Origin of the sequence: Vibrio tapetis subsp. tapetis, assembly GCF_900233005.1 — a bacterium.
Taxonomy (GTDB): Bacteria; Pseudomonadota; Gammaproteobacteria; order Enterobacterales; family Vibrionaceae; genus Vibrio; species Vibrio tapetis.
Map to the genome: position 1 here is coordinate 1,211,101 of NZ_LT960612.1, position 230,686 is coordinate 1,441,786.

General features: G+C 43.9%; 189 protein-coding genes, 3 tRNA genes and 7 pseudogenes (2 of these 199 running past the window's edge). 123 read left to right on the forward strand and 76 right to left on the reverse strand.

From position 1 onward, the window contains the following. The 5 genes in view from VTAP4600_RS22440 to VTAP4600_RS22460 are tightly spaced (at most 53 nt apart) and all read right to left on the reverse strand, a layout consistent with a single transcriptional unit that may run on beyond the window. Positions 1–423: the 5' end (the start) of a lipopolysaccharide biosynthesis protein gene (locus VTAP4600_RS22440; protein WP_102524953.1), read on the reverse strand. The gene continues 1,074 nt to the left of window position 1, outside the view; only the first 423 of its 1,497 coding nucleotides appear in the window; the start codon lies at positions 421–423; its stop codon lies beyond the left edge, outside the window. 42 nt (positions 424–465) lie between these two features. Then, on the reverse strand, positions 466–2,661 hold the full coding sequence (locus tag VTAP4600_RS22445; protein ID WP_102524954.1) for a GumC family protein: 2,196 nt from the start codon (positions 2,659–2,661) through the stop codon (positions 466–468). A gap of 31 nt (positions 2,662–2,692) precedes the next feature. Beyond that, positions 2,693–3,184 (reverse strand): polysaccharide biosynthesis/export family protein, encoded by a 492-nt coding sequence (locus tag VTAP4600_RS22450; RefSeq protein ID WP_231897938.1) that lies wholly within the window; start codon positions 3,182–3,184, stop codon positions 2,693–2,695. 53 nt (positions 3,185–3,237) lie between these two features. Further along, complete coding sequence (locus VTAP4600_RS22455) at positions 3,238–4,470, reverse strand: outer membrane beta-barrel protein (protein WP_102524956.1); 1,233 nt, start codon at positions 4,468–4,470, stop codon at positions 3,238–3,240. 10 nt (positions 4,471–4,480) lie between these two features. Next, entirely contained in the window at positions 4,481–5,872 is a 1,392-nt protein-coding gene (locus VTAP4600_RS22460) for an undecaprenyl-phosphate glucose phosphotransferase (protein ID WP_102524957.1), read from the reverse strand. A gap of 725 nt (positions 5,873–6,597) precedes the next feature. Between VTAP4600_RS22460 and VTAP4600_RS22465 the strand changes: the two genes are divergently transcribed. Then, positions 6,598–7,287 (forward strand): pseudouridine synthase, encoded by a 690-nt coding sequence (locus VTAP4600_RS22465; RefSeq protein WP_102524958.1) that lies wholly within the window; start codon positions 6,598–6,600, stop codon positions 7,285–7,287. Between the two features lie 52 nt (positions 7,288–7,339). Here the strand turns inward: VTAP4600_RS22465 and VTAP4600_RS22470 are convergent, their stop codons facing one another. The 14 genes from VTAP4600_RS22470 to VTAP4600_RS22535 all read right to left on the reverse strand — a co-directional run bounded on the left by VTAP4600_RS22470 (position 7,340) and on the right by VTAP4600_RS22535 (position 23,351). Further along, a complete protein-coding gene (locus VTAP4600_RS22470; RefSeq protein ID WP_102524959.1) occupies positions 7,340–8,248 on the reverse strand; it encodes an energy transducer TonB in 909 nt (302 codons plus the stop codon). Next, positions 8,245–8,676: a biopolymer transporter ExbD gene (locus VTAP4600_RS22475; RefSeq protein ID WP_102524960.1), complete on the reverse strand. Its 432-nt coding sequence runs from the start codon at positions 8,674–8,676 to the stop codon at positions 8,245–8,247. Before VTAP4600_RS22475 ends, VTAP4600_RS22470 begins: the two co-directional genes overlap by 4 nt. A gap of 53 nt (positions 8,677–8,729) precedes the next feature. After that, entirely contained in the window at positions 8,730–9,545 is an 816-nt protein-coding gene (gene exbB / locus VTAP4600_RS22480) for a tonB-system energizer ExbB (RefSeq protein ID WP_269459951.1), read from the reverse strand. 119 nt (positions 9,546–9,664) lie between these two features. After that, the gene (locus tag VTAP4600_RS22485; protein WP_102524961.1) at positions 9,665–11,158 is read right to left on the reverse strand and encodes a surface lipoprotein assembly modifier; all 1,494 of its coding nucleotides are present in this window, start codon (positions 11,156–11,158) and stop codon (positions 9,665–9,667) included. 78 nt (positions 11,159–11,236) lie between these two features. Continuing rightward, positions 11,237–11,986, reverse strand: coding sequence for a Slam-dependent surface lipoprotein (locus VTAP4600_RS22490; RefSeq protein ID WP_102524962.1), 750 nt, complete (start codon positions 11,984–11,986; stop codon positions 11,237–11,239). 225 nt (positions 11,987–12,211) lie between these two features. Next, positions 12,212–13,369 carry a PKD domain-containing protein gene (locus VTAP4600_RS22495; protein WP_172443209.1) on the reverse strand — a complete coding sequence of 386 codons (1,158 nt, stop codon included), beginning with the start codon at positions 13,367–13,369 and terminating at the stop codon, positions 12,212–12,214. Continuing rightward, positions 13,302–13,601 (reverse strand): PKD domain-containing protein, encoded by a 300-nt coding sequence (locus VTAP4600_RS22500; protein ID WP_102524964.1) that lies wholly within the window; start codon positions 13,599–13,601, stop codon positions 13,302–13,304. Before VTAP4600_RS22500 ends, VTAP4600_RS22495 begins: the two co-directional genes overlap by 68 nt. A 168-nt stretch (positions 13,602–13,769) precedes the next feature. Beyond that, positions 13,770–15,113 (reverse strand): PKD domain-containing protein, encoded by a 1,344-nt coding sequence (locus VTAP4600_RS22505; RefSeq protein ID WP_102524965.1) that lies wholly within the window; start codon positions 15,111–15,113, stop codon positions 13,770–13,772. Between the two features lie 326 nt (positions 15,114–15,439). After that, complete coding sequence (locus VTAP4600_RS22510) at positions 15,440–16,762, reverse strand: IS4 family transposase (protein ID WP_012397019.1); 1,323 nt, start codon at positions 16,760–16,762, stop codon at positions 15,440–15,442. A gap of 63 nt (positions 16,763–16,825) precedes the next feature. Then, a complete protein-coding gene (locus tag VTAP4600_RS22515; protein ID WP_172443210.1) occupies positions 16,826–19,867 on the reverse strand; it encodes a TonB-dependent receptor in 3,042 nt (1,013 codons plus the stop codon). 72 nt (positions 19,868–19,939) lie between these two features. Next, positions 19,940–20,905 (reverse strand): FecR domain-containing protein, encoded by a 966-nt coding sequence (locus VTAP4600_RS22520; RefSeq protein ID WP_102524966.1) that lies wholly within the window; start codon positions 20,903–20,905, stop codon positions 19,940–19,942. 1 nt (position 20,906) lies between these two features. Continuing rightward, positions 20,907–21,425: a sigma-70 family RNA polymerase sigma factor gene (locus tag VTAP4600_RS22525; RefSeq protein WP_102524967.1), complete on the reverse strand. Its 519-nt coding sequence runs from the start codon at positions 21,423–21,425 to the stop codon at positions 20,907–20,909. 178 nt (positions 21,426–21,603) lie between these two features. Beyond that, on the reverse strand, positions 21,604–22,506 hold the full coding sequence (locus VTAP4600_RS22530; protein ID WP_102524968.1) for a LysR family transcriptional regulator: 903 nt from the start codon (positions 22,504–22,506) through the stop codon (positions 21,604–21,606). Beyond that, complete coding sequence (locus VTAP4600_RS22535; RefSeq protein ID WP_102524969.1) at positions 22,506–23,351, reverse strand: SGNH/GDSL hydrolase family protein; 846 nt, start codon at positions 23,349–23,351, stop codon at positions 22,506–22,508. The genes VTAP4600_RS22530 and VTAP4600_RS22535 overlap by 1 nt, the downstream gene beginning before the upstream one ends. A gap of 272 nt (positions 23,352–23,623) precedes the next feature. Between VTAP4600_RS22535 and VTAP4600_RS22540 the strand changes: the two genes are divergently transcribed. The 7 genes from VTAP4600_RS22540 (at position 23,624) to VTAP4600_RS22570 (ending at position 27,480) form a co-directional block, all read left to right on the forward strand. Beyond that, positions 23,624–23,699, forward strand: a tRNA-Gly gene (locus VTAP4600_RS22540). A 93-nt stretch (positions 23,700–23,792) separates the two neighbouring features. After that, positions 23,793–23,879 (forward strand) — tRNA-Leu (locus VTAP4600_RS22545). A gap of 76 nt (positions 23,880–23,955) precedes the next feature. Beyond that, positions 23,956–24,029 (forward strand) — tRNA-Cys (locus VTAP4600_RS22550). Positions 24,030–24,500: 471 nt separating this feature from the next. Next, a complete protein-coding gene (locus tag VTAP4600_RS22555) occupies positions 24,501–25,523 on the forward strand; it encodes a hypothetical protein (protein WP_197708672.1) in 1,023 nt (340 codons plus the stop codon). After that, positions 25,523–26,452 carry a hypothetical protein gene (locus VTAP4600_RS22560; RefSeq protein WP_145958607.1) on the forward strand — a complete coding sequence of 310 codons (930 nt, stop codon included), beginning with the start codon at positions 25,523–25,525 and terminating at the stop codon, positions 26,450–26,452. The genes VTAP4600_RS22555 and VTAP4600_RS22560 overlap by 1 nt, the downstream gene beginning before the upstream one ends. A gap of 231 nt (positions 26,453–26,683) precedes the next feature. Then, positions 26,684–26,953, forward strand: a complete 270-nt coding sequence (locus tag VTAP4600_RS22565) for a type II toxin-antitoxin system TacA family antitoxin (RefSeq protein WP_005423939.1) — start codon at positions 26,684–26,686, stop codon at positions 26,951–26,953. Then, complete coding sequence (locus VTAP4600_RS22570) at positions 26,950–27,480, forward strand: GNAT family N-acetyltransferase (RefSeq protein WP_102524971.1); 531 nt, start codon at positions 26,950–26,952, stop codon at positions 27,478–27,480. The genes VTAP4600_RS22565 and VTAP4600_RS22570 overlap by 4 nt, the downstream gene beginning before the upstream one ends. Before the next feature lie 172 nt (positions 27,481–27,652). On the opposite strand, the gene VTAP4600_RS22575 is transcribed toward VTAP4600_RS22570, so the two are convergent. Further along, a complete protein-coding gene (locus VTAP4600_RS22575; RefSeq protein ID WP_102524972.1) occupies positions 27,653–29,395 on the reverse strand; it encodes a glycoside hydrolase family 36 protein in 1,743 nt (580 codons plus the stop codon). Positions 29,396–29,687: 292 nt separating this feature from the next. On the opposite strand from VTAP4600_RS22575, the gene VTAP4600_RS22580 reads away from it, so the two are divergent. Further along, the gene (locus tag VTAP4600_RS22580) at positions 29,688–31,577 is read left to right on the forward strand and encodes a methyl-accepting chemotaxis protein (RefSeq protein ID WP_462889672.1); all 1,890 of its coding nucleotides are present in this window, start codon (positions 29,688–29,690) and stop codon (positions 31,575–31,577) included. Positions 31,578–32,040: 463 nt separating this feature from the next. After that, positions 32,041–33,465: an EAL domain-containing protein gene (locus tag VTAP4600_RS22585; protein ID WP_102524974.1), complete on the forward strand. Its 1,425-nt coding sequence runs from the start codon at positions 32,041–32,043 to the stop codon at positions 33,463–33,465. 56 nt (positions 33,466–33,521) lie between these two features. Here VTAP4600_RS22585 and VTAP4600_RS22590 read toward each other — a convergent pair whose 3' ends face one another. Then, positions 33,522–34,511 (reverse strand): diguanylate cyclase domain-containing protein, encoded by a 990-nt coding sequence (locus VTAP4600_RS22590; RefSeq protein ID WP_102524975.1) that lies wholly within the window; start codon positions 34,509–34,511, stop codon positions 33,522–33,524. A gap of 297 nt (positions 34,512–34,808) precedes the next feature. Between VTAP4600_RS22590 and VTAP4600_RS22595 the strand changes: the two genes are divergently transcribed. Beyond that, entirely contained in the window at positions 34,809–35,600 is a 792-nt protein-coding gene (locus tag VTAP4600_RS22595) for a helix-turn-helix domain-containing protein (protein WP_102524976.1), read from the forward strand. A 59-nt stretch (positions 35,601–35,659) separates the two neighbouring features. Here VTAP4600_RS22595 and VTAP4600_RS22600 read toward each other — a convergent pair whose 3' ends face one another. From VTAP4600_RS22600 to VTAP4600_RS22630, 8 genes are all read right to left on the reverse strand, one after another. Then, positions 35,660–36,631 (reverse strand): ABC transporter ATP-binding protein, encoded by a 972-nt coding sequence (locus VTAP4600_RS22600; protein ID WP_102524977.1) that lies wholly within the window; start codon positions 36,629–36,631, stop codon positions 35,660–35,662. Beyond that, on the reverse strand, positions 36,624–37,622 hold the full coding sequence (locus VTAP4600_RS22605; RefSeq protein WP_102525501.1) for an ABC transporter ATP-binding protein: 999 nt from the start codon (positions 37,620–37,622) through the stop codon (positions 36,624–36,626). Before VTAP4600_RS22605 ends, VTAP4600_RS22600 begins: the two co-directional genes overlap by 8 nt. Before the next feature lie 14 nt (positions 37,623–37,636). After that, complete coding sequence (locus VTAP4600_RS26095; RefSeq protein ID WP_197708673.1) at positions 37,637–37,786, reverse strand: hypothetical protein; 150 nt, start codon at positions 37,784–37,786, stop codon at positions 37,637–37,639. Continuing rightward, positions 37,768–39,441: an extracellular solute-binding protein gene (locus VTAP4600_RS22610; RefSeq protein WP_197708674.1), complete on the reverse strand. Its 1,674-nt coding sequence runs from the start codon at positions 39,439–39,441 to the stop codon at positions 37,768–37,770. The genes VTAP4600_RS26095 and VTAP4600_RS22610 overlap by 19 nt, the downstream gene beginning before the upstream one ends. A 67-nt stretch (positions 39,442–39,508) precedes the next feature. Further along, complete coding sequence (locus VTAP4600_RS22615) at positions 39,509–40,552, reverse strand: ABC transporter permease (RefSeq protein ID WP_102524978.1); 1,044 nt, start codon at positions 40,550–40,552, stop codon at positions 39,509–39,511. A gap of 3 nt (positions 40,553–40,555) precedes the next feature. Next, entirely contained in the window at positions 40,556–41,578 is a 1,023-nt protein-coding gene (locus tag VTAP4600_RS22620) for an ABC transporter permease subunit (protein ID WP_102524979.1), read from the reverse strand. Between the two features lie 93 nt (positions 41,579–41,671). Then, positions 41,672–45,550, reverse strand: coding sequence for a zinc-dependent metalloprotease (locus VTAP4600_RS22625; RefSeq protein ID WP_172443211.1), 3,879 nt, complete (start codon positions 45,548–45,550; stop codon positions 41,672–41,674). Positions 45,551–45,571: 21 nt separating this feature from the next. Beyond that, positions 45,572–46,399 (reverse strand): hypothetical protein, encoded by an 828-nt coding sequence (locus VTAP4600_RS22630; RefSeq protein WP_102524980.1) that lies wholly within the window; start codon positions 46,397–46,399, stop codon positions 45,572–45,574. 729 nt (positions 46,400–47,128) lie between these two features. Here VTAP4600_RS22630 and VTAP4600_RS22635 point away from each other — a divergent pair. Then, a complete protein-coding gene (locus VTAP4600_RS22635; RefSeq protein WP_102524981.1) occupies positions 47,129–47,734 on the forward strand; it encodes a superoxide dismutase in 606 nt (201 codons plus the stop codon). Positions 47,735–47,814: 80 nt separating this feature from the next. Here VTAP4600_RS22635 and VTAP4600_RS22640 read toward each other — a convergent pair whose 3' ends face one another. From VTAP4600_RS22640 to VTAP4600_RS22660, 5 genes are all read right to left on the reverse strand, one after another. After that, positions 47,815–49,443, reverse strand: a complete 1,629-nt coding sequence (locus tag VTAP4600_RS22640; protein WP_102524982.1) for an ABC transporter ATP-binding protein — start codon at positions 49,441–49,443, stop codon at positions 47,815–47,817. Between the two features lie 15 nt (positions 49,444–49,458). Next, a complete protein-coding gene (locus VTAP4600_RS22645) occupies positions 49,459–49,950 on the reverse strand; it encodes a hypothetical protein (RefSeq protein ID WP_102524983.1) in 492 nt (163 codons plus the stop codon). A gap of 71 nt (positions 49,951–50,021) precedes the next feature. Beyond that, positions 50,022–51,374: a sigma-54-dependent transcriptional regulator gene (locus VTAP4600_RS22650; protein WP_102524984.1), complete on the reverse strand. Its 1,353-nt coding sequence runs from the start codon at positions 51,372–51,374 to the stop codon at positions 50,022–50,024. Continuing rightward, positions 51,371–53,869 (reverse strand): PAS domain S-box protein, encoded by a 2,499-nt coding sequence (locus tag VTAP4600_RS22655; RefSeq protein WP_102524985.1) that lies wholly within the window; start codon positions 53,867–53,869, stop codon positions 51,371–51,373. The genes VTAP4600_RS22650 and VTAP4600_RS22655 overlap by 4 nt, the downstream gene beginning before the upstream one ends. 128 nt (positions 53,870–53,997) lie before the next feature. Further along, a complete protein-coding gene (locus VTAP4600_RS22660; RefSeq protein WP_102524986.1) occupies positions 53,998–56,415 on the reverse strand; it encodes a HEAT repeat domain-containing protein in 2,418 nt (805 codons plus the stop codon). A gap of 433 nt (positions 56,416–56,848) precedes the next feature. Between VTAP4600_RS22660 and VTAP4600_RS22665 the strand changes: the two genes are divergently transcribed. The 6 genes from VTAP4600_RS22665 (at position 56,849) to ltrA (ending at position 64,936) form a co-directional block, all read left to right on the forward strand. Then, on the forward strand, positions 56,849–57,889 hold the full coding sequence (locus tag VTAP4600_RS22665; RefSeq protein ID WP_231898008.1) for a cytochrome-c peroxidase: 1,041 nt from the start codon (positions 56,849–56,851) through the stop codon (positions 57,887–57,889). A gap of 10 nt (positions 57,890–57,899) precedes the next feature. Beyond that, on the forward strand, positions 57,900–59,138 hold the full coding sequence (locus tag VTAP4600_RS22670; RefSeq protein WP_102524988.1) for a cytochrome-c peroxidase: 1,239 nt from the start codon (positions 57,900–57,902) through the stop codon (positions 59,136–59,138). Further along, positions 59,135–59,755 carry an arsenate reductase (azurin) small subunit gene (locus tag VTAP4600_RS22675; protein ID WP_102524989.1) on the forward strand — a complete coding sequence of 207 codons (621 nt, stop codon included), beginning with the start codon at positions 59,135–59,137 and terminating at the stop codon, positions 59,753–59,755. Before VTAP4600_RS22670 ends, VTAP4600_RS22675 begins: the two co-directional genes overlap by 4 nt. 2 nt (positions 59,756–59,757) lie before the next feature. Continuing rightward, entirely contained in the window at positions 59,758–62,454 is a 2,697-nt protein-coding gene (locus VTAP4600_RS22680; RefSeq protein WP_102524990.1) for a molybdopterin-dependent oxidoreductase, read from the forward strand. An 85-nt stretch (positions 62,455–62,539) separates the two neighbouring features. After that, entirely contained in the window at positions 62,540–62,848 is a 309-nt protein-coding gene (locus tag VTAP4600_RS22685) for a c-type cytochrome (RefSeq protein ID WP_102524991.1), read from the forward strand. An 804-nt stretch (positions 62,849–63,652) separates the two neighbouring features. After that, positions 63,653–64,936: a group II intron reverse transcriptase/maturase gene (gene ltrA, locus VTAP4600_RS22690; protein WP_102524992.1), complete on the forward strand. Its 1,284-nt coding sequence runs from the start codon at positions 63,653–63,655 to the stop codon at positions 64,934–64,936. A gap of 73 nt (positions 64,937–65,009) precedes the next feature. Here ltrA and VTAP4600_RS22695 read toward each other — a convergent pair whose 3' ends face one another. Both VTAP4600_RS22695 and VTAP4600_RS22700 read right to left on the reverse strand, forming a co-directional pair. Then, entirely contained in the window at positions 65,010–65,657 is a 648-nt protein-coding gene (locus VTAP4600_RS22695) for a hypothetical protein (RefSeq protein WP_102524993.1), read from the reverse strand. Between the two features lie 170 nt (positions 65,658–65,827). Continuing rightward, positions 65,828–66,493, reverse strand: a complete 666-nt coding sequence (locus VTAP4600_RS22700) for an SDR family NAD(P)-dependent oxidoreductase (RefSeq protein ID WP_102524994.1) — start codon at positions 66,491–66,493, stop codon at positions 65,828–65,830. 170 nt (positions 66,494–66,663) lie between these two features. Between VTAP4600_RS22700 and VTAP4600_RS22705 the strand changes: the two genes are divergently transcribed. Both VTAP4600_RS22705 and VTAP4600_RS22710 read left to right on the forward strand, forming a co-directional pair. After that, entirely contained in the window at positions 66,664–66,879 is a 216-nt protein-coding gene (locus tag VTAP4600_RS22705; protein WP_102524995.1) for a DUF3820 family protein, read from the forward strand. Positions 66,880–67,006: 127 nt separating this feature from the next. Next, positions 67,007–68,236, forward strand: a complete 1,230-nt coding sequence (locus VTAP4600_RS22710; protein WP_102524996.1) for a M20/M25/M40 family metallo-hydrolase — start codon at positions 67,007–67,009, stop codon at positions 68,234–68,236. A gap of 70 nt (positions 68,237–68,306) precedes the next feature. Here VTAP4600_RS22710 and VTAP4600_RS22715 read toward each other — a convergent pair whose 3' ends face one another. Then, on the reverse strand, positions 68,307–69,500 hold the full coding sequence (locus VTAP4600_RS22715) for a benzoate/H(+) symporter BenE family transporter (protein WP_102524997.1): 1,194 nt from the start codon (positions 69,498–69,500) through the stop codon (positions 68,307–68,309). A 90-nt stretch (positions 69,501–69,590) separates the two neighbouring features. Here VTAP4600_RS22715 and VTAP4600_RS22720 point away from each other — a divergent pair, with 90 nt between their 5' ends. Beyond that, on the forward strand, positions 69,591–70,163 hold the full coding sequence (locus VTAP4600_RS22720; protein ID WP_102524998.1) for a helix-turn-helix domain-containing protein: 573 nt from the start codon (positions 69,591–69,593) through the stop codon (positions 70,161–70,163). Between the two features lie 83 nt (positions 70,164–70,246). Here the strand turns inward: VTAP4600_RS22720 and VTAP4600_RS22725 are convergent, their stop codons facing one another. Then, positions 70,247–70,702 (reverse strand): Lrp/AsnC family transcriptional regulator, encoded by a 456-nt coding sequence (locus VTAP4600_RS22725; protein WP_102524999.1) that lies wholly within the window; start codon positions 70,700–70,702, stop codon positions 70,247–70,249. A gap of 149 nt (positions 70,703–70,851) precedes the next feature. Between VTAP4600_RS22725 and VTAP4600_RS22730 the strand changes: the two genes are divergently transcribed. From VTAP4600_RS22730 to VTAP4600_RS22750, 5 genes are all read left to right on the forward strand, one after another. Next, positions 70,852–71,811 carry a DMT family transporter gene (locus VTAP4600_RS22730; protein ID WP_197708675.1) on the forward strand — a complete coding sequence of 320 codons (960 nt, stop codon included), beginning with the start codon at positions 70,852–70,854 and terminating at the stop codon, positions 71,809–71,811. Between the two features lie 157 nt (positions 71,812–71,968). Continuing rightward, positions 71,969–72,532, forward strand: a complete 564-nt coding sequence (locus tag VTAP4600_RS22735) for a sugar O-acetyltransferase (protein ID WP_102525000.1) — start codon at positions 71,969–71,971, stop codon at positions 72,530–72,532. A gap of 272 nt (positions 72,533–72,804) precedes the next feature. Beyond that, positions 72,805–73,242: a tlde1 domain-containing protein gene (locus tag VTAP4600_RS22740; protein WP_102525001.1), complete on the forward strand. Its 438-nt coding sequence runs from the start codon at positions 72,805–72,807 to the stop codon at positions 73,240–73,242. Between the two features lie 17 nt (positions 73,243–73,259). Beyond that, positions 73,260–73,586 (forward strand): hypothetical protein, encoded by a 327-nt coding sequence (locus tag VTAP4600_RS22745; RefSeq protein ID WP_145958608.1) that lies wholly within the window; start codon positions 73,260–73,262, stop codon positions 73,584–73,586. Between the two features lie 417 nt (positions 73,587–74,003). Beyond that, positions 74,004–74,495 (forward strand): hypothetical protein, encoded by a 492-nt coding sequence (locus VTAP4600_RS22750; RefSeq protein WP_102525003.1) that lies wholly within the window; start codon positions 74,004–74,006, stop codon positions 74,493–74,495. Positions 74,496–74,697: 202 nt separating this feature from the next. Here VTAP4600_RS22750 and VTAP4600_RS22755 read toward each other — a convergent pair whose 3' ends face one another. Further along, entirely contained in the window at positions 74,698–75,621 is a 924-nt protein-coding gene (locus VTAP4600_RS22755) for a LysR family transcriptional regulator (protein ID WP_102525004.1), read from the reverse strand. 96 nt (positions 75,622–75,717) lie between these two features. Between VTAP4600_RS22755 and VTAP4600_RS22760 the strand changes: the two genes are divergently transcribed. Together VTAP4600_RS22760 and VTAP4600_RS22765 are read left to right on the forward strand one after the other, a co-directional pair. Next, entirely contained in the window at positions 75,718–76,197 is a 480-nt protein-coding gene (locus VTAP4600_RS22760; protein WP_102525005.1) for a GNAT family N-acetyltransferase, read from the forward strand. A gap of 72 nt (positions 76,198–76,269) precedes the next feature. Then, positions 76,270–76,893 (forward strand): LysE family translocator, encoded by a 624-nt coding sequence (locus VTAP4600_RS22765; RefSeq protein ID WP_102525006.1) that lies wholly within the window; start codon positions 76,270–76,272, stop codon positions 76,891–76,893. 62 nt (positions 76,894–76,955) lie between these two features. Here VTAP4600_RS22765 and VTAP4600_RS22770 read toward each other — a convergent pair whose 3' ends face one another. After that, positions 76,956–79,874 (reverse strand): alkaline phosphatase family protein, encoded by a 2,919-nt coding sequence (locus VTAP4600_RS22770; protein WP_415239691.1) that lies wholly within the window; start codon positions 79,872–79,874, stop codon positions 76,956–76,958. 161 nt (positions 79,875–80,035) lie between these two features. Between VTAP4600_RS22770 and VTAP4600_RS22775 the strand changes: the two genes are divergently transcribed. The 4 genes from VTAP4600_RS22775 to fecE are packed head-to-tail and all read left to right on the forward strand — an operon-like array spanning position 80,036 to position 83,685. Then, positions 80,036–80,947: a Fe(3+) dicitrate ABC transporter substrate-binding protein gene (locus tag VTAP4600_RS22775; RefSeq protein WP_102525007.1), complete on the forward strand. Its 912-nt coding sequence runs from the start codon at positions 80,036–80,038 to the stop codon at positions 80,945–80,947. A gap of 7 nt (positions 80,948–80,954) precedes the next feature. Beyond that, positions 80,955–81,956: a FecCD family ABC transporter permease gene (locus VTAP4600_RS22780; protein WP_102525008.1), complete on the forward strand. Its 1,002-nt coding sequence runs from the start codon at positions 80,955–80,957 to the stop codon at positions 81,954–81,956. Beyond that, positions 81,953–82,921, forward strand: coding sequence for a FecCD family ABC transporter permease (locus tag VTAP4600_RS22785; protein ID WP_102525009.1), 969 nt, complete (start codon positions 81,953–81,955; stop codon positions 82,919–82,921). The genes VTAP4600_RS22780 and VTAP4600_RS22785 overlap by 4 nt, the downstream gene beginning before the upstream one ends. After that, a complete protein-coding gene (gene fecE / locus VTAP4600_RS22790) occupies positions 82,921–83,685 on the forward strand; it encodes a Fe(3+) dicitrate ABC transporter ATP-binding protein FecE (RefSeq protein WP_102525010.1) in 765 nt (254 codons plus the stop codon). Before VTAP4600_RS22785 ends, fecE begins: the two co-directional genes overlap by 1 nt. Before the next feature lie 123 nt (positions 83,686–83,808). Here fecE and VTAP4600_RS22795 read toward each other — a convergent pair whose 3' ends face one another. Continuing rightward, the gene (locus VTAP4600_RS22795) at positions 83,809–83,973 is read right to left on the reverse strand and encodes a CCGSCS motif protein (RefSeq protein ID WP_102525011.1); all 165 of its coding nucleotides are present in this window, start codon (positions 83,971–83,973) and stop codon (positions 83,809–83,811) included. Between the two features lie 279 nt (positions 83,974–84,252). Here VTAP4600_RS22795 and VTAP4600_RS22800 point away from each other — a divergent pair, with 279 nt between their 5' ends. The 4 genes from VTAP4600_RS22800 to VTAP4600_RS22815 are packed head-to-tail and all read left to right on the forward strand — an operon-like array spanning position 84,253 to position 86,141. Next, on the forward strand, positions 84,253–84,666 hold the full coding sequence (locus VTAP4600_RS22800) for a GFA family protein (protein ID WP_102525012.1): 414 nt from the start codon (positions 84,253–84,255) through the stop codon (positions 84,664–84,666). 54 nt (positions 84,667–84,720) lie between these two features. Then, a complete protein-coding gene (locus VTAP4600_RS22805) occupies positions 84,721–85,170 on the forward strand; it encodes a GNAT family N-acetyltransferase (protein WP_102525013.1) in 450 nt (149 codons plus the stop codon). Between the two features lie 56 nt (positions 85,171–85,226). Next, positions 85,227–85,697: a GNAT family N-acetyltransferase gene (locus VTAP4600_RS22810; RefSeq protein ID WP_102525014.1), complete on the forward strand. Its 471-nt coding sequence runs from the start codon at positions 85,227–85,229 to the stop codon at positions 85,695–85,697. A 54-nt stretch (positions 85,698–85,751) separates the two neighbouring features. Continuing rightward, positions 85,752–86,141 (forward strand): GFA family protein, encoded by a 390-nt coding sequence (locus tag VTAP4600_RS22815; protein ID WP_102525015.1) that lies wholly within the window; start codon positions 85,752–85,754, stop codon positions 86,139–86,141. Between the two features lie 132 nt (positions 86,142–86,273). On the opposite strand, the gene VTAP4600_RS22820 is transcribed toward VTAP4600_RS22815, so the two are convergent. The 12 genes and pseudogenes from VTAP4600_RS22820 to VTAP4600_RS22875 form a co-directional block, all read right to left on the reverse strand. After that, a complete protein-coding gene (locus VTAP4600_RS22820) occupies positions 86,274–87,707 on the reverse strand; it encodes a sodium-dependent transporter (protein ID WP_102525016.1) in 1,434 nt (477 codons plus the stop codon). Between the two features lie 416 nt (positions 87,708–88,123). Then, positions 88,124–89,506, reverse strand: a complete 1,383-nt coding sequence (locus VTAP4600_RS22825) for an ABC transporter ATP-binding protein (protein ID WP_102525017.1) — start codon at positions 89,504–89,506, stop codon at positions 88,124–88,126. Continuing rightward, on the reverse strand, positions 89,503–90,243 hold the full coding sequence (locus VTAP4600_RS22830) for an ABC transporter permease (RefSeq protein WP_102525505.1): 741 nt from the start codon (positions 90,241–90,243) through the stop codon (positions 89,503–89,505). The genes VTAP4600_RS22825 and VTAP4600_RS22830 overlap by 4 nt, the downstream gene beginning before the upstream one ends. Positions 90,244–90,293: 50 nt before the next feature. Beyond that, positions 90,294–91,271: an ABC transporter permease gene (locus VTAP4600_RS22835; RefSeq protein WP_102525018.1), complete on the reverse strand. Its 978-nt coding sequence runs from the start codon at positions 91,269–91,271 to the stop codon at positions 90,294–90,296. After that, positions 91,264–92,790 (reverse strand): ABC transporter substrate-binding protein, encoded by a 1,527-nt coding sequence (locus VTAP4600_RS22840; RefSeq protein WP_102525019.1) that lies wholly within the window; start codon positions 92,788–92,790, stop codon positions 91,264–91,266. Before VTAP4600_RS22840 ends, VTAP4600_RS22835 begins: the two co-directional genes overlap by 8 nt. 244 nt (positions 92,791–93,034) lie before the next feature. After that, positions 93,035–93,283 carry a hypothetical protein gene (locus VTAP4600_RS22845; RefSeq protein WP_102525506.1) on the reverse strand — a complete coding sequence of 83 codons (249 nt, stop codon included), beginning with the start codon at positions 93,281–93,283 and terminating at the stop codon, positions 93,035–93,037. Positions 93,284–93,394: 111 nt separating this feature from the next. After that, positions 93,395–95,227 (reverse strand): annotated as a pseudogene (locus VTAP4600_RS22850) (ABC transporter ATP-binding protein/permease). 173 nt (positions 95,228–95,400) lie between these two features. Beyond that, positions 95,401–97,248, reverse strand: a complete 1,848-nt coding sequence (locus tag VTAP4600_RS22855) for a M3 family metallopeptidase (RefSeq protein ID WP_102525020.1) — start codon at positions 97,246–97,248, stop codon at positions 95,401–95,403. 226 nt (positions 97,249–97,474) lie between these two features. Next, positions 97,475–98,677 (reverse strand): cyclic di-GMP phosphodiesterase, encoded by a 1,203-nt coding sequence (locus tag VTAP4600_RS22860; RefSeq protein ID WP_102525021.1) that lies wholly within the window; start codon positions 98,675–98,677, stop codon positions 97,475–97,477. A gap of 158 nt (positions 98,678–98,835) precedes the next feature. Beyond that, complete coding sequence (locus tag VTAP4600_RS22865; RefSeq protein WP_102525022.1) at positions 98,836–100,899, reverse strand: alpha-amylase; 2,064 nt, start codon at positions 100,897–100,899, stop codon at positions 98,836–98,838. A 199-nt stretch (positions 100,900–101,098) separates the two neighbouring features. Further along, complete coding sequence (locus VTAP4600_RS22870; protein WP_102525023.1) at positions 101,099–101,743, reverse strand: DUF2057 domain-containing protein; 645 nt, start codon at positions 101,741–101,743, stop codon at positions 101,099–101,101. Positions 101,744–101,816: 73 nt separating this feature from the next. Then, positions 101,817–102,977, reverse strand: a complete 1,161-nt coding sequence (locus tag VTAP4600_RS22875; RefSeq protein ID WP_102525024.1) for a porin — start codon at positions 102,975–102,977, stop codon at positions 101,817–101,819. Positions 102,978–103,488: 511 nt separating this feature from the next. Here VTAP4600_RS22875 and VTAP4600_RS22880 point away from each other — a divergent pair. Continuing rightward, complete coding sequence (locus tag VTAP4600_RS22880) at positions 103,489–104,394, forward strand: aldo/keto reductase (protein ID WP_102525025.1); 906 nt, start codon at positions 103,489–103,491, stop codon at positions 104,392–104,394. Positions 104,395–104,471: 77 nt separating this feature from the next. On the opposite strand, the gene VTAP4600_RS22885 is transcribed toward VTAP4600_RS22880, so the two are convergent. Then, the gene (locus VTAP4600_RS22885) at positions 104,472–105,203 is read right to left on the reverse strand and encodes a MipA/OmpV family protein (protein ID WP_102525026.1); all 732 of its coding nucleotides are present in this window, start codon (positions 105,201–105,203) and stop codon (positions 104,472–104,474) included. Positions 105,204–105,607: 404 nt separating this feature from the next. Here VTAP4600_RS22885 and VTAP4600_RS22890 point away from each other — a divergent pair, with 404 nt between their 5' ends. The 12 genes and pseudogenes from VTAP4600_RS22890 to VTAP4600_RS22945 all read left to right on the forward strand — a co-directional run bounded on the left by VTAP4600_RS22890 (position 105,608) and on the right by VTAP4600_RS22945 (position 118,211). Next, positions 105,608–106,282, forward strand: a complete 675-nt coding sequence (locus VTAP4600_RS22890; protein WP_102525027.1) for a hypothetical protein — start codon at positions 105,608–105,610, stop codon at positions 106,280–106,282. 14 nt (positions 106,283–106,296) lie between these two features. After that, on the forward strand, positions 106,297–106,980 hold the full coding sequence (locus tag VTAP4600_RS22895; RefSeq protein ID WP_102525028.1) for an ABC transporter ATP-binding protein: 684 nt from the start codon (positions 106,297–106,299) through the stop codon (positions 106,978–106,980). Continuing rightward, positions 106,968–108,272 (forward strand): ABC transporter permease, encoded by a 1,305-nt coding sequence (locus VTAP4600_RS22900; protein ID WP_102525029.1) that lies wholly within the window; start codon positions 106,968–106,970, stop codon positions 108,270–108,272. Before VTAP4600_RS22895 ends, VTAP4600_RS22900 begins: the two co-directional genes overlap by 13 nt. Positions 108,273–108,351: 79 nt before the next feature. After that, a pseudogene (locus VTAP4600_RS22905) lies at positions 108,352–109,088 on the forward strand (outer membrane lipoprotein-sorting protein). Further along, entirely contained in the window at positions 109,089–110,384 is a 1,296-nt protein-coding gene (locus tag VTAP4600_RS22910) for a hypothetical protein (protein WP_102525030.1), read from the forward strand. Continuing rightward, entirely contained in the window at positions 110,385–111,464 is a 1,080-nt protein-coding gene (locus VTAP4600_RS22915) for a sensor histidine kinase (RefSeq protein WP_102525031.1), read from the forward strand. Between the two features lie 9 nt (positions 111,465–111,473). After that, positions 111,474–112,261 (forward strand): annotated as a pseudogene (locus VTAP4600_RS22920) (LytR/AlgR family response regulator transcription factor). Positions 112,262–112,475: 214 nt separating this feature from the next. Continuing rightward, entirely contained in the window at positions 112,476–113,603 is a 1,128-nt protein-coding gene (locus tag VTAP4600_RS22925; RefSeq protein ID WP_102525032.1) for an efflux RND transporter periplasmic adaptor subunit, read from the forward strand. 10 nt (positions 113,604–113,613) lie between these two features. Further along, complete coding sequence (locus VTAP4600_RS22930; RefSeq protein WP_102525033.1) at positions 113,614–116,766, forward strand: efflux RND transporter permease subunit; 3,153 nt, start codon at positions 113,614–113,616, stop codon at positions 116,764–116,766. A gap of 87 nt (positions 116,767–116,853) precedes the next feature. Continuing rightward, positions 116,854–117,288: a hypothetical protein gene (locus VTAP4600_RS22935; protein WP_102525034.1), complete on the forward strand. Its 435-nt coding sequence runs from the start codon at positions 116,854–116,856 to the stop codon at positions 117,286–117,288. Positions 117,289–117,413: 125 nt separating this feature from the next. Then, the gene (locus VTAP4600_RS22940; protein WP_102525035.1) at positions 117,414–117,833 is read left to right on the forward strand and encodes a VOC family protein; all 420 of its coding nucleotides are present in this window, start codon (positions 117,414–117,416) and stop codon (positions 117,831–117,833) included. A gap of 36 nt (positions 117,834–117,869) precedes the next feature. Next, positions 117,870–118,211, forward strand: a complete 342-nt coding sequence (locus VTAP4600_RS22945; protein WP_102525036.1) for a Fis family transcriptional regulator — start codon at positions 117,870–117,872, stop codon at positions 118,209–118,211. Between the two features lie 31 nt (positions 118,212–118,242). On the opposite strand, the gene VTAP4600_RS22950 is transcribed toward VTAP4600_RS22945, so the two are convergent. The 3 genes from VTAP4600_RS22950 to VTAP4600_RS22960 form a co-directional block, all read right to left on the reverse strand. Continuing rightward, a complete protein-coding gene (locus tag VTAP4600_RS22950) occupies positions 118,243–119,424 on the reverse strand; it encodes an ABC transporter substrate-binding protein (protein ID WP_231898011.1) in 1,182 nt (393 codons plus the stop codon). A gap of 121 nt (positions 119,425–119,545) precedes the next feature. Beyond that, on the reverse strand, positions 119,546–120,985 hold the full coding sequence (locus VTAP4600_RS22955; protein ID WP_102525037.1) for an ATP-binding protein: 1,440 nt from the start codon (positions 120,983–120,985) through the stop codon (positions 119,546–119,548). Next, on the reverse strand, positions 120,975–121,682 hold the full coding sequence (locus VTAP4600_RS22960; RefSeq protein WP_102525038.1) for a response regulator transcription factor: 708 nt from the start codon (positions 121,680–121,682) through the stop codon (positions 120,975–120,977). Before VTAP4600_RS22960 ends, VTAP4600_RS22955 begins: the two co-directional genes overlap by 11 nt. A 258-nt stretch (positions 121,683–121,940) precedes the next feature. On the opposite strand from VTAP4600_RS22960, the gene ptsG reads away from it, so the two are divergent. The 20 genes from ptsG to VTAP4600_RS23065 all read left to right on the forward strand — a co-directional run bounded on the left by ptsG (position 121,941) and on the right by VTAP4600_RS23065 (position 142,145). Next, the gene (ptsG, locus tag VTAP4600_RS22965) at positions 121,941–123,383 is read left to right on the forward strand and encodes a glucose-specific PTS transporter subunit IIBC (RefSeq protein ID WP_102525039.1); all 1,443 of its coding nucleotides are present in this window, start codon (positions 121,941–121,943) and stop codon (positions 123,381–123,383) included. A 198-nt stretch (positions 123,384–123,581) separates the two neighbouring features. Beyond that, positions 123,582–124,217: a response regulator gene (locus tag VTAP4600_RS22970; RefSeq protein WP_102525040.1), complete on the forward strand. Its 636-nt coding sequence runs from the start codon at positions 123,582–123,584 to the stop codon at positions 124,215–124,217. Beyond that, positions 124,214–125,815 (forward strand): MASE1 domain-containing sensor histidine kinase, encoded by a 1,602-nt coding sequence (locus VTAP4600_RS22975; protein WP_102525041.1) that lies wholly within the window; start codon positions 124,214–124,216, stop codon positions 125,813–125,815. Before VTAP4600_RS22970 ends, VTAP4600_RS22975 begins: the two co-directional genes overlap by 4 nt. Before the next feature lie 90 nt (positions 125,816–125,905). Continuing rightward, complete coding sequence (gene uhpC / locus VTAP4600_RS22980) at positions 125,906–127,210, forward strand: MFS transporter family glucose-6-phosphate receptor UhpC (protein WP_102525042.1); 1,305 nt, start codon at positions 125,906–125,908, stop codon at positions 127,208–127,210. Positions 127,211–127,286: 76 nt separating this feature from the next. After that, complete coding sequence (locus VTAP4600_RS22985; RefSeq protein ID WP_102525043.1) at positions 127,287–128,321, forward strand: ABC transporter substrate-binding protein; 1,035 nt, start codon at positions 127,287–127,289, stop codon at positions 128,319–128,321. A 132-nt stretch (positions 128,322–128,453) separates the two neighbouring features. Next, positions 128,454–130,541 (forward strand): ABC transporter permease, encoded by a 2,088-nt coding sequence (locus VTAP4600_RS22990; protein WP_102525044.1) that lies wholly within the window; start codon positions 128,454–128,456, stop codon positions 130,539–130,541. Between the two features lie 15 nt (positions 130,542–130,556). Then, the gene (fbpC, locus tag VTAP4600_RS22995) at positions 130,557–131,615 is read left to right on the forward strand and encodes a ferric ABC transporter ATP-binding protein (RefSeq protein ID WP_102525045.1); all 1,059 of its coding nucleotides are present in this window, start codon (positions 130,557–130,559) and stop codon (positions 131,613–131,615) included. A 469-nt stretch (positions 131,616–132,084) separates the two neighbouring features. Then, a complete protein-coding gene (locus tag VTAP4600_RS23000) occupies positions 132,085–133,293 on the forward strand; it encodes a NupC/NupG family nucleoside CNT transporter (protein ID WP_102525508.1) in 1,209 nt (402 codons plus the stop codon). A gap of 161 nt (positions 133,294–133,454) precedes the next feature. Beyond that, on the forward strand, positions 133,455–134,732 hold the full coding sequence (locus VTAP4600_RS23005) for an IS4 family transposase (protein ID WP_102525046.1): 1,278 nt from the start codon (positions 133,455–133,457) through the stop codon (positions 134,730–134,732). A gap of 184 nt (positions 134,733–134,916) precedes the next feature. Beyond that, positions 134,917–135,450, forward strand: a complete 534-nt coding sequence (locus VTAP4600_RS23010) for a shikimate kinase (protein WP_102525047.1) — start codon at positions 134,917–134,919, stop codon at positions 135,448–135,450. 26 nt (positions 135,451–135,476) lie between these two features. Next, complete coding sequence (locus VTAP4600_RS23015; RefSeq protein WP_102525048.1) at positions 135,477–135,836, forward strand: GFA family protein; 360 nt, start codon at positions 135,477–135,479, stop codon at positions 135,834–135,836. A 29-nt stretch (positions 135,837–135,865) separates the two neighbouring features. After that, the gene (locus tag VTAP4600_RS23020; protein WP_102525509.1) at positions 135,866–136,282 is read left to right on the forward strand and encodes a GNAT family N-acetyltransferase; all 417 of its coding nucleotides are present in this window, start codon (positions 135,866–135,868) and stop codon (positions 136,280–136,282) included. 597 nt (positions 136,283–136,879) lie between these two features. After that, positions 136,880–137,473 carry a class I SAM-dependent methyltransferase gene (locus tag VTAP4600_RS23030; RefSeq protein ID WP_102525050.1) on the forward strand — a complete coding sequence of 198 codons (594 nt, stop codon included), beginning with the start codon at positions 136,880–136,882 and terminating at the stop codon, positions 137,471–137,473. Between the two features lie 32 nt (positions 137,474–137,505). Further along, positions 137,506–137,883, forward strand: a complete 378-nt coding sequence (locus tag VTAP4600_RS23035) for a nuclear transport factor 2 family protein (RefSeq protein ID WP_102525051.1) — start codon at positions 137,506–137,508, stop codon at positions 137,881–137,883. 54 nt (positions 137,884–137,937) lie between these two features. Continuing rightward, positions 137,938–138,459, forward strand: a complete 522-nt coding sequence (locus VTAP4600_RS23040) for a lipocalin family protein (protein ID WP_102525052.1) — start codon at positions 137,938–137,940, stop codon at positions 138,457–138,459. A gap of 15 nt (positions 138,460–138,474) precedes the next feature. Beyond that, on the forward strand, positions 138,475–139,269 hold the full coding sequence (locus VTAP4600_RS23045) for an aminoglycoside phosphotransferase family protein (protein WP_102525053.1): 795 nt from the start codon (positions 138,475–138,477) through the stop codon (positions 139,267–139,269). A gap of 92 nt (positions 139,270–139,361) precedes the next feature. Continuing rightward, a complete protein-coding gene (locus tag VTAP4600_RS23050) occupies positions 139,362–140,258 on the forward strand; it encodes a DMT family transporter (protein WP_102525054.1) in 897 nt (298 codons plus the stop codon). A 163-nt stretch (positions 140,259–140,421) separates the two neighbouring features. Further along, positions 140,422–141,018, forward strand: a complete 597-nt coding sequence (locus VTAP4600_RS23055; protein WP_102525055.1) for a sugar O-acetyltransferase — start codon at positions 140,422–140,424, stop codon at positions 141,016–141,018. A gap of 36 nt (positions 141,019–141,054) precedes the next feature. Then, a complete protein-coding gene (locus VTAP4600_RS23060; protein ID WP_102525056.1) occupies positions 141,055–141,570 on the forward strand; it encodes a GNAT family N-acetyltransferase in 516 nt (171 codons plus the stop codon). Beyond that, positions 141,570–142,145, forward strand: a complete 576-nt coding sequence (locus VTAP4600_RS23065) for a GNAT family N-acetyltransferase (RefSeq protein ID WP_197708676.1) — start codon at positions 141,570–141,572, stop codon at positions 142,143–142,145. Before VTAP4600_RS23060 ends, VTAP4600_RS23065 begins: the two co-directional genes overlap by 1 nt. Before the next feature lie 88 nt (positions 142,146–142,233). Here the strand turns inward: VTAP4600_RS23065 and malE are convergent, their stop codons facing one another. Beyond that, positions 142,234–143,415, reverse strand: a complete 1,182-nt coding sequence (gene malE / locus VTAP4600_RS23070; protein WP_102525057.1) for a maltose/maltodextrin ABC transporter substrate-binding protein MalE — start codon at positions 143,413–143,415, stop codon at positions 142,234–142,236. Between the two features lie 316 nt (positions 143,416–143,731). Next, positions 143,732–145,514: pseudogene (locus tag VTAP4600_RS23075) on the reverse strand (alpha-amylase family glycosyl hydrolase). 107 nt (positions 145,515–145,621) lie between these two features. On the opposite strand from VTAP4600_RS23075, the gene VTAP4600_RS23080 reads away from it, so the two are divergent. Next, entirely contained in the window at positions 145,622–146,050 is a 429-nt protein-coding gene (locus VTAP4600_RS23080; protein ID WP_102525058.1) for a GNAT family acetyltransferase, read from the forward strand. 53 nt (positions 146,051–146,103) lie between these two features. On the opposite strand, the gene VTAP4600_RS23085 is transcribed toward VTAP4600_RS23080, so the two are convergent. Both VTAP4600_RS23085 and VTAP4600_RS23090 read right to left on the reverse strand, forming a co-directional pair. Continuing rightward, the gene (locus VTAP4600_RS23085) at positions 146,104–146,361 is read right to left on the reverse strand and encodes a YgjV family protein (protein ID WP_102525059.1); all 258 of its coding nucleotides are present in this window, start codon (positions 146,359–146,361) and stop codon (positions 146,104–146,106) included. 311 nt (positions 146,362–146,672) lie between these two features. Next, entirely contained in the window at positions 146,673–146,987 is a 315-nt protein-coding gene (locus VTAP4600_RS23090) for a DUF496 family protein (RefSeq protein WP_102525060.1), read from the reverse strand. Positions 146,988–147,234: 247 nt separating this feature from the next. Between VTAP4600_RS23090 and VTAP4600_RS26030 the strand changes: the two genes are divergently transcribed. The 14 genes and pseudogenes from VTAP4600_RS26030 to hchA all read left to right on the forward strand — a co-directional run bounded on the left by VTAP4600_RS26030 (position 147,235) and on the right by hchA (position 157,961). Next, entirely contained in the window at positions 147,235–147,402 is a 168-nt protein-coding gene (locus VTAP4600_RS26030) for a hypothetical protein (protein ID WP_172443212.1), read from the forward strand. Between the two features lie 86 nt (positions 147,403–147,488). After that, positions 147,489–148,150 (forward strand): annotated as a pseudogene (locus tag VTAP4600_RS23095) (YceH family protein). After that, on the forward strand, positions 148,143–148,436 hold the full coding sequence (locus VTAP4600_RS23100) for a GIY-YIG nuclease family protein (protein WP_102525061.1): 294 nt from the start codon (positions 148,143–148,145) through the stop codon (positions 148,434–148,436). The pseudogene VTAP4600_RS23095 and the gene VTAP4600_RS23100 overlap by 8 nt, the downstream one beginning before the upstream one ends. A gap of 382 nt (positions 148,437–148,818) precedes the next feature. Then, positions 148,819–149,637 carry a TIR domain-containing protein gene (locus VTAP4600_RS23105; RefSeq protein WP_102525062.1) on the forward strand — a complete coding sequence of 273 codons (819 nt, stop codon included), beginning with the start codon at positions 148,819–148,821 and terminating at the stop codon, positions 149,635–149,637. Between the two features lie 115 nt (positions 149,638–149,752). Beyond that, entirely contained in the window at positions 149,753–151,417 is a 1,665-nt protein-coding gene (locus VTAP4600_RS23110) for a cell division protein FtsZ (protein ID WP_102525063.1), read from the forward strand. Positions 151,418–151,587: 170 nt separating this feature from the next. After that, a complete protein-coding gene (locus tag VTAP4600_RS23115) occupies positions 151,588–151,740 on the forward strand; it encodes a hypothetical protein (RefSeq protein ID WP_197708677.1) in 153 nt (50 codons plus the stop codon). A 76-nt stretch (positions 151,741–151,816) separates the two neighbouring features. Further along, a complete protein-coding gene (gene tnpA, locus VTAP4600_RS23120) occupies positions 151,817–152,134 on the forward strand; it encodes an IS66 family insertion sequence element accessory protein TnpA (RefSeq protein ID WP_102523388.1) in 318 nt (105 codons plus the stop codon). Continuing rightward, a complete protein-coding gene (gene tnpB / locus VTAP4600_RS23125) occupies positions 152,131–152,484 on the forward strand; it encodes an IS66 family insertion sequence element accessory protein TnpB (protein ID WP_102525064.1) in 354 nt (117 codons plus the stop codon). The genes tnpA and tnpB overlap by 4 nt, the downstream gene beginning before the upstream one ends. A 59-nt stretch (positions 152,485–152,543) precedes the next feature. Then, a pseudogene (tnpC, locus tag VTAP4600_RS23130) lies at positions 152,544–153,845 on the forward strand (IS66 family transposase); the annotation flags it as partial. Positions 153,846–154,443: 598 nt separating this feature from the next. Further along, positions 154,444–154,791 (forward strand): phytanoyl-CoA dioxygenase family protein, encoded by a 348-nt coding sequence (locus VTAP4600_RS23140; protein WP_197708678.1) that lies wholly within the window; start codon positions 154,444–154,446, stop codon positions 154,789–154,791. Positions 154,792–155,385: 594 nt separating this feature from the next. Next, the gene (locus VTAP4600_RS23145) at positions 155,386–155,826 is read left to right on the forward strand and encodes a DUF5675 family protein (RefSeq protein WP_231897941.1); all 441 of its coding nucleotides are present in this window, start codon (positions 155,386–155,388) and stop codon (positions 155,824–155,826) included. Continuing rightward, complete coding sequence (locus VTAP4600_RS23150) at positions 155,823–156,317, forward strand: hypothetical protein (protein ID WP_145958609.1); 495 nt, start codon at positions 155,823–155,825, stop codon at positions 156,315–156,317. The genes VTAP4600_RS23145 and VTAP4600_RS23150 overlap by 4 nt, the downstream gene beginning before the upstream one ends. Before the next feature lie 247 nt (positions 156,318–156,564). Continuing rightward, complete coding sequence (locus tag VTAP4600_RS23155; RefSeq protein WP_102525067.1) at positions 156,565–156,894, forward strand: DHCW motif cupin fold protein; 330 nt, start codon at positions 156,565–156,567, stop codon at positions 156,892–156,894. Positions 156,895–157,109: 215 nt separating this feature from the next. Then, positions 157,110–157,961 carry a glyoxalase III HchA gene (hchA, locus tag VTAP4600_RS23160; RefSeq protein ID WP_102525068.1) on the forward strand — a complete coding sequence of 284 codons (852 nt, stop codon included), beginning with the start codon at positions 157,110–157,112 and terminating at the stop codon, positions 157,959–157,961. Positions 157,962–158,049: 88 nt separating this feature from the next. Here the strand turns inward: hchA and VTAP4600_RS23165 are convergent, their stop codons facing one another. Continuing rightward, positions 158,050–159,009, reverse strand: a complete 960-nt coding sequence (locus tag VTAP4600_RS23165) for a transposase (RefSeq protein WP_172443213.1) — start codon at positions 159,007–159,009, stop codon at positions 158,050–158,052. Positions 159,010–159,246: 237 nt separating this feature from the next. Here VTAP4600_RS23165 and VTAP4600_RS23170 point away from each other — a divergent pair, with 237 nt between their 5' ends. The 14 genes from VTAP4600_RS23170 to VTAP4600_RS23235 all read left to right on the forward strand — a co-directional run bounded on the left by VTAP4600_RS23170 (position 159,247) and on the right by VTAP4600_RS23235 (position 166,413). Then, on the forward strand, positions 159,247–159,678 hold the full coding sequence (locus VTAP4600_RS23170; RefSeq protein WP_102525069.1) for a GNAT family N-acetyltransferase: 432 nt from the start codon (positions 159,247–159,249) through the stop codon (positions 159,676–159,678). A 224-nt stretch (positions 159,679–159,902) separates the two neighbouring features. Further along, positions 159,903–160,379, forward strand: coding sequence for a GNAT family N-acetyltransferase (locus VTAP4600_RS23175; RefSeq protein ID WP_102525070.1), 477 nt, complete (start codon positions 159,903–159,905; stop codon positions 160,377–160,379). A gap of 25 nt (positions 160,380–160,404) precedes the next feature. Continuing rightward, positions 160,405–160,728: a DUF6506 family protein gene (locus VTAP4600_RS23180; protein ID WP_102525071.1), complete on the forward strand. Its 324-nt coding sequence runs from the start codon at positions 160,405–160,407 to the stop codon at positions 160,726–160,728. A gap of 41 nt (positions 160,729–160,769) precedes the next feature. Then, entirely contained in the window at positions 160,770–161,237 is a 468-nt protein-coding gene (locus tag VTAP4600_RS23185) for an OsmC family protein (RefSeq protein ID WP_102525072.1), read from the forward strand. Between the two features lie 82 nt (positions 161,238–161,319). Continuing rightward, the gene (locus tag VTAP4600_RS23190) at positions 161,320–161,781 is read left to right on the forward strand and encodes a nucleotide triphosphate diphosphatase NUDT15 (RefSeq protein WP_102525073.1); all 462 of its coding nucleotides are present in this window, start codon (positions 161,320–161,322) and stop codon (positions 161,779–161,781) included. An 8-nt stretch (positions 161,782–161,789) separates the two neighbouring features. Beyond that, positions 161,790–162,371: a MepB family protein gene (locus VTAP4600_RS23195; protein WP_197708679.1), complete on the forward strand. Its 582-nt coding sequence runs from the start codon at positions 161,790–161,792 to the stop codon at positions 162,369–162,371. A gap of 70 nt (positions 162,372–162,441) precedes the next feature. Next, entirely contained in the window at positions 162,442–162,972 is a 531-nt protein-coding gene (locus tag VTAP4600_RS23200) for a GNAT family N-acetyltransferase (RefSeq protein WP_102525074.1), read from the forward strand. A 61-nt stretch (positions 162,973–163,033) separates the two neighbouring features. Next, positions 163,034–163,651: an HAD family hydrolase gene (locus VTAP4600_RS23205; RefSeq protein WP_102525075.1), complete on the forward strand. Its 618-nt coding sequence runs from the start codon at positions 163,034–163,036 to the stop codon at positions 163,649–163,651. 138 nt (positions 163,652–163,789) lie between these two features. Beyond that, positions 163,790–164,197 carry a GNAT family N-acetyltransferase gene (locus tag VTAP4600_RS23210; protein ID WP_102525076.1) on the forward strand — a complete coding sequence of 136 codons (408 nt, stop codon included), beginning with the start codon at positions 163,790–163,792 and terminating at the stop codon, positions 164,195–164,197. Between the two features lie 35 nt (positions 164,198–164,232). Then, the gene (locus VTAP4600_RS23215; protein WP_102525513.1) at positions 164,233–164,628 is read left to right on the forward strand and encodes a DUF3465 domain-containing protein; all 396 of its coding nucleotides are present in this window, start codon (positions 164,233–164,235) and stop codon (positions 164,626–164,628) included. An 82-nt stretch (positions 164,629–164,710) separates the two neighbouring features. Then, complete coding sequence (locus tag VTAP4600_RS23220; RefSeq protein WP_102525077.1) at positions 164,711–164,926, forward strand: TIGR02450 family Trp-rich protein; 216 nt, start codon at positions 164,711–164,713, stop codon at positions 164,924–164,926. Positions 164,927–164,998: 72 nt separating this feature from the next. Beyond that, on the forward strand, positions 164,999–165,514 hold the full coding sequence (locus tag VTAP4600_RS23225) for a GNAT family N-acetyltransferase (RefSeq protein ID WP_102525078.1): 516 nt from the start codon (positions 164,999–165,001) through the stop codon (positions 165,512–165,514). A gap of 207 nt (positions 165,515–165,721) precedes the next feature. Beyond that, on the forward strand, positions 165,722–166,054 hold the full coding sequence (locus VTAP4600_RS23230) for a YnfA family protein (protein ID WP_102525514.1): 333 nt from the start codon (positions 165,722–165,724) through the stop codon (positions 166,052–166,054). Positions 166,055–166,116: 62 nt separating this feature from the next. Beyond that, positions 166,117–166,413: a Dabb family protein gene (locus VTAP4600_RS23235; protein WP_102525079.1), complete on the forward strand. Its 297-nt coding sequence runs from the start codon at positions 166,117–166,119 to the stop codon at positions 166,411–166,413. Between the two features lie 103 nt (positions 166,414–166,516). On the opposite strand, the gene VTAP4600_RS23240 is transcribed toward VTAP4600_RS23235, so the two are convergent. Next, on the reverse strand, positions 166,517–168,211 hold the full coding sequence (locus tag VTAP4600_RS23240) for an alkaline phosphatase family protein (RefSeq protein ID WP_102525080.1): 1,695 nt from the start codon (positions 168,209–168,211) through the stop codon (positions 166,517–166,519). 9 nt (positions 168,212–168,220) lie between these two features. Beyond that, positions 168,221–168,967, reverse strand: coding sequence for a formylglycine-generating enzyme family protein (locus tag VTAP4600_RS23245; protein ID WP_231898012.1), 747 nt, complete (start codon positions 168,965–168,967; stop codon positions 168,221–168,223). 226 nt (positions 168,968–169,193) lie between these two features. Here VTAP4600_RS23245 and VTAP4600_RS23250 point away from each other — a divergent pair, with 226 nt between their 5' ends. Together VTAP4600_RS23250 and VTAP4600_RS23255 are read left to right on the forward strand one after the other, a co-directional pair. Next, positions 169,194–170,516 (forward strand): anaerobic sulfatase maturase, encoded by a 1,323-nt coding sequence (locus tag VTAP4600_RS23250; RefSeq protein ID WP_102525082.1) that lies wholly within the window; start codon positions 169,194–169,196, stop codon positions 170,514–170,516. 96 nt (positions 170,517–170,612) lie between these two features. Then, a complete protein-coding gene (locus VTAP4600_RS23255) occupies positions 170,613–171,656 on the forward strand; it encodes a tetratricopeptide repeat protein (RefSeq protein ID WP_102525083.1) in 1,044 nt (347 codons plus the stop codon). On the opposite strand, the gene VTAP4600_RS23260 is transcribed toward VTAP4600_RS23255, so the two are convergent. The 3 genes from VTAP4600_RS23260 to VTAP4600_RS23270 all read right to left on the reverse strand — a co-directional run bounded on the left by VTAP4600_RS23260 (position 171,653) and on the right by VTAP4600_RS23270 (position 173,731). Further along, positions 171,653–172,210 carry a DUF4136 domain-containing protein gene (locus VTAP4600_RS23260; protein ID WP_145958610.1) on the reverse strand — a complete coding sequence of 186 codons (558 nt, stop codon included), beginning with the start codon at positions 172,208–172,210 and terminating at the stop codon, positions 171,653–171,655. The genes VTAP4600_RS23255 and VTAP4600_RS23260 overlap by 4 nt on opposite strands. Positions 172,211–172,257: 47 nt before the next feature. Beyond that, on the reverse strand, positions 172,258–172,722 hold the full coding sequence (locus VTAP4600_RS23265; RefSeq protein WP_102525085.1) for a hypothetical protein: 465 nt from the start codon (positions 172,720–172,722) through the stop codon (positions 172,258–172,260). Between the two features lie 226 nt (positions 172,723–172,948). Further along, entirely contained in the window at positions 172,949–173,731 is a 783-nt protein-coding gene (locus VTAP4600_RS23270; RefSeq protein WP_102525086.1) for a helix-turn-helix transcriptional regulator, read from the reverse strand. Between the two features lie 277 nt (positions 173,732–174,008). Here VTAP4600_RS23270 and VTAP4600_RS23275 point away from each other — a divergent pair, with 277 nt between their 5' ends. From VTAP4600_RS23275 to VTAP4600_RS23300, 6 genes are all read left to right on the forward strand, one after another. Next, positions 174,009–175,001 (forward strand): porin, encoded by a 993-nt coding sequence (locus VTAP4600_RS23275; protein ID WP_102525087.1) that lies wholly within the window; start codon positions 174,009–174,011, stop codon positions 174,999–175,001. Positions 175,002–175,137: 136 nt separating this feature from the next. Beyond that, a complete protein-coding gene (locus VTAP4600_RS23280; protein ID WP_102525088.1) occupies positions 175,138–175,575 on the forward strand; it encodes a Spy/CpxP family protein refolding chaperone in 438 nt (145 codons plus the stop codon). 293 nt (positions 175,576–175,868) lie between these two features. Beyond that, on the forward strand, positions 175,869–177,821 hold the full coding sequence (locus VTAP4600_RS23285) for a putative bifunctional diguanylate cyclase/phosphodiesterase (protein ID WP_102525089.1): 1,953 nt from the start codon (positions 175,869–175,871) through the stop codon (positions 177,819–177,821). Between the two features lie 226 nt (positions 177,822–178,047). After that, entirely contained in the window at positions 178,048–179,661 is a 1,614-nt protein-coding gene (locus VTAP4600_RS23290; protein ID WP_102525090.1) for an ABC transporter transmembrane domain-containing protein, read from the forward strand. After that, entirely contained in the window at positions 179,658–181,697 is a 2,040-nt protein-coding gene (locus VTAP4600_RS23295; protein ID WP_102525091.1) for an ABC transporter transmembrane domain-containing protein, read from the forward strand. The genes VTAP4600_RS23290 and VTAP4600_RS23295 overlap by 4 nt, the downstream gene beginning before the upstream one ends. Continuing rightward, on the forward strand, positions 181,690–182,985 hold the full coding sequence (locus tag VTAP4600_RS23300) for an HlyD family type I secretion periplasmic adaptor subunit (protein ID WP_415239692.1): 1,296 nt from the start codon (positions 181,690–181,692) through the stop codon (positions 182,983–182,985). Before VTAP4600_RS23295 ends, VTAP4600_RS23300 begins: the two co-directional genes overlap by 8 nt. Positions 182,986–183,094: 109 nt before the next feature. Here VTAP4600_RS23300 and VTAP4600_RS23305 read toward each other — a convergent pair whose 3' ends face one another. Next, positions 183,095–194,626, reverse strand: coding sequence for a VCBS domain-containing protein (locus tag VTAP4600_RS23305; protein WP_172443214.1), 11,532 nt, complete (start codon positions 194,624–194,626; stop codon positions 183,095–183,097). Positions 194,627–194,920: 294 nt separating this feature from the next. Between VTAP4600_RS23305 and VTAP4600_RS23310 the strand changes: the two are divergent. From VTAP4600_RS23310 to VTAP4600_RS23325, 4 genes and pseudogenes are all read left to right on the forward strand, one after another. Beyond that, a pseudogene (locus tag VTAP4600_RS23310) lies at positions 194,921–196,104 on the forward strand (sensor domain-containing diguanylate cyclase). Between the two features lie 143 nt (positions 196,105–196,247). Next, on the forward strand, positions 196,248–197,507 hold the full coding sequence (yjeH, locus tag VTAP4600_RS23315; RefSeq protein ID WP_102525094.1) for an L-methionine/branched-chain amino acid transporter: 1,260 nt from the start codon (positions 196,248–196,250) through the stop codon (positions 197,505–197,507). Positions 197,508–197,679: 172 nt separating this feature from the next. Further along, positions 197,680–198,714, forward strand: coding sequence for an ABC transporter substrate-binding protein (locus VTAP4600_RS23320; protein ID WP_231897942.1), 1,035 nt, complete (start codon positions 197,680–197,682; stop codon positions 198,712–198,714). Further along, a complete protein-coding gene (locus tag VTAP4600_RS23325) occupies positions 198,711–200,060 on the forward strand; it encodes a GGDEF domain-containing protein (RefSeq protein ID WP_102525095.1) in 1,350 nt (449 codons plus the stop codon). The genes VTAP4600_RS23320 and VTAP4600_RS23325 overlap by 4 nt, the downstream gene beginning before the upstream one ends. 11 nt (positions 200,061–200,071) lie before the next feature. Here the strand turns inward: VTAP4600_RS23325 and VTAP4600_RS23330 are convergent, their stop codons facing one another. Continuing rightward, entirely contained in the window at positions 200,072–201,766 is a 1,695-nt protein-coding gene (locus tag VTAP4600_RS23330; protein WP_102525096.1) for an electron transfer flavoprotein-ubiquinone oxidoreductase, read from the reverse strand. 119 nt (positions 201,767–201,885) lie between these two features. Between VTAP4600_RS23330 and VTAP4600_RS23335 the strand changes: the two genes are divergently transcribed. Together VTAP4600_RS23335 and VTAP4600_RS23340 are read left to right on the forward strand one after the other, a co-directional pair. Then, entirely contained in the window at positions 201,886–202,635 is a 750-nt protein-coding gene (locus tag VTAP4600_RS23335; RefSeq protein WP_102525097.1) for an electron transfer flavoprotein subunit beta/FixA family protein, read from the forward strand. 64 nt (positions 202,636–202,699) lie between these two features. Continuing rightward, positions 202,700–203,692 carry an electron transfer flavoprotein subunit alpha/FixB family protein gene (locus VTAP4600_RS23340; RefSeq protein ID WP_102525516.1) on the forward strand — a complete coding sequence of 331 codons (993 nt, stop codon included), beginning with the start codon at positions 202,700–202,702 and terminating at the stop codon, positions 203,690–203,692. Between the two features lie 65 nt (positions 203,693–203,757). On the opposite strand, the gene VTAP4600_RS23345 is transcribed toward VTAP4600_RS23340, so the two are convergent. Both VTAP4600_RS23345 and VTAP4600_RS23350 read right to left on the reverse strand, forming a co-directional pair. Next, positions 203,758–204,048 carry a hypothetical protein gene (locus VTAP4600_RS23345; RefSeq protein ID WP_102525098.1) on the reverse strand — a complete coding sequence of 97 codons (291 nt, stop codon included), beginning with the start codon at positions 204,046–204,048 and terminating at the stop codon, positions 203,758–203,760. Positions 204,049–204,200: 152 nt separating this feature from the next. Continuing rightward, complete coding sequence (locus VTAP4600_RS23350; protein WP_102525099.1) at positions 204,201–204,986, reverse strand: 2,3-dihydro-2,3-dihydroxybenzoate dehydrogenase; 786 nt, start codon at positions 204,984–204,986, stop codon at positions 204,201–204,203. A gap of 93 nt (positions 204,987–205,079) precedes the next feature. Here VTAP4600_RS23350 and VTAP4600_RS23355 point away from each other — a divergent pair, with 93 nt between their 5' ends. The 7 genes from VTAP4600_RS23355 (at position 205,080) to VTAP4600_RS23385 (ending at position 217,346) form a co-directional block, all read left to right on the forward strand. Beyond that, a complete protein-coding gene (locus tag VTAP4600_RS23355) occupies positions 205,080–206,177 on the forward strand; it encodes a hypothetical protein (protein WP_231897943.1) in 1,098 nt (365 codons plus the stop codon). Between the two features lie 239 nt (positions 206,178–206,416). Then, positions 206,417–207,628 carry an isochorismate synthase gene (locus VTAP4600_RS23360; RefSeq protein ID WP_172443215.1) on the forward strand — a complete coding sequence of 404 codons (1,212 nt, stop codon included), beginning with the start codon at positions 206,417–206,419 and terminating at the stop codon, positions 207,626–207,628. A 2-nt stretch (positions 207,629–207,630) separates the two neighbouring features. Continuing rightward, on the forward strand, positions 207,631–209,268 hold the full coding sequence (locus tag VTAP4600_RS23365; protein ID WP_415239693.1) for a (2,3-dihydroxybenzoyl)adenylate synthase: 1,638 nt from the start codon (positions 207,631–207,633) through the stop codon (positions 209,266–209,268). Between the two features lie 49 nt (positions 209,269–209,317). Further along, entirely contained in the window at positions 209,318–210,232 is a 915-nt protein-coding gene (locus VTAP4600_RS23370; protein ID WP_102525101.1) for an isochorismatase, read from the forward strand. A gap of 34 nt (positions 210,233–210,266) precedes the next feature. After that, positions 210,267–214,238 carry an amino acid adenylation domain-containing protein gene (locus tag VTAP4600_RS23375; RefSeq protein ID WP_415239694.1) on the forward strand — a complete coding sequence of 1,324 codons (3,972 nt, stop codon included), beginning with the start codon at positions 210,267–210,269 and terminating at the stop codon, positions 214,236–214,238. Then, positions 214,231–215,211 carry a hypothetical protein gene (locus VTAP4600_RS23380; RefSeq protein ID WP_102525103.1) on the forward strand — a complete coding sequence of 327 codons (981 nt, stop codon included), beginning with the start codon at positions 214,231–214,233 and terminating at the stop codon, positions 215,209–215,211. Before VTAP4600_RS23375 ends, VTAP4600_RS23380 begins: the two co-directional genes overlap by 8 nt. A 230-nt stretch (positions 215,212–215,441) precedes the next feature. Further along, positions 215,442–217,346 carry a TonB-dependent receptor domain-containing protein gene (locus VTAP4600_RS23385; RefSeq protein WP_102525519.1) on the forward strand — a complete coding sequence of 635 codons (1,905 nt, stop codon included), beginning with the start codon at positions 215,442–215,444 and terminating at the stop codon, positions 217,344–217,346. A 59-nt stretch (positions 217,347–217,405) separates the two neighbouring features. Here VTAP4600_RS23385 and VTAP4600_RS23390 read toward each other — a convergent pair whose 3' ends face one another. The 3 genes from VTAP4600_RS23390 to pdhA are packed head-to-tail and all read right to left on the reverse strand — an operon-like array spanning position 217,406 to position 220,651. After that, the gene (locus tag VTAP4600_RS23390) at positions 217,406–218,554 is read right to left on the reverse strand and encodes a dihydrolipoamide acetyltransferase family protein (protein ID WP_102525104.1); all 1,149 of its coding nucleotides are present in this window, start codon (positions 218,552–218,554) and stop codon (positions 217,406–217,408) included. After that, positions 218,551–219,534, reverse strand: a complete 984-nt coding sequence (locus tag VTAP4600_RS23395; RefSeq protein ID WP_102525105.1) for an alpha-ketoacid dehydrogenase subunit beta — start codon at positions 219,532–219,534, stop codon at positions 218,551–218,553. Before VTAP4600_RS23395 ends, VTAP4600_RS23390 begins: the two co-directional genes overlap by 4 nt. Beyond that, positions 219,527–220,651 (reverse strand): pyruvate dehydrogenase (acetyl-transferring) E1 component subunit alpha, encoded by a 1,125-nt coding sequence (gene pdhA, locus VTAP4600_RS23400; protein WP_102525106.1) that lies wholly within the window; start codon positions 220,649–220,651, stop codon positions 219,527–219,529. Before pdhA ends, VTAP4600_RS23395 begins: the two co-directional genes overlap by 8 nt. 499 nt (positions 220,652–221,150) lie before the next feature. On the opposite strand from pdhA, the gene VTAP4600_RS23405 reads away from it, so the two are divergent. Together VTAP4600_RS23405 and VTAP4600_RS23410 are read left to right on the forward strand one after the other, a co-directional pair. Beyond that, positions 221,151–221,852, forward strand: a complete 702-nt coding sequence (locus VTAP4600_RS23405) for a hypothetical protein (RefSeq protein WP_102525107.1) — start codon at positions 221,151–221,153, stop codon at positions 221,850–221,852. 51 nt (positions 221,853–221,903) lie between these two features. Then, positions 221,904–222,962: a 3-oxoacyl-ACP synthase III family protein gene (locus VTAP4600_RS23410; protein WP_197708680.1), complete on the forward strand. Its 1,059-nt coding sequence runs from the start codon at positions 221,904–221,906 to the stop codon at positions 222,960–222,962. Positions 222,963–222,993: 31 nt separating this feature from the next. On the opposite strand, the gene VTAP4600_RS23415 is transcribed toward VTAP4600_RS23410, so the two are convergent. Together VTAP4600_RS23415 and VTAP4600_RS23420 are read right to left on the reverse strand one after the other, a co-directional pair. Then, the gene (locus tag VTAP4600_RS23415) at positions 222,994–224,625 is read right to left on the reverse strand and encodes a methyl-accepting chemotaxis protein (RefSeq protein WP_102525108.1); all 1,632 of its coding nucleotides are present in this window, start codon (positions 224,623–224,625) and stop codon (positions 222,994–222,996) included. A gap of 238 nt (positions 224,626–224,863) precedes the next feature. After that, on the reverse strand, positions 224,864–227,359 hold the full coding sequence (locus tag VTAP4600_RS23420) for a molybdopterin oxidoreductase family protein (RefSeq protein ID WP_102525109.1): 2,496 nt from the start codon (positions 227,357–227,359) through the stop codon (positions 224,864–224,866). A gap of 404 nt (positions 227,360–227,763) precedes the next feature. On the opposite strand from VTAP4600_RS23420, the gene cobA reads away from it, so the two are divergent. Both cobA and nirB read left to right on the forward strand, forming a co-directional pair. Beyond that, a complete protein-coding gene (cobA, locus tag VTAP4600_RS23425) occupies positions 227,764–228,663 on the forward strand; it encodes a uroporphyrinogen-III C-methyltransferase (protein WP_231897944.1) in 900 nt (299 codons plus the stop codon). Between the two features lie 124 nt (positions 228,664–228,787). Further along, positions 228,788–230,686, forward strand: partial view of a nitrite reductase large subunit NirB gene (nirB, locus tag VTAP4600_RS23430; protein WP_102525110.1) — the 5' portion only. The gene runs 705 nt beyond the window's last position; only the first 1,899 of its 2,604 coding nucleotides appear in the window; its start codon is at positions 228,788–228,790; the stop codon falls past the right edge of the window.

Genomic DNA, 230,686 nt, shown 5'->3' on the forward strand with positions numbered 1-230,686 from the left:
GCCGCTTATAAAATTAAGTGTGAAATTGAGTGACAATAAAAGGCAGACATAAAACAGTGAGTTATCTTTCATCTCGAACGAAAGAGCTTGATTGCTACTTGTATAAAGGGAAGCTCCCAGTACCGATGATATAAAAAATAGAGCCGAGACCGAGCAGATCATTACGTAACAAGTCGTCACTACGGATTTTTGTGAAACACCATCAAGATCATTTGACTGAGATACAACCCGGGAGATTAAGCCTCCGAGCCCGAATTCAAAGAGCGCTATGTGGGCGAGCATTGCCATCATCATCGACCAGAGACCGAAGTCTTGTGCACCGAAGTAGATCAGCATTTCTCGGAAAAGGTACAAGCCGAGCACGAGCTGAATCAATATATTCAGAATATTGAGTAACGCACCATTAAATAATTTAGCAAGCAAGGTAGGATCTCCAAATGTCCATTTATCAAACCGCTGCGATGGTTAGCTAGCGTATGCGTAATAAGCACTGTTATATTCATGCTTAAGGACTTTTGGCTTTACTTGATTGAGTATGACGCCATCAATAGCGATGCCATGTTTACTGACTAAATTTATGGCCATTTTATATTGATGCTCGGTTGTTGAATTTGCCTTTAAAACAAATAGAAGGCTGCCTGCTAAGCCACCAATAATTAGTGTGTCGTTAATGGGTAGCGTAGGAGGTGTATCAATAATGATCCGATCGTATTGTTGTTCAAGTTGGCTGATCAGCTGGTGGAACTTAGCTGAGCTTAACGCTTCTTGGGGGCTTGGTGATAACATCCCTACCGGTAATACAGCTAAAGCGCTGTCTTCTAAGCCATGGATACATTCTTCTATCGGTGTATTCATCAATAAATGGTTGTTAATGCCCATGCAATGTTCAGCAAACCCAAGCTTCTTTGCAATAGAAGGTTTTCGCATGTCACAATCAATGAGCAGCACTTTTTCAAGTTTAGAAAACGAATGTGCTAACTTTATCGCCGATGTGGATTTGCCCTCACTTGCCATTGCTGATGTCACTGCAATAATTTTACGTTGGTTACTTAACATGTTGATGTTTAATGAGGTTCTAATGGAATCAAACGACTCATTAAATAATCGTGTTTGCTGGTCTATTGCGTGATCATTACTTAAAGCGATGTTGGTTTTTTTATTTTTCATCGCAGGTATTACACCAATCGGTAGCAGGCCGAATTTCTTCTCAAAATCTGCTTGAGATTCTATGGTGTTCTTTAAAACATCGAGTAAAGCAACGACGAAGCAGGCAAAGACGATACTCATAACCATTGCAATGGCGACGATTAACTTTTTCTTAGGTTTACTTGGATGCTCGGGAATGAGCGCGAAATCTGAAAACGTTGTGTTGGTCGATGAGAAGTCACTGGTCGCCGACGTTTCTTTTTGGCGGGTTAAAAATAGATCGTACAGGTTTGCATTGGTATTGACCTCTCGTTTGAGCGCATCATATTCACCTTTTACGACAGCCAAACCTTGAAATTCCCCTTTTTTTGCATTTAATTCATCTTTCAGCAATTTTTCCTGTTGGCGAGCGCTTTGCAGTTCTTTATTGACTCCCCTGACAAGTTTAGCGACAACCAAGCCCGCTCGCTTTTGAATGGATTCTAGTTGGGCTTTGGCTTGGATCATTTTGTCGTGCTTAGCGCCATAGCGTTTCGACAGTTCACTGACGTGTTTCTCTGCTTGGATTTCTGCTAGTCGAATATCACGTACTTGAGGATGGTTTGAGATGACAGAAATAGAGCTTAGTGTCGTTAAGTTGGCATTTTGGTTTTGTTTGAGAGCGCTATAGAGTGCTTGGCTCTGGATTCTTTGCTCAGTGACCTTAGAGAGCCTTTCGGTTAAGTTTGTCAATTCGGTACTGGTTAATGCTGAAATACCGCTATCGTCAATCAGTTGGTTTTCATGTAAAAAATCTAACAGTGCTTGCTCAGATCTCTCCAGTTTCGTTTTTAGTTCGTTTACTCTGGTATTAATCCAGTCTGTCGCTTGGTGAGTTGCGGACAGTTTTGAATCCATATTGACTTCGATATACGCATAGCCAACTTGATTGGCTATGTTCGCTGCAAGAATGGGATCGTTTGACTCGAAATGAATTTTGACGAGCTGAGTTTTTTTAATGGGTTCTATAGTGAGTTTTTCTTTGAAAATCTGTAGTGCATTTCGTTGATCTACCGTGTGTTGCTGAGCATTTGTCAAAACCTTAATTTCAGGAGCGTAAGGTTTTAGTAGGGGTAACGAGTAAAGCTTGTTTTTCAATTGTTCTGATAACGTCGGTTCTAATTCAAGTGAAGGATTAAATTCAACCAGTTGTGTTAGCGCCAAATCTTCAATCACTCTCTGTGCGACGCGATTAGATTTCAATATTTCAAACTGCGTTTGATAATACTCTTTTGCGCGGGAGTCTATGCCCACAACCTGTTCAATGGAAACGGCTTTTCTCTGTGATGCTTCGATTAAAAGAGTCGCGGTAGCTTGATAAGTTGGGGTAATTGAAAATGAAATCAAAACAGATATTGCTGTGCATAACAGAGTGAATGTTGCTATTGAAAACCATCGATCTTTAAAGGTTTTGAGGTAGTGCCCAAAGTCGATGAGTGGCTCTATGTGTTGGAAATTGCGGGCTTCAGGTATCATAAAAAGTACTTCAGTTAGTGTGGCAAGTTGTTTAAAAGAAACTTTGCTCTATTACAATGATGTCGCCGGGTAAGATAGTTTGAGTCAGAGCGTATTTATTAGCTTTATCAGCACGGCCTGATTTAGTGACATAAATTTTGTTTCTCGCTGCGCGGTCGGTAAATCCTCCGGCTAGCGCAATGGCTTTATCTACGGTTAATCCCGGTTGGTATTCATAAGCACCTGGCTGTTTGACTTCACCATTAACATAGATACTTCGAAACTCCGTGACACTGACGCGCACTTTTGGGGCGATGAGATAATCACCTTTTAGACCAATAGAAATTTCATTTTTTAGCTGTTCAGGGGTTTTATTTAGGGCCGATAATCGGCCCAAATATGGATAGTCAAATCGACCACTAGTGTTGATGTTTAGTTCGTCTATCGACAGGTCTGGTTCGCCGTAGACGGATATTTCAATCTTGTCTCCGGCGCCTAGCCGGTAAGTGTTGTCGATTGAATCAGCGTATGCGACATTGAGCATTCTTATCAGTATAAGGAGCGGTATTAAAAAATGAGACCTAATCATAAATTCAACTAAAATAATAAGTTAGCGGAAATAGAGAACACATTTTGATCATATGTGTTTGCTTCGCGTGTGGAGTTTTTGTCTACTAAGTTCCAACTCGCTGCTAGCTCTACGGTGTCGGTTAATTCATAACCAAGTGAAAATCTGGAATCAAGAATTCGATCGGTTTGAGAATCACCACTGTACTCATCTCGTATAAATTCGGATCTGACATAGCTATATATCTGCTCTTGCCAGTAGTGTTTCCAAGCTACGTTAAGTAAGTGGGTTTTAATATCGACAAAGCTTTGATCTGAATCTTGAGTTCTTTGAGATGCGGAAAGCTCAACCGTAGAATGTTTTACTGGCTTCCACTCGAGCTCTAGATCCCAACTGAATCCGCCGAAGCTGTCTTTATTTGAATCTGAATAGCTTTTGTGTTGTTTACCAAGCCTCACTTTACCTGTTGTCTTTCCTGTCATATCCCATGTTGCACCGAGGTAATAGTAGCTATCGATATAGTCTTGTGACTGCAGAGTATTGGGGTTATTCCAATCATATTTTCGGCGATTATGGTCGACTTGAACCAACAGTTGGGTAGCAGGTAGATATTGATAGTAGAATGCCAAATCCGCACCATATTGGGCGTAGTCTTTGAATCGGGCGCTGACATTTGCTCCGCCAATATTCGTGAGCTCTCGGTAGTTTTTATAAGTCAGACTTTCGAAGTCCAAGGTAAGCTCGACGCGTCCCTTAGCATTGTCTGAACCGTAGACATAGGTGGTATTTGCATCGTGGCGATCATACTTGACAGGTTCTTTGATTGCCGACGAAATGTCGTCTCCGGCGGAAACACCGGTACCACGAGATTCATGTTGATTGCTAAATGTGTAATTGAGCCCTAACCCATGCCTGTTATTGACTCGAACAAAATTGTTGGTAGCAAAATAATGATCAAGGTAGTTATCATCATTACTATTCGTGTAATAGCCGTTTTCAATAATATAGGTGGCTGAATAGCTGTTGCCTCCACGGTCAGATTTAATCTCGACACCTGGTGCAGCGGTAATGATAGAAGATGATTCTGCGTCTAGCGCGTTAGAATATCTTCCGAGGTTGTCGTCATAGCTAAACGCAACTTCTAACAGTGGAAGAATGTTAATTCCAGACTCTGTGATATAGCCTCGTTCTTCAGCATGAACGGTTGTTGTCGTGAGTAACGCAACGCTTATCGCTATCTGTGTTTTTTTTAAAGCCGTCATCTTGTATCCCTCAGTAAGCAGTTTTGCCTACGAATCCTTTAAAAGCAGTTAGAAAGATTATTTTTATGTCTAGCGTGGTTGACCATGTGTTGATGTATTTAAGATCATATTCGACACGTTTTTCCATTTTCTCTAATGTGTCTGTTTCTCCGCGATAGCCGTTGATTTGAGCAAGCCCCGTAATTCCTGGTTTCACTTTGTGACGTAACATGTAGCGGTCAACGATTGAACGGTATTCTTCGTTGTGAGCCACAGCGTGAGGTCTTGGGCCAACGATCGACATCGATCCTTGCAGCACGTTAAAGAATTGAGGTAGTTCATCCAATGAGGTTCTACGGATGAAGGCACCACAAGGGGTGACTCTTGGGTCGTTTTTGGTGGCTTGTTTCACGACAGAGCCGTTTTCCATGCTTCGCATTGACCGAAATTTCCATACCTCTATTTTCCTGCCATCGAGGCCGTAACGAATTTGCTTGAAAATAATAGGCCCCGGAGAGGAAAGCTTGACGCCGAGTCCAACGGTTAATAGCACAGGGGAAATCAGAATCAATATTAACGTCGATGCAATAATATCTTGAGCGCGCTTTATCCACGTTGAAAATCCATAGAATGGGGTGTCGTGAACACTTAATGTTGGGATATTACCGATGGTAGAGAATCGAGATTGAATTAAGTTGTAGACGAAAAAGTCAGGAATGAGATAGGTATTTGCTGTGGTATCTGAGAACTGTTTTAAATATTCTACATTTCTTATTTCTGCCTTCATTGGTAAAGCAACATAGACTTGATCAACCTTATTGGCTTTGGTCAAATCCAAACCATCTTGAACTGGGCCCTTAAAGGAGCAGCTTAATGAATCGATATCAAGCCTCGAAGCCTTTCGGTCATCATAGAATCCGACAATATCGATACCAAGGTGTGCGTTTTTCTCAATTTGTTTTGCTAACGCAATACCGCTTTCAGTGACGCCAACTATGATCGCTTTCTGACGATTGTATCCGGCCTCTATAAGTAGTTTGGAGAATTGGTAACTGCAGACCCGCCACAAAACCATAATAATAGGGGTTAATGCGAACCAGCTTGCCGATACAATACGCGAGTACTGAATGCTAGTCTTAGAGAAAAAGCTGACAAATAGCAACAATGCCACCACAGTAGCCCAACTGGTAAAGAGCGACAGTATTTGCTCTCGGATGGAGGATGCTCTTAATGATCGATAGAGGCCAAGAGTTTCAGCCATAAACATGTAAAGAATGATGGCATAGCACGTCGCAATGAGATGGTGGTTGTATATATTTCCTTCGTATAGCTTGGCGCAAATAAGATGCGATAGAATAATAACAATAACATCGACTAGCCGATGCAGTATTGAGTGTTCAGATCCATGTAGATTTATTTTCATCTTGAATTTCCAAGTCTATAATTCAATGATTCATTTCGGTGTGTTAATGATTTAACCGCTGAGAGGAAACAGCCCCCCCACGCTACCGCCATTCGGTGTCTAGGACCAAATGGTGATGTAATTGATTGTTTTAATAATATTTACCAGTTAATAAATGCGACAATGTTGACGTAGTCATTGGTTTTATAAATTTAATAAATGTTAAGGTATGCATTTCCTTTATTTATTGAGAAATGATTCTATCTAAAGCGAATAATTAATCAAATTAGATTGTGTGATATGCATCGACTATATTTTATGTCCGTTTATTGGGCAGATCTTAGTTATGGGATTATTAATAAATAAAAATTAATATTGATTATTTTGTAGTTAGCGTCTTTATTAGACTTGAACTCTATATTTTAGTTAAAGGTCATGAAATAAATTGACATGTAATTTACTTTGTTATCGCATATTAATTATCTTCTAATTAATATAGTGTTATGTACGTATTAAGTAGTGAGAGGTTTGATGCTATCCATAGTACTTTTCGTTTCAAGAAGAGAACATTCCTTTGTTATACGTTAGATAAGCTATGGCACTGATGGTGTTGCATAAAAAATGACCGTCTGGCGCAGCCTTGTTACGTGGCTAAATGACTCTGCTTGCGTTATTACTCGCCGTTTGCTTCTTTTTGAGCGTCGGCGATAATAGCAAGCTAATGTCGGCAGAAAGTGTGGTTTTTAGTGCGCCTAGATAAGTTTATTTGTAAAAGTACCCAGCTAACCAAAGCTGAAGCCATAGAGCAGATCGTGATAGGGCATGTTGAAGTGAATGGGAATGTCGTGACGATAGAGCGATCGCAAGTACATGAAAGTAATTCGGTTACTTTGAATGGTGAACTTCTCACGCTTCGCCCATTTCGTTACTTAGTTATGAACAAGCCTGTTAATACCATTTGTTCCAATATAGATGAAGCTTACCCATCGCTATTTAATTATATCGAAGTAGAAAACAAGTCAGAGCTTCACATTGCGGGTAGGTTGGACGCGGATACTACGGGATTGGTATTGATAACAGACGATGGCGCTTGGTCATTCAATATCACAACCCCTTCTAAGCATTGTGAAAAAGTCTACCGTGTTGGCTTATCGAAACCTATAAAGGAAGATGTTGCTGCTAAGTTTAAGGTTGGAATTCAATTACAAGGCGAAGACAAACTCACAATGCCCGCTAAGTTATCGATTATTAGCCCACAAGAGGTGCTACTTACGATAACCGAGGGGAAATTCCACCAAGTCAAACGTATGTTCCAAGCCATAGGCAACCGAGTTGTTTCCCTGCACCGAGAGCAAATTGGTGATATTCACTTAGATTTAGAGTTGGGCCAATGGCGCTATCTTACCGCTGATGAAGTGCAAGCGTTTGGTAAGTAAATACGTCCTTTTAGTTCCTTCGCCTATTTATTTTCAGCACGCTGTTACGCCGTTACATCGAGAAGTTGATTGGTAATTTAAGAGTTAATTCATTATCTGGAATTATCTTGGGCGGCACGGGCAAAGGTTGGGCTCGGTAAGCTAAGTCTAGGGCTTCATTATCGAGTGATGCCGTTCCTGAACTTTTTACTAGACTCACAGCTAATACGTTGCCTTTTCTATCGAGTGTAAAGCGGATAACCGGAGAGCCTTGTTTTCGCATTCTTTTGGCTTTACGCGGGTAGCGTTTTTCACGCTCTAAATGAGCGTGCAGTACCTGTTTCCAGTTTAGTCTTGCTATTTTCCCCTGTTCACTTAGCTGTCCCGTTTGCAAGGCGCTGACTTGTCGACTTTGTTTACTCACCTCTATTGTTGGTATAGACGTCGCTTGTTTCGCGACGGATTGCACCGGGTCAGGTGTTTGATCTTCAGTTTTTTTGGGTAGGGGTTTAATTTTCTCAGCTTTTGTTTTTGGTTGCTTAGCTATTGGCTCAGGTTCTTGCTTCGGCTCTGTGGTTACTTTCTTTGGTTCTAGCTTGTCGATGGTTTTAAACTGAGAAGGTTTGTTTGCTTCAGCCGCGATCAGTTTTGGTTTTTGAACCACAATTTCTTGTTTCTCAGCTGGTGGCTCCATGGGCGTTGGAATGCGAGCAATCGTCGCTTGTTGATCTGGCTCTGGGGGAAGGTCATTGACCTTTTTATTCGGGGCCGATAAAGGGGCAACAAGGCTGACCGCGATCGGTGCGGCGGCTGGTGGTGGCTGGTAATTATGATTCGGCGTCCAAAAGTAAGCAATGGCAAAACCCACGTGCAACGCGAGACTGCTGGTCATGCCGACAAAAAACCAACGGCGGCTTCCATCGGTATTTACTTGACTCGTTCGTTGAGCAAAATGATTTTCGCGTTGATGAAAGTAACTCATGAATTGGAATCCGCAGGTTTCTCTTCGCCAACAAGGGCTATGTGTGAGTATCCGGCAGCAACCACCGTATTCATGACGGTCATTAAATCTTGGTACGTTAAGTTTTTATCTGCTCGTAGAAAAATACGTTTAGATTTGTCCATTAGCTGTGTATCTAACGCTAACGGTAGTTGGGCTAAGCTGACTTCTTTCTCTTCACCTAGGGTTAAAATCAGGCCTTGTTGCACCGTCAGATAAAAAGGCTCATCCGGTTGGGGTTGAGGCTTAGCTGAAGACGTAGGTAAATCGACGGGAACATTAACGGTTGCGAGCGGAGCTGCAACCATCACAATGATAAGAAGTACGAGCATGACATCGACTAAAGGTGTGATGTTGATGTCATGGTTTTCTACCATTTCATCACTATTGGAGTTGGGTCTGAATGCCATGAGTTATCCCGCTTTACCTAGAGTATTAGGCTTTCGATCTAAATCTCTGCTTACTAAAACCAATAATGCCGCATTAATGTCGGCCAAATAGGCCCGATAGCGGTTGCCAGCAAGGCTTCGGCTATCCCAGGGGCGACAACGTCTAACGTGGTCGATTGAGTTTTAGCAATGCCAATAAAAGCATTCATGATCCCCCAAACGGTACCGAACAGGCCAACAAATGGGCCAACGGAACCTATGGTTGCCAAGATGCCCGTCCCGGAAGTCATTTTGCTGTTGAGAGACGCTTGTGTTCTTTCTAAGCTGATCTGAACTCGTTCTTTGATGCCATCATTGCTAGCAGCCCCCATCGCTGAAAGTTCTAACTCGTGTAACGCCGAGTCGATTAAAGCCAAACCGCCGCCCTTTTTATCGAAACTACGCTGTTTTCCTTCTTTTAGATTCTCAGAAGCAATCAGTTCTCTTAATAATCTGGCCGCGTGCTTGCAAGCAAGAGAGAATTGAATCTGCTTAGAAACAAACAATGCCCAAGAAAGAACGGAAGCGAGCAGCAATAAAATCATCACAGACTTTACGACCCAATCAGCCGCGTGATACATCCCCATTGGTGTCATGTCGTGTTGGACTTTGCTAGCCGTTTTAATTGGGCGCTGTTGCTGTTGCTGTTGCTCTTGTCCTAGAGCATTAAGCGCAGCGGTTGGCTTGACCGTGTTATCGGCGGTATGGATTTTTTCTGAAACGACAGAGGGAACAGCAGAACTGCGAGCAGTCAGGGTATTATTATCTAGGTTAACGTTCTGATCGAGTGCATAGGCACTGCCGACGAGAGCGAGCCAAACAAGCAGTGTTTTTGGGAATAAAGTCATCATTGAAATTTCGATTTATGGGAAAACATAATAAAGGCACAACCCATAAAATAGGCTTGTGCCTTTGTCCTACCTTCTATACCGAATCAGAGAACAAAACCCGTAAAGAAAAATGAATATATTTAGAATCTTTTTTCTAACTTGAGCGAAACTTCGTTTTGTTGGTAAGTATAGAGCCAGTCCACATTGCTCGTTACCCGCTTATGAGTCCAGGTGAACAGCGGCGTAACACCGTAAAATGAGAGGGATTTTGATGACAACATCAGTGTGTAACTCTGTTCATTATCTGTTCTTCTTTCGTTTAACAGAGAACTAAAATCGCCATACTTTCTTTGCCTAAATGACGTAAACAGGTTGACGTCTACGGCGTCGCCCCATGCTCGGTTAACGCCTAACCTTCCGCCAAATAGTTGATAAGCATGTACCTTTTGGTCATTGTCCTTTTGAGTCCAATCTAATCCGCCAAACAGCAACCACTTGTTGGGTAATTGGTGCCAGTAGCTGAAGTAAGATGACCATTGCCAATCGGACTGATAGTCAAGATGTGCTGGGCGGTAGTCCTGATATTCAGCCTCGATCTCGAGCTTCATAGCACTCGATGATGTTAAGCTTTTGAACCAATCAAACTTCAAACCACTCGCAAGGTAGAGGGCTTTATTGCCCGAAGCGCTGTATTCTAGCTGCGGAGACAAAGTGAACTTGTCGCGGGCGTTTTGATAGCTGTATCCGAGGCTGGTGAGTAATGTTTGCTCATTGAACTTATCGTCATTCAGATAGCTCGACCCGTAGGCGAGGCCAGTAAAAGCAATGCCATGATGACCGACCAGAGAAGTACGTTTGTTGAGGCTGGCATTAAAATCGAAGCCTGATCCTTTTACCGCATCTGGAGTACTGCGTTCGACTCGGCATTGCCCTGATGGAAGCCTTGCTAAGCACGTGTACGATTCTGATGATTGGTTTAGGTTATCGTTGTAAGAAGGGCCAAAGCTAAATGATCCTTTCCAAGCGTCTCTATTTTTAGCCGCGGTCATAAAACTGTTTACGGTATTCCTGATCCCTTGTGAACGCGGGTTATCGGAGGGTAAATTTTGATCGATGAGAGAAAACAGCTCATAGGCGTCGGCGTTTTTTTGATTTTCAAACTGGACTCTTGCCAGTTCTAGTTGTGCGGGCAAAAAATCGGGTTGCAAGGCTAACAGTTGTGAGTATTCATGTTCTGCTCGTGATAGCTCACCCTTGATACGATACAGCGCAGCTTTGGCGTAGTGAACCAATAAAGGATCGAAACCTTCAAGAGACTGATATCTAGTGAGAAACTGAGATACGAGTGCCCATTGGCGAGATTGGACTGATAAGTACAACGCTTGCCCAAGCTCTGGAACGGTGTCGTTTACTTGATATGTTTCCCCGTCAATGATGATGGATGACGCTTGCTCATTTTTTTGCTGTTCCTTTTTTGTCTCTTCTGCGAGTAGGGCTTGTTCTGTTTCACGAGCGGTTAACTCATCGCGTTGTTGAATTTGAATTTTGGTGTCTTGATCAGCGAGCGAATAAAATGAAAAGCCGAATAACAAACACACCAAAACGGATGACTTTGAAGGGGGGATTAGGTTCATGTTTAGCTCTGCCGCGATAAAAAACAGAAGTAGCCGAAGCTACTTCTGAGAGGTGCTGTTTAATCTAACGTAATTAGATTATTGCTTTTCACCACCGAACGCGGTGTCTAGTTGGCTGTTTGTATCGAACTTAGCAAAGCCTGCAAGGGAAGCCGCATCGGCACCAAAGAAGTGACCTTGAGAAGTACCCGCTGTAGTGACGGCGTTTTGAGTTGCGGTTGCGTCACCGGTAAAGGCGGCAGTCGCGGCATTGATTTGTGCAGTAACATTGACGTTGAGTGAACCGTTTGAAATGTCGCCAGACAAGGTTTGTGCACCGAAGTCCGCATCAATCGTACCCGTTAACTTGTTGTTGCCAGAAAACTTGTTGATACCTGTGATCTTGTATGTGGCAGTGCCACTGGTTGGGACGGTTGTACCCGCATCGTTACCAATGTAGTACACGGTACGGTTGTTGAAGTCTTGATCTTGAGAACCTTCGTACCACTCGCCGAACCAAATGTCGCTATTGGCTACTTGGGCAAAGTTGTAATGAGAGTTACCAAAGTGCTTGCTGCCCGATGTATGAATGCCTTTTTCAGTCTTGTTGTTGTAATCACGATAGTCACTTGAGAATACATTACCCGCTAGGCCATCGAAATCGACACGTTTACCGGTAGCGCTACCAATACCCGCTTTACCTTTTGAGTGGAAAAACGGTACCCATACTTCAGATTCGCCAACTTGGCGTAAAGAGTTGTCGCTGATCGCGCCATCAAAGCCTGCGTGTGCCAATGAGCTTAGGCCAAGCATCGCTGCGGTAATCCATGAAAGTTGAACTGGTTTCATTATTTCTTCCTTCTATTGAACTGCATCATTACTGCAGATCAGGTTCAAGCTGTAGTGGTCATAAAAGACCGTTCGTAAGACTCATCGGCGGCCATTACGCGCGATAGGCAGCGTTGATAAGTCTCATTTAATACTCCGAACCAAGTCGCAAAATCCGTAATAGTTTTTGACTTTTTTGTAAGTAAAAAAGAAAAAGCTCGGTAATAAACCGAGCGACAAATCTACTTAACGGCTCTTGAACTGATACCCAGCCCAGAATCGTTCTTGAGCGCTAAAATCGCCGTAGCCGTTTAGGCTCCATGAAAAACCAAATCCTAATCGTACTGATTGGCCGCTAGTGGGAGGTGTTGCTAACTGGAAGGTAACGCGTTCCCCCTTTTTAACCGTAACGATTTCGCCTTCTGCTAGGCCAATAAAGTAGGGAGTCACTTCAGACTCACTGTAGTTTTTGGCGCTGATCCCACTGATCGTGACATCTTTACCCACGGCTTCAATGGTGTAGCTTCCCAATATGTACTCGGTGGGAATATCTCCAGTTTCTATGCTTTTATCGACCACAAATTCTTGTTTATAAGGGAGAATCTGCATTTCCGTGTCGTCACCTACAAGTAGCTTTGTATGCATTTGTAGCCCAAATACTTTCACATAAAATGGCTTGTATGGCTCATCAGTAAACTCGCCATCACTAACGGTTAAACCAACAGCATAGATGCCTGGTGCATCGGCATAGAATTCACTGATTTTTGCGCTCGGATCAACAATGACGGTATTTGAATTGGCTGGTTTAGAAACAAAATGCCATTGGTAAGTGATGGGGTCGCCATTTGGGTCTTTGCTCATGCTCGCATCAAGAGGAATAGTCATCCCTTCGGTTGCGTAGATTGCAGATCCCGTTTCAGCTGACGGCGGGACGTTGGCGTAGTAATAACTCAAAGTGAAAGTTTCGGTGCTGATGGCTTTCCCGTCCGATACGGTCACTTGGATAATGTAGTCTCCAGCGGTATCGGTCTTGAATCGAACAGAGTTTTTTTTGCCACCATGGTTCCTGTAAAGTAATTCAGGTTGGCTATTATTTGGTCGCTCAATGATTTCCCATTGGTAAAATAACTCATCTTTGTCTGCATCACTTGCGCTGGCAAACAAGTGTGCAGTGGTGACCAAGTTGAGTTTTCTATCGTTCATTTTTCTGATTGTCGGAGGCGAATTGGTGGTCGTGGAAGCCACAATGATCCGTACTGAATTTGGCCTACTGTTGGTTTTGCCGTCATTGACGATCAAATTGACGATGTAAGTACCTTCTATGTCTGCTGTAAATTCAGAAAGGGCGCTGGCACTGTCTTGGATTGTGGATTGTGGCTTGGCTATTTTGAGGTTTTGATTCAAATTGCCATTGATACGTGATGAGGTCGTGGTCTTTATCAACGCTGCCAGTGCCATCTAGTTTGACTCTAGTGGCTACTTTTACATTTTGATTCACACCGGCAATCGCGATGGGGGCTTGATTGTTCAGTTTGCTCGGGTCGATATCGGGACTGTCGCCGCTACCGCCTCCGTTGCAGCCCAGTAAGAGAGATAATGTCGCCACGCTGGCAAACCACTTAAATCTGTTTTTCATTGCGTCTTCCTGAAGAGGTTACATTGAGTCCTATCGTGTATACCGAACCAAATGGAAAAACCCGTAATCAAGAGCTGATTTATTTTATTGCTAATTAATGAAACAGCGAAAGTACGGTACGCCGCACTTTCGCTGAAGAGGCAGGATCAGAAGATGCTGATATTGCGGTTAGTTAGTTGTGAAAAGGTAAGTAGCGGCAACCATATAGTTACTAATGTCTTCTGCAATGATAACGCTAAATGAAAGCATCGCTTGCTGGCCGCCTGTTAGCGGGGACAGAAGCTCAATTTCGACCGTTTCTCCTGCTTTAATTACTTGTCCTTCTACCACTCCTTTTATTATTGGCTGTACAACACCCATTAGTCCCCATGCGGTAACTTCTTTTAACGTGTAGTCTTGGCCAACCGCTTCTAGACTGAAACTGGCAATTTTGTAAGTAGCAGGTTTTGGATCTGCGAATGTTTTGTTGATGGTGATGGGTTCAAAGACATAAGGCAATACATTCAGAGCTGGATCTCGATCATGAAAAACAATTTTCAGCTCATTTTTAACCGCTTCCGTGACCGTCACTTTGACGTTCGATGCGGTGCTCTTCAAGTGCCCATCGCTTGCAGTCAACGACACAACATATTCACCTACTAAGTCGGCCGTAAAGCTTGGCGTGGCCGTATTCGCACCGGTTAGGTTGGCAACACTATTGGCTGGTTTAGAGACAAACGCCCATTCGTAGAGTATTGCGTCGTTGTTGGCGTCTGAACTTCCGCTGCCATCTAAGTTGACGACGGCGGTTTTAGCCACGGTTTGATCTGCTCCTGCTTTTGCAACGGGTGCAACGTTTGCCGGTTCTAAGGTTACGGTTACTGAGTCTTTTACTGTGTCTTTACCATCCGATACCGACAATTGCAGTGTGTAGTCGCCTTGGGTATTCGCATTTAAAGTGACGGTTTTTGTGTCGCCATTGGTCAGGGTTGGCGTGCTGTTAGCGGCTTGGGTTTGAATTGACCAAGCGTAAGTTAAGGCATCGTTATCTGCATCGGTTGCCGTTGCGGTAATAGACACAGGGCTACCGATAGCGTGCGTCTTATCGGCGCCAGCGTTAACCACAGGTAAAGAATTGATCGCTTTAGGTGCGACAACAATGGTCACATCAACGGCTTTGCTGTCTACTTTTCCGTCGTTGACCATTAGGCTTACGACATACGTCCCCGCTTTGTCTGGGGTAAACTGTGGAGCCACCACATCTGTCGCACTTAAGGTGGCCGCACTGCCTGCGGGTTTAGCTTTTAATGACCATTTATAGGTTAATAGTTGTTTGTCTTTGTCGGTACTGTTTTTGCCATCAAGTTTGACGAGTGAGCCAAAAGCGACGTTTTGATCTTGCCCAGCAACTGCGATTGGCACTTGGTTCTTAGTGGCATCAACGTCTTTGTTTGCATCTGAACCTCCACCATTACATGCCGCTAATGCGGGGATGGCGAATGATATCAATATCCATTTCAAACTTGTTTTCATTTCATTTGTCCTAAATTTGTGGGAGCTATTCCGTTAATTGATCAGTGGTGCTTGATCTAACATGTCACCTATAACACCGAACAGGATGAGCAAATCCGTAACGTTTTTTTGCAGTATTTTTATCGGAAAGATAAATGAAAAACCGCCCTTGAAGAGTGACTTCAAAAAGCGGTTTGTATTTTGTTAGGATTCGGTAATGCTAATTAAAATCGGCCATGGAGCTTTAGACTAACCGTTCGGCCAGGGGCCGGCATGCCAGAGACAGAGCCGGTTTCCAAGTAATAAAGGTCGGTTAAATTGGTGCCTATTAACTTAATGCCACTCGCTTAAGAGCGAGTGGCATGTTTATTGGGGTATCGGGCTGGCTTTTTTAAAACCGCTCTGGGGTATGGTTTCCTTTTCCGTTTCTTGGGGAGAATAAGCCGCTTCCCATTGTCCCTGAGAGCTTTTAAGTTTTTTGGTATCGCTCCTGGACTTCGAGTGTCGCTCGCCCAAATCATCTCATCCATAATCAAAAATAAGGCATTAATGAAGCTGATCCGTAGAGGCTCAACTTCATGTTGTTTAGCCATCTCAGCCATTTCCAGCCTCACGATGTTATAGCTGGTTAATATTCCCCATAGCTCCTGATATATCCCGACTTTTTTCTTACTTCGTAATGTTGGTTTGTTTTGTAACTGATACTGCTTTAGTTCGCCGTAACTGCGTTCGATTTCCCAACGCTCCCAATACACTTTAACTAAGTCATCAAACAGATAGCGCTCAGGGCATAAGCACGAAGTAATGAAGCCTTTGATTTCACCTTTAGGGGTTGGAATTAGAATAAGGCGTGCTTGCCATCTCTTGCCAAGATAGGGAGTCTGCTTTTGAGCTTGTGGTGAAACAGGCATCTCAATGAGATGATCATAATCAGTATAACTCTCGATTATGTCATAGCGCATTTTGGTTTTGATTGGTGTTAACCAGTGGCTGTTACTGCTAGCACCCTGCCAGCTGGTAAATAACTCCGCAGAAGTGAACCCTCTATCAAAAAGTGTTAATGAGTCATCTGGTGCTGACCCCACAAGTTGTTGGGCATATGATATTTCACTGTTTGTTACTGGTCCAAAAGCAGCATCGGACACAAGGTGGCTACGTGTAGACATTAATGTTACTGCCAACACGCTTGGAAATGATGCACCTTTTTGAGCAAACCCAAAATGCTGATTTTCTTCGGTATTGTGAGTTTTGAAATACGTTCCATCGACACTAAGAAGCTTTAAGCCACAAACTTCGTCAAAGTCTGATTGTTGCTCCCACTGTTGGGCTGTAGTTTTAAATAAGTAACGCATAGGTTTATCGCCGAGGCGTTCTTTCCCCTTGATAATACTGCTTGTTGCCATAGGTGTGAGTTCACCATCTACATCAGGGAATGCTAACTCCAACTTGTCGCAGACATCTTGAATGGAGCGATTACGTTGGAGCCCAATCCCTAATACTAACCAAACAGCTTGCTCTGCGGGGAGGCGTCGCTTTCTGAGCGATACTCGTCCAGTTTGTTGAACAGCTTCTTCAACCCATTCCCAAGGAATGTGTTTATTAAACACATCGATTGGACGTTCGTGGCAAAACTCTGCGGTAACCTGTAACTCTTTTGAAAACTCAGACATAAAAAATCGGCCGTAACTTACGTTACGACCGATTATGAGGCCTCTGGAGGATCGTTCAAGTAGCTAAACGATCGGCATTATGCCTATTAACTCGGCTTCAAATTGTTTATTGAAAATGTATTTGATGTACGCATCATACTTCGTGACATTGGTGCGCTTGATGACTTCATCTTTGTGGCTGCCCGACACATAGTTTCCTCGCAAACCGGTTTCCAAGTCTTGATTAAAGAAGCGAGCGCCGAGCATTATGCTCGCCGAATATTCAGGCGCGGCATGGGCTGCGAGGTAGCTGGTTTGGGTATAACCACCTCGGACGCAGGTCTCATCCGATGAATCTGTGCCGTTGCTGATATCTAATATTTGCCCACGAGCTGCCGAGTTTTCATCGCAAACTTCGTTTCTGAAATTGTATGCGACAGAAGCATCACCGAAGTAGGCGTCATTGTCGAACATGCCTTGCAGTTCGATACCGCTGGTGCGTTGGCTATCGAGGTTTGCAAACGAGAAGCTGTCTCTGTCTCGATCCATGACATCTTCAATAACTTGATCGAAGTAAGTGAGTTTTGCACTCGCCGTATCAAAGTAACGAATGTAGGCAACTTCAAATAACTTTGCTCGTTCAGGTTCTAGTGGCGCTGAAAAGCTGGGGTTACCAGAGAACCCGCTGGTGCTTTCAAATAGGCTAGGGAAGCGAAGAGTTTCAGCATAGCGCGCGTAGGTACGGCTCGAATCATCGATTAACCAAGTGGTTGATAAAGAAGGAACCCAACCACTGCCACTGTTTTTATAGCGAGTATTGGTTTCTCTTGATTGGCTTTTGCTCGAGGCTTTACAACTACCACTAACGTAATTGGCTTGTTTCATTGCGTTGGCGCAAGCGTTCCCCGCTAGTTTTAGCTCATTCTTGGCGTTAAACATCCAATCGGCTTGATGATCCACCGTATAGGTGGTTTCGTTTTGAGCCGCGGTGACTTTCGTTTGTACTTTAGAGGCGAGCAAGTTATCAAAGTTGGCTAACTCGCTTTGATGTTGTTGTATTTGTTGTTGAAATTCGTCTTTTCTATCGGGGAACATCACCATCAAGTTTTGGTAGCGGTTGATGTTCTTAGCGATATTATCTTTGGTAAATGTGGCGCGAACGCCTTGCTCGGCGTTGGCAACATTTTGAGCGATTTCTTCAGCCGCAAACGTTTCGATGGTTTGATAGCGGAGTGTGTAGCCGTCTCGTTGCAACGTTTCTAAACTTTTTGTATCACCCGCATCTAACCGGTTTTTGATGTAATGATCTTCAGATTGGTATTGCGAATAGCGGACGCCAGCATTGAAAATAACCGACTCCAATGGTCGCCATTCCATCGTAATTGCGCCGTTATACTCCTCGCGTTCTCCTGCTCTTACCGGACCTTCATATAGGTCAATCATGTATTGAAGCCCTTCTTTTGGGGCTAACTTATGCTGCTGGTAATTGCCTGAAAACGTTAGGTCTAACTCTTCGGTTAACGTCATGGCATTTTTAAAATTAAATCCGACCCGGCTCTCTTCCCGATTTACGGTTGCGGTGTTGATGATTTTATTTGGAGTATCACTTTTTTGGTGAGTGAAGTTTGGAAATCCATACCCTGTGTTGGTTCGAGAGTCGGTTAGCGTTGTCCATAAATTGGTGCTGAGATCTAAGTACGGGTTTGCCGGGTTGGCTCTGAATTTTAGGCTGTAAGCTTGCATTTTTACGTTGGCAAGTGGCCATTGAGGTAGGCCGTCTTGGTTGCGATAATCCGAACGACTCGCCAAGATTTCGCCGTGGGTGCTCTCGGTGAAGCGAGCACTGAACTGCAGTTTATGAAAGTCGGTCATGTTGAACGTGGTTTTGAGTAGAAACGACTCCATTTCAGATGAGGTATTGGGTACTTCATGGCCGGGAAGATGATTGAGAGCCACGTGTTCTGGTTGTAAGTAGGGGATACGGCCAGCGACCCCATCACGATCCCCGGTTTTGTACGGCTGCGCATAAAAACCAGAATCTTTTGTACCAGAATAATAATTTCCTCGATTGCGATAAGCGTAAGCACCTAGCCATTCAAATTTTGGGCTGATGCCAGAAATGGCTAATCGATAGGCCACATCTTCACCGTTAACTGGGTTGTCATTTTTATCACTTCGAGTCTGGAATCGGAGCTCTGGATCATCATAGAGCGGCACGCCACCCAGTTCAGCGTAAGCCGGAACATCTTGCCAGTTTTTACCTGTGTGTAAGCGGGCAACATTGGGTTCAATGGAATTGCTGCTGCTTTCAGCGACAAACTCGAGTCCAAACGTTTCGCCTTCTGGCACAATGTCTTGAGGTGTCAGTGTCGTAACTTCTACCGCGCCACCGACTGATGTGTTGATGTCTGAATTTATTTGCGCGCCTTTGTGGACCTTCATTCCGCCGATTAAGTTTGGATCGATATAGTTTCGGTTGGATGCGCCGCGATAGCCGTTATAAACAGAAATACCTTGTTCAGTTCCATCAATCACGACAGGTACGCGACCAGGCCCTTGCACTCCTCGAATGTTTGGGTCAATACTGCCGCCTCCATTTCTCGCTTCACCACTGTGGGTGTTGGCCATACCTGTAAATAAGTCGGCTGCGCTGGTGCCTTTAAAGCGTTCGATTTCTTCTTTGCTTAAGTATGTGCTGGATACGTCGTTGTCATAAATTTCATATTCGCCTTCTTCATCTCGATGAGTACCGTCATCTAATGACGTGCGTACTTGAATGGGCGCGAGTGTCATGCCTGCTTGCTCTGAAGCCACGCGATAAGCACCGTCGGGTTGAAGCTGGGCTCGTAACCCAGTGTTGGATAGCAGTAAACTAAGGGCATCATCAACATTATATTGCCCGTTAATACCTGGGCTATATAAGTCATTGGAAAGTGCTGAATTAAGGTGGAACTCAATCCCTGCTTTTATTGCGAATTCGTTAAGTACGGTATCGAGTGTACCTGCCGGGATATTGAATTCGGAGGCTTCGTTGGCCTGTACGGACGTAGAAACGAATGCAGATGCAACGCCCAGTTGAGCGCTGAGTAGCACGAGCAATAATTTATGATGAGAACAAGAGTACAACTTGAATTCCTTTTCGATTTACTGATTTCTAGTCAGTACACCGAGTGAAGCCTGAAAAACCGTAATAGGAATTTATTTTTTTGCTGAGACTCTCACCCACAAAGGCGTTCGGTATTGGATTTCAACGGGCAGAATTTGACTAATATTGAACAGAGTTTCGTCGGTATCAAGGGTTGAAAAAACGCCAGTCAGCTTAAGTTCATTAAGGTTATTATCTACGTTTAATACGCCTTTTCTATATCTCGAAAGTTCTTCCATGAATTGCGGTAACGGCGTATTTTGAGCCATGATTTTTTGTTCTAGCCACAACGCATCAGCGGAAGGGTTTTTATCTTTGGTGAGCAAGTCGATGCGACTAAAGGTGGCATTTTCTCCAGCGAGTAGGTGTTGAGCCATTTGTTTGCGTTCAGGTTGGAGGGCAACTTCACCTTCATATACCGTTACTAAGGTGTCTTCTGCTCGCTGTTGGACAGAGAATCGAGTTCCAATCGGCGTAACTTTGCCTTGTTTTGTTGTGACGAAAAAGGGCGTGAGATGATGAGAGCTGGTGATCAATATTTCTCCTTCCAGCAAATGGAGCCGTCTTTCGTATTGATTGAAATCTACAAAGACTCGTGTGGCAGTATTCATGACCATTTGAGTGCCATCAGACAAAGTAATCTCCCTCACTTCGCCTACCGACGTGACATATTCAGCCCCATGTGGTCGTTCGGCTCGGCTGTTGAGCACGAGACCAAGAGTCCCTAAAGAAATCCCGCCGATTAACAAGACTTGGCGGCGAGATATACCGCGTAAAGGCGCGCTGTTTGAAGGCATTTCTCTAGACTTAGACAGGACTTTCCGACTAAGAGCAGGTTGAGGGATGGCGTTGAACTTACTTTGAATTTGTTCGAGTTGTTGCCATGCAAATTCGTTATCAGGGTTGGCGGTGCGCCATGTTTGAAAAGCTTGCTTATCATGTTCGGCAACATCATCCGCCCATAGGCGAGCCATCCAAATAGAAGCTTGTTCAATAGAGTCTCTTGATACTTGTTTCATGTTAATTTTGCTCTTCAAGCGCAATGAGTAAGCAACCTTGAAGTGCTTTTGCGACGTACTTTTCAACCGACGAAATAGAAACGTCCAATTCTAGGGCGATTTGTTTATAACTCATGCCTTCCAATTGGCGCATTAATAGTGCTTGTCGCGCCTTATTAGGGAGGCGGTGAAGGAGGGCGTCTACTTCAACCAAAGCTTCGACGACAATGAGTTGAGATTCGGGAGACCCCGAAGTTTTATCGGGTTCCTGCTCTAAGAGTTCTAAATACGCGGCTTCAATATTACGACGTCGATACAGGTCGATAACTAAACCTTTGGCGATATGAGTTAAGTATCTGCGGGAGTCTTTCTGTTCAGGCAGTTTACCTCTCACTAACAAACGTAAGTAGGTGTCTTGGACTAGATCGGCTGTGGTTTCTGGGCAGCTCAATCGGCGCTGAATAAACAACGAAAGCCAGCTACGGTGCTCTTGATACATGTGATCAATGCTTGCCATATTTACCGTACAGATAGCTGCCATTGGTTGTTACTCCCTCGTTTCAATTTGTCTTTTGATGTAAATGATAATAATTATCATTATAATCAATTAAAGATGACAAAAAAACCATATGAAAACGTACAAGGGGCTGGAATTCGGTTGGATTGTAGGCAGAAGGGCTTGTTTACTGCATCAGTATAGGAAGGGAGGACTATCTGTATTAAAACTGCTGTTGCTCCTCGCTATAACATTGATAAAGATGCTCAATAAAGAGCCTAACTTTGGTTGGTTGATGTTTGGTATAAGGATATATAGCGTAAATACCAAGACTCTTGCCGACTTGTGCTTCTAATACTTGTACCAGTTGACCTGCGATTAAGTCGTCCGCGACCAGAACTTTAGGTACATAGATTAACCCCTGGCCGTATAACGCGGCTTTACGCAGTGCCGATGCGTTATTGCATGTAAGGTTGCCAGATACCTTTACTGTGAACGGTTCACCATTTCGTTGAAATAGCCAATCGTGCGCTCCGGTTTCTTGATAAGAGTAGGTAAGGCAGTTGTGTTTGTGTAGCTCGGTGTAGCTTTTGGGTGGAGTATGATGATCAAAATATTCGGGTGAACCACAAATTACCCATCTTGCTTCTAATAATTTGCGAGCAATAAAGCTGGAATCAGGCAGGATGCCAGTACGTATTGCGAGGTCGTAACCGTGCTCGACAATATCTATAAATCGATTATCGAGATCCATTTGGATGTTAATTTCGGGGTATTTTTTGCTAAATCGAGCGATCACTTTAGGTAAGAACAACTCGCCGGAAATCGTAGGAACCGTGATTCTAATATTGCCGGTCAAGCGCTCGCCCAATCCACTCATGGCATCCTGAGCATTTTGAATGGATTGAAACACCTCTCGGGCATGCTGAAAAAAGACGTCTCCCGCCTCTGTTAAGGTGAGTTTTCGCGTTGTTCTATACAAAAGTTGTACGCCCAACTCTTCTTCTAATCGGGTTACACGCTTACTGACGACAGACTTAGTTAACCCGATGCATTCTGCCGCTTTACTAAACGAACCATGCTCGACAAGATGGTAAAAAATAATGAAGTCGTCGCTGTTTCGCATTATAGGCCTTCTTTACAAAGCTGAGTTGTTAACACAGGAGCTAAAGCATCAAGCCAGATTTGATAAGCTCTGGCATTGAGGTGTAAATCGTCACAGCTAAAAGTATTGGACAATATCTTGTTGGGTGCGAGTGTTTTGTTGATATCTAGAAAGTAAAAGTCGTAATGAGTGCAATAGTCTTCTAATTGCTGGTTAAGTTTGCTGACTTTAGCGTTGAGTTCGTCAAGAGCGATACCAACATGAAGCGTCGATTGCACGATGACAGGGATGTTGCGAGTTTTCCATGTTTCAAGCATACGAGTGTAGTTTTCGAAGACTTCAGAAACCGCATAACCCTGAGCCAAATCGTTAATACCCGCCATGATGCAAACTAATTTAGGTTCAACGTTAGTGGTGGTATCTATTCTGCCAAGCATGCCTCTAGTCGTGTCACCTGCTAGTCCGCGATTGGCGACTTTCGTTTGGGGAAGTGCGTCGGCCCAAGGTCCCCATTCGGTAATTGAATCGCCAAACATGACCAATTCCATTTGCGGAGTAAAGTGCCGGTGGTTATCAGACAGTTGGATGTAACGGCTCATGCTATGTGCCCTTTGTTGGAGGTCAAGCTCTTGGCCGATTATCTTCAAGTTTTCTTCCGCGCTCTTGCTGGCGTCGGCGTCGGCGAAGGCTTTTTCAGCTTGCGTCACTTGATGACTTAATTTAGTTGAGAGTTGATTCTCTTGTTTGAGTTTTTGTAGTTCGGAAAGAAGCTGGTGGACGGGAGTGGGATGAAACGTAAGGTAGAGTTGGTATAAATCTAGAGTACCACCAGCTTGAAGTTGTTTGAGTAATGCTGAGTTGTTCATTTCAATCCCTTTTTCAATGAGCGGTTATTATGCCTAAAACCTGCAACTTGAATAGACAATTCAAAGCAAAGTTTGGCATTAAGCATATTTCGTTTTTCTGCCCTGATCTTTTTATGATCGCCAAGTGGTGAATTTTCAATTAATAGGTTGTAAATTTAACCGGTTGAATCAAAATGCAAAATTTATTGTTGACGGATTTTCTTAATCCGTTAAAGTACATCTCGTTCTCAGGGCAAAGCCCATATGGAAGTTAACGCTCCTTTAAGAACAAGGCGATACTAGCTCAGTTGGTAGAGCGCAACCTTGCCAAGGTTGAGGTCATCGGTTCGAACCCGATGTATCGCTCCAAATTATAAGATATGGCGAAAGCGGTATCGAAGATGGTGTCTAACCGTTCTCATAGAGAACACATTGGTTAGGAGCATCGCAACAAGTTTGCGTGCCCTGGTGGTGGAATTGGTAGACACAAGGGATTTAAAATCCCTCGGCGTTCGCGCTGTGCCGGTTCAAGTCCGGCCCGGGGCACCATCTATTTTCTACTCAAGCAGTGGAAGTAAAACTAAGCTCATTATTAGCAATAAAAGATGAGCACAAAAAGAATAATGGCGCCTTGGCAGAGTGGCTATGCAGCGGATTGCAAATCCGTGGACCTCGGTTCGACTCCGGGAGGCGCCTCCATTATTTGATTAAGCCCTAGCAGAAATGCTGGGGCTTTTTTGTATCTTGTCGCTTTAATTCCCAGATTTTCAAACCGTCTTTTCTTGCACTAAACAGCCGCCTTCAGGTTGAATTGATGCTTAATAATAGAAATTACTTACAAAAAGGTGCTGTTTTTATAAGCAGTAATGGCGGATTTGCAACGATTCGTGACTTAGACAGCAAAGATCCAATGTTTTGGCGATAGCAGTATGAATAGACTCGATAACTTACTGATTTTATGCAGGTAGAAGAGTAGTATTACAAAATATTTTCAGAACTATGTTGTTGTATTTTAGGTGAAATAGGCGGCGATGATCTGTACATAAAGCGTTATACAGCTTATTGAACCCTTCATAGTTAACAGAATCATATTTGTAGGTTTAGTATTTTGCAATCAATGCCTTATAGAGTAGTATTATACTCATATAATATGGATCCTTGAGGTGAATTTTGAGTGTAACGATTTTTGATAAAGCTGATGATGGTGTTATTAATAGTGTTGTTGCTACAGGTAAAGTAACGTATCAGTACGCAATTGATAACTTATTCCCATTAATTGATCGGTTCTCAGCACAGCGAAAAACACAAGATAAAAAGTTTTATGGGCGCCTAGAAAGGGATATTCTCGATTATTGCTTGATGCCCCCAATTACAATCGCATTTGTTGATCCAGATTTTTGTCTTACAGAGCAATCAGAAATAGCAGAGTATATTTCTAATAATATTCACTCTGGTTATGTTTTGGATGGTATTCAACGTTTAAACACTTTAAATAGAGCTAGTCAGAATGAAAGGTTTGATGGTTCGCAAGCTCTCTATATCAATGCAATTATCTCTCCATCCGAAGATAAGTTACTTTATCGAATGATTACCTTGAATAATGGTCAAAAGCCAATGACTCCAAGGCATCAAATAGAGATTTTAACTCAAGAACTTTTTGATTTTTCAGAAGTTAATATTTCAGTTCAAACTGAAAAAGAACGTGCGGAAAATGTTGTAAAAGGCTCATTTGATTTAGGTGATTTGTCCAAAGCATACTTAGCTTTTTTAACTGGTACAGTAAATAACGACAATAATAAAATTATTGGCGAAAAAATGGACCAGATTATTGTTGGCAGGATAATGGATAAGCAACCTGTAAGTGATGAGATCGACTTTAAAACAGTTATACGTGAAATTGACCGTTTGTGTGAAAGTTCAACAGTTCATAAATGGTTAAAGGTTGGTAATAATTTAATCGGGTTTTCTGTGGGTATCAAATCTTCGCATGAAATTATTGAAAATGTAACAACTGAGCAGTTTTCTGTAGCAGTTGAACTATTTGAAGCAGCGTTTAAATCTATTAACCCATCAAAGGTAAATTTAGGTAAATTTAGACGTGAATTATCTCAAAATTTTATTGAAAATTATGGTCGATACTGTGATTTTGATGAGATGGAATTAATTGAAAAATTTATGGAGATTACTTCTTAATGCCAAGGTATGTAACATTTAGTTATTCAGATAATTTGCCGAGAAATATTAACATTCAATTACCTGAAGAACTTAAAATATCAGGTAGTAGAGATCCTGAAATATTAATCATATTACGCTTATTGTCTGGAAATATTGAATTAACACATACTTATTCTAATACTATAATAAAAAGTCGTATTAATTATTTCTCTGGGGATTTTACTCGATTTAGGAACTGGAAGCGGGAGTTTCCAGTGCTGTTTTCAGAAGATACAACAGCTACTGATATAGCTGTATTTATTGAAAATACTAAATATGTAAACCGCTCTTTTTATGCTGCAATTTTATCGGAAATATCTCAGTTTATTTTGCATACAAAAAGGGGAGCGCATACATCTGCTTTTATTTATATTTATCGTATTTTAGAGAAGATCTCTTATGCATTTCCATTGATCTACGCCTCTAAAACGCAGGACTTTTTAAGGTCTTTTGGTCAATTAAAAGAACTAATGGTCGGAGATAGTGAAAAAAAAGAACTAGGTTTCTTTAAAGCATTTATACAAATGCTGTACAGAGGTGATAGTATTTCTGATACATCTATTGATATTGCATTTAGTACAACAAATTCAGATGTAGGTGAACAGATGTTTAAATCTATAAGAGAAACGGTTGGCAATGCAGTTATTCATGAAGATACCAGTGAGTTTGATACTCTTTCAGTTAAGTATTGTGAAATGAGCAGCTTTATTATTAATATTCGTAACCGTTTTTTTCATAATTTGAATGGGGGGGCTACTAATATAGAAAGTGACAGGATTGTAGATTCTGATGAATTATTTAGTTTTATTAATCCAATGGCTATGCATTGGCTATCCATGGTTTTTTTACAAGTAACGGCTTACAGCTTATCAGAGTTTCAAACGCACAGACGAAATGCAGCTGTATAACAAATGCATCAACACGATTTACTACACTCGGCATCCTCAGGTTGTCGGGTTTTTCTCGTTTTAGGGCGTCAATTTTAAGTATAATTGCTTAGTAGTAAACGTGTTATGCAGGCGTTATATTCACAGAGCTTAAAAAATCAATCCGTATTAGTTCCGTACAAGTTGTACTTTGATTGTTTAAATCTTATACTCAGGTTAATTACGGAACTACTCCGTACGATTGGAGGTTTTATGGCGACTGCAAGACTTGATATCCGTTTGGATGAAGAAATCAAAGCTAAGGCTGAGAAAGCTTCAGCTTTACTTGGTTTAAAAAGCTTAACTGAATACGTTGTTCGTTTAATGGACGAAGATTCAACTCAGGTGATTTCAGAACATGAAAGCATCACTGTTGAAGCAAATGTATTTGACCAATTCATGATTGCTTGTGACGAGGCTAAGGCTCCGAATAAAGCATTACTTGAAGCGGCTGCATTTACTAAAAGTGGTGAGTTTAAGTGAGTTATTCCAAAGCTTTTAAAGAATTGGATAAATCACAACACGATAGAGCATCATTTGACTGCGGTGAAAAAGAGTTAAATGGTTTTATCCAAACTCAAGCCGCTAAACATATGCAAGCAGGTATTAGCCGAACCATGGTTTTACCTGCTTCAGTGCCATTACCAAATCAAAAATATCCAATTTGTTCATTTTATAGTATCGCGCCAAGCTCAATTAGCCGTGATACGTTGCCAAAAGCAATGGCTAAAAAATTACCACGCTATCCAATTCCTGTTTTTCTTTTAGCTCAGCTTGCAGTTCATAAGGAATTTCATGGCAGTGGGTTAGGTAAAGTTAGCTTAATCAAAGCCCTAGAATATCTTTGGGAAATTAACTCTCACATGAGAGCTTATGCCATTGTTGTTGATTGTTTTACCGAACAAGCAGAGTCATTTTACGCAAAATATGGTTTCGAGGTTCTTTGCGAAATCAATGGTCGTGCAAGAATGTTCATTCCAATGAAAACAGTCGGTCAGTTATTCACTTAGACGTAAGAGTGAATATAACAGATCAGGATTAAGCGCTGCGCAGCCAGCGTTAAATCCCGAGTGTTGAACAAGCCCGTAACCACTTCTTATAGTAAATTGTGCGATCTGGTGTGGTGGGCGCATCGCCTTGAGACTTTTCTCAAGGCGATCGAGGCTTAGATAAGGTTGCTGGTTACTTGGATGCGGTGATCAGCGCTCGAGACTGTAACCCCGCATTGAGGCTAACTTGGTATATTTGTACAGGCTCAGGTGTGAGCTTTTCTCCTGTCCAGTAGTCGTACCAAAATACCGGCTGATTGGCCGTTAAGGTGTGTTCTTGATTTTCTTGGTTGAAGTTGAACAAACAATGCAGATCATTGTGCTCAGTCAGTGCTAAGAAGGCATGATTCAATGCCAGTGACGTAAATTTCGCGGCATGTTGATTGTGTTTTTGTCTGGTGATGAGCTTACAAAAGCTACTTTGGGCAAACGCAGTTATGTCTGGTAGTGGATCGCCAGACAGCAGTAGTCCACCACAGGCAAGCATAGCGGTTCGATGGAATTCATAGCTGGCTCTGTCGGTGGCTTGGTTTGCCAGCGACGTCAGAGTGACGCAATCTGGGTCGATTTGCCATAATTGGCGGTGCTGCCAAGAGCGATAAAAGGTTTCTTTAGCGATCTGCTCAAATCGGTGCGGTTGACGCTCGACATCATCGGAGACTCGCATCGCATCCACTAGTCCGAGTGATGGCCACATCGGCGCATTGCAGCCGAGTAGCCACGCATCGCCTGCGCCTTTTGCTATCGCTTCCATTCCCATTCGGTAAGATTGAACACCCGTAACACCCAGTTGATGGCGAACACCCTTTAAGGTGCCCCAATAATTGGCGTCCAATTTAAATAACTCGACGCCCCAATCTTCTCTCATGGTTTTTACCACGTGAGTAAGGTGAGCTTGTACTTCAGGATGAGACGTATCCAAAATATACCAAGGTGTGCAGCGCCAACCTCCGTAGGTGATATCTTCAGCTTTGAGAAGTGAGCCGTCAGCGTGTTTTACAAACCAGTCGGGGTGCTGCTTAAAGACTTCTGACTCTGGTTGAGCAATAAACGGTGCCATCCAAATGGCGGGCTTTTTTCCTTTATCTTTGATGGTTTGGATAAGCTCTTTGACGCCACCAGAAAATTTGTCAGAAGGGGAGAGCCAATCACCCATGAAGGCTTGATAGCCATCATCAAGCAAGACCAATTCTAGATCGTCAAGCGTCTCTTGCATCTGGTCTACGTTGAGCTTGATATTGTCTTCGGTGACATCGGCGTAGTAGGCGTACCAAGAGCACCAACCGATTGGCGCACTCTGCTTCACGCCGGAACGCAGCCCGTGACGCTGTTTGATAAGTGTTGAGTATTCAGCATAGAGTGCAGACAGTGACTCACCGTGAAGCGCACAAAAGCTTTCGAGTTGGTTAGTGTCCCAGTTTCCTGGTTGGCTGTTTTCACCATCAAGATAAACGTCAATATCAAACCCGGTTGAGATTGAGGATATTTCGAAGTATCCCGCGAAACGATGGCATGAAGTAAAGCCAAATAGATGGTAGCCATCTGCCTGCTCGAATACCAAGTAATTGTAGAAACGCTTCGCGGCGTCATTCGGGTAGATGCGATAGCTTTCGTTGTTATCTGGGCAGCGTCCGATATCGATAAGCTGGTCAAAGGTACCGCCCGTTTGGGCTAGCATTTGGAAGCCATCGCCAAGTAATTTGGCGTGATGTTCACAGGCTAAAAAAGTGCGGGCGACTAAATAGGACTCTGGAATCGCTTCATTGTGAATGCCTTGAAACTCGAGTTCGACTTCGTTACGTACAAGGGTATGGGATACATTAGGCTGAAGTAAATCTAGGTTACAGCCATTCTCTAACATCACAGATTGAATCATGGTTTACTCTACAATCGAAAACACATAGCGTGTTATTCGAATTACAGCATGGAGATTGGGAGCTGTCTATTTTATCAATAGTATCAAGATCACGATGTGAGATTTTTTGTGACTAGATAGGGATGTGTTGATTAAGCCTAACGGCAAGTCGTCGTCAATAAATCAAAGTCACAATTAAGCATAATGCTCAATTTGTTTCATGGTTTTTAGGAGTAACCCTAATTAAATCATGTGTATGGGTGATAGGATTTCTCTTTATATTTGTTTAACTGTTCTATAAGAGGTCCTTGATATGCAATTTAGTCTAAAGAGAAAAATGGTTTTCTCTGTAGTTTTGGCGATTGCTGTTACATCTGCCATTCTCCTTTTCATGGGTTATAAGACCTTTCAAAATAACAGCTGGCGGGCGATTGAGAGTGAAAGCCGTAATACACTCCAAGCACATGCAAAAGGAATTGGTGATTGGTTCTATGATAAGAAACAAGCAGTACACGGACTTAAACAGCAAGTTCAACTTAACCCTTCAATAGATATTGTTCCTCATTTACGTCAAACCCTTGTTTCTGGTGGGTTTGGACTGAGTTATTACGGGAATAAAGAAGGTGAGATGTTCCGCCATGATCCTTTACTTAATAAACCGGGCTATGACCCAAGAGTGCGAGGTTGGTATAAACAAACATTGGCTGAGAATCGTGCCATTACTACTAAGCCCTATGTAAGTGTCACAATGCAAACCTTGGTGGTTACGCTGACTGACCCAGTCATAGAAAATGGTTCGATCATTGGTGTGGCGGCATCAAATCTAGCGTTGGACAAACTTATTCAAGATGTATTGGCAATTGAGGTTCCAGGTAATGGGCGTGCGATTCTAATTGATAAGCAAGGCACGGTCGTTGCTCATAAGAATAAAGACTTCATTCTTAAGCAAGTCAACGAGATTGCACCTGAGCTGAGCGTCTCTGGTTTAAATAGTGCCGCACAAAACCTCAAGACAATCTTCACTCAAGTTGATGGTGCTGAACGCGTCATCATGGCAGAACCCATTAAAGGGACTGATTGGCTCCTTGTGATTGAAATGGACAAAGAGGTGTTAGAACAACCGTTGTTCGATATGCTGGTCAGTCAGATAACAACAGGTTTGATTGTATTGATCGTTATGGCGGCGGCTACGTCGTGGTTTGTGGCTCGTCAATTAGTTGAACTTGGCCGAGTGAGTGAAGCACTGGCTGATATTGCGGAAGGGGATGGTGATTTAACACAGCGTCTTCAAGTGTCGAGTAAAGATGAAGTAGGGCAACTTGCCGATAAGTTTAATGTGTTTGTAGACCGACTCCATGGAATGATGGAAAACGTCACTCAAGTTTCAACGGCAATGAACAACGGTGCTGATCAAGCCAACAGTAGCGCATTAAAACGCAGTGAAAGTGTCAGTAGACAGCAAGATGAAATCGCTATGGTAGCGACTGCTGTGACTGAAATGGCGACAGCGACGTCTGAAATTGCGTCTAATGCGGACAACACAGCGAAAAGTGCGACTCACTCTGTGGAATTGAGTGAACAAGGTTTCCAGCAGATGGCTAAGAGCCAATCATCCATTAACGAGTTAGCAACTGAACTTACTAGCGCTGTTTCTATCATCAGTGAGTTGGAAGAGCATGGCCAACAAATTGCTTCTATCTTGGCAACTATTCGCGAAATAGCCGAGCAAACTAACTTGCTTGCGCTTAATGCGGCAATCGAAGCTGCAAGGGCGGGTGAACAAGGCCGCGGCTTTGCGGTAGTTGCCGATGAAGTTCGAGTGCTTTCTCAACGTACTCATGCTTCAACAGAAGAGATTGAAGACAAGATAAAACGCTTGCAACAAGCAACCAACGGCGCTGTCAAAGTGATGACACAAAGCCATGATATGGCGAAAACAAGCGTACACGATGTTGATATGGCAGGAGAAAGCTTGGCTCAAATCCGCGAAGCGATTCAGATGATCAGCGATATGGCTACCCAAATAGCCTCTGCGGCAGAAGAGCAGTCATTAGTGACGGCAGAAATAAACGCAAACACAGAGTCGGTTCGTGAAGTCAGCGATGTGATGGCGCTAGATGCGACAGATGCAGTTTCTCAGGCTGACCAACTGAGTCATTTGGCAAGTGATTTGAAACAAGAACTATCTCGATTCAAGCTTTAGTTTCGTGACCGATATTTGTTAGAACTTAAAAAGAGCACAAGCGATAACAAGCTTGTGCTCTTTGATTTATTATTCATAGTGCATTCTTAATGTCGTCTTTTTAATATTACTTAATTAGCAATATCTTATTTAAAATACTAACCTACATTAATTAGCAAAAGCTAACTAATATCAATTATTTCGTTTTATATTTGGCTCATAATGCGAGTAATAAGAAAGCGTAGTAAAATAATATTTTGTTCTATTTTTATTGAAAATGAGTTAAATGCTATTTATATTAATGACTTATTGTTGAGTTTTTGCTCTATGCGGGGTTCGGGTTAGTATTTTGTTCTTGGCTCTCCGGTTAGTAGGTGGTAGTGTGCTGTTTTTCTTGCAGATACAGTCACATACACTTTGATTACTCAAGTGTATGTATAAGCTTTTCTGCCTTCGTAAGACAAACTAATAAAGGTAAACCAAGATGGTATTTCTAACCGTTGTGTTAGCGATGTTTCTATGTGTGTTTGTTATTGCCTATTTAAAACTATCAATAGGCTCGCTTAAACACAGTGAGAATAGAAGTACTGACTTTCGATATGGGCAAGTGTTAAATAGTGAAGAATATTTTCAATCGTTAAAAAAAGATATCTTTGGTTTCGAGTATTTTTCTTCCCTAATGAAGCAAATTGAAGCTAGGAAAATGACCGTGTATTACCACCTTTCTTTAGTTAAGATTGGGCGATCTGAGCAGTCATTATACCGTTTGACACGAAAAGATAAGCTTCGCCAGAAACTGTATAAAGAGATAAACCAAAGTGTCTGCCCGACTTTTTTGAAAGTGTATAGTGATGAATATTTGGTTGTTGCATTCGCTGTTTATAAACCACTCGATAGTAAAGATGTAAAAGAAAAACAAAAGAAACTCATTGAACGATTACCTAATGAATTAGTGTTTGATGGAGGCTTGGTCGCAATGGATTACGCGATTTCATCCCTGTATATGTCGAGTAAATCGGTATTGGCCGATCTCGATAAGATGGAACGCCGACTCTCCTTTGGGATGAAAAAAGCGCTGAGCACTGTTGAAGGGTTGTACATTCACCAAGAAGAAAGCTATTGCTCTGCAATGAAGGAAAAATACTTAACTCGAGAGCTCTATCGATCAATTTGCTATGAAGAGCAGAGTTTTCATGTGGTTTACCAACCAATTTATGATGCTTTAAGTGATGAAAAGCCTTCTGCCTACGAAGCGCTGGTACGCTGGAACAATGAGCTGAACATTGGACCTGCTGATTTTGTCCCTGTATTAGAGCAACATGAGCACCTGCATTATCAATTTACCTTTATCGTATTGAAAAATGTCATTGGCGATCTTAAAGCTCGTTTATCGAGAAACCAGCTGATACCCCCAGTATCTGTAAATATTTCGACTAATGATCTATGCGCGCCTAATTTTGTCTCAGATGTTCTGGCTTTAACACTAACCTGCGAACCATTGCGTGAACGGTTGATATTTGAGATTACTGAAAACAATCAACTGATCTACAGTGATCAGTTAAAAGCCGTAGTTGAGTCGTTGACCAGTTTGGGTTTTAGGTTTTCTCTAGATGATTTTGGCAGCGGCTATGCAAATTTAGATGCGTTGAACTTACATTTTGTTTCCACCGTTAAAATTGATAAGCGTTATGTCGATGATATCGAAATAGACTCGCATAAGAAGCAAACACTGTTTCAAGTGCTTGAATTGTGTGCGCACTTTGGTCGACTTGTCGTGATTGAAGGCGTTGAAAACATTAGACAAGTTGAGATTATTAAAGCGCTTAAAAAGAGTAATATTTATATTCAGGGTTATTATTACGCGAAACCATGCGAAAAAACCAAGGCGTTTGCTTTGCTAGGTGCGTAGTGCCAACGGCCTGGATAGATAGGTTATCGATGGGATGACCGCTGCAATCCTATGACTTAGCGAGCAGCGTGACAAAGCGTAGCGCAATCGTCATCAATATTGACCACCGCGATACTATTTTTTCCATTTTTCTTTACTTGATACATGGCTGAATCGGCACGCTGGTAGACGTCTTCAAAGCGATGTTGATTACCTGTAAACAAGCATATACCGATACTAAATCCTAAGGTCAATGTAGCTTGCGAATGTTGGAGTGATACGGCTGAAAATGAGAGGAGTCGGTGACACAACTTCATTAGCTCAGTACGGTGCGAGTAGCTACAGAGTATGACGAATTCGTCTCCACCTAGTCTGCCAATTCTGCAGTTTTCCATCGCATTATTTTTGAGCCAAGCTGCAATCTCGAGCAGTAGGTCGTCTCCGGCTTTGTGTCCGAGCTCGTCATTGACGGCTTTGAAGTTATCTACATCAATGAATATCAACGCAGAGCCACTATCGCGGTGTGTTGCTAAGTGGTTTTGATAGCTCTCTAACATGGCTTTTCTGTTTAATAAGCCAGTAAGAGGATCACTGTTTGCTAAGGTTGCGAGTTGGATTTCGTAGCGCTTTTCTTGCGTAATGTCGGTATGTGTACCCATCATGCGAAGTGGCAGCCCATTGTCGTCATATTCCACAACGCGGCCACGGTCTGATACCCAGCTGTCTGTTCCGTCTTTGTGGATCATTCGGTGCATGATTTGATAGAAATCGGTTTTGCCATTGATATGGTCTTCAAATGCTCTCACGGTAAAGTCATAATCTTCAGGGTGTAATTTGCTTTTCCACATGTCGACCGTTGCACTTAGTTCATTCGCCTGATAGCCAAGCATCTTACCCCACTCAACGTTGAATATGGTCAATGAACCACTAGGGACATGCTGCTCCCATAGACAAAGGCCAGTGCCATCTAGTGTCACGCTGAGTTTCTCTTGTAAGCGGGCGTTTTCTTGTTTTAATCGTTTATTTTCCGCTTCAAGCTGTTTGATTTTATTTAAGTATTCATCCATGAAGTACGCCTTAAGCCCGCAGATTCCGTGCAGGATCTTTTTAATCTACGGCTAACAATAACCTAAGATTCATGCTTTATAAAATTCTGAGTGTTAAGGCGCAACAAAATAAATGATAGTGATAATTGATATCGGTGATTCGTGTTCACTTCTCGACATAAATCTAGCCCTGTATCAGAGAAAGATGTGACGATCTTGTGAGCAAGTAGAGGTAAATGATTAGAAATAGGTTGCCAAAAATTATAACTTATATACAAATGTAATAATTCGCAGAACAGGATGTAGGAGTTCAGCAGGATGCGAGCGGCAAATTCAGAATATCTATTAGCAGCACTTAGAAGTGTGATTAAAACAAAAGGGCGGACTTATCGCGATCTCGCAGATGAAGTAGGTGTGCCTCTTTCAACGTTTAAGCGTCATCTATATAGCCCCAATATTACGTTGGAGAGGTTACTCGATTATTGCCGTGAGATAGACACCACATTAGAAGAACTGCAAAAATTGGCCGTCAAGCTTCAGCATGACAATGAGAGTTTTTTTAATAACACTCAAGATGAGATCTTTTTTCAGTTTCCTCACTTGTATGATTTCTATCGAGAACTTAGGCATATTAGGCATCGCGACAGTCATGACCACATGAAAAAGAAATACGGTTTGGACGAGGCATCGACGTACGCGTACTTCAGAGCGCTTGAGTTGCTTGGATTAGTCAAGCTAACGGATGACAATAAAACGCAGCTCAATGGCCCCTTGTATTACCGCTTTTCTGAAGACTCGAAATTGAGCCTGAAGTACAAAGATATCCTTAAAGCGCAAGCACTGGAAAACCCTAACTGTGTTCGAGTGGGGTTTTCGCGTATGAATCTCAAAGAATCTCAACTTGATGCCTTGAATAAGATGCTCACTCAAGAGGTGCTTAAATATCATACGGAGAACATGAAGAAAGATGACGATGGTGAAGGCGCTCTGTGTAACGTTTTATTGTTTGTCACACCACACGAAACGTTACGGTTCTCAGAGGGAATACGAACGCTTCCCAACGATTTCTTGTCTCAAGTTCGGTCGCAAATCGCGCGGATTGAAGCTTAAAAAGAACAATAAAAAACCAGACTTGATGTCTGGTTTTTTATTGTTTTAGTTTCAGGCTATTAAGTCGTTTCAATTCTGTGGCATGCGACATAATGATGGTTGTCGACGTGCTTTAACTGAGGGTAGTCGGTTTTGCACTGCTCTGTCGCAGAATGGCATCTTGATTCAAAATGACATCCTTTGGGAGGAGAGATAGGAGAGGGTACATCGCCTTTAAGCGGCTCTCGTTTTTTTCTCGATCGCGGATCGGGTAATGGGATGGCAGAGATCAACGCTTGGGTGTAAGGATGCTGCGGGCGGGCAAAAAGCGAGTCGGTATCACTCATTTCAACAATGCGGCCAAGGTACATGACCGCTATATTGTCAGAGATGTGCCTCACAACGGATAAATCATGAGCAATGAATACTAACGCGAGGTTCATCGTCGCCTGCAGATCAAGAAGAAGATTGATGATTTGTGATTGGACGGAAACATCGAGCGCTGATACGGCTTCGTCGCAGACGATGAGTTTCGGGTTCAACGCAATAGCACGAGCGATCCCAATGCGTTGACGTTGCCCTCCAGAGAATTCATGAGGGTATCGCTCTGCCGCTGATTCTGGTAACCCAACTTTAATGAGCAATTCTTTGACCTTTTGAGTTCGCTCTACTTGGGTCCCTATTTTATGAATGTCGAAGGGCTCTTGCAAAATCCGCCCAATGGTATGGCGGCTATTGAGGCTTTCCATCGGGTCTTGGAAAATGATTTGAATTTCTTTACGCAACGAAACCATTTGCCTAGCGGTAAAATGGGTGATGTCTTGGCCGTCGTAAATGATCTGCCCTGAGGTCGGCTCATTGAGTTTAAGCAGTGAGCGGCCAAGTGAACTTTTTCCGCACCCTGATTCGCCAACCAGCCCGAGTGTTTCCCCTGCTTTGACGGTGAATGAAACACCGTCAACCGCGTAGGTATAAACATTGTCGCTAAATAGCCCTTTGCGAATCAAATAATGTTGTTTGAGATTGCGTACTTCTAAGAGAGTGTTAGCCATTTACGTTTCCTTCCTCTGACATAAGAAAGCAGCTGACGGAGTGATGATGACCAATAGACATCAGTTTCGGTATTCGGGTGGCACATTGCGGCATTTGGTATTGGCACCGGCTTCGAAATCGGCAGCCAGATGGCATCTCGTGCAAGCTGGGTACTGAACCCGGAATGGTGCCAAGTTGTGATTTTGGTTCGCCATCCATTCTTGGAATTGACTGAAGTAGTCCTTGCGTATATGGGTGGCGTGGAGAATCAAATAAGGTATAGACGTCGGCTTTTTCAACGACATTACCTGCGTACATAACCACCACTTCGTCACAACTTTGAGCGACGACCCCCATATCATGAGTGATCAACACAATGGCCATGTTGCTCTTGTCTTGCATCTCGCTCATCAAATCGAGTATTTGAGCCTGCACCGTAACGTCTAATGCGGTTGTTGGTTCATCGGCAATCAAGACATCAGGGTTGCAAGCTAGTGCGATCGCGATCATCACACGTTGACGCATGCCTCCTGATAGCTCGTGAGGGTAGTTATTGATTCTTTGTTCGGCGGCAGGAATGCCGACTTGTTTTAACATCTCTATCGCTGCCTGTTTTTGCTGTTTGCGCGATAGGTCAGGTTTGTGCAGTTCATACACCTCGCAAAGTTGTTTCCCGATAGTATGAACAGGGTTTAACGCCGTCATAGGATCTTGGAAAATCATCGAGATTTCATTACCACGAGTTTGGTACAGTGCTTCTGCTGGCATTTGTACAAGATCTTTGCCCTTGTAAAGAATTGAGCCCGCCGTTATTTTTCCGTATGGATGAGGGAGTAGCCCCATGATGGATGCGGCGGTCACACTTTTACCACACCCAGACTCACCAACAATACCAATGGTTTTTCCCTTAGAGACATCAAAAGAAACCTCATTGAGAACGGTGATATCACCATCATCCGTTGTAAAGGTTGTTTCAAGGCCTTCCACTGACAAAATACAATCATTTTTCATGCTTACAGGATCCATTACTTCTGAGCGAAACGCTTTTCTATTCGCGTTACTGAAGGATACGACTGGCCAGATTTAAGAGCTTTCATGGTGGTTTTTTTCTCTTCCAAATCTATCCAGAACAAGCCGTACTCCATGCTTTTTGCATCTAGAATATCGCGAGACAAGGCGGTACCGATGTTTTTGGAAGCTTGACGTAACGCCAATGCGCCGCTCTTGAAAATGGCACTGAATAGGTAGGAATAACACAATCGCACTGGGCTATTTTTTCTTGAATTAGACGAGACAACGTCGCCTTCTTGTCGACGTTAAATTCAGAGTCGTATTGTTCGATTAGGCTATCCATCGCGGGATCGGCAAAGTTGGTAAAGTTGTTAGTTTGTGGCTTGGCGTTCGAAGAGTGAAAATACTGCCAATACACGGGCATTTGTGGGGCGCCCATGCCCAAAAATGCGGCTTGGTGTTTTTTCTCAAGTAATGATTTGAAGCCTGTTGCCCCGTCTACCAACTTGAGCTCAATTTCTAGCCCCGCTTTTTTCGCTTCCTCTTTCAAAACGATCACGCGAGGTGAGTGCATTTTGGATAAATAGGTTAGCGTGATGCTCAAGCGCTCACCTGCTTGGTTTATGCGAATGCCGTCTTTGTCTAAAGCGCTGTACCCGGCCATGTCAAAGTACTTGTCTGCCAGTGCCAAGTCGAACGCTTTGGCTTGGATTTGCTTGTTGTCGTAGTCGCCAAAACCTGAACCAAAACTTTGCTGATGGGTATAGTCACCACGCAGCGCAATGTCGATCATTTTCGGTACATTCATAGAGTGGGCGATACCACGTCGTAGATCCGAATTTCCCATTTTGTCTGCATTTAGGTTAAGCCAAACGCCTGCCGCTCCTTGAGGGGATTGGTTAAAAAACCATTCTTTGACGAGAAAGCCGCGGTCGTACAAATCGCCTTTCGCTTTTTCGTGCCAGATGGAAGGGAAGACCATGTAATAGGCATCAAGCTCGCCTTTTTCAAAGTACTTAATGGAAATGTCCGAGTCACGGATGACTTTTAGCATGATGTGGTTAACGTTGTAGCGATGCTGATAGTATTTATTGCCGTAGCCCCACCAGTTATCGACTTTCGACAGCTTAACGTACTTGCCTTTCTTGATTTTGGCGACCTCGTACGGCCCCGTTACGGGTTCTGCTTTCCAGTTGTAACGTTTGACAAAATTATTTGGGATGCCCTTAGGGTAAAAGTGAGCGGGTTTTGGCAAAATATTCAGACGCATGAGCAATTCGTCGTTAGCCAGCTCGTTGGCTGAATGCAGGGCAAAGGTATGCTTATCAAAGATGGTGATCCCTGCGATTTTATTGGTATAGAAGTCTTGATACCAAGGGGCTTTGGTGTGTTTACTTCGCATGTAATCAAACACAAAACCAAAGTCCTTGCTGGTGACGGGCTTACCATCCGTCCAGCGTGCATTTTCATCCAGTTTAAAATAGACGGTTTTGTGGTCGTCGCCTATGGCCCACTGTTTTGCAAGCGCTGGTAGGTATTGACGGGTGTTTGGATGTTGCTGAATGAGAGAAGGATTACCATCCATAATAAACGCACGAAAGCTACCATTTGAATCTGGCCCAACGGTACGCATGGTCAGTGGAAAGCTGTTGATGTGAATACGATAAGTGCCACCTTGTTTGGCGTTGCTATCTGCGAAGGTTGGCTGTTCGTTGTTAGAAACCCAATTTAACCCTTGCGGCACAGAGTCAGCGCTCGCAATGGATGGAAAAAACGTGCCGAGTATTAACAGCAATAACGATGTAAACAGTGTTTTCATAGTGTCTCCAAACTCTTTGTAATAGGGTGCTACCTTGCACTCTTGTTTTATTGTGTATTTGAGATAATCAGACGTATCGGGTGTATTTTTTCGGGTCAAAGGCTTCTCGAACTCCTTCGCCAATAAACGTCACCATGGTTAAAACCAGAACGATGGCACATACGACGGAGCTTATGATCCAATAGGCGTCCAAATTAGACTTACCTTGTTGCAGCAAGTCGCCCCAACTTGGTGTCGGTGGCATCAGCCCAAGTCCGAGGTAATCTAATGCGGTTAAGGTGGTGATATTGGCGACAATGCCAAAGGGCGCGAGCGTGACAATCATGACCATGGTGTTAGGCAGAATGTGTTTGATGATCACCCTGAACGTACCAGCGCCTTGAGCGCGCGCTGCCGTGACATATTCACGTGCTTTTTCTTTATAGGTCATGGTCCGCATATACCAGGTGATGCTGATCCAACCGAATAGAACATTGATAAAGACAAAAAGGAGAAAACTTGGCTGAATGATCGACACCATGATCATGATGACGTACAAAAACGGTACCATTGACCACACTTCGATAAACCTCTGCATGATCAGGTCAAATCGACCGCCGAGATATCCCATAAGTGAGCCGACAAGCACCCCAATGGTGTATGAGATAGCAAGCGTTAACATGGCAAACCAAATGGCAATCCTAAAGCCATATACCAAACGCGCCAGAACATCTCGGCCAGATTGGTCGGTACCCAAGTAATGTTTTTCTGTCACGGATGGCGCAGTAGGAGGGTAATTCGTGCCATCGAAGTCTTGTTCGTACGGGTCCCAAGGTACGAGAGGCATTAAGACCCAATTCCCTTGATTTTGGTTTTTAAAAAGGTGTTCAAGTTCGCGATAGTCCGCCTCATATTCATAATCTTGCCCGAATGTTCGGCCACTTATTACGTGAGTGTAAGTTGGGAAATGCCATTCTCCCTGATACGAAACCATTAGCGCCTTATTGTTGACTAATAATTCAGCGACAGAAGACAGCAAAACCAAAGTGGTTAGGATAAGAAAAGAGAAATAACTGCGTTTTATCGAACGAAATCGTTTCAGTTTTTTCTTAGTTAGTGGGTCAATTTGCATACATTAATGTCCAAATTTCACTCGAGGATCGACGGCTGCAACACAGAGATCAGATAAGATATTGCCAAACATCAGCAGTAGAGATGAAATGGTTAAGATACCCATCACAACGGGGTAATCTCGCTCGATGATGGATTCATAGCCGAGAAGCCCAATACCATCGATGTTAAATACCACTTCGATAAGAAAAGAGCCGGCCACGAATACAGAAACGACATTCCCTAGATGGCTCGCAATCGGGATCAGGCTGTTTCTTAATGCGTGCTTTCTTACCGCTTTGTTAAATGGCAAGCCCTTGGCGATGGCGGTTTTGACGTAATCCGCAGCAAGGTTCTCTAGCAAGTTATTCTTCATCGTCATGGTCAAGATGGCGAAATCCCCAATGATGTAACAAATCAAAGGCAACAAAGCGTGGGAGAAGAGGTCATAAAGCTGCTGAGAAAATTGAAGGTCTTCGAAATCGTCGCTGACGAACTCGCCCATTGGGAACCAACCTAAGTGGAAGGCAAAAAAAGAAATCAGAAAAACGCCGACAACATAGTTAGGGAGCGCATAGCCAATAAACACCATGACGGAGCTAACGTTATCAAATTTGGAACCGTGCTTAATGGCTTTGAGGATTCCCAGAGGGATTGAGACCAAGTAACTGATCACGAATGTCCAAAAGCCGAAGAACATTGAGACAGGCAGCCTTTCTTGAATCATGTCCCACACGGGTTCGTAATAACGGGTGGACTCACCAAGATCAAATTGAATCAATTTCATCAACCATTCTGAATAGGCTTCAAAAATCGGTTTATCTAACCCGTAAAAGGCATTTAACTCTGCGATCTGATCTTCAGATAAAGACTGAGAGCCTTGCTGTTGACCGGCACTGCCACCATCTATCGATTGGCTTTGCATTTGCGAGATCATTCTTTCTACTGGGCCACCAGGCACAAACCGTGTAAGAGCAAATACCAATAAGGTAACGCCAATAAAGGTAGGAATAATCAACAACAACCGCCGACTAAAATAGGCTAACAATTCAAACTCCTTAATTGAATTTTATGGAAATAGAGGCAAAGAAAGACTGACTCGATATGAGCCAGTCTTGAGGGTTGCAACTACGTTAGGTATTTATAGAACAGGCAGTTGTTCTAATGCATAGCGATATTGGATGTATTCTCTCGAACTCCAAAGCCAAATTGATTCTGGGTTGATATCGTAAATCTCAGTGTTTTGAGGGTTACGTTTTAACTCTTCAGCAATGAGATCTTTGTATTGGTCAGCCCAATTAAGCAATGCAGTCAGATAGGTTTCGTCATCTTCATTGGCTTGCAGTGATTTCCACGCAGCATGCAAGTTGTCTTTGCTGTTACAGCGTGTTGGCTCCGCGGTAACGGTATAGCATTTTTTGTCTTTATCTAGGGTGAATTTTGCTGGTGAAAACGGTGTCGCTCTGAACATACCTTCGAAGTAAGACGTCTTCTTCAGCAATCCAACGGCAGCCGTATCACGTAACATCACCAACTTAAAGTCATTCAGTGTTTTAACACCATTAGCTTTCAGGTTCTGTTTTGTTATGTAATTAGTGTCATCCAGTTTGAGCAAGTCATCCTGACGGCCGTTAATTAACAAGGCCTTTTCAGCCATGTTTTTTGCCAAGCCATTTCGACGCGTTACTACGTAATTTCTGGCTTTTAAGCTGAAGGTAACACTGCCCTTATCATCAACACTGTCGTTTGGACGCGTAAGCGTTATGTCGTCCAACAAGTCTTGCGAGCTGTCAGCTAGGCCGTACTCTTCGGCATACCCGAATGCCACTAAGTTATTAAGGAGCGCGGTAAACATTGGCGTAACTGTATTTTGTGATAATTGAAAAAACGATTTCAAATTGAACAAATACGGCGGTACGTCTATCGCTCTCTTAATATCTGGCTGGTAAGGCGTTACCGTTGTTGCACGTTCACCATCTTTATTGACAAAGATTGGGTCAGCAAACGAATCCATACCGTAACCTAAGTAACCAAGATAAGTTTTGATTTTTTGCGGTGTACCTTGAACACTACTGTGGATGCTCGATACATCTAGCAGGGCGATGTTTGATTTGTCTCTTGCGCTGGAGTAATCAGTACGCTTAACAAGCATTTGCGCGGCGACTAATTTGTCTGGCCAAATACCGAATTGGTCAACGGCAGTCGAAGACGTATTGTAAGGGTTGTTAGCTCGCATGTTGGCATAAGGGCGGCCATCACGAGTTTCAGACAATACGGTGATGTTATCACGGCTTGACGCCATTTCTGCGACCAGATCTTTATCGAAACATGATTCAGGCAAGGTGGTTTTGTCTTGTATGCCTGGTCCATAAGAGCTCCATAAGTCAGACAGCGGCACGAAACGCGTGATCTGTCCTGAATTGGTAGACACTCTTATCTCACAGACACGATCAGGCTTACTCATTACTTCGACAAAAAAGTTTGCGGCGAGTAATGAAGCATCAAAGGTGTCGCACACCATTTTTGCACCTTCAGGTAAGCCTCTGCGGACATATGCGCGTTGACAGTTATCGGTATAGTAATTGGCGACGCTCTTACCATAGCTGTCTTCCGAGCCTCTCAGCTTAGATAGTTGGTAATCGATATCACCAAGATCATCCACGACTGAACGAATTTCATTGAACTCATACCAGCGAGAGTAGGCGTAGCTCTGTACTTGATACTCGTAAAATTGTTCACGGTCGTCACGTCGGTTCCTTAGGCCGTAGCTATCCCAGTATTTTTGAATACGGAATTTAGTTTGCTCAAGGATGTTTGAACCTTCATCAAAGCGGTTACACGTGCTGTTACTTCTAACGTGTTCGTCAGTACAGTAATCAAAGTTGGTAAACTTAGCTTCAGAATCATTTTTGAAGACGGTCTCTTTTAGCTGTTTGACTGAACCTAGTAGGTATGCCTGTTCATTTAGGTTTAACTCGGCGTCAATGTCTTTGAAGTTGGCATATTTGGTCACGTCGACTTTTTCGATAAGCCCTGTCTCTGGGTTCACCTTGTCGACTTTTGTTGTGTATTGCAATTCGCGTCCGTAGCCGAAACGTAATGCCGCGACGTCGTATTTCCCGTAGATAGGTAATTCGTCGAAAATTGAGGCGCCGTAGTCCATTGCAGAACTGTGGGCCGGTATTTTGGTGTAGTTAAGAGCACTAATTTCTTCTTGCGTATAGAAATTGTCTTTATCTGCCGATCCCATGAAGTTATGGCGTAAGCCTAGGTTGTGCCCAAGTTCATGAACCAAGGTTGAACGATACATGTGCTTTGAAATCTGATTACTGACGATTTTTTGTTGTTCCGCAGACAGTTTCGACCATTTTTTAAGTTTGGTGTTGACCTTGTCTTGGTAGTCGGACGCAGAAGGGTCAAGATCAGAGTTATCAAAGTAATCACCTTGTAGGTAATCAATGCCCGCGACTAACCCCTTAGAGCGAGTGCTGACCCACATGAACTCCTCTGAATACATGTTGTTCTCAGCCATTCTATCTAATTCCAATTGGCGCTGTGCGACCTGCTTACTAAAGCTCTTTGTTGGTTGCTGCCCTGGCGTTAACCATTGTGTGTAACCGTTAGCAAAATTGGGTTCATTTGGAACGGTGAAAGGAGTCGAGTCTGACAGTGCCGTTGTTTTATTGGCGACTAAGCTGTCTTCTACGCCAGCAAAACCAGTATTGGTTGCAACATTACCTATTGTGTCTGCTGGTGGTTGAGGCGCAGGCACAGGTGCTGGAGCGATAGGTTTATCGATTTCGCCACGGTTATAGTGCATGGTGAGTTGATTCCACATGCGACGCGAAGACGCTCGGATCACCCCGGCGTACTGGTTCACGTGTGCATGTACTATTTCACCAGTTAGCGGGTTAGTTGCTGACGGGCCGTAACCCAGCAGACCGCTGTCTACAGGATCTGTGATCAAGTTAAGTACGTTGTAACGAAGATCACCGGTGTGGATGCCTTTAGGAGTGTCTTCGTTCACAATTTTGATTGATGGGACACCCGTTTTACCCGCTTCCAATACCTCGTTAATTTCTTTAATAGTTTCAAGCGTGGTTTCAAGAAATAGCTCACTGCCTTTTTCGAAATAGCTGTCGCTTAAGTAGTACTTTATTTCTTTTTTTGGATTAAAGCGGTTCAGCAAACGGAATTTTTGACCTTGTAGCCCAATTTCGCCTGTTGAGGAACGTTCGACTTTCTCATCATTAAAGAAACCGTAACGGGAAGAGTCTCTACCTGGGTAAAGTACTTTCTCGTAGTCTTTACTTGCGATGGAATCGAGTTTTACTAAGGAATAGAAGAAGCGCGTTTTGAACGATAAGTTGTCTAAGTCGTAACCAAACTTGTAGGCGTCGTCAGAGTCGGCGGTAAATGTACGCTCAACTTCAACATTGATGGTGCCAGATTTTGGATCGTACTCCCAGTGCGTAAGTCTTGGCTCTGCCGTTTCTTTAACATCGGTAGAGGTGTACCACGCATCGACGGAATCAACCGCTAGCGATTTGATTTCTGCGAAATCAGGGGTGAAATGGGAAGCGGTATTCCAAGTTGCGTCCGCGTCTTTGTTTAATTCTTCTTTGTTGGTACATTCATCGAAATCGTTTTCAGCACATCGGTATTGCTGGAATGTACCAGGAATTTTCAGAACAGGGGCTTGGTTAATGACGTCTGCGTAACGCGAACTCTTACCTGCTCGTATTGTATCGCGGTCGACTTCTTCAGCCACAATACCATTGGCATCGTCAAAGCGAAGTTTAACCAGTTTTGGTGTTCCTTGGAAAAAGCCACGTTGGCTTGTAGCGTAACGCGGTGTTGCCCCCGTTGAAGGCATATATAACCAAAGAGATTCGGTATCTAGAGATTGTGTTGTGATTTGCTCTTGAGCGCGAGCTACAGTTTCATAGGTGCGCTCTTCTGCGCCACACCCATAGAGAGCGATGCTCACCACAGATGCAATGGCCAGTTGCTTAAACATATTATTCACCTTGCAATATGATTAGTAGTTATAATTTAGTGTGATGTAATAGGTTGGTTTTTTTAGATCAAACAATGTACTTAGCGGGCTAGGGCCTCTATCAGGATCGTAATAAGTTGCGCTGTTGGTCATGCCAATAGCCGAACTGAACTGATCGGTGAATTGATACCCTATTTCTTCTGCGTGAGTGAGTTTTGGCGAATAGCTTGTGCCCCTATAACTCCAAGAAGTGGAACTATCAAACATGATATTGAAGAACCACTTGTTTGGTTTATAGTTAATGGACAGTGCATTGCTAAGCCTATACTCCTCTAAAGGTAAGGTGCCGACTGTAGTATATTTATGGAAGTTCTTACGTAATCGAGCGGCATCGATTATATTAAGTCCTTCTAAAATACCACCCAAATCGAAGGCCAAAATAACGTCACCTCGAATGGCGGATTGCAGATCTGTTTTTTTGGAAAGTTCTGAAACCGGAATAAGAGCACGTGCTCCAACAGACATCGCTATATAATCTGTTGGGTTCCATAGATCTTTCTTATTCGCTGTTAGCCAAACATCTTCCCAATAATCCCCTAGAAAAGCATCGTAACTGTGGTATCCGGAAAAGTTAGCTGTAAAGTTAATATCGGAACTGTAGTTATATATAATCGATGCCTTGGCAGACAAATTTCGTTCAGCAAGGTGGTGGCTATCTTTATAACCATTTCTGCTGTAATCCAGACCCAGCGAGAGTCCCCAAGTTTTTACTTGTTCGCTCGACGTGTCCGGTGCTGGTGTTTCTTCTGCTTGAAGGGGGGCTGACATTAATGCAAATGCAATAATGCAACTAATTGTACTGAGTTTCATGATATGCCCATTCCCTGTGTGGATCTTACTGTTCGTTTCCGCTCCATGCGTCACGAAGTGTTGGTATTACTATTCTAATTAGACTTATCAATAATAATCGACATGCGCTTTACAAGGTATTCCTATTTATAAAGTACCGTTTGGTTGAGCTTATGGTCTTATTAGATGAAACCAGTTAAAAGGACCTGATATTTTTAATACTTTGATATTCTTCTCTATATTGGGTTTAAGTTCTTATTTGCATGTAGTTTAGGGTCATATATGTTGGGTTTTGTTTATCATTTGGCGTATATGCCTAGTTTTGATGTGTGAGGCTATGACTGCAACACAAACGTTTTCGTCTGTGCAAATAATACGAATAGTATCAGTGAATTTATTTCAAAACATATTAGTCTGCCGTTACATTAGCCCATTCTAAATATGTAACCTGTTTAAAGTTTAATATCGGAGTTAGAACATATGAGCGTATGAATATGACTAAATAATAGGATTGCATCTTTCTAGTATATTTCAGTGATTTTCATCACTGGCATTTAAATCGATGACTGTAAAGCGGTCATGATCTAAACCATTGTTTTAGTGGATCCAGTACCACGGGAGCAAAGGGTTCAGGTGAGTGTCAGAATAGATTGAGAACATCCAAGCATGGTAATCAATTGATAGCAATTATCGTTTGCAAATGATAATCAATTGCAATAATGTTGGTGTCGACATAAAAAGGAGAAAGTCATGTCTCATCAATTTCCAGAATTACCCTATGGATATAGTGCCTTAGAACCATACATCGATGCTAAAACGATGGAAGTTCATTACAGTAAACACCACCGCACTTATTTCGATAAGTTTACGGCGGCTATCGCTGGCAGCGAGCTAGAAAGTCAATCTTTAACCGATATTTTTGCCAACATCAGTAAGCATTCTCCCGCGGTCAGAAATAATGGAGGCGGCTATTACAATCACATTCTATATTGGAACTGTATGTCTGCTTCGCCTCAATCTGAACCATCTGGCAAGTTGGCGTCTGAGATTGAGCGTACCTTTGGTGAGCTTGAAGCATTTAAACGACAGTTTAGCGATGCCGCAATCAATACCTTTGGCTCTGGGTTTGCTTGGTTAGTCGTTGTTGACGGCGAGTTACAAATCACTTCAACAAGCAACCAAGATAATCCTTTGATGGACGTTGCGGCCGTTAAGGGTACGCCTATTCTCGCGTTGGATGTGTGGGAGCATGCTTACTACATTAGCTACCAAAACCGCCGTCCTGACTATATAAACGCGTGGTGGCAAGTGGTGGACTGGAAAGCGGTCGAAGCGCACTATCAAGCAGCGCTATAATTGAATAGTAAAATGGCTGAATGCATAAGCAATCAGCCATTTTTATATCGAAGCGGAGACGTTGGAACCACTCGTTCAGGTTAAGCCACAACCTCTGTTGGCTCGCTTAGTGCTTCTAAATCGAAAGAAGCATTAATGAGTTTTTTGGTGTAGTCATGCTTAGGAAAGCGGAAGATGTTTTCGGCAGTACCTTCTTCCATTACTTGTCCTTTTTGCATCACCATAACTCGGTCAGATAGGGCCTTTACGACACTGAGATCATGACTGATAAACAAAAAGCCAATTTGACGGCGTTTTTGAATGTCCTTTAGAAGATCGATAACCGTCAATTGCACAGAACGATCTAACGCTGAGGTTGGCTCATCTAATAGCATAAAAGAGGGCTCAAGGATTAACGCGCGCGCAATGGCAATACGTTGACGTTGGCCGCCTGAAAACTCATGAGGGTATCGGTTGATAGAACTCGGCTCTAAACGCACTTCTTCTAACGCGACACGTGCTCTTTGTAGTCTTTCCTGTTTACTCAGGTGAGGTTGATGAACAGTGAGACCTTCAGTAATGATATCGCCTACGGTCATTCTTGGTGAAAGGGAACCATAAGGGTCTTGAAACACCATTTGTATGTCTTTTTTAAGGGTAAACCGCTCTTTATTCGACAAAGTAGCCAGGTCTTGCCCTTTAAACTGGATGTTGCCACTGGATGGCAATAAGCCGATTAACGCTCGACCCAGTGTGGATTTCCCAGAGCCAGATTCACCGACAATACCCAAAGTTTCACCTTGTTTTAAGTCGAGTGAAATGCCTTTTACGGCCTCAAAGTGTACGGCTTTTTTGTGCAAAAATGCAGGCTTGATTAAGAACTTAACGCGAATGTCCTGTGCGGATAATAACGGTTTGTCAGTAGTGACTGCAGGGTCTTTACCGCCTTTCGGAATTGAGTTAATCAACATCTCAGTATATTCATGCTGAGGGGCCGAGAATAGAGCTTGAGTCTCCCCGGTTTCCACTACATCGCCTTTACACATAACGATGACGCGGTCGGCAAAGTGTTTTACCACACTTAAGTCATGAGTGATAAATAGAATGGCCATGCCCATTTTTTGTTGTATTTCTTTGATGAGATTGAGAACCTCACCTTGTACCGTTACGTCTAACGCCGTAGTCGGTTCGTCAGCGACCAGAATATCGGGTTCATTCATTAACGCCATGGCGATCATGATACGTTGCAACTGGCCGCCAGAAAATTCATGCGGGTATTTCGTATAGGCTTGTTCAGGTTCCGGTAAATGCACTAAATCAAACAATTCAAGCACGCGTTTTTTTGCTTGTGAATTAGACACTTTTTTATGACAAGTTAATGCTTCAGCAACTTGAACACCAACGCGCATATAGGGATTCAATGACGTCATCGGTTCTTGGAATATCATACCAATGCGATTGCCACGAAAATCTCGCATTTTGTTCTCAGGAAGATCAAGCAAAGAGGTGTCGTTAAAGTGAACTGACGAGCGCTCGGATACGATGGCATTATGCGGTAACAGACGCATTACCGCACTGGTAGAGACTGATTTACCTGACCCCGATTCACCAACAATTGCCAGTGTTTCGCCTTTATTCAGAGTGAAATTAACGTTTTTTACAGCATCAACTTGTCCATCGTTGGTAGAAAACGAAATCGACAAATCCTTTACAGTCAATATAGGAGACATGAATAACCTTATGAATTAGTTGAGTCTAAGAGACGGCTCAATGGGGCTGGTGTGTTGTAATTGATAAAAATGGTGGTGTGCTTTTTGAATGTTTTCCATTTCAAGCATCCAACTTGCCGATCTTTGTGCGGCGCAGAAGGCGGCAAGATGACGGAAAAGATCTTCGCAGTGTTTGTGCAGTACGTTTTGGAGTGCTTTTAGTAAGTCTGCTGATTCTAACGTCAGAAATTGGAAGTACGCATAGGTTTGGTTGAGCAGTTCGAATGCTTCCTTGCGTTTGCCTAGATTGTTTAGGATTTCTGACTGATTCACTGTCGCCGTCCGAAAACCATCTAACAAACAGGCTAGCTGACAGGGTTTTGTGTTGTTACACATAACGGCGATTTGAATATTATCGGGTAGGCTGGATAGCACATCATCATACAGGTGATAAGCTTCAGGCCAGTGGCCTTGTTGGTTAAGCTCTTCCGCTTTTAAGTAATGAGACCAGCACTGTTCGATATCCATTTAAACTACCTGTTCGTTCGAAGAATACGTAATTTAAATGAAATAGACTATCAATTGCAAATAATTATCATTTATATTTGTGTTTTTTGAGCAATTTCATCCTGCCTTTCCAAAATTCGCTGTAGTTTAGGTCTACTAATCTTAAGAATTTCACAGGCTTTGCCTTTGTGGCCATCTACATTTTTGAGGACGCTATTAACATGATTGTATTCAATGTCTTGTAAGCTTAGGTTTGAAGCATCAGCATTTGAGTTTAATGGCTCTTTCTCTTCTATTCGTAAAGAATCAAATAGCTCAGCTGTTAATGTATCGCCAGGGCATAAAGCAACGGCTTTGGTGAGTGTATTTTCAAGCTCTCGTACGTTACCTGGCCAGTGATAATCGCAGAGCTTTTTCATGGCGTCTAATGAGACTTTAGATACTTGTGTCCCCAGCTCTTTGTTTGCACGAGAAAGCAGTGCAGGAATTAAGTCTTCTAGATCTTCTTTACGTTCTCTAAGTGGAGGAATATGAACCTGAACCACCTGAAGACGGTAAAATAAATCTTCTCGAAAAGCTTTGTCTACAATGGCTTGCTCTAGATTGACGTTGGTAGCCGAAATGATGCGAGCACTGGATGTATGTGGGATTTTACTTCCAAGGGGTGTGAATTCCTTTTCCTGCAATACTCGCAATAATTTGGCTTGGATTTGCGGTGCAAGCTCTCCGACTTCGTCTAGAAATAAAGTGCCATCGCTGGCTAACTCAAATTTTCCTACTTGATCAGAGAGGGCGCCAGTAAACGCTCCTTTCTTGTGACCGAACATTTCAGATTCAAGTAAGTTTTCTACCAGCGCGGCACAGTTAATCGCAACAAATGGTGCGGTTTTAGGTCGGCCTGCGTTATGAATGGCGCGAGCGACCATTTCTTTACCTGTGCCAGATTCACCAGTGATCATAATGGACGCGTTAGTCAGTGCAACTCGGCCAATCGTTTTGTAAATCTCTTTCATCGCATGGGAAGACCCGACCATGGAGTGGCCAAAAGTATCGGGAATTGAAATGCCTTCTTGCGCATTGGTTGCTTGATATTCCAATGCAGTGTTGACCGCATCGTCTAGCTCGTCAATGTCGATCGGTTTATGGATGTATTCATCCGCCCCTTGTTGCATTGCGGCGATGGTGCTATCCATGTCATGAAAAGCGGTGATCATGATAATGCGGCAATCCTTACAGCATTGTTTAAACTCAGGAATGCCTTCCAAACCAGATTTTCCTTCCATACGGATGTCTAAGATGATGACATCTGGTTGAAAATTACGGGCGAGTTCAACACCATCATCTACGCAATTTGCAACTTCAACTTGATGAGACATTGATTGAAAGTGCAATTGCAAAGTACGGCTGATGCCATGATCGTCATCTACGATTAACAACTTGCTCATAGAGAAATAACTTCCTGTTTTTCTGTGTGCGCATGAGGCGCAGTGGGGATACGGATTTTTGCCAATGTGCCATCTGGTAGGGAGTGCAGTTGAATCTGTCCATGGTGAGAATCAATAATCCGTTTCACGATGGCCAACCCTAATCCGGTGCCCTTAGCCTTAGTGGTAAAAAATGGTTCGAAGACTTTATTAGTTAAACATGGATCAATAGATTTGCCGTTATTTTCAATCTCAATAAGAAGTTCGGTGTTGGAATCTGTGATCATGATGTTTGAAGCGATGGATACGCGAGCTAGCGACGTGTCTTTCGTGTTTGCTGCTTGCATGGCATTGTGCAGTATATTTTGCAGCGCTTGACGTAACTTGACTGGGTCCGCGTAGACAGTAGGCAAGTTAGGCTGCATAGCCGTAACTAATTGAATGCCTTCTTTGTTCGCCACTTTTTGTTGGCTTGCGATAATCGTTTCCAAGAGTTTGTTAATGTCGAGCCACTCAGGTTGAAAGAGTTCAGGTTTTGAGTATGACAATAGGTCCTCCATGATGGCTTCCATATAACGCACTTGTTCTAACGAAATGGCAAACATCTCATCATCGGATTTTCTAGCGTTGATTTGTAATACCATTTTTATCGAACTTAGTGGGTTTCGTAAGTCGTGAGCAATCATGTTTACAACCTTACCTACCGCCGCTAACTTTTCATGTTGCAAGCGCCGTTGAGTTTGTTTATCTACTTCTTTTAATAGGCGTTTTTCTTCACTGATATCTTGTTTAACTGCGACATAATATAAGGTGTTGTTTTCCGAATCTTTTACCGGGGAAATATGAGCTCGTTCCCAATAGAGCTGACCATTTTTTTTTCGGTTATGAAACTCGCCTCGCCACTCCTTGCCTTGTTCCAGGTTATGCCACAACTTCTGGTATTCATTTTCGTCCATTTCACCGGACTGAAGAAATTTAGGAGTAAGCCCCATCACTTCTTGATGGCTATAGCCTGTCAGCTGGCAAAAAACTGGGTTTACATAAACAATCTTGCCACTAAGGTCGGTGATCATGACGGAGTTTTGGCTTTGTTCCACCGCATGACTGAGCTGCTGAAGTTGATCTTGAGCCATTTTTTGTTCGGTAACGTCTTGGCCAAGTAAGGTTAGATTGATTACGTTATCGTTCGATTCAGTGAAGGTTGATGTCCAAGAAACAAGGTGGATTTCGCCAGACTTGCTGACGACAACACTTTCACTATGAGGTTGATGAGTTTGTCTTTTTATTGCCTCGCTTAGTGCTTCTGATGCTTGAACTTGCAGTTCTTTAGGAATAAATCGCTCTATCCAGTTGTGGCCAATGACTTCATGACGTTCGAAGCCAACCATTTGAAGGAAAAAGTCGTTACAAAAAGTGATCGTGCTGTCTGTATTTATGCTCACGGCAGCCAAGTGGATGTTTTCTAGTGTATGTCTAAATTGTTGTTCATAGCGCCGTTGCTGGCGCAGCACGCGGGTTTGTACTCTGTAACGACTAAACACGGTTGCTGCGATAGAAATGAAAATTAACAAGGTGATGTAAAACCACGTGTATTTTTTTGAAAATGCCAATCGAGAGAGGTTAAAACGATCAATTGGAAAGGTCGAAATTACGATCCATTCGCCATTGTTGGGTGCGTTTACTTTCGTAAAAGTGTAGTAATTATCGCCTCGTAGGAATTGCCCATCATGGCTGGCTTTAATGGTTGATAAACTGCCAGAGTCGATCTCTTGGTTGGTCGTAAACTGAAAATCGGAATTGATGTTATCTGATGGATGAATGACAGCCAAACCCTGAGGGTTAATTAGGTAGAGGTGGTTGATAAAGCTCGGTGCAATTGTGAATAACTTATTGATTAATTGGCGGCCTTTATAGTTGAGGATGATCGCACCTGTTAGCTTGCCAGTGCCACTGAACACAGGTGTCCCAACACGAATGGTTGGATTAAGCGGCTGCTCAACAATACCGCCTTCGATATTCAAGTCCATCGGTGATATGTACACCATACCGTCTTCGAGATTTTTGGTGCGCTGCCAATAATAACGGTGAGATTTATTCTGCAATTGACTTTGTTCCACAACAGACACGTTTCCGTTGATGTTGTTAATACGTAAACGTTCCATGCCATGGGCATCAATGTATCTAATTTGATCGTAGCTCGCGTTGTTTTCGCTCAGTTGCTTAAAGTACGCAACCAGCGAGTGGGGAGAGTCACCATGTAGTTCCTGAATTTGTCGCGTAACATAGGATAAGTTCTTTGCATCAGATGACATGCGAGTAAGTGTTTCACCTAGTACTTCTTCGATTAAATTGACGATGACTTGCTCATTCCTCAAGGCGAACTGCTGATCGTTTTGCACACTGAGCAGATAGTGGCCCGTGATGATAATCGCTAGAGCAATATAGGCAGGAAGAAGCCAAAGTAAAAGCTCGTTAATATATACTCTTGCCGTAGGTTTATGTGTTTTTGCACTCATGCGCTTACCATATTGCTCGTATTCCTTGCTGCTTTGTAGCAACGCTTATGGTTCGATTGTTAGTGTAACGAAAATCGCGGCGACCGTTTGTGCCACCGCAAGGGTTATGAGAAGTTCGAATAAAGCAACTAAAGTACTGCTCCTATGAGGCGTAATGCAAAAGGTTGATTGTGCTCACTTAAGTTACTGAGCTTGGGCGCAAGATAGCTCAATATTTGAGAGCGAAATGGTTTTAATACTTGGCTGGCGAGTACGTTGCATTCGTCGTCATCTATGGCAAGTTTAATTAAGGTGTTTATGTCATTTTCGTTGTAAGAGTTGAGATTGATTTTGGTTAGTAATAGTAAAGCCTGGCGACGCACGCCTCCCGCGGTGTCCAGCAACGACGTAAGTGCGCATTCTCGTATTATGTGTATTTTTTCTGCACTTCTAATTCCTTTATTTAACAGAGTCTCAAGGGCCGATAAACAGCAATAACGAACGTGTTCGTTAGGATCTGTTACGCCCAATGTTAGCATTGGAACGGCTTTGTTTACTGGCATATGAGCGAGAAAGTGGGCTGCGGCTTGTTTTGCTAGGTCATCACCGTAGTGCATGGCATTTCCAGCTGCTCCTATGCCATTATTTGGCGATTTAAGTTTAGGATGGCGAGCTTTCAATTGGGTGAGTGCTTGGAAAATCTCTCGTATTTCGTGATGACTCGCGCCGAGTAAACCTTCAATGAGTAAGTCGGCATTGTTTTCTTCATCTCCTTTTCCTAATGCTCTGATTGCTAGCGTTTTATTACTCGCTTGAGGCAGGCGAGCAATTTTTTTCCGATTCAAGTTGAGGTTGTCGGCACTCTCAAAATTGGCTTTTACCATGTCACCATAAGACTGTAGTTGTTCATCCATGCCTTCTACCATTTCCATGATACTTGTGGATGGGTCATCTTGCTGAGGTTGAGTGCCACCTTGTAGCATGGCTTCAATATTCGCTTTAGATATTGCGCCTAGCGTTGAGGTTTGTATTTGTGTCTCGGTAATTTCCAGTTCATTAGGCTCAGAATCTAAGATGATATGGTCGCTATTTGGCTGCGTGATAGCATCAGTGTCGTAGTTTGCTAAGATATTCGCCAAATCGTCTTGGCTGTTTACTTCATCGGTATGTTCTTCAAGAGTGTTGCGTGGTTGGGCGTTGTCTTGAGGTGAATTAAGCTGAGTAACCTCTATCTGATTTGAAAAGGCTTGTTTACCAAGCAGCAAACGACGAAATATCTGTTGAAAGCTTTGATGCTTAGTATGAGCAATGACCTCTAGGCAGGCTTGTCTCAAGCTTGGGTCTTGTTCTAGTTTTCGGTCTGCTTGATCATACGATTCCACAATGGATTGAAGCATCGACAAAGACACTTGATGATGCAATGGGAAACGAGGAAGAAGCCTGATGGCGTCGCATCGGGTTAGTAACGGCGTAGTCCGCTTTTTTGCTCGATTTATCAAGACTTCAATGACGTCGAGTTGGTTATGGGGTTCCAAGTTTAGCTTTGATAATAAAGTCATAGCGGCAATGGCACTCTCGTGGTGTTCACCAGAGCAGAGGTCGATGAGCCATTGAAGGTCGTTTGCTGGCAGTAACTCTGCCAAGGGTAACAGTAATTGAATGATGGCTGGTTTGGCGGTTTCTGGCGCTTGCTTTGCCAATTGAACGAGACGTTGATAATCAAGTGACGATGAACAGTTTAACGCTTCAATGGCAGTCAATGCTTGTTTTTGTACGCTTGGGTGAGGATCCGTTAAGCATTGGATGATATCCCATAGATATTCTTTCGCATTTTTATTTGCGAGATTTTCGATGGCTATTTTCTTGAGCTCTGAATCATCGGATTTCAATTGTTTAAATAAGAATGCACGGGCCATTTGGCTATCGTTGTGAGCGAGTGATTTAACTAATTTACGCTTAGTGACCAAACCAACTTGAGGCAGTTTGTCAACAATCCAGTTTACATCTATTCGAGCAATCCCATTATAAATAAGTGAAGTGAGCTCAGGTTCAGGATCTTGCTCCAGAATGGTGAGTAACAAGGGAAGGTTGTTAATGTCAGAAGTCGTCACAAGTACTTCTACGGCTTTCAACTGAATGTCCCACCATTCGTCCCAGTCAGAGCTTAACCCCCAATCATCTTCTTGTCGGCCAAGCGCTAATTCCCTAAATAGAGTTGCGACGCGAGGATTTGAAATCCGATCCGATAATGCAGTCAAGGCTGCCAGTCTTGCATCACCGTCTGGGTGGTGACGCGCTACTTCTTCCAATTGCTCAATGTGTGAATGTTCTATTTTCCCTAACGCACTCGCGGAATCGATAACGACATCGGGATCAGGATGATACAGGTTGTCGGCCAAAGCTTGGTGGGCCGTAGACAACTGAGACGACGTTATTGTTTGAGCACTGTAGCAGCGCTGTGCTTCATCACCTTGTTTAAGGAGATTAATGAGTTGCTGCTCTATTTTTTGTTCGGCCTCATGTTGGGGCAGAGGGTTGAATGTTGTGGTCTTGTCGAGTTCCAGCATGACGGCTCCATATCATTTAATAAGTACGTTTAGCACGCATAGATTATGAGTAAGCATTTTTTGTGCCTACTCAGATCACATTGCGAAGCTTAATAAAATCAATGAGATACGAATAAGTTCCTAATGGTAGGGGAAAGGTTCAGTGCAAGATTTAATGTATTGTTCAATCGAAAATCTCGAAATTGAACGATACGTTAAAAATTTGATGATTTGATCGAGTTCACATTAATCTTAACCTATTGTATTTATTTGATTATTTTTAGTTTTTAAAGTTGGCTCAATTTATGCTCAGAGGGAGGTGGGAACAAATATAAAACACCTTGTATTCGCTGCGATTGACAAGCAGCAATGCAACATTAGCTGGAAGCTAAGGAGCATAACAATGAGAACAATGTTGATCCTTGCTGCGACAGTGGGGCTTTCATTTTCAGTCATGAGCCAAGCGGACGAGAACCAATTCGGCCCGCTACCTGACGTGAAAATTAACGCCGCAAAAGCAGAACTGGGAAAACGTCTATTTTTTGATACTCGTTTATCGGGTAATACGGCGCTGTCATGCGCCTCGTGCCATATGCCTGAAAATGGATATTCGTATCCAGAAGCGTTAGGACCTGCATATACAGGCAGTAAAGGCTTTAGAAACGTTCCAACATTAATCAATACGGTTTATAAGAAAGTGTGGTTTCACGACGGCCGTATTGGGACTAATTTGAATGACGTCACTCGTGAAAATATTACTGAAGATTGGTTGATGAATATGGATATGCGCTTAATGCAAGAGCGCCTAAAACAAGATCCTATTTACGTTGCTATGTTCAAAGAGGCAGGGTACGGAGAACCTTCGAATGGTTCAGTTAGAAAAGCCATCCCTGAGTATTTAAAAACACTTACTTCCAATCAAACTCCTTTCGATAAAGATGAGTTAAACGCAGCGCAACAACAAGGTTTTGATCTATTTAAAGGCAAGGCGGGTTGCTCTTCTTGCCACAATGGGCCTTTGTTTAGTGATGGTAAACCATACAACACCGGTGTGCCGGAGAACCTCGACATATTTCGTGATCCTATGCGCCACCAAACCTTTATCGCGTTCAATATGTTCATGGGTAATGAAAATTACATGAACCTCAAGCGTGATGTTGGTGCGCATGTACAAACCCATAAAGCAGACGGTACCGACAGGGGGAAATTTATTACGCCAACCTTGCGCGAACTTAATCAAACGGCCCCTTATATGCACAACGGTATGATTTCGACGTTAACTGATGTAGTGGCTTTTTATAATCAAGGCGGTGGCGAAGACTCCAACAAAGATGAGCGCATTACGCCGTTAAATCTTACTTGGCAGGAGCAGAAAGCGCTGGTGGCATTCTTAGAATCGCTGTCTAGCCAACCGTTGACTTCAGAGCAGCACGTTTGGAAGAAGTCTGATTACAACTATGAGCTGATTTCTGATTGGCGCAATGCGAAAAACTAAGGAGGGCGAGATGAATATTAAAGCAATCAACTTGTCTGCAATAGCGGCGATGGTCGTAACACTTACCGCACTGCCAGCTTGCGCGAAACAAGAAGATAAGAACGTTGAAATCAATGCTAAAGAAGTGGCTGAAGCACTAGCGCCGATAGAGTTAAACGGTGTGTTTTACCCAGCACTCGCTCCTTTAGGTGATGTACCGACGCCAGCAGATAACCCGACTACGCCTGAAAAAGTGGCGTTAGGTAAGCAGTTATTCTTTGATGGCCGACTAGGAGGAGATACGTCAACACCTTGCAGTGCTTGTCACAACCCTGCATTGGGTTGGGATTTTCCTGCGGATCTTTCGCTAGGTTACCCGGGAACGGTTCACTGGCGAAATAGCCAGACCATTATCAATTCAGCCTATTACCAAAAACTGTTCTGGGCAGGTTCCTCTAAATCTTTAGAAGGTCAGGCAAAAAGCGCTGCAAAAGGAGGAGTTGCGGGTAATGGTGAAGATGATTTGATGGAAGCTCGTTTGGCCTTGGTACCTGAATATGTCGAGCAGTTTAATTCGATATTTGGAGATAACTATCCAAAAGTGAGCAATGCATGGAAAGCCATAGCGGCGTTTGAACGAACCTTAGTGCAAAAGGATACGCCATTAGATAAGTATTTGTTGGGAGATAAAACTGCGTTAACCGAGCAACAGTTAAAAGGTAAGACTCTATTTGAAGGTAAGGCGAATTGTATTGCTTGTCACAATGGAGCATTAGCGTCAGATCAGAAAAACTACAACGTAGGAGTACCAACAAATTTACGTTGGGAGAATGATCCACTTGCTCAAATTACGTTTCGTTATGAGCTGTACGCAAAAGGTTCAAACGAGAAAATGTACAGAGCCACCAAAGCCGATCTTGGCGTGTATTTCCGTGGTAAACGTAAAGAGATGAAAGGTAAGTTCCGCACGCCAAGTATTCGTTACACCAAATATACCGCTCCTTACATGCATAACGGAACCATCGCAACACTGGCCGACGTGGTGGACTTCTATGACCGTGGTGGTGTAGCCAAAGATGGGCGAACAACAGGCTTCCCACAGACGAAAAGCCCGATGGTTAAGCCGCTAGGGTTAACCGCTGATGAGAAAGCCAATTTGCTTGCTTTCTTAGATGCGTTTACGGGCGAAAAAATGATGATGGATTATCCAAAAATACCAGAGTACCAACGCCTATTTAGTGAAGAAGAGCTTGCGGAGGTGAAAAAATGATTGTCGATAATAATAAGCGCCAGCCTGAACAGTCAAAAAGTGACAAAAAAGAAAGCGCTCAGGAACATCGTAAATGCATGATGTCGCGTCGTAATTTCTTGATGTACTCAGGTGCAACGGTTGGGGCGGCGAGCGTAATGTCAGTAACCCTATTTCCTGGTACCGCGCAAGCCAAACAAACTCAAGCTCGAGTTGTGGGCTATCCGCGCAAGCTTCTTGGTAAGTTGAGTGAATTAAAACTCAATGATCCGCTTTATTTTAACTACCCAGATGATGGGCCAAATTCACAAGGTTTGCTGGTAAGAATGGGTGTTCCAGCTGGAGGTGGTTTGGGGCCAAAACAAGATGTAGTTGGATTTTCCTTGATGTGTACGCATCAAGGCGGACCATTAAATGGCCAATATAAGGTGGTCGATGAGCATCGTGTGTTGGGGCAATGTCCATTCCATTTGTCGACGTTTGATATGCGCCGCCACGGTATTATTGTCTCAGGTCAGGCGTATGAAAGCTTACCACAAGTGTTGCTTGAATTGGATGGCGACGAGATCTACGCGGTGGGCATTATGGGCTTACTATTTGGTCGAACCGATAACGTGATCGCGATGCAGGAGGCATAATCATGACAACCAATTTCTATATTCCCGAAGATAATGCGCCATTGCCGCCAACTAATGCAGAGATGATCACCACAGCTTGTGACTACTGTATTGTTGCATGTGGTTATAAGGTCTATCGTTGGCCACTTGAGCAGGCTAATGGTGGCATGAAAGCACATGAGAATGCCTTTGGAATTAATTTCCCCAGTGCACCTTTACAAGCGTGGGTCGCACCATCACAACATAACGTGATCATGCATAAAGGCAAGCCTCATAATGTCATCGTTGTGCCAGACAAAGATGCAAAATCGGTCAACAAAATGGGCGATTCATCCATGCGTGGTGGCTTGCTTGCTCAGAAACTCTATAACCCATCAAAAGGAACGCGTGACCGTTTAACACAGCCATTGGTTCGTATTGGTGGTAGTTTACAACCGGTGCCGTGGGACTTCGCATTAGATATTGCAGCGGAGGTGGGGCGTCATGTTATTGATACTCATGGTACCAACGCATATGGCGTAAAAACGTATTCTTATCAATATATTGAAAATACCTATGCCATTACGAAGTACGCGCTTCGTCATGTTAATACAGCTAACTTCTCATTTCATGATACGCCATCCGATGTGACGTCAACACCAGGATTTAGAGACGCAGGTTTTGATAATTTTGGCCCGAGTTACGATGATTGGGGGGCGGCCGATACGTTAATGATTTGTGGTACAGATCCGTATGAAACCAAAACTATTATTTTCACTCAATACATTATGCCAGCAGTTCAACGTGGGATGAAGACCGTCATGTTGAACCCTCGTGAAACTGCGGGTATAGCTTGGTTAAAGAAACAGGGAGGTTTACATATCGATCTCAATCCGGGATCAGATAACTTAGTCGTTGGGGCGATCATCCGAGTTATTTTGGAAAACGGATGGGAAGACAGCGAGTGGATTCAAAATTGGGTTAATAACAAATGGGAATCTAGCTCTGGCTTTGGTCAAGGAACACGTAACACACCTTGGCAGTGGCGTACAACGTGGGGCAAGTTCCAAACAGACGGTTTTGAAGGCTATAAAAAATGGAACATGGAGCAAAAAGAGTACGCTCCAGACTACGCAGCAAAACTTGCCGGTATTGATGTAAAGAAAATCTATCAAGCTGCAGAAATGTTAGCGAAACCAGTGGATGGTAAACGACCTAAAACGTCGATAGGTATTGAAAAAGGCTTCTATTGGTCGAATAACACCGGTAACACTAATGCCATTTCGTCACTTGCAACCATTGTTGGGGCGGGTGGCCGAGAAGGGCAGGTTGTCGGACGTTTTGGGGGGCACCAGCGTGGGGGCCAATCTGGTGGTAAATTACCTCGAAATAAATCGCCAGAGAAAGTGCCTGGCCGCCGTCGTAGAGCAATAGATACTGACCGCTACCTGTACTCCGGTCACACACGAATGGCTCATGTTATCGGTACTACGTGGATTCAAGCTATGTGTGGTAGTCAAGGTTTACAGAAGAAATTCTGGGAGCTAGTAACGGCAAACCCACACCAAGTGTATAGCTACGATAAGCAAGATATTATCAATACGCTTAAAAAACGGGCCGATTCTGGTGGCATGGTGGTCATCAATCAAGACATCTATTTACGAGATCCAATCGGAGCAAAATTTGCTGATATTGTCTTCCCGGCGGCAACATGGGGGGAAGTGGATTTCATGCGAGCCAATGGTGAGCGTCGATTGCGTCTGTACCAAAAATTTGCCGATGCTCCAGGGCATGCACAACCGGATTGGTGGATCATTTCCCAACTGGCTAAGCGTATGGGGTACGACGGATTTGATTGGCAAAATTCTAATGAAGTCGCAGAAGAGGCTTCGCGTTTTAGCCGTGGTAGTCGTAAAGACTTCAATATGATCAAAGTAGCCGCTCATGCCGAGGGTAAAACTTTACATGAAAAACTGCGTGAATATGGGACAGAAGGGATTCAAGGCCCCGTTTTCTACAACTATGATACTAAGCAACTTGTCGGCACTAAGCGTCTACATGACACGGAAATGACGTTAGAAACGTTGGCTGAAAAAGGACTTACAGATGGACCGCAAGGGGCGAATGTACTTAAGAAGCAATTGACTGCGTTTAACAGCCAAACGGGTAAGGTCAATATTCAGAAGCACCCATGGGATTTGTTCAGTGATTTCTATGAGTGGCTGCAGCCAAAAGATGACGAACTTTGGTTCTCTAATGGTCGTATCAATGAAATCTGGCAATCAGGTTTTGATGATGTTGAGCGTAGAGCTTATGTAATCCAACGTTGGCCTGAGAATTGGGTAGAAATTAACCCAGAAGATGCTAAAAAACGCGGCATTGAATCGGGTGATCAAGTCATGATGTATTCAGATCGAGTCGCGAACTTTAAAGACACGATTTTGGGTATTCACGGAGATGATTTTCAGTTCAGTAAGTTAATGGAAAACGGCCATATCAAGTTGGATAAAGCGGCGGTGACTGCAGTTGCCATTGTGACACCGGCGGTTAAAAAGGGTGCGTTATACGCAAATATGATTGATATGCGTCAGCCATCTAATGCTTTGACGACAAGGGTTGTCGATCAAATTAGTGGAAACTACAACTACAAAATGGGCGTTGCTAACATTAAGAAAATTGGAGAATCAAAATATAAGAACGAGTTTAGAGCGTTCTCATTTGCTCCGAGAAATATCGTTTAACTCGGGTTGTGGAGCCTTTATTGGCTCCATTTTTTATGCCTGATAAACAAAAGAACGAGTAAAACTGACGAATAAAGGAGTTGAGATGAATAAAAATCTTTGGGTATTAGCGGTATCAGCGTTGAGTGTCTTTGGTGCAAGTTCGGTATTAGCTGCCGATGTGGCCGCAGGAAAAGCAAAAACCATGACGTGTGTAGCTTGTCATGGCGCTAATGGTGTGTCCATGGTGGATTTGTACCCGAACTTAGCAGGGCAAAAGGCTGCGTATTTAGTTAAGCAGATGAAAGCGTTTAAAGACGGAGATAGAAAAGATCCAACCATGGGCGCGATGGTTATGCCATTGTCGCCACAAGATATGGAAAACATTGCAGCGTATTACGCCAGTTTGAAATAGCGTATTAACAGTAAAATTTACCCTCCCTCGGGGTATGGCAGCTCACTGAGAGCTGCCTTTTTTGTTTGCCCAGCGAAGCTGGCAAACCCATTAGGCTGAAAGAAGCCTAAATCACCCTGATTGAGGGGAAGATAATCCGAATCGCAAGGGCGTTGCTGGCCAACGGCAGGGTTTGAAGGAAGCGATAGGAAGTTAACACGTACACAACGAAAGTGAACCTGATTCGGCAATTTAGGTGGGTAAGCGTGCAAAATAGCGTGAAGCCCGATACTCAATCAGACCTAGATTGTGCTTGAGGGTGGCATTGTTAACAGGGAGCCAGTGCAGTAACTGGGGAAGCCTGACATCACATCCGAGCAAACGTCGGAAGCATAAACTCAAGGCGAGAGCCAAGATCTATGTTGGTGCGAGGTGGCAGATGAATCCGTAGTAGTGAGTAAAGCTCGGCCGGTGAAGCCCAGTAATGGTGTGGAGGATAAAACTGAGCTGACCATCAGTAACACGTCTGATGGGACAACATTTTGCCAAAAGCAATCTGGTGTTGCGAAGGGATGAAGTACATTTTAAGTCTGTGATGAGCAGATGTTTTTTTTTTTCAGTGGTATACAAGTTGATTAGCTATCGAGGTATTCCGTCTCGGTCTTTGTGAAAGCAAAGCACTGAAGCGAGAAACCGTACAAGGGAGTAACTCTGACTCACTCTAGTAAATTGCCATTGAGCTAGAAGGCTAGAGAGTGGAGTGAAATACACCAACACTGTGAGAGAGCATTTGTCCCCACACGGCACACAATCTAAAGGAAAAAGTTGAGAGTTTACTACAGTTTATATGGTCACTTGCTCCACAAAGAGCGACTCTATAAAGGATTTAAAAAAGTGTGGAAAGCGAAAGGCGCGGCCGGAATAGATAGGCAGAGCCTAAGCGATTACGCCCAAAATCTGAGTGATAACCTAGATCAACTTCTTCTGGAACTCAAAACCAAGCGATACACCCCTCAACCCGTCAGACGGGTAGAAATACCGAAAGATGATGGTGGGGTGCGATTACTTGGGATCCCAACAGTACGGGATAGAGTTGTCCAACAAGCTCTAAATGATCTATTAACCCCAATCTTCGAAGAGCAGTTTCACCCATCCAGCTTTGGGTATAGACTGAATCGAAGTTGTCACGATGCTATAAACAAAGCGACGATGTTCATCCGTCGATACGGAATGCAACACGTCGTAGATATGGACTTATCGAAGTGCTTCGATAAGCTCGATCATGAGCTTATTCTAAAAAGCATTAAGAAACGAGTCACAGACAGTAGCGTACTGGAGCTCATCAAACAGTTCCTGAAAAGTGGCGTAATGGTTGATGGAGAGTGGCAGCATACCGAGATAGGTAGTCCGCAAGGTGGAGTAATAAGCCCACTGATAGCGAACATCTATCTGGATGCGTTTGATCAAGAGATGCGAAAGCGAGGACATCGAATAGTCCGTTATGCCGACGACATACTGATCTTCTGTCGCAGCCGTAAAGGTGCAGAAAATGCGCAAGTACAGGCAACGAAGGTCCTGGAAAAACAGCTCAAGTTAACGGTGAACGAAACCAAATCACACATAGCGCACAGCGGCGAAGGTGTGAAATTCCTTGGAATAGAAATCGGTAGCCATTATAGCCGTATTCAGCCAAAGAAAATGTCGACGTTCAAAGGAAAGTTGAAGCGAGTGACAAGACGCAATGGCGGTAAGCCATTGTTAGAAGTCATTAAACAACTGAATCCACTTCTGAGAGGGTTCAGCCAGTACTTTCGAATAGCGAATGCCAACAGGGAGTTTAAGAAACTGGCCGCGTGGTTAAGGCGAAGACTTCGCAGCGTCCAATTACGATTATGGAAAAAACCGACCCGACTCCACCGCAGGCTAAGACAGCTAGGTTACGAAGGGTCATTCAGGTATATCTGTATGGATAGTTGGAGAAATGCTGCGAGTCCATTAGCCAGTTACTCGATGCCAAATCAATGGTTTAACGACCTTGGATTAGTGAATCTTGAACACGTTAGGACAGGATATGTGTTCAGCCATTATGCTGAATGGAAATGTGCATGAGCCGTATACGAGGTCCGTACGTACGGTTCTGTGAGAGGGATGAGGCGGAGACGCCTCACCCTACTCGATGATTCTATTTTTTGAAATGTGTAGGCGTCAATGGAAGGGTGATTTTCATTTCTTTAGACGGTTCTTCGGCCATTGCTTGTTGTTCACCATGAACCCAATACGTAACCTCTACTGAGTTCGTTACATCAAAAGGTTCGTAGGGTATGACGGTTACATTCTTTAAGCGATCACCTAGGAAGAACGTATCGAGTTGTTGGATGCGTTGTTCATCTTGGTAGACCTCAAACAATCCAAGGTAGTGGAAAGTTCCTGAACCTTGGTTACTCACCGTATAAGGCGCAACATAAATCATGTTATCTGTTGGTTCATGAAAATTGAGCATGGCCGTTTGGAAGAAGTCGTAAGCTAATTCACCACGCTCTGCGTCATGATTAAATTCCCCAACCGCCCGACGATTCGTGCCACTGCCGACAAAGTGTGTTAACGCCACCGTTAGATTGCTGTCTGGGAGAATGAGCTTGAGAGGTTTGCCGTTTTTATATGAGAAAAGGTTGAGCATTACTTCATCAGGTTTAATGGTTATCCAGCCCTGTTTTTGGCCGATTTCTTCGTCCGTCATACTAAAGCGGTAGACTCCTGCAATAATCACAATGGCGAGTAATACAATCGGAATCAGTAAGATCAATGGAATGGGTAAGCGGCGCTTAGACATGAATTTCTCGGTAGCATTTAGGTTTGGCTAAAGTGTATCGAAGGCGCATTCATTTTAATAGCCGAATTGTGTCATTTTGTGTGACGCAAGCCTCTGCTTTATAGGGAATTACAAACGTACTTTGAATGAAAGAAGTGAGCATCCTTGCCACGTTAAACGATGAATGATTGTTAATTTCGGTTAATGGTAATGTCGGAAACATAACCATGCTCCGTGCTTGTTAGGGCGCTTTTTAGCATACTTGCTGCTTCGTCTGCCGTCATAAATTCAGAGCTATCCAAATCTTTACCGCTCGTCGACCAAAAGTCCGTTGCCATTCCGCCTGGGTAAACGGCGATTAACTTCATTGGGTAACCTTTAAGCTCTAGTCGCGTAGATTCGAGTAAGCCTTTCACTCCCCACTTGACCGCGCAATAGGTAGTTTCACCTGCCTTGGCCGACTGCGCAGCGGTAGACATCACAATGGCAACCGTGGTGTTACAGTGCTTGTATCTTGCGACGAGCTGCTTTAATAGGTACATGGTTGATATCAGGTTATTTTCCACTAGGCGAGCCATGGCGTCAGGATCCTGATCTTCAAGCGGACCAAAGTAACCACTTCCCGCACAATGGATGACCAAAGACGGTGGAGAAGTGAACTGTTCGAATAGCTGCTCAACGTGCTGGTGGTTAGAAAGCGAAGCTGCAATGGTGTTGACATGCTCACCGCAATCAAGGGCAACATCATGTAGCCTTTGTTTATTACGTCCCGTCAAAGTCATTGGGTGTTTTTCTTTACCGTAAAGTCGCCCAAGTGCTGCGCCTAAACCACTGCTTGCGCCAGTTATTAATATCATTGTTGTGCCTTCACTGTATTAAGATCTTCGGAATCATAACGATGAAACACCCGAATGGATGTGACTTGTAAAACAAAAATAGCACGCCAAGTGAATTTCAAATCGGTGAGTACAAATTCTGTTTAAACCGATAAACTAACGGCAAATCCAATTAACGATTAAGAAATAAGATGCTAGAACCAGAAAATATGATCAAATTGGCCAATATGAAAATGCCCTTTGGAAAATATGCGGGACGTTGCTTGATAGATCTACCGGAAGAGTACCTATTGTGGTTCGATAAGAAAGGCTTCCCTAAAGGAGAGTTAGGTAAGTTATTACAACTTTGCTTAGCGTTGAAAGTGGAAGGTTTAGAAGAAGTCATCAGGCCGCTGAAGAGAATGTAAATTATATTTGCCATAACCTGTACAAATCTAAGTAAACTTAATTTTATGAAATAGTGATAACAGCTTGAAAATATTAATGGTTATTATTACCGTATTGGCCATTAATTGTTAGTAGTAAGGGATATCAATGAGTACGGAAATCAATGAAGGACATTCAGTAAAAGCTTGGAAGGCACCGATGCCTAAAGCTCAGTTTGAATTCATGTCAGCAGTATTGGCGTCACCGTCACCAATTGGGTTTGAAGCGGCAATGAGCTACGGTGTGATCAAGCCAGAGTTTGAATCCTTCATGCCTGAAGGTTGGGGCGTTCATCAGTTTAAAGCCAATGCGAGCTTGGTGTTTGACTCTCATCCTGGTCGTGATGACCTTACTAGTGTCATGATTGTTGGCCATGCAGATAAAATTCGCATGCAAGTTCGCAAGATAGATGAAGACGGAAAAGTATGGATTAACACGGATTCGTTCCTGCCAACAACGCTGATTGGTCACGAAGTTCAAGTATTCTGCCAAGATCCAGAAAAAGTCGGCGCTTATAAAGTGATTCAAGGTTGTACAGTGGAAGCATTGGGTGCCATTCACTTCTCGACGCCGGGCCAACGTTCAGGTGAGCAGGGCATTAAACCTGAATCTATTTATCTAGAACTTCACATGCATGGCGATGAGCGAAAAGCTCAGGTTGAGGCGTTAGGCTTGCGTGCAGGTGATCCAATCTTACTTGATCGCCCCATTAAACGCGGCGTTGCACCAGATACCTTTTATGGCGCGTATTTAGACAACGGGTTAGGTTGTTTCTCGGTGACTGAAATTGCTCGCACGCTTGCAAATGAAGGTCTTGATAATGTACGCGTGCTTTATACGATTGCCACTCACGAAGAGATTGGCCGTTTTGGCTCAACTCAAGTTGTGGGTGAGCTAAAACCTGACGTGCTTATTGCAACGGACGTTAATCATGATTACGAAGCGGCTCCGGGTATCGGTAGCAGAAATATGAACCCGCTTAAAATGGGCGACGGTTTTACCATTGGTCGCGGCTCTGTTGCGTCTGAATACCTGGTTCAAACGCTGGTGAATCTATGCGCTGAAAAAGAGATACCACATCAGTTGGACTTCTCTGGCCGTGATATGGGCACCGACGGAATGGCAGCAGCGCTTGCTGGTGTTGATAGTGCCGCAATTACTATTGGTTACCCAATTCGTAATATGCATACGTCATCGGAATCCGCTCATACTGGTGACCTATTGGCTTCTATTGAAGCGATCACGGAACTATTGCGTCATTTCAACAGCTTCAATGATGGTGCGGGTATTAAGCGAGATGATCTTAAAAACAGTCATATTCGTCTAGATAATTTGTAATCAGACGTTTTCGGTTTTATTGAGACATAGAGCACTCAGTTAGAATGAGTGCTCTTTTTTATCGGCTTCTCTATTTTGTTTTATTTTCATTAAGCGCTAAGATCTGGTGTTTTATCTGCCAGTGTTTGATTCCATAGCAGGCCAATCCTAAGCACAATCCCCAAAATGCACTCCCGATACCAATGAAGTTGATGCCAGAAGCCGTCAATAAAAAGGTTAAAAGAGCCGCTTCTCTATGAGTTTCATCCACAAGGGCGTTGTGGAGACTGTTCGCGAGTGTAGGCAGTAATGCCAGCCCCGCAATCGTAATGATGACTGCCTGTGGGACCGAAGCGAATAAAGAAACGAAAGTTGTGCCTAATAACCCGGCGAGTAAATAAAAACCACCCATGGCGATTGCGGCTCGATATCGATTATCTGGGTTTGGATCGGCATTCGGGCTCATGCAGATAGCCCCTGTTAGCGCCGCTAAATTGAAAGCGAAGCCACCAAAAGGGGCTAACAATAAACCAGTAACCCCCGTCGCGGTGATAATACGAGATGCTGGCGGGTGATAGCCATTTGCTTTCAAAATGGCAAATCCGGGTAAGTTTTGGGAAGCCATGGTAACTACAAACAGAGGAATACCAACACTTAGCATCGAGGCAAGGTCAAATTCTGGGGTGATAAAAAGCGGCAGAGTGAGCGTTAAACTAACGGCGGACAGATCTAATTTTCCGGCTAGGCCACTCATTAAAACTGCAAGCATTAAAATAATAGGGATGAGAAAATTACCAAGCTTAGGTTTGGCGATGACAAACGCAGCCAACATGGTCGCGATAATGATGCCCTCTTGTTCGAGTGACGTAAAAATACCGATACCAAATGACCATAGCACGCCAGCCAGCATGGCCGAAGCAATGGATGTTGGGATCATCTTTAACAGTCTATCGAACAGTCCGGTTAGGCCAACAATGGTAATTAACAGCGAGCTAAACAAAAATACCGCGATGGCTTGATGTACGTTTAGACCCTCAAGTGACGTTATGAGTAGCGCAGCACCAGGTGTAGACCACGCTGTGACAATAGGCTGTCTATAGCGCCAAGAGAGCACAATGGTAGACAACCCCATGCCGATTCCAAGCGCCCAAAACCAAGAAGCAATTTGTTGTTCGCTTGCACCAGTGTTACTGGCCGCTTGATAGATAATGGCCGCAGCACTGGCATAGCCAATGAATACGGCAATAAAACCGGTACTGATGTGAGAAAGTTTTACGTTGGTCATGTTAGTTACTCTTCTTGTGCGTTATAACATACATTGAATTTAACTTATCACCTGTGCGTTATAGCGCACAAGGGTTTTTGTAGAAATAATATGCAAAAAGAACTAAAAGTAAGCGAAAACTTAAAACGCTTTCGGAAGGAAAAAGGCTGGAGCTTAGATAAAACCGCTCTGATGACGGGGGTCAGTAAGGCAATGTTAGGCCAGATTGAGCGTGGGGAGTCGAGCCCGACAGTGGCCAAATTATGGCAAATAGCGACAGGGCTCGAGGTGTCATTTTCCAGCCTAATTTCGGAACATACTGATTCAGATCTAGTGAGTTTATTTCGAGATGCCAATACGCTTCGTGACGAAAGCTTGAATGAGGGCTTTTCCGTGAGTGTGGTATTCCCCTTTGAGCCCTCACTCGGTTTTGAGGTTTATGAACTGGGTCTAGCGGAGCATTATCAACACCTTTCTGAACCGCATAACTTAGGTGTAATGGAACACATATTGTGTATTTCTGGCCAAATGGCCGTGTTGTTTGATGGTCGTTGGCATGAATTGACCCAAGGGCAGGCTGTTCGTTTCAATGCTGCTCAGCCTCATGGTTATAAGAATATCGGCAGCGAAAAAGCCGTGTTTCACGACATCATCCACTACCCAGAAAAGTGGCAAAGATCGTAAAGAACGATAAAACAGGCCTTGGCTAGTGAACACATTGTCTTAGTCGCACTACTTAGGCCTAACAGAAGCATAGAGACTCGCTGCTATCGGTAAATTGGCAGTGATTTTTTCGTGACCACTTGTCTTACCGATAGGTGGGTACGAATGTCTTTGAGGCTTGTAATTTTGTGGAGTTTTCTAGTAAAGGCTTCATATTCCGCTAAGTTTGGGCTGACAACTTCTAATAAGTAATCATAACCACCTGAAACGATGTGGCCGTTGATGACTTCTTTCATTTCCGACAACGCTTGTTCAAAATTCGCAATCGATTCTTCTTGGTGGTTATTAAGGCTCACTTCAACAAAAAATGTCATCGCGATGCCGGCTCGTTCTTTACTCAAATTCGCTTGATAATCTTCAATGTAGTTTTCGTCTTCAAGACGTTTTAAGCGTCTTGCGCAAGGCGACGGCGATAATCCCACTCGTTCAGACAAGTCAGCCGTGGAAATGCGTCCCTCTTTTTGAAGAACCTCTAGAATACGACGATCTATGTTATCCATAACTTCCTTTTGGCGATTTCCGTTAAATAATACTAAAAAGTTAATCTTTTCCACTGCCAATTGCAAGTAATGGCGTTAATTTTGCCAGCTAAATGCGCCTGTATTGATGAATAATATTAGATAGGATAGAAGGCATAGGAAGTCATTAGATGGAAAAGACAAGTAAAGCGCTCACAACTAACGTGCTCACAACTAACGTGCTCACAACTAACGTGCTCACAACTAAAGTGAATCGAAGTGCGATAACCCCTTTGATGAATGGGTATATGGTAATGGCGGCCGTTTTGCTCGTTTGGTCTGGTTTTGCTCTTTCTGTGCGCGCCATCGGTTCTTCGCCGCTTGCAATCGCAGACGTAGCGTTAATTCGCTTTTCTGTGCCTATGATTCTCTTAACGCCTTTTGTTTTCGCCAACATCCATGAATTAAAGAGAGTTCGTGTATCTGATGCGTTATTGCTTTTAGTGGGTGGGGTTCCATTTTTATTTTTAGCTTCGCTAGGGGCAAAAAGTGCGCCTACCGCCTATGTAGGCACAATATTAGCGGGCACACCGCCGCTGTTTGTCGCAATGATCGGCCATTTCTTTTTGAGTCAGAAAGTTTCTAAAAAACGGGCCTTCACTTTGTCGCTGATATTACTTGGTGTTGTAACTATGGTGATAGGTAACTCGAGCGATGGATCTGCGGAAATGCTCACTGGTGTTGGCTTATTGCTCAGTGCGAGCGTTCTATGGGCTATTTATACGGTAGGGATCAAACGAGCGGGAATAAGTGCATTTTCGGTTGCTATTATCCTGTCGTACTCATCTTTTTTTATCACATTAGCATTAATCTTGACTGATACCGTGGCGACTCATTGGGGAAGCTTCTCGGTACAAGAAGCGATGCCATTTGTTTTAGTTCAGGGTGTGGGGGTTGGTGTGCTGGCAACGATTGGATATTCCTATGCGGTGGGTCTACTCGGATCAGCACGCGCTTCAATTATGGGGTCTATTTCTCCGTGTCTTACGGCGATGTTAGCGATTCCGGTTTTTGATGAACCTCTATCGATTGCCATTGTGTGCGGAGTGAGCCTAACCATTACAGGGGTTATTTGGTCAAATAAAACATGACGTGTCATTCATGAGGCGCTTGTATTTTGATATCAATGTCATGTCTGTGAGTAAAATGACTTAAAATTAGAATGTCACCTCTTTTGGTGTGGTTACAAAACGATATACTCGGCTTTACGATTATGTTTTGTATGACTCTAACCTCAAGAAGTGAATCATGAACGAAAAACAAAAAATGTTGGCTGGCCTAAACTATGACCCTTCGGATTGCACTCTTAGTGCCGATAGATCAAGTGCGGAAAGTGCGTGCTATGAGTTAAACCAGAGCCACCCAATAAACAGCAATCGCGGAGCGATAATAAGCCGATTGCTGGGATACGAGACCAATGCCAGCCTAAACGTGCCTTTTTATTGTGATTATGGCTACAACATTCATTTAGGTCAGAACTTTTATGCCAATCACGGCTGTACGTTTTTAGACTGCAATACCATCTCCATTGGTGATAATTGTCTATTAGGCCCAGGAGTCGTGATAGCAACCGCCACTCACCCGTTAGATCCTACGGAGCGCTCTAGTGGGCTTGAGTCCGCATTACCGATCCGCTTAGGTCATGATGTTTGGCTGGGCGCGAATGTCACTGTGTGTCCCGGTGTCACCATTGGTGATAATGTCGTAGTAGGGGCAGGAAGCGTTGTCGTTAAAGATTTACCATCCAATACCATTTGCGTAGGAAACCCGGCTAAGGTCTTACGCGAGAACCCGCCTAAAACCTCTAAATAGTGAGTTTGGCCATTCTCTATGTTTGGCCTTCGCTATGTTTGCATGCTGACTAGGTTTGACTGATGAAACGCAGAAAACTGCTGAATAAACCATTCTAGCTTTGGTGATTTTGACAAGGTTCTGTGCCAGTAAAGCATCAATTGGTAATTAGGTACTTGCAAAGGCAGTGCGACGTGACTCTAAAGATATTCAACCATATGATTATCTTTCTTTACCTTTAGCCAGTAGACGGTATTTTCATCACTGAATAGTATTATTGGGTGGATGAAAGAATGAAAATTGTATTTAGTATTGGAAATGGCAAATTGTCTTTAGTTACACCTTGTTTGTCTATTGTTGTTAATGCGACAAGTGGGCGTGGTGAATGTTTGGGTAAGGGTTCGAAAGCTTGTCAGGCTAAGTCATTTGAAGGGCCTCTTCCGATAGGAGTATACTACATCAAACCGGAAGAAGTGAGTGACCCGAACTTGATTGGTGATTTGGCGAGGCGTTCGAAAGGAGATTGGGGGGATTGGCGTGTACGACTTCATCCCAAACCAGCAACTAAAACGTATGGAAGGGACAACTTTTTCTTGCATGGTGGCGATATGAAAGGTTCTGCAGGCTGTATCGACATCGGGGGAGGAGTTTTTGGTAACACGCAAACTGATAAAATACTTAGCTATATTAAGTCTAGTCAAATCAAAATTGAATTGGAAGTAGTGGAATGAGGGAGGTTATCTGTCTTTTGTTAGTTATCGTTCCCAGTATTTGTCATGCAGAAATGGCGGATAAGATCCCATCATATGGGAACTTTTGGATCACGAGTATCGTCATTGGTTTAGTTTTTTTTCTTCTTTCATATAAAGTCCGTTTTATTAATTATATTAGTTTGATTGTTGCTTTGTTTATGGCTTTTGGGGTTTACGACATGTATTCAGATCCATCTTTTAGGGGTGGAGTAATAGATGAAAAAGGAGAGGGATATTTTTATCATGGATTTTTTTCATCACTTCTTATTTTTGTTCTTTCGGTCATTGGTAGTTGGTTGAGACATTTTAAAGCCAAACAATAGCTAAGTGGGAGTACTTTACAAGTCGCATACAACAAAAACATCAAGTTGATGTGTTTACTCAATATTTTTGTATAGCTTGCTGAAATATCTGAAGATAGCACGTCGCTTGTCTATTTGATTGGAGTGAGTATTTGGTGATATCTGTCGTGGAGGTTAAGATTGCATAGGACTTCTGTTTTATTTGTGGCTAAGCTCAGTTTATTATTAAATTGTCTTAATTTTGGTCGGTAATATAACGATGAGGAAATGCCCAGCGATAGGGAGTGTTACGTTTTGTAAAGAAATCTCAAAGGGAATCAGGCAGATCCAAGATACTGTAGGTATAAATGTAATAGAAGCACTTAAACAAGTAGTAAAGTATCAAGGTAGTCCAAAAGAATACACATTCTGTAAATCGATATATATGGGGTGAAAAATATGATGAGGTTGATATTTTTTATTATCACTTGCTTTTCATTTTTTGTCTCTTTACCAACATTGAGCTCTGATGATTTCCATTTTACGTACTTAAATGAAAAAATAGTAACGTACTCAGAAAAAATTACTATTTGTAATAGCAAAAAAGAGATGCCTTTACTTTCAGGAAAGGATCTAAAGCACTTAAAGGAGATTCTGGGTAGAAAACCCTTGATATTATCATATTTGAGTATGAAGTCTTTCAATAACTGTTTGCAGCCTGAGAGAGGCGAGTTAGCTGAATTACTATTATCATATGATTATGTGGATATTTCTTCATATACAAGGAAATTAGCTAATTCAACTAAAAAACTAGTTTTTTTAAGTGATTTTGACGAGTTAGCAGAATACACATCACTGAACCATGAGGAAAAAAGAGTCATTAGCACTATAGAAGAACTTAAAGCGCCATTTGATGAGCTCGGTACATTTGAATTCATCATGGAAATGTAGGCCGGCAGTGGAGGGTATCTAACTCTCAGGCCTACACCCCTCAGGTAATTGGAACAGGCATCCCAAGTGACTTGAGAAGCGTTGTAGTTAAAGATTTACCATCCAATACCATTTGCGTAGGAAACCCGGCTAAGGTCTTACGCGAGAACCCGCCTAAAACCTTGAAATAGCGAGTTTGGCCATTCTCTATGTTTGGCCTTCGCTATGTTTGCATGCTGACTAGGTTTGACTGATGAAACGCAGAAAACTGCTGAATAAACCATTCTAGCTTTGGTGACTTTGACAAGGTTCTGTGCCAGTAAAGCATCAATTGGTAGTTAGGTACTGGTAAAGGCAGTACATCAGTAATCAGTGGCAGTGTTTGGCAAACGTGATCTGCGTATCGGCTCGGTATCGATAATAAATTAGGGGTATCAATGACGAAATGAGGAGCGGCTAATACGCTGGCTGTTTTGAGTCCGATACGTCGTTTCTTTTTTATCTGAGCCAATGAAAAGTCAATGATGCCACGGGGCTCATTCCATGGCGTAATCAAAACGTGCGGGAAAACTAAAAACTGCTCTAACGTTAGTGCATCTTGAACTGGGTGTTGCTGACAGCGAACATTTACGTATTTATCCTCAAACCAAATGAGATGCTCTAACGCTTCGTTCGATTCTTCTTGATGAGAGAAACCACACACCAAATCAATATCACCTTGCTTTAATTCCTCTACGGGCAAGCGTTGCTCTAGCTGAAGAAACTCAATATCAATGTTCGGGTAATGTTGGCTTATTGACGAGAGAAAGGGTTGCATACACCACGATGTGTAATCCGTGGCGGCAATTCGAAATACGTGTCTGTCTTGAGCACAAAACGGCCGTGAAGATTCGAGCCCTTGGTTGAGTTGAACCAAGGCTGGCAAAATATTTGGAGCTAGATGACGAGCATACTCGGTCGGCAGCATTTTATTTTCCACTCGAATGAACAGCTCATCATTTAGTCGCTCTCTTAATCGGGTGAGAGCATGGCTGCAAGCGGACTGACTTAGGTTTAGTTGATCTGCGCTTTGCGTAACCGAGCCTGTTTGATAGATAGCAGCAAAGACTTTAAGTAAGTTAAGGTCGAGATTATTAAAACTACCCATGCATCACCTTCATTTAGCACTTCAATACAATGCATTTCATTCATTAGTTTATTCAGCTTACACTGGACGCTCAATCAGTCAAGAACAGAGGGAAATATGACGATTAAGATTCGCGGCGCTGTAAAGGCGGATGCAAGCGCTATTCTACAGTTTATTAATGATTTGGCCGTGTATGAAAAAGAACCTGATGCCGTACTTAATAGTGTTAAAGAAATAGAAGATAAGCTGTTTGGTGAAGAAACTCACGCCGAGGCGCTGATTTGTGAGCATGATGGTGAAGCCATCGGATTTGCAGTCTACTTTTTTAACTACTCTACATGGTTGGGTAAATATGGCTTATACCTAGAAGATCTGTATGTGGCTGAAAACAAACGTGGGGTAGGGGCAGGAAAAGCAATCATGAAGCACTTAGCCAAAATAGCGGTAGCACGTGATTGTGGAAGATTTGAATGGACGGTGCTTGATTGGAATCAGAAGTCGATTGAGTTTTATGAATCGATCGGTGCCAAAGCGCAAAGCGAATGGATTATCTACCGAATGACTGGAGATGAACTTCAGCAGTTTGCACAAAGTTGATGTTTGGCTAACAGAGGGGCGGGATGCCTCTCTTTGCTGATTTTATCCACTCAATGTCAATAAGGAAGAGACATGACATTTAGCGTAATGATTGCCCTAGGCAGCGCGATGGCCATATCCGCATTTATCCCAGGCCCCAGTGTGTTTGCTGTGACCTCGCGCTCAATACTTTTAGGCGCTAAACATGGTTTGCTGACCACTTTTGGTGTGTTATTCGCGGATTATGTATTTATCCTGTTTGCGATTTCCGGTTTGGCAATGGTGTCTTCAATGATCGGCCAAGGGTCGGTTGCTCTTAGGTATGCAGGTGTCGCCTATTTGTTTTGGATGGCATATAAAGCGTGGCAGCAACCCATCACTAAAGGTGAAAAAGCCAATTCTACACAAGGGGCGTGGTCATCCAGTTTGTTAATGGGGTTCGCTATTGCTATTGCCAACCCGAAAGCCATTTTGTTCTACATGGTGTTCTTTCCAATTTTTATTGATGTGCCTTCACTCAGCCAGTCGGATGTCATGTTGGTTATTCTGACTTCAACGGTGTCCGTCGGCGGGGTGCTGGCGATGTACGCTATCTTAGGCGCAAAAATAGGCCGAGTCGTGACCAGTAAAAATGCGAGCCGAAGATTCAACCAATTCTCCAGCGTGTTACTTGCCTGTTTTGGTATTTTACTCGCTTTTGGTGGGAGTGTTGGTTGATAGAAAAGTAAGCTCACAATGTTCGAGCTTACTTTTTGCGAGCTTACCATATTAGGCGGATACTAATTTCTGGAGTGAGGAATATCCAACTTATCAAGCAGAGAGGGGAAGCCCCATCCGTTTTCTCCGGAGATGACGGTTTCTCCTGTTAGGTACTCAAACAGTGTCGGTGCTAGTGAACCGTTTTCTTCTATGGTTAGCGGTGTTGAATTAACGCCAATCGGTGCTCCCCAGAACCCTAAGAATGCATCTTTTTCTAAATAATCTTCCCCAGCGTGACGCCCTGGCACCTTGGTATTAAAACCTATGCCTGCTTTGGGAAATAGATTGACCGTACCGGCACGATCTTCCAAATAAATATTGGCCAGCTGATTGACGGAGTCAGGTCTTGGCGTTAACCGAGTGACTTGTTTCCATTCCTGAGTACTACACCAAGAGTAGATATCGGACTTGGTCGCGCGGTTAATGCACTTATCGATCAGAGCTGAGTATTGTGCAAAATCTGCATCGCTTGGTTTGGGTAAGTAAGGGTTAAGCTGTTGTAGGCTGAGTAGCTCAGTGTGTTGGTTATTTTGAGCCGATTCATAGAACAACTTATCACCGTTTCGTGTGATCAGTTCATCGATACGTTGGGTATCGCGGTTACCAATAATTCGTACTTCACAATTGTCGGCGTCACAGCGACTTTCCCTTACGACCATGTAATCCAGTGAATCGGGCAAACGAGCGCTGATTTGGTCAATAATATCGATACGTTGACCTTCAGGTGCCGCGATAGGAGACCAATTTGTTAACTCGTGATACACAGGTTGAACTTTCCAGCCGCTTTCAGAATTAAAGAAATCCATCATAAAGTTACCACCTGCCGTTGAAGCGACAACCACGTCTACGTGTTTTAAACTTGGGTAGTCTAACGCGTTGGTGATTTTAGGGCCTTCTCCTTCATCAGATGAAATTTTTTGTACCACGATTGGATAATCTAGCTCCGCTTGAAGTTGGGTGAGCACTTCTTTTTCTGGATTAAGGGCATAGAACACGGGAGTTAACCCATGATCTCCGGCCATTCCCCACAGAGTTGTATTGTATACACCCGCATCGCGATAGGTTTGCTCTATTTGCGTTAGCCAGTAATCGAGCCGATTAAGTTCACCGGTTGGCATTAATATCTCATCGCTAAATGGCCCTGTAAAATGCGCAAAATGGTCAGGCCAAGGATTGTAGATTAAAGTGAAGTCTGGCATGCCATGGCCATCTCGCTCGGCATAGCGCTTAATAGATTGTTCAATTTCTGCTTTTTTAGCGAATTTAGTGAACAGATCGAACCCAGAAATAGACTGATAGGTTTGAATGTCACTGATTAATGCAGAGCGCATTTGCTTCAATGCTTGTTCAACTTTAGCCCGTTGCTGTAGTTCTTTAACACAGCGCTTCTCACCATAGTCTCGCAGCGACTCTCCAAGCCCTAGATTGACCAAGCCATCATAAGTGGTGTGCGCATTCCAGTCGTATTGTCCGTTACAGTTCAGCGTTTTTAGATAATCCAATCGTTCAAACATAGTTTGGACTTGGTTATCAGCCATTAATACATCGAGCTGCAGGGCATCGTTGCCGAAGAAATAGTAAGCGCGGTCAATTTCACGGTCGACAAAGTGGAAGTTAGGAATGCCAGTGCCCCCTTTGCCAGACACGTTTGCTCCTGTCTTAATTATGGGTAGGTTGCGCACGCTAATGGTTGGCGTTGATGAAATTCCAACGCGAGAAATGTTGGCTTTGTGGTCACGGTAAAGGCGTTTCAAATAGGGTAAATAGTGTGGGTCGTTATACGTTTGCTCCGCTAAAATTCCCATGAAGCGAACTTGCTGTTCATGTTGAGGTTCGATGACGTTCTCGTGTTTTGGTTTGGTGTTATGCCTTTGCTGATGATTCTGATTTGCCAGCGATATAAAAGGTGCGCTTGGATCAACCAGACCTTCGATGAGACCCTGCTGTAGACCATCGACGGTTATCTGCACCGCAAAACGTCTGTTTTGTTGAGAGCGTAAAAACCCAACAAGGGTGTCTGGTGTCTCGTCAAAAGCATCTTGCATCCATTGGTTAAGCGCAGTTTCTCGCTCATCTTGGAATACGAATTGGCGATAGGCCTTTAGCAAGTTTAATCGAACGAAGTCAATTAAGGTGACCGTTAGCGCTTGCGCTTTGTTATTCGGTTTGTTGGCGTTTTCCTTTTTGCCGTCTTCGGCAATGGCAAGAAGGGCATGCTTCATGTCCCCCTCATCCATACTCTGAGCCTGTTTATTGATGAGCCCGACAATAATAGGTTGAATCTTGTTAATGATGTCAAGGTCGTGAGGGCTAGTGGTCAAGTAGGTATAGGACTCGGGTAAGGCATCCATATCTTGCCAAACACCAATTTCAAACAACGCATCGTAGATCACCACCATATTAGCGATAAACTGCTGATCAACCTGGATGCCCTCATGGTGGCCTTTGGCTTCGTTTGGATGCTCAGGCTTTGACGCCTTTTCACCAAATTGATACAGGCTATGTTCAAAGCCTTTTAATGCTTGCTCGTCATAGACCGTTGATAGGTATTGTTTGAAGACGTCTTCACTGCCTAAGCCGCTATAACGATCGTAATAGTGATATAGAAAGTACCCTAAAGGAATGGAATATGTGGGGTTAGATAATTGAGCGATCACACGCGCTTTGGTTTTGACGTCAAGAGGCAAAGACAGAATGTAAGTGTCTAGCGTCACGCCTGCGAGGGTAAATAGGGTGGCATCACGGCTTAAGGTCGTTGAGTAATTGAGTGACGATAACACTTGGTTTTTGAGCACATTACTCGAACTGAATACGCCGCCGATGATAGGGGTGGACGAGATGTCGGCAGAAACGGAGGTGCTGGTGAAACAAGATGCTAAAACGCTACCGATTAGCCAATAAATTGGTTTGGTAGGTATTCCCTTAAAATGCATAGCCATACTTAAGCTCAATGTATCAATTTTTCTTATTGTTTCAGTTTATGCGTTTTAGTCAATGCTCGCTGTGTTTAGGTTTAAGAAAGCAATAATGATATTGATTATCATTTACTTTAAATGTATGGTCTGCATCTATAATTTGTTACATTTTAAGGTGCTTGGTTATGTTTTCAAAGGGATTGAAATTCAATCTGGTTGCTGCGGCGTATATTAGTTTGTGTGTGGTTTTTGCATCGGCGTCATTTGCTGGCGCTCGTACAGTAAAAGATGAGTTAGGAACATTAACGATAGAAGGCACGCCAACACGTGTGGTCGCCCTTGAATATTCATTTGTTGATGCCTTGGCGTCGGTCGGCGTGTCGCCTGTTGGAATCGCCGATGACAAAAAATCGGAACGAGTGATACCTGCAGTACGCAAGATCATTAATGAGTGGCAATCTGTCGGTATGCGATCGCAGCCAAGTTTAGAAGCCATTGCTCAATTAAAGCCAGATCTCATCATTGCAGATGCAGAGCGTCATAGCGCGGTATATGAAGATTTAAAAGCCATTGCACCGACATTGATTTTAAAAAGCCGTGGCGAAACCTACCTAGAGAATTTAGAAGCAGCGCAAATCATTGGCGTCGCACTGAACAAAGAAGCGCAAATGAAAGTTCGAATTGCGCAACATAAATCCAAAATGGCGACGTATAAAGCGCTGTTCTCCAGTAAAGATTCAATCCAATTTGCGGTTGTGACAGACAAAGGGATGTGGATGCATGGCCCGGCTTCTTATGCTGGTGGGGTAATTTCTACACTGGGTCTTGCGAGTCCTATTCCTGGGCAAACAGAAAAGGCCTATATTCCAACGAGCTTCGAACAACTACTTAAAGTCAATCCAGATTGGTTATTACTCGGCCCTTACAAAGACCACACCGTGGTTGATGATTGGAAAACGAACCCACTGTACGACATGTTAAAAGCGGCGAAAACGGAACAAACGGTTTATGTGTCACCAGAATTATGGTCGCTGAATCGCGGAATGATGGCAGCAGAGGGCATAGCGCAAAATCTCGAACAATTGCTCATTAAGTAAAACATCCATGAGTTATCAATTAAAAACACAACTGGCTGTGACGATCACAGCCAGTTTAATGTTTGCTGGTTTTATCTCCTCAATGATTGCTTGGTCAAGCTTCGAGTTAACCGTTGATCACCTGTATCAATTCTATTTTTCTTTTGATTCATCCAGTATGGAACAGCAAATCATTGGCACTCTAAGAGCGCCAAGGGTTTATAGCGCGATGTTAATTGGTGCGAACTTAGCGGTGGCCGGCTTGCTGATGCAAAAGTTGACTTCAAATGCATTGGCTTCACCATCCATACTCGGATTAAACGCGGGCGCTGCGTGTTTTATGGCATTAAGCAGTGTTGGGTTTCCTGTTTTGGCTTCGCTGCCAACCCTGACGGTCGCGGCGCTTGGCGCGGTCTCTAGTGGGTTCCTTGTGTTGTTATTAGGTGGTTTTTTTTCTAAAAAACCATTACCTCTTAAGTTGGTTTTAGCTGGCATTGCAATTAATGCTTTGTTGGTTGGCCTAACACGAGCGTCGGTGATCCTTGCGGATGACATGGCGTACAGCGTTATACAATGGCTCGCAGGTTCAGTTTCATCGATCGATGCTCAACAGTGGCATAAGTTGTGGCCGATCAGTGTTGTTGGGTTCGCGTTAGCTTTGTTTAACGCAAGATCCCTCAATTTGTTTTCGCTTGGGTCTGATGTTGCAATAAGTTTAGGGATCAATGTAAAGCGCACACAGTTACTGACGTGCGTTGCCATCATATTACTCACCGCTTCCAGTGTATCTATCGCGGGGCCGATTGCGTTTGTTGGGCTCATTGTTCCGCATATCGCCGCGCCTCTTATCGGTCAGAATTTACATGTATCCATTCCTTTCAACGCTTTACTTGGCGCAACACTGTTGAGTTGGTCAGATACGATTTCTAGAGGCGTGGCATTTCCTGCTGAAACTCCGGTTGGGGTGATAACAGCACTGATTGGTACGCCGATTTTTATTTTCTTGGCTGCGCGGAATAAAAAAATATGAGGCGATATCCGTTTTTGATATTACTTGGCTCTTTGATCGTCGTTGCGGTTGCGAGTCTATTTATAGGCGCAGCGAACCTGACGTATTCTGAGGTTGTAACGACGCTTTTAGATGGCGGTGAACATGACTTTATCGTCAATCAATACCGGTTGCCTAGGCTGATACTGGCGGTTTTAGTTGGTGCAGGCCTTGGTTTGTCGGGTGCGATTGTACAAGGGGTGATACGTAATCCGCTTGCGTCACCAGATTTGATGGGGATAAGTGCCGGTGCCGGGCTGTTTGCTACGGGTCTATTGGTTGTTATGCCTGATGCTCCTGATAGCTACTTGCCGTTAGCGGCGGTGAGTGGAGGAGTGTTTGCTGCTCTTGTTATCTGGTTTATTACTCGTTTGTCTAAACCAACACCGGCTCGCTTAGCGTTAATTGGAATTTCAATCAGTGCTTTTCTTGGCAGCATGATCGATTTCTTGTTGGTTGTGCATCCCATTGAAATCAATACCGCCATGATCTGGCTAACGGGCAGTTTATGGGGACGTAATTGGGAGCAAGTTCCTTACATCATGGTAGCGCTCACGGTTCTTGTGCCCGCCGCATGGTGGCTAGCATGGAAGCTCAACGTGATGTCTCTAGGTGAAGACAACGCGACGTCATTAGGTGTTACACCGAAACGAGTTCAAGTCACGGCGTTAAGTGTTGCGGTGGTTTTGTCCAGCGTCAGTGTTTCTATTTGCGGAACCATCAGTTTTGTTGGCCTATTGGCTCCTCATCTTTCTAGGCTCATTGTTGGCCATGATCACAAGCGCTTGCTGCCTTGTGCTGCGATGGTCGGCGGTTTATTGGTGTTAATCTCAGATGGTTTAGCTCGGGGCATTCAACCACCTGTTGAATTGCCAGCAGGGGTACTGACTTCTCTTATCGGTGCTCCTTATTTCATTTTCTTATTGCGTAGATATAAGGGCTGGTAATGCTGAACGTAAATAATGTCTCCATCAAGTACGATCAAACAACCATTATCGACGGTTTGTCTTTGGCTATTCCAGAAAACAAAATTACCGCATTGATTGGCCCAAATGGTTGCGGGAAATCGACATTACTCAAAGCACTATGCCGAATTAATCCGTTAAGTCAGGGTTCTATCGAATTAGAAGGGAGGGCACTCGCACATTACCCTGATGCTCAGTTAGCCACCAAGATTGCGCTATTGCCGCAAATCTTAGAATGCCCGGAAGGGATAACCGTTAAGCAATTGGTGGAATTTGGACGCTCTCCACACATATCGCGATGGGTAGGGCTTAAAGATGAAGACCATCAACATGTGGCCAAAGCAATGGAGCAAACTGGCGTGCTGGAATTTGCGCATCGTCCAGTGGATTCGCTTTCAGGAGGGCAGAGGCAGCGAGCTTGGATAGCAATGGTTGTCGCTCAAAATACGGACATTGTCATGCTAGATGAGCCCACTACGTATTTGGATTTGTCTCATCAGGTGGAATTGATGAATTTAATGCAAGAACTGAATCGATTGGGGAAAACGATCATCGTGGTGCTACATGATCTCAATCAGGCGTGTCGGTACAGCGATCATTTGGTGGTACTGAAAAGCGGTGAATTGATCACTCAGGGGAAACCGGATGAAGTGTTTAATGAGAAACTGTTGTTAGAGGTTTTTGATTTGGAAGCTAAAATCATGAAAGATCCCGTATCTAACTCACCTATGTGTATTCCGATCTAAGTTCCTTGTTCCATAGTAAGTTATTCCGTTAGCGAGTGCGAATGTAGGATTGACTGTTTGATAGGAAAACAACAAAACCTCAATGGGTGAGTGAGGTTTTGTTGTGCAGTTTCTTGCATCCCATTAAGAACAAGAGCCGCAACATACACCGGGTTCGCCATGTTTTTTCGCTTCTTTTACTTTCTCTTCAGAAGATGCCTCTTCATTTGATACTGGGTTTTGTACCAGTTTTTCTTCCGCTTTTTTGTCGTCTGTTTTTTTGAAAATATTGGTGAAAGAAAGTGCCATGAGTAAGTCCTCTTATGGTTATTTAATGATACATGTTTAAAGTTGTATTTTAAATGCATCTTAAGGTTAAACTGATCGAGAGTCAACAAATAGCCTTAGAGGGAAGGCCTGACATGGTCAAGATACCGCTGTTAACCGCAAAGACTTTCCTTCAATGAGATGAGGTTCACTTGTTGCGATTAGACATAAGTGTCAATATTTAGCTGGCTTAGATTGTTTTTGTGAATGTTTGAATTTGCAATTTCAGTCTTTTCGTTAAGTTATCTTCAGGAGCAGAGTATGGAATATCAAGTGGAAGGCTCGTGTCAGTGTGGACAATTGACGTACACACTACGAGAGAAACCTAAAATGGTGATCGCATGCCATTGCCAAGAATGCCAAAAGCTTGCGACCGCCCCATTTAGCGTAACGGCCTTGGTGTCTGCTGATGCCATTGAGTTTCGTGGAGAGCTAAAGGAGTGGTCTCGCAGTTCTGATAGCGGAAATACAAATGGCGCGAAATTTTGTCCAGGTTGCGGAAATCGTGTTTACCATTTTAATCCTGATGATTTATCAGTACTGAAGCTAAAATTAAAGCCTGTTGGCCTAGAAGATCAGACTCTGTTTGAACCAAGCGCACACGTTTGGGTCAGTGAAAAGCAAGATTGGTACACGATTCCTGATGGGGTAAAGGTGTTTGATAAGCAGCCTTAATGGCGTGACCCATTAGCCCACAAATTTGTTGGTGAATCAGTTTTCGGAGATGAAATGTCCACTCAATTAGAGTTTAGAACAGTGGCTCAAGATGAATGGCTTCAGTTATTCACGGTTGTTAAAGCTGGGTTATATCATCATGTTGATGCCGTATTCGGATGGGACGATGATTTTCAAAAACAACGACTCATTGATGACTATCAGCCAGAGTGGTTTTTTTGGGTGTATCAAGACGGAGTGAAAGTAGGGCTGGTCTGTTATAAGCCCTATGAAGATGCTTTTCATGTTCACTTGCTGATCATCTTGAAAGAACATCAGGGTAAAGCGATAGGGGGTCGCGTCATGGCGAAAATTGAAACGCAAGCCCACGCCGAAAACAAAAAGCGAATCACCTTATCGAGCTTTAGGCGTAACCGCGGTGCAATAAAGTTCTACCAAAATCTAGGTTATCAACGGGTTAATGATGAGGCGGATTTTGTAACACTTAGCTTATCTGTTTCATAACAATAAGAGCCTTATCGGACTTGCGGCAGAGTATCATTAGGGAGTAGTAGGTTTAGATGGTTATTATTGAAAAATTGACGCAAGCCCTGCGAGCAGAAGCGTGTGCGTTGAGTGTGAAAGAACAACAAGCGCAATTTACGGTAGACAATATCGGCGAGTTCTTACCAACACTGCCTGACACGAAAATGCCACACCTGATCTTAGAGAATGATGTTGTGGTGGGCTTTTTTGTGTTTGATGCCGCTTATTCCGATGAGTACGAGTTTTGTCCTGAAAACGTTTTAGGCGTGCGAGCACTGCTCATTGATCACCACTACCAAGGGCGAGGCATTGCGGGTAAGGCGATAAGCCAAATGGGCGATTTTGCCAAAACGCATTACCCTGAATTTGTTGCGCTCTATCTAACCGTAAATTGTAGGAACACGCCTGCATTTGAATGCTACAGAAAATACGGTTTTGAAGATACAAACGAGTTATATGAAGGTGGCCCAGTAGGCCCTCAGCATATCATGAGACAGTTTTTATAGACTCGGACTCTATCAAGCCTATTGATAACCATTCCGACGGATAAGGAAAATAATATGATCACCGGTGAGTGTTTTTGTGGAGAAATCCAATACGAAGTTGACGGTAAACTGAAAGACGCACGTTCGTGTCATTGTTCGCGGTGTCGTAAAGCATTCAGTGCTCAAGCTTCAGCTTATGCACTCGTTGAAGCCAGTGAGTTCAAGTGGGTATCAGGAGAGTCATTACTCACGGCTTACATTGGCAAACATGGCTTTGGTTTAAAGTTTTGCAGTCAATGCGGCTCTACGTTGGTTGGCGTTTATCAGGATGAAGTGCATGGCGTTACGTTAGGTTGTGTTAATGGCAACCCTGAAATAGAACTCGCGAGGCATATTTACGTCGGGTCTAAAGCCTCATGGGAAGTCATTGCTAAAGGCGTGCCGCAGTACAATACGGTTCCGTAGTACAGCGTATAGATGTAGATAGAGAAAGAAAAAGAGCGAGAACCGGATGGGTGCTCGCTCTATATTTTGGGCTTCAGGTCTATGTTAACTGACTAAATTGATTGGACCTTTTAAGTATTCGTTCTGGTTTGCTTATAGTTTCTTAGAAGCAAAGCCACCCAGTGCGATGATACCAATACCCAGTAGCATGATTTCGCCTTTGCCACTGTCGAAGCCAGCCTTAATACCAGCAATTGCAACGATTGCGATAGCAAATGGAATCACGTATTTAACCAAGTTGTACCAAAGGCCAAACAGTGGGAATGACACTTCACCATCGTTTGTGATTTCTTTTTCTAGTTCTTCGCGGTTTAGACGCCAGCCAGCGAAGATACAAAGTAGTAAACCACCCACAGCTAGGAAGATCTTATCCGTCAGCAAGTCGAAGATATCAAACGCACCCGTACCGAATAGCGTTGGACCGATACCACCAAGAGAAAGAGACGCGAACACACAAAGTGTCGCCATCACCGCACTCGCTGAGAATACAGCGGTAGGGCGCTTCATGCCTTTTTCATCAATTAAGTAAGAAACAACCACTTCTAGTAAAGAGATAGAAGAAGTTAATGCTGCAACGCTGAGTCCAATAAAGAACAACAGTGCGAATAGAAGGCCAATCATGCCACCCATTTCAGCAAATAGCTGAGGTACTACAACGAATACCAAGCCAGGGCCTGCAGCAGGCTCCATGCCGAATGCAAACATTGCTGGGAACATTGCAACACCCGCAAGAATCGCGACACCCGTGTCCATTGCGGTAACCATTGCCGTAGTTTGAACTAGGTTTTCTTTCTTCTTCAGGTAGCTACCGTATGTGATCATACAACCCATACCTAAGCTTAGAGAGAAGAATGCTTGACCTAGTGCGGCTAAAACAACGCTGCTGTCTACTTTAGAGAAGTCAGGGCTGAATAGGAACTCAAGACCAGCGCTTGCACCTGGTAGGCTCATCCCTTTAATCGCAACAACGACAAGGATGATGAATAGCAGAGGCATTAAAATCTTGCCCGCTTTCTCGATACCACCAGAAATACCACGGATAACCACCACGATATTTAGCAGTAGGTAAAGTCCCATCCACATGAGTGGTTCAATTGGGTTTGAGATAAAGCTACCAAAGCTATCGCCAATAGCATCAGGCGTACTGAGTAAGCCCGTTGCGATTTTGTAGATGTATGCGATAGACCAACCGCCAACCACAGGGTAGAAACCCATGATGAGCAAGCCGCTGACTACGCCAATAACGCCAATGAAACTCCAACGGCGATCTTTAGACTTAAAGGCACCTACAGCGGATAAACCTGTTTTTCGGCCAACTGCAAACTCAGTTAGCATGACACTAAAACCAATAGTGATAACGAAAAGCAGATAAATGGCAACAAACGCGCCACCGCCACTTTCACCTGCGGTATAAGGGAATTTCCAAATATTACCAAGACCAACAGCAGAACCTGCTGCAGCCATAACGAATCCTAATTTAGAGCCCCATTTATCACGGGGCTTAGTGCTTGTAGTACTAGTAGCCACGGTATCTCCATATATTGTGTTGTGTGCATCTGTACTCAGAGTCTTAAAAAAGGATGTACATACATCGATACGCACTTTCGTCCATAAATGTGTACAGTTATTAGAATTATCAATGACACCTGAGTAGTGACAAGTAAACCAGTTCATGGTTACAGATGAAAGCCCCCAAAGTGTAATAATCTGACATTTGTCGTGTTTATGTTGCTAACTGCTGATTATTTGTTCGATACATCGCCAAATTGCCGAAATTTTGCCTATATGCAATTGTTTGTAATAAGGGGGGAAGCTTACCTATTATGAGAAAATAGAAGTGATACTGGAAAATAAATAGGGTGGAAAAGGAGCCGAAAAGGTTTGATGGCTTAGCTGAAATCGCCTAAAACCATCAAACTTAGGTATCTAAAAATTAATTAAAGCTAGAGTGTAATGATGCGATGACATGTCTTCGACAGAACTTGAGGCTCATGACTGATCAAGACCAACGCACACCCTATTTCTTGAGTGAGTTCGACAATCAACTGCAAGGTATTCGCTGCGGTTATTGGGTCTAGGCGTGACGTTGGTTCGTCTGCAATTAATAGTGCTGGCTTCATCAGTAACGCTCTTAAAATAGCGAACCGCTGTAACTCGCCCCCTGAAACTTGAGTGGCCGGGCGGGCGAGCAGTTTTTTAGACAATTTTAACCGCGTAAGTAGCGGATCTATTTCATCAATCGAAATTTGATGACGTGAACAGAGATCGTGAAGCAACACTTGCAGGGAGACGCTTTTCGCCATCGCACTAGGAGGGTCCTGATACAACTTGAGAGCTTGGCCTACGCGAAGCTCGCGATGACGTTTAACAACGCCTTGGTTGGCGGGGAGTAACCCAAGTAATGCATCGGCAAGGCTTGATTTACCGCTCCCACTGTCGCCACTAATACCCAGAATTTCTCCCTCAGACAAAGTGAACGAGAGATCAGAAAACAGCATTTTACTCCCCCGCGTAATACTCAGGCCTTTTACACTGAGAAGGGGTTCATTCAGATGCGATTTTTGCAGGGTATTCCAATTTTGGGGATCAGCCTGAATGAGCGCTTTGGTGTAATCGGATTTAGGGGCGTTCAGTACAGCATCACTTGAGCCACGCTCTTGTATTTGTCCTTGTTTCATTACAATGATTTCACCACCAAGACGACGAGCCACTTCGACATCATGGGTGATCGTTATCACCGAGGCGGTTTCTTTTTGACGGAGTAACTGTTCAATGATGTCGTCTCTACGGGATATGTCTAACCCTTTTGTTGGCTCATCCGCGATTAAGATTTGTGTATTGCTTTGAGTGGCGCATAGGTAGGAAACGCGTTGTGCCATTCCACCTGAAAGTTGATGCGGGTACTTATCTATGTCTGCAGAAAGCCCTACACCTGCAAATGCTTGTTTGGTTAAGCTTTCTGCGTTTTGGTTATCGTTGCGAACCAATTGATGTACTTCGCTCACTTGTTCTTTGGAATTCATCACGGGGTTCAGTGCATACCAAGGCTCTTGTGGTAATACGGCTAAGTCTCTTCCCCACAGGGCTTCAATATCCGATTTGGTTCGTTTGCTGTGCTCTTTGTCAAACAGCACGATATTGCCTTGCGACTGAAGTGCATCAGGTAATGTACCTATGATGGCATGGGCCAGTAGGCTTTTACCTGAGCCCGTTTCACCTAAAATAGTGACCGCTTGATGTTGGCTCAATTGAAACGACAAATCACTGACTAATGCCGTATCTTGATCGAAGATGGAAAGCGATTGCACATCTAATAATACGCTCATGCCTCTTTCCCTTTTGCAAGAAGATGAAAACTGAGTACCAATAAAAACACAACCAAAACAGGTTGAATCAGTACCCACGGAGCTTGGTGGTAGTAACGAAATAGCTCGACCATCATGAGGCCCAGCTCTGCTTGTGGTGGTTTAAGCCCAACATAAAGAAACCCGATGGAAGCAAGAGCTAAAATGGCATTACCCGCCCCGAAGCAACCTAGCGTAAAGAGGTCATACTTAAGTGATGGCCATAAGTGACGTTTAAAGAGATAAACCATGCTAAAGCCATATAGCTTTGAAGCTTCCACTTCTGGCGATTCAAGTAAACTCAAGGTTCGGCTTCTCACAACCCTAAAATATTCGACCCAGAGCATGAGAGAAATCGCAAAATAGAGCACCATAAACGATCCGGGGATCATGGCACCAAACAGCAGTACCAAGATCAAACCTGGCAATGCTAACAGCATGTTAACCAACCAAGACAAAGACTTATCCCACCATCCGCCTTTCCAAGCCGCAATCACGCCCGTAATTAAGCCAAGTACGGCGGAAGTGGTGACACTGATCAGCGCCATGCTGATCGATGTGCCAATGGCGCTCGTTAGGCGGCTAAAGTTGCTTCTTCCGTATTGATCGCGGCCAAAAGGTTCGGCCCAAGTTGGGCTTTCAAAAGCTAGATTTAAGTGTTGTTTGGCAATGTCACCTTGGAAAAATAACTTCTCTGCCACGACTAAGAGAAACAACATGACTAGAATGGATAACCCTACGCGTTGAGAGCGAGAGAAAGTAAGCTTGTTCACGCCGCGACCTCCTTAGATTTGCGGTTATTTTCAGGTTTGTTTGATTGCTTTAGCCTTGGGTCTAACCAATATTGAAGCAAATCAATCAGAGTATTAATGAAGACAAACATTAACCCCATAATCAGAGCCGATCCTTGGATCATCGGAATGTCTCTTCTGAAGATCGCGTGAGAAAGGGCATGACCAATACCGGGCCATGAAAATAGCGATTCAATCATGATGATACCTTCGATCAAACTGACCGCTTGAATTGCGATGAAAGCAATCACGGGCAAAGCGATATTTAAAGGCGCATGACGTTGAAAAGCTTGTTCCTGACTGAGCCCTTTTAGACGAGCGAATTGAAAGTAGGGTGAGCGCAGTACATTCAAAGTAGAGTTTCTGATCATTCGATTAGACATGGCAGCCAAACTCAGCGCTAACGCAAATGCAGGAAGAACAATAAACTTGGCTTCACCAAATCCAGTAACTGGCAACCATCGTAGGTGTAATGAAAATACAATCACCAGAACCAAACCAATCAAGAACACAGGCTGAGCTTTCAAGGCGATAGAGGTAAACAGGCCAAATTGGTCGCCAAATTTATTGGCACGCTGACCACAATAAATGCCAATAGGAATGGCAATGAGTAGGGAGATGAAAGTTGCAACGGCGGCGAGTAGCAGCGAGTGACCCAGTTGATGAGCAATGTCATTGATGACAGGCTCGCCACTGACCAGTGAATTACCTAGATTGAAATGAACAAGATCCCATAACCATTGGAAGTACATTTCAAAGCCAGACCTATCCAAGCCTAATTCGTCACGTACGGACGCCGCGGCGTCTGCGGTAACGTAATCGTAGCCATAACGACCTGCCGCAATGCGGTAGGCCATGTCTCCGGGGATAAGTCGCATCAGTATAAAAGTGACCGTGCCGACAGACCAAGCGACAAACATCGCTTGGTACAGGCGCTGCAGTAAGATTTTAGTCATCTAACTGCATCTCCGAAATGCGGTAGTTAATCTCGAAAGGGTCGAAAGTAAAGTCGCTTACCCGTTTGTTTACGGCAACTAATTGGCGATAATAAGTCACAGGGATGAGTGGCATTTCATTGGCTAACAGTCGCGCAGCTTTAGTTGAAAGCTCGCGGTAGTGCTCTTGATCCATTTCAGAAGAAAGTTGGTTAAGGATCTGGCTAAACTCTGCGGATTCCCAGTTTGTCGGGCCCCAGCCAGAACCTTTTTTGGTCGCGAAATCGCGCATTAACAATGGTAGCGGGTCTGCAAGTGTTCCGAAGTTACGGGCAATCAGGGCCATCTCTAGCGTACCATCATGATGTTTTGCCGGTACAGCGCTCGAGTTATCGATTGAGATTTGCATGTCGACACCGAGTTCACGAAGTTGCGCTTGTAGCGCCGTCGCGATCAGCGGTAATTCAGGACGGTCAGAATACGTAATCAACTGAATTTTGAATGTCTCGCCATTTTTCTCCAGCAGTTGCTCCGAGTTAAGAGCCCAACCTTGCGAGAGCATGAGTCTTTTTGCTTCAGCTAACTCTCTTTGGTTTGTTGGAAGTTTGTCGGCATGCCACGCACCAAGTGCGGGTGAAAACAACTGATAGGCTTGTGAACCAGGAAGCCTAAGTACTGAGTTAGCGATGCCATCACGATCGATAGCTAGGCTAATCGCTTTACGAATGTCTGCGTGATTGAGGAATTTATGCTCATTGTTCAGTTTGATAAGAACGGTGCGAGGCATTGATTCCACATGCAGATTTAAGTTTTCGGCTTGTTGTAAGTTCGTCATACTGACCGGGTCAACCGTGTATACGATATCTGCTTGGCCACTTTGTGCTAGTAAGGTACGGCTTTCAGTCCTGTGACCTGCAAGGTAGCTTACTTGGCCTATCTTGGCTTTCTCTTTCCAGTATCCGTCGTTACGTGAAACCGTGGCTTTGTGCGGAGGTGTGAGTTCTTTCAACTGATAAGGGCCAGTACCGGCTATTTTTATACCCGTTTCATCTTGTTCTATATCAGTAACAATCGCCGTGGTGTAATGAGCGAGCACCGATGGAAGTGGTCGGTAAGGCTTCGTTAACGAAATCACCACGTCACCATTTTCTGCAGCGATGGATTGGACCGGTACATGTCGCATGACCCCAGGTTTGCTTTTGGCGTTATTTAAGGACTCAACGACGGATTCCGATGTTAGTGGCGTTCCGTTATGAAAATTGACGTTATCACGAATGGTAAATCGCCAAGTTAGCCCATCTTCCGACTGGGTCCAGCTCTTAGCCAATAGCGGAAAAGGTTCGGCGTTTTCATTAATGCCGACAAGCGCTTCGACAACTTGTAGCCGTGAAAATAAGAATCCATCTTTAGACATATCTTGGCTGTTGAATTCAAAAGGTCCCGAAATCGCAAGTGTCGTCGGCTTTGAATTAGGTTGAATAAACCAAGTTGCGGCTGCTGCAACGGTGAGCAGTAATAAAAGTATCCATTTTTTATTCATCGTAGTCTCGTATTGATTGTAATGTTATATCATAACAATCAATACTGATTGATAACGGTTATCATGTCCAGTACAAAAGGAATAATTTATAGAATCAAAAATTGACGTATTGAGTACTGTTAATTAGATGAAAATCAACTGAATAGAAATAAGGAAAAGGTTTTAGATGTGCTACGAGAACAATTAAAAAAGCTCATGGGAATAACCATGAGCTTTTCGTTTTAATGGTAAGAAACAATAAACGCTAGTGTGGGCGTTTAGGTCCATTGCGAACCAGGTCTTTACCGTTGTCATACACTTCTTGTGTCACCCAGCGACCCAGTAGCAATTTATGCTTGCTATCAAAAACCGCGATGAATGGGCGACCGTCAGAGTTGTTTTTTGCCAAGCCAATGCCTTCAACACCTTGTAAACCAAAGCCGCCATTTTCAACCATCAGCATGAAAGCTTCTAGTTCGCCAAGGCTGTCTATAATACCGAGTTCGTCATTCATATTATTTGCTCTTCTGTTCTTTGCCAAAAAAGAGTGCCATAACACCCTTTCTCATTAATCAATTGCGCGTACTTTACCTGCGATGGCACGAAATTGAAACATTTCAGCCGTCTAATTTGCCTGTGTTGGCATGTGCTTAAATTGTAGCTCGACCAGTCGTTGGTATAGATCACAATTTTGTATTAAGGATTGATGGTCGCCAATCTCTACAATTGTACCATTCTCCATGACGGCAATTTGATCCGCGTGTTGGATGGTAGACAGACGATGAGCGATGATGATGGTTGTTCTATCACGCATCAGTTCTTCCAGCGCCTGTTGAACATGATGTTCGCTTTCACTGTCTAACGCGCTGGTGGCTTCGTCGAGCAGTAGAATGCTTGGATCTTTCAAAATAGCTCGAGCGATGGCAATGCGTTGACGTTGTCCACCAGACAAGCGAACCCCTCGTGATCCCAAGTAGCTATGGTAACCATCTGGAAGCTGCATAATGAATTCGTCGGCATGGGCTTTCTTTGCGGCTTCAATGACTTGTTGGTCGGTGGCATTTGGCGTTCCGTAGCGGATGTTGTAAAACACGTCGTTGCTGAACAGAGCAGGCTGCTGAGGAACCAAAGCCATTTGCTGGCGCAGCTCGTTTGGATCGAGCTGTTTAATATCAACGCCGCCAAGGGTGATACAACCGCTTTGCGGATCATAAAAACGTTGCATCAATTCGAAAATGGTGGTTTTTCCAGCGCCTGACGGGCCAACTAATGCCAGAACTTTTCCTTGGGCTGCATTGAGTGATAAATGGTGAGTGGCGGCTTGGCTGGGCCGTGAAGGGTAGTGAAACGTAACATCTTCAAACTGAATTTCCGATGTCAATGATGCTGCTGGCGTCGTTTCATTTGAGTTTGAAGGCGGCAGTATGTGGCTTTCAATGTGAAGCACTTCTATTAATCTTTCGGTGGCGCCGGCTGCTCTTTGTAATTCCCCCATGACTTCAGAAATTGTCGCCAATGAAGATGCAACGATGATGGCGTAAAAAACAAAAGCTCCCAGTTATCCGCCGGTCATGGCTCCCGAAATAACATCACTGCCGCCGACCCACAACATGCCGTTAATGGCGCCAAAAACAATGATGATGACCCCAGCAATTAAGGTGGCACGTTGTTGGATTCGTTTTTTTCCAATCTCAAAGGCGTTGTCGACCTCAAGGGCAAACGAACGGCTTTCTTGATGTTCATTGGTAAAGCTCTGCACCGTTTTAATATGCTCAATGGCTTCGCCTGCGTAGCTGCCAACATCGGCCATGGAGTCTTGGCTCTTACGCGACAGCTTTCGAACTCGTCGGCCATAAAACAAAATAGGTAACAAAATAAACGGTACGGAGACAAGGACGATCAAGGTCAGTTTGATGTTGGTTGCAAACAGCATGACCAGTGCGCCTAAGAACATTAAACAGCTTCGAAGCGCCATTGAAAATGACGAACCAATGATACTTTGAAGTAGCGTAGTATCGGTGGTGATACGTGACATAATATCGCCGCTACCACTGGTTTCGAAATAACTCGGGTGCAATGTAATGGCGTGGTTAAACACCGCTAGCCTGATATCTGCACTGATGCGCTCACCCAGCCAAGAAACCAAATAAAACCGAGCGTAGGTGCCTATGGCAATAAAAACCGTGATGATGAATATGAAACCGACGGCACTTTTTAGTTGCTCAATTGACTGTTGAGCAAAGCCTTGGTCGATAAGCATACGAACACCTTGGCCAACAGACAGCATGACGGATGCGGTAAATATCAGAGCGACGACACTGGCCAACACGCGCCATTTGTATGGGCGTATAAATTGGAGCAGTTCCCTTAAAATCACGAGGCTTTTCTTATCCGCACTGGAGGCGGCAATAGTTTTTGAAGTGGACGTGCTTTGATTGGACTGACTGTCGCTTTGCATAAAGGCTCGTTCTGTAAACTATCGAATATAAAATTAGCATACGTGATGATAGTGATTGATACAAATTTGTACTGATATCAATCTGCTATTGAAGAAAAAGAAAACCCACCGAGTATGGGTGGGTTTGATTGACGGTTGTTGATTAAGACGATAACTGAACGTTGACTGACTCGTTAACGGCCATAATGCTCAACAATGTAGTTTTCGAAGTCATCGCACATTTGTGCGTCGGACAGCGTATTTAACGCCAACAACTTGTTGCCATCTACGATTTTTATTTTGGCATTGAGGGAGGAGACGTCCGCCTGAGTTCTGGTCTCCAATCCCGCAATTTTAGCCAGTTCAGACTGCCAAGCTTGCTCTGAAGACAAGTTACATTCGTCTGCTAGGTATTTCGCGTTAAAACCTTCACCCGTTAGGTTTTCTATGGTGCCATTATGGTTAACACTGTTACCGGCATTCCAGTAATGTTTTGCCAGCAATGGGCCTATCTCTGGGTTATCGGTTAAGTAACCAAATTTCTCGGTGAAATGGGCACGGGTTTGATATACCGCCATATGAGCAAGAAGATAGCCGTGATAGGCACAAGAAGCTTCGTCTGAGATCAGGTGCGGAATTGCCATTAATGGGCGTGCTGAACAGGCCAAACCTAAAATACGTGTTTCCATCTCACGAGCCAATTGAGTAATGCGCTCGGCCGTCAGTTCGTCATCGCTTAATTGATACAGTGCTCGTTCAAAATACGGTACAACTAAGATACTGCGTTCTTCATAGGCTTTGAATGGTTGCTTTGCATCGATCATCGCTTTAATGATCTCATCTGGTACGGATTGACCATCATCGTTTAATGCGTATTGCTTAAGCCAATCGGCATCATTTAGCAAGCTGTCGCAAAACATCGACTGTGTTTCAGCATAAGCCATGGATGTTGGCGCAAACTCTTGAGAGAAGCACGGGGCATTCATTTTAACATTAGCGAAGTGGGCGGCGTGACCCCCTTCGTGGAATAGGGTATTGATGCCATCGTAACCGCTGCCCATTTGGTCGGGTTTCGCATTGCTGGTGAAGTTAACTTTAGCTGCGATCCATTCATTTTGATCATAGAAAGACGGGATAGGACCATGACAAAATCCATTTGGATATTTGCCTTTTCGATCCAGTAAATCTAACGTCAATTCGGCTTGTGAAAACTCAATGTTGAGTCGACCAAAGGACTCAATCCAGCGTCTCAGTGATTTGGAGAATGGCACATAAGCATCAAGCTCTCGCATCACATCACCAGAATAGGAGTACACAAAGTTGTGGCCTAATAGTGCATTGGCGCCTTTTGCGTCAGATAATGACGCTAAACTTGCTAAGTGGCTGTCTCGGGTTCTTTGTTCAAAATCATCCAAGATGCTAAATAGCTGCTCGGTTGTCATTTGTTCTTTTTTGTTGACTGAATAATCGAAGAAATTATCGAATCCAAGCGTTTTTGCAAACTGATTACGACGCTTAATGAGTTCAATAAAGCCGTTGTTAAGCAGCCATTGTTCCAAATCTAGAAACGCTTGATGAGATGATTGTCTTACCAATTCGTTGTCGCTTGCTCTAACATTGGAAGCAAGAGTCGGTAATGAGCCTTCTACTTTATTGCCGCTGTCGTCAGTGAAATAAAGTGAATGGTTTTGCTTCTTATCGAACAACTCTGTTTCAAATGCGATGAGTTCTGCCTTGAGTGCTTTGCCTTCAGCAGATTCTATCGAATGCGCTTTAAACGTGGCTAGCCAACCTTGCAGTCCGGTAATGGTCTTGGCTTGTTCGTCAGAGTCTAGGATATCGTTGGCGAGCTGAAGATGTTGCTCTACGTCACTGATTTGACTCGAATCACTCAAAAACTGGTTTAATTCCGTTTCAGATTGGGAAAGACCATCGTAATCGACCTTAATTCCCATATAAGTATCCCAGAAGCGATCTTCTTTGGATCTGTGGATGGAAAGATAGCGTTGATTGAGTTGGTTAAGAAAAGCCGTCGCTGCCATTTTAGTTCCTTTAAATGTTTGACCCGAACCTAGGTGTGAGAAGAATGTTGCGTTTAGGTTAGGTTCTTATGGCGAATACCATACCACATTTTTATAAAAAGACAGTGAACCATATATCAAAATTACTGCTTAAACAGTAAGTTAAACTGATGGGGCAGTTAGGCAAACCAAGTAACACAAACCATTGCAAAGTGACAATGGCTTGTTAACGAGTGATGTCGGTGGTTTATTCGAAGAAAGGCGTTGCATCCACTTCGAAACCACTAGGAGAGATAGCTTTAACGATTTTTACAGAAGAATGCTTTAAGTCGATAAATTTCACATCAGTGAAGCGTTTGTATTTTCGTGAATAAAAGACTTTAATTTCGGGTTTCAGTGGGTGTTCATCGTTGGAAGTCCAAACGATGCCAACTTGGCTGTCACTCAGTTCGACCAATGAACCTACCGGGTACATGCCAATGCAATTAATGAACTTGTAAACCAGATCTTGATCAAGGTGGAATGGCGTTAAAGTTAGCATGATCTTGAACGCAGCAGCAGAGCTCATGCCGTCTTTGTAACAGCGATCTGCGGTGAGGGCATCATAGATGTCTACAATACTACTCATGCGGCCGTGTGTCGGCAGTTCATCGCCTTTCAGGCCATTCGGGTAGCCATTGCCATCAAGCTTCTCGTGGTGCATTAAGCAGACATCCCGGCTAATGTCACTTAAGCCTTCAATATGAGGCACGATGTCTTTTGCGTAGACTTGGTGTAACTTGATGTGTTCAAACTCTTCAGGTGTTAGCCGCCCTGGTTTGTTTAAAACTTCATCTCTAATTTTGATTTTACCAACGTCATGTAAAATTCCCCCAATGGCCAGTTGGCGCAGGGTATGTTTATCAAAATCTAAATGGCGACCAAACGTGATGAGTAAGCAGGCGACATTGACCGAATGTTCTAAGAGGTACGTGTCTTTTTGGCGCAGGGCAGACACTATTTTGATGGCGTCTGAATCGACAAGAATAGCGTCGATCATATTGTCGGCCCAGTCTTCAACCACGTTAAGTTCAACTGACCTACCGTCAAACGTTTCGGTTAAAATTTTATGGGCTAAATCTTTGGCTTCACCGATTAGCTTTTTCGCCCGTTTCTGGCGAGTAGCTCGGCTTCCTTTTGGTTTGAGCAAGGCAGAAACATCGTCAATTTCTTCTTTCAAATCTGGCTCATCAGGCTCGGTTTGAAATGTGCATCCTGCGGCGGAAAGCTTTGAATCCACCCACACAAACTTAACCCCACTTTCGACAAGCTGATTAATCGCTTGTTCTGAAGAGATGCGCCCAGCATTGGCTAGGTTAACTTTTTTACTGTGCTCGATTGCTGTGACAAACATCCCGACAGACACGTTTGAAATTGGCAATTTGATGGCATCATTTGGGTTGGGTTGCACTAGATTTACCACTTTTATGTATATGCAATATTATTGTAGCTACTTTTGTCGCATTAATGAATGTAACAAATATTTAATTTTGTTCATATATTAAAAAGGACACCTAACAAACCTCAATAGAAAGCCTGTTAGGTGCCAAAATCTTCATTAGTAATCACTTAATTAATTGATTTTCCAGCGTAATAAACAAAGACCTTATCATTGCTAAGGATTCGTGAAAAACCATAACCTTGGCTTTGTTTAATCATGTTGTGTGATCCAGCACCTATTGACGGATGACTTTGTCTGAATTTTCCTATTGTTTTCCAATGCGTTAAAAGCTCAATTCGTTTGGTATCCAACTTCCAATTCATGTCTGAACGCGTGCTTTGGTGGAAATCGTCAGCGTATGGTCCGGGTTTGCGGGCGACTTCATCGCCGTAATAGATTTGTATTGCTCCCGGGCTTAACAACAAGGCATTCGCTGCGCCTTTTTGCATCTCTATGGACTTAAATCGACCGAAAAATAGTTCGGTGTCGTGAGAGGACATGTAGCTTACTGGGTTAAAATCGGGCTCATCTGCTAGCGTTGAAGAATAGTCGCTGTAGGTGCTTTCCATCTGCGAAAAACACACGGCGCCTTTATCCATTTTTTTCTGCATATCGAAGTTGATTAACGCATCAAATCCATCATCGAAATAAGGGCTTCGGTAGGCGTTGTGCCCCCAGACTTCCCCCATCATCCAAAAAGGTGTGTTGGGTTTATCGTTCTCTTTTTGCCATCTACCTAGTTCGGTGGTTGCTTGTTGCTTGAGACGTTTCCATACATCACTTTCAACATGTTTAACTGTATCCACACGGAAGCCGTCAATACCAAATTTTTTCACCCAATCGGTTTGCCATTCGACCAGATAGTTAGTGACGGTGTAACTATCTTTTTTAACGACTCGTGTTCCTGGATTATCCAGTAACCACTGAGGTGGCGTGACAAATTGGTCTGATTCTGTTTTTAAATCAGGTAAGCCGGCTAATGACATGGTTATGTCGCTGGTTCCGGGTTTGTCGTAGCCAGGTAAACCTGTCCTTACCCAATCTTGCCCCCACCAACTTTTCCATTCAGGGCTTTGATAGTTAATGGCTTCATGAAAGCTATGCCAGTTTTGCTCGCCTTTTGGCTGCCAATTACGCCATTGTTTAGGCCAGTCGGATGGGGGATTAACCGCATTGATTTGATCAAACTGGAGATCAGCCAACGTCGCATAACCCGTATGGTTGAGAACCGCATCAAGGAGAATCTTAATACCACGCTTGTGTGCCTCTTTAACCAGTAAGGCTAAGTCTTCGTCATTGCCAAAGTTTTCGTCGATTTTAGTAAAGTCTCGAGTCCAATAACCGTGATACGCGTAGAATGGAAATGAGCCCTTATCACCGCCCCCAACAAAACCATGTACTTGCTCTACGATTGGCGACAGCCAAATCGCGTCCATACCTAATGATTGGATGTAATCCAGCTTTTCAACAACGCCTTTTAAGTCACCGCCGTGGAAAGTGCCCACTTCGTCCTTGCCGTCTTTTTTTCGGCCATAACTGAGGTCGTTGGTGGTGTCTCCATTGTTGAATCGATCTACCATCACAAAGTAGATGCTGGCATTGCGCCAATTAAAGATTACGTCTGATTTTTTGACTTCGACTTCTTCTAATAGAACCAGTCCGTTTGAGTGTTTACCTGGAGTCAACGTCACGGACTTGTTGTTGACCTTAACTATTTCACCGGTGAAGGTATTTCGCAGTTCGGTTCCTTCTTCAAACGTTTCACCCAGTTGGATTGTAACGGAGCCGCCCGTGTAAACAGAGCACTCGACGTTGGGAAGAGGACGTTTAAATTCAGTCTTGGTATTTTTCTTTGGCTGTCGTTTTAATGAAAGTGTGTTGTTAGCGCTATTGAATTGGAACGCATAATCACCAGCAAAGCGGATCTTGAAAGAAAACTCGGTGGGCTGATTACAGTTTAGAGATAATGGCGTATTAAACTTTATCCGCTGATTTTCCGTCGCACTGCACGTACCATCTAACCCATTAACCGTGAACGTGTATTGAGATTTGCTTAGCGGAACCACTAATGCTGAGTCAGCAGAAAGAGGGAAATCACGGCTGTTTGTTGAGGTAGCAATAGTAATGTTGGGTGAGGCATAGCTTTGAAATGTGGCAGCTAATATCGCGCTAGTAAGCAGAGTCCGTTTCATCGGTCAGTTCCTATTTAATTTTATATAAATAGGTTAGGGCAGTTGTGATTGAGTCACATCATTCCCAGTTTCTACGCCCTAAAAAGTTAGCTTGGTCAAACTTCCGTAAGGTAAAGGCGTAGTTAAAAATGGCCTAAAGCGACACCTATCACATTTGGTGTCGCTGCTCATTCTTAGCTAATTATCATTTGTTGAATTGTTACTTTTTCATTGCACCCATCGCCCACATCATGAACTCTTTTTGCTCCGTAGCGGTCATGTTTTCGAACCCAGATTTAATGATGTCCATGTGAGCGGATATTGGATCTGCTTGTAACTCTGCGCTAGGTGTTTTTGCCTTCGTAGCAGTAGCAGTAGCAGTAGCAGTAGCAGTAGCAGTAGCACCATTATGCTTGATAACGGCTGCTTGATAATCAGGAAAAGACTGGAAACCACCAATGTGCAACAGCTGCGTGTTGTGCTTAATCGCATTACCTTGATCGTCGACTAATGTAAATTGAGGTTGTTTCTCAAAAGAGCGTGCATCTTCTATTGTGCGAAATGGTTTGTAGCTTAATGTAATGGCAGACGTTCCTGCTTCAAAGTCGATGATCATTGGAGTCGAGCTGTATTTGGATCGTCGGCCATCTTCTGCGACTAACTGATTTAAGGTGATCAGTAATTGATTGTGCCCCTCTTTAAGATCGACCTGTTGAGTTGATTCAAAGAAACTAGAATCGATGGCTTGCTCGTTAATCACTCTAGGTACGATTTCTTTGCTAAATTCGATTGATTGAGCTGCAAGAACGTGACTTGATAAAAAACCGAATGCTAAGCCAATAACTGTAATAACTCGTTTTTGCATGTTTTCTCCTTACGACAAAGGGCGAGAAATCTCGCCCATGTCTATCTAATTGTTTTAACTGATTTTAGTGTGATTAGAAGTAGTATTCAACACCAACAGATACTTCGCTAAATGAATCTGATTTCCAGCGGTCATAGCTCATGCCTGCGTTACCAGATTCAACAGTGTTGTCTCCCATTCGCACATCACGAGCACGCACGTAAAGCACCGCTGATGGGTCTACAAAGTACATGGCTTGTGCTGAGTAGGTATCATCGGAAGAATTTTCTACGGTATTACCATTCACTTCTAAATCGAAGTTTTTGGTGTAGCCGACCTTAAATTGCCAATCATTTACGGTGTACATCAAGCCCGAGGTCATGGCATTTTGTTTTTCTTCACGGCCTACGTCTGTCCCTTCTTTAACGTTTGCATCTTGCATACGATATTGAGCGAAGAAAGATATGCCGTTTTCAAACCAACCTTGAACACCCACTAGGTAAGTGTTGTTGTCCCAAATACGGCTAAATGATTTTTCTGTTTTTAGGTCATGTGCCGTCGTATCTAGTGTGCCATCTGTAAATGACTCAGCGGTATCACGGTTAATTTCGTAAGCGGCATCAAATTGTAGTGGGCCGACTTTGTAATGCGCCGCACCACCTTGCCAGTAACCTTGATCACTCCCTGTTGCGGCCGCTTTTGTTCGGCCAGCAGCAACATCTAAAGAAAGGTTACCCCATGCAGGGGAGTCCCAGCGAACCGAGTTCGAAGAACGGTCTTGGAACTTAGCGCCACCAATTAGACCACCCCAGTCATATACATCACCTAGTCCTGGGTTTGATCCTGGCCAATCGACCACTTCATACAATGGCGTTAAGACGCGACCAATTCTAACCTGTCCAAATGAATCAAAATCTTCGAATCCGACGAACGTGTCACGTTCACCTAGGCCGCCTTTGGCTTCATGGTCGGAATAGGAAGGGTCAACGTATCCGCTTTCGACTTGCCAGATGAATTTAGGACCAAAGTTCTTAAACTGTTTCGAGCCACGGAAGCCGATTCGGCTTTCATTGTTGGTTTGAAAACCCGTTAAGTTACTGTTGTCCGTTTCATAGTCGCGGTAGTGAGCCTGTACTGCAATGATGCCGTATATTTCATACTTTGCGTCGGTTTCTTCTGCGATTACAGGGGTAGCAACCATGGTTACTGATGCAACCGCAGTTGCAAGTAGAGAGCGTGTAAATAGCTTGTTCATGTGAACTCCTAAAAATATAACTGTAATTTTTTAAATGAGCATCATTGAGTTGGCCGCTAATGAAGCTCAAATAAGTTGTTGATTTATTGAGAACGTGAATAAGATTACTCGGAAATTTACATGAGAGAATTGATTGGAAAGAGATCCATGATGTTGTTCAAAATTTATAAGTTTATTTAAATATAAAACCATTAAAATCAATGGTTTGAGATAAATTTGTAATGTTTAGTCAATGAATTGTCAATAACCTAAATGCGAGTGACTTCAAAGTGTTGTGGGCATGTGGGATGGCCCGCATATGAGATTTATAATTAAATTTGATTAGATTAGGTTGATTTAGAAGTCTTTGATGATGAACTTAGATCTGAGTCGCATTTAAATTGTGCTGAAACCTACAAAAAATGATTATTACTCATGCTCAATGGAACTTTCTTAACTTAGCAAGACCCTTGCTCAATGCGTTTTTTCTCCATAGGATAGAGCCAGACAACAAAAAAAGGGAGCACACCAAATGGTGGCAAAAATAACAACGGCGCATCAAGGCCCAGAATTATCTGAGTTAGTTCAAGGTTATTGGCGACTGGCTGAATGGAACATGTCTCCACAGCAGCGATTAGACTTTTTAAAGCAGCATGTTGATTTAGGGATTACAACCGTTGACCATGCGGACATCTACGGTGGTTACGAATGTGAACAGTTATTTGGCGAGGCATTAGCACTCGATCCATCAATTCGTGAACACATTGAGATCGTCACTAAGTGCGACATTAATTTGTGTGCCAAGCATCCACAGCGAAAAATCAACCATTATGATACCAGCGCTCAGCATATCTTTAAGTCGGTAGATAATTCGTTACAACGCATGAATATCAATGAAATTGATGTTCTGCTTATTCATCGCCCAGACGCGTTAATGGATGCAGACGAAGTTGCGGATGCTTTTTCTGAATTACACAAAGTAGGTAAGGTTAAGCATTTCGGTGTTTCTAACTTTTCACCACGTCAATTCGAGTTGTTGCAATCACGTATTAGCAAACCGCTAGTGACTAACCAAGTTGAAATCAACCCGCTTAACTTTGAGGTTGCGCACGATGGCACGTTGGATCAACTGCAGATGAATCGTATCAAGCCGATGGCTTGGTCATGCTTGGCGGGTGGCGATATCTTTGGTGGAACCGATGAGCAACATGTTCGAGTGCGAGATGAGCTAAATGCCATTGGTAAAGAAATTGGCGCGAAGAGCTTAGATCAGGTTATTTATGCTTGGATTCGTCAACTGCCATCTAACCCTCTGCCAATTCTTGGTTCAGGCAAAATTTCGCGGGTAAAAAGTGCCGTTGAAGCTTTGTCTTTAGAAATGACACGAGAGCAATGGTACCGAGTTTGGGTTGCATCTAAAGGCCACGGTGTGCCTTAGTCGACAAGCTAAATACCAGTAGGTAGTAAAAAACCAGCGAGTTTGTCGCTGGTTTTTTTATTACCTGAATCTAGTATTTAGAAACCGGCAAATTGATAACTTATACCGAATTCTACGGCCCAGCCAAACGGACGTTGCACCAGTGGACTGTCGTAGTTATGGCTTTCCATTTTAATCTTGCTCAGCATGATCAGTTTTCTAGAAAGATCGTATCGACCAATAATGCCGGCCTCATATACCCAAGAAGCACCCGCATTGAATTGGTCAAGCCCACTCGCTGTGGATTCCGACGCTGATACCCCATACAAATGCTGTGACAGTTTTTCATCGCGCCAGCTGAATTCCAAGTAAGGAATCATTTCAAATCGACGCATAGTGCTGATAGGTTGAGACACATGAACTTGCAGTTCTTGCCCTTTGTGAACGGCCATTACATCGTGTAAATACGTTAGTCGCACATTCGGTGTACCTAAAGTAAAACCGAACTCTGCATTGCCATTTCGGTCTGAAATACCGGTAGGAAGCTCTGCAAATCGGCCTCCGACTTCCATCCAGCGCCAACTTCCTGACACACCAACATAAGGCAAGACATATAAAGTACCGAGGTTGTCGTCAATAAACCCTTGTCTGCTCTCGTAATAGAGGTCGGGGACAAAGTTCCATGCGGCGTTGTTCGCTGTGGTAAAGGCACTCTGATTGTAAGATATGCTCGCGCCCGCGTAGCCAAATGCGTCATCTTTATCAATGCCAATGACCGCCATGGCTGACGTAGAGAACAAGGCTAAAAGTAACAAGCTCAGTTTTTTCATAATAACATCCGTGAAAGGCACGACGCATGGTGCCTATATCTAATCACCCAAGCATAATTCTTAGGTTCGCTTATTTAAGTGCAGCAATAATTATACCAAAATTGCGTTCAGTGCGAGCGTTGGTTTTATGGGAAAGTTCAAATAGATAGCGGTGTCACGTTTTATCCTGCTTGGAGGCGCAGCAAGCTTGCGGGTTTAGTTTAAATCTCTGGTTCAGATTGGCGGTCATTTCGTTTATCTATCGGTAATCTTTTTCACCATCGGCAACTCACTGCCGTATTTTTCACCGTTTAAGCAACCCGATAACCGTTCACTCCTTTAAATCCCCGTTTGTCGCATGGGCCTGATTGTCTTTGTTGATAGCAGTAATCTAATCAACATCGAAAACAAATAGGGAACTTGTTATGAAAACGCTTACTCACTCTTTCAAAAAAACGTCGGCACTTTTGGCTTCGGGTTTATTGTCGCTTGGGCTATTAACCTCTCCATCAACCGTATTTGCCGCTCCATCTGAAGCATTGATCAGTCAATACAACCAAGCTGCCGCCGGCGATGAAGATCTGGTTGAAACGGTTGTGGCAGACTTGACCACATTAATTGATACTGAAGGCGCCCAGCCACTTAGCTTAGTGTACTTAGGCAGCGGACAAACCCTGCAAGGAAGGGATGCATTCTGGCCTTGGAATAAAATGAAGTTAGTGGAAAAAGGGCTAGCCACGATAGACAAAGGCTTGAACCTAATGGCCAGCCAGAAAATGCCGACAGAGCAACAGGCCGTTGTTATGGGCCTACCTGAGCGTTATATGGCGCGAGCGATCGCCGCGACAACTTATAGCCAGCTACCAGACATGTTTAATCATTTTGAACGTGGATACGATTTGTACCTTGGTTTACTCGATGAACCTTACATTCAGCAAGCACCATTTGAAGCGACGTCTTGGATATATACATACGCAATTGAAGCGGCCATTCGAGCAGAGGATCTAAATCAAGCAAAACTGTGGTTGTCAGTAATGGAACAGCGTGGGCCGGACAGTAACGAAACCATCACCGCCAAGTCTCTAATTAATCAAGCCTAGTAGGGAGCCATCTAATGCTTAGGTTTAGTCAAATTGAAAAACAATACCAACTGGGCCAGTTAAGTGTTCATGCGCTCAAAAGTGTTGATGGGTGTATTCAAAAAGGTGAAATGGTGGCTCTATGTGGGCCATCAGGTTCCGGTAAAAGCACACTTTTGAATGTCTTGGGCTTACTAGACATGCAATATCAAGGTGAGGTTTTACTAAATGGAGAGCCGTTGCCCAAAGACAAGTATCAAGCTGCAAAAATACGCCGTCAACAACTTGGTTTTATCTTTCAGCGTTTTAACTTAATGCCAGTGATGACGGCACTGGAAAATGTATCGTACCCATTGCACTTAAACGGTGTGTCTCTTAAGGAGCAAAAAAAGCGTTCTAGTGACATGCTGGAAAGAGTCGGACTTAAAGATTTTTTGCATCACAGACCAGACAATTTATCCGGAGGCCAGCAGCAGCGAGTGGCCATTGCAAGGGCGTTGGTAAACACCCCATCACTCGTGATTGCAGATGAACCCACAGCCAGCTTAGACAGCCAAACCGCCAGTCAAGTGATCGAAATTATGAAATCGCTTGGACGCGAATTTAACACAACGTTTGTTGTTGCGACGCATGACCCACGAATGGCCAAACATTGTGACCGTGCTATTCAATTGCTTGACGGCGAGATCAATAAGGAGTCGTTGAAATGGGTAAGTTAATGGGAAAACTGATGCCTTACAGTTACAAATTGGCCTTGCTCAACTTAATGAGAAATGGCAGACGAAGCCTTTTGTCTATCACCATTATTGCTATTGCGGTATTTGCTATGGTCAGTGCGGGCGGGTTTGGTTTGTACACGTATGAATCTTTGAAAGAATCGACGGCGAGAGAAACAGGACACCTGACGATTAGCCAGCCGGGTTACTTTGCACAAGATGAAGAAATGCCGCTGAGTAATGGCCTTACTGCCAGTGAACAACTCATCCCGCAAATTATGAAAGACGAACGCGTCCGCAGTGTGCAGCCAAGAGTGTACCTTTCAGGTTTGGTTTCTAACGGCAATAAATCGACAATCTTCATGGGCATTGGCGTTAACGACAGAGAGTTCGATATGAAAGGCCCGTTCTTGAATGTGATAGAGGGCAAGACCTTGTCTAACGTCGAGTCGACCCGTTTTGACTCAGCAGAGCCTGAAATCATGCTTGGCAGTGACCTAGCGCGAAACCTGAATGTGAGTGTTGGCGATTGGCTGACCTTGCTGGCAACCACGTCTGACGGAGCATTGAATGCATTTGATTTTAAAGTCAGAGGCATTTATTCCACAGGTATACCTGAACTGGATAAGCGACAACTCTATATTCATATTCAATCGGCGCAAGAGCTTCTAGTGAGTGAAAAAGTCAGCACGTTATCGGTCTTCTTATTTGAAACGGAAAACACAACGCCAGTGCAAAATACCTTAACGGCCCAGTTTGATTCAAAAAATCAATCAAATAGCACCAACATGAAGAGCGATATCAGCAAACAAAAACTAGAAATCACACCATGGCAAGATCGGGCATTTTTCTACAAAAAAGTAAAAGATCTGTATGACCGTATCTTTGGGATCATGGGGTTGGTGATGGGGCTGGTGGTCTTCGTTTCTCTATTTAATACCATGACGATGTCGGTGACTGAGCGAACGCGTGAAATAGGAACGCTATCTGCATTAGGCAGTTACCCACGTGAAATCGTCGCAGGCTTTTTACGTGAGTCCGTTATGTTGGCGGCGGCCGGTGCCTTAATCGGTACGATTCTAACTGGCGTCGCGACGTTATTACTGCTTGTCGTTGATATTGAAATGCCACCCCCTCCAGGGCACACAGACGGCTATCCTCTCAACATTTATTTCTCATTAGAGTTAGCGGCATACGCCGGGCTCGGTGTCGTGGTTATTTGCTTTATTGCCGCGTTAATTTCAGCTCGCAAAGGTGTTAATCGCCCGATTACAGAGGCACTTATCTATGTATAAATTCAATTCTATGTATCAATTAAATGCTCGCGTTCAAAGTTACAAAAGTGCCGTGTTTCAAAGACTGCTTTTGGTCAGCATGGTGCTGTGTGCCGGGTTAACGATGACGTCTGTACAGGCGAGCGACAACGTTTCGGCCATGCTCAAACAGGCCGATGAATATCGACTCGATCAAGCATCAGCCAAAATCGTTTCAATTGTTCGCTTATACCAAGATGGTGAGCTTGATAAAACACAAAAGTATCATGTTTATTCAAGGCCAGAACGTGAGTCACTTGTTGTGTTCAAGTCCAAAGTTGAAGCCGGACAAAAAATGCTGATGCTAGCGGATAACTATTGGTTAGTGATGCCTAAAAGTCGCCGTCCTATACGCATTACCGCCATGCAGAAACTATTAGGTGAAGCGTCGGTCGAGACATATCCACCTTAACGTGGAGCGAAGACTATCAAGGCACATTGGTCGCAACTGAGCGAGTCGAAATTGAAACGGGAAAACCGATCCAAGCGATAAAGCTGCATTTAGTCTCGACCACAAAAGGCGCGAGTTATCACAAAATTGACCTATGGATCACCGAAGATAACTACTTCCCTATAAAAGCGGACTTATATCTTCGTTCGGGAAAAATGGCAAAACAAGCGAGGTTTGAGCAAGGCAAGCGTAATGGACAACTTGCCGTTACCGCGATGACATTGCAAGACAGCATTCAACCAAGCAAAAAAACCGTCATTGAATATCAATCCATTATGCAAGTAGAGCTAGAAGACAAGTACTACAACCCGTCATATCTCGTTCGTAATACGGTATCGGAGTTATAGATGAAACGTTGGCCTTTGCTACTCGCTTTTGTGTCTTCTCCATTCGCTCTGACAACAGCATGGGCGGGCGATATTTCCTTTAATTGGGATTGGATGATCAGCGCACAACACAATAGCGTTAACGAACAAGCGCAGTATTTCCCCGATAATCGATCCAGCGATGGGTCAATAAGTGGCCTACTGGACTTAGAAGTGATGGGGCAACAGTGGGTAGGTTTGGCCGCAATCAAAGCCAACGATCTTTATCACTCAGACAACGCGAACTCTGTTTCGAGTGAAGTGATCCTACGGGAGCTATTTTGGCAAGGTAGCGTAGAGGTGGCGGATACGTCCATTGATATTACAGCGGGAAAGATGAGATTGGATTGGGGCGTCGGGTACGGTTATCGCCCACTGGACTTATTTAAACCATATCGACGTAACCCCATTGGCATTCAAGTTGAAGAGGGAGCCGGCGTTTTGAGCTTTTCTCATTTTGATGCAACGGGCGAATGGACATTACTCGCCACTGATTCATCATGGACAAGCCAAGAGATGACAGACCTTGAAGATGCAAAAAAGCAAAAAGGTATCGGGGTTCGTCGGTATGGCTTAACGGGAGACAGCGAGTATCAGTTGATCGCTTATTACGATGATGTAAGAAAAGGATTGGTTGGCGCAAGCTTAGTGTCGGTCGTGGATGCATCGTGGGAATTTCATGGTTCCGTAGTCTACCAAAATGAATACGTTGGGTATCATTTTCCAACGTCGGCGTCACTGTATAGTGTGCCAGAAATAAGAAGTGAAATAGGAGCATTGCAGGCTCTTGTCGGTCTAACTTGGGCAAGCGAAACGGGTCACAATATTGTGCTTGAGTATTGGTACGATAGCCGTGCATGGAGCGATAATCAGTGGCAGAAAAATCATCATAACAGCCAGTTGCTGAGGCAGAACAGGAATGCGTCCGATGTTCGGTACGGCTATGCCAATGGTTATCAGCAGGAAAACATCGTGCAGCACAATGTGATGTTGCATTGGAGCTTTGATAGCTCGGGTTGGAGTCACTATAACTTGAGTGATTATGGGCTGAGTGCGGATGCATTGTCTTCACTGACTCCTTTAGTCGACCTGCTCTATTCACCCGAAGATTCAGGGGTGATTCTCACTCCGAAATTAACGTATGAATGGCTGAACACAGGGGTGACGCAATTTGAAACCGAACTTGCCGCACGTTTCTTGCTCGGAGATGAGCGATCGGCCTATCAAAATTTACCAGATAAGAATATGATTTTATTGAATCTTAAAGGACGGTTCTAAATGGTGATGAAGTTTTCAATAAAAGATAAGTGGGTAAAAAGCGTTCTATTTACATCGCTATTTTGTGCCATCATTGCGTTTGCTACCATGCTCGTATGGCCATCTAGCTATTATGATCACGCTCTCATTAGTTTCGGCTACGGTTACAGTGCAATTATTAGTGCTCGTATCATTACTTGGCGATTCCCAAGCCTCACTGCACGACAGACCGATGCGTTTAGTGTTATTGGTGCTTTGATCTTCGGATCACTTAACGCAGGGTGGTGGCTAGGCTATTTTCACGGCGATGAGAGTGCCGCAGGTATAGAGTCGGTCATTATGCTTGGCGCCGTATTTACTGTGGCTTGTTTTTATTACTTTTATGCTCATGAGCAAAAAATCATGGCTGATAAAGAGCTTGAACGGTTAAAAAGAGTTCAGTCTGAGCAAGAAAAAGCCATTGTCTTAGGGGAACTAAAACAGCTACAAAGTCAGATAGAGCCCCATTTCCTGTTTAATACCCTAGCTAACATTAATGTCCTGATCGAGCATGACCCGAGTAAAGCCCAACGGATGTTAACTCAGTTGACCGAATTGCTAAGAGCCACGTTGAAAAAAAACAGGACGCAACTTTCAACGATTAAAGAAGAGTTGGATTTGGTTGCTGCCTACTTAGAAATACAGCAAATTCGGTTAGGTGACGATTTTACTTTTGATATCGAATGCGAAGACAAACTTGCAGGGTTAGCACTGCCTCCATTATTGCTTCAACCTTTGGTCGAGAACGCAGTACTGCATGGTGTTGAACCGTTGGCAGAGCGAGGGCACATTCACGTTTCGATTAAGCGAGAAATAGACAAATTGTGTGTACGTGTTTCTGATAATGGCCAAGGGCTGAACCCGGCCTCTCCCGCACATAAACCTGGTGGGAATGGCATTGGATTACAGAACGTAAGAGAGAGATTGACGGCGTTGTTTGAAGCCGACGCTAACTTGCAGATTAAAGAAAACCCGCTCAAGGGCGTGACGTCTCAAATTTGTATTGGGATTCCATCGATGGAAACACTTTCCAAAAATAAGCATGACAAAAAAACACTTTAAGGGACAAGGATGCCTTCCAATATGATCACTGCCGTTATTGCCGACGACGAGCCATTGTTGCTTCATCATTTGAATAAGCTATTGGGGGAGGCGTGGCCGCAACTTAATGTAGTGGCAAAAGCGAGTGACGGAAAAATTGCCTTTGATGCGATCTTGGAACAAGAGCCAGACGTGGTTTTTCTGGATATCCGAATGCCCAACTTAGATGGTATTACGCTTGCAAAAAAATCAGTAAGCTTAATAAGGTTCCCTATATTGTATTTACGACCGCCTATGATGAGTATGCGGTTCAGGCGTTTGAACACAGCGCAGTCGACTACCTCTTAAAGCCATTATCTGAAGACAGACTTTACCAAGCTTGCCTCAAGCTCCAGCAGCGGATTGAGGCAGGTTTACCTCGTAATATTCCAGATGTTTCTGCGCTAGTAGAGCAGTTGCAGCAAGCCAATAAAGAGGCTCCCAAAGAAGTACTTCATTGGATAAGAGCGACAAAAGGCGAAGAAATACATCTAGTTCCGTGTGATGAGGTTTGTTATTTCAAAGCAGAAGATAAGTACATTTCTTTGTTTACACGTCAAGGTACACAATTTAACGAATATTTAATTCGCACGTCATTAAAAGATTTATTGAGCCAGTTAGATGACGAACTATTTTGGCAAATTCATCGTTCTACTATCGTGAATGTGCGGAAAGTCGAAAAAGTAAAAAAAGATTTTACAGGTAAAATGCACGTGAAAATTGCAGACAGACAGTTACCAGTAAGCCGCGCCTGCCAAGTGTTATTCAAAGGTATGTGATTTCATATAAGTGTGAGTAACTTCTCCTTTGTGGTTTTATGTTGAATCTATTTGGTGTTTGAGGTTTTTTTACTTGTTTTATGTGCGGCTTTCACATCACAGAAACAATCTGACACATTTATTTACTAAGCTAATTGCAGTAACTTTAGGAATATAGCAGTCGTATAGACACCTCTTGCTGCGAGTTGCAGCCTTAATAATAGTGGTTTAGTGAATGAAAAAAACAATGCTTAGTCTCGCGGTTGCGAGCTCTCTAATTCTCGTTGGTTGTGGTGAATCTGCTACCGGATCAAAAGGACAAGGAGCTGCGCCTCTTGTTGAAGCAGTGGCTACGCAAGTCGTTGAGCACCAACAAAGTAAAAGTTATGTTGGTCGAGCAACAGCAGTCGAAGATACTGATATTATTGCGCAAGTCTCGGGTTATCTCGAAGCGAGACTGTTTACCGAAGGTCAAATGGTAGAAAAGGGCGATTTATTGTATCAAATTGAACCGGCACCTTTTCAAGCGCAAGTTGCAACAGCAAAAGCGGCGGTTGCTCAAGCCAATGCTAATTTGAAAAAGTCTCAAATGGACTTTAAACGTGGTAAGAACCTACTGCCTAAAGGCAACATTTCTCAGTCAGAATTCGATTCATTGACCGCCAAGTTACTTAGCGCAGAAGCCGAAGTTGAAGCGAGCAAAGCTCAACTCACCATCGCAGAAGTCAACCTATCCCACACAACCATCGTTGCTCCATTTGCTGGCCGTATTAGCGACAGTGAAGTGAGTACGGGTGATTTACTCTCTCCCTCTTCAGGTGTATTAACCACTCTGGTTAGCTTAGACCCAATTCATGCGTCTTTTAACGTGAGTGAGCGTGAGCGTATCCAGTTTGGCATGGATCGTATTAAGGGAAGCGGTGAAGGAACGGCGAATGCTTTAGAAGTGGTTGTTATGCTAGAAAACGGCGAAGCCTATGAGCATAAAGGAACATTAGACTTCGTTTCAAACCGTATCGACGTTAAAACAGGGACCATTGCACTGAGAGCTATCGTGCCAAACCCTGAGCAAGTGTTGTTACCGGGCCAGCATATTAAAATTGCTATTCAAGAAAAAGCACCGACAGACGTCGTTGTTATACCAAGACGCGCAGTTCAAAGTGATTTAGAAGGCGACTTTGTCATGGTTATCGCTGATGGCAATGTCGCAGAGCGCCGAAATGTAGAGATGGGACGTCAATTAGAAGAGGGCATCATTATTTCAGAAGGGCTGAACCCAGACGAAGTGGTGATCATAAAAGGTTTACAGCGAGTGCGTAACGGCTCCCCTGTAACACTCAACGAATCAGCAGACGCTAAGTAAAGGGCTCTCTATGTTAAGTCGCTTTTTTATCCAGCGCCCCAAATTTGCGCTGGTGATATCCATCATCTTATCGCTTGCGGGTGCCATCTCTTTGATGGTGCTACCAATAGCGGAATACCCACAAATAAGCCCTCCGTCGGTTAACGTTACTGCTTACTTTACAGGTGCAAGTGCAGAAGTCGTCGAAGAGGCCATTGCAGACCCCATAGAAACATCGGTTAATGGCGTTGAAAACATGATCTATATGTCTTCAAAAAGCGCAAACGATGGTTCTTACTCGTTAAACGTGACGTTTGATGTGGGCACCGATCCAGATATGGCTCTGGTCAACGTGCAAAACCGAGTCTCTCAAATTGAGTCGAAGTTACCTGAAGACGTAAGAAAAGTCGGCGTAACGGTTTCTAAGAACTCCCCAGACATGTTGATGGTGTTGAACTTCTATTCACCTGACGGCAAGTACGATGACAAGTTCTTGATGAACTACGTAAACCTAAACATTAAGGATCAACTGGCGCGTGTTAAAGGCATCAGTGGCGTTAATGTGTTGGGTGGTGGTGAGTTTGCCATGCGAGTCTGGTTAGACCCTGAGAAAATGTCGAATCTAGGCTTAACCACGACGGATGTTTATGCTGCGCTTGCAGAGCAAAACGTGCAGGTTGCCGCGGGTAAAATTGGTGCCGCGCCCTACGCTGACCCACAAGAAGTTCAATTTAACCTTGTGACTAAAGGTCGACTTGAGTCTGTTGAAGAATTCCAGAACGTTATGCTGCGTGCTAACAACGATGGCTCGGCTGTGTATCTTCAAGATGTGGCTCGTGTAGAACTGGGTAAAAAATCCTACGACGGTGCAGGCCAGTTCCGTGGTCAAGATGCCGCAGTTGTTATCCTTTCACTACAAAGTGGTGCGAACGCACTGGAAAGTGGTGAATTGGTGATGGCTCGTTTGGCTGAAATGGAAAAAACATTTCCAGATGACATGTCCTACGAAACCAGTTACGACACAACCTTGTTTGTTGCTGAGTCAATCAAAGGCGTAGTGGTAACGCTGATTCAAGCCATCTTGCTTGTTATCGCCGTGACTTACATGTTCTTGGGCAGCGCTCGTGCAACGCTTATTCCTGTATTTGCTATTCCGGTGTCTTTGATTGGTACATTCTCAATCATGCTTGTGACTGGCTTTACGATTAACACTGTGACCTTGTTTGGCTTGATACTGGCCATCGGTATCGTGGTGGATGATGCCATATTGGTTATCGAAAACGTCGATACCATTATGCGAAAAGACCCTAGTATCACGCCACGTAAAGCAACACTCATGGCAATGAAAGAAGTAACAGGGCCAATTGTTACCTCTACACTGGTATTGCTAGCGGTATTCATACCTGTAGCTATGCTGCCGGGCATTACTGGCATCATGTATCGACAGTTTGCTTTGACTATCTGTATCGCAGTGGTTATTTCATCCATCAACGCATTAACATTGTCACCTGCTGTTTGTTCTTTAGTACTAAAGCAGGGTGGCGGCAACACCGCTCGTTGGTTTGAAATGTTTAACCGCGGCTTAGATAAAGTGACTAACCGTTATGGTCAGGTTGCGGGTTTCTTAGTTCGCAAAACCGTTATCGTGGTCGCTTTATTTGGTTTAGCGATGGGTGCGTTGGCTTGGATGGCAAACACCACATCAACGGCGTTTGTACCGCAAGAAGACAAAGGCATCATGCTGGTTAACATTCAGCTGCCAGATTCTGCGTCTCTGTCTCGTACTGAAATAGTGGCAGAGCAACTGAAAGAAATCGTTGAACAAGAACCCGGTGTTGAAGCCGTAACGGTAGCAACGGGTTATGCGTTTATGACAGGTGCTTCGGCATCAAACGGCGCGTCAATGTTTGTTAAGCTCAAAGATTGGGAAACACGCGGCAATATGGAGGGTGATAACTCCTCGTTTGCTATCACGCGTCGTGTTAATGCAAGAGCGGCATCAGAAGTGCCTGAAGCCGTCGTGTTCGCTTTAGGGGCGCCAGCTGTTCCTGGTATGGGCGCTGCTTCAGGCTTCGAATTTGTGTTGGAAGACACATTAGGACGTAGCCGTAGCGATCTTGCTCAAGTGATGGGTGAGGTGATTCAAAAAGCTTCAGCGCAACCTGAAATTGCTTACGCATTCAGTACATTCCGTGCCAACGTACCGCACTACTATGTCGACATTGATCGTGAAAAAGCCAAGCAACTTGGTATTGCTTTAGGCGATATTTTCCAAACGTTGCAAGGCAACTTAGGTTCAATGTACGTCAACGACTTCACCATGTTTGGTAAGAGCTTCCGTGTGACCATGCAAGCCGATGCGGAATACCGTACAGGTATGGATGATCTTGGTCATTTCAATGTTCGCTCTTCATCAGGTGAAATGATTCCATTAAGCACGCTAGTTACCTTCGACCAAGTGTTCGAACCTGATGTTGCATGGCGCTATAACATGTATCGCTCTGCGGTAATTCAAGGTGAACCGGCTCCGGGTTACTCAAGTGGTGATGCCATTGCTGCAATGGAACGTGTGGCGAAAGAAGTGCTACCAAACGGTTATCAACACGAATGGACAGGTATGGCTTACCAAGAAATTCAAGCAGGTAGCCAAGCAATTTACGCGTTTGCTCTTGCCTTGATTTTCATTTACTTGTTCATGGTGGCTCAGTACGAAAGTTGGACCATTCCACTCGCGATCATCTTGGTCGTTCCAGTGGCAACATTGGGGTCCTTCTTGGCTCTAAACCTAACCGGTATACCGCTTAACCTATATGCACAGATAGGGTTGGTTCTGCTGATTGCAATGGCCGCGAAAAATGCCATTTTGATTGTAGAATTTGCGAAGCAAGAGCGGGAAGAGAAAGAAGTCCCGATAGATGAAGCGGCAGTGAAAGGCGGGGAACTGCGTTTCCGCGCTGTAAACATGACGTCTTGGTCGTTCATCTTAGGCATCATGCCATTGGTGTTTGCATCAGGTGCTGGCTACATCAGCCAGAACTCACTGGGTATTTCCTTAACCGGTGGCCTGTTATGTGTGTTACTTGCTGGTACGTTCTTGATTCCTAGCTTCTACGCGATGGTTCAACGTAAACGTGAGGTCTACCATGGCGGCAGTACCAAACTGCAAGATATCGACGACGAATAGTCACGCGAGTTTACTATAAGCTAATACTAAAGGCTCTGCGCATTGCAGGGCCTTTATTACGTTTAAACATCATGAACAGAGGTGTAAATGAATAACCAAACAGCACTATTGCAGCTTTTTATGCGAGAAAGTGATTCATGCCAAAACAGGTTATTGTCTGAGATGGAACTGGATTATTCGCTAGAAAACAGCCTGCCGTTTAAGCGATGGCTCGCTGAGAAAAGGCTCATTGTCGAAGAAGATGTTGAAAACACGCACTGGATTAAAACCTGCACAGGCGGTTACATTACCGAAGTGCAGTTTCATAAAGACGGGACGCTGGATGAATACCGTTTGTTCGATCGCTTCGCCACCTCTGGTACATGGTTGCTTGAAGATGGTATTCTTCACGTCTCTATCAAGAAGGGTGATAACACTTATACCTTTGCGGTTGTTGGTCATGGCGCGTTGAACATCCACTCTGCAGTGGAACACAAGAACCGCGACATTCATTCATACTTAAAACTGGCTCAAATTAGATAGCGAGTTACTAAATAACGGGTCGCTAAATAGCAGTCGCTCATCAGTAGTATCTCATGAGCAGTAGATACCAGAGCCACCTTGTTTTGAATCGCAACCGAGCCCGTCGACAAAAAGGAAATTCTAACGTGCAACAGTCCATTATTCATATTGCCTTGGTCGTTAAAGACTACGATGAAGCGATTGATTTTTATGTCAACAAGTTAAAATTTGAACTGGTCGAAGACAGCTACCAACCGGAGCAAGATAAACGTTGGGTTGTCGTTTCTCCTCCAGGTTCAAACGGCGTGACGCTATTGTTGGCCAAAGCGTCAAAACCGGAGCAACACGACTTTATCGGTAATCAGGCTGGTGGACGTGTATTTTTGTTTTTAAATACCGATGATTTTTGGCGTGATTACAACCGAATGGTAGCCGATGGCATCAACTTCGTGAGACCACCAGCAGAGCAAGATTATGGAACCGTTGCGGTGTTCGAGGATCTGTATGGGAACCTGTGGGATCTATTACAAATGAGCCCAGATCATCCGATGGCTTCAAGACGCTGATATTTTTGAGAAAACGGAAGTTGTAGAGGAAAAGCTGTGAAAAAAAGCGATAAGAAATTAGACAACCAAATACGTACTGAACTAACGGAACTATGTGACTTTGCAACAGAAACTTGCGAGGGTTTTACTTGGCTGACCCATTTAGTGGACTACAGCCGTTTCCCAAGCAGTTTAAAAATTGTATTCGTGTTTGATACGAACACCAATTTGGTTAGCTTTTCTGACAGCACTGCCGAGCAAGAACTGATGCGACAACTGGCTAAGCAATTGTCGTTTATCAATATAACGCCTAAGGAGCTGCTTTCTCACGTACGCTATGATACCGAGGAAGCGTGCAGTAATGAACATCAAGGCAAATGGGCCAAACGCCTTTCTTAAGTCTCTGCCATTTTCAGCGGCATGGGCTAAACTAGTTACTTCCGGCGATAGACACTAATCGTTTAATGATGGTGTCATCGCTCATGCTATGGTCTCGGAAAAATCGAAATAACTCCGTGTTAAATGCATGCTGCTCAATAGGATTGACGGCCATTGAGTCGGTCATACTCGGCACGGCTTTTCCCGTTTTGGTTGCTTGTAAGAAATCTCGTTTTGACTCTTGCTGACAGACACTAAACTGGTCAAGCTCAATGTCATTGCGAACAGGAATCGATCCTTTAGCCCGATTAAAGCGGCTCTGGAATTCCTTACTCGATAGAGCACTGGCAAGATCACTCGCTTGTGCCTGATTAAATCCAGGTTTAGCCATGAAAATAAAGCTGTCCATATTGTATAAAAATGCATCATTGGATTCTGGAGTAGGAATGCAGCCAATGTGATTGGGTACATCCGCTCCAAGAGCCAATAACTCACCCAGTATCCAATCTCCTCCTATCTGAAATAACGCTTGGTCGTTGTAGAGCGCTTGAGTGGCGTTATCCCATTTAGAGTTGGCCAGTGAGTTGTCGACCAAAAGGCTGAGTTGACGAAAATCGTTTAGTGCCAATGTCATCGTGTTGGACGATAGGGCATTCTTGTCTAATTTGACCAAAGCTTGTTGGTAGAAATCAACGCCACCCGTCGCGATGACGATGCTTTCAAATAACTGCGCAACTTGCCAAGGCTCAAGCCCAACCGCTAATGGAGACACCCCGTGTTTTTTTGCCAGTGCCATCGTGGTGAACATTTCCTGCCAAGTGGCTGGTACGCTGGCTCCTAGTTGTTTGAGCAATGTATGGTTAACCCAAAGCCAGTTCATACGATGCAAAGTCAGTGGAAGTGCAACGTAGCCATTTTGAGTTTTATTGACCTGTTGGGCGACAGGGTAAAGTGTTTGATCCCAATGGTGTTTGGATGCAAGTTCATTAAGTGGGTGTAAGATTCCGATCGCATCCCAAGATTTGATGCTTGGTCCTTCAATTTGAGCAAAATGTGGTGTGTTGCCAGCTAAAGCTCGGGCTTGTAACACCGTCATTGCACTATCGCCACCACCGCCAGTGACTGGAGAGTAAGTCAGATCAAAGTGATGATTGACGAGCTCTTGTTGTAATACTGATAAGGCCTTCTGTTCACCCTGTGATGTCCACCAATGAAGCAGCTCAACTTGCGCCATGGCATTAAAAGCCGGAAAGAGGAATAAAAAACCAACGAACCAATGCCTGTTTATAAGCCAATGCATAATTTTTCTCTTGGTAAATTGAAAATAGTAAAAGCCAAACACCCAATGCCTACCATCACTCGTCTCTTGGGAAGGTTAACGTTGCACTGAGTCCACCTTGCTCGGTGAGAGAAAGCGCCAATAACCCACCGTGAGACTTAGCAATACTTTGTGAGATAGTAAGCCCTAAGCCAGTACCTTCTTTATCGCCTTCTGGGTTCTGGCGATAATACGGTTCAAATAAGCGCTCTAAGGTGTTCGCTTCAAGCCCGGTACCATTATCGGTCACCTGAATACGTAGTGCTTGCGCAGAGTCGTCAACGTTAACAGTTACGCTGTCACCATATTTAATGCCGTTATCAATCAGGTTCTGAATACAGCGCTTCAACGCTAGAGGCTTACCTGCGTAAGGCGCACACTGATGAGGACGGTATCGAACTTGGTCATCACGAGAACTCACACTTTGTATGGCGTGATCGACCAATGCAGAGATATCTATTGCTTCTATCTCCTCATGAATGTCCGTTTCTTTAATGCATTGCAACGCTCCCTTAACCATGAGATCTAGGTCATTGGCTATGCGCACAAAGCGCACTCTATCGATGTCATCATCCAGCATTTCTGCTCTAAGTTTTAGGCAAGCAATAGGGGTTTTTAAGTCATGAGAAATTGCGCCAAAGAGCATCTCCCTGTCTTTGATGTGGCTCTCTACTCTGCGATTCATCTTGTTGAATGCATGAATTGCGGCTCTCAACTCAGCACTGCCTTCTTCCCTCACTAGAGGGACTTTAAGGCGGCCAGACATCAGCGTTGCAGCTTTAGCTAAGTTCCGAATCGGGCGTATCTCTTTTCGCACCACAAACCAGGTACACACCAGCAGTAGAAGAGCAGAAAACAAGATGGTAATGACTTCACGAATCGTAAATAACTCGGTCTCTAAATTAACGTACGGGGCAGGTAATACGGCCGCAAGGTAGAACCACTGATCATCTGCCACTTCTATCTGCATGACTAATATTGGCGGGTTAATGTCGCCATAAGAAAGCGAGTAGTGCGCCCACAGTAATGGCAGCTCGTCGATGGGCAGCTCTTTGTTAAAAACTTTGAGATCTTGCCTACGCGTAAATTCCAGTTGAATGTTTTGCGGGCCAGTGAGTTCAGTTTCTAACACTTGCTTGACGTGGTTAATGACTAACGCTTTGCGTTCGCTGTCTGGTAAGGGCTTGATGGGCAGAGCATGAGTATTGAGTGAGACGAAAAAACGCGTTCCACCCATGTTTCGAAGTTGGTTTAACACAAGGTGGCGATATTCAGCAGGGAGAGACTGGAAAAAGGAAATGGTAGAAGATGCACTTAACGCCAGGCTGTGCACTGTGTTGATGAGGCCCTCTTGGTCTTTCTTGCTGGATTGCTGATACCAGATAGCGCCAGAGAACACCTGAGCGACCACGATGACGACGAGTAAAAATAAACTGGTTCTTGCGGCCAATGAGGTCGGGACAAACTTAAAGCTCATAGTGAACGCTCGTGGTTAACATGTAGCCCTTATTTCGAACCGTAAGCAGTAAAGAGCGATCCTTGTCTTCTAAGTGATGACGCAAACGGCTGATTTGCACGTCGATACCGCGCTCTAGTGGTTCGGCATCTCGCCCCCAAATTTCACGAGCAATGTCGTCTCTGGATAACACCTGCTCCGCGTGAGAGATAAAAAGCCCTAATAGCGAAAGGTCAGAGCCTGAAAGCTGCTTCACGGTTTGGCTCGATAAGTGGGTAAGTTGTCTTGTGACTGTATCTAATTGCCATTCAGCGAAAGTAACTTTACGAGCCAGTTTTGTTTCAAAGCTGTGTTGACTGCGTCGTAATATGGTTTTGATTCGAGCTAACAATTCTCTTGGGCTAAATGATTTTGTGATGTAGTCGTCAGCCCCCATTTCAAGGCCTGCAACTCGATCCGCTTCTTCCGTAACGGCGGTTAACATGATGATTGGCGTATCGCTGATCCGACGCAACTTTTGGCACAAAGTAAACCCATCATCGCCCGGCATCATGATGTCCAATATGATCAAATCCGGTGAATGCGTTTCTAAGCACTGCCACATCTTTTGGCCGTTTTCGGCACTTAAAACATCAAAACCTGCTCGTCCTAAGTAATCGGTCAGCGCATCACGTAGTTCGAAATTGTCGTCTACCACCAGTATTTGCTTATTGTCCATATCAGCCTGCCGAAAGAAAAATCCAATGAGAATATGATGCATGGAGCCAATCGATAAAACAATCAACGCAATCGTAATTCGTTACTTACAAAGCGCTATTTTTGTAAGTGCGCTCTTACAAACTGCTTGCCATTTGTAACCTTGGTCAATTTTGGTTGCGGTAACCTATTTGTGAATTCAATAACGAACAAAACGTCTTGCATCAAAGTACCTACAGCTTTGCAAGGCATCACAAAACGAATCTCCATAGGAGGGGATATGTTAGGGAACGCATTTGGACAACTACAAAAAATAGGGCGCTCATTAATGCTGCCTGTTGCCGTTTTGCCGGTAGCGGGTTTAATGCTAGGGATAGGTAATGCTGGATTTGCTTTTATTCCCGATGCGTTAAGTAAAATTATGCTGGCCGCTGGTGACGGCGTGTTTGGTAATATGCAGTTAATGTTTGCGGTGGGTGTTGCCCTTGGGCTATCAAAGGGAAATGATGGCGCGGCTGCGTTGGCAGGTGTCGTTGGCTTGATAATCATGAATGCTGCGCTAGGGGTAGTAACAGGATTAAGAGGCATGGAAACCGACGCCACCATCATGGGGGTAAACACGCTCCAAACTGGCGTATTTGGCGGCATTATCATTGGCGCTGTTGCAGCAACCATGTATAACCGATTCTACAATATACGCTTGCCTGAATACCTCGGATTCTTTGCGGGTAAACGATTCGTACCAATCATTACCGGTATTACTGCCATCGCCGTTGGTACATTGTTGGCATTCGCTTGGCCGCCAGTAGGACAACTTTTAGACACCTTCTCTCATTGGGCCGCATACCAAAACCCCGTACTGGCTTGGTCTATTTATGGTGCAGGTGAACGTTCATTACTACCGGTTGGCTTGCATCACATTTGGAATGCGCCTTTCTTCTTTGAAGTCGGTAGCTACATTGATCCAGAGACAGGCAAAGAAATCACAGGTGAGCTTTCACGCTTCTTTGCAGGCGACAAAACAGCAGGTTATTTGTCGGGTGGCTTCATGTACTCAATGTGGGCACTACCAGCCGCAGCGCTTGCAATCTATCACTGCGCTGCACCAGAGCGTAAAAAAGTGGTCGGTGGTTTGATGATGACGGCAGCGTTAACATCATGGTTAACAGGCATCACAGAACCTATTGAGTTTACTTTCTTGTTTGTTGCGCCGATTTTGTATGTGATTCATGTGTTCCTAACCGGTCTTGCTTTTGCTATTACCGCTTTCCTAGACATTAAACACAGTACCGATTTTGCTCACGGCGCGATCCAGTTCTTCTTGTACTACCCAATGTCGAGCAATGCGTGGATGTTCTTCATTATTGGTCCTATGTGGGCGGCGCTGTACTACGGGCTTTTCCGCTTGCTTATTACCAAGTTGGACTTGAAAACACCGGGCCGAGAAACAGACCCAGTTAAAGTAGAACTGAGTGCAAAACTGGATGAAGTCGCGGTCGATATTGTGGCGGCACTGGGCAGCAAAGCAAATATTAAGTCAGTCGATGCGTGTATTACTCGCTTACGTGTCACGGTTAAAGACATCAACAATGTCGATGTGGCGAAATTGAAAGCGCTAGGCGCCCATGACGTGCTCGTTATCGGAGACAGCTTACAAGCCATTTTTGGTACGCAATCTGACAACATTAAAACGGAAATCAATGGCGTTTTAGCGATGGGCTAAGCATCAAAAATCTTACCACCCCCCTTATGGGTAAGAGCTCCTAGCCAGATCATCATGATCTGGCTTTTTTTGTGCTAAGAGTGAGAGGCTCACAGCGATAATTGATTATTTTGACGATAGAAATCACACCTCGATATTCGTGCTTTGAATCTTATTGATAGTTTTGCGAGGATGGCTGCCCCAAAGTAGGACATTATTATGATTTCAGTTTCTCTGGTCGACGACCATATTATGGTTCGTTCTGGTTTTGCTCAGCTCTTGTCTGTTGAGTCCGATATTAGCGTCCACAGTGAATTTGATAATGCACGCGATGCATTTCGAGTATTGTCTGCTTCTAATGTGGATGTGGCGGTTATCGACATTTCTATGCCTGACGAAAGTGGGCTGGTATTGCTTGAAAAACTCCGAGGTAAGAACCCGAATTTTAGAGCCATCATATTAAGCATTTACGACTCAGCGTCTTTCGTAAGTAAAGCAATAGAAGCGGGCGCGTTTGGCTATCTATCAAAGCGTTGTGGCCCTGGTGAGCTTGTTACGGCGATCAGAAAGGTCGCATCAGGTAATCACTACTTATGTGCCGATGCACTCGTGAACTTGAGTAATGCCTCTACCAAAACATCGGTATTAGATGATCTCACTAAACGTGAGCGACAAGTGTTTGACCACCTTATTCAGGGCTTGGATGTGAAAGAGATCGGCACGGCTTTGTGCATCAGCCACAAAACGATTCATGTTCACCGTGCCAATATACTCAACAAACTTGAGCTGTCTAATAATGTCGATCTTATCCGATTTGCTTTGCACCACCAGTTGCTTAGTGATGAGCAGGTATGAACGACCCCCAATCCGAACCCTCTCGCATTCAGAGCACAATAACCACAGCATTTGCTGATGTGTTCGCCATGGTGTTGTTTGCGATCAGCTATTTTTGCTTGTGGAACGTCAGTAATTACCTCGTTAATGACGTTGCCTTAGCTTGGTTGTTCTTGCCCAGTGGCTTGAAACTGGCTGTCTACGCACTGAGTCATCGTCGTTTATGGTGGCGGTTCACCCTTGTCGAACTGGTTGGTGTGGTCGCTATTGGTTATGGTTTGAATGATTTTTCGCAAGGTGCTCTGCTGGCCTTGTTTGCTTTATTTGTTCATGCGGCCGCGATACCTTTTCGTGCAATCTGGCAAACGCTTGATGTTTATTGGAAAAAGCTACTTGCTTTGTGTTGTTTTGCATTTGGTTATGCGCTCATTTGCGGTTTAACCTTGGTCATGATGATCAAACCCATGGGCTTATCCATAGACTACGCGGTTGAAGGGGCTGTGACGGTGTTCACTGGGGGTATCTTATTGACGCCATTCTTTTACCTACTGTATGACTATTTGCACCGTCAAATTTGGCAACCATTAAGTCCCACTTTGGTTCATCAAGAAGTGGCATTGCGCACTTCTGGCTTGATTTGGTGCTTGGTTTTTTTCTCGGTCGGTTTGACGGCAGAGCTGACCTTATTAGATGAAATGAAGCCGCTGGCTTTGATTCTATTCTTGCTCCCCAATATCTTCATGGCATACCAATACGGCTGGCAAGGTGGGGTATTGGCGAGTGTCATGAACAGTATTTTGCTTGCCACGGCTAAGCAAGTCGCAGGCTCATTTGATACTGACCTAGAATTGCAGACGTTTATTGCTACGCAGGCCATCATTGGTTTGGGCTTAGGCATTGCGATCAGTCGTCAGCACTTATTGTCTCATCGCTTACAGCAAGTTAATTCCGATTTAGCCAAAGAACTCGACAACAAGCGCTTACTCGCAAGACAGTTGGTGCAAGTTGAAGAAGATATTCGCAAGTCTGTCGCGCGTGAGTTGCATGATGAAATAGGTCAGAACATTACAGCTATTCAAATTCAGGCCATGCTGGCTAAGCGGATTGCACCTAATGAACAGTGCGAGGTGATTGCCTCTACAACCAACGATCTTGCTATGCGTATCCACACTTCTACACGCCAACTCCTCACTCAATTGAGACCACAGGCGCTCGATGAAATGGGGCTAGAAAATGCCATCAGGCAATTAGTGGGAGAAATGAAATTCAAAGAAAGACACGTGGATTTTCAACTCAACTTTGGCGTCAACCCAGAGCGTTTAGACGATATAACCGCAGTGACCTTATACCGCGTGGTTCAAGAGCTTCTGAATAACGTTTGCAAGCATTCTCAAGCGACCCACGTACTTTTAACACTTATTCCGGGCGAACGTTTTAGCTTAGAAATCCGAGATAATGGCATCGGTATCCCTTCGAATTGGCGCTCGCTCGGTCAGGGGCTATCGGGTATAGAAGAGCGAGTCAGCGCCCTTGGTGGCCAGCTAGCGATAAGCTCTAATTCGGGGGGAGGCAACAAGATAAATGTTAACTTGCCCACAAAACACATCACCTCTTCATAAAACTAGGAAAATTTCCTAGTGATATATAAAACTGTCCCATTCATTGTATGAATTCATTCGATAACATCAATCTCGCAATAAGGAGAAAGGATGACTTTTGTATCCGTACCTGACCAACGTCAGATAAACGAAAGTTACCGATATTGGCGAATCCATTTAATGGCAGCGATGTACCTTGGCTACGGGGTTTTCTATTTCACCCGCAAGAGCCTTAATTTCGCAATGCCAGAAATGTTAAGCGAGCTCAATATGACCACCGCAGATTTTGGTGTGTTAGGGACGCTTTTCTACGTGATATACGGTGCTTCAAAATTTCTGTCTGGCATGGTCAGCGACCAAACGAAACCGAGTTATTTCATGGGCTTGGGCTTAATTGCCACGGGCATGATTAATATCGCCTTCGGTTTGAGTTCATCCTTAGTGATGTTCGCTGGTTTGTGGGCGTTAAATGCATTTTTTCAAGGATGGGGATGGCCACCTTGTGCAAAGCTTCTGACCAGTTGGTATTCGCGTACCGAGCGTGGTTTCTGGTGGTCAATATGGAATACCTGCCACAACTTAAGTGGCGCGTTGATACCCATATCCATCGGTTTTGCAGCGATAACTTGGGGCTGGCGATTTGGATTTATTCTGCCGGGCACCTTGGCAATTATTGTCGGCGTTATTCTTTGTTTTCGCCTGAAAGATAAACCCGTTTCCATGGGCTTACCCACGGTCGGTGAGTGGCGTAATGATGAATTGGAAAAACAGCACGAAGCAGAAGGTCGAGGACTGCCGTTTCGCCAGATATTGAGAACGTATGTATTGGGAAATAAGTACATCTGGTTGCTTTGTAGCTCTTACTTACTCGTGTATGTGGTGCGTATTGCCATTAATGACTGGGGCAACCTGTATCTGATTCAAAAGCATGGTTATCAGTTGCTTAGTGCGAATACTGCGGTGTCGATGTTTGAAGTGGGTGGCTTTTTAGGCTCTTTGTTTGGAGGCTGGGGCTCAGACCGATTCTTCCATGGCAACCGTGCACCAATGAATTTGATTTTTGCGTTAGGGATTTTTGTTTCTGTGGCCGGACTATGGCTGACACCGCTTGACAATGTTGTCGTGCTATCTGGGTGTTTCTTTGCCATTGGTTTCTTCATATTCGGGCCACAAATGATGATAGGAATGGCCGCTGCTGAGTGTTCGCACAAAGACGCAGCGGGCACAGCGACAGGGTTTGTCGGGTTGTTTGCCTACTTGGGCGCAGCACTTGCCGGTTATCCCATGGCGCTGATTATAGAAAACTACAGCTGGGAAGGATTCTTCGCCGTTATTACGCTCTGTGCAGCGATGATCGGATTGTTGATATTACCTTTCGTCAAAGCTCAGCAGCGAACGAGGGTCGCAGTGTCGTAACTTCGGTTACTTTCCTCGCGTTGCTGCTTTGAAACAGCGACGCCCTTGTAACAAGGAAATAATAAGAGGAAATAACATGAAAGTTAGAACAAAACGTACCCTACTCGCCGCTTGTCTTTTTGGTTCAATGGCGATTGCGCCACAAGCAATGGCAGATGGCCGCTTAGTGGTTTATTGCAGCGCAACCAACGCAATGTGTGAAGCAGAAACCAAAGCGTTTTCTGACAAATACGATGTGAAGACGTCGTTTGTTCGTAACGGTTCTGGTAGTACGCTAGCCAAAATTGAAGCGGAGAAAAAGAACCCAAGAGCCGACGTTTGGTATGGTGGTACGCTGGATCCTCAATCTCAAGCGGGTGAAATGAACCTTTTGCACTCGTATGCATCTCCAGAGCTTGAAAACATCATGGAAGGGTTCAAAGACCCGGCAAAACGCAAAGGCAATTACTCTTCTGCGGTTTACATGGGCATTCTTGGTTTTGGCGTGAACAAAGAGCGTCTTGCTGAAAAAGGGTTAGCGATCCCTCGTTGCTGGAATGACTTAACCAAGCCTGAATACAAAGACGAAATTCAAATTGCTGATCCTCAAAGCTCGGGTACGGCATACACGGCACTCGCGACGTTCATTCAGTTATGGGATGAAGATAAAGCATTCAAATACTTCAAGCACCTAGACAAAAACATTTCTCAATACACTAAATCCGGTGTGACTCCGTCTCGAAATGCGGCTCGTGGTGAAATCGCTATCGGCATTGGTTTCTTACATGATTACTCGTTAGAGCAATCTAAAGGCGCTCCTCTAGAGCTTATTTCTCCGTGTGAAGGTACGGGTTATGAAATTGGTGGTGTGAGTGTGATTAAAGGCGCTCGTAACTTAGATAACGCGAAGAAGTTCCTCGATTTTGTACTCTCCAAACAAGGTCAGGAAACGGCATGGAAAAAAGGTCAGTCGTTCCAGATCTTAACCAATGTCAACGCCGAGCAATCTCCTAACGCATTAGACCCGAAACAAATCAACCTGATCAGCTATGACATGGACAAGTACGGTTCATCTGCTGAGCGTAAGCGTCTGATTAACAAGTGGGTTAACGTTGTGAAAATGGGTGAGTAAACGCCATTTTTTGGTGACTGTCCATTGATAGAAACGCTTTATTGATGGTCAGTTACCGCGTCTGATTTAACCTTTCTACCTTAGGTTGGCGGTCAATGCCGCTGACCTAGTTTATCTTTTAGGTGTTAAAAAATGAACGAAATAGCCGCACACGTCACATCCAGTGCAGCCAAAAGAGACCCTGTTTTTTATTGGGTGCTCAGTTTGCTCGCTGCTTTTGTTTTACTGCCTTCATTTGCCTTGGATTGGGGCGTGTTCGAATCTACCCCTGAAGAGTTCCGAGCCGCAATGGGCTGGAGCAGTACCAACATTTCATGGGCTTGGTTTTTATTACCGCTTGCCTTACTTATTCGCCCGTTAACCGCACAAGACAAATACGCGAAAACGCGCCATTATTTTGATATCGGTTACGCGGCATTCTGCATGGTTTTTGTGGTGTTGTCCTCTTGGATAACCCAGCAAGGCATGGGGTATTCAACCATCGCGCTGTTCGTCGGATTAAGCGCCGTGATGACATTGGCTTTTTCTCGCCTAGAGTATTTGGGTGGAGATAAATTTGTCATTGGTTCTCTAATCGCCATTATTTTGTTGATTTCAACCTTCATCATATTTCCGAGTATCGCGATATTCGTCCCTATGTTTGAAGATGAAATGGGCAATTTCGCTGCATGGCAATTTTTGGATATTCTGGGCCGAGCGCAGATCATCCAAATCATCCTTAACTCAGTCATGCTGGGTACATCCGTGGGGATCGGTGCGACTTTCTTTGGCTTGATTTTCGCAATTTACACCACGCGAATTGCCAAGCGCAGTGCCTTTATTGCGCGTATATTTTCAATTCTTCCCATTGTAACGCCGCCCTTTGTTGTTGGCTTGGGCGTGACTTTGATGTTGGGTCGTTCGGGTTATATTACTGAGTTCATGGCCGAATGGTTTGGGCTTGAGCAAACCAACTGGTTATACGGGTTTACCGGTATTTGGATGGCGCAAGTGTTGGCTTTTGCTCCTATGTCATTCATGATCCTCGATGGCGCGATGAAGTCGCTTCACCCTTCATTAGAAGAGGCGTCTTATACGCTCCGTGCAAATCGCTACCAAACCTTCTTTAAGATCGTTATGCCCTTGCTTAAACCAGCATTGGCAAACAGTTTCCTTATAATTTTTGTTCAATCGTTGGCTGACTTTAGCAACCCGTTGGTATTAGGCGGCAGCTTTGACGTACTGGCAACTCAGATATACTTCTACATTGCGGGTGCTCAGTTAGATTACGCTTCTGCTAGTACATTAGGCGCAGTACTTCTGTTGTTCTCTTTGACGATCTTTGTTGTGCAGTACCTCTGGATTGGTAAGCGTTCGTACGTAACGATTTCAGGTAAATCCTACCGTGGCGACGTGCAACCATTGCCGACCGCGATCAAACATGGGGTTTCGGGTCTTCTGTATTTCTGGATGGCGTTCAACGTATTGCTTTACGGAAGTATTTTCTACGGCAGTTTCACCGTTAACTGGGGCGTGGATTACAGCCTGACGTTTGCAAACTACATTAACTTATTTGGCATGGGAATGGGCGAGGGTGCTTGGCCTTCATTGATTACCACCATGACTTATGCCGGTATCGCAGCACCGATCACAGCGTTCTTTGGCTTACTGATAGCCTACATCGTGGTTCGTCAGCAATTCCACGGCAAGAAAGTCATCGAATTTGCGACCATGCTTTGTTTTGCGGTGCCGGGAACGGTGGCGGGTGTGTCTTACATCTTGGCCTTTAATGATGCGCCAGTTTACCTGACGGGTACAGCGGCCATTGTGGTTATCTCAATGGTGATGCGAAATGTCCCTGTAGGTATTCGCTCGGGCATCGCAGGGTTAGGCCAGTTGGATAAATCGTTAGATGAGGCGTCCTTAAGCTTACGTGCCAACTCGTTCAAAACCATCACTCATGTTTTGTTGCCATTACTTCGTCCTGCGATTCTATCAACGTTGATTTACAGCTTTGTAAGAGCCATGACCACGGTCAGCGCGATCATATTCTTGGTAACACCAGAAACTCGCGTCGCGACTTCGTACATCCTTAACCGAGTAGAAGATGGCGAGTACGGTATTGCCATTGCTTACGGCTCGATCCTTATCGTGGTGATGCTCGCCATTATTTTAATATTTGATTCCCTTGTCGGTGAAGCGCGAGTTTCTCGTTCCAAAGCCAATAACCAAGAGTCGTAACCGGAGAATTAACTCATGGAAAATGAAAACTTTGTAGTCTTAAAGAACGTGTGTAAGCGCTTTGGTGACAATACCGTTATTGGTGATTTGGATCTGGAAATAAAGAAAGGCAGTTTGGTTACGCTATTGGGCCCGTCAGGATGCGGAAAAACAACCGTATTGCGCTTGGTCGCAGGGTTAGAAAAGCCAACCAGTGGGCAAATCTTTATCGACGGGGAAGACGTAACTAATACGTCGATTCAGCATCGAGATATTTGTATGGTGTTTCAGTCGTACGCTTTGTTTCCACATATGTCGCTGCATGAGAATGTAGGCTATGGTCTTAAAATGCTGGGTTTATCTAAATCTGAGCTGAACAAACGTGTGGATGAAGCATTGACGCTGGTGGACTTAGAGGGGTTTGGTGAACGTTTTGTGGATCAAATTTCCGGTGGTCAGCAACAGCGAGTGGCACTCGCAAGGGCATTGGTGCTCAAGCCCAAAGTACTGTTGTTTGATGAACCCTTAAGTAACCTCGATGCCAACTTACGCCGAAACATGCGCGAAACCATTCGTGATCTGCAGCAAAGGTTTAACATTACCTCGCTGTATGTAACGCACGATCAGTCTGAAGCGTTTGCGGTTTCCGACACGGTTATCGTGATGAAAGATGGCGAAATTATGCAAGAAGGCAGCCCAACGGAGCTTTACAAGCATCCATCATCGATGTTCATGGCCAATTTTATGGGTGAGGCCAACATGTTTGAAGGAGACTTCACGGGCAGTGAAATTGATATTCAAGGTTATAAGTTAGCCTACGTGGAAGATAATGTAAAAGGCATCGCCCCTGGGCACTATCAGATAGGGGTTCGTCCGGAAGCGATTTTATTGGCCGAAGAAGGCCAAGCCTGCCAGCAATGCCAAGTCTTGAGTATTGCCTACATGGGCGCGATGTATGAAGTGATGGTTAAATGGCAAGATCAAGAAATGCTATTGCAACTTAACTCGTCACAGTTTGATGCAAGCAATACGGATCACGCCTATCTAACGATTAACCCTAATGGGGTTTTTCTATTGCCACCAGAGCGCGTATAACACCAAAAATCGAGTTTTAGCACTCTTTGAACGCCACTAATCATAAGCCAACTTGTAATGAGTTGGCTTTTTTTATGGTTCAATTGCAATCAATTCGTTTAAATTATGGTCGAGCGAACGTTTGCGTAAAGAAATGTGATGCAAGTCTCGTTTTGATCGCTATACTTCTCGCTCGGTTACAGCCGATGCTTAGCCAATACAAGCCGTCACATGGAGATTATCTCTTGGCAATGGGCTCTGCGTTACTTGTAACCAGTGTTTCACCCAAGTCGATGCAGTGAATGACCCCACGGACCGGACCAGCTGTTTTTAACTGCTTGTATAAGGTGAAATACAATGACTTTGTCGTTCCAATCTGTTTTTGGTAGGCTTTTTGCTCCTGCCTCTATCTTTACTTCTTCTTACGCAAATGCGATGCGATCTGCGTCTTTGCTTTCCGAACAACTTGATTCGGAGAAGAACTAAGATGATGAATGTACTCTTTAGCCTAATTGGCATGTTTGCACTGATGTTTTGTGCGTTCCTCCTTTCTGAAAACCGCAAAGCCATTAATTGGAAAACCGTTTCAAGAGCCTTGATGCTGCAAGTCGGCTTTGCTGCATTGGTGTTATATTTCCCATGGGGACAGGCAGCACTCGGTAGCCTAAGTAGTGGCGTATCGAGCTTGTTAGGTTTTGCTGATGAAGGGATCGCTTTTCTGTTTGGTGACCTTGCCAGTACTGGTTTTATCTTCGCCATTCGCGTTCTTCCTATCATCATCTTCTTTAGTGCTCTTATCTCTGCCCTTTATTACCTTGGCATTATGCAGAAAGTCATTGAAGTCTTGGGTGGTGCAATTCAAAAGTTCCTAGGCACTAGTAAAGCGGAATCTTTGGTAGCAACGGGTAATATTTTCCTCTCTCAAGGTGAGTCTCCACTTCTTATTCGCCCATTTCTTGCCAAAATGACTCGCTCTGAACTGTTTGCCGTTATGGCGGGTGGTATGGCTTCGGTTGCAGGCAGTGTGCTTGGCGGTTATGCGGGCTTAGGGGTAGAGCTTAAATACCTGATTGCCGCGAGCTTCATGGCCGCTCCGGGTAGCCTGTTAATGGCGAAAATCTTAGTTCCAGAGCAAGGTACGCCAGAGCAACATCTCGACATCTCTATGGACAGTGGCGACCAAAGCAATGTGATTGACGCGCTAGCAAGTGGCGCAATGAACGGCATGAAAGTTGCGGTTGCCGTGGGTACCATGTTGATTGCGTTCGTGAGTGTGATTGCGATGGTCAATACTGGCTTAGAATCACTGGGTGGGTTAGTTGGCTTTGAAGGCGTTACTCTACAAGCGATATTTGGTTACCTATTTTCGCCATTAGCGTGGTTGATTGGTGTGCCAAGTAATGAAGTTTTGATGGCGGGTTCTTACATTGGTCAGAAAGTGGTGATGAACGAGTTCGTTGCATTCATCGATTTCATTGAGAACAAGGCACTGCTTTCTGAGCACACCCAAGTCATTGTGACGTTTGCACTGTGTGGGTTTGCAAACATCGGTTCAATTGCCGTTCAGTTAGGCTCTATCGGTGTTATGGCTCCTGAGCGTCGTGCTGAAGTGGCGAATTTGGGCTTTAAAGCGGTTATTGCAGGCACACTAGCAAACTTAATGAGTGCGTGCTTAGCGGGCATGTTCATTTTGCTATAACACACAGCCACATTTTCTAAGCACGAGATCGTCTCTGTGCATGGAATCATCGTAGCGTGACCAAGGCCCAGCAAATTTGCTTAATGCCGATCGTTTAGCTACTTGAACGATCCTCCAGAGGCCTCATAATCGGTCGTAACGTAAGTTACGGCCGATTTTTTATGTCTGAGTTTTCAAAAGAGTTACAGGTTACCGCAGAGTTTTGCCACGAACGTCCAATCGATGTGTTTAATAAACACATTCCTTGGGAATGGGTTGAAGAAGCTGTTCAACAAACTGGACGAGTATCGCTCAGAAAGCGACGCCTCCCCGCAGAGCAAGCTGTTTGGTTAGTATTAGGGATTGGGCTCCAACGTAATCGCTCCATTCAAGATGTCTGCGACAAGTTGGAGTTAGCATTCCCTGATGTAGATGGTGAACTCACACCTATGGCAACAAGCAGTATTATCAAGGGGAAAGAACGCCTCGGCGATAAACCTATGCGTTACTTATTTAAAACTACAGCCCAACAGTGGGAGCAACAATCAGACTTTGACGAAGTTTGTGGCTTAAAGCTTCTTAGTGTCGATGGAACGTATTTCAAAACTCACAATACCGAAGAAAATCAGCATTTTGGGTTTGCTCAAAAAGGTGCATCATTTCCAAGCGTGTTGGCAGTAACATTAATGTCTACACGTAGCCACCTTGTGTCCGATGCTGCTTTTGGACCAGTAACAAACAGTGAAATATCATATGCCCAACAACTTGTGGGGTCAGCACCAGATGACTCATTAACACTTTTTGATAGAGGGTTCACTTCTGCGGAGTTATTTACCAGCTGGCAGGGTGCTAGCAGTAACAGCCACTGGTTAACACCAATCAAAACCAAAATGCGCTATGACATAATCGAGAGTTATACTGATTATGATCATCTCATTGAGATGCCTGTTTCACCACAAGCTCAAAAGCAGACTCCCTATCTTGGCAAGAGATGGCAAGCACGCCTTATTCTAATTCCAACCCCTAAAGGTGAAATCAAAGGCTTCATTACTTCGTGCTTATGCCCTGAGCGCTATCTGTTTGATGACTTAGTTAAAGTGTATTGGGAGCGTTGGGAAATCGAACGCAGTTACGGCGAACTAAAGCAGTATCAGTTACAAAACAAACCAACATTACGAAGTAAGAAAAAAGTCGGGATATATCAGGAGCTATGGGGAATATTAACCAGCTATAACATCGTGAGGCTGGAAATGGCTGAGATGGCTAAACAACATGAAGTTGAGCCTCTACGGATCAGCTTCATTAATGCCTTATTTTTGATTATGGATGAGATGATTTGGGCGAGCGACACTCGAAGTCCAGGAGCGATACCAAAAAACTTAAAAGCTCTCAGGGACAATGGGAAGCGGCTTATTCTCCCCAAGAAACGGAAAAGGAAACCATACCCCAGAGCGGTTTAAAAAAAGCCAGCCCGATACCCCAATAAACATGCCACTCGCTCTTAAGCGAGTGGCATTAAGCAAATTTGCTGGGCTTTTTTTATAATGTAATATCAACAAATTGCAAATAGCACTGGTGTTAATGAGAATCATTATCTAAAATGCGCAGCCCAATTTCGCTAGCTTTATAAAACGGATAGTACTGATGAAACGAATTAACATTGTAGGAACCAGTGGAAGTGGTAAATCTACTTTAGGGCGAGCATTGGCAAAGCGGTTGAATGCGCCGTTTTATGAAATGGACGCCTTGTATTGGCGTTCCAATTGGCAAGGCGTGTCTGATGATGTGTTGTTTTCTGATTTGAAAGCGATCACCGCACAGTCGTCTTGGGTGCTGGATGGCAACTATAATAGAACCGTGCCGATTAAATGGGCGCATGTCGATACCGTTATTTGGGTCGACTACAGTTTTATTCGCACTCTTTATCAAGCCACCAAAAGAGCGTTGATTCGAGTCACCAATAAAACGGAACTGTGGCCCGGGACGGGCAATACGGAAAGCTTTCGAAGAACATTTATGAGCAAAGAGTCCGTTTTGCTATGGATGATTAACCACCATAGCAGTAATAGGCAGCGCTACCAGAAAATGATGGCGTCGGACGAGTATCAACATATACGTTTTATTCGTGTGAGCACCCCAAAGCAAGCGAAACAGCTCGTCGACGGTATCGCCATGTAATTCACGTTAGCGTTAAGGATAACACTATGATTTCTGGTCAATGCCATTGTGGCAATGTACATATCGCCATTCCGAAAATGACACCAACAGCGACAAGTTGTAACTGCTCTATTTGCTATCGCCTTGGCGCCATTTGGGGGCATTTAACCGAGCAAGAAGTCCAAATAACAGTGGGTGATGCGCCTTTAAAGAGTTACAGTCATGGCGATAATATGATCCGCTTTCACCATTGCAGTGAGTGCGGGTGTCAGACTCATTACTCTTGTGTCGAGTCAGGGCCTGATGCGCGTCTTTCGGTAAACTACCGTATGTTTGATCCCACGATGCTAGAGCAAACTCAAGTTCGCCAATTAGATGGAGCAGATACGTGGCAATTCATCGAGTAGTTAAACTCATTCCGCATCAAGATGTGCCCATGGCGTTACTCCTAGAGGCCGATCCGTCTGAATCGTGTATTCAACAATACTTAAGTGACTCTTGGTGTTTTGGTTTGTTTGTTAATGATAGCGTTGCGGCGGTTTGTGTTGTTAAACAAGCCAGTGAGCATAAAGCTGAGTTATTCAACATTGCCGTCAAACCCGATTATCAAGGGCAGGGCTTGGGTTCTGAACTGCTTGGCCGAGCATTAGAGTGGGTCGTTGATAAGGGAATAACGGAGGTTGAATTAGGAACAGGAAGCTTTGGCTACCAGCTTGGTTTTTATCAAAAACAGGGTTTTCGAGTAGAAGCCATTTGGACCGATTTCTTTATTACTCATTATTCTGAGCCAATTTACGAAAACGGTATTCAACACAAAGACATGCTGCGGTTAGTTTATCGAGTGTGCTCGTAACGGGTCGATACAATTATTGTATTTATCACATTCAATATCTAGATGTGCGTCGCGATTTGCCATTGACGCTGTGAATTTATTGTTCGCGTTCAATAAGCTGGTTTTTTTTGTTTTGAATGCCAAGGATGTTTATGGAAAGTACGCACTGCGACACATGCAACCAACAGAGAGAACACACAGAAAGCATGGTGAGAAAACCGTCGAAGTATGACAACAACAAAACCCTATTTGGTCGGCTAATGCTGTTTGTACATGAATTCATTAACGGCGGAAATTACCATAATATGGACCGTTATTTAACCTGTAAGGTCTGCAAGACTCGAACCTTACATAATGTTGGAAATGAATTCGAATAATCTTCGTTACCTTGCTGTCAATTCACGTTCAGGTTGAATTGGCTTCTCCCTTGATTGAATGAATCGCCCGTTTAGCTTATTGGGTCGCACCCTTTACATCCTATCTCTTTTTAGCTCCCAAATTTACATATTATCCTTTGAAATTCCGTTTATTTTCGCCTATCAAAGTAATTAAACTTATAAAATTTACAGCGAACTATGATCCGTAGCTGCGTATGAAACGTATGGAGATAGGTGTTTGATGAATAGAAATAAATTACTCTGGCAAGACTACTATCAACAAACCCAAAACAAGCCACATCATGTGAGAACCCAGTTGGCCGCCGAACTTAATAAGTCGGGGCTAAATAAGGCGATTGATTGCGGTTGCGGGACAGGCAACGACGTTCGATACCTGAGCCAATTGGGTTATCAAGTTAGTGGCTTTGACGTAAATGAAGATTCAGTGGCACTTTGTCGGAAGCGATTTGCTGGCGATGATTCAGTGCATATCGCTCACAGTAATTTTGAACAGTTCGAATACAGTCGGTGTGGCGTTGTTATCGCCCATTCTAGTTTGTACTTTTCAGACCCACTTTATTTTGTACAAACGTGGCAGAAAATCAGCCAGAGCTTGCAATCTAGGGGGGTATTCTCTGGTGACTTTTTAGGTATAGATGATAGCTGGGTATTGGAAGGGAACCACCAAACTAACCCGATATCCAGGCTACAAATAGAAGACTTATTCAGTGATTTTCAAATTATTCAGTTTGATGAAAGAAATGAATTAGGCAAAACGGCGTTAGGGCGAGAGAAACATTGGCACACCTATTCCGTCGTCGCTGTTAAGAACTAAAAAATCAGAACTAAGAACTAGGAGCAACGAGTATGGACGCAAAGCAAGTCGTATTGGCCTTTTGGCATGATATGCAAAGCAATGATTTTGCCAAAGCGAGCCAATGGTTAAGTGAAGACTTCGAAGGCATTTGGCCTCAGTCGAATGAACAAATATGTGGTAGAGATAATTTTGTTGCCATTAATCAACAGTATCCCGCAACAGGTCGTTGGAAATTTACCATCAACAGCGCGGTATGTGAAAAAGCGCAAGTGGTAACGGACGTATCCATTACGGATGGCAAGCAAACCGCACGGGCGATTACATTCCATACCGTTTCTGCTGGGCGGATTTGTAAGCAGGTCGAGTTTTGGCCCGATGACTACGACGCACCTGAATGGCGGGCGCAGTGGGTTAACACCCTAAGCTAATGCCATAAAAGCTAATACCGCAAAAGCTAAGTCCATAATAGTTGGAGAACCAAGATGAAAAAATCCATTGTGATCGCGTTAAGTCTATTGCTAGGAGGCTGTTTAGGTATGCCTCAGGATGTGAAGCCAGTTAACAACTTTGAGCTTAACCAATATTTAGGCACATGGTATGAAATTGCTAGGCTTGACCACTCTTTCGAAAGAGGGCTGAGCAACGTGACCGCTGAGTATAGGTTGAAAGATGACGGTGGCGTGACGGTTATCAACCGTGGCTATTCCAAAGAAGAAGGAGAATGGCAACAAGCCGAGGGCAAAGCATATTTTGTTGAACAAACCGATATCGGCTACCTCAAAGTGTCGTTCTTTGGTCCGTTTTACGGCTCGTATGTGGTGTTTGAATTAGACGAAGAACAATATCAATACGCGTTTGTCGCCGGCCCAAATACTGATTACTTATGGTTACTGTCTCGGACGTCTGAAGTAGACCCGGATCTTGTTGCTAAATTTATGTCGATGGCGAAGCAACGAGGTTTTGATACTGATCAGGTCATATTGGTCGATCAGGGCGGTAATTAAACAACAAGGAGAAGTATGGAATTATTACAAGGCGGACGAGAAGATGGGATTTTCAAACAAGGTGATCACGTTATCCGACCTAGTCAGCCATGGACACCAGCGGTCCACGATTTACTTACCTACCTCGAAGGCAACGGCTTTACACATGGCCCTAAGCCAATAGCGCTTAACGACAATCAAGAAACGGTTTCATTTGTAGCGGGCGACACTTATAACTATCCGCTTATTGGTGCGATTGCAACGAAAACGGCGCTGCAGTCGGCCGCAAAGATGTTAAAGCACTATCATGATGTAACAGAGCACTACTTAACGAAGCTAAACACGCAAAATATCAAGGTCACCGATATAAAATGGATGCACACACCTAAAGCGCCATTTGAAGTGATATGTCATGGTGATTTTACCCCATACAATGTGGCCCTTCACGGAGACGAAGTCACAGGGGTCTTCGATTTTGATACCGCGCACCCAGCACCAAAACGGTGGGATCTTGCGTATTCTGTTTATTGTTGGGCTCCATTTAAGACCCACGTTCACGACAAAATGGGCGACTTAGCTCAGCAAATTCAAAGAGCAAGATGGTTCATGGACGCTTACCAAGCGGATACTCAACATCGCAAGTTGTTAGTGGAGTCAATGATTGAAAGACTCGAAGCATTAGTGGCTTACATGAAAACTGAAGCGAAAAATGGGCATGCCGCATTTGCACAGAATATTGCAGACGGCCATCATTTGGCCTACTTGGCAGACATCCGTTACCTTCAAGCGAACAGCAACGAGATTACATCAGGCCTAATGTCTGACGACTAGGTTAAGTTAACCTTGAATCGCGTCTATGCGATTCAATTGATGGGGGATTTCGAGTATCATCGCCGTCTCCCTTGTTTATTAAGTTTGATGATATGTCTTTTCCTGCTTTTAATGCCATTCCCGTTGGTGTTAGATACATGCTTCTGTCGGCGTTCGCTTTTTCCTTAATGACCAGTTTTGTAAAGTTGGTTAGCGTTGATGGCATCCCAGTGTTTGAGATTGTCGCGGCGAGAGCGTTAGTTTCACTGGTGATCAGTTATTTAGACGTAAAGCGTAAAAGATTATCAGTGTGGGGCAACAATAAAAAATTGCTCATTGCCCGAGGAGCTGTCGGTTCGCTGGCGCTGATTTGTGTTTATTATGCGGTTGCCACATTGCCATTAGCTGAAGCAACCATTCTTCAATATCTACACCCAGTATTTACCGCGCTGTTGGCTTTGGTCTTTTTAAAAGAGCGAATTCAGGCATCAACCATGGCCTGTATTGTTTTATGCATCAGTGGCCTGGCTTTGATCGTAAGCCCAGAATTTAGTGCCGGTGCTTCTTCGGAATTACCGTTATTTAGCGTTGGCGTTGCGTTGTTAGGGGCGTTCGGTAGTGCTGTCGCGTATGTACTGGTAAAGCGTTTGGCAAATACAGAAGACAGCTCGGTCATCATCTTTTACTTCCCACTCATTGCCTTACCGTTATCGGTTGTCTTGTTAGGTAATGACTTTGTTATGCCAACAATGGAAGGGGTGGTGCTATTGATCTTGATTGGTGTCTTTACCCAAATAGGGCAAGTCGGCTTAACGAAAGCGATGAAAACCGAAGTGGCGAGTAAGGCAACGGCGTATTCTTATGTGCAAGTTGTGTTCTCTATTTTCTTCGGTTGGCTGTTCTTTAGTGAACTGCCCGCAACGTGGACCTGGGCTGGTGGCGGTTTGATCATTCTCGGTGCTTTAATTAACGTGATGGGCAGCCGAAAAGGCGCGGCGAAATCGTCATAACTTATCGGTGCAATGAGCGAGGTTCGCCCACGCTATAGCCAGCATTGGATTTATAATAAGCACCGCATTTGCGGTGCTTATTGCTATTTTATTGTCTTACACTTCACTTATCTTTCTGATTCACATAGTCTTATACTTCTTTTTGTTAACTTGAGGGATAAGCATGAGTCAGACCATATCCGATTTTGACGTTCAAATTCCAATCAATAAAGCGCTGTTCGAGTTTCAAACTCAAGTAAAGGAAAAGTTGTACGACTTTAATCATGCGCGCCCATCTGCGTTGGAATATCGTAACCAGCTATTAGGCGAAATTTTAGGTTCGGTAAATCAAGTGCACATCGTTCCACCCTTCTATTGCGACATGGGTAAAAACATTCATTTTAAACAGGGTGGCTTTCTTAATACGGGGGTGAAAATTCTCGACCTTGCTTGCGTCACTATCGGTGAATACGTGCAGATAGGCCCAGATGTTGTTATTTCGACGGCAGGCCATCCGCTCGATCTCGCGGAGCGTGTTAGGCCCGTGGCAACCGGCAACCCCATCGTCATTGGCGATAACGTTTGGATAGGTGCGAAAGCGGTTATTTTAGATGGCGTAACCATTGGTGATAGAAGCGTTATTGGAGCGGGAAGTGTCGTGACAAAAGATATCCCATCTGATGTTGTGGCGGTGGGTAATCCGTGTCGCGTGATCAAGCAAATAGTCCACAGCGAAATGCCATCCGATGAAGAAATTGAAGCCATGTGGGAAGGGCTCTAGCTTCTACAAAATGCCAAAAACAGACAAGGAAATGTCGTGAATATTATTGAATTACCCTCACTTGATGGGTATCAGCCGTTATTAGAAACCTTGCTGGTCGATTGCGTTTCAAATGGTGCATCCGTGGGTTTTCTTACGCCTATTGACCGAAAAGAAATCACCGCATACTGGCAAGGCGTAAATGACGATGTGACCCGTGATAATCGAAAGATATGGCTGGCCGTTGAAGATGGCGAACCACTTGGAGTGGTGCAGCTTTCGTTATGCAGTAAACGCAACGGCCAACACCGAGGCGAAGTTGAAAAGCTGATGGTGAAAACCAGCGCCCGTGGCCAAGGCATCAGTAAAATGTTAATGCAGACGCTAGAGCAACGCAGTGTAGAACTGGGGCTTTCATTGTTGGTGCTAGATACGCGCAAAGGAGACGTCGCTTCGAACCTCTACCGTAAGCTAGGCTACATCGAGTCCGGAGAAATCCCGCAGTTTGCTTTAAGCTCAAATGGTGACTTAGACGCCACGGTAATATTCTACAAATTGATAGGTGAATCTTAATGAAAGTGCCATTGGAAAAAGTGCCATTGGAAACAGAGCGACTCATACTTCGTCAGTGGAAAGAAGAAGATAAGCCCGGTTACGCGGCGTTGAACGCAGACTCACAAGTCATGAGGTATTTTCCAGCATTGCTTAGCCAGGCAGAAAGCGACGCTCAGGTGGATTTCATCCATTCATTGATAGAAGCCAACGGGTTTGGTTTTTGGGCGGTAGAGCTTAAATCTAGCGGAGAGTTTATCGGCTTTGTTGGCTTACATAAGCAATTGGCACCGGAGATCCCCAACACGCCAATGATTGAAATTGGTTGGCGGTTGTCTTCTGAGTATTGGGGCAAAGGCTATGCGCCTGAAGCGGCAGAAAAAGCCTTAGCGTTCGCATTTGATGAACTCAACCTTGAGCAAGTGTACGCATTTACGGCGTTGCCTAATCTGCCTTCACAACGGGTGATGAGCAAAATCGGGATGGTGAACATCGACCAAGATTTCGATAACCCTAAATTGCCAAAAGGGCACCAATTAGAACGGCATTGTTTGTTTGAGATAACGTCTAGTCACTGGCGTGTTCGTAATAAGTAGCAAGTCATAATTAACAAGTAGCGAATAATAAGCACAGAAAAGAAAGCGCCCACCTAATGGTGGGCGTATCGGTAGAGGGGTAAGTTTGTTACTTTTTAATAATTTGCTTGGCCGCGGTATCTAGGGCTTCTTTACTGGTTTGTTTACCAAGCATGGCGTTTTCAATAGCCGCGCCTTCAGCGAACCAATAAGCCGTCATTTGAGGAATGTTAGGCATGATTTCCCCGTTTTCTGCGTTGATCATGGTTGAACGAATGCGCTCATCACTTTCAATGATCTTCTGGAACGATTTTAGCGTGACAGCCCCTAGTGGTTTATCGTCGTTCATGATTTTTAAGTTTTCATCAAGGAACAAGTAATTCTCTAAGAACTCGACCGCAAGATCGCCATTCGGGCTGGCGGCATTGATCCCGGCACTTAAAATACCAACGAATGGGTTACCCGTGCCGCCGTTTAATGTGGGTAGAACCGCAACGCCATAATTAACACCTAACTTATCTAAGTTACCCCATGCCCACGGGCCATTGATGGTTAAGGCAACGTTACCTTTACTAAATTCAGCTTCGGATACCGAGTAATCCATATCTGGGTTAACAATGTCGTTATTGACCAAATCAACTAGGAACTCTAGCCCTTTGACACCGGCATCATTGTTAACGCCAGTTACGCCTGCGTTAAAACCGCCAGCGACTTTTTCAAACGCGAAAGCGCCGCCTGATGAAATCATCGGCCATGTAAAGTACGCGTTCTTTACGTCCCACATGATGGCTTGCTTGCCTTGTTGTTGCATTTTTGTGTGCAGTGCGGCGAGTTCTTCCCAAGTTTTTGGTGGCGTATCGATGAGGTCTTTGTTGTAAATCAGAGAGGGGGTTTCAATGGCAACGGGGTAGCCCATCAATTTTCCGTTTACGGTGACGGCATCCCAGCTAAAATCCGCTAGTTTGTTTTTGAATTCTTTACTCGGGTTCACTTCTTGTAGCAAACCAGACTCTGCGTAACCACCAAATCTATCGTGCGCCCAAAACACGATGTCTGGGCCACTGCCGGTTGCCGCTGCTTGTTGAAAGCGAGACTCTAGAGATTCTGGGTGTTGAACTCTTACTTTAACACCCGTGTCTTCTTCAAATTGTTGGCCAATTTTAGCCAGACCTTCATAGCTTTTATCGCCATTGATCCAAATGACAATTTCGCCTTCTTCCATAGCAAAAACAGGCGACACCATCAACGTAGCCAATGTACAGACTGATAAACTCTTTAGTATTTTTTTCATAATATTGTTCCATCAAAATCAGGTTTAAGCCTTAACTTGCCTCACGGTGTCGATGACGACTAAGGTAAGCCATTGTTGTTATGCTGGATATAATAACGAGCTCATCGTTACTTAGAAAATAGCCTGATCAGGCTGTGATATAGATAAAAGCTATTTCATTAAAGGTGACTAAGTGCTAACTCAAAGAATTGACGGCTCTTGGCGGCTATGTGTCTTGGGAATTTGTGAGGGCACGCTGAATAAACTTGAATAGGAGGAAATAGGATAGGTCACTTGCTGGTAAGTCGCAGCAAGTGACGATGACACAAGAAGGAAGCTATTGTGTGAAGGCGTAGGAAGCCAGTGGCGGAAGGTTGAGTGAAACAACCCCAACGCCATGAGCAACATGAATGGTTATGGCCTTACCGCTTTCAATGCGCTCGTATAACGGATACTCACCGTCGGCTAAGCCCCATGCCGTGATAGTTTCTTCGGTAAGCTTGATGGTTACGTCCAGTGGTTCGTGCTCGTTGAAGTTTGCGGCCACGAGAACAAATTCGCCTGCATCATGACGCCCAAATACATAACCATGTCGGCCTAACGCTTCGGCGTTATTCGGGTAAATATCATCGAACTTCGCCGCAATAGCTGGGTGTGTTAAAGAGAACTGCAATAGCTTTTGATAAAACAACCGTATGATAAAACAACCGTAGCGATTTTTCGGACTCGCTGAGTTGCCCACCATCAAATTTGCCTTCATTCATCCATCGCTGGTGGTGGGGGACGCCAATGTAATCAAAAATAGACGTCCGAGAAGGCTGGCCAAAGCCTGCGTTTTCAGCACCGGGTTCACCGACCTCTTGGCCGAAATAAATCATGGTCGGGGAGCTACGCAGTAAGGTGCTGATCAGCATGGCTGGTTTTGCTTTTATTGGGCATCCAGCAAACTGTGGCGACGCAATGCGCTGTTCATCATGATTGTCTAAGAACTGTAATAAGTGATGCTCAATATCGTCATACTGGTTGCGAACATCGCTGATCAAGGCCGTTGACGCGTGGCCTTGTATAATGGCCTTTAACCCATCGTATAAATCGACTTTGTCGTACAGATAATCCATTTTTCCTAACTGGATATAGTCGCGATACAGGTGGGGCTGGTACACCTCCGCCATTAAAAAAGCATCTGGATTGATCACTTTAATACTGGAGTTCATGAAACTCCAAAATTCAACGGGCACCATTTCGGCCATGTCGTATCGAAAGCCATCGACGCCTTTATCCAACCAGAACAAGGCAATATCTCGGAATTTATACCAGGAATTCGGGAGTTCATGTTGCTGCCAGAACAAAAGGTGTTCAGCATGAGACTTGTTGTGATACCCCTTAGGCAAAGACGGAAAATCGTTGCTGCCATCGGGTTTTACTCCGTAGTTGATCTTGGCGGTTTCATACCAGTCGTCAAAGTTAGGTTTTGCGGTTCGAGCACCGTTCCCCGTCCATTTAGCGGGAAACTCTAGGTATTTGTCTATGAGCGAAGTGAGTTGCTTATTACCTAACGGCTGAAACTGATCCGGGATATCTGGCGCTTCAAACTCTTGGTCAGGCATGTAATAGAAGTTGTTGTGCTTGTGATATTCCACCGAAGTGGCATCTTGTGCGCCAAAATCGACCACACCAGCCGGGTTATTTAAGCCTTGATATTGCCTCGCTACGTGATTGGGCACGATGTCGATGATCACCTTGAGATCTTGATGGTGGTTTCGTTTGATGAGCGCTTCAAATTCTTCCATACGCTGGGTTGGGTCGTCGGCCAAATCCGGGTTGACTGAGTAATAGTCTTTAACTGCATAAGGCGAACCTGCCCGGCCTTTAACCACGACAGGGTGATCGCTGTGGGCACCCAGTTCGGAGTAGTCTCCAATTAGTGCATGATGGGGAACCCCGGTATACCAGATGTGCGTCATACCCAGATCTTTTATTTCTTTTAGTGCCAAGTCTGTGAAATGGCTGAATTTCCCGAGCCCATTTTGCTCTTTGGTGCCCCAAGGAATATTAGCCTGATGGGTGTTGCCGAACAAACGAGTAAATACTTGATAGATTGCGAATTTGTTTTTATTCATGACTTCAATCTTATGTTGTTTCATATTCGATTTTAGGCTATCACTAGGGAATAAAAAGGAAATCATCCCTGAAACCGCGAGGGTGGGGCGTAGAGCAAGGAGAGCAGATGAAAATACGTGAGTTTGAGATAAGAGATACCGAAACCATTGTCGCGCTATGGACACAGTGCGGTTTGGTGAAACCTTGGAACAATCCGTATAAAGACATCACCACCAAGTTGGCGCAAGGAGCCGATTTGTTTTTAGTGGCCGAAGTTGACTCAAACATTGTTGCAAGTGTGATGGGAGGCTATGAAGGCCACCGAGGTTGGGCGAATTACTTAGTGGTTGAACCAAGTAAGCAAGGCAAAGGCTACGGGCAACAACTTATGGGCGAACTTGAGTTGCGTCTTAAAGAAAAGGGCTGCCCGAAGATAAACTTGCAAGTGAGAAGCTCGAATAAAAAAGTGATCGAATTTTATCTCAATCAAGGCTTTCAAGTGGATGACTCAGTGAGCTTAGGTAAGCGCCTAGACGGAGTGTCATATCAGGCTTAGCAGAACGAAAAACCAGCGACAATGCGCTGGTTTTTATTATTCTTCGACGTTACTTATGCTTTAGCAGCAGAGGCCGCAGCAGCCACTTTTTTATCGTTGTACATCTTGAATAAGAAGTAAACATTCACACAAGCAATAAAGCCGTTAGTTGCAACAACGGGCATTGCATCAATCGCCACACCGTAAGCAGTGAACAGCGCACAACCAATGAAGTTAAGCACACGTAATAGAACGATGTCTTTCATCATTAAAGAAATCGCAACCATCACTGATGATGCGTAACCTAAAATTTCAACCATATTAAAATCCATAATTTTGACCCTCTAATTTGTATCGGACGTATCCGAAGCCAATTCTTCTCTTCATGAGATAAAGGGGGATGCTCCATGCCCCGAATGGTCATTGTTTTTTTGTATGGCCGAACTATAGCAACTGCTTATAAGAACGAAAATAGTCATTAATGGAGAAAGTGAAGGTTAGCGATTACGCAAACGGTTTACATCAAAATAAGAGAGGGTTGATTTCGGAATCTGTTGGGAAAGAAGAGGGGGAATAAAGCGTCGCAGCAAAGTGAGGAGAAAAAGCCCGCTACAGAGAGACTCGTAAAGCGGGCTCTAAAAGATTATTTCTTGCCGTGAGTTTGCTTGTCTGCTTCCGTTAAGTCACGGATTTTACGGCTGATGTCGCGGCGGGCTTTAGAAATTTCAGCACTCTTGATGATGTGATCATCAACGCGATCTTCGTAGTCTGCTTTCATGTTTTTGATGATTGCGACGATTTCGTCGTGAGTCATGTCTGACTTGATGTAGTCTTGTAGGTTGTCTAGTAGGTCAACACGTTTGGTGTTATCCCTAATCTTCTTTTCGTTATCTTGAAGTTCACGCTTCAGTTTGTTCTTACGACGAGCTTGGTTTACGATTTCAAATACGTTATTCATATATTCCTTTTCCTACTACTAGGTCATGAAGATGAGGTCTACGTTGATTAAAGCACAACAAAGTGACGCTTAACAGACTTAAGATCAATCCCTTGCGATTACTGCTGAATTTTTCATCAGACAATAGGCTTGATGGCGGCTCGATGTAGTATTGTTCGGCCCTTAGCTATATGATGCTAACCAACCATGACAAGGATATGACGAGCGCAGTGCGCGCCGATTCTTCATAAATAAGACAGATGACCTCATGAACGACACCGAAAATCAGCCACAACTTCGCGATAAACTGAGAAACGCTTATCGAGAAGGCAGAGACTTTCAAGAGCTAGTAGAAATCGAGCTAAGTCACGCTAAAATTATGCTGATACAAGAAGATGGTAAAAGGCTGCGTGTCCCTGTTTTGACTTGTCATTAATGGTCATGACTTAAGCGAGACACACATTGCTAACGATCATTCGTTAATGATGATGGGAATAAGCATAAAACATTAAGGAAGGCGTTATGAGTATTGAATTGAGTGCAATTGAGGCACGTATTATTGGTGTTTGATTGAAAAAGAAGTGACGACTCCAGATCACTATCCTTTGACGCTAAATAGTTTAACCACCGCTTGTAACCAAAAAAGCAACCGAGATCCGGTTCTAGACTTATCCGATTCTGATGTGATGGATGGTGTGCAATCTCTTATTGACCGTCGATTGGTCACAGACGAAAGTGGCTTTAATAGCCGCGTGTCTAAATTCCGTCACCGTTTTTGTAATACTGAATTTGGTAATTTGCAGCTGAACGAACAAGAACGCGGCATAGTCTGTAGCATGTTGGTTCGTGGCGCACAAAGTCCAGGTGAAATCAGAACGCGTACTAACCGTTTAACCTCGTTTACAGACGTCAAAGAAGTAGAACAAGTGCTAGACGCCATGGCCGCACGTGAATCTGGCCCTATTGTAGTGAAACTACCACGTGAAGCGGGCAAACGTGACTGCCGCTACCAACACCTGTTTTGTGGCGAAGTGGATATAGAAGCACTGGCCGCAGCGGCACCAGCAGCAGCTTCATCGCCGAGCAACAATGGTCGTATTGATGCGTTAGAAAGCGAAGTAAGCGAACTCAAACAACAAGTGGCTGAACTCAAAACCTTAGTTGATGAGCTGATTGGTGGCTAACCCAGCCCTAAAATCAGAACAAGCTTGGTTCGTTTACCTTATTCGAACCAAGTCCAACGCTTTGTATTGCGGCATTACCAATGATGTCGCAAAACGCTTTGCTACCCACCAACAGGGCAAAGGCGCCAAAGCCTTACGTGGCAAAGGCCCATTACAACTCGTTTGGCAGCAACCTGCAGCCGACAAAAGCCAAGCGGCTAAAATTGAATATTATATTAAGCAGTTTGCTAAGGCTAAGAAAGAGTGTTTGGTTGCTGATCAGGGTGTAGTGACGTTGCAAGATTGATAGGTATCTAACGGTTCTTACCGCCTACATTTCCAGCACTGACGTAATAAATACCAGCCTTCGATTGATTTTCCTCCCTTACATTTACACATCTTGTTAGTCCCATCACATTGACGTGATCTCGAATGTCTTGCCCTTTAAAAATCACTACGTTTAACATAGGACTAATATTGACATTTTTCTCAGATAAGCAGAGGATAGTGGCAGTGTTTGTGTATCAAGCTATTGAGTTAATACACAATAATAGATTTTGGTTAGTGGCTGTTAGCCGGCTAGTTGCCGCTTTGCGCCTTTGGAAAGGGGGAAAGGCGGATAGTTTGCTGCTAAACAATGTTATACAAAACTAAAAGTTAGATTATCTTTTACATATTCAGGAATTTAAATGAGTATTGAATTTTTAACCAGCAATGCAGAAAAAGTGAACTACCTATGTGCATTGTTAAAATCAAGGGCAACTGGTAAAGAATCATCAAACAGTGAATACCAACAGTTGAGGCACGAGCTTTTAAGTAACAATACGCTGTCATCACACTTGCCTAGCTGGTTAAAGCTTGCTCGTGATTTAGATTCGTTTTGGGACTTTATCCAGCCCAAATTTGGCACTTATTTAGAGCGTCGGGCATTTCTTGATAAAGAGTTTGCAGATCTAATGAGTCATTTGGAATTTGGTACACAATTAGCCAGTCAACAATCACCAGCTCAACAGAGTGTCCCTCCGCAACATGTAGTATCAGCAAGTCCGATGTTCTCTGCTCCTCAAGCACCAAAGAAAAACAAGGTATTTATTGTTCATGGGCGTGACAATGAAGTTAAGCAAGAAGCAGCAAGACATATAGAAACTATCGGTTTTGAAGCTATCATATTGCACGAACAAGCAAGTAGCGGGATGACAATAATTGAAAAAATTGAGCACTATGCAGGTGAAGCGGATTTTGCAATCGTAATATATACCCCTTGTGATAAAGGACGCGGAGCTTTCGAAACAACTGTACCAGCCCGGGATCGTGCAAGACAAAATGTTGTTTTCGAGCATGGTTACCTAATGGCTAAGCTTGGGCGAAAGAATGTTTGTGCTTTAGTTAAGGGGCAAATAGAAACACCTAATGATATTAGTGGCGTTGTGTATGTTTCAATGGATCAAGCTGGTGCGTGGAAAAATGACGTAAACCTTGAGCTTAAAGCCTGTGGCTATAGCTTATAATTTACCGTAGGTTTTGGTATGAAGTTCTGTGCTCTTTGCTGGTTTAGTGGGGCACTTCTTATGGCTGGCGTTATAATCACCCTTTAAATTAACTCTTAACGTAGTGAGAAGTGAAATGTTTGAACCTATGATGGAAATGGATGAATTATTAGGAACAATTGTAGGTGTCGGTAGTGTTGGCTGTAAAATTGTTAATAATATGAAATACGTCAATAGCCAGGATACTTTAGGTGTAATTGATAAGCTTTATGTTCATACCTCATCAGAAGTATTAAATCGCTATTCAAATATTAAGCATGACTTAATACTGTTGGATGAACATATTCATTTTATGGAAAAAATTATAAGGGATAAGCTTTCAGGTAAAGACGTTGTTTTTCTGGTTGCAGGTTTGGGAGGGGAAACTGGAAGCCTAGTACCTCAACATATAGCAAGAATTGCTAAGGAACTTGGTATTTTATGTGTTGGGTTATTTTCATTTCCATTTTCATTTGAAGGTAGAAGTAAAAAATTAAAGTCACAACAAGCATATTTGTCTTTATCCAAATATACAGATTCCTTGTTATGTATAGAGAATGATAGGTTTTTAGATTCAAATTTAAAGACAAATTCTTTAAATGGTATTGATGACTTATTTCAAGACGCCAACAATCATTTTTATGCAGTAATAAAAGGATTGGTTAATTTAATATCTCGCCCAGGAATGATTAATGTGGATTTTTCGGATGTTAGACAAATCTTAACTAAAATGGGACTAAGTACAGTTGGCTACTCACTTCAAGAAGGGGAGAAAAGAGCAGAAGTAGCTGTTGCAAAATTATTAGATTCACCTGCGTTACAACATTATGAATTATCTAAAGCTAAAGCTAAAGGTTACCTAATTAATATAACGGCTGGTTTAGATATGCGTCTAGATGAGTTTGAAGCTGTAGGAAATGCAGTCAAAAATTTTGCTTCTGATTCAGCAACGGTGGTTATCGGTACATCATTAGATCCTAATGTGCTAGATGCAATAGAAGTAACAATAATATTAACGGGTTTACCAGAGCTACCGATAGATAAAAATATTGAAAGTGATGGTTTTGATGTGGTTAAGCTCTTCAAATCTATTACTTTTGAAGCTCATCAAGCAAGTGCCGGTTTAGCTATACTTTCTTATTTTAATGATTTTCTTCATCAGAAATTTTCTGGGATAGAAGCAAAGGTAAGTATCGAACAGAGTGATAATATGGTTTGTTTACTTGTTGAAACCCCATCAGGCGATGTTGAAAAAATAGAGAAATCATTACATGAATTTGGTTTGGTTATTGTAGGGGATAAAAAACCGACCGATGTATTAGAATCTAAATTGGACATCGAAAGGTTACAAATGAAATTAGAAATGGCAGCTATGGAATTAAGACAAAATGAAAGACTTTTGTTGCTATACCAATGTGAGAATGATAATTATAAATCTAGAGTTGGCACGTTAGAAGAACAAATGATAGAGCTTCAACGATCAATATGTAACAGTTTAACTAAATCACAAAATCATCTTTCATCTCAGCTTTCCACATATGAGGATTTACCTCAAAGTTTATTAACCTTATTAGAAGTTAACGCTACAGAAAATATTTCAGTAATTGCGAGTGAAAAAATTGAAGAGGAAGTTAGGTGTCATATTACAGACAGCCACAAAGCATTAAGTTTAAAGGAATTTGCAAATAATACCTTGTATGGGGTTGCTGGTAATTCTCTATATTCATTAATTATTTCTGTATTGGCTACTTTACCCAAATAGGTTAGGACACTTATAATCAATGCATAACACGATTTGCTACATTTAGCATTCTAGGTTTCTTTGAGTTACTAACGGGACACACACGGAATAGATCCCCGAAAAGATTGGTCGAGATTGGTGACTCAAAACGAAAAATCTTAGTCTTAGCGACTGAGCAAAAGAATATGGAAATGAAAAATGGAAAGCTGTTTTCAATAGGCAACCATACTATTGAAACTCTAGTACAGATGTTGCATCTTAAAAACTCAGGCTATGAATTTGAGATATCGACGCCTAGTGGTAAGCCTGCACTATTTGGTGTGTGTCCCTGCAATGCATGGTAAGCGCCTCATAAACCCCACATTCTAATCGCCAAGCACGAATATTAAGATCAAGTCTCTAACCAAAAGGAGATTTGAAATGGCAAAGCGACGCTCTAACCAGGAATGGCAGGCTCTTTTTCAACAGTATGAAAGCAGCAATATGACTCAACGCGTTTTCTGCGAGCAGCACGGACTGAGTTTATCCACGTTCTTCGCAAAACGCCGTCAGCTTCAAACGGTAGCCCAATCAGCAACCGTCGGATTTGTGAGAGCTGAAGTCGTCGAAAAGACAACGAAGTATCAGGCTCAAATTGCAACGGCCAACATGACACTTCTCGTCAATGATGTTGAGCTGAATATTCCTCAAGGCACGCCTGCGGCCTATCTGGCAGAGCTTATCGGTGCGCTATCATGAAACGTATGCTGAGCGCTCCTGAGATTTACCTCTATCGTGAAAGCGTCGATTTTAGAAAGTCCATCAACGGCCTCGCGGCGATTATCGAAAGTGACACCGATTTGCCTTTGGGGAGTGGCGCACTGTTCTTGTTTACCAACAAACAGCGCGACAAAATCAAAGTATTGTATTGGGATAAAACAGGCTTCGCCCTTTGGTATAAACGACTCGAAAAAGCCAAGTACAAGTGGCCTACAAAAGAGAAAAATGAAGTGTTTACCCTGACGCAATTCGAGCTTGATAGACTGCTTTCTGGCTTCACGATTATCGGCCATAAACCCGTTCGAATAAACGATTTCACAATGACTTAAGCGATAATAAAGCCTTATCCACCAAGCGTTAACGACATGATTTTAGTATAATAAATGTCATGAAAAAAACGCCAGATATCAATCCAGAAAGTCAAAGTGTTGCCGAGCTACAAGCGATGGTGAAAGCACTGATGTCAGAGAAAAGCGAGTGGAAACAAGAGCGCCAATCGCTACTTGAGCAACTCAAACTTGCCTTCGACCGCCAATTCGCGAAACGTTCGGAGGCGTTAAAGCCTTACGATGAATCTCAAGGTGACCTCTTCAACGAAGTGGAATGTGAAGCCGCTAAAGAAGAAGAGGTTGAGGTGACGACCACTACCACAACGAAGAAACGTGGTAAACGTAAGCCACTTCCAAAGACCTTACCTCGTGAGATTATCGAACTCGATTTAGACGACCATGAAAAGCAATGCGCTTGCTGCAAGCAGAGCCTGCATAAAATCGGTGAAGACCGCAGTGAAAAGCTGGAGTTCTCACCAGCGGTACTCAAAGTGCTGGAATATGTTCGTCCTAAGTATGCTTGCCGCCAGTGCGAGCAAACAGAGGACAATAACCGCATCGTTCAAAAGCCAGCGCCGCAAAGCATTATCTCTAAGAGCTTCGCGACAGAAAGCTTGCTTGCCAATATCATCCTTGGCAAATACCAATACGCAATGCCGCTGTATCGGCAAGAGTCGCTGTTTACCCAATCGGGTATCGAACTATCACGAACCACCATGGCAAGGTGGATTATCCAAGTCAGTGAGAAGTTCGTACCGCTGTATGCTGCCCTGAAAAGGCACCTACTAGAACAAGTGGTGGTTCAGGCGGATGAAACGCCGCTCAATGTGCTCAAGGAAGATAAACAGTGTTACATGTGGCTCTACTGCTCGGGCGCAGACTCGCCAGATGCCGCACTCCCCAATATGAAAAACATCGCCTTGTACGACTATCAAAACAGTCGCGCGAGGGCGTGCCCTGCTGCCTTTTTAGGGGATTATAGTGGTTATCTGCAAACCGATGGCTATGGTGCCTATGACGGTCTTCACCACGTGACCAATGTCGGCTGCTTGGCGCATGCACGGCGTAAGTTCATGGATGCTAAGAAGCTTCAAGGAAAAGGCAAGTCAGGCAAAGCGGATAAAGCACTGGCTAAAATCCAGAAGCTCTATGGAATAGAATCACGCTTGAAAGGCATCTCTGCCGAAAAACGAAAAGCAGAACGGCAGATATACGCCAAACCAATACTGGATGAGTTTTACGAATGGATGACAACTCAGAAAGTGATAGGCTCTAGCCCGCTGGGTAAAGCAATAAAATATACGCTTGGCCAATGGCCGAAGCTCATCCGCTATATCGATGACGGTCATTTATCTATCGACGGAATCTTAACGGGACACACGCGAAATATCTTGGTATTTAAGTAGACACGGTAGTTATCTCTGGAAAGGTGTTCTAGACCTGAAAGGCTAAGTTTACGTTTAGTAGAAACCTGCGTTATAAAGACTGTTATGTGGTTGGAGAAAATTATGATTCCATCAGCGGTTCTTGTTCATGTCCCAGATGTAGAAAAAGGGCTTGAATTGAGCTACTAACGGGACACACACCAAATATTTTGGTGAGAGTGTCGAAAGGAGTCATGATTGCAGGGCTTGAAATCATCACGCGAACATTTCAGTGGCGATTGGAATCAACTCCCCTTTATGCTTGTTAACTTGGAGCTCTGTGAATAAGTGTACGCTTAAGCAACTAAGAGTTAGCACATTGTTTAAGGCAAGTAATTGTTAAATAGGCTTTAGGTTAGTGGAGTAATTAGGCTAGTGCCATTTGGAAATAATACTTCAAGTCGTTATAAACTCATTTAGCGGGAACCAAAGCTTTTCTCTAAATATAAATTATAAATTAATAATTTTAGGCCATTCGATAAAGGCTGTAGGTTGGACGCTCTTTATTTAACATCATAGGGCAGGAAGCTAATCAATGGAAAAGAGTAAAGGATTGACGAGAGAGCAAATCAAGCGTTTTCACCGAGATGGCTATTTAGGGCGATTACCGAGGTTCGTAAATGTCGAATTAATTCAAGATGTTTTAATGGAGGTTAGGGAGATAGCTCAAAGCCCAGAGCCTCATCCCCTGTATGGTCGTTATTCTGTCCGGGATTGGCATTTAGTATCGACGGAAATTAAAGAGTTGATCACAGATTCAGCTTTGATCCCACAGCTACAGTCTTTAATTGGAGGCGATTTAGCTCTTTGGCGCTCAAAAATTTTTCACAAGAAATCTGGAGAAAACGGTACAGGTTGGCACCAAGAGTGGGGGGGATTTTGATGGTGAAGAAATTGGCAATAATAAGCCTAGTTTAAGGCCCAAACAAGAAAGGCGGGATCGTTGGTGGAATTTAACTGTTTGGGTCGCTCTTACTGATGTTGAGCTTGATTGCGCCCTACTACTAACGGGACACACTCGAAATATTTTGGCTAAGCAGTATCAACAGGACACACACGAAATATATTGGTTAAGTGCACGTAGACTTCCGATTTTTGGTGTGTGTCCTCGTTGATTCTAGTTATTGTGTACTTTTTGAAGCCCCATCATGTTTTGGCAAGTTACTAACGGGACACTCACGAAATAACACTCCTAAAAGAAAGTTACTATTAGAGATAGGAATCAGTAGTTCATCAGCTTTAGTTCTGCTATTTGGTGTGTGTCCGTGTTAGGCCCTCAATTTGCTAGCTGTAGTGAGGGGGAATTAGAATGGTCAGACCCTGTATATGCTTTTTATATCAGTTAACTAAAACTGGTGTAAAAAACAGAATAATCAATTTCATTTAAGTTAGCGATGCCTCTATTAACAATGAAGCGAATCTGCTGTAATAGCACTGTTCTGTTAACTTCATTGATTTGATGGCAAGGACAAGAGCAATGAAAAAACTAGATGAAGTTAAATTAAATCTAAACCGTACAAAACAAATGGGAGAGACGACGTTAGGCAAGTTGACTATTGAAGGAGTAAGTAAAAGTTGGTTTGTACTGGAACCCGCAGGACCAGACTCTATAACCGAGAATTCTGACAAAAGAATCAAAGCAGGCTCATATCGTTTATTACCTTATAGCTCACCGAAGTATCCCAACGTATATGAATTACAAAATGTGCCAGGTAGGACATTCATTCTTATCCATGCTGGAAATTATCACAAAGACACTCTTGGCTGTCTAATGCCTGGTAAAATATGGGGGAGTGTTGCCAAATCTCAATATTATGTTGGTAATAGTAAGTCTGCTTTGAAAGAAATATTTTCTGAAATTGTAAACTATAAAAAAATCACCATAGTTATATCCAATCAACTGGAGGAGCAACAATGATAAGGATTCTAATAATTCTTACGATGTCTGTTTTTTGTTCGCTGCAAGTGTATGCTAAAACCCCAGAAACCAATATTTTGCATAATTGGATGATAGAAAATTATCAGTCTATAGAATCAAATCTTGAAAAAAAAGAAGCTTCGGAAATAGTTCCTACACTTTTTTCTTTGGTGGAGATTTGGAAGCGTAGAGACGGAGCTATTTCTGGAGACGTTTCGCCCTTGTTGTTGGTTGCGTTAAAAGCTGAGCCTCACAATACTTTACTTTTGCTCTCTCAAACTCCAGAGTCTTTTAACAAATGGTTGAATGAGTTGGAAGGCATGGTGTTCACAGATCATACCGGCGATGAGAGAGGGCAATTAGAAAAGCTAAGACGTGATGTATTAGCAACACTGAAAACTTATTCTAGACAACAGCCAGATAAATTGACATTGATGGCTGACGCACTGATTGAAAGGTTAGAAGTGATAAGAGTGAGAGTGATAGATTAAGAAAATGCTAAATAGCGAATTGGTCTTTCGACCTTCGCAGTCAATTCTGAACAATTAAGAGTATAAAAATAAAACAATAACAGAGCCCACATGAATATTTTGGCTAAGTGGACGTAGACTTCCGATTTCTGGTGTGTCCAAATTGAGTAGTGGTGAGTGTTTCAATGTGCCTCACTAATTCTGTGGGGCACATTTTATTGCAGGTGCTATGCGTTAGTAGCGAAGTAAAATTATGGAGGAAATTAATATGGATATTGAAAATCTACCTTTCGGAATTACAGACTGGAGTGAAGTTGAGGTTACCGAGCATACTGGTGAAACGGGTATGGCATATTGGCGAACTAAGAAATTTGGCCAGATTCGAGTCCGTATGGTTGAGTATTCGGAAAACTATCTCGCAGATCATTGGTGTTCGAAAGGGCATATATTGCTTTGTCTGTCGGGGGAATTAACTACCGAGTTAGAGGATGGTCGAGAATTCGTTCTAAAACCCGGCATGAGTTATCAAGTTGCTGACAACGCAGAGGCTCATCGTTCGTCTACGATAATCGGCGCTAAGTTGTTTGTTGTAGACTAAGTTTCGGATTATGACATCTAAGTCTGCTATTTCGAATAATTAACGTAAACGTAATTAACGGGACACACACGAAATATTGTGGTCAGGAGGACGTAGATTTCCAACTTTTGGTGTGTGTCCGTGTTGGAAGTGAAAGGCGGATAGTCGATGATCAAACATTGTCATCTACTTTGGACTAATATCTAGCTATCAACACATTGAATGGATGCGGAATTATGTTAAGGAATTTGTTGGGGCTAGCTCCAAAGCTTGAGTTGGATGGTTCATATTCTCCGTCAAAGGTAGCTTTGAAGCTAGCGACAGCTGAAAAGACAGATTACCAAGAAATTGTATACAGCCCTGTCGGTGGCTCAAAGCGAAAAATCTTAGTCTTAGCGACTGAGCAAAAGAATATGGAAATGAAAAATGGAAAGCTGTTTTCAACAGGCAATCATCCTGTGGAAACGTTAGTACCCATGTTACATCTCAAAAATGCTGGCTATGAGTTTGAGGTATCGACGCCTAGCGGTAAGCCTGCCATCCTCGAGATGTGGGCATTTCCCAAGAAAGATGAGTCTGTAAACTCTATTTATACAGAATATAAAGAACAGTTTGAAAATCCAATAAATCTGAATGATTTGGTTACCAATGGGCTGAACACGGAAGATTATGCAGCGGTGTTTGTTCCCGGCGGGCATGGTGCAATGTTAGGTCTACCTGATGATCAACTTGTAGGTACTGTTCTAAATTGGGCGCATAACAACGGTGTTTTTACCATTTCCATTTGTCATGGTCCTGCTGCTTTGTTATCTACCCACACGAGTGGCTCTGAGTTTTTATATCGGGGTTATAAGATGGCGGTTTTTCCAGATTCAGTAGATGCTCAAACCCCTATAATTGGCTACTTGCCGGGTAAGATGCCTTGGGGGCTAAGTGAGAGGCTAAAAGGGCTTGGCGTTGTGTTGGCGAATAGTAAAGCTGATAAGACTGTGTGTCGCGACCGTTTGTTAATTACCGGTGCAAGTCCTTTAGCAGCGAATGCTTTAGGAAAGTTAGCTGTAGAAACATTAACGTCAGCACGTACATAACGGCGAAACAATGAGTTCATGTGCTATTTGGTGTGTTCCGTTTTAGTGGGTTCTAGCGGCGGGTTTTTAGCTGAAGCAGAGATGCCATCTATTCGAGTTGATAACAATGAATCCGTGATTTATTGAGGGCAACTTTGGCGTTTTGAATGTTGCAAGGTGCGCCTATAGCCGTAGAGCGTTTTCTCTCGAGTGTGGTACATACCTCTAACCAACTTTTTTGGTTGAAGTTAAGTCTTTCAATAATGGGGGGTAAGCTATCAGAGATGGATGTTTTACCTTCTCTAAATTGTCTTGCAGTCCAGTCTACTAATTCAATGTAATCCATTAGCCTAAAGGGGATCCCGTCTAACCGTTTGTTGGTTGGGTTGCCAATGAATGGGTGCAAACAAGGCGCGGTTTCCTGATTGTCATTTAGCGCCTTCAGTCTTGCGTTTATTGAGGTGAAATCTGATTTCTCAGGGGACTTAGCGATGCCAGCACGAATGGGATTAAGGTCTACATATGCCATCGCAGCGGCTAGGGCTTTTTCATCAAGTAGCGCCTGGCTTTTGAAGCGACTTTCCCAAAAATGGCCAGAGCACTGGTCTTCCTGATTTGCTTTACAGGCGATATCGTAATTGAGTTCTTTCATGAACCAACTTAATGACCAAAGCCTCTCTCGCCATACTTCAATGATTTCTAAACATTTATCTTCTTCGGCTTGGCTCTTTAACTCTTTTTGTAGCCAACGCTGAATCAGTACCGGCAGCTTATGTTCATGGCTCCAGCGCTCAATGACTTGATCAACGGATAACCTAAGAGCCTTGTCACGGTTGATGTGTAATACAAGGTGGTAGTGATTGCTCATCACAGCGTACGCGCACACATCAATACAATAAGTGTGTGTAAGTGATTGAATTTTGTGTTCAATCCATTCCCTGCGGTGCTCGTAGCTCTTTTTAGTCGTGATATCTTTGCCACATAGAAAGCTTTGTCTCACGCACCTTGAAACACAGTGATAGTAGGGTGTTGCGTCAACGCAGATGAGCTGTTTTCTTGCCGTCGTCATGAGTTATTCCAACTAGTTTTTTAATAAGATAGCAATTGTGCTAGTTAGAGAAAGTTGGGTGTAAAAAATTGGAGTACTGCCGACGTAAAGTAAGCCATATGGTCATACTATTTGGTGTGTGTCCCTGTAATGAAGGGCTCAATGATTACGGGGAAGTATGGACAATTTATACCTCTAAGGGCTAAAATACTTGCACGCGGCTGCACATGAATTTCAGTCAACTTTAGAGAAAATACAATGATTGTAGAAAATGTGCTTCCTGAAAATTATGCCGAAATGCTTATTGTTTGGGAAAATTCAGTCCGAGCAACTCATGACTTCATTACAGAAGAAGATATTGCGTTTTTTAAACCAATTATCATCGAACAGGCTTTTCCTGCTGTTACGTTGAGGTGCATAAAAAATGATAGCGGCTCAATTGTAGGTTTCGTAGGGATCCATGATTCAAAAGTTGAAATGCTCTTCATCTTAAACGAAGCAAGAGGACAAGGCATTGGTAAACACTTACTGCAGTACGCAATAGAGCAGCTAGGTGTAACCAAAGTAGACGTCAATGAACAAAACCCACAGGCTGTTGGTTTCTACCAGAATATGGGTTTTACAGTCGCTTCGCGTTCGCCCCTAGATGATATGGGTAAACCCTTTCCAATTCTGCACATGACATTATAAAGCTCGGTTTGTCGTAACCCCGTTTGCTAGAAGAAACGCCCAAGGCTAATAACTTTGGGCGTTTCCGTATCCGAAGAAGCAGATTACATAACAAACAACAACTTAAATAGATGTACATTGACTTAAGGCGAGGTAACATTCAGAGCCACGGGCGGTGTTTATTGTTCACACGCCAGCGACTTTTGGATTTAGAAATTAACTCATGATGGATCAAGGAGGATTCAATGAAAGTAAGACACGCTGCAATTCAAGACTCAAAAACGCTGTTAAGTTTTATTGAACTCAAGGCAGAGTTTGATCGCAACATGAAAGGGTTTCAGGGCGAAATCACCACCAATATTGAAAAGATCGAACGTACTTTGTTTGGTCAATCCCCATTTGCCCACGCGTTACTTTTAGAGTCCGACAATAAAGCGATTGGCTTTGCACTCTATCATTTTCGATACTCTTCGTTTTCTGGAGAAGCGTCGATTTGGCTCGATGATCTTTTGGTTCTTGGGCAAGAAAGATCAAAAGGTTGTGGCGCTGTGTTAATGAAGGCACTCATGGCGCAGGCCCAACACACTTCAGCTTCTCATATCTCTTGGACGGCGAGCCCACTGAACGTTCGAGTTCATGATTTTTACAAAACAATCGGTGCAAAAATTGATCGTATGGATGGCGAACGTCCGTATTTTCGATGGGAAACGCAAACGGTTTAGCGGCTTCAACAGAGGGACATTGATTATGATTAAACGTTATGGATTTATTGTAAAGGCCGAGCACTACCAGCATCCCAGAGACAACACCGAAATGAATACGTTGGGCTTTTCAACACAAGTGGTGGGTGTTTGCAGTGATGAGCAAGCCATCGTAGCGGCGAAAAGCTTGATTGAACAAGAGGTTCAAGTGATTGAATTGTGTGGCGGGTTTGGTGTTGAAAGCGCTGAAAAGATCATTGCGGAATTAAACAGCCCAATCCCGATCGGTTATGTTACTTTCAATCAACAAGAACAAAGAAAACTGACCGAAGTGGTTAGCGAAATAGGCGACAACATTAATAAAGCTTAACGTGCATAGTTGTCATTACACCATAGAATAAGGAGAAAAGGATGTCTGAATATACGGCCACTATTCGTTGGTCTCGAGGTAACGATGAGATCTTTAGTGACAATCAATACAGTCGCGGCCATACGTGGGAGTTTGATGGAGGGGTGACCGTACCGGCTTCCTCTTCCCCTAGTGTTGTTCCATTGCCTTATTCAGTCGAGGCGAATGTTGATCCTGAAGAAGCCTTTATTGCATCGTTATCAAGTTGTCATATGTTGGTGTTTTTGTCGATTGCAGCAAAACGCCGATACATCATCGATAGCTACACAGACGATGCCGTGGGGATCATGGAAGAAGACAGCCGAGGCAAAACGTCGGTAACAAAGGTGACCTTGAGGCCGAATGTTGTATTTTCTGGCGAGCATATTCCCACCACCAAACAACTTGAAAAAATGCATCATCTGTCTCACGAAAACTGTTTTATCGCGAATTCAGTGAAAACAGAGGTAGTCACTGAAATTATTGCCTAATTAAGTTGGCAGTTTTGAGTGTTCTCTGAAGGTACGATTGATAATATCATGTTGTTTTAATAGGGTTTTTTAGAGGTATCGCGTGAGTAATAAGGTAAGAGTAGGTGTGGCAACGGTCATCGTTCGAGACGGTCACATATTGTTAGGTGAGCGTATGGGATCTCACGGGGCAAACACGTGGGCGACACCGGGCGGGCACCTAGAATTGGGTGAGAGCATTGAACAATGCGCTCGTCGTGAAGCTTTTGAAGAGACCGGGCTCGTTGTGGAAAAGGTGACGAAGATCGGCTTTACCAATGACATCTTTGAAAACGAACAAAAACATTACGTGACGCTATTTGTATTAGGGGAATGTGACGATGGAGAGCCGAAAGTCACGGAACCCGATAAATGCAAACAATGGAAATGGTGTGCGTTGGACGCACTGCCTAGTCCGTTATTCTTGCCTTTGGTTAACTTAATTAAAGAAAACCCTTCGCTGGGTATTAACTTCAATGGTGGGGCATTCGCCGATCATAAAGTGAACCATAAAAACGGGTCATAAGGATAATTGTGAAAGGAACTGACTACAGCGCTGCGATCATGACTTGGTTAAACCAAGAGTTTGTCGCAAACGGATATGAGTTAACCACGCCTGTCGGACTTGATCTTGTTCCCGAGAGCGCAAAGTATCACGCGGTGAATTTTTCTCTCAACCATCAGAGAATTTCGTATCGTAGAGGCAAGGTCACGGAGGATAGGCCGGGTGCGTTTTTAGCCATATGGCAACGCCCGTCATTACCGTCTCTAGAGACAAAGCCCATTCCTCTTGAGCAATCGGATCTCGATTTTCTGGTTGTTGAGGTTCAAAGCCACGTGAGCCTTTCGCCTCAAAGCGATATTGAACCAACACAGGGCTTGTTCGTTTTTCCTGTTGATGTGCTGGTGGCAAAAGGCATTGTCTCTTCCAGTAAGCGCAAAGGGAAAACGGGCATTCGAGTGTTCCCGCCTTGGAGCGCAGATAGAGGCCTAGATGGGACGAAGGTGTTTTCTGAATCAGGTAAACGAACCCAACGTTGGCAGTTGCCTTATTTTGTGGCGAGAGACAAAGCGGGAAAGCTTGATCAAAGTAAGTTACGCCAACTTTTAAGCTAAGTTCGATTTAGCATTATCATCAGTGGCTCTCGAAAATAGGTAATTCGTTTGTGGGTGAGGAAATACAAGAATGCAAAGAAATATAGCGATTCGCGAAGCAAAATCTAACGAACTCGATGCGATTTACCGCTTGGTGACGAGCAATGACGAATGGACTCAATTTAACGGGCCTTACTTTCCCTACACCACGCCATCGCTAGAGATATTTTCTAATACGACATTTCCACGTTTACGCGATGGTACTGATATTCAGCTGATTACCGTTAATGATAAACCAGTGGGAACGGTGAGTTTTTATTGGGAGTGTGAGTCTACCCGATGGCTCGAAATGGGCGTCATTATCTACGATGCTGATTTTTGGGGACAAGGACTGGCATCTGAAGCCTTGCCGTTATGGATTGATCACTTGTTTTCTCGATTGGAAATTGAACGAGTGGGGGTAACCACTTGGTCTGGAAACCCGCGCATGATGGCGTGCGCAGAAAAACTCGGGTTTAAGCAAGAAGCTCGGTTGCGTAAGGTGCGTTACCATCAAGGCAAATATTACGATTCGGTGAAATACGGAATGCTACGCTGTGAATGGCAAAACAGGCAAGGTTAAATTGGACGTCAGTCATTCGTTTAGATGAACTCATTAAAACGCAGAAAGGAGAACGGCAGATATGGGTACCAAGAGTGTGAAAAACGTCGTCTTTGATATAGGAAACGTGATGGTGCGCTGGGCGCCGATGGAAATCACCAAGCTCACTTTTGGTGAAGAACGGTATTCCGACGAGTTAGCTGCGTCGATATTTCAAAGTGACATTTGGCTCGATCTAAACAAAGGATTGCTAACCGAGTCGGAAGCGAAACAACAATATCAGCAACACCTAGCGTTAACTGAACTTGAGTGCGAAAAGCTGTTCTATTACGTCAAGCAAAGCCAAATATTGATTTACGGCTCTGTAGAATTGCTTAAGCGAGTAAAACGAGCGGGTTATCAAGTCTTTGCTTTAACTGATAACGTGACTGAAATTGTCGCCTATTTGCAATCAACGTACTCATTCTGGCCATTGTTTGATGGCTCTACTGTGTCTGCTGATTTGGGCTTGTTGAAACCCCAACCGGAGATCTATCAAGCTTTGGTAGAGCAACAGCAAATAAAGGCCGACGAAACCGTATTTATCGATGATATGCCGAATAACGTTGCCGGTGCCCAAGCGCAAGGCATGTTCGCAATACAGTTTGAAAGTTCAGCTCAGTGTGAACAAGCGCTGTTTGCGCTCGGATTAACATTTTGATGGCTCACTAGCGTATTCATCTGATAACACTAAAGGCCCGTGTTCGGGAGAAGTCGGCGAGAGATAACTTGCTAATCATCATGGATTCAATCTTAGAAATCGAACAATAAACATCGATTTTTGCAACGGATAGCAAATATGGACGTTTTAGTACAAATCAGCAAAGAAATAGACGAAGTAGAAGTGATTCGCTTATACCGAGCCAACGAGTGGTCATCTGCGGAAATTCCAGAGAAATTGATACCTGCGCTATTAAACTCAGACACGTTAGTCACCGCGCGAAAAGGAGGCAAACTTATCGGAATAGGTAATGCAATCTCTGATGGTTGTTTAGTTGTTTACTACCCGCACCTACTTGTGGACCCTAATTTCCAAGGTTTAGGGGTTGGCCGCAAGATGATGGAGCTGATGCAAAGTAAGTATAAAAACTTTCATCAACAAATGCTTACTGCCGACGGTGAATCCGTCGAGTTTTACAGAGCATTAGGCTTTGAACGAGCAGGGAAAACAGAACCCATGTGGGTCTACGCAGGCAACGATCACTAGTGGTCAACATACACATAACAGAGGATATAAGGTACATGAAACGATTTATAGCTTTATTGGTGGCTGTATTCAGCATTATTTCTTTTAGTGCACAGGCGAGTGATCACCAGCTTAAGCAAGCATTTGAAAATCAACAAAGCGACCTTCAGGTTCAAGGGCAGGGGAAAGTGGTTCGTATTTTACCTGACGACAACAAAGGCTCGAGACATCAGAAATTTCTACTAAAGCTCAATAATCAGCAAACACTACTGGTTGCCCATAATATTGATTTAGCGCCAAGAGTATCGAATTTAAATGTTGGCGATACGGTTCAATTTTATGGTGAGTATGAATGGAATAAGAAAGGCGGCGTGATCCACTGGACTCATAGGGATCCAGGAAACAGATATGCTCATGGTTGGTTAAAACATCAGGGCCGTTTGTACGAATAAATGTGACTTAGCGTTGATCTTATTCGTTACCTTTTTCGTTTATATAGGGACAAGCACTGTATTTAATGTGAAAGGAACCAAGATGAATAGAATTAACCCAGCGAAGTTGCTCAATAGCAAATGGACGGCGATTACACCGACGAATCGTGAAAAACACTTTTTGATATCAAAAATGACGTTTGATGAAGACGGCTTGGTCACATCCTGTTTGTTAGAAGCCGTCCTGTCGAAAAACACTTATTCGATAGACTGGCGCGATCTGAAAAATGAAAGGCAGTGGTCACAGGGCTGGAAATAGTGGCTTTGTTCGGAAGTCGTTCTACGACTATTGCTAGACACGTGTTTCTGTTGCTCTTTATTGGAGACTGAGATGAAAACCGTATTTGAAAGCACGCGATTGAAGGTAAAGCAGGCATTAGCCGATGGCTCTGTGTATGAAAACGAACCCTTATTAGAGCGAATTTGCGAAATTTTGACGCCTTCAGTGGTCGAAAATTTACCGCCTTATTTTCACAACATCCATTCCAAGGCGCAAGCACAGCAGTGGTTAAAGCAAATGTTGACGGAAAGCCGTTTGTTTGTTGTTGAGTTGAGGTCTAGCGAGGTAATTGGTTTCGTTTTTGCGTATGTAGAGAGCAACGATGATGTTCATATTGGGTATTTACTGGCCGAAGAATGCTGGGGTCAGGGGTTCGCTAGTGAATTGTTGAGTGCTTTTATCGAGCACAGCACGCAAAACGAATCTTGGAACAAACTCATTGGTGGCGTTGACCCTCAGAATGTTGCCTCTGCTCGCCTACTCAAAAAGCTCGGTTTTGTTGAACGGTTGGAAGAGGGGAACGAAGCGATCTTTTTTGAATATCACTTCGCTAACACGTCAGCTTAAAGCTCTAATGGCATAGCCAGTTCTGTTTACTGCTGTCTTAAATCGTTAATGGTTCAAAGTGAGCCTGTTATCGAAACCGGTAATAGCAATGATTTACCATTCGGAAGTACCGTGGATAGAATGACGTTGGGTTTAATGTAATAATCAGGCTGCCGATTTTTGCTCAATGTAAGGCAGAAACGATTCGGTTTAATGATTGGAGTCAACGTGTTAGAACTGAAAACGATAGGGTTGTTTTTTATAACGGCCATAGCTGAGATTGTAGGATGTTACTTGCCTTATCTCTGGTTAAAACAAGGCCACTCTGCGTGGTTACTTGTGCCTGCGGCTTTTGCATTAGGGTTATTTGCTTGGCTGCTTTCTCTTCATCCTGCTGCTGCAGGTCGAGTGTATGCCGCGTATGGCGGAGTATATATCTTTGTCGCGATTTTATGGTTATGGCTGGTGGATGGCATCAAACCAACTCATTGGGATCTTCTTGGTGTGTCGGTCGCTATGCTCGGTATGGCCATCATTATGTTCGCACCTCGCGCGGGTTAGTAATTCGCATGAGGTTTATGTAACGTGTTAATTAACAATACTTATTTTTAGAACGGTATAATATGATCAGACACATTTTATTCATCACCTTTAAAGCTTCAGCAACCCAAGATGAAATCGAACAGCTTAAAGCGAGTTTTGAATCTATGCCAAGCAAGATTAACGGTGTCGATTCGGTAGAGTGGGGAGAGAACGACAGCCCTGAAGGAAAAAACAAGGGCTATACCCATGCTGTTGTGATGACCTTCGCCGACGAAGCGGGAAGAACTCGCTACCTACCGCACCCGGAGCACGATAAGTTAAAATCGCTGTTCAGGCCGATACTTGAAGATATCGTTGTGTTTGATTACTCACTTTGATCATCGGCTCGATAGTAAACGTTAAAGAATAGCGGTACTCGCCTGATCCTGAGGCAAGTACCGACTCGCTGCTGTGGTATAGCATGCCAGCTATAATCAGCGCTTATTTGTCCTTCATTGTAACTTCTGTAAGTACTTCGCCAATCGCGCCGCTAGGTTGGGTGATCCCTAGAATATTGGATAACGTTGGTGCGATGTCATAGGGCGTGATTTGTCGATCTATTTTCTGATTTTCTATGCCATAACCTGCAAAAATCACCGGTACATGGGTATCGTAACGCCATGGTGAACCATGAGTTGACGCGATAGTTAATCCATCCATATCGTTAATGTAGCTTCGTGGATTAAAGACCACATACACGTCGCCGGAACGGGCAGGGTGATAGTTATTCTTGATCAAGGTCGATAGGTGAGAATCAGGCAGTTGGTTGTTGGCCACGTCACTGCTGGTTACTGTTTGATAAACACCATCAATTTTAGCCACTTCGTCAGCTACGGCTTTCTGTACGTTTGCAAGAGACACCCCTTTGTCTTTGATGACTTGGTGATTAAGGTAAATGTACGGCTGCGCGAACAAGCGAATGGCGTTTTCACCAAGGCCGAATTCACTTTCTAGACGCTGTAATACCCCTTTTGATAGCAATGTATCTTTATTAAAGTACTGCGCATTTTTGAATCCGAGCGTGTTAGCAACAGCGGCAGACTCAGGGACACCATGATCGGCAGACAAAACAATCAGTGTGTTTTCAAGCCCAACCTGTTCATCAACGTTGTGCAATAATTTGGCGATACTTTGATCCAAACGAATTAAGTTATCTTCGGTTTCCAAACTGTTCGACCCGAACATATGCACGACGTAATCGTTAGACGAAAAGCTGACTGCCAAAAAGTCAGTGGTTCCGTTTTTCCCCAATTGTTCTTGTTCTAACAGATGGGAAGCAAAATCCTCTGTGATTTCGTCTCCCGCAGGGCTTAAGGTCAGCATCGTTCCGTAATAGGGGTACGATTTAGGGCCATAAGGGTGGGGGAAGGTACGTTTGAATCCCGCTAAATCGACTTTGTGTCCGTCCCCTTTTTCTTCCAGTGTGTATTTATCGCATGGTAGAGATAAGTGCCAACCCTTTCCTGAATACTGGTCGACGAAGTCACTTTGATTCCATTGAGTTACCCATTCTGGATACGATGAATAGTAGTAGTCGCTGGTGATAAATTGCGATTGCGACTTAGAGAACCAAAATGCTTTGCCAGTTTGTCCTGCAAGAGAGATAGCGCCTCTGTCTTTAATCGATACTGAAAAGACTTTGGCCGCCCCATTGGTTGCTGCGGTGAGCTCGTCTGAGAACGTTGAACTTAAAATAGGTAATGGTGAGCGGCCATCTTTTTGTGCCGCTTTTTGGGTTGGGTCAATTTCGGTTGATTTGTCCACACCCGCCCCAACGGTCAAACTGTGATAATTGGGGTCTTCAACGTTATAGACCAAACGTTCTTGAACTCGGTCGTACCATACGTTACCCACCATTCCGTGCACGCTAGGCGGCGCGCCAGTCGCGAGAGAAACATGACCCACTATGGTTTCGGTATTGCCATGCTGGTAGTGGGCGTTGGAATACACCGTACCTTGTTCCATTAAGTATCGAAAACCGTTATCGGAGAAGTTGTGTTGGTATCGATTGAGTAAATCTCCGCGCAGCCCATCAACCGTAATTTGTAACACCAAGTCGGGTTGCTTTAGGTTTGCTGAAACGGGTAAGGCGCAGGTAACGGCCAAAAAAAGCGTTGCGAGTTTCAATGTGGTCATGATAATTCCTTATTTGATGTCGCGTACTAATCGAAGACCCATATCGGACATGATGATGGACTGGCTCGCAAAATCTCGGCGATAGTTCTCTGACTCGTCTGCATCGTAAGCAAAACTACCGCCTCGTACTGACTTATGGGATAGGTTGATATCACTGTCTTTGGCATTGTTGGGATTATCCGTTGGTCCAAATCGATAATAAGTATCTTCAAAAGCATCGATGACAAACTCGCCTACGTTCCCCGTCATATCGAACAGCCCTAGCTCGTTAGGTTGTTTTTGGCCGACAGGGTGCGCTTGGTTACTGGCGTTGTTACTGTACCAAGCAACGTCTTCAATGTTGTTTGATCCACTGTAGAGGTAGCCTTGACTTAGATTCCCGCCTTTAGCCGCAAATTCCCACTCTGCTTCGGTTGGCAGGCGGTAGGATTGCCCCGTTAGTTGGTTAAGCTGTTCAATGAAGTAGTTAGCTTGTTGCCAGCTCAAGTTATTCACTGGAATATCATCACCTTGAAAATAGCTCAGAGAGTGCCCCATGACTTGGTTGAAAATATCCTGAGTGACTTCAAATTTGGATACGTAAAAACCATCAACCGTAACGGTGCGTGCTGGTTGCTCAGCTTTTGTCGCGGAGGTGGAGTCAGATCCCATGACGAATACGCCACCTTCAACCAATACCATGTCTTTCTCGATCTGGTTTGTTAGTGGGTGAGATGGAGTCGTCGCACAGCCGTTGAGGAGCAACGCGATTGTCATAGAGCTGATGGCAACAAAACGTCGTTTGGTAAACGTTCTTGTTCTCGCTGGATTGATATGAGGTGTAGAGACATCGGAATTGTGCATAACTGGCCTTGAGGTCTATTTCAATTGCGTCCAGTGTACCGAGTAAGGCTATTCCTATTGGTTATAATGGGTATAACAAGCCTATTCAGGCAAGGCCGATTATTATGGCCTTCTCGAAACGAAATAGGTTGATTACGTCATGCATATTACTCAAGGTCCTCAATACAATGGCAAAGCGTCCAAACGCCTTCACGTGATGGCGAAACCCATTGGCGCGGCATGTAATATTGATTGTACTTACTGCTATTACCTGAGTAAGCAAGATCTTCTGGAGTACAAAAAAGGCTGCTCCCCACGCATGGATGACGAAACGCTAGAAACCTACATTCGCCAGTATATTGAAGGGCAAAAGACCCCTGAGATCATCTTTTCTTGGCAAGGTGGCGAGCCGACTATGCTGGGCTTGGATTATTTCGAAAAAATTGTCGAACTACAAAAGAAGTATCAGCCCGATGGCATTGTGATTTCTAACGATTTACAAACCAATGGCACGTTACTAAACGACAAATGGTGTGAGTTTTTAGCGCACAATGGTTTCTTGGTTGGATTGAGTATTGATGGGCCGGAATTGCTCCACAACACCTACCGAACCAACAAAGCGGGTAAAGGCACGTTTAAGCAGGTGATGGGGGCGGTTGATCTGCTGCACAAACATCAAGTGAAATTTGCCACGTTAACTTGTGTTAATAACCTCACCAGCCAGAACCCTCTTGAGGTCTATCGATTTTTAAGAGATGTGGTTAAGTCTCCGCAAATGCAGTTCATTCCGATTGTTGAGCAGAAAACCTTTCGCACCACTGCGCCACAAAAATGGCATGTGAATGACCAACCGAAACAAGGTGATAAAAGATTGATTCCGGGGCACAAAGACTCGGTGGTTGAATCTTGGTGTGTGTCTGATCAAGCGTGGGGTAATTTCTTGATTGCCGTTTTTGATGAGTGGGCAAAAAATGACATTGGTAACGTGTTCGTGCAGTACTTTGAAGCCAGCTTGGAAACATGGCTAGGACGAGAAAACCCGTTGTGCACGTTAAATAAGATGTGTGGTAAAGGTCTTGCCATGGAGCCGAATGGTGATGTATACACCTGCGATCATTACGTTTACCCAGAATACAAAGTTGGCAATATCAATGTAACCAACATTGATGAAATGGCCTACAGCAAAACACAACAAAGCTTTGGTTTTGCCAAATCAAGAACGTTAACAACCCAATGTCAGCAGTGTGAATATCAATTTGCTTGTCATGGTGAGTGTCCAAAAAACAGGTTTATTCGTACCTCTTCTGGTGAGCCAGGTTTGAACTACTTATGTGCAGGGTGGAAGAAGTTTTTCACTCATGTAGATAAATCGTTAGCTTACATATTAAGAGCGACAGGGCACCCAGTGCAGCATGGGAAATTCAGTGATGAAGCCATGCGTAAAATCCAAAATAAGCGACCTATTTTCGAAACCAAATTTTAACACGCACATAGGCCTGACATTTTCGTTTCTGGTATTTTTGCTGAGAATTGATGAGCTGATAATCGACAATTCTCATTCCTGATTTTGGAGTTAACCATGAAAACATCTACCGCTTCAGTCGTTGCGGCTGTCGTTATTGCAGCATCGGCTTCGTCGCCGCTTTATGCCAATGAGGTCAGCAATACTGGCTCTGCCGGACAAAGCACAAGTAATGTTGCCATTAACAGCCCACAGGCGGCGCCTAAGTCGTCGGCAGAATGGTCTTACATTGCTCAAGATATGAATAAACCAGAACATGAGCGAGTTGTAGCGCTAGAGGCGCTGTCTAGTTCGCCAAGTCAAAATGCGTTAGTGGCGGTCGCTCGTGGTTTAAAAGACCCGTCGGCTCGAATACGTGAAGCGGCAATTGTTGCTGCTAAACCCTACCAATTGGAGCATCGCTGGCGCTTAGTTGCTCCCTTATTGGCCGATGAAGATCATACCGTGCGTATTACCGCTGCCGCGAATTTAGTGAGAGACTATTCTTCATTAGATCAGGCAAAGCAAAGTGATAGTAAAAGTGCGTTGCTTGAATTGGAATCGTACTTAAAGGCTCAACCTGACCAATCATCCCATCTGTTTTTAGCGGATGTCTACCGTTGGCAAAAACAGTGGGATAAGGCGAGTGAGTTGTACCATCAAGTGCTATCTGAAGATCAAAAAAATGTTCAGGCTTGGTTAAATCTTGCTGATAATTACCGTGGGCAAGGGAAGGATAAACAAGCAATTAACGTGTTAAATCAAGCCATGATGGTTGCGCCTTCTAACGCGACTTTGCATTATTCTAAGTCATTGGCGTTGGTTAGGCTTGAAGACAAAGAACAGGCAGCCAAAGAGATTCAAATTGCCGCCGATATGGCGGTAGATAACAGCTATTACTGGTATTTAAATGGCGTTTTACAAGAAAATGTTGATGTCGATATATCCACGGCTTCGTTTGAAAAAGCGTATAAAATATCCGGTGATCCGGTTCAACTCTATGCCGTCTGTGATATGTATATTCGATATGACAACGGTAAAGCGGCCCAGTGTTTAGAAGAGCTGACTAAAATCGCGCCGCCAACGGTTATCAAGCAATTGGAAGCTAAACGTCCAAGTTAATGACGTTTAGGAACGCGATTGAGCAACATAGTCATGAGCTTGGTTGAGCGGCTTTCAATGTCGGCATGATTGCTATCAGGATCATAGCCTCCTTGGGCTAGAACCTTCCATTGAGGTGTATTCGATTGCCCTCGGAAAAATGCTATGTAAATTGTTCCTTTTTCGTCGGCTTTTTTGTTGTCTACACCGTAACTGTTTATGCCCGTATCGAGTTGGGTACGAGAAAAAAGAGTCTGATCGCTGAGTTCGGACTCTCTTGCAATACCAAACGCCACTTTCATTCCCGAAGATTGATCATCGACAAAGTGATAGCCTTTACTGGTAAGCTCAGCTTCGATAGCTTTTTGATAAGTAGATAGAATCTTTCGTTCAAGCTCGTCATCTCCGATAAAAGCTTTGCCTGATTTCTTGTGCCAAGAAAAGGTTTGGCCTCCATTAAAAAATGAGTCTTGCCCGACGACAATGATCCCAAAAGAAGGAAGTGTGGGTTCGATCGTTGTTTGTGTGCAGCCTGAAAGAAATATTGAAGATAAAGCTAGAGCTAAAAATTTCATTGTACCGCCCAGTTCCACAAGAATCGAATTGAAGGAGAACTATTAGATTAGTTCCTATCCAACAGAATTAACACCGCCTTACCCAATAATTGTTCAAGAAGTTTTTCATGAACTTCTGGAAAGTGCTGGCTTAATGTTTGTTCAAACCTTTCAATGCCTTGAATAGCGATGGGGGATGCTGAGTCCTTTTGTGCTTCAATTAACATTAACTGAACGGCATGACGAAATGGGAAATTGGTTTGAATACCAGAAACCCAACTGCTCAGTAGTGCTTCTTCACAGCTAAAGTCTAGCTGTTTAGCTATGATCGGAAGAATTTTCCCTTTAACGCCCACAGAAAAATGCTTATTACTTGGAAAGTAGCCTTGCAGAGTGCTTTTGGTGAGGTTGAGATCTTTTGCTAGGCGAGTATACGTGACACTTGTCCAGCCTTCAGTTAGGAACAAATGTAAGATGTGGTCGCAATATAGTTGGAACCGACGATCGCGTTCTTGGTGTGTTAAGCGTGCCATAAAATGTTCATTATAAATAATCCATACTAGGTACTATACATGCTCTAGTCTCATATCTAGTAATGAAATTCTTCTGCTCTTGAGCATGTTCAAAAAACGATGATGATTTCTTCGTTAAAGCCCAATATTCCGAACTCACGTGAGTAAAGTGGTGAAATAGCGTCATACTGAGATAGACACCCTGTCAAAAATGCTTGTTAACGGAGGCATTATAAGTGATATCCGCTTAACTCTCTTTTATCCCTAAACCATTACGTAGAGCAAATTGCACTAACTCTGTGTGGTTGTCTAAATTCAAGAGGTCAATCATGCGATACTTGTGTGATTCGATGGTTCGAGGGCTCAAGAATAGTGCTTCTGCACACTGCTTCGCGGTGTATCCCTGTGCAAGTAAAGCTAAAACACTACTTTGCTTTTTAGATAATAATAAAAGCTTTTCACTTTCGTCGGCATGGGTGGTTTCATCGTCTCGCAAACTGCGAGTCATGGTGGAATGTTGCCAATAGACTAACCACATATCGCAGAGCAATTTTATGCGGCGAATTTCTTTTTCGGTGATCTCCGGTTCTTCCGTACTGAAGCGAGAAAACGCCATCGCTCCCCATACCTGCCCAAATAACTCTAGCCGAATAATGCCATGCCAATACGCCCCTTCTTTGTGTAGTGCTTGTAGCGGAGAAATAGGGCTGGATTTTAGTGCGTGCTCATCAAACGTTTGCCATGTTTTCAAAGACCTTAGTAATTTCATGTAGTCTTGGTAATTCCCTACAACAAAGCGCTTCATCTCGAGATGAGGGGTTTGGCCTCTTGCCGCTGAGACAGTTTTGCCTTCATTTAGCAATATCATCGAGTTGGGAAACAGAGTGAGCCTATCAATCTTAAACCACTCCAAAGCCTGTTTCGCTAGCAATAGAAAGGTTTCGTTGAAGTCTTTTGGATGAGAAGTGGTCAACGTTTGATTTTGGCTGATTAAAAGCGATTCGAAATCAGGTGGAAGTGGCACAGTCATAGGGAGGTGTTACTCAAATTCTATGTCGTTCAGCACACGGTATCGCTTGTGGCATGATGATGTCAACGAACAAGCCATATTCTGGGTGAATTATTCAAAAAGCGTTCTGATAAGGAAACCACGAGTAACAATACCAAAAGCAGTAATAATACCGCATATAGAAAACACTGTTTTATTTGCAGTATTTTTACTGTATTTCAATGCCCCAGTTTCGGACAGAATAGCCTCACGTTAAGCGCATCGCTTACTGAGTCCTAAACTTAGAAAGGTAGTTGAAATGAAAAAGACAGTTTTAGCAGCATTGATTGCAGCCACCACAACGTCAGTTTTTGCTGGTGAAATTTATTCAAACGAAACATCAAACGAAACATCAAGCGTCGCATTAAGCGGTGGTGTTGATGCCTTCATGGCAACGATAGATAAGGATGGCAAATCGTCAGATTTAGAAGTAAACGCAAAAGGTTACATCAAATTAGATGCGGAACAAAAAATCTCTGAAACCCTAACTGGCTTCGCGTCTTTTGAAATTGAAAGCGGCACCGATTACACAGGTACAAACTCTGAAGCGTCATTTGATGATGTGTACGTGGGTGTTAAAACCGATCTTTGGGGGTTGGCCGCTGGTGAAGTGGGTGATTTAGCCAATTCTGCGGATGCGATTGAAAAAGACGACATTAGTAATGAAGGCAATTACATGGGTTCAGCGGGCGGCAACAGCCGTGAATCAGATGGTAATGGTTTTGTTGGTAAAGCGAACTTTGGTGCTATCACCTTTGTTGCCGATGCTTACACAGTAAAAGAACAAGACATCGACCACGCTTATGGCCTTTCTGCTGATTACCAGCACGAGATGTTCAGTGTGGGTGCCTCATTCATTACAGGTGAGAATAACTTAGGTGAAAAAGAAGAGAAATATGGCATTTCGGCTTCTGCTAGCGTTAAAGGGCTCTATTTAGCGGCAACTTACGTTGAGTTTGAAGGAAATACCCAATACGGTAGTTTCCAAACCACTGAAAGTACAAAAGGTAATACTCTTGGTTTAGCCGCTGCATATCAAATTCAGCAAGCGCGTCTTTATACTACCTACGCTGTCGCATCAATAGATAACTCCAACAGTAATAATTACGGTGATACAACAAACTGGGTTGCGGGTGCAGACTACGCAGTAACCACTAATATCACGACGTTCGTTGAATACCAAATAGCAAAAGCGGATTGGGAAGCTCACGATGCGTCAAATGTTGTAGCGGGCGTGTATTTTAGCTTTTAGTTAACGCTCTGTATTTTAGGCAGAGAGCAAGGTCAGTTGCCTATCCTGACTTTGCTATCTGTCTATTTTCAAGTTGAATGTCAACAAACTCTTTTAACGACATCTACCCTTAAACGTTTATCAAAGAGAATGAAAAATGAATTTAAAACCGCTACTTAACACATTTATGTTTAGTGCTTGCATGTTGCTGCCTTATCACAGCGTTGCGTCAGAAGTGAATCAAACTGCTCCGACACAAGTGGTAAATGAATTTGGTCAGTTAACCGTTACCCTGGGGTTAACTGATGAGCAGGAAGCTCATATCCGAACAATGATTGCAAAGCACCAGCAGAGCCAAACACCTATCGATATGAGTGAATTGCTTAGGGCAAGAAAGAAACAACTCGATTTGATGGTACAACCGGACTTCAAAGAGCAGCAATTATCTGAATTGATTGATACCTTTCAAGAAAAAGAAAAACGCTATCTGATAGAAGAAATGCGCCTAAAAAACCAAATCTACAATGTTTTAGATGACGATCAGAAAGCCGACTTCAAGCTGCTTATCGATCAGAAATTCAGTCAGTTTAATTAGACCATTAATGAGTGACTTTCTAATAACTCGACAATGTTACCGCGGATTATTTTCGATTCTTAGGTATAGAAATTAGGCTCTAACCATCAGATTGGATCTTCGGAAGTGTGAACGAGCAACCGTCTTTTTAACGCGAAACCAACCTTGCTGTATCTATACTTACTAATGCACAAGTTAGTTGATTACATAGTCACTCTGGGAATTAGGCCAATATAAAAAAGAGCCAGATCGGGTGGAAGATATTGTTTAGCTTTGGCATCCAGTCTATGGAAGTCTAGCTGGGGTATGCGTTGATGGCGTTAGGACAAAAAGACAAATTGAACCTTAGTGAAACTGATAATGAACGCTTAGAAGCAACGCGTCTATTATATGGCAATACAGTTGCTGGCTTAACGATATCAGCAATAGCAAGCACGGCGCTAGTGTTTGGCTTTGGCAACGATGTTAGCTCTGAAAAAAGTATATGGTGGGTAATAATGCTATTGGTATTAACACTTAGAGCCATTGACACCGTTCGTTATCGCCAAAAAAGTGATCAAGAATGTGTAAAAAATATTAAATTAGATCGCTACAGATTTTCGTCAGGGGTCGTGCTCACTTCGTTTATGTGGAGTGGTTACATACTGTATTTTTATCCGTTTTCTGATGCCTTAGAGTTAACATCAACAATGGTTTTGATTTCAGCAATGGCAGGTGGTGCTGCCAATATATTGTCTGGTAGCCGTGTGACTGCCATTTTCTACAGCGTTGTTTTGCTCGCTCCTTTTTCTATTTTCCTTTCTTTTTCGACTATCGCAAGCTACCAAACTCTTGGAGTATTGGGCTTGCTGTTTTGCATAGTGATGGTGCTGTCTTCCAATAAATCCGCCACATTTACATTCGAAGCAATTCGCCTCAAGTATCAGAATGTTCAGTTGTTAGAGCAGATGGAGAAAAAAGTAGAAGAACGAACCGAAGAGATCTACCGTCTATCTAATTTAGATCCTATGACCTCTTTTTTAAATCGAAAAGCCTTTATCCGAACCATAGAAAACGAATTGGCACAGCAACCCGATGACTCTTTCGCTCTCTATTTTATTGACCTCGATGGCTTTAAGCAGGTGAATGACAGTATGGGGCATGAAGTTGGAGACGGTGTTATTCGGGGAACGGCAGCAAGAATCACGAAACTCTGCCCAAACCCACTCAATAAATGCCGTTGGGGTGGGGACGAGTTTCTCGTATTCAAGAAATTAAGCAGCGTTAACCAGCCTTTGGCATTTGCGTTAGAGGTCATTGAAGAAGTCAGCAAACCTCATGTAACCTCTCAATACCGAGCAAGTGTTGGTGCAACAATCGGTATATCGATATATCCGAAACATGGCAAAGATCTCGACAGCTTAATTCAAAGTGCTGATATGGCCATGTACCAGCAGAAAAGGCACGGCAAGGGCAAGGTTAACTATTTTGATGAGTCACTTAGAATGCGTCTATTGAGAGAGCATTACTTAAGTGACCGTTTATCTGATGCCATTAGCCGTGATGAGTTACGAGTTGTATTCCAGCCCATTGTCAGATCTCATAGTGGCGAAATCACTTCGTTGGAAGCTCTGTTGCGCTGGCAGGTAGATGGGGAAGACATTTCCCCGTCCGAGCTTATTCCTATCGCTGAGCAATATGGGCTGATTTCAATTATTGGACTTTGGGTGTTAGAAACGGCATGTCGGCAGAGCTTAGAGTATCTTGAAATCAATAACCAATTGACGTTAAGCATTAATGTGTCGGTTACTCAATTGTTGGATAAGCATTTTATCGAAAAAGTAGAAGGCGTACTGTCGGGCATTGGCTTTCCTGCGAGTCAATTGAATATAGAAATTACTGAGTCGGTATTTGCCAAGGATAAAGACACCTTTTTGAAAGGAGTCAAAGCCTTACAATTGTTAGGCGCTCGAATTTCAATTGATGATTTTGGTACGGGGTATTCATCCTTGTCTAGCATGTTGGATATAGGCGTAGATATTGTAAAAATCGACAAAAGCTTTATTCACAATATGGACGATAGAGGGGTTAATATTATTCAAGCGGTTGCCCAGTTAGGGTCAACGCTGAATTTTCAAGTCATCGCTGAGGGAGTTGAAACCGCACAACAAGCGAAAAAGCTCAATGACATTGGTATCAATTTCTTACAAGGTGATTATTTTTCTATGCCAGTTGAAGCAAATGAAGTGGCGGGGCTTTTGTTTCGCGATGATATTGTTTCACGATGATGGAAAAGCCTTCAAATAGTTGAATGAAGCCTTGTGTTTAAAGAGGTCAACCTAGTGCGTTCATGCTGACTAATATCTATTAGTTTACTGCATAGAGCTGGTAGGCCTTACAAAGCGGTGAAAGTATGATATCTCGTTCAAGCAAATATATTAAAAACAGCTGCTTACTTGAAATATGTCTAACTGTATACCACCCTTAATGCATCAGAATGTATAAGGGGTAGATATGCCTGCAAATTCCTCGCTCTCGAAAGATGTGATAGCACAATCTCTGTTGCCATCATTACTCATTAACTTGCTTACTTTAGCCGTGCCTCTAACAGTATTACAAATTTACGATCGGATTCTTCCAAATCAAAGCTATGGGACGGCGTCTTTGCTCATTACAGGCGCAGTATTAGCTGTCTTGATGGAAGGTTTGTTACGATTTGTTCGAAGTTGGATATTAGCGGCAGCGGCAAGTAATACTGAGAAAACCACATTTCGTTCTGTTGTAGAGCGTATCTCATATGCGTCCTCTCAGGATATTCAAAAGTTGGGGTTGGGCGGTGTCCATGAAGGGATTGATGCAGTAACTCGAGCTAAAGAGTGGAACTCTGGAGGGGTACTTGCTGGATTTATTGACTTGCCGTTTGCATTGATCTTTTTAGGCCTAGTTGGGTATATCGGTGGTGAACTGGTTCTTGTTCCAGTGGTTGTTTGGCTGCTCACGATTGGGGTCGTCTGGTTTGCATCAAGCAATGTCAGATTACTCGGCCAACGAGCGGCTGTAAATGAGATGGAAAGGAAGACCTTTTTATCTCTATTGGTTGTTACGGTTCAAGGCGTAAAAAGGCAGGCGGTTGAATCCCGAGTTTATAGTCAATTTAAACGTTTGAATCAGGCTAAATATCTCAGCAAGGCTGAAGAGGAAAAGCAAAATGCTTTCGCTCAAGAATGTATTCAGCTGGCGGCACTCGGTACGTCTGTCATTTTGGTCATCACGGGTAGTGTGTGGGTCTTAAACGGTGAGCTTACCACTGGCGGCTTAGCTGCGTGCTCGATTTTGTCTGGTCGAGCCATTTCACCATTGAGCGCTTTGGTTGGAATTCAGGTGAAGCTTAATAGTATGCAGACAGCAAAATCTGCCATCAAGAACATCGAATTGATGGAGCCAATATTAAATGCTCCAGTATCCGATGTCGAATTCGAGTCACTCAAAATAGAGTCTGCTTCGACTCGGTTTTTGAACGGCGTATATCAAACTAAAGGTGAAATAGAAAAAGGCGACATCGTGTTGCTGCAATCGAAAGAAAGGTACGTAGACAGCAAAATGCTATCGTCTTTGGCCGGTATTGATGCCGTAATTGAAGATCACGTCTATTTAAATGGTGAGCGTTCCAGTATTTCTTCCGCAATGGCAAACAGCCGTTATTGTGGCTCAAAGGGGCAACTGATCGCTGGATCAGTGTTGGATAACTTGTGCAATTTTGATCCAAATGCGATCGACAAAGTCAGTCATTTTACTCATTCGTTAGGTCTGGATGCGGCAATCACTAAGCTTCCAGATGGGCTCGAAACACAAATAGGTCATTCCGGATCTGCACCATTTAGTATGGGGTACATCAAGTTAGCAAACTTGGTGGCATCTTTTACTTCAAGCTCACAAGTAGTGCTTCTAGACAGGCCAGACTCGTCTCTTGATATGGACGCAATGGAAAAATTAGCTCAAACCATTTTAAATGAATCAGAAAAAGGTCGAACGATCTTATTGGTTTCTTATCACCCTAAGCTTACGGCGTTGGCGAATAAAACACTGTGTGTTGAGTCAATTGTCCAAGAAACAGGAGATGCAGTATGAAAAACATAGAGCAACTCGCGTTATCTGTACTGAAAAAGCTTGAGGTGAACACCAATGTCCAGCTTTTTGCTCAGCAGTGGATTGACGAAAATGGGATAGAAGACCTAGAGGCACTGTTTGGCTTATTCGACCGTTTAGAGTTGCCTTATGCGCTGGTTCCCGATGAAAAAGCGGCTCGTTCGGTCGAGCACAAACTTGTTTTATCGGTAATAGATGACCTGCACGTAAGGATCGGAAAAATAGAGGGAAACCGTTTTTCAGCTTTGGATGATACACAGCCAGAGCGAGCAAAGTTCTTTATTCTCATCGAGGACGCCCCTAGAGAAAAAGCCAGCTCAGATTGGGTTGGTGATCGCCTGCATGCGTTTCGGCCTCTTATTCCTAAACTCTTGTTAGTGAGCTTCATTACTAACTTGTTTGCGCTAGCAATCCCTTTTATCACCATGTCTATATACGATCACGTGATCGGTGGTGACGCGCGGCATCAGCTACAGGGTATAGCCATTGGTGCAGCTCTATTATTTAGCATGATGGGCTTGTTAAGAACGTTAAGAAGCCGTGTGTTTGCGTCTGTATCTAATCGTTTGAGTCGTGAGATATCTCAGGCATTAGTGCAGAAATTATTGCGAAACCCTTATACGGTTAATCAGCAAATGGCGACGGCAGGCCAGCAAAACCAAATATTATTGGCCGATCGCTTGTCTGGGGTTTTGTCTGGGCCTCTTGGTGGTGCACTGTTCGATATTCCATTTGTGCTGCTGTTTATTTTGGCTATCGGGTTACTTGGAGGCTGGTTGGTATTGGTTCCACTTGGCGCGTTGCTAGGCTATTTTTTGTTAGCTAAGCGTTCGATTAACGTTAGTTCAAAGCGGAACATGCAATCGACTGTCGCTGGCACCAATCGGCAAAACATGTTGAATGAATTTACATCGAAATTGGCTTTTATGCGCAGCACGAAACTGCTTCCCACGTGGCTTGTTCGGTTTGAGAAGGCGAGCTTTTTGGCTTCAAAAGTCAGTTTTTCACAGGCGGTGATTCAGAGCCGATATACCTCAATGTTCTATGTAATAAACGTGTGCGCTACCCTTTCTGTTATGGGGTTAGGCATTGGGCTGATATTCGAGCAAGTGCTTACGCCTGGTGGGTTGATTGCTTCTATGATGTTGATATCTAAAGTGACCGCCCCTGCTCAGCTATTAGCAAACAGTGCTATGAGGCTCCAGTCGTTTAATCAATCTAAGTTACAGGTTAATCGAGTGCTTCAGCAAAATTCTGAGAGAGGGTTTAGTTATCAACATCATCCGTTGTTATCTACCGCACCCGGGTTCAAGCTTGAGCAAGTGACCTTGCGTTATCCGAAGCAGAGTAAACCAGCGTTAAGTGGAGTCGGGTTTGATATTGAGCCAGGGGAAGTGGTTGCGATTACCGGGCCGTCTGGTTCGGGCAAGTCGACTTTAATTGAAATTTTGGCCGGCTTGCAACCGATTCAAAATGGGCTGGTTGAGATGAATGGCGTGCACTTGAATCAATATGATCCTCAGCTTTACCGTCATTGGTGTTTTGTACGGGCAAGCTATCCTGACTTACTTACTTTATCGGTACGTGAGTGGCTAGATGATGGTCATGGTATCGACGAAGGTAACATGATTACAGCAATTGAAAGGGTTGGAGGAGGAGCTTGGTTAAGCTCTTTGGAAAACGGATTGGATACAGAGATGAGTCAAGTAATGCCCGACAGTATGTTCGAAGCATTGTCTGGGAGCACGGCACATATTCTTATTGATGCAAAAGCGATCGTTTACCCGTACCCACTTTATTTACTTGATAATCCAGTTCCAGATTGTTTCCCTCTTGCGAAAGATGTGTTTGCAGGATTCATTACCCGTAAGCGAGGCAATACGACGGTGGTGTTCTCTTCACATGATCCAGATTTGTTAAAACTGGCAGACAAGGTTGTGGTACTAAATGAAGGGACGGTTGCTTACGCAGGACCGATTGAAGCTGAACAAAGCAATGCAGAGGCGGCGAATGGATAATAACATGTATGGTGATGTGGTTGAGTCTAAGTTGATTCGGAAAACGCTTTCTGTCGCAACTTGGGCCGTCTGTTTCTGTGTGCTAGCGTTTATCGTTTGGTCGGTAACCACACAGCTCGACGAAATTGCTAAAGCGAAAGGTGCCGTGATCCCCGAGGGTGAAAAGCAGGTTATTCAAAGTGATATAGGGGGAAAGCTGCGCAGCATTTTGGTCAAAGAAGGGCAGCGAGTTGATAAGGGCCAACCTTTGGTGGAATTTGATGCGACTTTTCAACAAGCAGCGTTGGAAGAACTAAACTCTCAGCAAGTCTCTTTGCAAGTCAGTATTGAACGCATGAATTCGCTAATAGAAAGTCGAGAACCTGATTTCACTCAGTACGAAAGTAATTACCCGTTGATTGTTAGCCAACAAAGGGCTCAATTAAGTGCTCAGAAATCGGTGTACCTCAAAAAACGGATTGTCTTGGAAAAAGAAAATGAACAGTTCGCAGAGCAACTCAGTAGTGTCGAAAAAACACTGCCTTCTTATCGCAGGCAACTCGTTGCATCTCAGCAAGAGTTGTCGATACTACAAAAAGGGTTGAAGGCTGGGAATACCTCTAAACTTAAAGTGTTGCAAATGAGAGAGAAGCTTGCCGGTATCGAGCAGGAAATTGAACAAGCAAGAGGTAAGAAAGCCCTTTTGTTGAAACAAGCAGATTCTATTGAACAAAAGATCGAACAGTTATTGGCTGAAGAAAAGCTTGAAGTGAGCAATCAAGTTTCTAAAGCGGTATCTGAATTATCAGCATTAAAAGCGCGAGTGAAATCTGGCCAAGCTAAATTGACGAATACGCTGGTAAGCTCCCCTTTACAAGGCCTAGTTCAGAGTATTCCAAGCACTAGAATCGGCGCGGTGATACAACCCGGTGGAACCGTTGTTGAAATTGTTCCTATAGGGGGCAAGGCAAGCTTTAAAGCCAAGCTTTCTCCGAGAGATATTGGTTTTGTTACTGAAGGACAAAATGCAAGAATTAAGGTTGATGCCTTTGATTACAGCCGTTTCGGGGCGTTGAAAGGTACGGTCGAGAGTATTTCACCGACAACCAGTCAAAATCAGAAAGGCGACATATATTATGAGGTGATCATTGCCGTAGATAAGCCTTATTTTCGTGATAACGCAGAGAAGTTTGCCATCTTACCAGGCATGACTGGGGAAGTAGACATCACGACTGGCGAGAAATCCGTGTTCCAGTATTTGTGGAAGCCTATTTTTACAAATGTAAGCGTCGCATTTGGTGAACGCTAAGCAGAAAGCACTGTTTAAAATTTAGCTGAATTAAAAAAGGAACGCGTGATGCGTTCCTTTTTATTCCCCTGTAGTTAGTGTCAACCTAGGGGCCGTATATGATGGCTGACTAGTTGTTGGGATCAAAGTCATTCATATTGTTTAGATCATCATGTTGAGGGTTATTCTGTTGGTCATGGTCATGGTCATGCTGTTGAGAGCCGTGTTCAAGAGCATCTGATGCGTCGGCATCCTGAGCAGTATGGAATGCGCCGTGTGTTTCATCTGACTGAGCAAAAACCAAGTCCATATCTGCCGGAGCGGATTGCGGCTGTACGTTTTCATCACCGAGTTTATCCGAATGAATCCCTAACGCTTGGAGGTAGGCAGATGCCCCCGTTGGTTGCAGATCAGTGCTTGCCCGACTAGCGACATTGTCAGTCATTAAAGACAAGTCTTCGATGGTCTGTGGGTCTGGCTCATCGGCCTGAGTTGGAACTGGCGGCGGAGGAGCTGCATTGACATGAGCGGTGATCTGTTGTGAAACTTCGGCGGTATCAGTTCCGTCATGGCTGATAGCTTTTACTTGAATGTCAAAGTTACCGGAGTAATTTGCGGGCGGTGAAAGCGTTAAGTTGGTTAGATCAGCTTGGGCAATGGTCCATATGCCAAGGTGTTCATGGCCGGCAGACAGAGTAGTGCCAGTTGGTAATCCAGACACTTCTACCGTTAAGGTTTCTGAGGTATCAGGGCTGCTGACGTTAATATTAAGAGCAAGATCGGTATTCTCTAGCCCCTGTATATCCATACTATCGAGTGGTGAAGTTAAATCGCCCACGTGCTTGGTAAATACCATGGTAGGGGTGTCTGCATTTGCTGTGATATGGATAGCCATGCTGCTATCAACATTTACGTGACCATCTGTCACCGAATATGAAAGGCGAAGATTACCGCTGAAATTAATATCTGGATGAATGACCCAATGGTCGCCCTGCGGTGTGATTGTGCCGCCTCCAATAAGATGTAAGTTCGTCACATCGAGAGAATCTTTGCTGTCTGAATCTTGAAGGTTAGCGAGAAGATCCGCTTTGCTAATCGTGAGCAGACTGTCTTCACCAGTAGTTGCGGATATTGGGTGCCCGACGACGGGAACATCGTTTGTTCCAATGATCGCCAATTTCATGGTTTGTTCCACACTGTGTCCATTTGTATCGGTGGCAATCACAATGATACTTTCTTCTAACCGCTCTCCCTGTGCCAAAGACTGGACACTAGGATCTTGATTATGATCGGTGTATTCCCAACTACCGTCTGGGTGAAAAGTTAGGTCACCGTAGAGTGGCATGCTGCCAGGTTTTAGAGCCCAGGTGACGCCAGTCGCAACTTTAACATCATGGACTAACAAGTCTAACAATCCATGAGAGCTGAGTACTTTGTCTTCTGTGACAACGGATTCGGATGCGCCGAAAATTTGAGGGCCTGTTTTTCCATCGCCAATATGAACCGATAAAGTTTCTGTTCTGCTTGCTCCTGTTGAGTCGGTGACTCGTAGAATAACACTTTCCGTGTGAATTTTACCTGAGGCGATCTCTTGATTCATGTGCGTACGTTCGGGGCCACTATGACTCAGAGTGAAATTCCACTTACCGGATGACTCAATATCGAAATATCCGATTCCTTGGACGTTGATTTTCTCATTATGAGTATCAGATATGTTCAGTTGATGAGCGACTCCGCCTTTATCGATGTACTCGACAAGCAAGGTATCGCCTTGATCGGCATCATTAATATCAATATAGCCATAAGAGTGAGTTTTAGTCTGAGAGCCAGTAGTCACTGAACGAGATATTTCAAAAGTCCCGGTGAGCGTTGGAGCGTCATTGGTTCCGTGAATACCTATGTTGAGTACTGCATGTTTGATGTCGCCATGTGGGTTGGTGTACGTAACAAAGAAGTTATCAGTAAGGGTTGCTGATGCCCCCAGAGTTTGGATACCTGAATCTGTATTGTCCAGTTGATAGTGATAGCTACCGTCAGCGTTGATCTGAAGTGATCCGTAATTACCTTGAAGTAGCCCCGTGCTTGTAATCAAGTTAAAGCTATTAGGAGTGAATAGACTACCTGCAGCAGAAGTTTTCGTATCCTCCGCTATGTGTTCAGGTGCAATCAAGGTCGACAGGTCTGCCGACACAATAATGTGCCTTTGAACTTGTGCGTTGTCTCCGGTCGCCGTAGCAGAAACTTCCGCATGAACGCTATAGGCGTTGTCTCCGATTTGGCTAATTTCTGCCGAAGGTACTGTTAGCTGCCAATGATTCTGCTGAACTTGTGTCGTGTAATGATGACCTGCCAGAGTCACAGATACAATGTCACCGTCAGCGACATGAGTTGTTGAACCTTCAATGAGAACATCTTGGCTGTGTTCTTGGTGATCGACCCAATCATCATGGGCAACAGGGGCAATCGTGATGGTTGGTTTAGCAGTATCAATGGTAACGAGATGGTTGATGATACCGAACGTGCCGTCTGCATGCTTGGTGTATACCATTAAATTGTAATGGCCATCGGCTCTGTCAATATTGCTCGCATCTAAGGCCCATTGCCCATTTTTATCCGCAATGGCGGTGAGCCCATGGAGCAAACTAGAACCAGAGACGAGAGCACCAGGCACCGCAGTGCCATGTACGATAAGGCGTCCGTCACTGGTGATAAAATCAGTACTGCTGGTGCCGGTATCATGAGAAAGATGTGTGATTGCAAGCGGTGGATTGATATCCACAATGCCATGCACATCAACCCGATTGGTGCCATCAGTGACTTGATAATCAACTGCAACATCTTGTCCAACAAAACCAGCAGTCGGTATAAACTGATAGCTGCCATCTGGATTAGGCGAAAAGCTGCCATGTGCAGAATGCAGCGAGCCAACGACAACCGAAAGGCTTGATGCCATAGTATCTACATCAGTGACAGTTGATAACAAAGTCGATGCTTGAATGATTCTTGGTGTGCCTGCCTCTGCAGCACCGAAATCAGTCAGAACGGCAGTTGGTGCGGTATCGCTACCAATTAACGTGACGCTTAGCTGTTTCTCTGTTCCGTCTACTGATTTTACTGTAACAACGTCTGTTGCATTATGACCTTGAGTGAGGGCTAAGGCGCTTCTATTGGGTGTGAATTCCCAGTGGCCGTTTTCCGCTATCGTAAATTCTCCGTGAGTACTTGGAAGAACCTGCGCCACAAAATGTGCGTCCCTACTGTCGGTATCGGTAATCGTTAGCTGCCCTATTACGGAGGTTACTTCGTCTGTCTGGACTTGGTTGATGCCTGTGATGATGGCATTGGGTACTGGGCGTGTCGGGTCTAAGATTAAGCTTTGGAAATGACTGTCTGTTGCTGTAGTGCCGTCAGGTCCTTGCGTTGTAACAGTTAAACCAATATGCATGTTTTGTTTGTTACCGCCAGGCAGTTGAGCCGTCAGTGTTGTCATGGACCAGTCTTTGATATCCAACATTTCTGTTGGGCCAGTAACAGTATGAGTATGGCCGTGTTTGTCTTCGAGTATCGTACCTTTAATTAAACCTGTTAGGGTAATGCGTGTGACAATATCATCGCTGTCTTGTGGTGGGGTAACATTGGGGTTTAGATGGATCAGTGCATCGGTATTTGGAATTGCCACGCTGGCATCCACTAGAGTAGCGTGTGCTTGAACATCGGCCGTTGCTGTAATTTGGTGATGCCCCGTGGTGTCTACGAACTGGCCTGCAGCGTTTGCCCTGACGTCGATAACCAAACCGGTATCTTTATCTACGACGGTAGAGAGTGGGGCTGACTTGAGTTGGGCTGCAGTAACAGGCACGTTTGCCAAAGACACACTGAAAATTTGACCATGAAACGCATCTGCGCGACTGAATCCATGATCAACATGCGAGCCGGTTTCTAGGTTGTAATGATCTTGGTCATTACCGACAGCGAGTATCCCATTACCTGTTAAATGGTAACCCTGAGCGACTGGCCCTGAGTGGCTCCATTTTGAGTTGCCGTCAACCAGGAGTTCCAAGTGCCCGGTACTAGACGACCAAAGAACAGAATAACGATGAGTTTGACCATCTGTGGCGCTGATGCCTGTTTTATATTCGTGGCCGTCAATTCGGATTGTTAGGTCAGTGGGGTTCCAAACGTAGAATAAGTCTTGGCTAGTACCTGCAACGCCATAACTGACGAAAGTAGGGCCATTAATCCCGGCAGGAGGAGCAGTAGGGCCACCAATGATATTGAACTCCACAGCAAGGTTATCAATATTACCACCTGTTTGAAGCTGTCCGTTATTGGTCATTCCGCCACTGCTATTGGCCGAGAATTGCAGGACTTGTTGCTCGGTTGTAAAGCTTAATTGCGCATTCGCTTTGTCTGTAATCGGATCTACTGCTATAGCCATTATGTTATTGATCGTTGATTGCCCATCGGTCAAGTTATAGTGGATGTCGGCAGTACCTTTGAAGTTGGATCCAGGGGTAAACGTCCATGTGCCGTCATGGTTGTCAATAATATTACCTTGGCTTGGATCGACACTAAGTGAGTTGACGTGTAATGCATCTCCGTCAAGGTCACTTGCACCTGATAGTAATTGACTTTCTGTAATGATTAATCCGCCTGTAATATCCTCAGTCGTATGTGCGGAGGTTGGGCCAGTCACAACTGGTACATCGTTGACATTATCGACGGTTAACTGCGCTGACGCTTGTTGGGAGTCACTGATACCATCATTTACGGTGTACCCAAATTGCACTGTGTTTGTTCCGGTTGTATGGAAGTTAGCTGTTGGTCGGAATATCAGGTTCGCGATATCACCACGACTGATATCTTGATTGGCAGATATTACTTGCCCGTTAAGAAGCATTCTTCCCTCTAGTACATCGGGGAGAGAGGAAATGGTGATGTGGTCAAGCTTGTCTGAACTGTCTTTATCCGTAAAGCCAAAATCGGCAACGCTAAATTGGTAATCAGCATCTTCGGTTGCCGTAATGACTTGGGCTGTGATGCTCGGTTGATCGTTACTTCCGTACACTACTGCAGTAAGTAATTGAGTTGTACCATCGGCGCTATGTACGGTAATCGTGTCGATGATTTTTTCACTGGCAGCGAGTTGATCGATAGTAGGACTATTAGTATTCGCTCTGAAATACCATTCGCCAGAGGCATGGAGAATAAATTCCCCTATATGTTTATCCCCGTCAACCCATACACCGTATGAGGTCGCATTACTATTACTGGTATTTTTCCCTGTCGGGATAAAGTAATTTTGGCCTGAGTCTAGATCATGAATTGACAAGTTCATCTGATCAGAAGACACCATATGGCTGCGACTAACATGAATATCCTCGGTTATATGAGTTCTCCCATCAGTATTGGTTTGGCCGCTGATTTGAGCTGCATCATTAGTGCCTGTGACCGTAATGGTTGCGCTTTGAGCAAGATGTCCACCGTGGCTATCCTCAACGTTGTAGGTAACTGTGATGGTTTCAGACTCTCCGTCGGAAAGATGTTGGAATTGAGTGGCGTTGCTATTGACGATTAATGTATGTCCATCGCGAGCTAAAGTGAGAAATGACGGTATTGCCGTGGAAACCGAGCCTGAGCCAATTTGATAGGCAAGGTTGCCAATAGAGAGAACATCGCCAGAGTCGGGATCGGTTGCACCATCCAGTAAGTTAATTGCACCCATTCCAGAGTCTTCAGCTTTTGTCCCTGAGACACTTGAGGCCACAGCGGGTGGAGCGTTCACAAATAGAGATACAGCTTGAGTGGTTGATTGGCTTTCACCTCCTGCGGAGGCGGTTGCGGTTACGCTAAAGTGCAAATCGCCATGGAAACTCGGATCTTTAAGATCTAATTCGAGTCCATTCAAATCTGATTTATGCAACACCCATAGTTTAGCTCGGGCATCGTGTGTTCCATGATTGAGAACAGCATTATCTGGCAGGCCGCTGATTTTTATCAGCATATCTTCTGTATCACCCCCAGTGTCAGCACTGTCAACATTGAGCGTCAGTGCCATTAGCGTGCCTTGCTGTGCATCGGGAGCTGTGGCTGTCAGTACTGGGCTGTCGACAGAGCCTTGAATGGTGATAGTTATGTTTCGAGTGACTTGTGTACCATCTGTTGAGGTAGAAGTGACGGGGATCACTTCGGTTAATGTTTGGTGGATACCAAGAGCGTTTACTACAGGGTTGGTGTTATCCAAGGTGTAGTGATAATGCCCATTGCCATCGAGTGAGAAGTGTCCGTATTGGGTTCCGTGATCAGTTTGAGTGACAAAGTGAGCGGTATCCCCGCTGTCTATATCTGAAGTCCTTAGCTCACCATTGACCGTCGTTTGTCCGCTGTCTTCTTTCAATTCAGCATACATTCCCGCGGGAGTGACGTTATCTACGGTAGTGCCCTGAACGTTGACCACCATTTCGGAAGATTTCTGTCCAGCGCCATTTTCTATATGTAAGGTATGAGAACCGTCAGGTAAATGATCGCCTGCGACTTCCCAGTGGCCATTGTTATCGACAATAATTGAAGCGAGTTGGGTATGGCCATCCATGATATGGATCGTTTCACCGGGAGTACCTGAACCACTATACGCGGCATGGCCAATCCGTAAGTTCTCATAAGTGTGATAGTAAAGATAATCGACTTCACTACCGCCACCAGTACATACTCGGTTGACGATGCCGATGGTTTGATGACCTGCGCTGTCTTCGAAAACAACGACACCACCAGACCATGCGTTACCGTGGCCGCTAGCGCCACCTGAACCGGTGTTTATTGTATCTGGAATGCCATTTTGAGCCCACCAGTCATGGCTGTTTACTCGGTTATAGCCTCCGGGGCCACTATGTGCGGTAGATGTCGTGGCAGGGTGCGTGACCCAGTTATGATCTGATCCAGGTTTATATAGACCAACTAACTTAATACCAGAGCTGGCTCCGGTTTTATCTGTTCCCCACCGTTGTGCATTTTCTGCATCAGTAGGCGCGATGTCGATATTGGCTCCAGTTGGGTCGGAGATGACGTTCACATCTTGAAGCTTTAGAGCTGGAGAGGTATTTGCAGGCGCAGCATGAGCCGATTCAATGATTGGCTTATCGTTTGATCCTTTGATTGTTATACCAATGGTTTGAGTGTGGCCATCACTTGCGGTGAATGTGTAATGATCGAGAACTGATGGGTTGTCTGGGTCTAAATGCTGAACCTTGCTTTCATCTAGAGTATAAGTCCACTTTCCATTGACCATTTGAATATCGCCGTAGGTGGTCGCTGTCGATGAAAGGTAGGGGAAACTTGGGTTGTCACCGGCATCAGGATCGGTAATAAAAAGCTGGCCACTTGTCGTAACGTTATCACTGAGGTTTCCTTCTACTATTGAGTCAGAGTTATCTCCGGTAACAACAGAGGCATCGCCCACGGGAGCAATGTGTAGAGTGTTGGTCGCTTGTGCTGAATCAAGACGCCCATCGCTAACGGAATACTTGAACGATACGTCGCCATTAAAGTCTTGAGCGGGCACAAATTGCAGCTTGATAATATCTGCGGTTGTGATGCGCTGGCCTGACACTACATCATGCCCGTCGAAAACAAATTTACCTTGATTTGCTGGTGGTAAATCAGTTAATACAATAGAGTGCAATTGGTCACCGCTATCGACGTCAGTAAATCCAAATTGGCTAGCCTGCATTTGATACTGAGTATCTTCTATCCCATCGGTTAATGCGACTTTGATGGCGGCAGGAGCGTCATTAGTTCCTATTACGTCAATATGCAATTCGTAAGCAGTGCCGTCATAACTGTGTACTCGGTAAACAACCGTTTCGACTTGCCCTTGAGCTAGCCGTTGAAGGTTGGCATTATCGACGCTATATCCCCAGCTTCCTGAATTGTCTATTCGCAGCATCCCGGCAAATGGATCATGCACGGCAGATTCGCCAAATTGACTGTATTGAAATTTATTTTGCCCACTATCCGGGTCAATAACGTTAAGTTGCCCGTTGGCAAGTTCTGTGGTTCTACCGTTGTTATGGCTGCTGTGTGATCCATCTTCGGTGACATTTTCTGTGGATGCGACCGAGACAATTGCAAGGTCGTTGCTCCCTTGAACGTTAATTTGTACGCGCTGTGTTGTTTGAGAACCGTCGGTAGACACTGCAGTAATATCAAACCCTTCAGCGTGGATCTGACCAGCACGAAGAGAGTCAGCTTTGTGTGGATCTAAGTTGTAATGCCAATGCCCATTTGTGTCGACATGCAATGTGCCATAGTGACCGATGGTGTCACCAGCTTTGAAAGAAACGGTATCTTGATTATCCAGATCGTGGGCATTAAATGTCCCTGATACGGAAGTGGTTACATCTTCTATGGCTTTGCCCAACGGTGAGGAAAGGGCATTAGGCGTGTCAATGACAACATGGTCATCTGTGCCATTGATTGTTGCAGTTAGAGGAATGCGAGTCCCGTCAACAGTGATTAATGTGATGCTGTCGGTAAGGGAGTCTCCGTGACTTAAACCTTGTACTTCCGAATGGGTATTGTTGGCCGTATAGCTCCATTTATCGTGTCCATCTGTACCGTGAGTGAAGTTAAATGTGCCATGAGCACCGGCTAGGTTCATTGCAAAGTTTACTGGCACTGCGTGTTGTACGCCATTGACCTCAATGTGAGTAACCTTGGCCTCTGTCGTTGCGTCTACGTCTTTAATATCGAGATTATTCCATCCTGACCATAAATCTGTATTGCTGCCCAATTTGAGTTGATCTTCGGTGACCGTATTGGATGAAAGTGAAGCCTCAAGCGTTGCTGAATCGTTACTAGCCGAGAGAGTAGTAGTGGCATCTGCGTGGGTCACCCCTCCATGCCGGTCAAGCACATCATAGCTAAACTTAACCTGGCCATTGTAATCAGGATTTGGCCGGAAGGTGAATGATCCATCACGGTTGTGGGTTACAGTTCCGTTATCTGCGAGCACAGAATCTACATGAAGTAGGCCTTGATCATTGGCGTCTATATCACTTGCACCTGTAAGCAATTGAGCTTGAGTAATACGGATAGAATTATCTTCGGATCCAGGCGGGATGGCTCGGCTACCAGTGACCGTTGGTGTATCATTGGTTCCAGTAATGGTGATTTGTAATTCTTGAGCGGTTCCATCTAATGTGTGTATTGTCACTCTATCTAAACAAGATTGGCCTTGGCCTAGTGTTTGAACTTGTGTGATGTTGTTGTCCAGTTGATAGTGCCAATCACCATCAGAGGTAACGATTACTCTTGCTCCTAGAGATGATGTATAACCAATACCTGCAATGTTATGGGCATGTAATATAGGGTCAAAATGCGCCTCTCCCATATCCGCGTCGGATACTTTCATATGGCCATTAAATAAAAGCCATTGCATGCCATAAATTTGATCTTCAGTTAACGTTGCACTGGTGGTGCCCGTGATGACGGCTGCGTCATTCGTACCGTCAATTAAGATGGATATTTGGTGTGGAGTACCGTCATTAGATTGTATGTTTATGAAGTCATTAACATGCTGATGTTGAGAGAGTTGCTGAAGTTTTTGGTCATTGTTATTGAGTTGGTAAGTCCATTCGCCAGTGTCTTTAAGGTGTAGCACGCCAAAAGCCCCTTGAATATCTGTATCAGAAAAATGGGCTTGGTTATGGTCGATATCGGTAATAGTGAGTTGACCAGTTGCAGATATCACTTTGTCTTCTGTTAAATGAGCGGAGCTCGTACCACCGATGGTGGCCGAGTCATTCGTCCCTACAATGGTGACTGATATTTCATGTGTGGCAGTCCCATCAAGAGATGTGACGGTGTGTTTCTCTATAAGAGTTTCGCCAGCGGCTAAGGCTTGAACTTTGGGATTATTCGGATCTATTTGGTAGTCCCAACTGTAACCTTTTACGGTAAAAATTCCACCAAGGGGTGTTTTTGCGGTTTCATCGGTCAAGAAAGTTTGTTGATGTAATTGACCTCGATCGTCAACATCCTGAACATCTACTCGACCTGATGCTCTTAATAAACCAAGTTGGTCGATGTTGCTTGCATTGTCTTCTGTAATCGTTAGATGCGATCTTCCCACATCAAGAATGGCTGCATTATCGTTATCACCAATCAATGTGAGAGTAATGGTTTTAGAACTCCCATCAATAGCGTGAACGGAAAAGGATTCAGTTATATGTTCTCCTTGAGCAAGCTCATCAACCGTTTGCCCCTCGCTTGGTGCCAGTTGATACTGCCAATGCCCAGTTGAATCTAGTGATATTGAACCATAATGTCCCATTTGATTGTGAATAGGTTGGAATTGATTGGTTTGGCCATGATCCATATCTTGAGATGTCAGAGTCCCAGAAAGGGTTCTTGCATGTTGGAGTGTAGCGAGGTCGTGTTTGTTCGTGTCAAATAGAGCATTTTCATTAAACGTCTTGGTGACATCCCCTGAAATCACCGCCGCATCATTCGTCCCGTTCACGGTGATCGTGACTTGATGTTGCGTGCCATCCACTGATTGAACGGTGATGGTGTCAGTTGCTGTTGCGCCTTTGGCAAGCGCTTGAACCGTTGGGTTACGGTTATCTAGATCGTAACGCCAAGCCCCGTTGTCTGTGAGGTGTAGGGTACCGAGTGAGCCTGCAATGTTAATGTCGGAGAAATGCGCTTCGCCCGTATCGGTATCGGTGATATTTAATTGACCTGATGTGGTTAGCGCTGTTTCTTCAGTGACCGCCCCAGAATGAGTGCCAGAAATCACCGCTGAGTCATTTGTCCCGTTCACGGTGATCGTGACTTGATGTTGCGTGCCATCCACTGATTGAACGGTGATGGTGTCAGTTGCCGTTGCGCCTTTGGCAAGCGCTTGAACTGCAGGGTTGCTGCTATCCAGATCGTAAACCCAAGTTCCTTTACTGTTTAGGTGAAGTACCCCCAAATTTCCATGAACAACTCTACTTGCAAACAAGGCTTCGCCAACATCAGGGTCGATGATACTTAGTGTGCCAGATACTGTTAACTGGGTGTCCTCAGTGACTGTCCCTGAATCTATACCTCCAATATGAGCCTGATTACTGCTTAAGATAGAAGGAGAATTCTGAGTACTGGGATGGATAGTTGGTTGAGCGGTGGTTGGCGCAACAGTCGAAACTGGTGTCGTAGAATTGGTCGCTGGGCTACCAGTACCTATAGAGGGGAAACTAGTAGCAAGGTGATGGGAAGATTGTACTTTGTTATTCGAACTAACGTTGTGTTGATCTTCTGAAGCCAGTGCCTGAGTTCTAGGGTGTTCTACTTGGGAGGCTTGTTGAGCAAGGGCGGCATGGCTTGATGGTTTAACCTCTTCAGAAAGGCTTGTAGCTATCGACTCGGAATGTTGAGAGTCCGCATTAGGATTTGGAGTTTGACTACTTTCATCGTGAATAGCGGAATCGGGCTCATTGATAAACGTAGCAGCTTGGAATGACGGTAAAACTAGCATCAAAGGTGATCTCAACGGGATGTTGAGGCGGCTAGGTCCAGTTTGGCGAATTTTGTGCAAACGTAACTTACGTTTTTCGCTTAATGAACTGTGCCTTTTGTCTTGATGTTTCTTACTGCGTGTTTTCTCTACGTTCTTTGACATACTGTTTTCCATCAACCAGTTTTATATCTTGCTAATAGTTAAGTACAGGAATCATAAAGACGCTAGCTAATTAGATAATTAATAAGGATAAAAGTAGAATAAATACAGCGTCAGCAATACTTCTTTCAAAACTCCAAATTCGTTTTTCCTATTCAACAATAAGTGACTGGATGAAGCGATACATAATTGTCTATAATGATTTTGTTATCATTACCGAAATTAGAAAAAAGAGCAGCAGTAAAAATGCCTGAACTCAGTATCGATTCATCATATGGCGTTATCATCATCCAGGATCTGAAAGCCGTCAGTGTTGATGATAAATACGCCAATCTTTATGGTTACGACTCTTCGCAGGAATTGCTGAACAGGATTGATTCGTTTCTCGAGTTACTACCCGAAAAGTACCACGATAAAGCGAAGGAAAATTATAGAGAAATCATCGCTGGACGTATGGTTCCTCACGGGCAGACATTCACTAATGTTGATCGTTTTGGACGCGAATTTACCGTATTTTCTGTTGACCATCTCATCTCATGGAATAATAAACCCGCCCTTCAAGTAACGGTGATTGATTTGTCGGTTGTGGTCGAAGCGAATAATCGGCTTCGCCAGCATGATTTGATGTTCAAAAAAATGATCATGCAATCAGGCCAAGGCATCATGGTACACCGTGATTTTACGCCATTAATGATCAATGACGCATGGGTTCGATTAATGCGGGCGGAGTCCAAAGAACAAGTGATGGGGATGGGTTCCATACTTGAGATTATCCCTGAAAGAAATCGAGAATCCGTTAAGCAGCATTATCACGACATCATATCGAAGAAAATCGTCGGTCGAAGTGTGACTTCTGAGAATATTTGCTTCGATGGCAGTCGCCGTTTCTTTAATGTTTATGACAATGTTATCGAATGGGATGGCGAACCTGCCGTGGAAGTGATCTTAGAAGACATTACAGATAAAGTACTACTGGAAAAAACACTTGCCTACAGAGCGTCTTATGACCAATTGACCGACTTGTTTAATCGCTCAGCGATATATGACTGGTTGAAAAGCCAATTGGAATGCAACGAAACCATTGCTTGTATTTTGCTGGATGTCGATGACTTCAAGAAAATCAACGACACATACGCCATTTTACGGGAGACGAAGTGTTACGAGTATTAGCCGCGATGGTGAAACGAATTGTCCACAAATCAGATGGTGTCGTTGGGCGTTGGGGTGGAGAAGAGTTTATCGCTCTCATTCCTTATATTTCGCTAGAAGAGGCCCATCAAGTTGCCGAAGAAATTCGTAGCGTATTCTATGAGTACTTTTTCTCATTCAAAGAAGCGAAATTTAATAGTAGTGTGAGCTTAGGTGTCAGCTTCTGTGATCAATGCTTTGACTTAAAAAGCGTCGAAAACCTGATTAAAGAAGCGGATCAACGGCTCTATATCGCAAAAGGGAGTGGTAAAAACCAAGTCTGTATAGAGTAAATCTATCTCTTATTCGAAACAGAGCAATGTAATTCTCCATTATCGGCTTTCCGAACTGTTAACTTAATATCGACTGTGGCACGATGATTTTTTGACCATTAGCGACGGCTCACCAACGTATAGCCTGTTCAAGGATTGAATTGATGGCGCAACTTAAACAAGAAATCACCCTTACCTCTGGTATTGGGCAACTGTCTACAACATTAATGGGGACGGGATTATTTATGATACCGGCGATTGCTGCTGGTATCGCAGGTGGCCTGTCTTTGTGGGCTTGGATTATTCTATTCGTCGCTATCTGCCCAATCGCTTTAACATTTGCTCAGCTAGGCAAGCGATTTCCGAGCGCAGGCGGTACGGCTTATTTCGTGCGAAAAGCGTTTAATCCTAGGTTAGAAAAGAGCGTGGCATGGCTGTTTGTCAGCGTGATCCCGGTAGGTGTTCCGGCTGCCGTCACATTAGCTGCTGGATTTTTGCAACAACTATTACCTGACAGCTTCAATTCGCTTCTTTTCGCTCAAGCGATCACGGTGTTTTTGCTTGTGGTTGTCAACTTGATGGGGAGCAAGTCTTCGGGCAGGTTGCAGACTGTTATTGCTGTGAGCATTTTTACCTTGGTAGCTGCTTTTTGGTGGAAGGGAGAGGTTGGCTTACAAGACATTACAATGCCAGCACTAGAGTTGAACTCGATGTGGGCGATTGCCTCCGCGTTAGCCGTTATGTTTTGGTGTTTCGTTGGAATTGAAGCTTTTGCTCACATGGGAGAAGAGTTTAAAGATCCCGAACGCGATTTTCCCATTGCAATCATTGTTGGTTGCTTAGTCGCAGGTATTACCTATTGGGCATGTTCTGTGGTGATTCTGAAATTCGGAGCGTATGGAAGTTCTGAATTTGATAGTGCTTCAATTCCTTGGTTAAGTGAGCAGCTATTTGGTGCAAGTTTTAAAGTCTTGATAAGTATCATTGGATTCGCTGCATGTTTTGCTAGTGTGAACTTATATACGCAAAGCTTAGCTCGAATGGTTTGGGCTCAATTTCGTGATAATAAACCAAATAGCGTTTTAGCTAAGGTTTCGGTAAATGGGGTGCCTGCTAACGCAACCTTAGTGATCGGTGCCGTGATATTGTTATCTTGTATTTTGGGTGAGCTATCAGGGTTGGATCTTGAGTTTTTTCTTACGTTAGCTAATGGCGTTTTTGTCCTGATTTACCTGCTGGCGATGCTTGCCGCAACAAAGCTGCTTACGGGAGTTAGCCGTTATTTGGCAATGGGCTCTCTCTTGCTCTGTACCTTTGTGTTTATTTGCCTAGGTTGGTCTACTTTATATGCACTTAGCATTTTTATCTTATTGTCTCTGCCATGGCGCAAGTGGTTGAGAAAAACACGACCAATGACTGATTGACTCACTTCATCTATTGCGTTTCGTTGTAAAGAGTAAAAACAAGACAACCTAAAATAGGTCACTAATCGTACTTATTCACTAGAGTACCCGTTAGTGGCTTTTTGTCGTTTTGACCTCCATCATCCAGTGCCCATAAAAACTGAGCGGGATTGCGATTCGAATACTAATATAGATGTATAAGATCAATAAAGTTGGCATGGTCATGGCGAGTAAAAGAAAAGTAGTTTCCACTTTAGGGATTGTCGTCGTTCTATTTATGATTCCTGTTTTTGTGTGGGTGTTCGATAATAAAGAGCAAGCAAGCTCTGATGACACGACGATCAAAATCGGTGTGTCACAAACCCCTTTGTCAGCTCCATTTATTATTGCGAAAGAGTTAGGGTTGTTGCAGGAAGGTCAGCTTAATATTGAACTCGTTCCTTGTTTTGGGGGGGTGAAATGCACAGCCATGTTGACGGCTGGTGAGGTTAAATACGCAACCTCTTCAGAATCAGTGGTCATGTTCGAGAGTTTTAACGGCAATAATATAGCGCTATTAGCCAGCTTTGTTAGCTCAGACGGTGACGTAAAGCTGTTGACGCCAAGTGTTTTAAATATCAACCAAGTATCCGACTTAAAGGGTAAAAGAGTTGGTGTAGTAAAGGCAAGTTCCAGTGAGTTTTACCTAGATTCAGTATTAAGTGCTAACAATCAGAAGCAACTAGATTTCGAAAAGGTGTACCTTAACGCAACGGAGATGGTGAACGCGCTGCAAACCTCTCAAGTTGATGCTATTTCTGTATGGGAGCCATTTGGATATCAAACCAATATTGAATTTAACTCACAAATTAATAATCTTGGAATTAAAGGCGTCTATGAACTTTCCTTTAATTTGATTTCATTGAAGCAATATTTTGATAGCTCTGATGAAGAAGCTCTGAAAATCATTGAAGTGTTAGGTAAGGCTATAGAGTCGATCAATCATAATCCTGACCAAGCGATAAAAATAGTTTCCCGTTCATTAGATGTAAAATCAGGGCAGTTGCTATGGTCATGGAATTACTACGTTTTTAGGTTATCTCTAGGTAATTCCTTGCTTTATAGTTTGCAATTGCAATCTAGCTGGGCACTAAAAGAAGGGTTGGTCATGGGGCAGGAGCCAAACTTCAGGTACGTTTTTTATTCTACTCCTTTTGAGAAATATCAAAAAAGTGGGGGAGGGCGATGATCAACTCTCTATTTAAAAAATTGGTCTTACTGTTTTTCACCAGTTTTTTACTTACGTTTTTAATTATGGTGGCCTCGTACAATACGTTTAACGAGCAAAATAAAACGGATCGAGAATTAGAACAACTAATTCATTTGCAATTGAGTGTCGACCTGTTGCGAAGTCAGTTATGGCTTTTGTTACAAAATGATGGGGACTTTCGTAATTTCGAACACGTGACAGACGCTCAATTACAGTTAACCAGTAAAATATCTGAATATCAATTTAGAGGCATTAAGCTCGAGAACATCAAAAGGATGAACGGCAGTCTAAGTTCGTTGCTTGCTCAAGAAAAAAAATTATTGAAACAAGATCAACTCAGACGAGGCGGAGTAAATTCCAGCGGTGTTGTACTCATTCACTCGCGATACAACATGTTAGTGCAAAGCATGACAGAAGAGCTAGCTTACATGCATCAAGAAATTGTTTATCAAAGTTCCCAAAATATTACGCAGTCTATGCTTTATGGCGCCATAGGGCTGGTGATATCGTCATTGTTTGTTAGTGCGATTGCATGGTTAATTATGTATCGGTTTAGGTTAGGCATATCTGCGTTGACCAGAGCAATTTATCAGCTTTCAAACGGCAAATTAGACTGCAAAGTCGACCACGCGAAATTAGACGTGGAATTTACTAACCTTGCCATGTTCTTTAATAAAATGACCTCTTCGTTAAGAGAGTCAGTCGTTACACGACGAGAGCTTGAACTAGAAGTGAAAAAGCAAACTCAGGCGTTAAAAGATCAGCAAGCTCAGCTGCTATTTTTCTCCGAATATGACCCATTGACTAATGTTCTTAATCGACGCGCATTTGATTCGGCATTAAGTAATGCGATTATTAAAGCGAATCGAACTCATCTAAAGATGGCGATACTATTCATTGATTTAGATAAGTTTAAACAAGTCAACGACAATTACGGGCATGACGCCGGAGATACAATTTTAATGGTGATTGGCGAACGACTGCAGGCCATTGTAAGGCGTTCTGATTTTGTTGGCCGTTACGGTGGAGATGAGTTTATTGTGTGCTTTGATTTACTGGATAACTACGAGATCATTCCACAGAAAGTAAATCAAATCATAGATGAAATTGAAAAACCTGTCCCACACCAAGGTGAACAATTGATTGTCGGTTGCAGTATCGGAGTGAGTTATTTTGGCGTAGACAGCATTGAAAAAGATGAGTTAACGCGAATTGCAGATGGCCGTATGTATCAGGCCAAGGAAATTGATAAGAGCGCAGGATATGACAGCGACTACATAAAGAGGCCTTGGGAAAAGGTCAACGAGCAATCAAATAGTGCCTAGAGCGTTTTTGGCTACATATTAGAATAATTTGGTCCACCTCCGCCTTCGGGAGGCTGCCAAGTAATATTTTGTGAAGGGGCTTTAATATCACACGTTTTGCAATGGAGGCAATTGGCGGCATTGATTTGTAGCTTAGATTTACCGCCCGTCTCAATCACTTCATAGACCCCTGCAGGGCAGTAACGCTGACTGGGTTCATCATACAATGCGAGTTGTTCATCCAACGAGACGTCTTGGCCGTTGACTAATAAATGGCAGGGCTGGTTTTCTTCATGGTGAGTGCCAGACAGATAAACCGAAGAAAGTTTGTCAAAACTTAACTCGCCATCGGGCGATGGATAATGAATTCTCTTACTGTAATTGGTGGTTTTTAGGTTGCTGTGGTCGGCTTTATTGTCTTGAATATGCCAAGGCACAGGTGAGGGGGAGAGTTTAGGCCAAATGTTGTGTTCAAAGCTCGTCAGTATCCCCCCTAAGATAGATCCGTATTTATGGATAGCACCACAAAAATTCCGTGAGTCGGTTAGCTCTTTGTAGAGCCAAGATGCTTCAAAGTGGGTGTTGTAGTCTGGCTCGGTGTGGCTGTGTCCTTGCTCTAATTGTTCAATAACAGCGTGTGCTGCGATCATCCCAGATTTCATTGCGCTGTGACAGCCTTTAATCTTCAAAGGGTTTAAGGTTCCTGCATCGCAGCCTATTAATAAGCCGCCTTGAAACTGTTGCTTAGGCAGAGAAGTGAAGCCTCCTTTACTTATTGCTCTAGCACCAAAGCTAATGCGTTCCGCTCCTGACAAGTGTTGCGCGATGACCGGATGGTGCTTGAACCTTTGGAACTCCTCAAATGGGTTCAAATAGGGATTGCTGTAGTTTAGGTCAACGATCAGGCCAACGGCGATTTGGTTGTTTTCAAGGTGGTACATAAAGCCACCACCAGAGCTGGAAGATTCAGATAACGGCCATCCGGTTGCGTGAATAACCTTTCCTGGTTTAGTGGCTTCAGCCGTCTCCCAGATTTCTTTGATACCCAGAGCATAATGTTGGGGTGCTTTTCCCTTGTCTAGCTGGTATTTATCGATGAGCTGTTTGCCCAAGTGGCCTCGAGAGCCTTCAGCAAAAATAGTGTACTTACTACGCAGTTCGATACCGGCCTCAAAGTTTGCTTTGGGTTGTCCATTTTTGTCTAAGCCGAGATCGGAGGTGATGACTCCTGTGACAATGTCACTATTTTTATTGTTTGGGCAGTCAGAAGATTCAGAAGGCTTGAAAAGTATGCGAGATGCTGCAAAACCTGAGAACACATCAATACCGAGTTGCTCAGCTTGTTTTCCTAACCAGCGAGTTAAATTCGCTAGGCTAATAATGTAGGTATTTTCAGAATTATGCATAGGGTGGGGAGTGAAGTAATTGGGGATTGTTACATGATTCAGTTTGGTTGTGAGATGGACAAATTGATCATGGTTTACCTTCGTTTGGATCGGGGCACCTAAGGCCTCCCAATCAGGAAATAATTCGTCTAATGCTGTGGTTTCAAACAGAGCGCCAGACAGGATATGAGAACCGACTTCAGCCCCTTTCTCAACCAGACAAATAGTCACCTCTTCGAGGCCATATTGATTTTTTAGTTGCGCGATTTTGCAAGCGCAAGCCAAACCTGCAGGCCCTCCGCCAACGATTACAACATCATACTCCATGCTTTCTCTGTCCATGGTGGCCCCTGATTTTCTCTCACATAACCTTAAATATAGTCCAGTTGACGTAAACGTAAACTGGACTAAGCTGAGATCAAAGGCTTGGACACACGGCATTCATCGAAAAGGAAGGCATTGTGAAGGTATTAGTAGCGATAAAACGAGTCATCGATCCTTACGTCAAAATTCGGGTGAGAAGTGACGGTACTGGAGTTGAAACCAACAATGTAAAAATGACGATTAATCCATTTTGCGAGATAGCAGTGGAAGAAGCAGTCAGGCTTAAAGAAGCCGATATCGCGAAGGAAGTCGTGGTGGTTTCCATTGGAGATGCATCCAGTCAAGAGCAATTACGAACGGCACTCGCTTTAGGAGCGGATAGAGCCATTCACGTAGAAGCGCCGTTTACAGTTGAACCCCTAGCGGTTGCGAAGATACTGAAAGCCATCATGGAAAAAGAAGCGGCCGACATTGTGTTACTGGGTAAGCAGTCGATTGATACCGATAACAATCAAGTTGCTCAAATGCTTGGAGCGCTAAGCGGGCGTCCGCAAGGCACGTTTGCTTCGGAGTTGTCTATTGAGCCTAACCATGCCGTAGTAACCCGAGAAATAGACGGTGGTCTCGAGACCTTGAGGTTATCGTTACCCGCCATTATTAGTACGGATTTGCGATTGAATGACCCTCGTTATGCGTCGCTTCCGAACATCATGAAAGCGAAACGTAAACCTATGGAATGCACATCTGCTGAAGAGCTTGATGTTTGCATCACACAGCATCAACAAATTCTCGATGTTCTGCCTCCTGCAACTCGCAGTAAAGGGGTCATGGTTGCTGATGTTTCGGAGTTAGTCGATAAGTTAAAGAATCAAGAGAAAGTAGTGTAGTCCGCTGTTTTTGGCATTATTTTTCGACCGATTACGGTTCTTGTTAAGGGGAAGGTACATGGGTATGAATTTAACTACGTTAGTTATTGCGGAACATGATAACAAAGCCCTATCGATGGATACATTACGTACCATTCGCGCAGCAACAACAATACGAGATAACAGCGAAACATTAGTGCCCATTACGGTCGTTGTGATGGGGGACGGGTGTGACTTGGTGGCCAAGCAATTGCTTACCATTGATGCTGTAAGCGATGTTGTCTGTGTTGATTCCAAATCGTATAAGAGCCCGCTCGCTGAAAATTACGCTCAAACTGTGGTTAATTTATGCCACGACGAGGCGCATAAATCGTATTCCCATATTTTGGCGCCAGCTTCGAGTTTTGGTAAAAATCTATTGCCTAGAGTGGCGGCGTTACTTGATGTCGGGCTTGTATCTGATGTGATCAGTATTGAATCTGAGGATGTAGCGGTACGGCCAATCTATGCGGGTAATGCTTTAGCGCGAGTGAAAGTGCTAGACCCAATTAAAGTCATGACGATTCGCGGTTCAGCTTATGATGCCATTGACCTATGCGATAATAGTGACAGTCAAAATACTGAACATCACGCAGAAGTCATCCAATATCAAGACTTTCTCACTTCAGAGCTTTCGGAGTTAGTTTCTTTACAAAAAACCGTCACCGAGCGCCCTGAGTTGCCTGCCGCAAGGGTCGTCGTATCCGGTGGAAGGGGATTAGGCAGTAAAGATAACTTTAACTTGGTTGAACAGCTCGCTGACAGGCTAGGTGGCGCAATTGGCGCGTCACGGGCGGCGGTGGATGCCGGATATGTTTCTAACGATCTACAAGTTGGACAAACCGGTAAGATAGTTGCACCGGAACTCTACATTGCTGTTGGCATATCAGGTGCTATCCAGCATTTAGCAGGGATGAAAGATTCCAAAGTCATTGTGGCGATTAACTCTGATCCGGAAGCCCCAATTTTCGATATCGCAGATTATGGTTTAGTCGGCGATCTATTTGAAATCATGCCCGAGTTGATTGATAAGTGCTAAAGCGCGTTTAACAATCAAGGCCGTCATTCAATTGGGCGGCTTTATTGCTCGTTAACGATATTCCGTTACCTAAGAATTGCAGCGCATTGCTCAAAAGTGGGATGATCACCAAGGCGGATGTTCCAGAGTTGTTTTGATGCAAAGAATGCGAAACTCGGATTCGAAGGAAACGAAGCTTGGCGAGTTTGCTTTTTGTCTAGATAGATCGCTTTCATTTCTTGGAATTCAACGGGTTTAGTGATCATTCTAGAGCTCATACAAATTTCTGAGAGACCTTCATATGCATAGGCGTTAATTTCGCTATTTGCCCAACTTAACGTTGGAATAAATGCAAGCAGTGTTAAAGCTAATCTCATTACATTGGTCTCATTATTTGCTTTGTAAAAACTCAACCAAGATCATTTTTGTTTGAAAATTGGTCAGGGACGAACAGTTCGATTAATAATAATACAATCAATAGGTATTATGTCAAATATGTGTCATGACTTACCCGATTTTAAGTAACAAATTATAAAGTAGCGCCTCCATCAACGCGAAGATCCTGCATGGTAATGTGCCCAGCCTTTTCGCTGAGTAAGAATAGGACGGCGTTAACAATGTCATCGGGCTCCGCAATTTTTCCTAATGGAATACCAAGCTTGTGCTGTTCTAAGTTACCTTGGATAGTGAGTTGTTCTCCATCTGCATTTTGCCACAATTGCTCTTGCATACTCGTTCGGGTTGAGCCAGGGCTAACAATATTACAGCGTATTCCATATTGCGCTAACTCTAAACCCATGCATTTGATTGCAATATGAAGACTGGCTTTGGAGGCACAATATGCGGACATATTTACTCGTGGAGTATCTGCGGCGTTAGACCCAACAACGACCAATGATCCAGGGTAATGGTTCGTTACCCATGTTTTCGCTAAATGCTGCAGCAGGACAAACGTCCCAATGAAATTAGTATTGAGCGTATCAGTGAGTTGTTCTGCGGAGAGCTCAAGGATCGGGGAAAGGTGCAAAATACCGGCGGCGCTGATGATATTGTTTGGTGTGAGACCTTTTTCGGAGATCGATTGACAAAAATTGGACACTGAAGTTAGGTCATTAAGATCGACTGAATAGAGGTGTGCCTTGTCTTGTTGTTTGGCGGTTAAGCTCTCATAAAAGGCCAAGAGTTGTTCATTGTCCTTATCCAAAAGAATGACTTCTTCATCTTGTGTTAGAACTGCTTTTGCACAGGCTTTGCCAATGCCACTTGCCGCACCGGTAATTAAAGTTAATGTCCTTGGTTTTTCAGCGTCCATCATTAAGTCATCCATTATTGTGTGATAGGCTGAACTATACATTATGATAATGATTTTTGTTATCATTTAGGTAATTGTTCGGCGAGGAAATGGATTTTGGCTTTATTTAGCAACAAGCAAACTATCAAATACACGTTATTACTTTTGAGTGCGACCCTTTTTGGATGTGAATATCTACCTCATTCAGCAAAGCTGGATTTGAGTAAAAAGGATATTCAAGAATTAGCGAACGAGGCTCCATTGGCGACAGCGGCTATTACTAAGGCTTTTGAGCAGTACGATGTGGTTGCCATTGGAGATTATCATTGGAACGAAGGCACGCTTCGTTATGCAATAGAATTAATCAAATCTGGCTCGTTACCTTTAACGGTTAAGAATATTGTTGTCGAGTTTGGTAATGCAAAATATCAACATACACTCGATGATTATATTAATGGGGAAGACGTCTCCCAAAATTCTCTTCAGGAGGTTATGAGAGGTTCATTGTATTTCATGGCTTGGATGCCAGAAATCTACCGCGAATTTTTTACCGTAGTTCGGACACACAACATGGCATCGGCAAGACATAATAGGATTAAAGTCCACTTAGCCGAAGCCCCTTTTGATTGGGAAAAATTGACGGAAGTGAGTGAATGGGAGACGGCAGCGAAAACAAAAACAGCCCACTTTTATAAAGTCAGTTCGGAATTGTTAGACAAGGAACAAAAAGCGCTGCTCATTTTCGGAGCGTTTCACTTGATAAACGCAACCTCCGAATATACATCGGCCACGATAGAAAAAAATTGGCCATTGGCAACAAGGCTTAAAAAACACTATCCAAACAAAATTTTTACTATTTGGCCGCTGACTGACCCGGTTGTTGTCAACGCGCTAGATCCACTCGATGAGAACTCTCTGGTTTTCACAAAAAAAACACCGTTCAAGGAACTTAGAATGATCGATATCTTGCCAAAATCTAGATATAAGCTGGCTGAAATGGGGGACATGAATGCAGAAGTTGGTTTGCTATTTGATGCTTTTTTGTACGTAGGGAAAACAGAAAGGATTACGTTGTTTCCCCGCTCGGTCATGAACGATGAAGTTTGGGTCGGTGAAATGCAACGCAGAGTCGATTTGATTGGCGGGCGAGTTAAAGACAAATTTGATGATATTCGTAAACAGAGCGCCAAAGCTTATGAGTTAAATCATCTATAATCAAAAAAATGACAAAGAGGGCGATGTTTTTGCCCTCTATGCGTGCCACTTTTACCTTCCTAACTATATAAATAGTCTCACTTTAATCCCTTCTCGCTAAAACCGAATCCTGAAGATTTAGATAAATCACAATAATAGTCCTTCCCATATAAAAATAATCTGATATGCTCACTGCTACCTGTCAGTTGATAATGATTATCATTACGGTTTATTATTTAATTACATAATAAGGATTGGTTATGTTTCGAGATTCAGTAGGCAATAAGTTGCTACTAACCAAATTATTTGACGATGACTTAGATGGGGCACTCTTCTTTTTTAGCTCCCCTACAGTGACAATGTTGACCGAAGGCGTCGCCGCTGAATTGACTGAGACGCTGAAATTTTCAGAACTCGATGACCAAATAAATAATTTATTCTTAAAAGTAAAAAGTGACGATAATGACAACCCGATCGCGGTTGGTGTCATTCCGTTTTCTGAAGGTAATCCAGTCCATTTTATTGTCCCTAAGAGGATAGTGACAACCTCTCCAATACGACCCAATTCCATTGAAGAATCGGAATGTTTAGGGGTCTGTAGACCTTCAACAGTTTGGTCAAACCCTACCGCTCAGGTTTACATGAAAAGCGTGTTGGAAGCCGAATCATGCTGCGGAAATTGTGATTCTTCCTTAGATAAAGTCGTTCTGTCACGAACCGTAGAGGTGGATACAGAAACTGAAATCGACCGAATATCATTGTTGAAACGATTATTAAAACAAAACCCTGGGGGTTATACGTTTTCAACCAAATTAGGTTCCGGAGGGGAAGATTCATACTTGATGGGATCGAGCCCAGAGCTGCTGGTTTCAAGAAAAGGCCAATACGTTTGCTCAAATCCCTTGGCAGGATCTCGTCGACGTAGTACTGACGAAGAGATTAACCTGCAAAACTCAGAGTCGATGATCGACAGTGAAAAAGATCTTCATGAACACGCGGTGGTCGTCGATGCAGTCGAAAGAGCGTTGCAGCCATGGTGTTCGAACCTATACGTGCCTTTGATTCCGTCGGTCATGGCGACCAAGTCGATGCTTCATTTGTCCACCAAAATAGAAGGCACTATTTTGGACGTTAGTACCAGTGCGTTAAAGCTAGCGAGTCATTTACACCCAACACCTGCTGTCTGTGGTTACCCAACGGATAACGCGCATCAATTTATCAATAATACAGAACCCTTTGATAGGGGCTATTTCACGGGGCTTGTGGGTTGGGTGGACTCTAGAGGCAATGGTGAATGGGTGGTGGTCATCCGGTGCGCACAAGTTGAAAAGAAGCGGTTAAAAGTCTATGCGGGCGCGGGCATTGTAAGTGGCTCGGAGCCCTTAAGTGAATTAAACGAAACCGGAAATAAAATGAGAACGGTGTTGAATGCGCTTGGTATTGATTTAAAAGAAGAAATGGAAACGACATAAGTATGATGACTAGTAAATCAAACTCTGGTTTTACCCCGTGGCCGGAAGAATACAAAACGCGTTACCGAGCCGCTGGATATTGGACCGACTTAACCATACCGAAAATGTTAGAAATATCATCAAGAAATTATCCGGATCAAAAAGCGCTGATCTGCGGGGAACGAGAGTTTACCTACCAGGAGGTAAATGAAAAAGTAATTTCATTATCGACCGGTTTCTATTCAAAATTGAAATTACGAAGCGGTGATAAAGTTGTCCTTCATTTACCCAATACCGCTGAGTTCTATTTTTGTCTATTTGCATTATTACGAATTGGCGTACAACCATTATTAGCCTTACCTGCGCATCGATATGCCGAATTATCGTATTTTTGTGATTTTATTCAAGCGAAGGCATTAATAACAGGTTCTCAGTTAAATGTTGATATTGAATCATTGTCTGAAAAAATTGTAGAAAATAGCACGGTCAAACCCCAGATCGTGTGGTGTGGTTCTGGCAAGCCAAAATACGGCGTAAAGGTAGGTGAATTATATTCAGCAAACGCTGACGTTAACTCTAATTCAAATGAAGAATTTGCTCTATTTCAATTGTCCGGAGGCACGACGGGAACCCCCAAACTTATTCCTCGTACCCATTATGACTATTTGTATAGTGTTGAAAAAAGCAATCAGGTTTGTGATTTTTCCTCAAGGACTCGTTACTTATGTGTACTTCCTGCCGCCCATAACTTTTCGTTGAGTTCACCTGGAGCATTAGGATGCTTTATGGCCGGAGGCACCGTGATACTTGGCCAAGACTCTAGCCCTCAAACTGTCTTTTCTTTAATTGAAAAACATAAAGTTACCGTGACTGCTGCGGTTCCACCTTTGGCGCGGCTTTGGTTAGCCTATGCTAAGGAGCGTATTTATGACATTAGCTCTCTTGGTGTATTGCAAGTTGGCGGTGCGAGATTTGACGAAGAGACGGCAAGGCAAGTACGCCCAATTATGGGGTGCCAACTGCAACAAGTATTTGGTATGGCTGAAGGGCTTGTCAACTATACGCGTTTGGATGACCCCGAGGACGTGATCGTAACGACACAAGGCAGACCAATGTGTGATGACGACGAAATCCGAGTCGAGGATAAGTCGGGCAACTTGGTGCCAACGGGAACACCCGGCCTTTTACGAGTGAGGGGAGCTTATACGATCAGGGGCTATTTTAATGCACCTGAACATAATCGGAGTTCTTTTGATTCTGAGGGTTTCTATCACACAGGAGACATCGTTTCAGTAACAAAAGAAGGCAACTTGCAAGTTGTCGGCCGTGTTAAAGATCAAATCAACAGAGGAGGGGAAAAAATCGCCGCTCCAGAGGTTGAAAACCATTTACTCGCTCACAGCGATATCCATGATGCTGCGGTCGTCGGCGTTCCGGATGCTTATTTGGGAGAGCAGAGCTGTGCGGTCATTGTATGTATCGAAAAACAATTGAAACCGATCGAAATTAAACGCTTCCTGAGATCGAAAGGTTTGGCCGATTACAAGGTGCCAGATAGGATCATTTTCGTGGATGTTTTGCCTAAAACAGCCGTTGGAAAGGTGGATAAAAACAAATTAATTGGCGATTTCAATTCGCACGAAAATCGCATCCCCTATTAGTTAACTCATTATTAAAATCAATCGTTTACTATACATAAAAGAGGTTTTTATGGCTATCCCGTCTATTGCTGCTTATCCATTAAATTCATTAGAAGCTCAAAATCGAGTCGATTGGAATATAGACCCTGATCGTGCGGTATTGTTGGTTCATGACATGCAGCAGTATTTTCTTAACTTTTATGCGCAAGACAGTGAGCTAGTGAAATCATTACTCAGTAATATACAAGAGGTGAAACGCGCATGTAAGGCGGCAAATATCCCAGTCGTTTATACCGCTCAACCGGGCGGCCAGTCAGCTAAAGATCGCGCGTTATTGACCGATTTTTGGGGCCCTGGTCTTATTGATGATGAAAGTATCACCAAGATTCATCCTAGCTTAACCCCTGAAGATGAAGACATTGTCTATACCAAATGGCGATATAGTGCTTTTCAGCGTACACCGCTTGAAAACATGATGAAAGAAAGTGGCCGAGACCAACTCATTATCGTTGGAATTTATGCTCATATCGGCTGCCTACAAACCACTTGTGAAGCATTTATGATGGATATACAGGCATTTATGATTTCAGATGCCACGGCAGATTTTTCTCAAACCGATCATCAAATGGCCCTAGATTATGTTGCAGGGCGGTGTGGTTATGTGCTGGATAAAGAACAGCTTATTGCGCAACTACCCAATCAAAACTCAAACGAGAAAGGCAGCGAATATCCATCCGCTCCTTCAGTTTATTCCATCCCTAAAAGTGAAGCTGACCTTAAGGCTCAAATAGCGAACTTGCTGTCGATTTCGGTTGATGAACTAACCATGGACGACAGTTTGTTAGATTTTGGGTTGGATTCCATAAGGATGATGTCCTTAGTGAGTTCATGGCAGCAAAGTGGCCTTTCAGTCACCTTTATGGATCTCGCGACGAGCCCGAAGGTCAACGAATGGTGGGAGCTAATTCAGCACAAAACTGAGTAATCGAATGTTGAATTAGTGAGAGACGATCAAAGGAATGAATATGAACGATACGGACCAATTGAAGAAAACACCCAATTCATCGCAAGACCTTTTACCGCTGACCGATGCGCAAGCAGGTATTTGGTATGCACAGCAACGAGATCCGGATAATCCCATTTATAAAACTGGAGAATATATCGTTATTGATGGAATGGTTGACGAATCTTGTTTTGTTGAAGCTGTGACCATTGCGGTTAATGAAGTGGATTCTTTGCATGCAAGATTCATGACCACCATTGAAGGTCCAAGAATGCTCATCACCCGAAGAGATTGGGAAGTCGATCGTTTGGATTTTTCGAAACAAAATCAGCCTCTTGAGTGTGCAATTGACTGGATGAAAATGGAACTAAGTGTTGCGGTTGATCTAGCGAAAGATAGATTATTTTCCATGGCATTTATTACATTGTCGCCGAAGCGGTGTATTTGGTTTTTATCGCTTCATCATATTGCTATTGATGGTTATAGCATGTCATTAATCGCATCCAGAGTCGCCCATATTTATACCAACCTTACGACGGGTACTCCAGTAGACAGCATTCATTTTGCAAGCCAGCAGACGATCCTCGACGAAGACAATGCATATAAGTTATCGGATCGGTATGTAAAAGACCGCAACTTCTATTTAGAACGCTATAAAGATCATAGCGATACTGTAAATTTAGCGGGTAAACCGACGGTGACGTCAGACCGATTTTTACGTTTGAAAGGGGTTATGGAACGGTCGCATTTTACCCATATGGAGCACCTAGCAAAACAATGCCGGACGCATTGGTATAGCGTACTTATGGCGTCAATTGCGTCTTATGTACACCGAATGACGGGCTCAAAGGAAGTGGTGCTTGGCATGCCGTTAATGGGGCGATTAGGTTCTGTTGCTATTCAAACCCCCTCGATGCGTGTGAATATTTTGCCTGTTCGGGTGAGTTTTGAACAAGGGACCAGTGTTGTTGAGCTAGTCAAACAGGTTAATCATGAATTTTCTCGTGTGAGACGCCATCAAGGTTTTCGTTATGAAGAGTTACATCGAGAATTAAATTTAGTCAAAGATAATCGCAATTTGTTCGGTCCCCTTGTTAATATCATGCCGTTTGATTACCAACATAAGTTCGGTGATCTAAGTTCGAACGCGTTCAATTTGTCGGCAGGTCCGGTGGATGACATTTCATTCTATTGCTATGAATTAGATGAGCAGTTACACATCGATATGGATGCAAACCCGGCGCTGTATTCGATTGACGACCTGAACAATCACCAACAAAGGTTGTTTCATTTTATGGGGGGCTTTTTCGATTCCTATCAAAATTCCGATTCGCTAATTAGCCAACTCGAAATTTTGTTGCCTGGTGAAAAAAACCGAATAATAAATGACTGGAATGATACCCATCAAGCCATTCCTAAGACGACATTAACAGAGCTACTTGCTCTGCAGCGAGTTCGTACGCCGACGGCACCTGCGATTATTTTTGACGAAACCGTATTGACGTATGAACAAGTAGCACAAAAAGTTGAAGGATTAGCTAATTGGTTGCGTATACAAGGGGTAGTCAAAGGGAAACGTGTGGCGGTTTGTGTTCCTCGTAGTATTGAGCTCATTGTCGTACAGCAGGCTGTCTTGGCAGTCGGTGCGGTTTACGTGCCGATAGACCCAGATTACCCTGATGAACGAATTCGTTACTTATTGGAGTCGTCTCAGCCCGATTGGGTATTCACTCATTCAGCCCAACAAGATAAATTGTCGACGTTTCCTCATGTTCAACTTGTCGATAATGGGGCGTTGGAAGCGCTCTATGATACCCGTATCGATCTCAACGAAGATGAGATAGCGGCCGTTGAACTCGATCCCGATGATCCTGCCTATATCATTTACACATCAGGTTCGACAGGTAAACCTAAAGGTGTTGTTATTAGCCATGGCGCCATCGTTAATCGCTTACTTTGGATGCAAGATTCTTATCCGATTGATGAAAACGACAGAGTTTTACAAAAAACACCCGCCGGTTTTGATGTATCAGTTTGGGAGTTTTTCTGGCCTATGATCCAAGGAGCTTGCCTTGTTGTGGCTATGCCTGAAGGACATAAAGACCCTCTGTATTTGCAAGACCTTATCCATAGTCAAGAGATCACCACCTTGCATTTTGTCCCTTCGATGCTTCAAGTGTTTGTGCATCAAGTGAATCCAGAAAAATGCAGAAGTATCAAACAGGTATTTTGTAGTGGAGAGGCGCTATCTTCGGAATTAGTTCATCGTTATCTACAGAGTTTTTCAGGATGTCTACATAACCTTTATGGGCCAACGGAAGCTGCGATTGACGTGACTTACTGGCCGTGTACCAAAACCAATTGCGAGCATAGTGTTCCTATCGGGTTTCCTGTGTGGAATACCAAGATGTACATTTTGGATGATGAGTTGCAACCCGTTCCGCCAGGGGTTGTTGGTCACCTTTATATTGCGGGATCTCAATTGGCTACAGGTTATTTTGGGCAGAAAACGCTGACCGACGAGCGCTTTATCCAAAATCCTTTTGAGGCGAGAGATAGTAAAATGTACCGATCTGGGGATCTGGCATTTTGGCGTAAGGACGGAGCAATCGAATACAGCGGCCGCAGTGATTTTCAAGTAAAAATACGCGGTTTCAGGATTGAATTGGAAGAAATAGAACGGGCACTAATACAACACCCAAGTGTTGGGCAAGTTGCCGTTCTGGCTCCTGAGTTTATGGATGGGGATAAACGGCTAGTGGCATACGTTGTATGCGTTGGACAAGAAAGCTTTGAATTGGCTCATATGCAGAGCCACTTAGCGAAGACGCTCCCCGAGTATATGTTACCGAACTATCTTGTTGTGCTAGATGCATTCCCACTGACAGATAACGGCAAGTTTGATCGAAGTGCATTGCCAAAGCCTGATCTCGCTGAACAAATAGGGACGAAAGGACCAAGCACGTTAGTTGAAGAAAGGCTCTGTAAGCTATTTTGTAAGTTATTGGATTTACCGGAGGTCGGCGTTGACGATAATTTCTTCGAGTTGGGAGGGCATTCACTATTGGCCGCTCAACTGATTGCTTACATTCGGGAAATTATGGGCGTTGATCTCTCCTTGGCCGCTGTGTTTGAAGCGCCAACGGTGGCGAGTATTGCAGCAAAGCTTGATGGCAGTACAAGTGACGAGGCGTTAGATGTGCTGTTGCCCCTGCGAACAAGAGAAGGGCAACCTGCCATATTTTGTGTCCACCCAGCTGGTGGGTTGAGTTGGTGCTATGCAGCCTTGACCCCAATCATTCCCTCTCATATTCCGCTATATGGAGTTCAATCGAAAAATCTTGGGAACCCAGATAACCCATTACCCAAAACAATGGTAGAGATGGCTGAAGACTATGTCGCCGCGATCCGAAAAGAACAACCATTCGGGCCTTATCATTTATTGGGCTGGTCTATTGGAGGAATGATAGCGCATGTAATGGCCGCTATTTTACAACAGCAAGGGCAAAAGGTTGGTTTACTTACCTTATTAGATTCATACCCCTCGGAACAATGGCAAACAATGAACCCCCCAGGGGAAGAGCAGGCATTGGGCGCACTTATCCGTATGGCAGGTGTTGAATTTGATGAAACGATTCATACCAGTTTAACGAAGCAAGAGGTCATCGATATTTTACAAGATGCAGGTTCGTCAATGGCTCACCTTAGCGCTGAGACGATTGCCTCTATGATAGAAGTTGTCATCAATAATAATCACCGCGTACGAGACAAACTTGATTACGTCTATAAAGGCGATATGTTGTTTTTCAATGCAGAAAAATCTGATGACGAAGGCTTTCTAGAGAAAGCTGGATGGAACAGTTATATGGATGGAGATATCAAGGTCGTGGATGTTAACTGTATCCATCGAGATATGATGCGCCCAGACATGTTACGACTTATTGGTACAAAAATGGTCGAAGAACTGCAAGACCAAAATTATGGGTAGTGTTATTGGCACAATACAAAATGGAGTAATCCAAGACGGCGTTTTATCCCCAGTCTCATATTTTGGCAATGTACTTAGCCGCGGTTCAATACTGGGAGTTGGAGAGGCGCACTGGTATGCGGGCTTGTTTGAGGAGATAACCAAAATTATGTTGTCTCCGCAATTAGACGGATTGTTTCAGAAGTTGTTTGTAGAGTTCGGTAATTCGGCATATCAGGAGTTACTGGATTCGTATATTAATGGCGGGAACGTTGCGTTCGACGATCTTTCCTGTATTTGGTTGGATTCGGTCTCTTTTCCTGCATGGTTACATCCTTGCTACGGTATGTTTTTTAAGCAGGTTAGAGATGCCAATAAGTGTCGCTCTTATCCCGTCCAAATTATTTTGTCAGAACCCCCAATTGAGTGGAGTAAAGTAAAGACAGATAAACATCTGAAGCAATTAAATGGGCTTAGAGATCAGGCGCTATTCCATAAAGTGAACGAAGAAACCAAAGGGGGAAAAGAGCCGGCCATTGTTTTTTTTGGGGCGAAACACATACTGAATAAGACGCCACAATTCGGTCGTTTCAAGTGTTTTGGTGAGCAAGCAAAACACGCGTTCGGGGAAACATATCATAGTGTTTGGCCGCATATGCTGTCGGGTGACGGCTATGAAAAAGATCATCAAATGTTTGATAAGCCTACGTCTGGCGGAGTCATAAAGACGACGGATGTTAATATTCGCGAACTATGCCTATGTGATGTTTTACCAAACCGATCTGCTGCGGGATCGTCCTTGTCCATGAAACTTCCACAAGTGATGGACGCTTACCTGTATTTAGGCCCACAAAGTCGACAATTTGAAGTGAACACATTATCTAGTGACTGGAATGAAATTTTGAGACAACGATTAGGTTTTCTCAACCCTCGACAAAAGGAGGTCGTCAGTAGGGTATTGAACAAAAGTTCTGCTGTTGTCATTAGAGAGTGAGGTCATTGTCACCAACGTATACGTCATGGTTTTCATGATATTTCTCGATAAACTTAATGCATGTCCAAATTCTGAATCGATTGGTAAACCCTCATATGATAATGATTGTTATTATCATTTAAGTTGTTGTAAAATGCACTCGTTGTACATTTTATGAACTTAAATAAGGATATGTAGTGAAAGATGTAACGTTAAAAGATCGCTTTCCACTTTCGTTGGTAGGCATTGCTATGCTGTCTGCGTTTAGCCACCCCGTATTGGCGAGTGACGTTGGTTATGACGAAAATGAAACCATGGTGGTTACCGCAAGTCTTACTAAACATTCAGAGTTAACTGCTCCCGCATCGATCTCGGTAATTACCGCTGAAGATATTGAGAAAATGCCAGTTAAGGATTTATCTGAAATCGTAAGGGGAGCTGCTGGTGTCAATGCTCTTAGCTCGACGGCTTATGGCCGAAGCTCAGTTCGGATCCGTGGTTTAGATTCAAAACACACGTTAATTTTAATTAATGGACGTCGTATCAACTCTCAAGATGCACTTATCCGAGGCAATGACTTTGATCTTGCTACTGTGCCGATCTCAGCGATTGAGCGAGTGGAAGTGGTTCGCGGGCCCGTTTCATCACTCTATGGCTCCGAGGCAATGGGTGGGGTGATCAACGTTATTTTGAAGCCAACGACCGACGAGTTTTCTGGTTCGGTTGGCCTAGAATATGAAAGTGTTCTGGAAGGAGACGGCGGTGATGGAACGAAGGGGCATGCATACGTTAGCGGACAAATGGCAGATTCCGTGTCTGGAAGCCTCATTGTAGAGTCATCAAAACGAGATCCTTGGAGAACAGAAAAAAATCCAACCGTTGACGCAATTGAACAGCGTCAAAGCACAAATTTAATGAGTGAGGTTAACTGGCAATTGAGCGACTCTCAAACTCTGGTTGCTGATGTTATCTACACCAAAGATGAACGAGAGGCCGATTGGGTTCATCCACGTAGTGGTATGCACACCAATTCGCAGAACTCGACGAGATGGAATTACGGTTTAGCCCATCAAGGCGTTTGGGATTCCTTTGATTCAAATGCGCGTATTTATGGTGAAACGATGAAGCTAGACGATTCGAGTACAGCGTACTCGAATGGATCCGCTCAGGTCGAATTACAACAAAATGCGCTTGATTTCAATTTGAGTGGGTTGATAAATGATACCCATGCGTGGGTCGCAGGTGGTGAGTATAGAACGTCTAAGCTAAAGAATGATCGAGATCTGAAGTCAGGAGACGTGACTAATTATCAAGGCGCGGTATTCCTACAAGGTGAATTCGAATTAAATGATTTGGCGTTAACATTAGGTGGGCGTCAGGATTACCATGAGGTGTATGGTAGTCACTTTAGTCCTCGCGCATACGCAGTTTATAGTTTTACAGATCAGTTTGTGGCAAAAGCGGGAGCGGGGGGCGGTTTTAGAGCTCCGGGTATGATGGAAAGTAGCGATCAGGTACGTGTTATCAGTTGCGGAAATCGTTGTTGGTTAACCGGCAACGATGACTTAAAACCGGAAGAGTCTGAAAGTTATGAAGTCGGGTTTGGTTATGAGTCAGCAGATCTAGGGCTTGGCATTGTTTATTACCATAACAACCTTAAAAACAAAATTGAAAGGGATTTGACAAAACAGGTCGGTGTTGAAGGGAGCGCGCCAATATTTACCTATAAAAATATTGGTAAAGCTGAAGTTAAAGGCGTTGAGTTAGAAGCCTGGTATAACATCAGTGATCGCATTGACGTCGCTGCCAATTACACCTACACCGATGCGATGGACAAAGATTCTGGTGAAAAGCTAACTCAAACTCCTGAACATTTTGCTAATATCGACCTCAATTGGCGAGTTACTGAACCCCTGAAAACCTTTATAAGAGTTAATTACGTGGGTCAGCAGGTCATAACAAATTCGAGTCGAGAAAATAAAACAGTCGCGGGTTATAGTTTAGTTGGGTTAGGTGCGTCTTATGCGTTTGAGTCTGTCAGTATAAAAGCCAGCCTAAATAATGTGTTTAACACGCTACTTGATGAGCAAGAAGATTATTACGGGTACTCTGAAAAAGGTCGAAGTGCTTATGTCAGTGCGACATACGTATTCTAATATTCTGGAATAAGTGCTCTGAATCACCCTCTATTGTTTGGAGGGTGATTCAAAGGTGATCATGCACTGAGGCTTTCAACTAATGCCTTGATGAACCTAGCGGCTTCGCCTCCTGTACAGGCTCTGTGATCAAAAGTCATGGATAAAGGCATCGCTTTAACGGCCATCGCTTTATCCTTCTTAATGATGACCTTATCAATGATTCTGCCTGCTCCGACAATCGCTACCTGAGGCGGCGAAACCACAGGCGTTGCGTAGATACCCGCAATGGCGCCAAAGTTGGTTAAGGTTATGGTGCCGTGCTGAAGTTGTTCACGGCCTATCTTTCTGTTTCTTATTCCAGTAATGGTTTCATCTAGCCAACTGCGCATTTGACTGGCGTTAAACTCGTCAGCATGGCGTAAGACTGGCACGTATAAGCCATGTTTACTGTCTACGGCTATGCCGATGTTAACGGTGGAATGGACGCAGCGTGTCATCGTCTCTGCGTCGAACCATGCATTTAGAGCAGGCTCTTGCTGGCATGCGTAAATTACAGCTTGTATTAACCGTATGGAGATATCCTCATCTTGCGGCCATTTGGTTAATAGGGCTTCTTCGGTAATGGTGACATTGGCAACATGGTGATGTGAGTGGGTCATGGTATTGACCATGGTTCGTCGTGCGCCTTTAAGAACTTCGGTTCCTGGTAGCTGTTTGTCACACTGCTCGTAGACATCAGATTCAAGAATCTCGCCATCAGGCCCGCTACCGGTGATGCCATTTAGATCGACACCAAGACGCTGAGATAATAGCCGTGCAGAGGGCATGGCGGTAATGAGGCTGTCTGTTTGGTGCAGGTTATTTGTTCCTACCCAGAAATCATCAACGTCTACTTGGTGGCTTTGATGCGATACATTTCCTACGACGGTCGCCGCATCTTGGCTGGCTTGAGCATTTGACGTGCCTTTTCGGCTACTGGAGGTACTTGATTCGGTTTCTTCAAACTCCAACAACACACTGCCAATATTAATCACATCTCCTGCGTTGCCATGGCGTTTTACTATCGTTCCATTGTAGGGGGCAGGCACTTCGACAATGGCTTTGTCTGTTTCAACCGTGACCACAAGTTGGTCGACGTTGACCACATCGCCAACGTTGACATGCCATTCTACGATTTCGGACTCAGCCAGTCCTTCGCCTAAATCTGGGAGCATAAATGATTTCATTGCCAACCTCCTAATAACTCACGAGCCGCGAGCACGATGTCGTCTTCTTTAATCAAAAAATAGTCTTCATTACGGTAATAAGGCATGACGGTGTCCATTCCGGTCACTCGCTTGGGGGGCGCTTTTAACAGGCACATGGCGTGTTCTGCTGTTCGAGCTAAAATTTCTGCGCCCACTCCACAGGTTTTGCTGGCCTCGTGAACCACAAGTAAACGGCCTGTTTTTTCGAGTGAACTAAAAATGGTCGCCATGTCGATGGGTTTTATGCTCGCGAGATCAATCACTTCAGCCTCAATGCCTTGGTTAGACAGCGTTGCGGCGGCTTGCAGTGACTCAACCACACAGGCTCCCCATGTGACTAAGGTAATGTCTCGGCCCTTACGTAGGGTAAAGCAAGTATCAAGAGGCAGAGACAACCCATTATCGATCACATCGGATTTTACCGTGCGATAGATCCGTTTAGGTTCAAAGAACATCACCGGATCGTTACTTCTGATTGAGGCAAGTAGCAACCCGTAGGCGCGTTGAGGGGAGGATGGGATCACCACCTTAAAGCCAGGGATGTGAGCAAAGAGCGCTTCAAGATTTTCTGAATGATGTTCAGGAGCATGAATCCCACCACCAAAAGGCGCTCGAAAAACTGCAGGGCAGGTTAATCGTCCTCTGGTTCGATTACGCATTCTCGCTGCATGGCACATTAAGTGTTCCATTGCTGGGAAGATGAACCCTTGGAACTGGAATTCAGCGACGGGTCGCAGCCCTTGGCTTGCCATGCCCACTGTCACGCCGCCGATGAGTGCTTCTGCTAACGGGGAGTCGATGACTCGCTTTAAACCAAACTTTTCTTTTAATCCGACGGTGGCTCGAAATACGCCTCCGTTCTCTCCAACGTCTTCTCCTAGTACGACGACATTGTTGTCTTGTGCCATCTCATGATGCAAGGCGAGGTTGACTGCCTCTAATAGTGTTATTTCAGCCATGTTCTCCTCCTTGCATTCGCATTGCTTTGTTGATCAACTCATCTCGCTGGGCGTTGAGTTCGGTCGTGGGGGATTCGTATAGGTAATCAAATGCGGACTCAGGAGCTTGGTTGGGTACACTAAGATAGTGCTGTACCGCTTGTTCAATCCGCTGTTTACACGATTCTTCCCATTCCAATTGCTGACGTGTTGACCACAAACCTTGGCCAACAAGGTACGCCTTAAGGCGTGTAACAGGATCGTATTGCCATGCTTGTTGAAGCTCATCTTCTCCTCTATACCGGCTGGCATCATCGGCCGTAGTGTGATCGCTTAATCGGTAACTAATTGCTTCGATTAATGTTGCTCCTTTGCCTCTTCTGGCTCGTTCTAATCCCGTTAGCACGGCATCATACATAGCGACAACATCATTACCGTCGACGACATGCCCGGGAATACCTGCCCCTTTTGCTTTGTCTGCAAGAGAATCCGCACCGCATTGGATAGATCGCGGCACTGAGATAGCCCACTGGTTATTGTTGACGACGAATACAACAGGGACATTCCAAACTCCCGCACAATTGATGGACTCTAGAAAATCGCCTTTAGAAGTTGCCCCATCACCGCAGGTGACAAGCGTTGCGTGATGACCTCCTCTGATTTTCTGAGCAGAGGCAATGCCAACCGCGTGGGTGCATTGGGTAGCAATAGGAACGCAAAAAGGCAGGTCTTTACTGGAACTGTTTATCTGTTGTGACGGCTCATTTTGATCACCTGTCCGGTGTAATTCAAAGTCGCTGCCTCTTTCATCACCTCCCCAATATTGAAGGTTCTTCTCCATTGCCACACCGCGAGCCCACATTGCAGGCATGTCGCGATAATAGGGGACGAATACGTCGTCTTTACGCATAGCTCTGCCAATCGCAATACCGATGGCTTCAGCGCCAAGATGGGACGGGTAAGTTCCGAGTTTACCGGTACGTTGAAGTGCAACGGCTTTGTTGTCGTACAGACGGGTAAGAACCATGTCTTGATAGAAACCTGTGAGTACTGAAGGCGTTGCCCACTCTGGTAAGTCTTTTGTTAGGTTTCCGAGGTGGTCGATAAACCTGTGCATGGGTAATGCTTGGACGTTCATCTCAATTTCCTCTGAATCGACTTTTAAGAACAAAAGTCATTCCTGCATGAATAGCTAAGTCATACCGAGGTTTGCGTGGTGTGGCACCGTGTTAGATTGAAACTCTATTCTGACAAACAGGTAAACGCTCTCTCTTTTTACTGTTTGAACCACGCTATGTAGTGATAAATCTTGGTACAACCGATTACATTAAGTGTAACCAAAAAGTTGAAGCTTGCTAGAAAGTGTGAGGATAATCGTATTATTGCGTGCTGGAAAACCTCGCTTTTTAGAGGAAAGTATTGGTTTTTAAAAGGTGAGTTGTTAACAACTGAAAAGATGCACTGCTATCGACGCGAAATTCACAATATATTACTGGCATGTTTTTTTAGCTTTTAACATGAAGATTGAAAGAAAAAGCACGGTGATCGGTTCATATAATAGATAACGGCCTACTTTTGTGTGTATCTTTTAAGTAACGTCGCATTTTATTGTATGGATATAGTGAAAAGGAGAAGCGATGAAGCCTTGTTTCCCGACAGTTCCTTTGTCGTCAGCATCTGCATCTAATAGCCCGGTCAGTCGGTGGCTAAGCGAATTCAAAGAGCAAGATATCGTTTTTGATGAACGTCATGCTGCCGCGTTATCGCGCCTGTTGCCACTGCTAGTTTGTGGCGAACAGTCGTCTCAGTGGGTGTTTTACAATGAACATCAAAGAGGGGTGAGGAAGGAGATTGAACTTTCCGTTGCGGTGTTTGAAGGTATTGTTGCAGACGAGAAATACCATGAACAAGCGCTGGATTTTGTGCAACAGCAATTGGCGGCACCATCAGATATTGCGAAATTGAAGAGACGCAGTCAGCGTTTTTATATGGCCTTTGGTCACCAAGATACGTTAGCCGAACATTTTGCTCAAATAGCCTGCTTGGACGCGTTGGTTTGTCGAATTATGGTATCGATTGAAAAGAGTCATCTAGGAGTAGACCATCCGTTTACTTTGCTGTGCCGAATGATTAAGCAAGATGAAGCGCGACACGTAACCCTTTCTAAGCAACATGCTATTACCTTAGGGTTTGATAAATCCAAATGGCATGAACTGCGCCAATTTGTTTCTGAGAAGCTCTTTGCATTACTCAACAGTGAGCGACAGGCATTTGAGCAAATTGGAGTCGATCTAGATTGGATCTTCGCAACAAAATCGACAGCTCAGTGTCAGGAGTAACCCATTTCCGCCGAGGCCATTTTCAGGAGACACCATTTTTAGGAGTACATCATGACAAGGACGACATTTTTGCCAATGAGAGCCAAATTGTTGGCATGCAATCATCAGTTTCCACATCAACCGCTTTCGACAGAACAGATTTTAAAGGCATTGGGTGAGCTTTCTGGCAAAAAATACGCCAGATTAGGTAAATTAATTAGCTTAAGGTTAGGGGTGAAACAACGACACTTTACGCGAAGTATTGAGACCAAGGTCAGTGCTCCGAGCCCAAAGAACTCAGAATTGGTTTCGGAGGTACTAAGGCAGTGTCTAAAAGATGCCGAAATGGACGTTAATGAACTAGATTATTTAATTGGCCATACAACAACGCCAGACACACAATTGCCCCCAAGTATCGCGTGGGTTGCAGAACAAATGCACTATGACGGTCTGTTTGCCGAACTGAGGCAAGCCTGTACAGGGTTTGTAAGTGGCCTGCAGTTTGCGTTACCTAGGTTAGAAAGCTTAAAGCAACCCGTGGCGATAATTGGTAGCGAAACTGGCTCGGTCTATTTTGATTATGCTCCGGACTTTTTAAACCAAGCACAGCTCGTGAACTATCTTCAAATGGGAGATGGCGCTGGTGGCGTCATATTAGGCCCGGATGATGGCTCGCAAAGAGGAATAATCAGCAGCGTGTATATGGGGCAGATTGGGGTGGGGAAATCCCCCGGTTTGTTTTTAGATGGTGGGTCTGAATCGGTATATACACAATCAGATAAAGCTAAGTTTTTACATGATGCTCAAGGTGTTAAGCGCAATGGCGAAGCACTCTTTGAGGCAAGTATTAATGCGTTAGCAGAACAGGGGCATGATCTGGATTCATTTGATTTTATTATTCCTCATCAAGCCAGCGGCAACATCGATAAACAGTTTTCAAAAAAGACGGGCATTGCCCGCGAAAAAATCATTAATGACGCGAAATTCGTTGGGAATTTGGGTTCAGCGGCGATTTGGTGCAGCTTTTCTCGTTTGATTCATAGTGGCAGATTAAGAGAAGGCTCTCGAGTGGTCGTTCTCGGTGCGGAAGCCACCAAATATATGTATGGTGGCTTTATTTATCAGCACTGATTAGCCAACCGTTCCTACGCGGCATCGTTTTTTAGAGCGTGAACTGTGAAACCAAACCTTTTAATTGCTCTGCGTGTTGAGCCAATTCCCTTGCAGAGGAAGCGGTTTGGCTGGCTTGGCTATTGGCGTTCTTAGATACTTCAGACACAGAAATAACATTTTTACTGACTTCTGCACTGGCTTGAGACTGCTCTTCGGATGCAGCAGCAATGCTATCTATCATGCCAGAAACCACGTCAGTGCCAGCGACAATGTCGTCCAAGCTCTTACCCGCTTGAGTAACGAGAGTCATCCCTTCATTAACATGCTCTGTACCGCTTTCCATTCGTTCGACAGCCATTTGTGTTTCACTTTGAATGGCTTCGATTGATTTGGCTATTTCTTGTGTAGCCGTTGTGGTGCGATCTGCTAATGTTCGAACTTCGTCTGCAACCACTGCAAATCCTCGTCCAGCTTCACCTGCGCGAGCGGCTTCAATCGCAGCGTTGAGTGCTAAGAGGTTGGTCTGCTCGGCGATGTCATTAATCACATTGATTATATCGCCAATTTGGGTTCCTCTACGGCCAAGTTCTGAAACGCTAGTGGAGGATGCAGATACGGCTTCACTGATAGCGTTCATGCCTTTAATTGTGTTACGAACAATGTTTCCACCGGAGCTTGCTTTAACCCCAGCGTCTTGTGCACTGGATGTCGCGTTGGCGGATTGTTGAGCGACTTCTTGTATGCTAAGAGCAATTTCGTCAATTGAATTGGAAATATGAGCGACTTGGTTGGCTTGCTGAGTCAGATCTTGTGCCATTTTCTCGTTGGCTTGAACGATGTTTTCTGATCTATTACTCACGTCGATGGTCGTTTCATAAACGTGTTTCATAGCTTGTTGAGTACGACTTACTGCTTGGTTATAATTTTTAGCCATTTGCCCTAGCTCATCTCTAGAGTCAATACTGATTTGTGTGGTTAGATCGCCGTTTGCCAAGGCTGTTAGACCTCGAGCAACGGCTTCAACGGGCTGCGAGATGCTTTTCAAGACAGCCCATGCCAATGAAAACCCGAGAATTATTGCTAATAGGGTTCCCCCTACAATGGTATAACGCGCTGACGCGGTAGCTCCTGATGCTGACGCTTGTCTTGTTTCCATTAAACTGCTTTCAATTTCAATAAATTCAGCGATTTGCCCTCTAAACCGGTCAAAATAGACCTTTCCTCTTGCTTCACCTACCAGAGTTGCAATGTTATCCATGGTTTGTCCTCGGCCTACCTCACGCCTTAATTCAATTGCGGGCGCTGTTACGTTGGCAATCCATTCGTCAATGTTTGATTGGATTTTAGAAAGACGTTCTACCTGAGCTGGGTTGTCATCGACAGTTTGTTTTAAGCTACTTACTAATTCACGGAATCTTTGCTTACCACTATTGTAGGGAGACAAGAATTCGTCTTTACCGGAAAGCAAAAAACCGCGCATACCTGTTTCCATATCAACGGCGGCACCTTCTATTCTCATCGCCTGCTCAATTACTTTATGAGTGTGATCAACCATTTTGCTAGAAGCATCTTGCCGATTAGAGCTTTGTAGTGTGATGAAAGAAAGTAATATTAAGAGAATGAGCGGTACGCCTGTACCTAAAGAGATTTTTGCTTTTAGTGAGAGATTTCCAAATTGCATGTTAAGCCTCCCTTAAACACAAGCCATACATCAGTTTGCAAGAAGCAACTGATGGGTGTGTAAAAGATTTTTACCTGCCAAGTAACAAAATTATAGTTTTTTAAGTCATAGATAATTTCTATCAGTATATAGAGTTATAGACCACCATTTGAGGCACGAAAAGGTTCGTGACGGATAAACGACAAGATCATCGTGACGCAATATGGCGATCCGCTTTTTAATCAACACCGGATACTTACTATATTGTATGTAGGAAGTTAGCTTCGAACTCAATTAATGAGCGAGGCTCAAAGAGCGACAAAAGCCATTCAACATGCTTATTCTCAATCCGAGGTTGAACAATGAATACGTCGTGAATTTGATGGATGTTGAGCGATGCATAGCGTACATGTTGAGCGTTTTTATTCTGGCTTGAGTAGGACAGAATTTTGTTATCGGTATGATTTAAAAACTTAAGTAATTGTGAAGTAAATTTCATCGAATTTTGTGTAGTCGCAATACGATACAGATAACCGTGGGTGGTTTTTTGCTTTACCCAATAATCAAATCGCGACAAATCTAAGTCGTGGGTACTCATAAATAGCGCTTCGTTTTTGAAAACCCATTTGCACAGATTAACCGGTGTATGTTTAAACTCCGGCTGACCCGATATGGGATCGACATACTCCGCGATTAATCGACAGGGCTTGGCATTTTTTGCGTGCCTAGCACTCCAATGTATGGGTAGAAAGAGTTGATGATCTTCCATGTTAAGGTCAAGTTCGATTCGGGCTAAGATTGTCCCGTTGTCATTTGAAACTTCAACGATATCACCCGTTTCTAACCCAATTATCTGTGCGCTATGTGGGTTCATTGATAAACAGGGTTCGGTGGTGTGGTCAGCAAGGCGCTCCGAAAGGCCGGTTCGAGTCATCGTATGCCAGTGATCACGAATCCGTCCGGTGTTAAGTAACCATTGTGATTGGTTGCTGGTTGTTGACTGAGGGGCTTGGTACTCTACAGAGACAAACCTCGCTTTTCCGTTATCGGTATAAAACCTACCATCACTAAATAATCGCTGGTGCGTTATTTTCGTTTGTAACACCAATACAGGCCATTGCTGAGGTTCCATCTGTGAGTATTGCAGATCAGTAATCTCGGATAATCCCGTTAAGCACAAATCACGTGACTGTCCGTTATGGTTATTAAGCGCCGTTAGTTTTGCGTGTTCTCTGAAAATCTCTCCTTCATGACGGTAGTTAAAAGCGCTAACAAATCCCATTTTTTGCGCAACTTGGCTGATGATCCACCAATCGGGTTTAGAGAGGCCAGGGCTTGGGAGTAACCTGCGCTGTCTTGAAATTCGTCGTTCAGAATTGGTCACTGTGCCTGATTTTTCGCTCCAGCCTTGGGCGGGTAAAAGAAGATCGGCTAATCGAGTGGTGTCTGTCTCTTCAATGCAATCGGAAACCACGACGAAGTCGCATTTCTTCAGTGCAGATATTACCTTGTCTGTATTTGGTAGGCTAACTGCCGGGTTGGTCGCCATGATCCACACCGCTTTGATTTTTCCTTGTTCCATTGCATCGAACATGTCGATGGCTTTTAATCCCGGTTGCGTTGCGAGCGACGGAGCATCCCAAAAGCGGCTTAGTGCATTTATCTCTTCGTTGTTATCAAACTCCATGTGAGCTGCGAGCGTATTGGCAAGGGCGCCGACTTCACGTCCTCCCATGGCATTGGGTTGGCCTGTTATCGAAAAAGGGCCGGACCCCGCCTTACCTATTTTCCCGCTCGCAAGGTGGCAGTTTAAAATGCTGTTAACTTTATCGCTGCCTGAAGAAGATTGATTAACCCCTTGAGAATAAATGGTCAGAACCTTTTCGGTCCTTGCAAATAATTGATAGAAGTGACTGAGCGTGTCTGCGTTTATTCCCGTTATCTGGCACAGGTGTTTTGCATTTTGTTCGGCCGATGCCAGGGCTTGATCGAATCCTTGTGTATGGTTTTCGATAAAGTTGGCGTCTAATGCATGGTTGCTGGCAAGGTGCTTGAGTAGCCCATTAAACAACGCAACATCTGAACCACTGTTAATAGGAAGATGGAGATCGGCAATGTCACAACTGGCCGTTTTTCGTGGGTCGATGACCACAACTATCAGGTTTGGGTTATTTTGTTTTGCTATTCGTAACCGTTGAAATAAAACGGGGTGACACCAAGCGAGATTGGAGCCCGTCAAGATCACAACATCAGTTTGTTCCAAATCTTCATAACAGACTGGCACAGTATCCATCCCAAATGCCCGCTTATGACCAACAACACTTGAAGCCATACAAAGGCGAGAATTGCTGTCGATATTGGCCGTGCCCATGAAGCCCTTAATAAGCTTGTTGGCAACATAGTAATCTTCAGTCAGCAGTTGGCCTGATACGTAAAAGGCAACCGAATTCGGCCCATGTTCTTCTATCGTGCGTCTGAATTTTTCGGCCACGAGCGAAGTAGCATTATCCCAATTGAGTGTTTCTAATTGGCGACTTGCGTGCCTTAGTTTTGGTTCAAGTAAGCGCCCTTCATGAGACACGGTATCGCCAAGCGCGATGCCTTTAGTACATAGTTTCCCAAAGTTTGCAGGGTGTGATTTATCGCCTCGTATATCCAATAAGCCATTGCGGTTGGGCTTCGCTTCAACACCACAACCGACACCGCAGTATGCGCATGTTGTTTTAATCCATCCTTGCTCATTCATCTCTACCATCCTTGTGCGAGATCACAGATATTTTCATCTAGTTTTATAGTCAGCAAAAACCGAGCCACTCAATTGCAACATTTAGTTATTTTATGATCGTGATTATTAATTTTTTTAAAACAGTTACTTAGAGAGAGTTGTTAGTGTTTATTGTGTTTCGTAGGTAGTAATAGTGCATAAGGAAACTGGTTTAGTGCACTGAAATGGAATAAGACGCACCATGAAGAAACATTTGTGGGCCAATTTTGCTAAATAATTAACCATAATAACAAGGTAGTTACCTGAGTGTTTCAACCTTATCTATCTGTTTTATAGTGACTTTAAAATAGTTTTTGCAAAAAAGTTACCATTTGGCATCGTCCTTGCTCTGTTGATATCAACGGATTGAAATATGAGCATACAAGGAACGTTCTATGATGGATAACTTAGCAAGCATTAAGAGCTCTCAAGCAACCAATAGTTCGAGTAAACAAGGCAAAGTCATCTTGGTTGGGGCGGGCCCTGGAGATCCCAATCTTTTAACCCTTGGCGCACTAAATGCGATGCAAAGTGCGGACGTTATTGTTTATGACAATCTAGTTAGCCATGAAATTCGAGCCTTATTTCCAGCGGACACAACTAAAAAATACGTAGGTAAAGCTAAGGGGCAACACAGCTCAACTCAAGAAGAAATAAACCAAATTCTTATAGAAACTGCAAAGCAAGGTCAGACGGTTTGCCGAGTTAAAGGGGGAGATTCATTTGTTTTTGGTCGTGGTGGTGAAGAGATGCTTTGCTTGGCAAAAAATGGCATCAAAGTAAACGTAGTTCCGGGTATTACCGCCGCTTCTGGCTGTACTTCTTATTCAAACATTCCGCTGACTCACCGAGGGTTGGCTCAAGGCTGTACTTACATCACTGCACACGCCGAAAAAGACTTAGAGATCCAATGGAGCGCTTTAGCTCAGTTAAACCAAACCTTGGTTATCTATATGGGGGTGAGCAAGGTTGAACTCATCTCAAATAATTTGATCAAGGCTGGCATGAGTAGTTCGACTCCCGTTGCCTTAATTGAAAAAGGCTGTTGTCCAGAACAACGAACATTCACCGGCCGTCTAGACGAATTAGCTCAGTTGAAAGAACAGCATCAAGTTCGCTCGCCCGCGTTAATAGTGATTGGCGAAGTTGTTAGCGTAGCAGAGCAGATGAAACGGCTCGAAGAAACTAACCAATTAAGCCAGTTAGGCCCGCTGAGTGAACAACAAACCATCACATTGGAAATGCACCTCCAGAGTGATGAGCAGAAAACAGAACAATTAAAACTAACGGCATAACGCCTTATCTGAACTCTCATGGGGTGCGATTTATGTGGTACATGCGATCGCAGCTGCAAGCATGATTTCAGATCTTAAATTTATTACTTATTACATGAGTAAATGTCGCTTGAAGGGAATCAATATGAGCAAACAACGAATAGTCGTGGTCGGGAATGGCATGGTTGGCCATAAATTTATCGACACGTTAATGCAGAATAAACCAGAAAATATCGAAGTAATGACGTTCTCAGAAGAGTCTCGCTTGGCCTACGATAGGGTCCAGCTTACGTCGTATTACACAGGGAAAAGTGCCGATGATTTGGCGATGGCAAAACCTGAGAAATACGATGAACAAGGCGTTCGTTACTTAGTGAACGAATGCGTCAGCAACATTGATACGCAAACAAAAACAATCACGACAGAGAATGGATTGGTTGAAGAGTATGACACTTTGGTTCTCGCTACCGGATCGACCCCCTTTGTTCCGCCGATCCCTGGAAGTGACCAGAGTCATTGTCACGTGTACCGAACACTTGATGATCTGGATGCCATTGAAGTGTCGAGCAAAAGCAGCAAAAGTGCGGTTGTTATAGGTGGTGGCTTACTTGGGTTAGAAGCTGCGAATGCAGTTAAGAACCTCGGGTTGCAAACGCATGTTGTTGAATTTGCGCCTCGCTTAATGGCTGTTCAACTGGACGCAGGTGGCGGTGCCTTGTTGCGAAGAAAGATTGAAGATCTTGGCGTTCAAGTGCATACCGAAAAAGCAACCACTGAGATTATTGCAGGTGAACAGAGCCGATATCGTCTAAATTTTGCGGACGGTAGCTTTTTAGAAACCGATGTTGTGGTGTTTTCAGCCGGAATTAGACCCCAAGATGCATTGGCACGAGCGTGTGGGTTAGAAATAGGAGAACGCGGTGGAATAGTGATAGATAACTATTGCCAAACCAGTGACGCTAACATTTACGCGGTGGGCGAATGTGCTTTGTGGAAGGGGAGAATTTTCGGGTTGGTCGCACCGGGATATCAAATGGCGAAAGTGGCGGTAGAGCAGGTACTTGCTGCTTCGGAAGCCATCACTAACGCAGATGCCCCGACGTTTACGGGCGCAGATATGAGCACAAAACTCAAGCTGATGGGCGTTGATGTTGCAAGCATTGGTGAAGTACACGATAAAACGGACGGTGCTCAGTCTTACACTTATCATGATGAAATTACTCAGGTTTACAAACGCCTTATTGTCTCTGAAGATGGCAAAAAATTGGTAGGAGCTGTGTTGGTTGGCGACGCAGAAGCTTATGGGTCATTGTTACAGCTCAAATTGAATGATATGGATTTGCCTGCCAACCCTTCAACCCTGATCCTTCCTCTACTTGATTCAGACGAACCGGTTGGCTTGGGCGTCGAGGCATTGCCGGCCAGCGCGGTCATTTGTTCGTGTTTTGATGTAACCAAGCAAGACATTCAGCAAGCGGTCGCTGATGGTTGTACCGATATGTCGATGCTAAAACAGACGACAAATGCTTCAACAGGCTGTGGGGGTTGCTCTGCATTAGCGAAACAAGTGCTTGATGCTGAACTGTCCGCAAACGGTGTGGAAGTGAGTAACGATGTTTGCGAGCACTTTGCTTATTCTCGCCAAGAGCTAAGTGACCTTATTCGTGTGAATAAAATTAAGTCATTTGATGATGTATTAGCTCAACACGGTAGTGGCTTAGGCTGTGACGTTTGTAAGCCAACAGTTGGCTCAATTTTGGCGTCTTACTGGAATGATTATGTGTTAGAAAATAAACACATGGAGCTTCAAGATACCAATGACTTATACCTAGGTAATATGCAAAAAGATGGTACCTATTCCGTTGTGCCTCGTATTGCTGCGGGCGAAGTGACCCCCGAAAAACTCATTGTGTTGGGCGAAGTTGCCCAAGAGTTTGGTTTGTATACCAAGATCACTGGCGGCCAACGTATTGATTTGTTTGGCGCTCAATTAAACGACTTGCCAACCATTTGGCGCAAACTCGTCGACGCTGGCTTTGAGACC

Excerpts from the sequence above, each read along its gene's own strand:
- VTAP4600_RS22445 (WP_102524954.1), bottom strand. The coding sequence starts at position 2,661 with ATGATACCTGAAGCCCGCAATTTCCAACACATAGAGCCACTCATCGAC.
- VTAP4600_RS22450 (WP_231897938.1), bottom strand. The coding sequence starts at position 3,184 with ATGCTCAATGTCGCATACGCTGATTCAATCGACAACACTTACCGGCTA.
- VTAP4600_RS22455 (WP_102524956.1), bottom strand. The coding sequence starts at position 4,470 with ATGACGGCTTTAAAAAAAACACAGATAGCGATAAGCGTTGCGTTACTC.
- VTAP4600_RS22460 (WP_102524957.1), bottom strand. The coding sequence starts at position 5,872 with ATGAAAATAAATCTACATGGATCTGAACACTCAATACTGCATCGGCTA.
- VTAP4600_RS22470 (WP_102524959.1), bottom strand. The coding sequence starts at position 8,248 with ATGAGTTACTTTCATCAACGCGAAAATCATTTTGCTCAACGAACGAGT.
- VTAP4600_RS22475 (WP_102524960.1), bottom strand. The coding sequence starts at position 8,676 with ATGGCATTCAGACCCAACTCCAATAGTGATGAAATGGTAGAAAACCAT.
- exbB (WP_269459951.1), bottom strand. The coding sequence starts at position 9,545 with ATGATGACTTTATTCCCAAAAACACTGCTTGTTTGGCTCGCTCTCGTC.
- VTAP4600_RS22485 (WP_102524961.1), bottom strand. The coding sequence starts at position 11,158 with ATGAACCTAATCCCCCCTTCAAAGTCATCCGTTTTGGTGTGTTTGTTA.
- VTAP4600_RS22490 (WP_102524962.1), bottom strand. The coding sequence starts at position 11,986 with ATGAAACCAGTTCAACTTTCATGGATTACCGCAGCGATGCTTGGCCTA.
- VTAP4600_RS22500 (WP_102524964.1), bottom strand. The coding sequence starts at position 13,601 with ATGAAAAACAGATTTAAGTGGTTTGCCAGCGTGGCGACATTATCTCTC.
- VTAP4600_RS22505 (WP_102524965.1), bottom strand. The coding sequence starts at position 15,113 with ATGAAAACAAGTTTGAAATGGATATTGATATCATTCGCCATCCCCGCA.
- VTAP4600_RS22510 (WP_012397019.1), bottom strand. The coding sequence starts at position 16,762 with ATGTCTGAGTTTTCAAAAGAGTTACAGGTTACCGCAGAGTTTTGCCAC.
- VTAP4600_RS22520 (WP_102524966.1), bottom strand. The coding sequence starts at position 20,905 with ATGAAACAAGTATCAAGAGACTCTATTGAACAAGCTTCTATTTGGATG.
- VTAP4600_RS22525 (WP_102524967.1), bottom strand. The coding sequence starts at position 21,425 with ATGGCAGCTATCTGTACGGTAAATATGGCAAGCATTGATCACATGTAT.
- VTAP4600_RS22530 (WP_102524968.1), bottom strand. The coding sequence starts at position 22,506 with ATGCGAAACAGCGACGACTTCATTATTTTTTACCATCTTGTCGAGCAT.
- VTAP4600_RS22535 (WP_102524969.1), bottom strand. The coding sequence starts at position 23,351 with ATGAACAACTCAGCATTACTCAAACAACTTCAAGCTGGTGGTACTCTA.
- VTAP4600_RS22560 (WP_145958607.1), top strand. The coding sequence starts at position 25,523 with ATGCCAAGGTATGTAACATTTAGTTATTCAGATAATTTGCCGAGAAAT.
- VTAP4600_RS22565 (WP_005423939.1), top strand. The coding sequence starts at position 26,684 with ATGGCGACTGCAAGACTTGATATCCGTTTGGATGAAGAAATCAAAGCT.
- VTAP4600_RS22575 (WP_102524972.1), bottom strand. The coding sequence starts at position 29,395 with ATGATTCAATCTGTGATGTTAGAGAATGGCTGTAACCTAGATTTACTT.
- VTAP4600_RS22580 (WP_462889672.1), top strand. The coding sequence starts at position 29,688 with ATGCAATTTAGTCTAAAGAGAAAAATGGTTTTCTCTGTAGTTTTGGCG.
- VTAP4600_RS22585 (WP_102524974.1), top strand. The coding sequence starts at position 32,041 with ATGGTATTTCTAACCGTTGTGTTAGCGATGTTTCTATGTGTGTTTGTT.
- VTAP4600_RS22590 (WP_102524975.1), bottom strand. The coding sequence starts at position 34,511 with ATGGATGAATACTTAAATAAAATCAAACAGCTTGAAGCGGAAAATAAA.
- VTAP4600_RS22595 (WP_102524976.1), top strand. The coding sequence starts at position 34,809 with ATGCGAGCGGCAAATTCAGAATATCTATTAGCAGCACTTAGAAGTGTG.
- VTAP4600_RS22600 (WP_102524977.1), bottom strand. The coding sequence starts at position 36,631 with ATGGCTAACACTCTCTTAGAAGTACGCAATCTCAAACAACATTATTTG.
- VTAP4600_RS22605 (WP_102525501.1), bottom strand. The coding sequence starts at position 37,622 with ATGAAAAATGATTGTATTTTGTCAGTGGAAGGCCTTGAAACAACCTTT.
- VTAP4600_RS22610 (WP_197708674.1), bottom strand. The coding sequence starts at position 39,441 with ATGAAAACACTGTTTACATCGTTATTGCTGTTAATACTCGGCACGTTT.
- VTAP4600_RS22615 (WP_102524978.1), bottom strand. The coding sequence starts at position 40,552 with ATGCAAATTGACCCACTAACTAAGAAAAAACTGAAACGATTTCGTTCG.
- VTAP4600_RS22625 (WP_172443211.1), bottom strand. The coding sequence starts at position 45,550 with ATGTTTAAGCAACTGGCCATTGCATCTGTGGTGAGCATCGCTCTCTAT.
- VTAP4600_RS22630 (WP_102524980.1), bottom strand. The coding sequence starts at position 46,399 with ATGAAACTCAGTACAATTAGTTGCATTATTGCATTTGCATTAATGTCA.
- VTAP4600_RS22635 (WP_102524981.1), top strand. The coding sequence starts at position 47,129 with ATGTCTCATCAATTTCCAGAATTACCCTATGGATATAGTGCCTTAGAA.
- VTAP4600_RS22640 (WP_102524982.1), bottom strand. The coding sequence starts at position 49,443 with ATGTCTCCTATATTGACTGTAAAGGATTTGTCGATTTCGTTTTCTACC.
- VTAP4600_RS22645 (WP_102524983.1), bottom strand. The coding sequence starts at position 49,950 with ATGGATATCGAACAGTGCTGGTCTCATTACTTAAAAGCGGAAGAGCTT.
- VTAP4600_RS22650 (WP_102524984.1), bottom strand. The coding sequence starts at position 51,374 with ATGAGCAAGTTGTTAATCGTAGATGACGATCATGGCATCAGCCGTACT.
- VTAP4600_RS22655 (WP_102524985.1), bottom strand. The coding sequence starts at position 53,869 with ATGAGTGCAAAAACACATAAACCTACGGCAAGAGTATATATTAACGAG.
- VTAP4600_RS22660 (WP_102524986.1), bottom strand. The coding sequence starts at position 56,415 with ATGCTGGAACTCGACAAGACCACAACATTCAACCCTCTGCCCCAACAT.
- VTAP4600_RS22665 (WP_231898008.1), top strand. The coding sequence starts at position 56,849 with ATGAGCCAAGCGGACGAGAACCAATTCGGCCCGCTACCTGACGTGAAA.
- VTAP4600_RS22670 (WP_102524988.1), top strand. The coding sequence starts at position 57,900 with ATGAATATTAAAGCAATCAACTTGTCTGCAATAGCGGCGATGGTCGTA.
- VTAP4600_RS22675 (WP_102524989.1), top strand. The coding sequence starts at position 59,135 with ATGATTGTCGATAATAATAAGCGCCAGCCTGAACAGTCAAAAAGTGAC.
- VTAP4600_RS22680 (WP_102524990.1), top strand. The coding sequence starts at position 59,758 with ATGACAACCAATTTCTATATTCCCGAAGATAATGCGCCATTGCCGCCA.
- VTAP4600_RS22685 (WP_102524991.1), top strand. The coding sequence starts at position 62,540 with ATGAATAAAAATCTTTGGGTATTAGCGGTATCAGCGTTGAGTGTCTTT.
- VTAP4600_RS22695 (WP_102524993.1), bottom strand. The coding sequence starts at position 65,657 with ATGTCTAAGCGCCGCTTACCCATTCCATTGATCTTACTGATTCCGATT.
- VTAP4600_RS22700 (WP_102524994.1), bottom strand. The coding sequence starts at position 66,493 with ATGATATTAATAACTGGCGCAAGCAGTGGTTTAGGCGCAGCACTTGGG.
- VTAP4600_RS22705 (WP_102524995.1), top strand. The coding sequence starts at position 66,664 with ATGCTAGAACCAGAAAATATGATCAAATTGGCCAATATGAAAATGCCC.
- VTAP4600_RS22710 (WP_102524996.1), top strand. The coding sequence starts at position 67,007 with ATGAGTACGGAAATCAATGAAGGACATTCAGTAAAAGCTTGGAAGGCA.
- VTAP4600_RS22715 (WP_102524997.1), bottom strand. The coding sequence starts at position 69,500 with ATGACCAACGTAAAACTTTCTCACATCAGTACCGGTTTTATTGCCGTA.
- VTAP4600_RS22720 (WP_102524998.1), top strand. The coding sequence starts at position 69,591 with ATGCAAAAAGAACTAAAAGTAAGCGAAAACTTAAAACGCTTTCGGAAG.
- VTAP4600_RS22725 (WP_102524999.1), bottom strand. The coding sequence starts at position 70,702 with ATGGATAACATAGATCGTCGTATTCTAGAGGTTCTTCAAAAAGAGGGA.
- VTAP4600_RS22730 (WP_197708675.1), top strand. The coding sequence starts at position 70,852 with ATGGAAAAGACAAGTAAAGCGCTCACAACTAACGTGCTCACAACTAAC.
- VTAP4600_RS22735 (WP_102525000.1), top strand. The coding sequence starts at position 71,969 with ATGAACGAAAAACAAAAAATGTTGGCTGGCCTAAACTATGACCCTTCG.
- VTAP4600_RS22740 (WP_102525001.1), top strand. The coding sequence starts at position 72,805 with ATGAAAATTGTATTTAGTATTGGAAATGGCAAATTGTCTTTAGTTACA.
- VTAP4600_RS22750 (WP_102525003.1), top strand. The coding sequence starts at position 74,004 with ATGATGAGGTTGATATTTTTTATTATCACTTGCTTTTCATTTTTTGTC.
- VTAP4600_RS22755 (WP_102525004.1), bottom strand. The coding sequence starts at position 75,621 with ATGGGTAGTTTTAATAATCTCGACCTTAACTTACTTAAAGTCTTTGCT.
- VTAP4600_RS22760 (WP_102525005.1), top strand. The coding sequence starts at position 75,718 with ATGACGATTAAGATTCGCGGCGCTGTAAAGGCGGATGCAAGCGCTATT.
- VTAP4600_RS22765 (WP_102525006.1), top strand. The coding sequence starts at position 76,270 with ATGACATTTAGCGTAATGATTGCCCTAGGCAGCGCGATGGCCATATCC.
- VTAP4600_RS22770 (WP_415239691.1), bottom strand. The coding sequence starts at position 79,874 with ATGGCTATGCATTTTAAGGGAATACCTACCAAACCAATTTATTGGCTA.
- VTAP4600_RS22775 (WP_102525007.1), top strand. The coding sequence starts at position 80,036 with ATGTTTTCAAAGGGATTGAAATTCAATCTGGTTGCTGCGGCGTATATT.
- VTAP4600_RS22780 (WP_102525008.1), top strand. The coding sequence starts at position 80,955 with ATGAGTTATCAATTAAAAACACAACTGGCTGTGACGATCACAGCCAGT.
- VTAP4600_RS22785 (WP_102525009.1), top strand. The coding sequence starts at position 81,953 with ATGAGGCGATATCCGTTTTTGATATTACTTGGCTCTTTGATCGTCGTT.
- fecE (WP_102525010.1), top strand. The coding sequence starts at position 82,921 with ATGCTGAACGTAAATAATGTCTCCATCAAGTACGATCAAACAACCATT.
- VTAP4600_RS22795 (WP_102525011.1), bottom strand. The coding sequence starts at position 83,973 with ATGGCACTTTCTTTCACCAATATTTTCAAAAAAACAGACGACAAAAAA.
- VTAP4600_RS22800 (WP_102525012.1), top strand. The coding sequence starts at position 84,253 with ATGGAATATCAAGTGGAAGGCTCGTGTCAGTGTGGACAATTGACGTAC.
- VTAP4600_RS22805 (WP_102525013.1), top strand. The coding sequence starts at position 84,721 with ATGTCCACTCAATTAGAGTTTAGAACAGTGGCTCAAGATGAATGGCTT.
- VTAP4600_RS22810 (WP_102525014.1), top strand. The coding sequence starts at position 85,227 with ATGGTTATTATTGAAAAATTGACGCAAGCCCTGCGAGCAGAAGCGTGT.
- VTAP4600_RS22815 (WP_102525015.1), top strand. The coding sequence starts at position 85,752 with ATGATCACCGGTGAGTGTTTTTGTGGAGAAATCCAATACGAAGTTGAC.
- VTAP4600_RS22825 (WP_102525017.1), bottom strand. The coding sequence starts at position 89,506 with ATGAGCGTATTATTAGATGTGCAATCGCTTTCCATCTTCGATCAAGAT.
- VTAP4600_RS22830 (WP_102525505.1), bottom strand. The coding sequence starts at position 90,243 with ATGTTGTTTCTCTTAGTCGTGGCAGAGAAGTTATTTTTCCAAGGTGAC.
- VTAP4600_RS22835 (WP_102525018.1), bottom strand. The coding sequence starts at position 91,271 with ATGACTAAAATCTTACTGCAGCGCCTGTACCAAGCGATGTTTGTCGCT.
- VTAP4600_RS22840 (WP_102525019.1), bottom strand. The coding sequence starts at position 92,790 with ATGAATAAAAAATGGATACTTTTATTACTGCTCACCGTTGCAGCAGCC.
- VTAP4600_RS22845 (WP_102525506.1), bottom strand. The coding sequence starts at position 93,283 with ATGAATGACGAACTCGGTATTATAGACAGCCTTGGCGAACTAGAAGCT.
- VTAP4600_RS22855 (WP_102525020.1), bottom strand. The coding sequence starts at position 97,248 with ATGGCAGCGACGGCTTTTCTTAACCAACTCAATCAACGCTATCTTTCC.
- VTAP4600_RS22865 (WP_102525022.1), bottom strand. The coding sequence starts at position 100,899 with ATGAAACGGACTCTGCTTACTAGCGCGATATTAGCTGCCACATTTCAA.
- VTAP4600_RS22870 (WP_102525023.1), bottom strand. The coding sequence starts at position 101,743 with ATGCAAAAACGAGTTATTACAGTTATTGGCTTAGCATTCGGTTTTTTA.
- VTAP4600_RS22875 (WP_102525024.1), bottom strand. The coding sequence starts at position 102,977 with ATGAACAAGCTATTTACACGCTCTCTACTTGCAACTGCGGTTGCATCA.
- VTAP4600_RS22880 (WP_102525025.1), top strand. The coding sequence starts at position 103,489 with ATGGTGGCAAAAATAACAACGGCGCATCAAGGCCCAGAATTATCTGAG.
- VTAP4600_RS22885 (WP_102525026.1), bottom strand. The coding sequence starts at position 105,203 with ATGAAAAAACTGAGCTTGTTACTTTTAGCCTTGTTCTCTACGTCAGCC.
- VTAP4600_RS22890 (WP_102525027.1), top strand. The coding sequence starts at position 105,608 with ATGAAAACGCTTACTCACTCTTTCAAAAAAACGTCGGCACTTTTGGCT.
- VTAP4600_RS22895 (WP_102525028.1), top strand. The coding sequence starts at position 106,297 with ATGCTTAGGTTTAGTCAAATTGAAAAACAATACCAACTGGGCCAGTTA.
- VTAP4600_RS22900 (WP_102525029.1), top strand. The coding sequence starts at position 106,968 with ATGGGTAAGTTAATGGGAAAACTGATGCCTTACAGTTACAAATTGGCC.
- VTAP4600_RS22910 (WP_102525030.1), top strand. The coding sequence starts at position 109,089 with ATGAAACGTTGGCCTTTGCTACTCGCTTTTGTGTCTTCTCCATTCGCT.
- VTAP4600_RS22915 (WP_102525031.1), top strand. The coding sequence starts at position 110,385 with ATGGTGATGAAGTTTTCAATAAAAGATAAGTGGGTAAAAAGCGTTCTA.
- VTAP4600_RS22925 (WP_102525032.1), top strand. The coding sequence starts at position 112,476 with ATGAAAAAAACAATGCTTAGTCTCGCGGTTGCGAGCTCTCTAATTCTC.
- VTAP4600_RS22930 (WP_102525033.1), top strand. The coding sequence starts at position 113,614 with ATGTTAAGTCGCTTTTTTATCCAGCGCCCCAAATTTGCGCTGGTGATA.
- VTAP4600_RS22935 (WP_102525034.1), top strand. The coding sequence starts at position 116,854 with ATGAATAACCAAACAGCACTATTGCAGCTTTTTATGCGAGAAAGTGAT.
- VTAP4600_RS22950 (WP_231898011.1), bottom strand. The coding sequence starts at position 119,424 with ATGGCGCAAGTTGAGCTGCTTCATTGGTGGACATCACAGGGTGAACAG.
- VTAP4600_RS22955 (WP_102525037.1), bottom strand. The coding sequence starts at position 120,985 with ATGAGCTTTAAGTTTGTCCCGACCTCATTGGCCGCAAGAACCAGTTTA.
- VTAP4600_RS22960 (WP_102525038.1), bottom strand. The coding sequence starts at position 121,682 with ATGGACAATAAGCAAATACTGGTGGTAGACGACAATTTCGAACTACGT.
- ptsG (WP_102525039.1), top strand. The coding sequence starts at position 121,941 with ATGTTAGGGAACGCATTTGGACAACTACAAAAAATAGGGCGCTCATTA.
- VTAP4600_RS22970 (WP_102525040.1), top strand. The coding sequence starts at position 123,582 with ATGATTTCAGTTTCTCTGGTCGACGACCATATTATGGTTCGTTCTGGT.
- VTAP4600_RS22975 (WP_102525041.1), top strand. The coding sequence starts at position 124,214 with ATGAACGACCCCCAATCCGAACCCTCTCGCATTCAGAGCACAATAACC.
- uhpC (WP_102525042.1), top strand. The coding sequence starts at position 125,906 with ATGACTTTTGTATCCGTACCTGACCAACGTCAGATAAACGAAAGTTAC.
- VTAP4600_RS22985 (WP_102525043.1), top strand. The coding sequence starts at position 127,287 with ATGAAAGTTAGAACAAAACGTACCCTACTCGCCGCTTGTCTTTTTGGT.
- VTAP4600_RS22990 (WP_102525044.1), top strand. The coding sequence starts at position 128,454 with ATGAACGAAATAGCCGCACACGTCACATCCAGTGCAGCCAAAAGAGAC.
- fbpC (WP_102525045.1), top strand. The coding sequence starts at position 130,557 with ATGGAAAATGAAAACTTTGTAGTCTTAAAGAACGTGTGTAAGCGCTTT.
- VTAP4600_RS23000 (WP_102525508.1), top strand. The coding sequence starts at position 132,085 with ATGAATGTACTCTTTAGCCTAATTGGCATGTTTGCACTGATGTTTTGT.
- VTAP4600_RS23005 (WP_102525046.1), top strand. The coding sequence starts at position 133,455 with ATGTCTGAGTTTTCAAAAGAGTTACAGGTTACCGCAGAGTTTTGCCAC.
- VTAP4600_RS23010 (WP_102525047.1), top strand. The coding sequence starts at position 134,917 with ATGAAACGAATTAACATTGTAGGAACCAGTGGAAGTGGTAAATCTACT.
- VTAP4600_RS23015 (WP_102525048.1), top strand. The coding sequence starts at position 135,477 with ATGATTTCTGGTCAATGCCATTGTGGCAATGTACATATCGCCATTCCG.
- VTAP4600_RS23020 (WP_102525509.1), top strand. The coding sequence starts at position 135,866 with ATGGCGTTACTCCTAGAGGCCGATCCGTCTGAATCGTGTATTCAACAA.
- VTAP4600_RS23030 (WP_102525050.1), top strand. The coding sequence starts at position 136,880 with ATGAATAGAAATAAATTACTCTGGCAAGACTACTATCAACAAACCCAA.
- VTAP4600_RS23035 (WP_102525051.1), top strand. The coding sequence starts at position 137,506 with ATGGACGCAAAGCAAGTCGTATTGGCCTTTTGGCATGATATGCAAAGC.
- VTAP4600_RS23040 (WP_102525052.1), top strand. The coding sequence starts at position 137,938 with ATGAAAAAATCCATTGTGATCGCGTTAAGTCTATTGCTAGGAGGCTGT.
- VTAP4600_RS23045 (WP_102525053.1), top strand. The coding sequence starts at position 138,475 with ATGGAATTATTACAAGGCGGACGAGAAGATGGGATTTTCAAACAAGGT.
- VTAP4600_RS23050 (WP_102525054.1), top strand. The coding sequence starts at position 139,362 with ATGTCTTTTCCTGCTTTTAATGCCATTCCCGTTGGTGTTAGATACATG.
- VTAP4600_RS23055 (WP_102525055.1), top strand. The coding sequence starts at position 140,422 with ATGAGTCAGACCATATCCGATTTTGACGTTCAAATTCCAATCAATAAA.
- VTAP4600_RS23065 (WP_197708676.1), top strand. The coding sequence starts at position 141,570 with ATGAAAGTGCCATTGGAAAAAGTGCCATTGGAAACAGAGCGACTCATA.
- malE (WP_102525057.1), bottom strand. The coding sequence starts at position 143,415 with ATGAAAAAAATACTAAAGAGTTTATCAGTCTGTACATTGGCTACGTTG.
- VTAP4600_RS23080 (WP_102525058.1), top strand. The coding sequence starts at position 145,622 with ATGAAAATACGTGAGTTTGAGATAAGAGATACCGAAACCATTGTCGCG.
- VTAP4600_RS23085 (WP_102525059.1), bottom strand. The coding sequence starts at position 146,361 with ATGGATTTTAATATGGTTGAAATTTTAGGTTACGCATCATCAGTGATG.
- VTAP4600_RS23090 (WP_102525060.1), bottom strand. The coding sequence starts at position 146,987 with ATGAATAACGTATTTGAAATCGTAAACCAAGCTCGTCGTAAGAACAAA.
- VTAP4600_RS26030 (WP_172443212.1), top strand. The coding sequence starts at position 147,235 with ATGAACGACACCGAAAATCAGCCACAACTTCGCGATAAACTGAGAAAC.
- VTAP4600_RS23105 (WP_102525062.1), top strand. The coding sequence starts at position 148,819 with ATGAGTATTGAATTTTTAACCAGCAATGCAGAAAAAGTGAACTACCTA.
- VTAP4600_RS23110 (WP_102525063.1), top strand. The coding sequence starts at position 149,753 with ATGTTTGAACCTATGATGGAAATGGATGAATTATTAGGAACAATTGTA.
- VTAP4600_RS23115 (WP_197708677.1), top strand. The coding sequence starts at position 151,588 with ATGAAAAATGGAAAGCTGTTTTCAATAGGCAACCATACTATTGAAACT.
- tnpA (WP_102523388.1), top strand. The coding sequence starts at position 151,817 with ATGGCAAAGCGACGCTCTAACCAGGAATGGCAGGCTCTTTTTCAACAG.
- tnpB (WP_102525064.1), top strand. The coding sequence starts at position 152,131 with ATGAAACGTATGCTGAGCGCTCCTGAGATTTACCTCTATCGTGAAAGC.
- VTAP4600_RS23140 (WP_197708678.1), top strand. The coding sequence starts at position 154,444 with ATGGAAAAGAGTAAAGGATTGACGAGAGAGCAAATCAAGCGTTTTCAC.
- VTAP4600_RS23145 (WP_231897941.1), top strand. The coding sequence starts at position 155,386 with ATGAAAAAACTAGATGAAGTTAAATTAAATCTAAACCGTACAAAACAA.
- VTAP4600_RS23150 (WP_145958609.1), top strand. The coding sequence starts at position 155,823 with ATGATAAGGATTCTAATAATTCTTACGATGTCTGTTTTTTGTTCGCTG.
- VTAP4600_RS23155 (WP_102525067.1), top strand. The coding sequence starts at position 156,565 with ATGGATATTGAAAATCTACCTTTCGGAATTACAGACTGGAGTGAAGTT.
- hchA (WP_102525068.1), top strand. The coding sequence starts at position 157,110 with ATGTTAAGGAATTTGTTGGGGCTAGCTCCAAAGCTTGAGTTGGATGGT.
- VTAP4600_RS23165 (WP_172443213.1), bottom strand. The coding sequence starts at position 159,009 with ATGACGACGGCAAGAAAACAGCTCATCTGCGTTGACGCAACACCCTAC.
- VTAP4600_RS23170 (WP_102525069.1), top strand. The coding sequence starts at position 159,247 with ATGATTGTAGAAAATGTGCTTCCTGAAAATTATGCCGAAATGCTTATT.
- VTAP4600_RS23175 (WP_102525070.1), top strand. The coding sequence starts at position 159,903 with ATGAAAGTAAGACACGCTGCAATTCAAGACTCAAAAACGCTGTTAAGT.
- VTAP4600_RS23180 (WP_102525071.1), top strand. The coding sequence starts at position 160,405 with ATGATTAAACGTTATGGATTTATTGTAAAGGCCGAGCACTACCAGCAT.
- VTAP4600_RS23185 (WP_102525072.1), top strand. The coding sequence starts at position 160,770 with ATGTCTGAATATACGGCCACTATTCGTTGGTCTCGAGGTAACGATGAG.
- VTAP4600_RS23200 (WP_102525074.1), top strand. The coding sequence starts at position 162,442 with ATGCAAAGAAATATAGCGATTCGCGAAGCAAAATCTAACGAACTCGAT.
- VTAP4600_RS23205 (WP_102525075.1), top strand. The coding sequence starts at position 163,034 with ATGGGTACCAAGAGTGTGAAAAACGTCGTCTTTGATATAGGAAACGTG.
- VTAP4600_RS23210 (WP_102525076.1), top strand. The coding sequence starts at position 163,790 with ATGGACGTTTTAGTACAAATCAGCAAAGAAATAGACGAAGTAGAAGTG.
- VTAP4600_RS23215 (WP_102525513.1), top strand. The coding sequence starts at position 164,233 with ATGAAACGATTTATAGCTTTATTGGTGGCTGTATTCAGCATTATTTCT.
- VTAP4600_RS23220 (WP_102525077.1), top strand. The coding sequence starts at position 164,711 with ATGAATAGAATTAACCCAGCGAAGTTGCTCAATAGCAAATGGACGGCG.
- VTAP4600_RS23225 (WP_102525078.1), top strand. The coding sequence starts at position 164,999 with ATGAAAACCGTATTTGAAAGCACGCGATTGAAGGTAAAGCAGGCATTA.
- VTAP4600_RS23235 (WP_102525079.1), top strand. The coding sequence starts at position 166,117 with ATGATCAGACACATTTTATTCATCACCTTTAAAGCTTCAGCAACCCAA.
- VTAP4600_RS23240 (WP_102525080.1), bottom strand. The coding sequence starts at position 168,211 with ATGACCACATTGAAACTCGCAACGCTTTTTTTGGCCGTTACCTGCGCC.
- VTAP4600_RS23245 (WP_231898012.1), bottom strand. The coding sequence starts at position 168,967 with ATGACAATCGCGTTGCTCCTCAACGGCTGTGCGACGACTCCATCTCAC.
- VTAP4600_RS23250 (WP_102525082.1), top strand. The coding sequence starts at position 169,194 with ATGCATATTACTCAAGGTCCTCAATACAATGGCAAAGCGTCCAAACGC.
- VTAP4600_RS23255 (WP_102525083.1), top strand. The coding sequence starts at position 170,613 with ATGAAAACATCTACCGCTTCAGTCGTTGCGGCTGTCGTTATTGCAGCA.
- VTAP4600_RS23260 (WP_145958610.1), bottom strand. The coding sequence starts at position 172,210 with ATGAAATTTTTAGCTCTAGCTTTATCTTCAATATTTCTTTCAGGCTGC.
- VTAP4600_RS23265 (WP_102525085.1), bottom strand. The coding sequence starts at position 172,722 with ATGGCACGCTTAACACACCAAGAACGCGATCGTCGGTTCCAACTATAT.
- VTAP4600_RS23270 (WP_102525086.1), bottom strand. The coding sequence starts at position 173,731 with ATGACTGTGCCACTTCCACCTGATTTCGAATCGCTTTTAATCAGCCAA.
- VTAP4600_RS23275 (WP_102525087.1), top strand. The coding sequence starts at position 174,009 with ATGAAAAAGACAGTTTTAGCAGCATTGATTGCAGCCACCACAACGTCA.
- VTAP4600_RS23280 (WP_102525088.1), top strand. The coding sequence starts at position 175,138 with ATGAATTTAAAACCGCTACTTAACACATTTATGTTTAGTGCTTGCATG.
- VTAP4600_RS23285 (WP_102525089.1), top strand. The coding sequence starts at position 175,869 with ATGGCGTTAGGACAAAAAGACAAATTGAACCTTAGTGAAACTGATAAT.
- VTAP4600_RS23290 (WP_102525090.1), top strand. The coding sequence starts at position 178,048 with ATGCCTGCAAATTCCTCGCTCTCGAAAGATGTGATAGCACAATCTCTG.
- VTAP4600_RS23295 (WP_102525091.1), top strand. The coding sequence starts at position 179,658 with ATGAAAAACATAGAGCAACTCGCGTTATCTGTACTGAAAAAGCTTGAG.
- VTAP4600_RS23300 (WP_415239692.1), top strand. The coding sequence starts at position 181,690 with ATGGATAATAACATGTATGGTGATGTGGTTGAGTCTAAGTTGATTCGG.
- VTAP4600_RS23305 (WP_172443214.1), bottom strand. The coding sequence starts at position 194,626 with ATGTCAAAGAACGTAGAGAAAACACGCAGTAAGAAACATCAAGACAAA.
- yjeH (WP_102525094.1), top strand. The coding sequence starts at position 196,248 with ATGGCGCAACTTAAACAAGAAATCACCCTTACCTCTGGTATTGGGCAA.
- VTAP4600_RS23320 (WP_231897942.1), top strand. The coding sequence starts at position 197,680 with ATGTATAAGATCAATAAAGTTGGCATGGTCATGGCGAGTAAAAGAAAA.
- VTAP4600_RS23325 (WP_102525095.1), top strand. The coding sequence starts at position 198,711 with ATGATCAACTCTCTATTTAAAAAATTGGTCTTACTGTTTTTCACCAGT.
- VTAP4600_RS23330 (WP_102525096.1), bottom strand. The coding sequence starts at position 201,766 with ATGGACAGAGAAAGCATGGAGTATGATGTTGTAATCGTTGGCGGAGGG.
- VTAP4600_RS23340 (WP_102525516.1), top strand. The coding sequence starts at position 202,700 with ATGAATTTAACTACGTTAGTTATTGCGGAACATGATAACAAAGCCCTA.
- VTAP4600_RS23345 (WP_102525098.1), bottom strand. The coding sequence starts at position 204,048 with ATGAGATTAGCTTTAACACTGCTTGCATTTATTCCAACGTTAAGTTGG.
- VTAP4600_RS23350 (WP_102525099.1), bottom strand. The coding sequence starts at position 204,986 with ATGATGGACGCTGAAAAACCAAGGACATTAACTTTAATTACCGGTGCG.
- VTAP4600_RS23360 (WP_172443215.1), top strand. The coding sequence starts at position 206,417 with ATGTTTCGAGATTCAGTAGGCAATAAGTTGCTACTAACCAAATTATTT.
- VTAP4600_RS23365 (WP_415239693.1), top strand. The coding sequence starts at position 207,631 with ATGATGACTAGTAAATCAAACTCTGGTTTTACCCCGTGGCCGGAAGAA.
- VTAP4600_RS23370 (WP_102525101.1), top strand. The coding sequence starts at position 209,318 with ATGGCTATCCCGTCTATTGCTGCTTATCCATTAAATTCATTAGAAGCT.
- VTAP4600_RS23375 (WP_415239694.1), top strand. The coding sequence starts at position 210,267 with ATGAATATGAACGATACGGACCAATTGAAGAAAACACCCAATTCATCG.
- VTAP4600_RS23380 (WP_102525103.1), top strand. The coding sequence starts at position 214,231 with ATGGGTAGTGTTATTGGCACAATACAAAATGGAGTAATCCAAGACGGC.
- VTAP4600_RS23385 (WP_102525519.1), top strand. The coding sequence starts at position 215,442 with ATGCTGTCTGCGTTTAGCCACCCCGTATTGGCGAGTGACGTTGGTTAT.
- VTAP4600_RS23390 (WP_102525104.1), bottom strand. The coding sequence starts at position 218,554 with ATGAAATCATTTATGCTCCCAGATTTAGGCGAAGGACTGGCTGAGTCC.
- VTAP4600_RS23395 (WP_102525105.1), bottom strand. The coding sequence starts at position 219,534 with ATGGCTGAAATAACACTATTAGAGGCAGTCAACCTCGCCTTGCATCAT.
- pdhA (WP_102525106.1), bottom strand. The coding sequence starts at position 220,651 with ATGAACGTCCAAGCATTACCCATGCACAGGTTTATCGACCACCTCGGA.
- VTAP4600_RS23405 (WP_102525107.1), top strand. The coding sequence starts at position 221,151 with ATGAAGCCTTGTTTCCCGACAGTTCCTTTGTCGTCAGCATCTGCATCT.
- VTAP4600_RS23410 (WP_197708680.1), top strand. The coding sequence starts at position 221,904 with ATGACAAGGACGACATTTTTGCCAATGAGAGCCAAATTGTTGGCATGC.
- VTAP4600_RS23415 (WP_102525108.1), bottom strand. The coding sequence starts at position 224,625 with ATGCAATTTGGAAATCTCTCACTAAAAGCAAAAATCTCTTTAGGTACA.
- VTAP4600_RS23420 (WP_102525109.1), bottom strand. The coding sequence starts at position 227,359 with ATGGTAGAGATGAATGAGCAAGGATGGATTAAAACAACATGCGCATAC.
- cobA (WP_231897944.1), top strand. The coding sequence starts at position 227,764 with ATGATGGATAACTTAGCAAGCATTAAGAGCTCTCAAGCAACCAATAGT.